The sequence below is a fragment of the Shewanella sp. 10N.7 genome (genome assembly GCF_020806285.1).
In the GTDB taxonomy this organism is placed as follows: domain Bacteria; phylum Pseudomonadota; class Gammaproteobacteria; order Enterobacterales; family Shewanellaceae; genus Shewanella; species Shewanella electrodiphila.
The window spans coordinates 288,358-460,754 of record NZ_JAJGZS010000001.1; the positions used below are offsets into that span (position 1 = coordinate 288,358).

Annotated in this window: 155 protein-coding genes and 1 tRNA gene (1 of these 156 running past the window's edge); 80 read left to right on the forward strand and 76 right to left on the reverse strand. The window is 40.4% G+C overall.

Annotated elements, in window-relative coordinates; all coding sequences use genetic code 11:
* Together LMH66_RS01225 and LMH66_RS01230 are read left to right on the forward strand one after the other, a co-directional pair.
* On the forward strand, positions 1–897 hold the 3' portion of the coding sequence (locus tag LMH66_RS01225; RefSeq protein ID WP_229367812.1) for a multifunctional CCA addition/repair protein. It extends 336 nt beyond the left edge of the window; only the last 897 of its 1,233 coding nucleotides appear in the window; its start codon lies off the left edge, out of view; the stop codon is at positions 895–897.
* A gap of 285 nt (positions 898–1,182) precedes the next feature.
* Positions 1,183–1,449, forward strand: coding sequence for an Lpp/OprI family alanine-zipper lipoprotein (locus LMH66_RS01230; RefSeq protein WP_102529730.1), 267 nt, complete (start codon positions 1,183–1,185; stop codon positions 1,447–1,449).
* 524 nt (positions 1,450–1,973) lie between these two features.
* On the opposite strand, the gene LMH66_RS01235 is transcribed toward LMH66_RS01230, so the two are convergent.
* The 4 genes from LMH66_RS01235 to folB form a co-directional block, all read right to left on the reverse strand.
* On the reverse strand, positions 1,974–2,795 hold the full coding sequence (locus tag LMH66_RS01235) for an SAM-dependent methyltransferase (protein ID WP_229367814.1): 822 nt from the start codon (positions 2,793–2,795) through the stop codon (positions 1,974–1,976).
* Positions 2,796–2,902: 107 nt separating this feature from the next.
* Positions 2,903–3,703: an undecaprenyl-diphosphate phosphatase gene (locus LMH66_RS01240; RefSeq protein ID WP_229367817.1), complete on the reverse strand. Its 801-nt coding sequence runs from the start codon at positions 3,701–3,703 to the stop codon at positions 2,903–2,905.
* Positions 3,704–3,790: 87 nt separating this feature from the next.
* Positions 3,791–4,294, reverse strand: a complete 504-nt coding sequence (folK, locus tag LMH66_RS01245; protein ID WP_102529733.1) for a 2-amino-4-hydroxy-6-hydroxymethyldihydropteridine diphosphokinase — start codon at positions 4,292–4,294, stop codon at positions 3,791–3,793.
* A gap of 77 nt (positions 4,295–4,371) precedes the next feature.
* Positions 4,372–4,725 carry a dihydroneopterin aldolase gene (gene folB, locus LMH66_RS01250; protein WP_102529734.1) on the reverse strand — a complete coding sequence of 118 codons (354 nt, stop codon included), beginning with the start codon at positions 4,723–4,725 and terminating at the stop codon, positions 4,372–4,374.
* 240 nt (positions 4,726–4,965) lie between these two features.
* Between folB and plsY the strand changes: the two genes are divergently transcribed.
* Positions 4,966–5,583, forward strand: a complete 618-nt coding sequence (gene plsY / locus LMH66_RS01255) for a glycerol-3-phosphate 1-O-acyltransferase PlsY (RefSeq protein ID WP_102529735.1) — start codon at positions 4,966–4,968, stop codon at positions 5,581–5,583.
* A 69-nt stretch (positions 5,584–5,652) separates the two neighbouring features.
* On the opposite strand, the gene tsaD is transcribed toward plsY, so the two are convergent.
* Positions 5,653–6,666, reverse strand: coding sequence for a tRNA (adenosine(37)-N6)-threonylcarbamoyltransferase complex transferase subunit TsaD (gene tsaD, locus LMH66_RS01260; protein WP_102529736.1), 1,014 nt, complete (start codon positions 6,664–6,666; stop codon positions 5,653–5,655).
* Positions 6,667–6,905: 239 nt separating this feature from the next.
* Between tsaD and rpsU the strand changes: the two genes are divergently transcribed.
* The 5 genes from rpsU to LMH66_RS01285 all read left to right on the forward strand — a co-directional run bounded on the left by rpsU (position 6,906) and on the right by LMH66_RS01285 (position 11,641).
* Entirely contained in the window at positions 6,906–7,121 is a 216-nt protein-coding gene (rpsU, locus tag LMH66_RS01265) for a 30S ribosomal protein S21 (RefSeq protein WP_055024252.1), read from the forward strand.
* A gap of 7 nt (positions 7,122–7,128) precedes the next feature.
* Complete coding sequence (locus tag LMH66_RS01270) at positions 7,129–7,572, forward strand: GatB/YqeY domain-containing protein (RefSeq protein ID WP_229367820.1); 444 nt, start codon at positions 7,129–7,131, stop codon at positions 7,570–7,572.
* 83 nt (positions 7,573–7,655) lie between these two features.
* Positions 7,656–9,380 (forward strand): DNA primase, encoded by a 1,725-nt coding sequence (gene dnaG / locus LMH66_RS01275; RefSeq protein WP_229367822.1) that lies wholly within the window; start codon positions 7,656–7,658, stop codon positions 9,378–9,380.
* 150 nt (positions 9,381–9,530) lie between these two features.
* Positions 9,531–11,360, forward strand: a complete 1,830-nt coding sequence (gene rpoD / locus LMH66_RS01280; RefSeq protein WP_229367825.1) for an RNA polymerase sigma factor RpoD — start codon at positions 9,531–9,533, stop codon at positions 11,358–11,360.
* Between the two features lie 204 nt (positions 11,361–11,564).
* Positions 11,565–11,641, forward strand: a tRNA-Ile gene (locus LMH66_RS01285).
* A gap of 476 nt (positions 11,642–12,117) precedes the next feature.
* On the opposite strand, the gene LMH66_RS01290 is transcribed toward LMH66_RS01285, so the two are convergent.
* Together LMH66_RS01290 and LMH66_RS01295 are read right to left on the reverse strand one after the other, a co-directional pair.
* On the reverse strand, positions 12,118–12,852 hold the full coding sequence (locus LMH66_RS01290) for a DUF599 domain-containing protein (protein WP_229367828.1): 735 nt from the start codon (positions 12,850–12,852) through the stop codon (positions 12,118–12,120).
* Between the two features lie 82 nt (positions 12,853–12,934).
* Positions 12,935–14,383 (reverse strand): NAD-dependent succinate-semialdehyde dehydrogenase, encoded by a 1,449-nt coding sequence (locus LMH66_RS01295; RefSeq protein WP_229368162.1) that lies wholly within the window; start codon positions 14,381–14,383, stop codon positions 12,935–12,937.
* A gap of 278 nt (positions 14,384–14,661) precedes the next feature.
* Here LMH66_RS01295 and LMH66_RS01300 point away from each other — a divergent pair, with 278 nt between their 5' ends.
* Entirely contained in the window at positions 14,662–15,006 is a 345-nt protein-coding gene (locus LMH66_RS01300) for a DUF3634 family protein (protein ID WP_102529750.1), read from the forward strand.
* Positions 15,007–15,180: 174 nt separating this feature from the next.
* Here the strand turns inward: LMH66_RS01300 and LMH66_RS01305 are convergent, their stop codons facing one another.
* The 13 genes from LMH66_RS01305 to LMH66_RS01365 all read right to left on the reverse strand — a co-directional run bounded on the left by LMH66_RS01305 (position 15,181) and on the right by LMH66_RS01365 (position 28,748).
* On the reverse strand, positions 15,181–15,726 hold the full coding sequence (locus tag LMH66_RS01305; RefSeq protein WP_229367830.1) for a DUF3833 domain-containing protein: 546 nt from the start codon (positions 15,724–15,726) through the stop codon (positions 15,181–15,183).
* Entirely contained in the window at positions 15,726–16,292 is a 567-nt protein-coding gene (locus tag LMH66_RS01310) for a chalcone isomerase family protein (RefSeq protein WP_229367832.1), read from the reverse strand. Before LMH66_RS01310 ends, LMH66_RS01305 begins: the two co-directional genes overlap by 1 nt.
* A gap of 61 nt (positions 16,293–16,353) precedes the next feature.
* A complete protein-coding gene (locus LMH66_RS01315; RefSeq protein WP_229367834.1) occupies positions 16,354–16,878 on the reverse strand; it encodes a DUF2878 domain-containing protein in 525 nt (174 codons plus the stop codon).
* 3 nt (positions 16,879–16,881) lie between these two features.
* Positions 16,882–18,153, reverse strand: coding sequence for an SAM-dependent methyltransferase (locus tag LMH66_RS01320; protein WP_102529754.1), 1,272 nt, complete (start codon positions 18,151–18,153; stop codon positions 16,882–16,884).
* Between the two features lie 89 nt (positions 18,154–18,242).
* Positions 18,243–19,064 carry a DUF1365 domain-containing protein gene (locus tag LMH66_RS01325; protein WP_102529755.1) on the reverse strand — a complete coding sequence of 274 codons (822 nt, stop codon included), beginning with the start codon at positions 19,062–19,064 and terminating at the stop codon, positions 18,243–18,245.
* A complete protein-coding gene (locus LMH66_RS01330) occupies positions 19,061–20,326 on the reverse strand; it encodes an NAD(P)/FAD-dependent oxidoreductase (RefSeq protein ID WP_229367836.1) in 1,266 nt (421 codons plus the stop codon). Before LMH66_RS01330 ends, LMH66_RS01325 begins: the two co-directional genes overlap by 4 nt.
* A gap of 95 nt (positions 20,327–20,421) precedes the next feature.
* Positions 20,422–21,192, reverse strand: a complete 771-nt coding sequence (locus LMH66_RS01335) for an SDR family NAD(P)-dependent oxidoreductase (protein WP_229367846.1) — start codon at positions 21,190–21,192, stop codon at positions 20,422–20,424.
* The gene (locus tag LMH66_RS01340; protein WP_229367849.1) at positions 21,189–21,728 is read right to left on the reverse strand and encodes a nuclear transport factor 2 family protein; all 540 of its coding nucleotides are present in this window, start codon (positions 21,726–21,728) and stop codon (positions 21,189–21,191) included. The genes LMH66_RS01335 and LMH66_RS01340 overlap by 4 nt, the downstream gene beginning before the upstream one ends.
* Positions 21,729–22,143: 415 nt before the next feature.
* Positions 22,144–23,457: an ammonia-forming cytochrome c nitrite reductase subunit c552 gene (locus LMH66_RS01345; protein ID WP_229368163.1), complete on the reverse strand. Its 1,314-nt coding sequence runs from the start codon at positions 23,455–23,457 to the stop codon at positions 22,144–22,146.
* Between the two features lie 146 nt (positions 23,458–23,603).
* Positions 23,604–24,815, reverse strand: a complete 1,212-nt coding sequence (locus tag LMH66_RS01350) for an NnrS family protein (RefSeq protein ID WP_229367852.1) — start codon at positions 24,813–24,815, stop codon at positions 23,604–23,606.
* 219 nt (positions 24,816–25,034) lie between these two features.
* A complete protein-coding gene (locus LMH66_RS01355) occupies positions 25,035–26,531 on the reverse strand; it encodes a cryptochrome/photolyase family protein (protein WP_229367855.1) in 1,497 nt (498 codons plus the stop codon).
* Positions 26,532–26,625: 94 nt separating this feature from the next.
* On the reverse strand, positions 26,626–27,585 hold the full coding sequence (locus LMH66_RS01360) for a YbgA family protein (RefSeq protein WP_420709390.1): 960 nt from the start codon (positions 27,583–27,585) through the stop codon (positions 26,626–26,628).
* 230 nt (positions 27,586–27,815) lie between these two features.
* The gene (locus LMH66_RS01365) at positions 27,816–28,748 is read right to left on the reverse strand and encodes a DUF368 domain-containing protein (RefSeq protein WP_229367858.1); all 933 of its coding nucleotides are present in this window, start codon (positions 28,746–28,748) and stop codon (positions 27,816–27,818) included.
* Positions 28,749–29,044: 296 nt separating this feature from the next.
* Between LMH66_RS01365 and LMH66_RS01370 the strand changes: the two genes are divergently transcribed.
* From LMH66_RS01370 to LMH66_RS01390, 5 genes are all read left to right on the forward strand, one after another.
* A complete protein-coding gene (locus LMH66_RS01370) occupies positions 29,045–29,521 on the forward strand; it encodes a hotdog fold domain-containing protein (protein ID WP_102529761.1) in 477 nt (158 codons plus the stop codon).
* A gap of 102 nt (positions 29,522–29,623) precedes the next feature.
* Positions 29,624–30,895 (forward strand): DUF418 domain-containing protein, encoded by a 1,272-nt coding sequence (locus LMH66_RS01375; RefSeq protein WP_229367860.1) that lies wholly within the window; start codon positions 29,624–29,626, stop codon positions 30,893–30,895.
* Positions 30,896–30,915: 20 nt separating this feature from the next.
* Positions 30,916–31,530, forward strand: a complete 615-nt coding sequence (locus LMH66_RS01380; protein ID WP_102529762.1) for a YceI family protein — start codon at positions 30,916–30,918, stop codon at positions 31,528–31,530.
* Between the two features lie 12 nt (positions 31,531–31,542).
* Positions 31,543–31,881, forward strand: coding sequence for a DUF1294 domain-containing protein (locus LMH66_RS01385; protein ID WP_102529763.1), 339 nt, complete (start codon positions 31,543–31,545; stop codon positions 31,879–31,881).
* 256 nt (positions 31,882–32,137) lie between these two features.
* The gene (locus LMH66_RS01390; protein WP_102529764.1) at positions 32,138–32,608 is read left to right on the forward strand and encodes an FKBP-type peptidyl-prolyl cis-trans isomerase; all 471 of its coding nucleotides are present in this window, start codon (positions 32,138–32,140) and stop codon (positions 32,606–32,608) included.
* Positions 32,609–32,778: 170 nt separating this feature from the next.
* Here the strand turns inward: LMH66_RS01390 and LMH66_RS01395 are convergent, their stop codons facing one another.
* Complete coding sequence (locus LMH66_RS01395) at positions 32,779–33,996, reverse strand: M24 family metallopeptidase (RefSeq protein ID WP_229367862.1); 1,218 nt, start codon at positions 33,994–33,996, stop codon at positions 32,779–32,781.
* 223 nt (positions 33,997–34,219) lie between these two features.
* Between LMH66_RS01395 and LMH66_RS01400 the strand changes: the two genes are divergently transcribed.
* The 6 genes from LMH66_RS01400 (at position 34,220) to LMH66_RS01425 (ending at position 41,216) form a co-directional block, all read left to right on the forward strand.
* Positions 34,220–36,004 (forward strand): aminopeptidase P family protein, encoded by a 1,785-nt coding sequence (locus LMH66_RS01400; protein WP_229367864.1) that lies wholly within the window; start codon positions 34,220–34,222, stop codon positions 36,002–36,004.
* 438 nt (positions 36,005–36,442) lie between these two features.
* Entirely contained in the window at positions 36,443–37,744 is a 1,302-nt protein-coding gene (locus LMH66_RS01405) for a DEAD/DEAH box helicase (RefSeq protein WP_102529767.1), read from the forward strand.
* A gap of 391 nt (positions 37,745–38,135) precedes the next feature.
* Complete coding sequence (locus tag LMH66_RS01410) at positions 38,136–38,771, forward strand: peroxiredoxin-like family protein (RefSeq protein WP_229367873.1); 636 nt, start codon at positions 38,136–38,138, stop codon at positions 38,769–38,771.
* A gap of 317 nt (positions 38,772–39,088) precedes the next feature.
* A complete protein-coding gene (locus LMH66_RS01415) occupies positions 39,089–39,508 on the forward strand; it encodes a VOC family protein (protein WP_229367884.1) in 420 nt (139 codons plus the stop codon).
* Between the two features lie 244 nt (positions 39,509–39,752).
* On the forward strand, positions 39,753–40,400 hold the full coding sequence (locus LMH66_RS01420; protein WP_229367887.1) for a DUF2913 family protein: 648 nt from the start codon (positions 39,753–39,755) through the stop codon (positions 40,398–40,400).
* A 6-nt stretch (positions 40,401–40,406) separates the two neighbouring features.
* Positions 40,407–41,216 (forward strand): regulatory protein RecX, encoded by an 810-nt coding sequence (locus tag LMH66_RS01425; protein ID WP_229367890.1) that lies wholly within the window; start codon positions 40,407–40,409, stop codon positions 41,214–41,216.
* A gap of 119 nt (positions 41,217–41,335) precedes the next feature.
* Here LMH66_RS01425 and LMH66_RS01430 read toward each other — a convergent pair whose 3' ends face one another.
* Positions 41,336–41,905 (reverse strand): DsrE family protein, encoded by a 570-nt coding sequence (locus LMH66_RS01430; RefSeq protein ID WP_229367892.1) that lies wholly within the window; start codon positions 41,903–41,905, stop codon positions 41,336–41,338.
* Positions 41,906–42,086: 181 nt separating this feature from the next.
* Here LMH66_RS01430 and LMH66_RS01435 point away from each other — a divergent pair, with 181 nt between their 5' ends.
* The 3 genes from LMH66_RS01435 (at position 42,087) to LMH66_RS01445 (ending at position 44,335) form a co-directional block, all read left to right on the forward strand.
* Complete coding sequence (locus tag LMH66_RS01435; RefSeq protein WP_102529772.1) at positions 42,087–42,353, forward strand: DUF2960 domain-containing protein; 267 nt, start codon at positions 42,087–42,089, stop codon at positions 42,351–42,353.
* Positions 42,354–42,367: 14 nt separating this feature from the next.
* The gene (locus LMH66_RS01440; protein WP_102529773.1) at positions 42,368–42,877 is read left to right on the forward strand and encodes an RDD family protein; all 510 of its coding nucleotides are present in this window, start codon (positions 42,368–42,370) and stop codon (positions 42,875–42,877) included.
* A 348-nt stretch (positions 42,878–43,225) separates the two neighbouring features.
* Positions 43,226–44,335, forward strand: a complete 1,110-nt coding sequence (locus LMH66_RS01445) for a GGDEF domain-containing protein (protein WP_229367894.1) — start codon at positions 43,226–43,228, stop codon at positions 44,333–44,335.
* Between the two features lie 267 nt (positions 44,336–44,602).
* Here LMH66_RS01445 and lptG read toward each other — a convergent pair whose 3' ends face one another.
* Together lptG and lptF are read right to left on the reverse strand one after the other, a co-directional pair.
* Positions 44,603–45,661, reverse strand: a complete 1,059-nt coding sequence (gene lptG, locus LMH66_RS01450; RefSeq protein WP_102529775.1) for an LPS export ABC transporter permease LptG — start codon at positions 45,659–45,661, stop codon at positions 44,603–44,605.
* A complete protein-coding gene (gene lptF, locus LMH66_RS01455) occupies positions 45,658–46,776 on the reverse strand; it encodes an LPS export ABC transporter permease LptF (RefSeq protein ID WP_229367896.1) in 1,119 nt (372 codons plus the stop codon). Before lptF ends, lptG begins: the two co-directional genes overlap by 4 nt.
* 254 nt (positions 46,777–47,030) lie before the next feature.
* On the opposite strand from lptF, the gene pepA reads away from it, so the two are divergent.
* From pepA to LMH66_RS01470, 3 genes are all read left to right on the forward strand, one after another.
* Positions 47,031–48,539: a leucyl aminopeptidase gene (gene pepA, locus LMH66_RS01460; RefSeq protein ID WP_102529777.1), complete on the forward strand. Its 1,509-nt coding sequence runs from the start codon at positions 47,031–47,033 to the stop codon at positions 48,537–48,539.
* Between the two features lie 188 nt (positions 48,540–48,727).
* Positions 48,728–49,180 (forward strand): DNA polymerase III subunit chi, encoded by a 453-nt coding sequence (locus tag LMH66_RS01465; RefSeq protein ID WP_102529778.1) that lies wholly within the window; start codon positions 48,728–48,730, stop codon positions 49,178–49,180.
* Positions 49,181–49,238: 58 nt separating this feature from the next.
* The gene (locus LMH66_RS01470) at positions 49,239–52,154 is read left to right on the forward strand and encodes a valine--tRNA ligase (RefSeq protein ID WP_229367905.1); all 2,916 of its coding nucleotides are present in this window, start codon (positions 49,239–49,241) and stop codon (positions 52,152–52,154) included.
* A 137-nt stretch (positions 52,155–52,291) separates the two neighbouring features.
* Here LMH66_RS01470 and LMH66_RS01475 read toward each other — a convergent pair whose 3' ends face one another.
* A complete protein-coding gene (locus LMH66_RS01475) occupies positions 52,292–52,786 on the reverse strand; it encodes a hypothetical protein (RefSeq protein ID WP_229367908.1) in 495 nt (164 codons plus the stop codon).
* A gap of 644 nt (positions 52,787–53,430) precedes the next feature.
* Between LMH66_RS01475 and LMH66_RS01480 the strand changes: the two genes are divergently transcribed.
* The 9 genes from LMH66_RS01480 (at position 53,431) to LMH66_RS01520 (ending at position 65,631) form a co-directional block, all read left to right on the forward strand.
* The gene (locus LMH66_RS01480) at positions 53,431–53,898 is read left to right on the forward strand and encodes a hypothetical protein (RefSeq protein WP_229367909.1); all 468 of its coding nucleotides are present in this window, start codon (positions 53,431–53,433) and stop codon (positions 53,896–53,898) included.
* A 234-nt stretch (positions 53,899–54,132) separates the two neighbouring features.
* Positions 54,133–54,927 (forward strand): hypothetical protein, encoded by a 795-nt coding sequence (locus LMH66_RS01485; RefSeq protein WP_229367912.1) that lies wholly within the window; start codon positions 54,133–54,135, stop codon positions 54,925–54,927.
* 42 nt (positions 54,928–54,969) lie between these two features.
* A complete protein-coding gene (locus LMH66_RS01490; RefSeq protein WP_229367924.1) occupies positions 54,970–58,119 on the forward strand; it encodes a carboxypeptidase-like regulatory domain-containing protein in 3,150 nt (1,049 codons plus the stop codon).
* An 85-nt stretch (positions 58,120–58,204) separates the two neighbouring features.
* A complete protein-coding gene (locus tag LMH66_RS01495) occupies positions 58,205–58,621 on the forward strand; it encodes a DUF4402 domain-containing protein (protein WP_229367926.1) in 417 nt (138 codons plus the stop codon).
* Positions 58,622–58,909: 288 nt separating this feature from the next.
* Positions 58,910–59,245, forward strand: a complete 336-nt coding sequence (locus LMH66_RS01500) for a PBPRA1643 family SWIM/SEC-C metal-binding motif protein (RefSeq protein ID WP_229367928.1) — start codon at positions 58,910–58,912, stop codon at positions 59,243–59,245.
* Between the two features lie 365 nt (positions 59,246–59,610).
* Positions 59,611–60,201, forward strand: coding sequence for a hypothetical protein (locus tag LMH66_RS01505; protein WP_229367929.1), 591 nt, complete (start codon positions 59,611–59,613; stop codon positions 60,199–60,201).
* A complete protein-coding gene (locus tag LMH66_RS01510) occupies positions 60,201–62,555 on the forward strand; it encodes an EAL domain-containing protein (RefSeq protein ID WP_229367931.1) in 2,355 nt (784 codons plus the stop codon). The genes LMH66_RS01505 and LMH66_RS01510 overlap by 1 nt, the downstream gene beginning before the upstream one ends.
* A gap of 40 nt (positions 62,556–62,595) precedes the next feature.
* The gene (locus LMH66_RS01515; RefSeq protein ID WP_229367933.1) at positions 62,596–63,822 is read left to right on the forward strand and encodes a hypothetical protein; all 1,227 of its coding nucleotides are present in this window, start codon (positions 62,596–62,598) and stop codon (positions 63,820–63,822) included.
* Positions 63,823–64,104: 282 nt separating this feature from the next.
* A complete protein-coding gene (locus tag LMH66_RS01520) occupies positions 64,105–65,631 on the forward strand; it encodes an MFS transporter (protein WP_229367936.1) in 1,527 nt (508 codons plus the stop codon).
* Between the two features lie 78 nt (positions 65,632–65,709).
* Here LMH66_RS01520 and LMH66_RS01525 read toward each other — a convergent pair whose 3' ends face one another.
* The 4 genes from LMH66_RS01525 to LMH66_RS01540 form a co-directional block, all read right to left on the reverse strand.
* Positions 65,710–66,342: an acetate uptake transporter gene (locus LMH66_RS01525; RefSeq protein ID WP_229367938.1), complete on the reverse strand. Its 633-nt coding sequence runs from the start codon at positions 66,340–66,342 to the stop codon at positions 65,710–65,712.
* 635 nt (positions 66,343–66,977) lie between these two features.
* Entirely contained in the window at positions 66,978–69,347 is a 2,370-nt protein-coding gene (locus LMH66_RS01530; protein ID WP_229367941.1) for an OmcA/MtrC family decaheme c-type cytochrome, read from the reverse strand.
* Positions 69,348–69,728: 381 nt separating this feature from the next.
* Complete coding sequence (locus tag LMH66_RS01535; RefSeq protein WP_229367943.1) at positions 69,729–70,688, reverse strand: LysR family transcriptional regulator; 960 nt, start codon at positions 70,686–70,688, stop codon at positions 69,729–69,731.
* 76 nt (positions 70,689–70,764) lie between these two features.
* Positions 70,765–71,487 (reverse strand): pseudouridine synthase, encoded by a 723-nt coding sequence (locus tag LMH66_RS01540; protein ID WP_229367945.1) that lies wholly within the window; start codon positions 71,485–71,487, stop codon positions 70,765–70,767.
* A gap of 123 nt (positions 71,488–71,610) precedes the next feature.
* Between LMH66_RS01540 and glnD the strand changes: the two genes are divergently transcribed.
* The 7 genes from glnD to LMH66_RS01575 all read left to right on the forward strand — a co-directional run bounded on the left by glnD (position 71,611) and on the right by LMH66_RS01575 (position 78,677).
* Complete coding sequence (gene glnD, locus LMH66_RS01545) at positions 71,611–74,259, forward strand: [protein-PII] uridylyltransferase (protein WP_229367947.1); 2,649 nt, start codon at positions 71,611–71,613, stop codon at positions 74,257–74,259.
* Positions 74,260–74,290: 31 nt separating this feature from the next.
* Positions 74,291–74,809, forward strand: coding sequence for a YcxB family protein (locus LMH66_RS01550; protein WP_229367950.1), 519 nt, complete (start codon positions 74,291–74,293; stop codon positions 74,807–74,809).
* A 150-nt stretch (positions 74,810–74,959) separates the two neighbouring features.
* Positions 74,960–75,220 (forward strand): hypothetical protein, encoded by a 261-nt coding sequence (locus tag LMH66_RS01555; RefSeq protein ID WP_229367952.1) that lies wholly within the window; start codon positions 74,960–74,962, stop codon positions 75,218–75,220.
* A 178-nt stretch (positions 75,221–75,398) separates the two neighbouring features.
* On the forward strand, positions 75,399–76,274 hold the full coding sequence (locus tag LMH66_RS01560) for a MipA/OmpV family protein (protein WP_229367954.1): 876 nt from the start codon (positions 75,399–75,401) through the stop codon (positions 76,272–76,274).
* A 2-nt stretch (positions 76,275–76,276) separates the two neighbouring features.
* The gene (locus LMH66_RS01565; protein WP_229367956.1) at positions 76,277–76,693 is read left to right on the forward strand and encodes a DUF3019 domain-containing protein; all 417 of its coding nucleotides are present in this window, start codon (positions 76,277–76,279) and stop codon (positions 76,691–76,693) included.
* Positions 76,693–77,406, forward strand: a complete 714-nt coding sequence (locus LMH66_RS01570; RefSeq protein ID WP_055024304.1) for a winged helix-turn-helix domain-containing protein — start codon at positions 76,693–76,695, stop codon at positions 77,404–77,406. The genes LMH66_RS01565 and LMH66_RS01570 overlap by 1 nt, the downstream gene beginning before the upstream one ends.
* Positions 77,407–77,423: 17 nt before the next feature.
* A complete protein-coding gene (locus LMH66_RS01575) occupies positions 77,424–78,677 on the forward strand; it encodes an ATP-binding protein (RefSeq protein ID WP_102529837.1) in 1,254 nt (417 codons plus the stop codon).
* A gap of 125 nt (positions 78,678–78,802) precedes the next feature.
* On the opposite strand, the gene LMH66_RS01580 is transcribed toward LMH66_RS01575, so the two are convergent.
* Complete coding sequence (locus LMH66_RS01580) at positions 78,803–79,108, reverse strand: DUF1289 domain-containing protein (protein WP_102529838.1); 306 nt, start codon at positions 79,106–79,108, stop codon at positions 78,803–78,805.
* A 235-nt stretch (positions 79,109–79,343) separates the two neighbouring features.
* On the opposite strand from LMH66_RS01580, the gene LMH66_RS01585 reads away from it, so the two are divergent.
* The gene (locus LMH66_RS01585; protein ID WP_229367960.1) at positions 79,344–79,886 is read left to right on the forward strand and encodes a DUF4136 domain-containing protein; all 543 of its coding nucleotides are present in this window, start codon (positions 79,344–79,346) and stop codon (positions 79,884–79,886) included.
* 65 nt (positions 79,887–79,951) lie between these two features.
* On the opposite strand, the gene LMH66_RS01590 is transcribed toward LMH66_RS01585, so the two are convergent.
* Positions 79,952–81,100: an HlyD family secretion protein gene (locus LMH66_RS01590; RefSeq protein WP_229367963.1), complete on the reverse strand. Its 1,149-nt coding sequence runs from the start codon at positions 81,098–81,100 to the stop codon at positions 79,952–79,954.
* Between the two features lie 2 nt (positions 81,101–81,102).
* Complete coding sequence (locus LMH66_RS01595; protein ID WP_229367966.1) at positions 81,103–81,486, reverse strand: DUF3302 domain-containing protein; 384 nt, start codon at positions 81,484–81,486, stop codon at positions 81,103–81,105.
* A 265-nt stretch (positions 81,487–81,751) separates the two neighbouring features.
* Between LMH66_RS01595 and purT the strand changes: the two genes are divergently transcribed.
* Positions 81,752–82,948: a formate-dependent phosphoribosylglycinamide formyltransferase gene (purT, locus tag LMH66_RS01600; protein ID WP_102529842.1), complete on the forward strand. Its 1,197-nt coding sequence runs from the start codon at positions 81,752–81,754 to the stop codon at positions 82,946–82,948.
* 92 nt (positions 82,949–83,040) lie between these two features.
* Here purT and LMH66_RS01605 read toward each other — a convergent pair whose 3' ends face one another.
* The 5 genes from LMH66_RS01605 to LMH66_RS01625 all read right to left on the reverse strand — a co-directional run bounded on the left by LMH66_RS01605 (position 83,041) and on the right by LMH66_RS01625 (position 87,287).
* Complete coding sequence (locus tag LMH66_RS01605) at positions 83,041–83,991, reverse strand: D-2-hydroxyacid dehydrogenase (protein WP_229367975.1); 951 nt, start codon at positions 83,989–83,991, stop codon at positions 83,041–83,043.
* A 14-nt stretch (positions 83,992–84,005) separates the two neighbouring features.
* Positions 84,006–84,629: an outer membrane beta-barrel protein gene (locus LMH66_RS01610; RefSeq protein ID WP_102529844.1), complete on the reverse strand. Its 624-nt coding sequence runs from the start codon at positions 84,627–84,629 to the stop codon at positions 84,006–84,008.
* Between the two features lie 135 nt (positions 84,630–84,764).
* Positions 84,765–85,541, reverse strand: a complete 777-nt coding sequence (djlA, locus tag LMH66_RS01615) for a co-chaperone DjlA (RefSeq protein WP_102529845.1) — start codon at positions 85,539–85,541, stop codon at positions 84,765–84,767.
* Positions 85,542–85,598: 57 nt separating this feature from the next.
* Positions 85,599–86,279: an N-acetylmuramate alpha-1-phosphate uridylyltransferase MurU gene (murU, locus tag LMH66_RS01620; RefSeq protein ID WP_229367977.1), complete on the reverse strand. Its 681-nt coding sequence runs from the start codon at positions 86,277–86,279 to the stop codon at positions 85,599–85,601.
* Between the two features lie 48 nt (positions 86,280–86,327).
* Entirely contained in the window at positions 86,328–87,287 is a 960-nt protein-coding gene (locus tag LMH66_RS01625; RefSeq protein ID WP_229367980.1) for an aminoglycoside phosphotransferase family protein, read from the reverse strand.
* Positions 87,288–87,463: 176 nt separating this feature from the next.
* Between LMH66_RS01625 and lptD the strand changes: the two genes are divergently transcribed.
* The 7 genes from lptD to LMH66_RS01660 all read left to right on the forward strand — a co-directional run bounded on the left by lptD (position 87,464) and on the right by LMH66_RS01660 (position 96,406).
* A complete protein-coding gene (lptD, locus tag LMH66_RS01630; RefSeq protein WP_229367982.1) occupies positions 87,464–89,764 on the forward strand; it encodes an LPS assembly protein LptD in 2,301 nt (766 codons plus the stop codon).
* Positions 89,765–89,898: 134 nt separating this feature from the next.
* Positions 89,899–91,203: a peptidylprolyl isomerase SurA gene (gene surA / locus LMH66_RS01635; protein ID WP_229367986.1), complete on the forward strand. Its 1,305-nt coding sequence runs from the start codon at positions 89,899–89,901 to the stop codon at positions 91,201–91,203.
* Between the two features lie 9 nt (positions 91,204–91,212).
* A complete protein-coding gene (gene pdxA, locus LMH66_RS01640; protein ID WP_102529849.1) occupies positions 91,213–92,199 on the forward strand; it encodes a 4-hydroxythreonine-4-phosphate dehydrogenase PdxA in 987 nt (328 codons plus the stop codon).
* A 7-nt stretch (positions 92,200–92,206) separates the two neighbouring features.
* Positions 92,207–93,013: a 16S rRNA (adenine(1518)-N(6)/adenine(1519)-N(6))-dimethyltransferase RsmA gene (gene rsmA, locus LMH66_RS01645; RefSeq protein ID WP_102529850.1), complete on the forward strand. Its 807-nt coding sequence runs from the start codon at positions 92,207–92,209 to the stop codon at positions 93,011–93,013.
* A 48-nt stretch (positions 93,014–93,061) separates the two neighbouring features.
* The gene (apaG, locus tag LMH66_RS01650; protein ID WP_229367989.1) at positions 93,062–93,442 is read left to right on the forward strand and encodes a Co2+/Mg2+ efflux protein ApaG; all 381 of its coding nucleotides are present in this window, start codon (positions 93,062–93,064) and stop codon (positions 93,440–93,442) included.
* A 4-nt stretch (positions 93,443–93,446) separates the two neighbouring features.
* The gene (locus LMH66_RS01655; protein ID WP_229367991.1) at positions 93,447–94,262 is read left to right on the forward strand and encodes a symmetrical bis(5'-nucleosyl)-tetraphosphatase; all 816 of its coding nucleotides are present in this window, start codon (positions 93,447–93,449) and stop codon (positions 94,260–94,262) included.
* Positions 94,263–94,384: 122 nt separating this feature from the next.
* A complete protein-coding gene (locus tag LMH66_RS01660; protein WP_229367994.1) occupies positions 94,385–96,406 on the forward strand; it encodes a HAMP domain-containing methyl-accepting chemotaxis protein in 2,022 nt (673 codons plus the stop codon).
* 442 nt (positions 96,407–96,848) lie between these two features.
* Here the strand turns inward: LMH66_RS01660 and LMH66_RS01665 are convergent, their stop codons facing one another.
* The 7 genes from LMH66_RS01665 to rplU all read right to left on the reverse strand — a co-directional run bounded on the left by LMH66_RS01665 (position 96,849) and on the right by rplU (position 101,104).
* A complete protein-coding gene (locus LMH66_RS01665; RefSeq protein WP_102529854.1) occupies positions 96,849–97,241 on the reverse strand; it encodes a DUF3718 domain-containing protein in 393 nt (130 codons plus the stop codon).
* An 87-nt stretch (positions 97,242–97,328) separates the two neighbouring features.
* Entirely contained in the window at positions 97,329–97,805 is a 477-nt protein-coding gene (gene folA, locus LMH66_RS01670) for a type 3 dihydrofolate reductase (RefSeq protein ID WP_102529855.1), read from the reverse strand.
* 27 nt (positions 97,806–97,832) lie between these two features.
* Complete coding sequence (locus LMH66_RS01675; RefSeq protein WP_229367998.1) at positions 97,833–98,300, reverse strand: threonine/serine exporter family protein; 468 nt, start codon at positions 98,298–98,300, stop codon at positions 97,833–97,835.
* Entirely contained in the window at positions 98,297–99,061 is a 765-nt protein-coding gene (locus tag LMH66_RS01680) for a threonine/serine ThrE exporter family protein (RefSeq protein ID WP_229368001.1), read from the reverse strand. Before LMH66_RS01680 ends, LMH66_RS01675 begins: the two co-directional genes overlap by 4 nt.
* 62 nt (positions 99,062–99,123) lie before the next feature.
* Positions 99,124–100,290, reverse strand: coding sequence for an Obg family GTPase CgtA (gene cgtA / locus LMH66_RS01685; protein WP_102529858.1), 1,167 nt, complete (start codon positions 100,288–100,290; stop codon positions 99,124–99,126).
* A gap of 231 nt (positions 100,291–100,521) precedes the next feature.
* Positions 100,522–100,776: a 50S ribosomal protein L27 gene (rpmA, locus tag LMH66_RS01690; protein WP_055024328.1), complete on the reverse strand. Its 255-nt coding sequence runs from the start codon at positions 100,774–100,776 to the stop codon at positions 100,522–100,524.
* 16 nt (positions 100,777–100,792) lie between these two features.
* On the reverse strand, positions 100,793–101,104 hold the full coding sequence (gene rplU, locus LMH66_RS01695) for a 50S ribosomal protein L21 (RefSeq protein ID WP_102529859.1): 312 nt from the start codon (positions 101,102–101,104) through the stop codon (positions 100,793–100,795).
* Between the two features lie 277 nt (positions 101,105–101,381).
* Between rplU and ispB the strand changes: the two genes are divergently transcribed.
* On the forward strand, positions 101,382–102,353 hold the full coding sequence (gene ispB / locus LMH66_RS01700; RefSeq protein WP_102529860.1) for an octaprenyl diphosphate synthase: 972 nt from the start codon (positions 101,382–101,384) through the stop codon (positions 102,351–102,353).
* 100 nt (positions 102,354–102,453) lie between these two features.
* On the opposite strand, the gene ung is transcribed toward ispB, so the two are convergent.
* Positions 102,454–103,113 (reverse strand): uracil-DNA glycosylase, encoded by a 660-nt coding sequence (gene ung, locus LMH66_RS01705; protein WP_229368003.1) that lies wholly within the window; start codon positions 103,111–103,113, stop codon positions 102,454–102,456.
* A 95-nt stretch (positions 103,114–103,208) separates the two neighbouring features.
* On the opposite strand from ung, the gene LMH66_RS01710 reads away from it, so the two are divergent.
* Positions 103,209–103,754 carry a prepilin-type N-terminal cleavage/methylation domain-containing protein gene (locus tag LMH66_RS01710; RefSeq protein ID WP_229368005.1) on the forward strand — a complete coding sequence of 182 codons (546 nt, stop codon included), beginning with the start codon at positions 103,209–103,211 and terminating at the stop codon, positions 103,752–103,754.
* Positions 103,755–103,825: 71 nt separating this feature from the next.
* Positions 103,826–104,149 carry a DUF3144 domain-containing protein gene (locus tag LMH66_RS01715; RefSeq protein ID WP_102529863.1) on the forward strand — a complete coding sequence of 108 codons (324 nt, stop codon included), beginning with the start codon at positions 103,826–103,828 and terminating at the stop codon, positions 104,147–104,149.
* Between the two features lie 74 nt (positions 104,150–104,223).
* On the opposite strand, the gene LMH66_RS01720 is transcribed toward LMH66_RS01715, so the two are convergent.
* A complete protein-coding gene (locus tag LMH66_RS01720; protein WP_102529864.1) occupies positions 104,224–104,841 on the reverse strand; it encodes a LysE family translocator in 618 nt (205 codons plus the stop codon).
* A 173-nt stretch (positions 104,842–105,014) separates the two neighbouring features.
* Between LMH66_RS01720 and LMH66_RS01725 the strand changes: the two genes are divergently transcribed.
* Positions 105,015–105,545: a thioredoxin family protein gene (locus LMH66_RS01725; protein ID WP_102529865.1), complete on the forward strand. Its 531-nt coding sequence runs from the start codon at positions 105,015–105,017 to the stop codon at positions 105,543–105,545.
* Between the two features lie 97 nt (positions 105,546–105,642).
* Here the strand turns inward: LMH66_RS01725 and LMH66_RS01730 are convergent, their stop codons facing one another.
* Entirely contained in the window at positions 105,643–108,210 is a 2,568-nt protein-coding gene (locus tag LMH66_RS01730) for a TonB-dependent receptor plug domain-containing protein (protein ID WP_102529866.1), read from the reverse strand.
* Between the two features lie 480 nt (positions 108,211–108,690).
* Between LMH66_RS01730 and LMH66_RS01735 the strand changes: the two genes are divergently transcribed.
* Positions 108,691–110,289 (forward strand): AMP-binding protein, encoded by a 1,599-nt coding sequence (locus LMH66_RS01735; protein WP_229368006.1) that lies wholly within the window; start codon positions 108,691–108,693, stop codon positions 110,287–110,289.
* A gap of 129 nt (positions 110,290–110,418) precedes the next feature.
* On the opposite strand, the gene LMH66_RS01740 is transcribed toward LMH66_RS01735, so the two are convergent.
* Complete coding sequence (locus LMH66_RS01740; RefSeq protein ID WP_229368168.1) at positions 110,419–112,158, reverse strand: ABC transporter transmembrane domain-containing protein; 1,740 nt, start codon at positions 112,156–112,158, stop codon at positions 110,419–110,421.
* 234 nt (positions 112,159–112,392) lie between these two features.
* On the opposite strand from LMH66_RS01740, the gene LMH66_RS01745 reads away from it, so the two are divergent.
* Complete coding sequence (locus tag LMH66_RS01745; protein WP_229368009.1) at positions 112,393–112,914, forward strand: prepilin-type N-terminal cleavage/methylation domain-containing protein; 522 nt, start codon at positions 112,393–112,395, stop codon at positions 112,912–112,914.
* Positions 112,915–112,938: 24 nt separating this feature from the next.
* Here the strand turns inward: LMH66_RS01745 and LMH66_RS01750 are convergent, their stop codons facing one another.
* From LMH66_RS01750 to LMH66_RS01760, 3 genes are read right to left on the reverse strand one after another with little or no spacing between them, the layout of a single operon-like run.
* The gene (locus LMH66_RS01750; RefSeq protein ID WP_229368010.1) at positions 112,939–113,349 is read right to left on the reverse strand and encodes a hypothetical protein; all 411 of its coding nucleotides are present in this window, start codon (positions 113,347–113,349) and stop codon (positions 112,939–112,941) included.
* Positions 113,350–113,395: 46 nt separating this feature from the next.
* On the reverse strand, positions 113,396–115,090 hold the full coding sequence (locus LMH66_RS01755) for an alkaline phosphatase family protein (RefSeq protein ID WP_229368012.1): 1,695 nt from the start codon (positions 115,088–115,090) through the stop codon (positions 113,396–113,398).
* Between the two features lie 46 nt (positions 115,091–115,136).
* Positions 115,137–115,985 (reverse strand): formylglycine-generating enzyme family protein, encoded by an 849-nt coding sequence (locus tag LMH66_RS01760; RefSeq protein ID WP_229368014.1) that lies wholly within the window; start codon positions 115,983–115,985, stop codon positions 115,137–115,139.
* A gap of 222 nt (positions 115,986–116,207) precedes the next feature.
* Between LMH66_RS01760 and LMH66_RS01765 the strand changes: the two genes are divergently transcribed.
* Positions 116,208–117,509, forward strand: coding sequence for an anaerobic sulfatase maturase (locus tag LMH66_RS01765; RefSeq protein WP_229368017.1), 1,302 nt, complete (start codon positions 116,208–116,210; stop codon positions 117,507–117,509).
* A 74-nt stretch (positions 117,510–117,583) separates the two neighbouring features.
* Positions 117,584–118,606 carry a hypothetical protein gene (locus LMH66_RS01770; RefSeq protein WP_229368019.1) on the forward strand — a complete coding sequence of 341 codons (1,023 nt, stop codon included), beginning with the start codon at positions 117,584–117,586 and terminating at the stop codon, positions 118,604–118,606.
* Between the two features lie 106 nt (positions 118,607–118,712).
* Here LMH66_RS01770 and LMH66_RS01775 read toward each other — a convergent pair whose 3' ends face one another.
* From LMH66_RS01775 to LMH66_RS01805, 7 genes are all read right to left on the reverse strand, one after another.
* Entirely contained in the window at positions 118,713–119,663 is a 951-nt protein-coding gene (locus LMH66_RS01775; RefSeq protein ID WP_229368028.1) for a LysR substrate-binding domain-containing protein, read from the reverse strand.
* Between the two features lie 71 nt (positions 119,664–119,734).
* Positions 119,735–121,117 carry a BatD family protein gene (locus tag LMH66_RS01780; protein WP_229368030.1) on the reverse strand — a complete coding sequence of 461 codons (1,383 nt, stop codon included), beginning with the start codon at positions 121,115–121,117 and terminating at the stop codon, positions 119,735–119,737.
* A 1-nt stretch (position 121,118) separates the two neighbouring features.
* A complete protein-coding gene (locus LMH66_RS01785) occupies positions 121,119–122,903 on the reverse strand; it encodes a vWA domain-containing protein (RefSeq protein WP_229368033.1) in 1,785 nt (594 codons plus the stop codon).
* On the reverse strand, positions 122,896–124,050 hold the full coding sequence (locus LMH66_RS01790; protein ID WP_229368036.1) for a vWA domain-containing protein: 1,155 nt from the start codon (positions 124,048–124,050) through the stop codon (positions 122,896–122,898). Before LMH66_RS01790 ends, LMH66_RS01785 begins: the two co-directional genes overlap by 8 nt.
* Before the next feature lies 1 nt (position 124,051).
* Entirely contained in the window at positions 124,052–124,642 is a 591-nt protein-coding gene (locus LMH66_RS01795; protein ID WP_229368039.1) for a DUF4381 domain-containing protein, read from the reverse strand.
* Position 124,643: 1 nt separating this feature from the next.
* Positions 124,644–125,594 (reverse strand): DUF58 domain-containing protein, encoded by a 951-nt coding sequence (locus LMH66_RS01800; RefSeq protein ID WP_229368041.1) that lies wholly within the window; start codon positions 125,592–125,594, stop codon positions 124,644–124,646.
* 3 nt (positions 125,595–125,597) lie between these two features.
* Positions 125,598–126,578: an AAA family ATPase gene (locus LMH66_RS01805; protein WP_229368044.1), complete on the reverse strand. Its 981-nt coding sequence runs from the start codon at positions 126,576–126,578 to the stop codon at positions 125,598–125,600.
* Between the two features lie 211 nt (positions 126,579–126,789).
* On the opposite strand from LMH66_RS01805, the gene LMH66_RS01810 reads away from it, so the two are divergent.
* Both LMH66_RS01810 and LMH66_RS01815 read left to right on the forward strand, forming a co-directional pair.
* Positions 126,790–128,361: an arylsulfatase gene (locus LMH66_RS01810; protein WP_102529882.1), complete on the forward strand. Its 1,572-nt coding sequence runs from the start codon at positions 126,790–126,792 to the stop codon at positions 128,359–128,361.
* 164 nt (positions 128,362–128,525) lie between these two features.
* Positions 128,526–129,662: a methyltransferase gene (locus LMH66_RS01815; protein ID WP_229368047.1), complete on the forward strand. Its 1,137-nt coding sequence runs from the start codon at positions 128,526–128,528 to the stop codon at positions 129,660–129,662.
* A 1,159-nt stretch (positions 129,663–130,821) separates the two neighbouring features.
* On the opposite strand, the gene LMH66_RS01820 is transcribed toward LMH66_RS01815, so the two are convergent.
* Positions 130,822–131,562 (reverse strand): FadR/GntR family transcriptional regulator, encoded by a 741-nt coding sequence (locus LMH66_RS01820; protein ID WP_102529884.1) that lies wholly within the window; start codon positions 131,560–131,562, stop codon positions 130,822–130,824.
* Positions 131,563–131,875: 313 nt separating this feature from the next.
* Here LMH66_RS01820 and LMH66_RS01825 point away from each other — a divergent pair, with 313 nt between their 5' ends.
* The 6 genes from LMH66_RS01825 to LMH66_RS01850 all read left to right on the forward strand — a co-directional run bounded on the left by LMH66_RS01825 (position 131,876) and on the right by LMH66_RS01850 (position 139,360).
* Positions 131,876–132,079, forward strand: a complete 204-nt coding sequence (locus tag LMH66_RS01825) for a hypothetical protein (RefSeq protein ID WP_229368049.1) — start codon at positions 131,876–131,878, stop codon at positions 132,077–132,079.
* Complete coding sequence (locus tag LMH66_RS01830) at positions 132,070–132,792, forward strand: TonB-dependent receptor (RefSeq protein ID WP_229368051.1); 723 nt, start codon at positions 132,070–132,072, stop codon at positions 132,790–132,792. Before LMH66_RS01825 ends, LMH66_RS01830 begins: the two co-directional genes overlap by 10 nt.
* Positions 132,793–133,074: 282 nt before the next feature.
* Positions 133,075–135,309 (forward strand): polysaccharide lyase 6 family protein, encoded by a 2,235-nt coding sequence (locus tag LMH66_RS01835; protein WP_420709394.1) that lies wholly within the window; start codon positions 133,075–133,077, stop codon positions 135,307–135,309.
* 2 nt (positions 135,310–135,311) lie between these two features.
* Positions 135,312–137,705 carry an alginate lyase family protein gene (locus LMH66_RS01840; protein WP_229368062.1) on the forward strand — a complete coding sequence of 798 codons (2,394 nt, stop codon included), beginning with the start codon at positions 135,312–135,314 and terminating at the stop codon, positions 137,703–137,705.
* Between the two features lie 9 nt (positions 137,706–137,714).
* Positions 137,715–138,062, forward strand: a complete 348-nt coding sequence (locus tag LMH66_RS01845; RefSeq protein WP_102529887.1) for a cupin domain-containing protein — start codon at positions 137,715–137,717, stop codon at positions 138,060–138,062.
* Positions 138,059–139,360, forward strand: a complete 1,302-nt coding sequence (locus LMH66_RS01850; protein WP_229368064.1) for an MFS transporter — start codon at positions 138,059–138,061, stop codon at positions 139,358–139,360. Before LMH66_RS01845 ends, LMH66_RS01850 begins: the two co-directional genes overlap by 4 nt.
* A gap of 271 nt (positions 139,361–139,631) precedes the next feature.
* Here LMH66_RS01850 and LMH66_RS01855 read toward each other — a convergent pair whose 3' ends face one another.
* Both LMH66_RS01855 and LMH66_RS01860 read right to left on the reverse strand, forming a co-directional pair.
* Positions 139,632–140,540, reverse strand: coding sequence for a sterol desaturase family protein (locus LMH66_RS01855; RefSeq protein WP_229368066.1), 909 nt, complete (start codon positions 140,538–140,540; stop codon positions 139,632–139,634).
* Positions 140,541–140,595: 55 nt separating this feature from the next.
* Positions 140,596–141,621 (reverse strand): DUF2804 domain-containing protein, encoded by a 1,026-nt coding sequence (locus tag LMH66_RS01860; protein ID WP_102529890.1) that lies wholly within the window; start codon positions 141,619–141,621, stop codon positions 140,596–140,598.
* Between the two features lie 324 nt (positions 141,622–141,945).
* Between LMH66_RS01860 and LMH66_RS01865 the strand changes: the two genes are divergently transcribed.
* The 4 genes from LMH66_RS01865 to LMH66_RS01880 all read left to right on the forward strand — a co-directional run bounded on the left by LMH66_RS01865 (position 141,946) and on the right by LMH66_RS01880 (position 145,418).
* Entirely contained in the window at positions 141,946–142,512 is a 567-nt protein-coding gene (locus tag LMH66_RS01865; protein WP_229368076.1) for a YajG family lipoprotein, read from the forward strand.
* Positions 142,513–142,551: 39 nt separating this feature from the next.
* The gene (locus tag LMH66_RS01870) at positions 142,552–143,136 is read left to right on the forward strand and encodes a peptidylprolyl isomerase (RefSeq protein WP_229368078.1); all 585 of its coding nucleotides are present in this window, start codon (positions 142,552–142,554) and stop codon (positions 143,134–143,136) included.
* A 413-nt stretch (positions 143,137–143,549) separates the two neighbouring features.
* On the forward strand, positions 143,550–143,888 hold the full coding sequence (locus LMH66_RS01875) for a hypothetical protein (RefSeq protein ID WP_102529893.1): 339 nt from the start codon (positions 143,550–143,552) through the stop codon (positions 143,886–143,888).
* Between the two features lie 120 nt (positions 143,889–144,008).
* Positions 144,009–145,418: an AmpG family muropeptide MFS transporter gene (locus tag LMH66_RS01880; protein ID WP_229368080.1), complete on the forward strand. Its 1,410-nt coding sequence runs from the start codon at positions 144,009–144,011 to the stop codon at positions 145,416–145,418.
* A 95-nt stretch (positions 145,419–145,513) separates the two neighbouring features.
* Here LMH66_RS01880 and LMH66_RS01885 read toward each other — a convergent pair whose 3' ends face one another.
* The 3 genes from LMH66_RS01885 to LMH66_RS01895 all read right to left on the reverse strand — a co-directional run bounded on the left by LMH66_RS01885 (position 145,514) and on the right by LMH66_RS01895 (position 149,614).
* Complete coding sequence (locus tag LMH66_RS01885; RefSeq protein ID WP_102529895.1) at positions 145,514–146,683, reverse strand: BamA/TamA family outer membrane protein; 1,170 nt, start codon at positions 146,681–146,683, stop codon at positions 145,514–145,516.
* An 89-nt stretch (positions 146,684–146,772) separates the two neighbouring features.
* Complete coding sequence (locus LMH66_RS01890) at positions 146,773–148,485, reverse strand: hypothetical protein (protein ID WP_229368089.1); 1,713 nt, start codon at positions 148,483–148,485, stop codon at positions 146,773–146,775.
* 643 nt (positions 148,486–149,128) lie between these two features.
* Complete coding sequence (locus LMH66_RS01895; RefSeq protein ID WP_102529897.1) at positions 149,129–149,614, reverse strand: YajQ family cyclic di-GMP-binding protein; 486 nt, start codon at positions 149,612–149,614, stop codon at positions 149,129–149,131.
* Positions 149,615–149,783: 169 nt separating this feature from the next.
* Between LMH66_RS01895 and LMH66_RS01900 the strand changes: the two genes are divergently transcribed.
* The 3 genes from LMH66_RS01900 to LMH66_RS01910 are packed head-to-tail and all read left to right on the forward strand — an operon-like array spanning position 149,784 to position 151,863.
* A complete protein-coding gene (locus LMH66_RS01900) occupies positions 149,784–150,158 on the forward strand; it encodes a VanZ family protein (protein WP_229368091.1) in 375 nt (124 codons plus the stop codon).
* A gap of 11 nt (positions 150,159–150,169) precedes the next feature.
* Positions 150,170–151,168, forward strand: a complete 999-nt coding sequence (locus LMH66_RS01905) for a ketopantoate reductase family protein (RefSeq protein WP_229368094.1) — start codon at positions 150,170–150,172, stop codon at positions 151,166–151,168.
* The gene (locus tag LMH66_RS01910; RefSeq protein ID WP_229368104.1) at positions 151,168–151,863 is read left to right on the forward strand and encodes a phosphatase PAP2 family protein; all 696 of its coding nucleotides are present in this window, start codon (positions 151,168–151,170) and stop codon (positions 151,861–151,863) included. The genes LMH66_RS01905 and LMH66_RS01910 overlap by 1 nt, the downstream gene beginning before the upstream one ends.
* 57 nt (positions 151,864–151,920) lie before the next feature.
* Here the strand turns inward: LMH66_RS01910 and LMH66_RS01915 are convergent, their stop codons facing one another.
* The 3 genes from LMH66_RS01915 to LMH66_RS01925 form a co-directional block, all read right to left on the reverse strand.
* Positions 151,921–153,087 carry a DUF481 domain-containing protein gene (locus LMH66_RS01915; RefSeq protein WP_229368106.1) on the reverse strand — a complete coding sequence of 389 codons (1,167 nt, stop codon included), beginning with the start codon at positions 153,085–153,087 and terminating at the stop codon, positions 151,921–151,923.
* 127 nt (positions 153,088–153,214) lie between these two features.
* Complete coding sequence (locus tag LMH66_RS01920; RefSeq protein WP_229368112.1) at positions 153,215–154,111, reverse strand: DMT family transporter; 897 nt, start codon at positions 154,109–154,111, stop codon at positions 153,215–153,217.
* 344 nt (positions 154,112–154,455) lie between these two features.
* Positions 154,456–154,743 (reverse strand): hypothetical protein, encoded by a 288-nt coding sequence (locus LMH66_RS01925; RefSeq protein ID WP_229368114.1) that lies wholly within the window; start codon positions 154,741–154,743, stop codon positions 154,456–154,458.
* A gap of 1,192 nt (positions 154,744–155,935) precedes the next feature.
* On the opposite strand from LMH66_RS01925, the gene LMH66_RS01930 reads away from it, so the two are divergent.
* Together LMH66_RS01930 and LMH66_RS01935 are read left to right on the forward strand one after the other, a co-directional pair.
* Entirely contained in the window at positions 155,936–156,775 is an 840-nt protein-coding gene (locus tag LMH66_RS01930; protein WP_229368117.1) for a LysR family transcriptional regulator, read from the forward strand.
* A 242-nt stretch (positions 156,776–157,017) separates the two neighbouring features.
* Positions 157,018–159,045 carry an alkyl sulfatase dimerization domain-containing protein gene (locus LMH66_RS01935; protein ID WP_229368120.1) on the forward strand — a complete coding sequence of 676 codons (2,028 nt, stop codon included), beginning with the start codon at positions 157,018–157,020 and terminating at the stop codon, positions 159,043–159,045.
* Positions 159,046–159,364: 319 nt separating this feature from the next.
* Here the strand turns inward: LMH66_RS01935 and kdsA are convergent, their stop codons facing one another.
* The 7 genes from kdsA to hemA all read right to left on the reverse strand — a co-directional run bounded on the left by kdsA (position 159,365) and on the right by hemA (position 166,460).
* Positions 159,365–160,213 (reverse strand): 3-deoxy-8-phosphooctulonate synthase, encoded by an 849-nt coding sequence (gene kdsA, locus LMH66_RS01940; RefSeq protein ID WP_102528051.1) that lies wholly within the window; start codon positions 160,211–160,213, stop codon positions 159,365–159,367.
* 60 nt (positions 160,214–160,273) lie between these two features.
* A complete protein-coding gene (locus LMH66_RS01945; RefSeq protein WP_102528052.1) occupies positions 160,274–161,527 on the reverse strand; it encodes a DUF819 domain-containing protein in 1,254 nt (417 codons plus the stop codon).
* Positions 161,528–161,828: 301 nt separating this feature from the next.
* Complete coding sequence (locus LMH66_RS01950; RefSeq protein WP_229368122.1) at positions 161,829–162,617, reverse strand: SirB1 family protein; 789 nt, start codon at positions 162,615–162,617, stop codon at positions 161,829–161,831.
* A gap of 9 nt (positions 162,618–162,626) precedes the next feature.
* The gene (locus tag LMH66_RS01955; protein ID WP_102528054.1) at positions 162,627–163,022 is read right to left on the reverse strand and encodes a SirB2 family protein; all 396 of its coding nucleotides are present in this window, start codon (positions 163,020–163,022) and stop codon (positions 162,627–162,629) included.
* Positions 163,023–163,168: 146 nt separating this feature from the next.
* A complete protein-coding gene (prmC, locus tag LMH66_RS01960) occupies positions 163,169–164,023 on the reverse strand; it encodes a peptide chain release factor N(5)-glutamine methyltransferase (RefSeq protein WP_229368124.1) in 855 nt (284 codons plus the stop codon).
* Positions 164,024–164,109: 86 nt separating this feature from the next.
* Positions 164,110–165,195 (reverse strand): peptide chain release factor 1, encoded by a 1,086-nt coding sequence (gene prfA / locus LMH66_RS01965; protein ID WP_102528056.1) that lies wholly within the window; start codon positions 165,193–165,195, stop codon positions 164,110–164,112.
* A gap of 14 nt (positions 165,196–165,209) precedes the next feature.
* Positions 165,210–166,460: a glutamyl-tRNA reductase gene (gene hemA / locus LMH66_RS01970; RefSeq protein ID WP_229368126.1), complete on the reverse strand. Its 1,251-nt coding sequence runs from the start codon at positions 166,458–166,460 to the stop codon at positions 165,210–165,212.
* A 317-nt stretch (positions 166,461–166,777) separates the two neighbouring features.
* Between hemA and lolB the strand changes: the two genes are divergently transcribed.
* The 4 genes from lolB to LMH66_RS01990 all read left to right on the forward strand — a co-directional run bounded on the left by lolB (position 166,778) and on the right by LMH66_RS01990 (position 170,651).
* Entirely contained in the window at positions 166,778–167,407 is a 630-nt protein-coding gene (gene lolB, locus LMH66_RS01975) for a lipoprotein insertase outer membrane protein LolB (protein WP_229368128.1), read from the forward strand.
* A 97-nt stretch (positions 167,408–167,504) separates the two neighbouring features.
* Positions 167,505–168,389, forward strand: coding sequence for a 4-(cytidine 5'-diphospho)-2-C-methyl-D-erythritol kinase (gene ispE, locus LMH66_RS01980; RefSeq protein ID WP_229368130.1), 885 nt, complete (start codon positions 167,505–167,507; stop codon positions 168,387–168,389).
* Between the two features lie 104 nt (positions 168,390–168,493).
* Positions 168,494–169,441: a ribose-phosphate pyrophosphokinase gene (locus LMH66_RS01985; RefSeq protein ID WP_102528060.1), complete on the forward strand. Its 948-nt coding sequence runs from the start codon at positions 168,494–168,496 to the stop codon at positions 169,439–169,441.
* A gap of 205 nt (positions 169,442–169,646) precedes the next feature.
* Positions 169,647–170,651, forward strand: a complete 1,005-nt coding sequence (locus tag LMH66_RS01990; RefSeq protein WP_229368132.1) for an FAD:protein FMN transferase — start codon at positions 169,647–169,649, stop codon at positions 170,649–170,651.
* 122 nt (positions 170,652–170,773) lie between these two features.
* Here the strand turns inward: LMH66_RS01990 and LMH66_RS01995 are convergent, their stop codons facing one another.
* Both LMH66_RS01995 and LMH66_RS02000 read right to left on the reverse strand, forming a co-directional pair.
* A complete protein-coding gene (locus LMH66_RS01995; protein WP_229368135.1) occupies positions 170,774–171,616 on the reverse strand; it encodes a hypothetical protein in 843 nt (280 codons plus the stop codon).
* A 599-nt stretch (positions 171,617–172,215) separates the two neighbouring features.
* A partial coding sequence (locus LMH66_RS02000) for an integrase core domain-containing protein (protein ID WP_420709391.1) occupies positions 172,216–172,397 on the reverse strand: 182 nt, incomplete at its 5' end.

Sequence of the window (172,397 nt, forward strand, 5' to 3'; positions counted from 1 at the left end):
CAACAAGACCTTGAGAATCGTATCCTGCGTCATGTGTCTGATGCCTTTATTGAAGATCCTTTAAGAGTATTGCGAGTCGCTCGTTTTGCGGCTAGATTTGCCCATCTCGGATTTGAAATCGCAGATGAAACCATTGAACTGATGAGACACATAAGTGAGTCAGGTGAGCTAGATTACCTGACGCCAGAAAGAGTCTGGCAAGAGCTAGATAAAGCCCTAAGTACAGAGCACCCAGAGGTGTTTTTCCTACAGTTACGTAAATGTGGCGCTTTAAAAGTGCTGTTTCCTGAAATTGATGCGCTATTTGGTGTGCCACAACCTGAAAAGTGGCACCCTGAAATCGATACCGGCGTCCACACTATGATGGTACTGCAGTCTGCGGCACAGTTAACAGGTAAAAAAACCATCCGCTTTGCTGCTTTGGTGCACGACTTAGGTAAAGCTATCACGCCAAAAGAGCAGTGGCCTAAACATCATGGTCATGGTCAAAAAGGCTTACCCGTGATTAAAAAGCTATGTCAGCGGATAAAAGTACCAAACGAGTACAAAGACTTGTCTTTATTGTGTAGCGACCAACATCAAAACATTCATAATGCCCAAGAATTAAGAGCTGAAACGATTATAAAGATTTTCGATAAAGCAGATGTATGGCGAAAACCTCAACGTTTAGATGACTTGCTTATTTGCTGTCACGCAGACATCCGTGGCAGAACAGGATTTGAAGCAGCTGAATATCCACAAAGTGAATATTTAACCCACTGCTATCAACTTGCCAAAGATATAGATGTGCAACAAATAATATCTGAAGGGTTTAGAGGTGCAGAAATAAAACTGCAGTTATCAAACCGTAGAGTTGAAGCAATAAACCAATATAAGCAATCATTGAAACAATTATAATCCATTAATACTTGAGTACTAAAAATCAACCTTGTCATTATTTGTACAAACTAATACCTTATGATTAGGAAACTGAAAAAATACCAGGCTAATAAATAAACACCTCTTTGATGAAATATTGGTGAAATAATCGAAGAATATGCTCCAATCTATTAGATTTACGTTGATTTTTGTCATATTTATTAGTTTTTGGTATAGCAAATTCTAAAAGCTGTGACATAATTAAAGGGCTGCTGGGCAATATGCTTCAGCAATTTATTACAACCTATAATGAAGGGATTTTCCATGAACAAGAAAGTACTAATGATTGCTGGTGTTGCTATGACTGCTCTTTTAGGTGGCTGTGCAAACACTACTGCTCTAGAAGAAAGTGTTGCTAACCTAGGTAACAAAGTAGATCAACTATCTGCTGAAGTTAGTTCACTAAAATCAGATCAAAGCAAACTTGCTGCTGATGTTAAAGATACTAAAGCTGCAGCTATGGACGCTCAAGCTGAAGCATCTCGTGCTAACGACCGTATCGACAACATGGCTTCTTCTTACAAAAAGTAAGAATACATGAAAATTAGCTTATTTATATAGGTTGATTATTAGGGCTTGATAATAGTAATAAGACGTTTCGTCAATTACCATTTCAAGCCTTAATTGTTTCTGGCGTTTAATAAATTAATCCCTACCCTTTCACACTCACCATAAAGTCTTTTCGATCTATCGCTTATGCTCACTTAATTTCATTGCCTGAGAACAAAAGTTTATCTAATGCTTTGCTAATAGTCTGACTATGTAAAAATCATCACACTTTTACCTTCACTCTAGAATGCATCATTCTAAACAAGTGAAATAGCGTTATCCCTATGTTCCACATTAAATGTCATGACTTTAAAAGCCGTCAGGTTAATCGCTACCAAATGAATAACCTTGAAATACCCCTGATTATAATACCCCTGATAAAATACCCCTGAAAAATACCCTGATAAAAACAGCCTAGGAATAAATAACCTCGGACTAATATTCATAGGCACGTAATACAAAGTGCGGGTATTAAACGGTGAAATAGTTCAGCGCTAACCAGACAGCTATTTTACTTTTGCAGTCAGCAATAAATAATCAAATTCCAACGCTTCGATGGTTTTCTGCTTTATATCATGCTTTAGCTCATCATTAATTCGCCAGCTAAGGTTATTCATGTCTAATAATGTTATCGCTTGTTCACCAGTTACATCAGCAGCAAACGTGATTGGCATCGATGAAACTAACTCGACATCTTTAGGTAGGTTTAGCTGTTGCGGCTTTTCAGATAAATTGTCATACACTTTTTGCTTTAGCTGCCATAAATGCCTTGGAGCTGGTACTAATAACAATAACACCCCATCTTTTTTAAGTGTTCTTAAGCACTCTTTGCCTTTTAGTTGTGCATCAAACAGGGTGATCACATCCAGTGACTCATTTGCAAATGGCAACTTTTTGAAAGGGCTAAGCAATAAGTTAGCAGGTGTACTGTCTTTACTGGCAGCAAACAGTGCATTTTCAGCTTCAGATACGCCCCAATGGGTTACAGATGAGTTATCCGTACCTTGAACAAGGGCGCGTAAGAAAAAGCCATCAGCACATTGGTAATTGAGATGGTTAACATGGGTTTTGTCTTTTACAGCTAAGTTAAATGCCGCTGACAATTGCTCGACTAAAGGCGAAAAAATACCTGATGTCATTAAAAAGCGTTTTGAGCGTAACTGCTGGCGTGTATCGCTTGAGCCTTTAAATTTAGTTGAAGTCACAAACGACCAATAACCTTGCGAGTTCTTATCAATATGATGTTTGTTATCACAATAATAACCCGATGATGACTCGTGGAAATTCAACTTAGCAGCGCATGTTGGACATATCAAAATTGAGTTCATAACGGGCAAGCTTCCTTTGAGATAAAAAATGGGTCAATTTGCTGAAATTAAGAGAATAAAAAACGGGTAACAATACCCGTTTTCTTATTTAGACGAACTGGATTATTTTACAGGAAAATAAACCCACATAATACAGCGCCTAACATTAAGCGATACAATACAAATGGTGTCATACCGATTTTACTAATGATTTTCAAAAAGAAGAAAATACAGGTATAAGCCGCAACAAATGACACAGCGACACCTAATAACAACTCAGTGTAGTCCATGACTAAGTCACCTGTGATAGCATCTTTGCTCATTAATATTGCTGCGCCTAGGATCACAGGAATCGACATTAAAAATGAAAAACGTGCTGCGGCTTCTCGATTTAGCCCAAGCATTAATGCGGCTGTTATAGTAATACCAGAACGAGATGTCCCCGGAATGATTGCCATTGCCTGTGCAAAACCAATCAACAATGCTTTACGCCAGCCAGTTTGATACTCAGTTAATTCATTGCGAGCCATTTTATCACCTACCCACAACATTAAGCCGAAGATAACGGTTGTAATAGCAATAACACCAGGACCACGTAAATAGGTTTCAATTAAGTCTTTCGCCATAAAGCCAAAGAATACCGCAGGTAAGGTTGCTAAAATAATCCACCAAGCTAATTTACTATCTTGGGTATGAACGCCTTTAAAAATACTCGCAATCCAAGCCGTTAACATCGCCCATATTTCGGTTCTAAAGTAGATCACCACAGCAAGCAATGAACCAATGTGTACGGCAACATCAAAAAATAAACCTTGATCTTCCCAACCTAAAATTTGCGAAGGTAAAATTAAATGCGCAGAGCTTGAAATGGGTAAAAACTCTGTTAGCCCTTGAATAAGCGCTAAAAAGATAATCTGAAGCGTTTCCATGATGTTCCTTTAAAATAAAATTTTGATAAAACTGACTAATTGATGAATTGCGAATGCATCACTCACTAACACTAAAAACACCCAAGTTTAACGAGAAACAAGCACGGGAAATTCAAACTCAATAGGCCAAATATGTTGGCTCGATTTATCATAGTGTTCCCAAAGGTATTGATACGACTGCTGAGTGATAGGATGCGTCAGCATAGGAGCTATCTCAGCTAAGGGCCATAATACAAACGCATTATAAAGGATCTCACCACGAGGCAACTCAATCGGCTGATGACAGACTTCATCATCGTAAAGCAGTAAATCTATATCCAAACTTCGAGGGCTAAACTTTTTTTCGCCTCTAATACGTCCATTTTGTTTCTCAATTCCCTTAAATGTGGCAACAACATCAGCAATACTCATATCAGTATCTGCTGCTGCAACCATATTTAAGAAATTTGTACCTTGAAAACCAACCGCTTCACTTTCAAACATTCTCGATAAGGTTAAATCACCAAAATGTTCATGTAAATCCACTAACCCCGACTGCATATGCTCTACAGGATCAATGTTAGTTCCCAAACTGATATAAATACGTGCCATTAACTCATCCGGTAATATACAGAGCAATTATGAAAAATTAATTAATTTCAGCATGAAAGCTGTCAATAAAATGTGATTTAGATATGACCGCGTTCAATAACAACGCCAACTGATTTAGCCGTTGGTACTGCACCGGGTTTCATAACTGCGACTTTAACCCATAAAACATTAAATTCAGACATCAAACATTGGGCTGTCATTTCAGCTACGGTCTCAATGAGTTCTATTGGCTTTTCTGTAATCAATGCAGTCAATCGATTCGAAACGGTTTCATAACAAAGCGCATATTGGTAATCATCAGACGCTGCTGCAAGCTTATTATCCCATGCCATATCTAAGTCGATGAGCAAGGTTTGATGAATTTGCTTTTCCCATTCATAAATACCAATTACCGTTTCGACTTTTAGCTCGCGAATTAAAACTTTGTCCATGTGAACTCCATGCTTTACACGTCTTACCCAAAATATTTCAACTTAAAAGGCTGAAAATGACATCAAATAGCGGTTATTATAGTTTTAGCCTTTTTCCTGAGCAATTTAAGCAGTAGGATAGCGGCTGCACTTAGGAACATCTCACGATTCAAAAGTGCTTATTAACCCTGTAATTACGATTAATCTCAAGTGAAATTAATTAATGGGCGATAATACCCTAAGACGAGTAAGGAAACCAATTTGAGCGCTGTTACAATCACTATTTTGATGATTATAACCGCCTACTTAGCCGGTTCAATTTCAAGCGCTATTCTTGTATGCAAATTACGAGGGTTGCCAGATCCGCGTACAGAAGGCTCAGGAAATCCAGGTGCAACCAATGTGCTGAGAATTGGAGGCGCCAGTTCAGCTGCATTAGTGTTATTTTTTGACATGCTAAAAGGCGCTGCGCCGAGTTATTTCAGTTATTTATTAGGGCAAGATGCTGTATCGCTGGGCTTAATTGCTATCGCAGCTTGTCTTGGGCATATCTTCCCTATCTTCTTTAATTTCCAGGGTGGTAAAGGCGTTGCAACGGCATTTGGTGCAATGGCCCCTATTGGTGGTGATTTAGCATTATCACTCATCGCAACTTGGATTGTGTTTGTATTACTTACACGTTATTCATCCCTTGCTGCGATTCTCACCGCAATGCTCGCACCTGTGTATACATGGTGGCTAGATGATCGATTTATCATCCCTGTTGCGATGCTGTCACTGTTAATTGTCATCAGACACAAAGACAACATTAAGCGCTTAAGAATTGGCGAAGAAAGCAAGTTGTCGCGAAAAAAGAAAGCGAACAACGAGCAAAGCTAATCAAGCTTTCACTTAAAACAAGTACTAACTTGAAAATGTTAAGTTTTTATTATTAGAATGCTTATTCTTTTACACGGCTTCTAACGTATCGAGTGGCCAGCGCGGCTGCCCTTTAACTTCTAAGTCTTCTGTCTGACCAGCTTTTAAACGCTGTAGACCAGCATAAGCAATCATCGCACCATTGTCTGTACAGAACTCACCACGTGGATAGAACACCTCACCATTGAGTTGTTGCATCATTTCAGCAAGGTTTTCTCTTAAGCGGCTATTAGCGCTCACTCCACCTGCAACCACAAGACGGTTATAACCCGTCAGCTTTAATGCACGCTTACACTTAATCGCGAGCGTATCAACCACAGCTTCTTCAAAAGCGCGAGCAATGTTAGCCCGAGTTTGTTCATCATCAGGTTCAGCTGCAATAGTATTGGCAGTAAATGTTTTTAAACCAGAAAAGCTAAAGTTCAGCCCAGGTTTATCTGTCATGGGTCTTGGGAATTTGTAACCTGCCTCCACACCTTTCGAAGCAAGCTTGGCAAGTCTTGGACCACCAGGGTAATCTAGGCCCATCAATTTGGCTGTTTTATCAAACGCTTCTCCGGCTGCATCATCAACCGATTCACCTAAGACTTCGTATTGTCCGATACCATCAACTTTAACTAACATTGAGTGACCGCCAGAAACCAATAAAGCCAAAAATGGAAATTCTGGTGCATCATCTTCAAGCATAGGCGCGAGTAGATGGCCTTCCATATGATGAACCCCAATTGCAGGTTTATCCCATGAATAAGCTAAAGAACGACCAACACATGCACCAACCAATAAAGCACCGATTAAGCCTGGGCCTTTTGTGAAAGCAATGCCATCAATGTCATCCACTGAAGAATTAGCTTCTTTTAACGCTTGTTTAATCAGTGGCACAATTTTGCGAACATGATCACGTGAGGCTAGTTCTGGTACCACGCCGCCATAATCAGCATGTAACTTTACTTGACTATATAAAGCATGTGACAACAATCCTTGCTCATCATCAAAGACAGCAATACCTGTTTCATCACAAGACGTTTCAATACCTAAAACCCGCATAGCAGCTCATATTCCTAAAATTGTAAGGGCGGCAATTCTACCTGTTGATGCAGCGTTATTCCAGTAAAGCTCAACTATCTGCAAAAATATGACAAGCGAATTACGCAAACTCAGTAACAAAGGGGGTTTACAAAAGCACATATCTCGGTGTAGAATTCCGCACCATTTTATTAAATAGCCTTGGTTAATCTACCTTTACTGGTAGTGCCAAATTAACTACACCTAAGGGGTGATGGCGTATGCCAATAATTAAAGTACGTGAAAACGAACCATTCGACGTAGCTCTTCGTCGTTTCAAGCGCTCTTGTGAAAAAGCAGGTATCTTAGCTGATGTTCGCGCTCGTGAATTCTACGAGAAGCCAACTTCTGCACGTAAGCGCGCAAAAGCTGCCGCTGTTAAGCGTCTAGCTAAGAAGCTTTCTCGCGAAAACGCACGTCGCGTACGTTTATACTAATCTCATTATGAGCCTAGTTGAACAGCTAAAAGACCAGATGAAAGAAGCCATGCGTGCCAAAGATAAGGCACGTTTGGGGACTATTCGTATGGCATTGTCTGCCGTTAAACAGATTGAAGTGGATACCCGCGAAACTCTGACTGATGAACAGACAATAGCCGTTTTAACCAAAATGGTGAAACAACGTCGCGATTCTATTACTCAATATGAGTCAGCAGGTCGCCCGGAGTTAGCAGCAACTGAAGCAGCAGAGATTCAAGTTATTGAAACTTTCTTGCCTTCTCCTTTAACAGAAGAAGAAGTTGCCGCAATCATTGATGAAGCTATCTCACAGGTAGACGCATCAACCATGGCGGATATGGGCAAAGTAATGGGAGCATTAAAATCTAAGGTTCAAGGACGTGCAGATATGGGTGCCATTGGCGGCCAAATTCGTGCTAAATTAAACTAATAACATTTTAGTGTTGAATAAGCCGTGCATCTTGCGCGGCTTGTTTGTTTTATCTACTTGGTAATGCGAGACCTATAGCATAAATGGCGATACCTCGTGACTTTATCAATGAGCTTATAGCTCGCACCGACATTGTTGATCTAATTGATCATCGTGTACCTTTGAAAAAAGCAGGGAAAAATCACTCTGCATGTTGTCCTTTTCATAGCGAAAAATCACCTTCTTTTACTGTCAGTCGAGATAAACAGTTTTATCACTGCTTTGGTTGTGGTGCTCATGGCAACGCCATCGATTTCATTATGGAATACGATAGGCTGGAATTTGTTGATGCCATCGAAGAACTCGCAGGTAAATTAGGATTAGATGTACCCAGAGAACAAGGTACTGGTCCTAAAAAAGATCAAGGTTTGAGCCGCGACTTATACCAATTGATGGAAGAAGCGAATCTCTTTTATCAAAGTCAGTTACGTCAGCACTCAGACAAAAAAAAAGTATTAGATTATTTAGATTTCAGAGGGCTTTCATCCACTGTGGTTGAGCACTTTGGGATTGGTTTTGCGCCTGACGGTTGGGATGGACTATTAAGTCGCTATCGCCAAAATCAGTCAGCACAAGACAAATTACTGACTGCCGGCATGTTGATTGCCAACGATAACGGAAAACGTTACGACCGCTTTCGCGATCGATTAATGTTTCCCATTCGTGACCGTCGAGGTCGTGTAGTTGGCTTTGGTGGTCGAGTTTTAGGCGATGGCACACCGAAGTACTTGAATTCGCCAGAAACGCCCATATTTCATAAGGGTAATGAGCTTTACGGCTTATATGAACTCAAGCAAAGACATAGAGACCCGCAGCAAGTATTGATTGTTGAAGGTTATATGGATGTCGTTGCATTAGCCCAATTTGACGTTGATTATGCCGTTGCATCACTTGGCACAGCAACAACAGCTGAACAATTTCAGTTGTTAGTGCGTAGTGCAAAAGAAGTGATTTGTTGTTATGACGGCGATAAAGCGGGTAAGAAAGCCGCTTGGCGCGCTTTAGAAACCGCTCTGCCATTACTTAAGCCTGGTGATGTCGTTAGATTTATGTTTTTACCACAAGGTGAAGATCCAGATACGATGGTTCGCCAAGTCGGTAAAGAAGGCTTTGAAAAGTTGATGCTCGATGCGCTTGATTTACCCGCATTCTTATTTGAGACATTAACCAGCCAATACGGCACAGATAAAAGTGCACTGGCTAAAGAAGCTATGGCACTGATTGAACGAGTACAAGATACCGTTTTACAGAATTTATTATTAGAGAATCTTGCGCATAAAATTGGTATGAACAGCGCAGACGATCTAAAGAAAAAATTAGGTTTTGCCGTAAAACAGCAACAGCCTATGAATAAAAAGGGCTTACAAGGGCGCGGTACACCATTGCGATTAGCCATTGCTTTGTTAGTGCAACGACCTGATTTAGGTTACGGCTTAGCTGCCCAACCTGCTTTAGCCCACTTACAAATTGCTGGCATTGACTTGCTAATTGATTTGTTAAATTTAACTCGCGAACAACAGTTTAACAGCGCACAACTACTTGAGATATATCGAGAGCACGAGCAAAAGAGTGCCTTGATTAAATTGGCCCAATGGGACCACCAAGTGGCGGATGAGAACTTAGTTCAAGAGTTTAAACAAACCCTGATTTGGTTGAACAATCAATATATTGAACAGCGTTATCAGGAATTGAGTCTTAAACAAACTCTAACGAAAGCTGAAAAAATTCAGCTAACGAAGCTTATTTCGATAATGAAAGGCATCGCATAATTGCATTTTTTATTTTAAAAATGTTCAGTTAAGCAATGTCATGGACTAGCGTACTTTAGTTCATACAGCTATAATTGACGATTTGCTTGACACTTATGCTTCGGCAGGTGTCCAGTCGTTATTTCAGTTTCCCCAACTTGGATGATATCTATGGAGCATACTCCGCAGTCGCAACTTAAATTGTTGCTTGCTAAAGGTAAAGAGCAAGGTTACTTAACCTACGCTGAAGTCAATGACCACTTGCCAGCTGACATGGTCGATTCAGATCAGATTGAAGATATTGTCCAGATGATAAATGACATGGGCATCCGCGTTTACGAACAAGCGCCAGATGCCGATGACATTATGATGTCTGAGGACAACACCGATGAAGATGCAGCAGAAGAAGCAGCAGCTGCACTTGCTACGGTAGAGAGTGAATTAGGTCGTACTACAGACCCAGTACGTATGTACATGCGTGAAATGGGTACTGTTGAGCTATTGACCCGCGAAGGCGAAATCGTCATCGCAAAACGTATTGAAGAAGGCATTAATACGGTTCAAAGTTCTGTTTCAGAATACCCGCAAGCCATTGCGATGATTCTTGAACAGTTTGATAAGTATGAAGCGGATGAACTTCGCTTAACTGACATCATTGCAGGTTTCGTTAACCCAGATGACGATGACGTAGCGCCTACTGCTACTCACGTAGGTTCTGAGTTATCAGAAGAAGAACTTGAAGACGAAGATGATGACGGTGACGACGAAGAAGAAGAGGAAGGCCCCAAAGGTCCATGTCCTGAAGAAGCTAAAGAAAAGTTCACTCAATTACGTGAGTCTTATGAAAAAGGCTTAGCGGTAATTGAAAAGAAAGGTCGTGACCACCCTGAAGCCATTGGTGCTTTATTTGTCATCGGCGAACTCTTTAAAGAATTCCGTTTAATTCCTAAACAGTTTGATCGCTTAGTAAAAAGCATGCGCACCATGATGGATCGCGTGCGTGTTCAAGAGCGTTTAATTCTAAAGTTATGTGTTGATCAAGCTAAAATGCCGAAGAAAAACTTTGTTAAGTTCTTCACTGGCAACGAAACTGATTTAGCTTGGTTCCATGCAGAGAAAGACAGTAACAAGCCTTACGCTGAAGGTTTGAGAATGGTTGAAGAAGACGTGATTCGTTGTAGCACTAAATTGGCTGCAATCGAAAAAGAAACAGGTCTAATCATTCGTGCAATTAAAGACATCAACCGTCGTATGTCAATCGGTGAAGCAAGAGCTCGTCGTGCGAAGAAAGAAATGGTTGAAGCAAACTTACGTCTAGTAATTTCGATTGCTAAAAAGTACACCAACCGTGGTCTACAATTCTTGGATTTGATTCAAGAAGGTAACATCGGTTTGATGAAAGCTGTAGATAAGTTTGAATACCGTCGTGGTTATAAGTTCTCGACTTATGCAACATGGTGGATCCGTCAGGCAATTACACGTTCTATTGCTGACCAAGCGCGTACAATTCGTATTCCAGTACATATGATTGAAACGATTAACAAACTAAATCGTATTTCACGTCAAATGTTACAAGAAATGGGTCGCGAACCAACACCTGAAGAATTATCAGAACGCATGTTAATGCCTGAAGATAAGATTCTTAAAGTGCTGAAAATCGCTAAAGAGCCTATCTCAATGGAAACGCCAATTGGTGACGATGAAGATTCACACTTAGGTGACTTCATTGAAGATAATACCTTAGAGCTTCCTTTAGACTCAGCAACAAGCGAAAGTTTAAAGAATGCCACTCACGAAGTATTAGCAGGTCTAACTGCTCGTGAAGCTAAAGTATTGCGTATGCGTTTCGGTATCGATATGAACACTGACCATACACTTGAAGAAGTCGGTAAGCAGTTTGACGTAACACGTGAACGTATTCGTCAGATTGAAGCAAAAGCGTTACGTAAATTACGTCACCCTTCTCGCTCTGAAATCTTAAAGTCTTTCTTAGACGAATAAGTCTAAAGATTGATAAAAAGCCCGCAACTAGCGGGCTTTTTTATTGTTATAAATCAGGTGTATTCACCTGAACCTGCCTGCAAATTGCTTAACAGATAACCAAACGATACGTAGAAGTGAATTTCTAGCGAATTGAGTGGTGACAAGTACCGATAAACTTCGTATACTTCCCTCCGCTTTTGATAGTGACGACTGTCTTAAGTCGGCCCCTTAGCTCAGTTGGTTAGAGCATACGACTCATAATCGTCAGGTCCCCAGTTCGAGTCTGGGAGGGGCCACCAATTTTGATAAGCCGCTTAAAGAAATTTAAGCGGCTTTTTCATGTCAAAAATTTAAATTACTCTCCCCTTACGCCCATTGATAACATAATCGTCATCAATTCATGCAGTTCGAGGCTGGGGAAATCCAACAAATACTTGATAAGTCGTATGAAGATATTTAAGCCGCTTTACATGTCAAAAATTTAAATGACTCTCCCCTTACGCCCATTGATAACATAATCATCAACAATTCATGCAGTTCGAGGCTGGGAAAGTCCACCAAATACTTGATAAGTCGTATGAAGAAATTTAAACGGCTTTTTCATGTCAAAAATTTAAATGACTCTCCCCTTAGGCCCATAAATAACATAATCATCAACAATTCATGCAGTTCGAGGCTGGGAAAGTCCACCAAAAACTTGATAAGTCGTATGAAGAAATTTAAGCGGCTTTTTCATGTCTCGAATTCACTCAGGCTCTATATGCAAGCCAATAATCTAAGGCTGTTGAGCGTCGTTATCTCTCGCCGATTTAGCAATTTCCAAATGTGTTTGTGCTGCAGTAAAGGCTCTTACGGCACGAGACTTGAATTCTCGACGATATAAAGTGTATACCACCAGCAAACTTGCCAATATCAATAAGATAGGGTTCCAGAACCAACATAAAGCGGCCATAGAGAAGTAATATGACCTCAGGCCATAATTATATGAGTGAGCAGCTTGATCGCCTACTGTGGCCATTTGACGGGAATACGCCAATAAGTTTTTATTTTTTCCAGTGAGATCAATTGGCGCAGCGCCAATCATGACATTCAAAAAGCCATATTGACGCATAGACCAAGTAAATTGGAAAAAGGCTAATACAAAAATAGATGCCAACATGGCTAGCTTCACTTGTACTAAAGCATGGTTAGGTTCAGCTGAAAATGGAATGGAACTAATGACTTCTTCAAGACGTTCAACTTGAGCGAATAAAGTTAATACACCCGCTAGCACCAGTAAGGTGGTTGACGCGAAAAACGCAATATTTCGCTCTAAATTGGCAAGTAAAGAAGCTTCACCAACTCGGATTTCCTTCTTCATCACTTCAGCCATCCAATGGATACGATGTTGATGTAAACAGCGCGCGATACAGTTAGTCGTTTTAGCTTTTTTACGCGCAAAAAAAGTGTAGCCCACCCAGCAGGAAAAAAAACAAGCTAATGCAACAAGGTCTAACAAGGAAAAAAGCATAAGGCTCAATGTATTATTGGATTAATGCTCAATTATGCAACACATTAACCTTGGCATAAATAGCTTTTCATCATTTATCAATTTAAACCGCTAAACACACGTATTTCATTTCTAGATACTCATCTAGTCCATGCCTTGAACCCTCTCGGCCAAGTCCTGATGACTTAACCCCTCCAAAAGGCGCAACTTCAGTTGAAATCAAACCCGTATTGACCCCAACCATACCAAACTCTAAGGCTTCAGAGACTTGATACACTAAACTGATATCACGAGCATAGAAATATGCAGCGAGACCAAAGTCAGTGTCATTAGCCATGTTGATCACTTGCTCGACTGATTCGAATTCAAATATAGGCGCTAACGGGCCAAAGGTTTCTTCAGTGGCGACTTTCATTGCCTTTGTTGCGCCTTTAATTACGGTAGGTTCAAAATAATAACCGCCTAAGGGATGATTACTCCCTCCCAATAAAAGTTCTCCACCGAGTGCTAGGGCATCTTGAATATGCGATTCAACTTTACTTATGGCATTACTGTTAATTAACGGACCAATATCTGAAGATTTATCGATACCGTTACCAACTTTTAATTGCGCTACAGCTGCGACAAATTTTTCAGTAAAGAGGTCTATCACGCCTGATTGCACATAAATTCTATTTGCACATACACAAGTTTGGCCTGCATTTCTAAACTTTGCTTGCAGTGCTCCTTCGACTGCAGCATCAATATCTGCATCATTAAAGACAATAAACGGCGCATTGCCACCGAGTTCTAAAGACAGCTTTTTAATGGTTAGTGCACATTGAGCCATTAACTTAACCCCAACGGCTGTAGATCCAGTAAACGAAAGTTTTCTCACGGTTTTACTGCTGCATAGCACTTTACCAATTGCTTTCGCATCACCAGTGACCACATTAAAAATACCTGCGGGAATGCCAGCTCTATCAGCTAACTCTGCCAGTGCTAACGCGCTATAAGGGGTGTCAGGGGCAGGTTTTACAATCATAGAGCAACCAGCTGCAAGTGCTGGCGCAGCTTTACGGGTGATCATCGCTAATGGAAAATTCCATGGCGTTATAGCGGCCGTTACCCCAATAGGCTGTTTCGTCACAACAATGCGTTTATCACCTTGATGGCCAGGAATCGTTTCTCCGTAAACTCGTTTAGCCTCTTCAGCAAACCACTGAATAAATGACGCTGCGTAGCCAACCTCTGCTGCAGACTCTGTTAAGGGTTTCCCCTGCTCTAATGTCATGATTAAGGCTAAGTCATTAGTGTTTTCAATAATCAATTGATACCAAACTAATAACACCTGCTGTCTTTCTTTCGCTGTTTTAGCTTGCCATTGAGACAAAGCAACTTGGGCTGATTCAATCGCTAACTGCGTTTCTTCAGCAGCCATTTCAGGTACAGTCCCAATTGATTCATTGGTTGCTGGATTAGTAATCACAGTAGACTCGCCAGATACTGCATCACACCACTGACCGTTAATGTAGGCTTGTTGACGAAATAGATTTGAATCGCGAAGTTGCAGCATGATGGCCTCATAACAATTAGCAAAAAATGACAAAGAGATTGGCGTAAATTAGGTGGTGCTTTGGCATAAAGACGCACACATTGATATTGATGTTAGCGAATTTGCTCTCAGATAACGAGAATAACTTACTATAAGTTAATCATTTAAAATAATTGACTTTTTTATTGGTTAATCACAAATGTGAGCTTGGTTATAAAGCTGCAAAAAAAATTGCAATCCTCGGGTAGCAGAGTATCTTAAATAGTAAAGAAGTTGTCATACATAAGGAATTAACCATGCTCGAAACGGGATTAAAAGTATTGTTTGTGCTGGTATTTTTCGTCATTGCCTACAAGCTTATCTTTTCTGGAGCTCGAGGTTTAAAAGTTTTCGAAATGCACTTTAAAGACGGAAAACTCAATAAGCATTCAGGAAAAATTCCTGAGCGTTTCTCACGTGAATGTAAATCTATCGCTAAACATGAAAAGCTCACTTGTACTGTCAGAGCCGAAAAACTTAATGGTGTCAGACTGCACATTTCGGCCAATATCGATGACAAGATTTCACAACGAATTAGGAATGTGTTTCCATTTGAATACTACGATAAGAAGCAACCTGATAATTCAAAGCTCAAAGGTTAATTAAGCTGAACAATCAAACAATAAAATGGCGCTGATATCTCAATATCAGCGCCATTTTTGCATTGTGAAGTTGCACACGATGAACGTTAAACAATCAGAGTTAATTTATTGTAGTTAACTCATAATAGTTAACTCATAATAGTCACAGGAGATGAAACCCGCACACACTGGTAATTAGTTAACCTTTTGAATGACTAAAGTGACTTCAGCCACTGTGATACCGAATTTAATAATGTCGCTTTTGTTAATAATGGTATTTTCATCCACTAAAAACATCCAATCATCAAAATGAACTTCATATTCTGAATCATCAACCACTAAGTTCATATCATAAGCCCAGCGAAGCGCACTGCCCCTCGCTTCACCTTCAGCTATGCCCAAGATATCGTTAGCAGTGCCTTGATACTTACCATTACCTAAATCGGTTATTTTCCAAATGCGGGTTTGTTTTTCGCCATCATCGTAAATAAACCATTCATTAATCACCCCTTCATCACCTTGCCAACTGGCTTCCATGGTGACGGTAAATTTTCGCGTCACTGTGCCAGAATAATCTTGAACAATGCCTGATGCGGTCAACTGGCCATCGAAGAATGTTTTAAGGTTTAATACGGGGGTCGTTTTATCATAATCCTCAATCGATGCTGAAGAGCAAGACATCAACACCAATCCTGCGATTACCACTAAAAAGTATGATTTTATTTTGCTTAGAAGACCCATTATTTGTTTGCTCCAATCAATTGCTCACGTAATTCAGGTCTGCTGGTTTGCTCTGATAGCCAAATACCTAAAAACGCTTTTGAAAATCCAGGTTCTTCGATTATCGGTAAGGGTTTGTCATTATAATAAAATTGGCCTAAGTCATCGCTATGCATCATAAAGCTTAGCTTATCGCCCTCTTTAACGTCTGGCCACGCTTGCTCTATTTGCTGCTGTAATCTTGGGATATCTTGATTGGCAATGCCAATGTGTTGCCACTGATCCACTGTTGCTTCGATAAGATCTTCAGCTTCAATATCACGATGGTATTGAATCTCAAGCTTGAGCGGTAGCTGACTATGCTGATAGTCACCATCTACCGACATTAACCTCGCGCTATAGATTGAGAACCAGAGTAAGTCCATGTCTGCTTCACCGACCATCTGCAGCTCTGTATGCTTATTATCATATGCCTGCAATAAGTTAACATTGACTTGTTCTTTCTCAATTGAATCACTCTCAAACTGAGCTGATGACACAGATAATGGCGTCAATACAATACAAAGTAATAAGGTGTAGACTTTCATTGTGTTAACTCCTCTCGGGTAATATTTTTCATTGAACGATTAAAGAAAAAGATGAAACATTTCATACCAATTTTTCAAAATCGGTACGAGCATGTTTTAAGCCAATCACCTTTGACAGCCACAGAAATAAAGGGAACATCAATGACCAAATCAACATAAGTGCTAAACCAGAAGTCACTGTGCCATAGGGTAGATCTACGGCATTTAAATTGGCTCCACCGATGTAACTTAAGCTGCCAAAAATGCCCCCTAGAAGGGCTTGTATCGAAATAGGAAAATGATTAAACAAGGCTAAACTGTAATTAAGTGACAGAGCAAAATAACCCCATAGTAAACCCAACCACAATGGAAATACCTGAAACTCAAACAACCCTATACTTACAAGCACGGTATCCAACAAGATCCCCACCGAGGCACACACCATTAATACTTTAAAATCAAAACTCTTTTGCTGACTGGCGACAAAGTGCCAAATAATCAAAATAATTGGGATAATAATAAGTTGGTTAGCTGCAAGTACACCTGCCCACCAAATCACTTGAAATGCCAGTGCATTGATAATATTGGTATGGGCAGAATGTGGCATTATTTATACGCCGCCAGCTAAAGTGGTGCGGTATTGTGGTCGCACTGCAACCAAATGTACCGTACTCGTTGTACGTTCTAAAAAGCCACCTTCGCAATAGCTTAAATAAAACTTCCACATACGGATAAAGTCATCACCGTAACCAAGTTGCTTTATGGTGTCTTGCGCCTTATCAAAACGTTCATGCCAGTGATACAGGGTTTGCGCATAATCTTTGCCCATATCATCAACAGACCACACCACCATGTCAGTTTGCTTCGCTACGTGTTTATTCATTTCGCTAACAGATGGTAAACAGCCCCCAGGGAAAATATAGCGCTGAATAAAATCAACGCCTTTGCGATAACTGTCATAACGCTGATCGGCAATGGTAATCGCCTGAATTAACATTCTTCCTGATGGCTTTAGCAAGGTTTCTAATTTTTTAAAGAATCCAGGTAAATACTCATGCCCTACAGCCTCAATCATTTCGATAGACACTACGCGGTCATATTCACCTTCAAGCAATCGATAATCACTTTTGAGTAAAGTGACTTTATCTTGCAGACCTTCTTTATTCACTCTGTCGACAGCATAATCATACTGCGCATCTGAAATCGTGGTCGTGGTAACGTTTACATCAAAGTGCTTTGCGGCATAGATTGCCAATGCGCCCCAACCGGTGCCGACTTCAAGCAACGTTTGCCCAGCTTTTAAATCTAAACGTTCGCAAATTGTGTGCAGTTTATGCAGTTGAGCTTCTTCTAAACTCGCGTCTTTGTGAGGATATAATGCACTCGAATAAAGCATTTCTTTATCAAGAAATTGCTCGTACATTGAGTTACCTAGATCATAATGAGCGAGAATGTTTCGTTTAGAACCTGCGGTAGAGTTACGATTAAAGACGTGAGTTAATCGGTTCATCCCGACACTAAACCATGAAAAGTAGCGTTCAATATTATCGAGTAATGCTAAGTTGCGCGCGAATAACTGAACGACTTTGGTTAAGTCAGGACTAGACCAATGACCTTGGATGTAAGCTTCACCTGCACCGATAGAGCCGCCCCAAATAATTTGCTTATAAAAACTTGGGTGAGTCACTTGAATGGTCGCGTGTAAGTCAGACTCAAAATCCCCGAATGTTAAACTTTGCTCAGCCGTATCGTCCTTGCCTGAATTAACAATGGTCAAATAGCCACCAGAGAGGTGCTTTAACGCACGTAATAAAATTTTCTTTGCAAAGCTGTCTGAAATACTTGCTTGCTCTACGTTCGCATTAATCGCTGTATTGTCCATATATCTCTCCGATTCTTACATTTAGCATTTCAATTTTTATAATGATGTCTTTCAGTACGTAACAAACTGTCTTTTGGTTTAATTTAAGTTTAATCAGTGTGGGGGTGAGCAATAAATGGGATTCTTTTTACAAATAGCTTCATTGCTTGCCAATAAATGCCCCACATGATTTTCAGTGTCATCACAGGAAACCCTATCAACATGTTGCGAATATTACTGGCATTAAATGACTTCCTTCTCAGCTGAAGGCTGGCATCAAATAACTTATTATTGGCATCATCTCGATTTTGAATGGTCACATTAAGTCGCTTGCTTGGTGCAACGACCTGCCATTGATAATGCATGTCCAAATCCATAAATGGCGACACATGAAAAACTTTATCTGTGGTTTCTGTTTGCTCAAGATTCACCAGATAACAATGGCGTTGATCCCACGGTGTGTTACTGACTTCAGCCAACATGTAAATCGGCTGCTTATCTTGATAGCAAAAATAGAAATTAACTGGACTGAAGTAAAAACCAAAATGACGCACTTGACCGGCAAAAATCACTGACTCACACGATTTAGTTGCCCCCAATTGTTCGATGGTCCACAACACTCGTTGCTTTAGTGCTTTATCTGGTGTGGTATTACTGCTTTGCTTTAAAGAGACACTGTCAGGTATCTCTGTATCACTAAATTGCGATGCAAGGGAGTTTAAGTAGTCATTGGGATTAAACTTAAGCAAAGACCACTTCGTTGTACCAAACAGTCGACTCACTTTGGCTAAATTATCAACCTCATCTAAATCGATGGCTAATAATGCCATTTCATAGGCAAAACTATGGTTTTTAGGAGTAAAACGCCTGTGACTTACTTCACCTTGATACACGCCACTATTAAAACGGTCTTCAGCTATGCTTGAACTCATAGGCTGATGCCGAAATTATTACAAACATCTAGTCCACTGCGTACACCATCTTCATGAAAACCGTTATACCAGTAAGCTCCGGCAAAATGCGTATGGCGCACACCGCAAATTTTTGTTCGCTCTTTTTGTGCATTCATACTGGCTTCGTTAAACACAGGGTGAGCATAGTTAAATTTACGCAAAATTTTACTGCTATCAATTAAATCAGTCTGATTTAAAGTGACACAAAATGTCGGTGCATCTTTAGGTAAGCGTTGCAGAATATTCATATTGTAAGTCACGCTAGCAGGCTTATTAGCAATATCTTCAGCGTCTTTACCTTCTAAACGGTAATTCCAACTTGCCCAAGCAGCTTTTCTTTTCGGCAATAGATTAATATCTGTATGCAATACCACCTCATTATTTTGATAAGCCATTGCTCCGAGAACTTCTTTCTCATCTTCAGTGGCATCGGTTAACATCGCTAAAGCTTGGTCGCTATGACAGGCCAATATGACTTCATCAAAATAATGCACTTCATTATTGATTTTGATATTCACGCCATCTTCTTTACGCTCAATAGATGTAACTGGTGAGTTCAAAAATAATCGTTCTTTAAAGGGTGCTATCATTGCTGGGATATAACTGCGTGAACCACCTTCAAGCACATACCATTGCGGACGGTCGCTGATATTGAGTAAACCGTGGTGTTGGAAAAAGCGAATAAAGAAGCGTAATGAAAAAGCACGCATATCATTGATGCTGGCTGACCAAATCGCGGCCCCCATCGGCAGGATATAATGCTCACTGAAAAAGTCAGAAAAGCCATGAGTGTCTAAAAACTCACCTAAGCTGTTTATTTGATAGTCTTCTGCTTCATAAATGGCTTTACATTGATTATTAAATTTAACGATTTCAGCAAGGAAACGATAAAAATCAGGCTTTAATAAATTACGTCGCTGGGCAAACATACTCCACAAAGTGTGGCCATTGTATTCAAGCCCTGTTTGAGTGTTTTGCACGCTAAAGCTCATCTCCGTTGGCAGAGACTTAACCTGTAATCGCGCCATCAATTTTTGAAATCGTGGATAGGTTCTGTCGTTGAACACAATAAAACCACTATCGATAGCGTAAGGCTTTCCAGCCACTTCCACATCAATTGTAGCTGTGTGACCACCAATATAATCATTCGCTTCAAAAACGGTAACCTCATGCAACTCACTTAGTAAATGTGCACAGGTTAACCCTGAAATACCCGATCCAACTACGGCAATTTTTTTCATATTAATCCTTCAGGCTTATTCTTTTTATTTTATTAACTCGCCTAATAATGGTTACCAATAATCACCATTATGAGGCCTTCTCAAGTTGTCATCTTTTATGCTTTGTCTGCTTTTGGCGTCAGCATATTGTTAATAACTACTGATGGCAGACAACTCATTAACTTAAGTAAATAGGTAAAACGCTTAGGAAAATGAATTTCGCTGTTACCCGTTTGCATGCCATGCATAATTGCAGTGGCGGCTTTCTCGGCCGATATTTGCATTGGCATCGCAAAGTCGTTTTTATCCGTTAGTGGCGTTTTTACAAAGCCAGGACAAATTACACTTACGCCAATACCATGTGCTTTTAAATCCAAACGTAAGCTGCTTGCAAGGTAGTTCACAGCCGCTTTTGATGCGCCGTAAGCCTCAGCTTTAGGAAAAGGTAAATAGGTCGCACTGGAACTCATCAAGCCGACTCGGCCATTGACTGCGATTAAAGGTAAAAAATGCTCTAAACAATAACCCATTGAAATAACATTGGTTTGAATGACACGCTCGAATAAAGCGCCATCAAACTGAACAGGGTTATTAATGTATTCACAACTCCCCGCATTTAAAATGACCATCTTGAGGGTCAGGTTATCTTGCTGTAAATGATGCGTAAGCTGTTCTGCCGCTTGCTCAATTTGGTGTTTATCATTGATATCAAATACCAGCGGCGTGGCGCCTTTGATGGTATTTAGTCTTTGGGCGTTACGACCACAAGCAAACACTTGGTAGCCTTCAGCGACATACTGCATCGCAAGCGCTAAACCAATGCCTGAGCTTGCACCAGTTATCAGCACTGCGTGTTGACTATTTGCTTGCTTCATTGAGGCGCTCATGATGATGCCTTAGCTTTAACCATGCTTATCACTTTGCCCAATACAGGAATTTGCTCATACAACATTTGACCAAGATCGAAATAATCTCGATGAGATGTGATTTTGTCTGAAAAGATAAGGTGACTCATGCCATCAACTTGGATTGGATTTCCGCGATTAAGTTTGCTGTGGCTGTAGGTCATCTTCCAAAACACTGAAGCTTGTTCGCTCGTGACACTGATCTGTTGAATATCGAAATTAATTGAGTCGACATTGGCATATAGATTGGCAAAATAATCGGTTAGCGCACTCATTCCCTTAACGGTATGCAATGGATCTTGAAATACAATATCGTCACTGTATACCTGCTTTAAGAGGTGCAATGTGTCTTTATTGAGACTTTGGTACATGTTAACAAAGTCATCAATAATCTGCGGCTGTTCAGGTTCAGTTGTCTCAGTCACCTTACTCACCTGCTTAGCGCTAGCAAGTTCGGCAGCTGAAGTCGCCATCGTCGGCTGAAGTAATTCACTAACGTTATTAGTGCTACTGTGCATTTAACTCTCCTTGAACCATCTCATTAAACATCATGTGCTGCTAATCATGCTGTTGCTAAGCATGATGCGCCAATTATCCTTCAGGCTATTTTTAACAACAAAAACGAGTAGTTATCTATTGATATTAATCTTAGTCGAAAGATTTGTCTTACAGAATTTAAACAATAAAAAAAATAATTTTGTTAATTATTTATACGTCGGTTTTGTTTAAGCAGATCAAAAAAGGCGCTTAGAATTCTCTAAGCGCCTTTTTATTTACTTTTGCTTTTACTTTAGCTCTTACTTAACTATTCGCTGAATGGCTTACTTTACTGCATACTTTACTGCATACTTCGCTAGCTATTATGAACTTCGCTACTAGCTACACTGGCAAAATGATATGAGCGAGTAAGTTATTGTGTATTTATAAGTAAAGTTACTCGTAACCTCTCACCGCAATTGGGTTCCAGTTTTTCTCAACTTCTTCTTTAATGAACTTCTGTTTCGCTTCACTCAACTTAGCTTCATTAATTCCCACTGCAGCGTGGGCTGACTCTTTAGAGCTAATATCAGGGTATTCCACCTTAGTGACTTTCAAGCTTTCAAGCAATTGTGCTAATACTGCTCTTGCCATTTTAGCTTGCGATGTTGCACGGCTCAGTAACATACGACCTTCATCAGGGTTATGAGCATATAAACCGTGTGATGCCATAGCGAAATCCCAATGCCATTGACCATGACGAATAGCCATAATTGCACTGTTCATTTGTTCCCAATTAGCACCAGCATCCCAAGCCGCTTTGGCTTCATAATGTGCTTTCACTAATAACCCTTCTACTTCACGGGCCATGGTTTCAATTTCATGCTTATCAGCATCTAATTTTGCCGTAATAGCTTCTTTGCTTTCATGACAACCAATACAGGTTTTATCAAAATGCGGTAGGGCTTTATCTACTTTATGGTTAGTAAACTCTTCGCCTTTGGCATTTTCTTCTACCGGCATATGACAAGTAATACAGGTGACATTGGCTTCAGCATGCTTACTGCGACTCCAATGCTCAAATTCTGGATGACGTGCTTTCAGTATTGGGGTTTTAGAAATCGGGTGGATCCACTCGTAAAAACGACGTGTATCGTAGTATTTCAAAATATTGTCGGTATCACTGCCGAAAATCCACGGCATGTTAACCACATTGCTTTTTTCAGGTTGGAAGTAATACGTCACATGACACTGACCACATACTTGCGCCCCTTGCATTGAGACATCTTGCTTCTCAAACGGAATACCTGTCTTCTGCATTGCGTTTTGCGCATGCGGACGTGGTAAAGCCAGTTCTGCACTACCGTCCACATGACAATCAGTACAGTAAACAACACTGTTTATCTCAGTGCCTAAATCAGTAAAGTTTGAAGCAGAATAACCTTCAAAACCCATTTCTTTAATCAAACGAGGTGCATCAGGGGTTTTACAAGTCCAGCAGCTAGCTGATGTGCCCATTTCGCCTTCTTTTGGCGGTACACCAGTACGCAATGTTTGCGTGACATCGGCTACTGCAAATTGGTGACCACGAGGGCTATGGTACTCTTTAGCAAAAGAAGATCCTGCCCATAAAATAATATTGGCAGGATAACTAGCGAGCATATCTTCGCGCTCAGTTTGCTCTTCAGTTTCAGCCCAAGTCTTAAACTGATCAGGAAATTTAGCTTCATTGACATCAGCTTTAGCGATCGCTGCAGCACACGTTGTCATCCCTACAAGCGACATTAAGACTTGACACAAACTCTTGCTTAACGCTTTACCCGCTAGATGTTTTTTAGCAAACAATGCTAATTGCATATTCACAATTCTTCCTTTAAAAATAATCAATAAATGGCGTAATAACATGAAGCCGTTACTTAGCCTGGACGCCCATCAATACGTGGGCGAGATAAAATTGGACTGTAATGCCAAACAAACAATCCAAAAGCGAGAAACCAAAATCCACCTGCTAACCACAACCAAGTTTGGGTTTGCGCAGGAAATATCAGGGGCATCACTGCACGCAATAACGCAGCAATAGGTAAACATACAAAAGCTAATATCATGTTAGGACCTTGATATATATTTCTGCTTGTATGACCCAGTGACACTCTTGAAATCATTGATAAACACAATGATGCTAAACAGCCGATGGCAAACAAATGTAATAAGCTGCGATAAGCAAATTCATTGTTAATAAACCAACCTAAACCCAACAAGGCAATAGGTAAAGATAAGTAAGATAAATGCAATGACCACAGCATTGGCTCTTTCAATGTTTTGTGGGGTAGCCAGCGACTGATTCTAACCAAGTGTAATACACCAGCACTGAGCAATAGCACTTGTTCAACGGCCATCGGTAAAACCTTAAAAATGGCCTGAACAACAAGGGCAATCATTAACACTAGTAAGCTTTTTTCCAATGCAAAAATGGGCTCTGCTTTGGGTTGCTTTACTCTCATTGCAGTAAAAAATGGAATCACTCTTCCACCGACAATAGTGATCAGTAGTGCTAGCCAAAATAACATTCCTTGCCAGATTTGATTAGCTAAAATGAAATTACGCTCTTGTAATGCGTAATAACTCACAAGATTCACTATCAAAGCAACAGTAAGCATGATCGAGAAACCAATATTTGGCCACTGCTTCACTCGATAAACGCAGCGCCACATAGTGAAAGCTGCAATACCTAAAAACAGACTATCGAATATGGCAGGTAAGAATAATGGGATATCAAATGGCAGTAATAATAATAACCTTGCCAATAACCAACTGCTAAAAGTAATCGCTAAAGTGGGACCTTTAAGGCTAGGTTGGTTAGTCCATGTTTGTACCGCTGTCAGTAAAAAGCCACACACAATCGCCATGGCAAAACCAAATAACAACTCATGTGGATGCCACCAAAGTGGCAAGACATTCGACCAAAAGTTGCTATTAAATAAACTGTACTGCGGTGTGTACCAGCCCATTAGCCATAGGGGAATATATAACATTGCCAATGCAGCGCCGCCCAAGAAAAAAGGTCTGAATGCTAATCGCCATATTGCAGCGGTTTTTTCAGTTTCTGCCGGATCGTCAATATTTAGCATAATAATCAAACCTTTTTAATAACGCACTAAAGATGCATTTGAAATATATGTTTATTGTATGTCGTTATTTCTTTTACAGCAATGATAAAAATGTATCACCTTACAAACCTAGTAGAATCTGTGATCTGTCGCAAAGAAAGTGAGTTAAATTGCTCAATAAAAAAGCCACGATTAAGTGGCTTATTCAAATAACAAATGGCTTACATGGGATATTCAGTATTAGCGCTTTAGCGCACTTAACACCTCTATAGCCCGTTTTCGCGCTGCGCTATGCTCAACAATTGGTGATGGGTAAGCCTGATTGGTAACCTTATCTTGTGGCGCAACATTTCCAAACAAATCGTCCTCATTAAAACGAATCTCAGACTGTTCAATAAACAAAGGCTGATGGATCAGTTTAAGTGACTGCTGCGCTAATTCAGGGACATAATGTTTTATAAAACTGGCATCGGGGTCAAATTTACTGCTTTGGTTCATTGGATTAAACACACGAAAATAAGGCTGAGCATCACATCCCGTTCCAGCGGACCATTGCCAGCCACCATTATTTGCAGCGAGATCACCATCAATGAGTTTTTGCCTAAAATATCGCTCACCCCAGCGCCAATCAATAAGCAAATGTTTAGTGAGGAAACTGGCCACGACCATTCTTAAACGATTATGCATCCAACCCGTTTGATTAAGCTGTCTCATCGCTGCATCAATGATTGGGAAACCTGTACGCCCCTCACACCATGCTGCGAACTGCGCATCATCATTTACCCATCGAACATCATCGCCTTTTTCATTAAAGCTTTTGCCTTTTGAAAGCCTCGGGAAAGCGACTAAAAGATGACGATAAAATTCACGCCAAGCCAGTTCATTTATCCATGTTTTAGCAGGGCTTGTATCATCCACTAGCGCTTCAGGGTAATAGCTCAAAGCTGTCGCTAAACATTGCTTTGCACTGATAACACCAATTGCTAAATAGGGTGATAATTTACTGGTGTTATCTAATGCCGGAAAATCTCTTTCGAGTTGATAATCCTGAATGTGCTGCTGACAAAAATAATCCAATATTCGTTTGGCTTCTCCCTCTCCTGCTCGCCATAAATTGCTTGAGACTTTTTTAGCAACATGGTCAGTCTCAAACACTATCGGATCTGGCTCAGCTAATGCAGGTCCTATTGGCGCAGGGACAGGTAAAGGAGCAATCATTTTACTCGACGCGATTTGACGCCATTTTTTGGAAAATGGCGTAAAGACCTTATACATCTGTCCCGAAAGGTTTTTCACCTCGCCCGCATTGATAATGCAGTCTTGAGCAACAAAAGTGATTGGCAGACCAATATCGAGTAATTGTTGATCGCGCTTTCGCTCATTAAACTCAGGGTCTTGAGTCGCAAACACTTGATCTATCTGATTATCAGTTAAAAAGTTGGGCAGCCAATCCATCACATCATCAAACCAAGGCAAGGTCATCACCGTGAGTTTTACACCTAACGCCGCCAGGCCTTGTGCAAGGATATTTAGATGACGCTCAATAAAATCGATTTGAATCGGGGCAACATCATGGCTTTGCCATTGTTTAGGGCTAACAATATATAAGGCTTCAACCTGCGGACAAGTCGACTTATCAAAATTGGCCAATTCTGTTTTCGCCAAAGCAAATGCTTCACAAACAGCAAGGTTGTCGGCAAGACGTAAATCTTGTCTAAACCAAATAAGTGATTTCATGTCAGGGCCTTAACTCAGATTAAAACAAGGATGAAGTGAAGAATTAATTGAACAAATACAGGCCAAATTATTGGCCTGTATTTTAATGTTAAGTTTAATAAGCGTATCGTAGTCTTAATGCTTCAGGGTGAGGGTTTAGATAAACCTGACCTTCAATATATGGTGTTGGATACTCACGCAGATAGTGATTAATCAATGTAATAGGTACTAGTAAAGGTAACAGTCCTTCACGGTATTTCATGATTGATTCAGTTAATTCTTGTTTTTGCTCTTTAGAAAGATGCTTCTTAAAGTAGCCCTGAATATGCTGCAAGGTACTGGTGTGGTTTTTACGAGTTGCTTTAATCTTTAACGCCGTCATAAAACCTACAAAATAGGTTTGCGCAGCAGCATCAAGATCATCAATGTTCGCTAAAACCGGCCCTAAATCACGATACCATTGAGGGCTATGAGCCATTAGAAGGTATTTATAACGCGCGTGAAACTGCATTAGTTTATGCTTGGTCCAGCCTTCAGCTTGCAAGGTATGCCACTCATGATACGCATATACTCGAGTGATAAAGTTTTCTTTAATCACTGGATCATGCAAGCGCCCCTCTTCTTCCACAGGTAACTCTGGGTAGGTATCCATCAATTTTTTTGCAAATACACCCACGCCGCTTTTGGTACCGTTATTGGTGCCGTACTTATACTCAATGACTCTTTCCATGCCACAGGTTGGCGATTTAGCGCAAAGAATGTAACCACCAATAAAGTCGAGTTCACCAACACGTTTTTTACTGTACTCTTCAAGTTTATCTGTTACATCAATACTGCCATCAGCACTTTTTAAATAAATTTTATCGCCGTCGAGCTCTTGACGGATAGTTTTGCGAGGCGCGCCCATACCTATTGCCATCTCTGGGCAAACACTGATGTAGTCGAAAAATGGAGCGAGGTCGATATTGCAGTAATTTGAGTTTTTATGGCCGCCATCAAACCGCACTTTTTGACCTAATAAACAGCTGCTGATACCAATTTGTATTTTTTCAGGATTAAAGATTTCTCTATTCACGATACGACTCCTTGTGGCTTAAAGACCATTACGTTGTGTAATGGCGTTTAGATCACTTGCCTGTATTGATATTAGCCTTTAACTCATTAAATTATAATAAAAAGTAAATTTTTATCTTGATAGAGATGAAATCGGAGGTTTACTGTTCCAACCTATAACTCATGTGATGTTTAAAAAACAAGCATCACATGAGTAAGAGTATAAACGACGCTAGAAAGCCTATGAATAGATTAGCTATCGGCCTTTTCTGCGTGGCGTTGTCCAAATATCTCTAAGCCCCAGACGAGTCCAATACCCACCAGCAGACAAATAACGGCTGCGGCAAGCTGTGATGACTCACCTGTTAGTTGCTCAAACTGCATCGGTGATAAGTTTTGCTCGGTAAGCGGTACTTGTTCGCCTTTTGAATTTTCGCGCCAGGTTAATACTTCTTTCCAGGGCCAAATTTTTCCTAAGGTGCCGAGCATTAACCCTGTTAGAAATAATAATGTCTCATCATGGAATTTACGTAACATGGCAGATAACACATGACTAAAGCTTAATAGCCCAACGACGCATCCCATTGCAAAACATGCCAATAATAGAACATCAAACCCCTTTGCTGCGGCCAATACTGCAGGATATAGCCCTAATAACAACAAAATGAAGCTACCTGAAATACCCGGTAAAATCATCGCGCAAATCGCAATACATCCGGCAAAGAAAAAGTTCAAATATCCGGCATCTAATTCAATTGGATTTAATACAGTAATAAACCAAGCAAAGGCTACACCGAATACAAACAACACGCAGCGCAACAGATTGATGCTGCTCACTTGCTTTAGCATGTGCACCACTGAAAACAGAATTAAACCAAAGAAAAATGACCAAACTGGTACAGGATGGTTGGTCAATAACCATGAAATCAGCTTAGCGAGGCTGAATATACTGGTGAGAATACCGCCAAAAACAGCCACTAAAAAAGGGCCATTAATGTGCATGAATGCAGCTTTAATGCCTTGCTGTTTTATCACGCCTAATAATGAAGGGTTAATCTTTTTAATCCCGTCTAATAATGGCTCTAAAATCCCAGTAATAAATGCAATCGTGCCACCCGAGACACCAGGAACCACATCTGCGGCGCCCATCGCCATCCCTTTGAAATAATTTAATAGTTGCTGCAAAGCTAATCCTTAGTAAAACACCTGAAATCTAAATTTATCTAACCCTATTTGCGATAAAGGTCGTGATAAAGCCCCAAATTAAGACTGAGATAAAGACTGAGATTTAGCACTTTGCCATTTAGCCAATAACAAAGTGAAAATACCAAACCGAATTATACCTGCAACGGCGCAAGAGACTAATTAATCTTTTTCAATTTACATAGGTTATGTGCAAGTGGTTACAAGGATGTTAAACTCACTTCAAACTAACTCATCAGACCAGATGTAAAAATAATTCTAATAAGACAAGGATTGATATGAGCAGCTCAAAACCCAACCATGTATTAGCTTTATATAACAAGGTAACTAAGTACCCTTTTGGACATAAGATTTTCTCTATTATGGTATCAAGAATGGCGCCATATTTTGCCACGGTAAAACCACTGGTTACCGATCTTACTGTTAACCGATGCTCAGTATTAATTAAAAAACGTAATGCGGTTCATAATCATATTAAAACCGTTCATGTCATCGCCATTTGTAACGGTTTAGAAATGGCAATGGGAGTGATGGCAGAAGCATCAGTGCCTAAACACCTTCGTTGGATCCCAAAAGGCATGTCTGTCGATTATACCGCCAAAGCGGGTAGTGACATTGTGTGCGTTGCTGAAGTCACCCCAGAACAATGGCAAGTCGGAGATTTACTCGTCCCCGTTAACGCCTACGATACTGATGGAAATGTTGTGGTTAAAGGCACGATTAAATTATGGATTTCTGAAAAGCCGCAAAAGTAATTGATATCATAAGGTTGAAAGCTTAACCCTGTATCTTTTTCGATCACAGGCTGTTACGCTTTCAGCACTTTTATCATTAGAAAACACAACAAAAATAAAGATATGAATAGCAAAAAGGATTCTGCAGCTCATATTGGTACCTCACCCAATTCAGCAAGTACCGCAGCAAATACTGTAATAAGTCGTTCGAACTCATCAAGTGCCAACGCCAGCTCAAACAAACGCCCAAATACCATTAACGAAAGCCACGGCAACCGTAATAGCAATATGGATGCACTTAGAGGCATAGCCATATTGGGCATTTTATTCATGAATATCTTTTTTATGAATGACAGTTTTTATGGTTACGCAGCGCATTTACCACAAATAGCATCAGATAGAATTTTAGAAGTGTTCAGTAACTTCTTTCTAGAAGGACGCTTTTTAAGCCTGTTGTCTATTTTATTTGGCGCAGGATTACTGATTCAGTATCAACGCTTCGAAGCCAATAACTTACCCGCTTATCCGTTCATTAAAAAACGCCTTAAATGGCTCATTGTTTTCGGTCTGATTCACGGCATTTTCATTTGGGGTGGTGATATTCTACTGACTTATGGCATTAGTGCTTTTCTAGCACTTAATTACGTTAACGCAGATATTGAAACCATTAAAAAGCGTGCCAATCAATTTATTTTTGCTGCACTAGTACTTGTGGCTTTATTCTCTCTTGCCATTGAAGAAGAACATTATTTTAGAGGCTCAGAACTGCATCAGCAGCAGCTTTTAGATTGGTCTGCAGCTTATATTAATGTCGTTTTGCTACAATTAATGCAAGTGGGCTTTATGCTAATGCTCATCCCGCTCACTATCATGTGGTATGCAGGCGGGTTAATGATGTGGGGCATGGTCCTGTATAAGCAAGGCGTATTCGAACATGGCTTGGATAGAAAAACACTGCTTCAATGTATTATTGTGACGATATTATTTTCAACCATTGACTCAATTTTAAGCTTTTCATCCAACCCCGTTTTAGTTGAATTATCGACAAGCATGATGATGGTGAGCGCAATAGCAATGGCGTTAGTTTATGTGCATCTTATAGTCAAAATTTGCCAAAACAGTCAACGGGTTTTAGCGCCATTTCAAGCTGTCGGTAAACTTGCATTTAGCTGCTATATTTTTCAATCTCTTATTGGTGTCAGCATTTTTCGTTACGCTATAAGCCATTATGCAAGTGACTTATACATGAGCTTGAATCGAGTAGACTATTTCCTTATCGCAATCATCATAACCCTGTTACAGTTAGTGTTAGCGCCAGTCTATCTACGATTTTTTAATCAAGGCCCGTTAGAAGCCCTGTGGCGCAAACTTGTTATGGCAAAGTCCAACACGTGAACGGCAAACCAGGAAGGCCTATGAGTCAATATCTCAAAGCATTATTTGCGGGTATAGCGCTGTTATTATTAAGTAGCTGTGTTAGCTGGGTAGCGCCCAATGTTGAGTCAGATCTGCTTGAGCTGCAACCAGGTGAATATCAACTGGATGAAAACCATGCCGCGCTAATTTTTAAAATTCAGCATTTGGGCTTATCAACTTATGTTGGCCGCTTTAATCAGTTTGACGCTGAACTTAATTTTGATCCTAACGATATGGCAGCTGCGACGCTCAGCGCCGTAGTTGATATAAGCTCGATTGACATCAATAACCCTGACTTAAGCGACACCTTGCAAGAAGATACTTGGTTTCACAGTGCCCAATTCCCTCAAGCTGCATTTGTAAGTCATACAGTTACCCCCATTAATGACACCAGCTTTAATTTCAGTGGTGATTTAACCTTACGCGGTGTGACGAAACCCGTGACCTTCACGGCGACTTTTCATGGCGGCGCAGATAACTGGATGACAGGCAAGTACACTGTTGGTTTTAGTGCTGTAGGCCAAATTAAACGCTCTGATTTTGGCATGAGTAGTTATATACCGATTGTTGGCGATGAGATTGAATTAGAAATTTATGCTGAATTTTTAAAATAAAAAAGCGAGTCTATGATGAAAATTTTCGGCCTGATAAGTTTAGCAACCATGTTAGTCATCGGCTTTATGATATCGATGAACCTTGGCTATTACTTGTTGGCAGTCAATCTGATCAGTGGCTTTATCACATGGCGAGATAAACGCGCGGCAAGTAAACAGAAGTGGCGCATTCAAGAGCAAACACTGCATGGTTTTGCACTTATAGGTGGCTGGCCCGCCGGTATTATTGCGCAAGAGGTGTTCAGACATAAAACCCAGAAAACGCCGTTTAAGTGGATTTATCGCTTAATGATATTAGTTAACTTTTCTTTTGCTTCTTTAATGGCTTATATCACTTTTTTTGCTCAATAATGTCACATCTTGCTGCTAAACCAGCGAGCCGATAAAGCCTAGGTACAACAAATGACGCTTTCGCTTTACCCCGCTTATTTCTATCAGTACCATGCATATCAGGTTCTCAATCAGAATTTTTATCGACTGACTTGCGCATAACTTCCTTGTTACTTACCTATTAAATAACAGGCTTATTAACGTAAAAGTTACTCGAGGTTGAAACGATACCGTTTCAGCTAAAAAACTTACTAAAAAATACATCGGGATTAATACTATGAAAGTCGTTTTGGCTGTATGCGTCATCGCAGGACTCATCTTTTACTTTTTCACTCAATCAAATAATAAAAAAGCTGCCCAAGAAAATATAACGAAAGGCAATGCTTTCTTACTTGAGAACCAAGCAAAAGAAGGCGTAGTAACAACACTTTCTGGGCTACAGTATTTAGTTATGCACAAAGGCGATGGCACAGAACACCCAAAAGCGACTGATACGGTTACAGTGCATTATCACGGCACATTAATTGATGGGACGATTTTCGATAGCTCGGTTGACCGTGGTGAAAGTATTGATTTTCCACTTAACCGTGTAATTCCAGGCTGGACAGAAGGTGTTCAGTTGATGAATGTTGGTGATAAATTTAAGTTCTTTGTTCCGAGCACATTAGCTTACGGCAACCGCGCTGCAGGTAAAATTGAAGGTGGTTCGGTACTGATTTTTGAAGTTGAGTTATTAGCGATTAACTAAGACGAAGCTAAGAATAAGACAGTTAACTCATCTGAATCATAAAAATGCCCTATTGGTTTAATCACCAATAGGGCATTTTTTATTCTGCATTAGCGTTGGTTGTACTTATTAACAACGAGTTCTTACTCTGGTTCTCACTCTGGCTCTCAGTCTGGTTTTAGCGCTTAAACTTACTTAGCTAAATCAAACGGGTCGTCAATAGACTTAGCCGGTGTAGTAAACCAAACAGGGCCAGCATCCGTCATATAAAAATGGTCTTCATGACGTACACCAAACTCTCCTGGTACACACAGCATTGGTTCATTACTAAAACACATACCCGCTTCTAGTGGCGTTTGATCATTTAACACTAAATATGGCCATTCATGAATATCTAAACCAACCCCATGACCTGTACGGTGTGGCAATCCTGGCACATCATACCCTGGACCAAAACCAGCATCGACAATCACCGCTCTGGCAGCTCTATCAACATTGGCACAAGTTTCACCAATTTGGGCTGCTGCGAATGCCGCAAGCTGGGCTTGCTGTTCAAGATCCCACAAACTACGTTGTCGCTCATTGGCTTCACCGAACACATAAGTACGGGTAATGTCAGAGTTATAACCACCAAGCTGACAACCCGTATCAATCAATACCGTATCATTTTGCTCAAGAGTTTTAGGTGATTTAACCCCATGTGGATACGCTGTATCTTCACCAAATAACACGATGCAAAAATAAGAACCCGCTGGAGCGCCAACACGTTTATGCGCTTCATGGATAAAAGCTTCAACCTCAGCTGTGGTTATCCCTTCATGTAAAATACTTGCAGTGGCCACATGCACAGCAAGTGTCATATCTTTTGCGCGTTGCAGTAAGCCAAGTTCAGCTGCTGACTTAATCATTCTGCAGCCAGCTGTAATGCTTTTTGCATTGATATAGTTCAGCTTGTCGTTAGCAAGGCGCATTCCATCGAAAATGAAGAATGCTGTTGATTCATCAATACCCACTTTACCGCTATGAATCCCCATATTGTCGAGCGTTTGTGCAAATAAGGCATAAGGGCTTTCATCCTCTTGCCAAGTATTCACTTTGCCTTTAATCGCCATATAGCCTTCAAGGGTATCTAGCTCAAAGGCAGGCGCAATATATTCAACATTACCTACAGCTGGAATAATCGCACCCACCACTCGCTCACTGGCGTACCATTTGGTACCAGTAAAGTAGTATAGGTTTGTGCCGGCATTGATATAAATGGCTTCAATGCCTTGTTGCTGCATTAAGCTTTGCGCTTTAGCAATACGTTGTTCGAATTCAGCTAATTCTATATGGGCTACATCAGTAGTCATATCAGATAAGCTAGCGAATGCTTGTTCTTGTGTTTGGGTGCCGACACCAATAGTCATAAATGACTCCATAAAAAGTTAACTGATGATGAGATATTTGCCATAGTGTAAACTGCTAATTTAAAATGTATACAATATAAAGTTACAAATTATGTTTAATCGCTTATCAATGATGCAACTATTACGCTGGTAACTTCTTTACTTGCAAATAACCTAACGCAATTGCGATAATCGCCATTCCTCAATAAGACTGAGTCAATCAGCAACCTCCAATGGAGCTATCATGTCAGAGAAAATCAATCAGCGGCTTGACGCTATTCGTCAGGAACTTACCAAACACAATCTAGATGCATTCATTATTCCTAGAGCTGATGAATACCTTGGGGAATATGTCCCTGAGCGCAATGAGCGCCTATTATGGGCGACTGATTTTACAGGCTCTGCTGGTATGGCCATTGTATTAAAAGACAGCGCCGCTATTTTCATTGATGGTCGTTACACCGTTCAAGTGAAGCAGCAAGTAAGTGCTGAGTTATTTAGTTATGAAAGCTTGTACGACACGCCTCAAGTAGAATGGTTGATTGAACAACTAGGCGCAGGAGCGCGCGTAGGCATTGATAGCCGTTTACACACATTAGCTTGGTACCAACAAGCTGAGCAAAAACTGGTTAAAGCAAATTTAAGTCTAGTAAGCGTTGATGAAAACCCGATTGATGTTCATTGGCAAGATCGCCCAGCACTGTCAAGCGAGCTCATTAGCTTGTTCAGCCACGAAGGCGCAGGCCGAAACAGCATTGAAAAACGTCAGCAAATTGGTGAACTGGTCGCAAAACAAGGCGCTGACATGGCACTAATTTCAGCATTAGATTCATTTTGCTGGTTATTGAATATTCGTGGCAGCGATGTTCCAAGACTGCCTGTGACTTTAGGTTGTGCATTACTTTCTACCAATGGCGATATGACCTTATTTGCAGATAGCAATAAACTGCCAGCAGGTTTTAGCGAGCATGTAGGTAGTGGCGTTGAGTTTAAAGATGAATCTTTACTGGCTGATGCATTATCACAATTGAATGGTGTGAAGTTACTGGCTGACCCTAATACGGCAAACGCTTGGAGCCAACTCACCGCTAAAAATGCTGGTGCAATACTCATCGCAGGTTCTGATCCTGTGGCACTCCCAAAAGCGCAAAAAAATGCTGCCGAGCTTAATGGCATGCGTGAAAGTCACCTGAGAGACGGCGTTGCAGTCAGTCGCTTCCTTGCTTGGCTTGACCGAGAAGTCGCAGCTAATATCATGCATGATGAAGCTGAGCTTGCAGACAAGCTTGAATCATTCCGCTTAACTGATCCGCTATATCGTGAACCGAGTTTTGATACTATTTCTGCTACTGGCGGTAACGGCGCAATGTGCCACTACAACCACCTTGACGGCACACCAAGTCAGATGACCATGAACAGCATTTATTTAGTTGATTCAGGCGCGCAATATATCGATGGCACAACGGATGTTACTCGTACTGTCGCTATTGGCGATGTCACCGCTGAACAGCAAAAAATGTTCACTTTAGTATTAAAAGGACATATCGCCCTCGATCAAGCTAAATTCCCGAAAGGCACATCAGGTCAACAGCTCGATGGCTTCGCACGTCAGTACTTATGGCAGCATGGCTGTGATTACGACCACGGTACAGGTCATGGTGTTGGTCACTTCCTAAGTGTTCACGAAGGCCCGCAACGTATTGGTAAAAATGTGAATAATGTGGCATTGGCTCCAGGTATGGTGCTGTCAAATGAGCCAGGTTATTACCGCGCAGATGAATTTGGTATCCGTATTGAAAATCTAGTGGCTATCGTGCCATCGACACTTGCAAATCCTGAAAGAGAAATGATGGAGTTTGATGCATTAACCCTTATTCCAATGGATAAAAGACTGGTTGATAAATCATTACTGAGCGAAGCGGAAATAAACTGGTTTAATCAATACCATGAATTAGTCTTCGCTAAAATTTCACCAATGATACAAGGTGATGACTTAGCGTGGTTAACTGAAGTAACTCAAGCAATTTAATTTACTGCTTACAATTAGCGTTTAAGAAAGCGTTTATAAAGCACTTATAAAGCACTTATAAAGCACTTATAAAGCACTTATAAAGCACTTATAAAAAGCGCTTTAAAATAATCAAGCTAAAAACTAACTGTAGTAATTTTGCTTAAACTGATAATGCCAAGCTCAATCTGAGCTTGGCATTTTTGTTGATATTAGTATTAGCCTTAACGCCTACAGCTAGCACATTGCTGATATTTACTAAGCAGTCAGAATTCTATGCGATGCAAGTAATAGATTTACCGAAAATGCCAACTTCAGCTTAATAGATAATTTAGGTAAGAAATAATCAATTTTTTTTGTTATACTCCGCCGCCGCTTGTTATAGCCGTTATACTTCTATCTACAATCGGCAAACATTTAAACTGTTGAATAACGTGATTACCATAGGAATATACACCGATGAAATTTGAATCTTTTAGCTTCGCCCCAGAAATATTAAGTGCGATCGCTGATTGTGGTTATAAAACTATGACACCTGTTCAACAGCAAGCTATTCCAGCTATTCGCCGTGGTGAAGATGTCCTAGCGAGTGCTCAGACTGGTACAGGTAAAACGGCAGCATTTGCATTACCAATGCTTCAAAAAATGTTTGAAAATCCACGTGAATTACAGCATTCAAATACACGTGCATTGATTTTAACGCCGACCCGCGAACTTGCAGCTCAAGTCGCTGAAAACATTAATGACTACAGTAAAAATATTAACATCGAAGTGTTGACCATTTATGGTGGCGTTAAAGTCGCAACCCAAGCGCAAAAGCTTAAACGTGGTGCTGACATTATTGTTGCCACACCAGGTCGTTTATTAGAGCACCTTCTTGCTTGTAACTTAAGCTTATCAAACGTTGAATTTTTAGTACTCGATGAAGCTGACCGTATGTTAGACATGGGTTTTAGCACTGATATTCAAAAAATTCTTCAAGCAGTTAATAAGCAACGTCAAAACTTATTATTCTCAGCAACCTTTTCTACGTCAGTTAAAAAATTGGCTAATGAAATGCTAGAGAAACCAAAGGTGATTACCGCTGACAAGCAAAACACCACAGCAGCAACCGTCAGCCAAGTGGTATACCCCGTTGAGCAGCGTCGCAAACGTGAACTTTTATCAGAGTTAATTGGCACTAAAAATTGGCAACAAGTATTGGTGTTTACCGCAACTCGTGATGCAGCAGATGTGCTAGTAAAAGAATTAAACCTTGATGGTATTCCATCAGCGGTTGTACATGGTGAAAAAGCTCAAGGTAGCCGCCGCCGCGCTTTACGTGAGTTTGTTGAAGGCAAAGTGCGCGTACTGGTTGCAACTGAAGTTGCTGCACGTGGTTTAGATATTCAAAATCTAGGTTACGTCGTAAACTATGACTTACCATTTCTTGCAGAAGATTATGTTCACCGTATTGGTCGTACAGGCCGTGCAGGTAAATCAGGTACTGCAATTTCATTTGTAAGTCGTGAAGAAGAACGTACCTTAGCGGATATCGAAAAGTTAATCGGTCAACCAATTCGCCGTATTACAGTTGCAGGCTATGAAGTCGGCAGCCGTGAAATGCTGCTTAAGCAAATTCAAAAGCGTCGTAGTTTCGCTAAGAAACAACAACGTTCTGACAATGCTGGCGAGCAAGTTGTGGCAGAGCGCAACATGCAAGGTCGCCGCGTGACTGTAGGTAAATCAAGCAGTACAGTTAAATACAAAAAACTGAAGTAATTGCTAAAGTAATAACCTAAGTTGAATATGATTAAAGGCGCTGATAGCGCCTTTTTTATTGCCTCGAATAAACTATGTAGTAAAGACGTTAAACAGAATAAGTAAATCTAAATTCACTTTTATTCAATCTAGTGAAATAAAAAATGATATGCTCAGGTCTAGTATTAGTCGTTACTGTGAAAATTCATCGATTGCCTTACTTATTTGATAAGCTGGCTTGATAAACTGGCTTGATAAAGCAGTTTGATAAAGCAGTTTGATAAAGCAGTTTGATAAAGCAGTTTGATAAAGCTGATTGATAAGGATCAGTAACAACATTGAGCACTAGAGCGCAATAAATGCCTCGAAGAGTACGCAACATAGACCCTTTTAATTGAATATGGATTTCAGCATGTTAAAAAATTTGATGTTAGTCGCCGCAGTGGCCTTATTTAGTTTACCTTCAATGGCTAAACCCATTGCCAGTGATGAATACCACGTAATGCCATTGATGAATGGTCAGCAAATTCCTAGTGTTGACTTGCATGATGTTGATGGCAATAAGGTTAACTTAGAAGAGCTAACCGCTAAAAAGCCCACCATATTCTTCTTTTACCGTGGTGGTTGGTGTCCTTTTTGTAATATTCAAATGGGTCAATTAAAAGCCATTGAGCCTAAACTGATTGAAATGGGATTCCAATTAGTCGGCATCTCACCTGATTCACCCGCTAAATTAAAAGCATCAATTAACGAAAATGAATTAGATTACTTGTTGTTGTCAGATGAAAAAATGGCTGCTTCACAAGCATTTGGCATCGCATTTTACACCAGTGAAAAAGTCACTTCGATGTATCAAGCAAAGTTAAGTGTTGATAACACGCTTTGGACAACACCAGAAGGTGATAAACGTTTAGTATTGCCAGTTCCTGCTGTTTACGTAGCGGATAAAGCAGGCTTAGTGCATTTTCAATACATTAATCCAAACTACAAAGTGCGTCCTGCACCAGAGTTAATTTTAGCTGCGGCTGAATTGTTACAGAACCAGTAATTTTTTTACTTAAAGGCGATAGTTATCACTATCGCCTTTTTGTTTTTCCAGACTACTGTAAAACAAGTTAAGTTATTCTTTCTAATAAAATATCGAATCAGGTACACATCAACGTCGTAGCGTTTCGCCCAAACTGGATCGCAAAGCGTTATACCGCTCCCTCTCTTGGATTACCCTAGCAGCTCAGGCGATAGTTTATCTGCTGTAGATTTAATCGATGTAATTAAATTTTTTGCTACAATTGGTTCCCGATTCAAGTCGCTTGAATATCAAGTAGCATAATAATGATTATCTGAATGAAAAATGGTGAAAGGCATATGACGCAAACAGTACAGCAGCAAATCGCTAATATTGCGCTCGTGGTTGAAAATTACGATGATGCAATTGCTTTTTATACTCAAAAACTGCAATTCACTTTAGTGGAAGATACTGATCTCGGTGGTGACAAACGCTGGGTATTGATTAGTCCGCCTAACTCAAATGGTACTAATCTACTGTTAGCTCAAGCCAGTAATGATCAGCAGCTGCAAGCTGTTGGCAATCAAAGCGGCGGTCGAGTCTTTTTATTTTTACAAACGAATGATTTTTGGCGTGACTATGAGCTTATGAAGTCAAAAGGCGTCACCTTCAATGAAACTCCGCGCGTCGAAGAATATGGCACTGTTGTGGTGTTCCAAGACCTATATGGCAACAAATGGGATTTATTACATCTGAACAAAAGTGATGAACAAAAGTGACGAACAGAACTAATGTATAAAACGGATAAACAAAACTAATAAATAGAATGAGAATAAACGACGACTCAGTAAATCGGCCCACCTTTTATACAATGTTAGCCTTGAGTAAGACTTCCAAGCCAAGTTTGTAGCAGCAATTTAAGTACCTCTGCTACAATACAGCTTATGCAAGTTGTCTAGTCGCAACGCCACATTACAGATGAAGCTTCTGTGATGAAATTATTAATTAAACGGTGTAAAAATAGTGCAAACCCAAACATACAATCAAGCCATTTTAGATGTCGCTGAAGCTGGTATCCAAGCTTTACAAGAGTCTGCTGAAAAACAAAAAGCAAAGCGAACTCCCGCTCAAGAAAGCCACTTTTTATGTGCATGGTTAGTTGAATCTTTTCGCGTAAAACGCTTTTCTAAATTGGTTGCCGATGATCTATCTGCTTGGATAAGAATGGCACGTAGCCAAGGTGCTGGCGCCATGTTACCGCAATTATTTGAGCGTATTGCCAAACAATACCGCGCAGTTGAAAAACCTGAGTTAACTCAACAGCAAGCTATTGAGCAGCTACTTACTGAACTTGAAAGTGATGATTGGTTTGTTATCTCTGACAGTGCTTTCTCTGATGATAGTGGCACCAAACTCAAATTAGCAGGCAATGGCCAATCCAGCTTAGTGGTATGTGAGCTACAACTGGAAAGCCACTTTGAAGACGACAAGCTGGTTAAGTCATTACCGATTTATGTCCGTGGTGATGAAAATCATTTTGCTGAAAAAGCTTTAGCGAAAGGCTTATTAGTCAGCCAAGGTAATAAGAAAACTAGCTTAATCAAACATCATAAGACTTATTTGATTGCACCAAACAATCAACTTAAGCAACTGTGCTTGTTAATTAAGTAAAGCGCTATGCAACGCCAACCGCTTCGGCAAGCTAAAACAATTGATAATGTTTTCAATAGTGCTTATTGGCATCTTAGTCAGCAGGATTTCACGATTAGTGAAATCCGCACTAAGCTTGAGCGGAAAACTGACAATCAACAATGGATTGAGACGGTACTGACCACATTAATTGAAAATGGTTACTTGAAAGACAATCATCATTTTGCTGTGCGTTATTGCGAGTTGGCTTTTAGCGATGATATTGGCAAAGGCGCGATTAAACGTAAGCTGCAACTACGTGGTATTTTAGCTGCTGAAATTGAATTAGCTCTTGAGCAAGTCATGGATGCTCTGCAGGTCGATAGCTTTGCTATGGCAACATCAAGAATGCTGAATAAATTTGAACATTTTCATGGCACGACCAAAGAGAAAGTTTACTCACAGATGACCACTAAAGGCTTCTCTAGAGCGGAAATAGATCACGCCCTATCAGAGCATCCTCAGCAAGCCACCCTGCGTAGCAAATTAGCGGTAAAAGCTGACAAAGTCGATTTAACCACTGAAATTATCAAGTTATATAATAAAGGCAAAGGCGAAACTCTTATCCTACAAGAGCTCAAACAAAGACTGATTGATGTCAGCGAGTTTGAGAATATTATTTACCAACTAAGCCTTAGCGAAGATATAGACTTTTATAAGAGCTGCCGCGAGCAGTTGGCTAGAAAACGCTATGATTTATCAGACTATAAAGGTAAATCAAAAGCCTATGCTTACTTAATGCGCAAAGGCTTTGGCAGTGATGAGATAAAAGAAGCGCTCAATCCTAGCGATGATTAAATTAAAAAAGGCTAACTCAAGCAAGCAGTATTTCTAACTCAGTCAGCAGAGCCCAAATGAAAGTAAGCAGAGCCCTAACAAAGCAAGCAGCTCCTTATCGACAGTCAGCATTTTCAGACTTAAAACGGATTTAAGCTATATCCTTGTTGCGCTAATATTGCATGAGCTGTCATTGCCGATAAAGCCATATCCACACCTGGCAGTAATGCATCCTTGTCTAAACCATAATACGCAGCGCTTTGCCCACAAATATAAATTTTTACACCATATTTTACCAATTGACTCACTAATGCTTTGTTGGCGTTAGTCAGTTCTTTATTACTTGAATGCTGACTTTGATAAAAACTATCATTTGCTAAATCGGCAACTGAAGCACCGTGTACGACCATAGCTAACTGTATATTCTCAGCTTTAACCCCCACAGCTTCATGCATATTGATAAATCTGGCTAAGGTGTTTAAATTGCGATTAACCTCATTAGGTTTAGCGGCTTTACTCATATCAAACGCGACTTTGAATTGCATACCCTTTGGGATAACAAGCTGTGAATCGATTGCAGCAATTTGACCGTAACCTTTTATCGCGGTGCCATCTTTAAATGCTTCCATACCTGCATAGGCAGAAGTTGAAAAGCTAATTACCCCTAAACAACAAAGTAACAAGGCGGCTAACGTTATCAATCTAGACATTCATTTTCCTTTTTAATGATGATTATTATTGTCACGCAAGTTCTGAGCTATCTTGCACCTAAAGCTTTCGTTATAATAGCCAACAAAATGCCCATATGTCAGCATCTGAAATGTTGTAGGCATTTTTAGCCGTATGAGTTTATTTCCACTCATACTACTGTTTGCGATTTTAGGAGTTTCCATGGCCCGCCAAGTCATTTATACCTTTAAAGGTAAAACCAAAGTTATCCCATTTAGCTATGACGTTCATCACGATTTATATGAAGCAGCAGCCGAAGCTGAAGGCATCGATTTAACTGGCTTTTTAGCAATGGAACAGCAAGTGGCAATGACGTCAAAAAAAGGCGCGAAAGCTGAAAAGGAATTCCGTAAAACTGAGTTTGCTCGATTCGGGTTTACCAGTATCAAATTTGTCCGAGAAGAAGACGAAGACACACCTGCCAGCTAATTCAAAGGGTTTACATGATTAATTCAGAACACGCTAACTTTCCCAGAGCTAGTTTTATAAAGCGTTGCGGCGCAATAATTTATGATGCTTTACTTGCCGTAGCCGTATATATGGTTGCTGGTGTGATTGGATTTGGACTCTTTTTTGGATTAACCAGCACAGGTGTGATTGGCATGAATGGCCATGAACATGTTTCTGACTTGCTTAATCAAACCCCACTTTATCAAGGTTTCTATCAGCTTTGGTTAGTCATATGTGTTGCTGGATTTTATGCCATATTTTGGAGTCGCGGTGGTCAAACTCTGGGAATGAGAGCATGGCGCTTAAAAGTGCAGCATCCTAATGGGCAAAACTTAAGTTTCATTACTGCTATTGCTCGTGTTGTTTGGTCTTTTGCAGGTATTGGTAACTTATTTATTCTTATCAACCCTGACAAATTAGCCCTGCAGGATAAAATGACTCGCTCGGAAGTCGTAGTATTATCCCTTGAAGCGAATCAAATGCGTAACTGGCGCGGTGCTTAATCAAGGTTAAAGTCAGTATTGTTCGCTTCATTAAAAATGAAGCAATTAATCATATCCATAAAGCCAATTGCTCATTCAGTTGGCTTTTTTATTACCTAAAACTCTACCTTTACTGTTATATCTGTCCCAGTTTGAGCCTTATCGATAACCAATAACATGTTTCATTACTTAGTCCATTAAACAGACTATTGATTAGCATACGAATGTTACTTGGCGTAATCGATTTACTGGAGTATCTTAAGAAGATAATGAGATTAATAGATACAGCGTATCAATGAGTAGTATTGCGCGATTTCATTTAAGCTTATAAAAGGAACATTTTGGGCGTAAAGGGATGAACATAAGACTTTGAATAGCCTCATTGCGATGAAACAATTACTTTTAAGTTATCTGAACCGTGGTACAGAGCTTTATGATGATCCTGAAAAACGTCATAAAATTCTAATTATCAATTGGTTCGGCACCGTTGGCTTTTCTATTACCTTCATATTGGGCATCAATGCTTACCTAGAAAACAATATCTCTCTGGCAATCACGCTATTACTGTCGAGTGTTTTATTTTTCCTCTCGTTACAAAATCATTGGCTGTTCCTAAAACAATATCGTTTTGAAACGTCTAGCACCCTAATTCAGTTAAGCTTAATCACCTTAATGTTATATCTAGTGTATAGCGGTGGTTCGAATAACACTGGGCCGTTATGGGTATTCCTAGTCCCGCCTGTAATGATGTTTTTTGGGGGATTAAAAGGCGGATTAAGAAATACCTTAGGCTTTATACTCTGTTACTGCGTGATAATGTTTTACCCTGACGATAAATTGCTGCAAGCCAGTTATTCCTATGAATTCAAAACGCGTGTGCTGTACTCCCTGATGACACTGACGTTTTTGGCAGGATATTATGAGTACTCCCGTCACCAATCTTTTTTACATGTAAAGCAGCTCAGCGAAAAGTTTGAACAACAGGCACGCCGAGATCATTTAACCAATATTCCCAATCGTCGTGCGATGATGGAACAGCTCAGTTATGAATACGCTCGAGTAGTTAGAAACAACAACACGATGAGCATATTATTGATTGATGTAGACTATTTTAAACATGTGAATGACCAATACGGCCACAAATATGGTGATGAAGTATTGGTTAAATTAGCAAAGCTATTTGAAGGCACGTTACGAAAACAAGACATGATTTCACGCTGGGGCGGAGAAGAGTTTTTAATCTTGTTACCTCTCACTCCTCTTAATGATGCTTATGAAGTTGCTGAAAAAGTTCGCCTAACCATTAAAAACCATCCAATCGAGTACGAAAATACCACCATTCCTATCACTGTCAGTATTGGCATTGGCAGCGCTGATAAAGACCACACTGTAGATTCAGCAATTACCCGCGCTGATGAGCATCTATATCAAGCTAAAGAAGGCGGTAGAAACTGTGTTTACCCCCAAATGGCCAGTTAAAATTACACATTCACTTTAGCTATAACCTTAGCACAGGCTTCTAGCTATATATAACTAGAAGTCTGAGCCAACAGCCTCAATTCCCTTTATGCAGTCTCTCACATGCATTAAATAAGTCATTAGCATTCAATGGCTAATAGCTATCAATAATATGCCTGAGTATTAAGTGTGAACAATAAGAGAAATAAATAGTAGACACAAAAAAACCAGCCATTGACTCATAAATATGCTCAGGCTGGTTTTAATATTTAAAGTAAAATCAGATAATTACTTCCTAATGAAGTATAACGCCCCCGCGCTAAACAATACTGCAGGCATACTAGCACTAATATAAGCAGGTAGTCCGTACACAATACTCAACGGGCCGAATATTTCGCTACAGATATAAAAGCTAAATCCAGCAACCACACCCAATAATACTCGGGCGCCCATTGTTACCGTTCTTAATGGGCCAAATACGAATGACAATGCAACCAATATCATCACAGCTACGGTAATCGGCTGCATAACCTTACGCCAAAGTGCGAGTTCGTAACGACTGGGATCTTGCTGGTTCACTTTTAAATATTCTAAATAACCAATCAAACCTTGAATACTTAATGCTTCAGGTTTCACCGACACCACACTTAACTTATCAGGCGTTAACGTTGAATTCCAAACCCGCTCTTCCTGGTACTCTAAGGTGATTTGGTCTTCAGTAATATGAGTGTTTTTTACATCCATTAAACGCCAAACACCATTAGCAAAATGCGCCCGCATTGCTTGGGTCATGGTTTTCAGCTTTAAATCGTCACCAAACTCGTAAAAGGTGATGTTATTGAGGGTATTGATGGTTTCTACTTCACCAATATTAACGAATAAGTCACCGTCCCGAGCCCACACCCCTCGGTGAGATTTAATTAAACTACCGCCAGAGACTTTAGTGGCTTGCAACTCTTTAGCGCTCCGCTCTGCAACGGGTGCGCCCCACTCACCTAACGCCATCACGATAATCATCAGCGGAATAGCGGTTTTCATCGCTGAAATAGTAATTTGTAAACGCGACATACCTGATGCTTGCATCACCACAAGTTCTGAATTGGACGCTAACATGCCCATGCCGATTAACGCACCTAACAGCACCGCAATAGGAAAGAACATTTCAATATCACGTGGGATAAGAAAGATGACATAAATGACCGCATCCAGCATGGTATATGCGCCGCGGCCAACAACACGCAATTGGTCAACCCATTTAATAATGCCCGACAAACCTGTCAAGATAAGTAGACACAAAGCTGATGTACTGATGATAACGCGTGCAATATAGAGATCTAATATTTTCATACTGCCTCCTGCTTATGCTTACGTTTAAATACCTGCAATATTTTCGCACCGTTTGGACGCTCTTTACCGAGCAAGAACAAGCCCATCACCAGCGCGGAGCCATGGATCCACCACATACCCAAGGCTAATGGAATCACTTCGTCCTCTAGCGCTTTACGTCCAGCAACCATTAAGCCGAAATAACCCAGATACAATAAAATCGCAGGGAACATCTTGGCAAATTTACCTTGTCTCACATTAACTCGAGCAAGTGGTACTGCAATCAATGTCATTAAAGGGATCGCTAGTGGCAGTGCTAATCGCCACTGGAATTCAGCCACAGCTTCAGGCCCTGGGGTTGTTAAAAGCTCATTGACTGGTAATGCGGACAGTTTGCGTCGCCTTTCATCCACTTCTTGCTCTTTAATTTCCATCCGGTAACCACCAAATTCAATCATTTGGTAATCAAGATGATGAGCACTACCTTGATATCGGACGCCATTATCCAGTTGCAATTGTTGGCTACCAAAGCGGTCTTCAACAACACGCCCTTGCTCAGAGACCACCACATTGGTTAGGCCTTCTTCATCTTCAGGATCGGGGAGTTGCGCTACAAATACATTTTGTAACTCATTGGATTTAGAAATTTTTTCGACAAATAATACGGCGCGGCCATTAGGGCTTGCTTGAAAGCGCCCTTGGACAATCGCAGCTAAGCCTGCTTCAGACTGGGCTTGCTCCAGTACTTGGTTTTGTTTCTCTTCGGCCCACGGGCCAACATAGAGTGACAAAATACCGGTAAACACTAGGTTTGCCACAGCAATAAGCAAAGTCACCCGAGTCACATACCATTCACTGATCCCAACGCCATGGAGAACCACCATTTCGTTTTCGGCATACATTCGCCCGTGGGCCAGCAATATCGCTAAGAAAAAACTCAGCGGCAGTACTAACACCGTCAGTTGCGGTAAATTCAGGCCTAACAATGTCAGTACTAACGATGCAGGAAATTCACCATTTGAGGCATCCCCTAATACACGCACAAATTGCTGGCTAATAAAAATAGTTAACAGCACCAAAAGTATCGCAAATTGGGCTTTTAAAACTTCAACGATCAAGTATCTAAATACAATCACAGGTAGGATCCACTGTCTAAACTTGTCTTTTTGCTGGTATCAGAGTAAGTTCACTATAAAATGTCTGCTTTTAGCAGTTATTGATAGTTTTCTGACCAGCTCGTGAGCTTCCTTAAGTGTAATTCATTTAGCTGCATAGCAGGAAATTACCAAGGATTTATTTCCTTAAAGGTTTGTAAATATGGCCAAACAGGCCTAATTAAAACATTATCTAATAAATATAAAAATTTGTCTTTAATAATCTAGGAGTGCTCATGGAGTTTAGCGTAAAGAGCGGCAGCCCCGAGAAACAACGTTCAGCTTGTATCGTTGTCGGTGTATACGAACCTCGTCGTTTGTCTGGTATCGCGGAGCAATTGGATAAAATCAGTGAAGGTTACATCAGTAACCTACTTCGACGTGGTGATTTAGAAGGCAAACCAGGACAGATGCTATTGTTGCATCATGTACCTAACGTACTCAGTGAGCGCGTTTTGTTAGTCGGTTGTGGCAAAGAGCGTGAACTTGATGAACGCCAATACAAACAAATTATCACCAAAACGATTAACACTTTAAACGAAACAGGTTCAATGGAAGCAGTGTGCTTTTTAACTGAACTACACGTTAAAGGTCGCGACACTTATTGGAAAGTACGCCAAGCTGTTGAAACAACTTATAACAGTTTATATAGCTTCGATACTTTAAAAACCCGTAAAGGCGAGACGCGTCGTCCGTTACGTAAAATGGTATTCAATGTACCAACTCGTCGTGAATTAACCATTGGCGAACGTGCAATTGAACACGGTATGGCTGTTGCTGCTGGTATGGACTTATGTCGTGATGTTGCAAACATGCCACCAAATATCTGTAACCCAGCATATTTAGCATCTCAAGCTCGTCAAATCGGCGAAGTGCATGACAACTTAACCGTGACTACCATTGGCGAAGAGCAAATGGCAAAACTAGGTATGAACTCATACTTAGCTGTTGGCCGCGCGAGTGCCAATGAATCGATCATGACAGTGATGGAATACAAAGGCGCTGTTGATGAAACTGAAAAGCCTATTGTGTTAGTCGGTAAAGGCTTAACCTTCGATTCAGGCGGAATTTCATTAAAACCTGGCGATGGCATGGATGAGATGAAATACGACATGGGCGGCGCTGCAGGTGTTATCGGCGTAATGAAAGCCTTATGTGAAATGAACTTGCCTATCAACGTTATCGGTATTCTTGCGGGTTGTGAAAACATGCCTGCAGGTGATGCTTACCGTCCAGGCGATATTCTTACTACTATGTCTGGTCAAACCGTTGAAGTATTAAATACCGATGCTGAAGGCCGTTTAGTATTATGTGATGTGCTGACCTATGTTGAACGCTTCGACCCTGAATTAGTGATTGATACTGCGACCTTAACTGGCGCTTGTGTTATCGCATTAGGTAAACATGCATCTGGTTTATTCTCGTCTCATAACCCATTAGCTCACGAGCTATTAAATGCGGGTGAACAATCAGGTGACCGCGCGTGGCGTATGCCGATTTGGGATGAGTATCAAGAAATGCTTGAAAGCCCATTTGCTGATATGACTAACTTAGGTGGTCGTCCAGCGGGTTCAATTACAGCAGCATGTTTCTTATCTCGTTTTACTAAGAAATATAACTGGGCACATCTTGATGTTGCAGGTACAGCTTGGAACAGCGGTGCAAATAAAGGCTCAACTGGTCGCCCAGTACCAATCTTAAGCCAATTCCTTATTAATCGTGCAGGTGTTGACCAAGGCGAATAAGCCTTATTGACACAAGCCGATAGATTGAGCTTGATAAGAAAAGGTGAAGAAGCAATTCTTCACCTTTTTTGTTTTTCTAAATGAATTAAAAATCACATCTAAATGTTAATTTATCCTCTGTCCGCCCTAGCCCCATGAGTTGCTTTTAGTGTAAAATCCGTCTTTACTTCGTCAAATATAGTAAAAGCATGCCAAAGACTCTGTTTTACTTAATGCCCGCTATCAATACACAGCCCAGCGCTATTGAAAGTGTATTTTTAGCCGCTTGCCAATTGGCAGAAAAGCATTACCGTCAGCAGCAATTAATTTATATTCATTGCCAAGACAAACAGCAGGCGTACGCTATTGACGAATTGCTTTGGCAATTTGAGCCAACGGCATTTGTTCCCCACAATTTAAAAGGGGAAGGACCAGTAACAGGTTCCCCTGTCGAGATTGGATTTGATAAATTAGGCGCCAATAAAAGTCGTCATTTACTGATCAATCTTGCAGACCAAGTGCCATCATTTGCGGTTAATTTCCCGCATATTATCGATTTTGTTGCTAATGATGATGCGCTTAAACAAATTGCCCGTGCTCGCTACCGTGATTACAAGCAATTAGGCATTGAACTCACAACAACTGAGTTCACTGGCGTTTAAGTCAGTTGATTCGTTAACAATACCAACTATTAATTTAGATTGAGAAAACAAAAATCCCATGGAAAAAACATATAACCCGCAGTCAATAGAGCAATCTCTTTACCAAAACTGGGAAGAGCAAGGCTACTTCAAACCACATGGCGATGAGTCAAAAGGTAATTATTGCATTATGATCCCGCCACCAAATGTGACGGGTAGTTTGCACATGGGTCATGCATTTCAAGACACCATCATGGATACGTTGACGCGTTACCAACGCATGAAGGGCAAAAACACCCTTTGGCAAGTGGGAACCGACCACGCAGGTATCGCCACCCAAATGCTGGTTGAGCGTAAGGTCTTTGCTGAAGAAGGTTTAGGTCGTCATGACTTAGGACGTGATAACTTCATCGAGCGCATCTGGGATTGGAAAAACGAATCTGGTGGCACCATCACCAAGCAGCTACGTCGTTTAGGCGCATCTGTTGATTGGGAGCGTGAGCGTTTCACAATGGATGAAGGCATGTCAGAAGCGGTACAAGAAGTGTTTGTACGCTTATATGATGACGAATTGATTTACCGTGGTAAGCGCCTAGTTAACTGGGATCCAAAGCTACACACCGCAATTTCTGATCTCGAAGTTGAGAACAAAGAAAAGCAAGGCAGCATGTGGCATTTCCGCTACCCGCTTGCTGATGGCGCATTAACTAGCGATGGTAAAGACTACTTAGAAGTGGCTACAACACGTCCAGAAACCATGTTAGGTGATAGTGCTGTTGCGGTTCATCCTGATGACGAACGTTACCAGTCATTGATTGGTAAATTCATCTTACTGCCTATCGTAAACCGCCTTATCCCAATCGTCGCTGATGATTATGTTGATATAGAGTTTGGTACCGGTTGTGTGAAGATTACCCCTGCTCATGACTTTAACGATTACGAAGTTGGTAAGCGTCACGCATTGCCAATGTTCAACATCTTAACGATTAATGCTGACATTCGTAGCTCAGCTGAAGTGGTTAATACTGATGGCACAGCAAACAACGAATTAGATAACAGCTTACCTGAGCGTTACGCAGGTTTAGAGCGTTTTGCTGCACGTAAAGCGATTGTTGAAGAGTTTGATACCCTAGGCCTGTTGGGCAAAATCGACCCACATGGACTAAAAGTGCCATACGGCGATCGCTCAGGTGTGGTCATTGAGCCATTACTGACTGACCAATGGTATGTATCAGTTGCACCAATGGCTAAAACGGCTATGGAAGCTGTTGATAATGGCGACATTAAGTTCGTTCCTCAGCAATACGAGAACATGTACAACTCTTGGATGCGTGATATTCAAGACTGGTGTATTTCACGCCAACTTTGGTGGGGTCACCGTATCCCGGCATGGTACGACGAGTCAGGTAAAGTCTATGTAGGACGTGACGAAGCAGAAGTTCGCGCTAAACATAATCTTGATGAATCAGTAGTACTGCGCCAAGATAACGATGTATTAGATACATGGTTTAGCTCAGCGTTATGGACGTTCTCAACCTTAGGCTGGCCGAAAAACACTGAAGAGTTAAAAGCATTCCACCCAACAGATGTGTTGGTCACTGGTTTTGATATTATCTTCTTCTGGGTTGCCCGCATGATCATGATGACCATGCATTTCATTAAAGATGAAAACGGCAAACCACAAGTGCCTTTCAAAACGGTTTACGTCACAGGTCTTATCCGTGATGAAGCCGGTAATAAGATGTCTAAGTCTAAAGGTAACGTCCTTGATCCTTTAGATATGATTGATGGCATTGACTTAGAATCATTAGTTGAAAAGCGTACTGGCAACATGATGCAGCCTAAAATGGCCGCCAAAATTGAGAAAAGTACTCGTAAAGAATTCAGCGAAGGTATCGAAGCACATGGTACTGATGCACTGCGTTTTACGCTTGCGTCTATGGCATCGACTGGCCGTGACATCAACTGGGACATGAAACGTCTTGATGGTTACCGTAGCTTCTGTAACAAGATCTGGAATGCATCACGTTACGTGTTAATGAACACTGAAGTGCAAACTGAAGGTGCTGATGAAGACGCTATTGGCGAAGCATTAGATTGTGGTCAATTGCTTGTTGATGGCAAGCCTGGTGAAATGGAACTGTCGCTTGCTGACCGTTGGATTATTGGTTTGTTTAATCAAACCGTTAAAGCCTACGACGATCATATGGCTAACTACCGCTTTGACTTAGCAGCTAACACTATTTATGAGTTCACTTGGAACCAATTCTGTGACTGGTACTTAGAGCTAACTAAACCTGTGATGCAAAGTGGCAACGAAGCGCAGCTTCGTGGTACTCGCCATACATTAGTCACAGTATTAGAGAAAATGCAGCGCTTAATGCACCCAATGATGCCATACCTTACAGAAACCATCTGGCAACGTGTTAAACCACTTGCTGGGGTTGAAGGTGACACGTTAATGCTAGCCGAGTTCCCTGAGTTTGATGCAGCTAAAGTTGATGCACAAGCGATGGAAGATTTAGAGTGGGTTAAGCAGGTCATTACTGCAGTACGTAATATTCGTGCAGAGCTTAACATTGCCCCTTCTAAACCACTCAATGCTCTACTGCGTGGTGTAAGTGAACAGGATAAAGCTCGCCTTGAAGCCAACCAAACGTTCTTCAAGACTTTAGCTAAACTTGACACTATGACCATCTTAGCTGACGGTGAAACTGCGCCAATGTCGACGACACAGCTAGTAGGCGACATGGAGTTATTAATCCCAATGGCTGGTTTGATTGATGTGGCTAAAGAAATCGCCCGTATCGACAAACTACTTGAAAAAGCCGCTGGTGAGTTTAAACGTATCGAAGGCAAGTTATCTAACCAGGGTTTTGTGGCGAAAGCACCTGCTGCGGTGATTGAGAAAGAACGTGCTAAGCAAGCTGAATATCAACGCGATATTGAAAAGCTAACTGAACAGAAAGCTGAATTAGCGAAATTAGAAAGCTAACTAACGGCATAAAAAACTGAAATAAAAGGCTGTCAACCTATGTTATTACTAGTGGTTGATAGCCTTTTTTTGTTCTAAACCTGGGTTTAACTAAAACCTAAAACCTAAAACCTAAACATCTATTTCACGATGAGGGCTTATTGCTCTTCAACACTTAAAGAATACTGTAAAAATTTAGCCCCTTGACTAGATTTCTTATTGGCAACAACCTTGGCTCCAATATCAATATATTCTCCAGCAGCCCCTGGGTTTTCTAGCCCAAGAATGGGGAAGGTTTTGTAGGTTACATTTTTATAGCGTACTCTGAAGTTTTTAAGTTGAATAAGAGGTTCGTTCGCTAGGCTAATAAAGTTGATATCAATAGGGGCTGTCGAGTCTGAAGTAATGTAATATCGGCCTTGTGAGTAGTCATTATCAAGCAAGATAGAATTGGTAGAGTTGCCAATTGCTCCCTTCCAGTTAACCACAACAGTTGTACTACTACCGTTATTTTGTAATACCGTCGGAAAAGTAATTGGCTGAATTTCAGTAATAGAGATTTGAGCTGATACCATTTTCGTTATACAAACCAAACCAATAATGCAAATAGACTTCAATAATTTCGAAGTTATCATTAGATTTTGTTTAATCATATAAAACCACATTGTATATAAAATTACTCTTATTATTAGTCACTTAATTAATTAACATGCAAAAATACCAATTAACAACCAACAAATAGCTTAAAGCTTTAAAATTAGCAGTTATTAATGACCAATACGCCTCGTATTTGAACGACATCATTGCATCGGTGTTACAAAAGGTCAACAACACAGAAACGATCCGCAAGCGATCCAATCGAGCCTTTTCGATTGACTGAATGACTCAAATTTAAAACGAGCTGTACACTTAATGAGCAATTAAACACTTATTTATCACTGCTGTCACCCCGCCACAAACCCAGTACAGATCTTGATTACTACTAAAGCAACAAAGTTGAAAATAAGAGTCTTTAAATCTTATAGAGAGCGATCATACGTATTTTCAGTAACTTATTAATTTTTCCAGTATCTAATACTAATGAATTAGAAAACCTTAATCTCAATCCGTTATACCTTAGAAGATTTAGCGATAACAGAACTCTTGGTTACAAGTGTAACAATAGTGTTGCAAAATATTTCAATACTGTTACTTTTATTTTGCCCAAGTAAATAAGTCCTTGTTTACAAGAGACAATAACCCATACAAAAAATGCGGGCATACTAAAACTATAATATTATTACCTTGGAACACTAAAATGACTCATAAATTACTATTATCTACACTTATCGCATCAACCCTTCTACTTTCAACTCAAGCTGGTGCAGAAGATGCTACTGGTACTGCAAACTTCCAACTTGTGTACCCTATTACTGTTGCTGAAACTGAAGAAATGGAATTTGGTGATGTATCTATCGCTGCTGATGGCCAGTGTGCTTTAGATTATTCAGATGCAGTAACTGGTGCAGCTTGTGTTGCTGGCGGCGCAACAGCTAATACAGGGCTTTTCACTGTAACCGCTGCTGACGGAACCGTTAACCTCTCTCTTTCAGCCGCAGATACTTCAGTTCCAGGTGTTACATTCACTCCAACACTTGCTAGTGCAACTGGTACTGTTGCAAGTAATACTTTAGCTGTTGATGTTGGTGGAACGTTAGATATCCTTGCGGCTACAGCAACTCCTGGAACCCACGGATTAAGTTACACACTTTCAGTTACTTACTAATCTCATCATTACCTCTTTATTGAGTAACACGGATTAGTCGTGAGTAAAATTTCGCGGTGTAGATTCAAAATGGATCGCCGCGAGATTTTGATCTAATCTCAATCTTTAACAATAATGCGCAACATTAATTTTTAAATAATACGTTAATCTAGATTCAAGTAAGCTCGAAGTAAGCTAACGACAAAAATTATAATAATTGCAGACTATTGCATGTAAATTTAGCTGGGCAACATCATGAAATTAAAAATAATATTACTGATCACGATTGTGATTAATCTCACCTCTTTCGCACATGCCAATCTTCTTGTGACACCTACCCGTGTTGAACTCGATAACAAACGAGATAAAAGCGCGGTATTTTCTTTAGTAAACAAGAGCAACCAAACATCACGATATGAAATTTATCTTGAAGACAAACAGTTATTACCTTCTGGTGAATTTGAAATCATAGACTCTGAAACGAGCACCACATCACTTGCAAGCTTTACCCGTTATTCCCCAAGAAGAGTGAGCTTAACACCTGAACAAGGCACGCGGGTGAGACTGGCAGTGAGACCGCCAAAAGACATTAAACAGGGTGAATATCGCAGTTATATTGTCTTCCATCAAATTCCCCTCGCGCCTACCAGTAGCGAGCAAACTACCGATAAAACCGATAGTTTAAGCTTATCTGTGACAGCTTACTTACGCATCGCTATACCTGTCATTATGCGAGTAGGCGAATTAACCGCTCAGCTTAATATCGCTAATCATCAAATATCCGATATTGAAGGACAGCAACAGCTTATTGTGTCTATTACCCGCCAAGGTGAGCGCAGTAGTTATGGTGATATTGAAGTATTTGATGCCAAGAGTGATGAATTAATCGGTAGCTCAAAAAATGCGGCGATATATACTGAAATGACCCATCGGGCGTTTGCGGTTACCCTTAATAACAAGATTAAACCTGGCACTGATTTAGTCATTAAATACGTTGAAAATGACGGATTATTTAAGCCACAAACTATCGAACAGAAAATAACCCTCTAGTACTTTAAAGGCATCATATAGATAGAGAATTAACTGGAACAAATGCTATTACAGCATGTAAATCGATTACTAAAGTACACCTTTGCCATAGTCATACTGCTACTTTATATCGAACTGGTGAACCCAGGGCTTGAGTCATCAATGCCCTGGAAAACTGATTCTGGCACTTTTTTAGCCACATTAAAAAGTATCCCTGCACAGCAAAATACTTTTTATATTCGCGATACAGCCTCTATTCAAGATACCGCCAGTGAGCACCCTCCAACACCTGATTTATCCAATGCAGTCTTGCCAAATCAAACTGCGCATATAAATGAAACAGTTAAAGAAGTTGTACCAAAGAGCTCTTCAGAGCAGATTGTCCGTAAGTCAGAAATTCCCAAAACAATCATTAAAACTCAGACTGAATCAAATTTAACGCAACAAAAAATCAGTTCCGTTAACTCTAGCTCTAAGCATAAGTCTGTAACTACACCTGTGGCTGCACCTTTCATAGAAAAGGCTCAAGCCAAACCACAGATATCATCTCAATCAACTCCTGAAGTGGTGACTAAATCAATTTCCAATAAAATACACCATGCTGCTCAAGAGCCTAATATTCTCACCCTATCAGCACCGACGAATCCCATAGTAGATAAAGTGGCTTCCAAAGACATAACCACTAAAGTGAAATCTAGCGCCAACATCGCTGAAACTAACTCGTTTGAAACCTGCTCAAATATTATTAACCGCACTTACACTGAATCAACAACCAATGAAGAGCAGTTTCTTGTTACCCAATTTAACTATGGTTCTGAACGGCTAAGTGATGAGATGTTTATTTATCACGATAACGGCGTAATCTATTTACCCATGCAGTTTCTTGCAGACAACTTAATGCTGCCATTACAAGTTGAAATAGCGCCTCTCACGCTGGCAGGCTGGTACTTATCATCCGATAACAGTATTGATGTAAGCCAAGGTTTAATGCGTTATATCGCGCAAAATAGTCAGTGTAATCATAGCCCAAGTTCAGTATTCAAAGATGACTGGGATATGTACTTGGAACTTTCAGTCGTAAAACAAATGTTGGGGCTTGAAATTACATTTGATAATGCAAGGCAACTGATCAATATCACTGAAAATAGCTTGATTCCGTTGAGCCAGTTAATCGCCCGTCAAAAACGGTTTCAGCAATTCAATGATCAGAAAAAAGCCAACGTTCCAATTAACCAACGCCACATTGATACGGGTTATGCCAATATAGGCGATTTAGCCGTACATGCAGATTTAGGCGTTTCTCAACGCAAACAAACTGACACTGATAGAGTCCGTTTTGATGGCTTTATACAAGCTAGAACCGATATCCTCGGTCATAGTGCATATGCAGGGTATTCGTGGTCAGAATATGGTGAATCCCTCAACGCCTATATCGAGAAAGAAATGGCCGATACTTGGGTTAATTACTATCGTTTAGGCAGTATTGATTCCCATAATTTAGCGCTAGTTTCCAGTGCGAGCTCCGGTGATGGAGTTATTATCAATACGGGAGATAGCTTTATCGATGATATTCGTTACCTTGTTGTCGATGGCGAACTTGAACCTGGCTGGGATGTTGAATTGTATCGAAATGGTGGATTAATCTCTGTTCAAAGAGTGACAGATAATGGCCAATACCGATTTGAACAAGTGCCTTACTACATTGGTTTAAATCAATATCAACTGCGCTTCTTTGGTCCCAATGGTGAAACCCGTACAGAATCTTTCAGTAAGTTATTAGACCCTTCTCAAATGCAAGCTAATAGTTTCGGGATGAATTTCGGTGTCATGCAGCGAGAACAAGATGATCTGCAACAAGTCTATGCCAGCGCAAATTGGGCTGTGACTGATAACTTCAGTGCTGGCGTGGCAATAATTGAACAACAAATATCACAAGATAAGTGGCTATTTAGTCCTACAGTCTCAGTAAATTTCCTGACTGATAACAGTGTCTGGCAAATTAATCTAACTGGAAACGATACAGGATCGGCTGCCAATATTATCGCCCAAGGCAGTAATAGTTTGGTGGATTGGCAGGCGGAATGGGCACAGTATGATAATTTTGAGTCTTGGGACAATGAAAATAATCGCCTAAAACAACGCGCGAATATAAACCTCAGTGGCAACATCAGCGACACCAATATGAGCTGGGGAGTCAATGGCCGTTGGCAGGACCAAAATGTTGCTAATGATAGTCTTTATCTTGCAACGACGATTGCAGGGCAGTTGCAGCACCTATCCTTAAGCAATGAACTCAGCTGGCAAAATAGTGCCGAAAATGAAAAGTGGGCCAATAGATTGGCTCTTTCGGGGCGGGTTGATGACTGGTTCTTGCGAAGTTACGCAGATATCGCCTTATTGCCCACTACTGAGCTAACTCAGTTAGTCTCTAATGCGAGCACTTCCTTTTCAGATAGAAGTAACTACCAGTTTGAAGTACGTTATCAACCTTTAGCAGAGGCCGAAGTCACGTTCAGAAACTCACTATCCTATTTTCTCGATTCTAGCACCTTAAGACTGACCGTAGAAAATGACTCTGAAGGTGATTGGTTTGCGCAATTTAAATGGAGCAGTTCAGCGTTATTTATTTCGGCAGATAATACTTGGTTGCTAGATCGAGTCAGTCACTTAAACACTGGCAGTGTTAAAATTGTCGCTTTTCAAGACGACAACAATAATGGCCAATTTGATGACAATGAATTACCGATGGCAGGATTAAGGTTTTCTGGTCACACCAACTCAGATAATGAAACTGACGATAACGGTCAATTATTAATTACCCATATTCAAACCTCAAGACCCCATAAATTAGTTCTCAATGAGCGCTCACTGCCTGACCCTTTTCTATTACCACTCAATAGTATTTTGATGATTGAAGCGCACCCAGGTAATGTGGCCGAAGTGCTATTTCCTGTTCTATTTACCGCAGAACTTGATGGGGAGGTTTATTATGAAAACGACGTTGCCGCTAAAGGTGTCTCTGTCACCCTAATTCATGCCGATAAAACAAAGTATCATGCGCGGGTGGAATATGATGGGGTATTTATTTTTGAACAACTTGTGCCAGGTGATTACCAAATAGAAATTAATAACCAATTGCAATCAGAAACCGTAACCTTAGCGCCTGGTGAATATGTGACCTTTCCCACACAAACGATCGCCAGAAAGCAATAATCAATCAATAACACTGTTTATAAATCCACCAGCTATTACACTCTATATGATGAATTAAATTAAAATCACTAATAGGGAGTTGCTGATGTCACTTTTTATGCTCGCAACAGCCATTGCCCAAGCAAATTTCACCCTCGTTGCGCCTGTCGCCATAGAACAAACTCAAGAACTAAATTTAGGTAATATTACCAATCAAATGAGCGTGTATTGTCAGTTAGACCAGCATCAGAGACAAGGTAATGGTTGTATTGCTTCTGATAATCAACTGGGTCAGTTCATGCTCACTGGTAATGAACAATCCAATGTTGAAGTGATTGTTTATGCTAACAGCGGCGATGATATTTTATTTACGCCTATTTTACCTAACGGTAGTCAGCAACAAACATTTCAATTAACCCAGCAAAGCACCATGTTCGAAGTCGGTGGAAAGGTCGATGTATTACACGAGCAAGCCAGTGGCCATCAAACCTTGTCGTATACCGTCGAAGTAAACTATCAATAGAAACTCACTATCAATTGATTTTAATTATAAAATGAGCAACTTCGAAATAATCAATCGTCCACACCAATCACCATCATCTGAAATCAATCGTCGCAATTTCAGCACAGATACCTAATATTCAGCATTTATTCGCCATTTAATTAGTCAAATGCACCTAATTCCTGTATAAGCTTCGCCTCTACTTAGATTTTTCACTAATGGTATGACTGGTGTTGCTATAAACAAGCATGACTGCCGTTATTAAAACCGTTTTAATCTCTTAATATTAAATGATGGGCAGGTACAATTATGTCAGATAAATTTTTCTTTAAAGGCCGTCAAACGCCAAAACCTGCTTACGGTCAAAGTGGCTACAATACCAAGCGCCAAGCCAAAATAGGCACTGAAGCAAACCCGTTAGTATTAAGCGTGCAAACAGAAGCCCGCATGCAAGAAGTTCAGCAAATGGTTGAGCAACGTAAATTGCTTGCAAACATAACCGTTAACTCTGATGTCGCTGAAGATATCTTGCAATTGGAAGGTATATTAAATAAACCCACAGCGGTAACAGCGGAAGCTAAGATTAACCGTAATGACCCATGCACCTGTGGCAGCGGTAAAAAATATAAGAAATGTTGTGGTTAGAAGCTGATCTTGACCAAAGAGTCAAAAACCACTTGTGTACATAATAAATATTTATTAAAGCAAAACTTCGGTTTTGCTTTTTTTTTTACTATATTTAAAAGAGTTAGGGAATTTAGCGCCTTTTTGAAATATTTTTTGCTTAGCCACGTTCTTATTATTTTAACCACCTTCTATCTTACTAAAGACAACAACTTAAGCACAGCATGATTGTTTTAAACTATAGAGTCGGGACTTAGCACGACTTAGGGCATCCAGCTAATAAAATACTAGAGGTAAATGTGATCAAACATTCAAAGGTAAAATACAGACTCATAGCTGGAATAATCTTTCCCCTCTTAAGCTCACCAGTCCTCAGTAATAACTTTATGGTCATTGATTCAATTAATACCCCCATGGCTAATATGGTTGTATATCTCACACCCATAAATGAAGATTATAAGCAGCAACAGCTGAAAATGCCGGTTAAAAAACCTGTTGAAGTTCATCAAGAAAATAAACAGTTCAGCCCCTATATCACCGTGATGCAAAAAGGTTATCAGCTAAAGTTTGTTAATGACGATGACATTACCCACCATATCTATTCAGCATCTGGACCAAAACGCTTTTCTTTTAAATTACGTAAAGATAGCTCTCAGAAAGATCTTGTTTTCGATCAGGCAGGACATATTTCTATGGGCTGCAATATTCATGACTGGATGAGTGGGCATGTTCTTGTGGTTGATACACCATTTTTTGGCGTGACAAATAACCTAGGTATGGTTGAATTTAATAGCATACCTGAAGTTCAATATCGCCTAGACATTTGGCACCCACAGCTACAAACTAACAATAATACTTATAGCCAAACTGTCACTACGCCTTTACTTGAAACATTGACGATTCAAGTTAATGCGTCAATGGATGAAATCCCTACACAACAAAGTTTAGATGACTTCGAATTCTTGGAAGGTTATTAATGCTTAAATTCTTTAGCAGTATCCAAACCAGAATATTCGCCTTTTTCATGTTGCTACTCATTGCTGTACAGGCAATTTCCTTTGCTTTGACTTATTTCGCCAATAAACGTCTTGAACAGCAACAACTCGAAAGCCAGCTTTCAATTGCCGAGTTAGTATTTAAATCAGAATACGATAATCGTAATTATTACTTAACGGCATTTGCCGAAACAGCAGCAAAAGATTTTGGTTTAAAAGAAGTCTTTATTGATGATGATAGGCGAAGCTTTTTAGTTGCCTTAAACAATCATCGTAAACGGATTAATGCAGACTTAGCCATTGCAGTCGATAAACAGGGCAATATTATAGGCCAGTTATTAACAACCCCAGATGGTGCAAACAAGGGCAAAGTCAAAGTAGGCCCCGAACAAGGTAAGCAGTTTCGTACGCCTCTAGCGACAGAGTTTGAAGTGATAAGTCCACTGTATTCTTTAGATAACTATATCTACCAGTTACGTTTTTCACCTTTAACCAGTGGTGCATCAAATATCATTGGTTGGGTCGGTTTTGGCTTTATTATTGGGGATGAATTAGCTCAGTCAATATCTAATCAAACAGGCTTAAACACCGGATTTATACTGGCTAAAGAGCAGCAAAAAAATCAACTAATCAGCTTATCAAGCAACACTTATTCTATAGATGCTAACCAAGCAATTGATAGTTTCATTCAACATAATCACCTTCATGACGACTACATTTTATGGCAATCTGCATTAGGTAAAGTAGAACTCAACGGCGCCAACCAAGCTCAACTTCATGCTTTCATGTTCCTGAGCCGTAATGACGCCCTTCAATCGTCCCAAGAATACTGGTTTCAGCAATTATTGCTGCTGTTAATAATATTACCCATTTCACTATTCGTAGCATTTATCATCGCCCGAGGTGTCACTAAACCACTCACATTACTGATCAAACAAGCGAAGTATATTGCCAAAGGAAATTACAACTCCAAAGTTGAAGTGGGAAATAGTGCAGAAATGCGAGAACTCGCAGAAGAGTTTACTGTGATGCAACAAGCCATATTAAGCAGAGAAAACAAAATAGCTTTTCAGGCATATCACGACCCGTTAACTAACCTTGGCAACAAAAATGAGCTAACACGGATCACTTCTGCTTGGTTTGAGGCGAAGTCCCCTATCGCTATCTGCCAGATAAATATCCGCCGTATGACAGAGATAAACGGCACACTCGGCCATGTTGTTGGTGACTTGGTCATTAAAGAAGTGGGACTTAGGCTGGCTAGCTTTAACGAAATAGATTCTATTTGTCGCCTTAATGGCGATGAATTTGTTGTCGCGATTGAACACTCCGATCAGAAAAAGCTCATTCAATCAATAAACCATATTCAAAAATCTATTGAAGCTGAATATTGCTATCAAGACATATCTCTGCATTTACAAACAACTATTGGGGTTAGCTTTGTTCATTACCCTAGCGATCTCGAAACGCTACTTCGGCAAGCTGATACAGCACTTCAGCATGCAAAGAAAAACCGTTTACATCTGCAAATTTACCATCAACAAATTGATGTTAATACACTAGACAGGCTGCAATTAGTCAATGACTTAAAACCTGCCATTGAACATGATGAGCTAGTGTTATTCTACCAGCCTAAACTTAATCTAAAACTCAACAAAGTCACTCATGTGGAAGCTTTGGTTAGATGGCAACATCCAGTAAGAGGCATGATCCCACCTGATAGCTTTATCCCAATTGCTGAAAAAATGGGACAAATGAATGCCTTAACTCGATGGGTCATTGATCAGGCACTCAGCCAATACCTTCAATGGAAAGAACAAGGGATTGAACTGTCAATTGCTGTAAATATCTCAGCGGAAAACTTAAAAGATGACCAATTCTGTCATTACGTGTTACAAGCCATTAAAGATAAACAAGTCCCAATAGATGCCTTAACATTAGAGATCACCGAAGATGCTGTGGTCGCCGATCCTGAGTATGCAATAAAACAACTTACAGAGCTCAGACAACAAGGGCTGACACTCTCTATCGATGACTATGGTACGGGATATTCATCATTGGCTCAGTTAAAGCAATTACCTGTTCAAGAACTTAAAATTGATAAATCTTTCGTACAAAACCTTATGGTTAATGAAGATGACCAAATTATTGTTAGCTCCACGCTGCAGCTCGCACATAATCTAGGATTAAAAGTGGTAGCGGAAGGGATTGAAGATGAAGGTTCACTAAAGTGGCTAACGCAAAGAGGCTGCGAAATGGGGCAAGGCTTTTATCTCTCAAGGCCAATTGAAGCAAAGGCGCTAACAACTTGGTTATCACAATCAGCTTATAGCTAGGTGAGCGATTAATCCGTAAAAATAACAACAAGGTTCACGGATGAAAAAATGGATTTGGATTTTACTTATATGTAGCAACACCACTTTAGCTGCTGAGCATAGCGTTTCAGCCATTATCGATACAAGGCTCAGTCATACACAAGGGATAGACTCTTATGCTAACGGCGGTTTAGGAAAGTTTCGTTTCGATGAGGGCAACCAATTATCATTAGCTCAAGCAGGACTAACCTATAAAGTCGATTGGGAAAACCCACTTTCAGCTCAAGTTACCGCTAATGGATATATTGATGGAACTCGCGATGGTATAGGACTGACAGAAGCCTTTATCAAATACCGAGGCCTGCCCTTGGATAATGGGCTTAGATTACATGCGAAATTAGGCTTAATGTACCCGAGTATTTCACTGGAAAATATTGCCACTGCTTGGTCTTCTCCTTACACGCTCAGTTACTCCGCTATTAACAGCTGGCTAGGAGAAGAATTTCGCCATCTTGGGGCTGAATTAACTCTAGAGCGTCTTGGAAAGTTCCACTCTTCTAAGCATGACTTTTCAGTTTCGGCAGCGATATTCCAAAATAATGATACTGTCGGAGCCATGCTAGCTTGGCATGGCTGGACAATAAGTTCTAGGCAAACCCTTAGTCACGAAACTTTACCTTTAAGTAATATGCCAAGCCTTGATGGGGGCAGCCTTGATGAACAAGCTAGAGATTCAGCCCCTTTTATTGAGTTAGATAATCGCTTTGGCTATCACGTACATGCTAAATGGAAGATTAAAGGAAAAGGTGATTTTTTTTTTGGTTACTACGATAACAACGCCGATACCACCATTGTCAAAAATGGCCAATATACCTGGTTAACTCAGTTTTACCATGCTGGGATGAGATTTCGACTTCCATACAAAATTGAGCTTATCAGTCAATTTATAAATGGGGATACATTAATGCAATCACCACAGGCCATTGATGTGGTGAATAATGAGTATCAATCAGCCTTTTTACTGTTAAGTCGCCGTTGGGATAAGCACCGTATCACAATGAGAGTAGAACATTTTGATGTCACTGATAATGATCTTACGCCTGATGATGACAATAATGAAAAAGGCCAAGCTCTGACCGCATCTTATCAATATCGATTATTAAAAAATTGGTTTATCCAAGCCGAGTATAATTATCTTGATTCAACACGCCCTGCTCGCATTGAGCAGAATTTACCTTCAACGTTAACTGAACAGCAATATCAACTGGCTACACGTTGGTATTTTTAATATTTCGGACATATTCTATTGCAGCTATCAATTTCATTAGTATCAATCACATTACTTTGACGCCAAAAGGCATCTGAACTGCTGATTAACGGGTATATTGAAGAACGGACGCTCTAAATTAAAATTTGACCAATTCGATGTTTTTCTATTCATTTTGTTTGCCAAACATCCCAATATCACAACTAGTCTAACTTTCTGTAACCGTTCCTTTGGTAAATCCTCACAAATTAGGTAAAGTGTCAGCCGACCTATGTTAATAATAATCATAATAAAGGGTGACATATGAGTGAAAGTTCACACTCGGGTAACGACCTAAGTGAAGTAAAACAGCTAGGCATGTGGGCGTCCATTGCCAGCTTGAGCTATATATTTTGGATAGTGGGCGGCATGGAGCTGGTTGAGCGTATCGCTTACTATGGCGTTAAAGCCAGTGCGGGTTTATACGCTAAAACACCAGTTTCTGAAGGTGGTTTAGGGATTAGCCTAAGCGACTATGGTGTCATTATTGCGATATGGGCAATGATGCAAACCTTCATTCCCGTGTTTACCGGCGGTATTTCTGACCGCGTCGGCTATAAAGAAACCATCTTTGCTTCCACCATAATCAAAATTATGGGCTATCTAGTGATGGCTATGTTTCCAAGTTTTTATGGTTTTTTGATAGGGGCAATTTTGCTCGCTGCGGGTACCGGGGTATTTAAGCCAGGTATTCAAGGTACCTTAGTCTTATCTACAGGACGACAGAATACATCAATGGCTTGGGGGATATTTTACCAAGTGGTCAATATTGGTGGTTTCCTTGGTCCGTTAGTCGCTGTACATATGCGCCAGCTATCCTGGGATAACGTGTTTTATGCCTGCGCAGCGATAATTTCATTCAATTTCTTGTTTTTATTGGCTTATAAAGAGCCAGGTAAAGAAGAAAGACTTGAACGCAACCGCAAAATTAAAAGCGGCGAAATTAAACAAGAAGCACTGTGGCGTGATGCTTTACACGAACTTAAAAAACCTGTGGTCATTTACTACATGTTAGTGTTTGCTGGCTTCTGGTTCTTATTTAATGCCCTATTTGATGTATTGCCGATTCATATTGCTGAGTGGGTTGATACCAGCGTGATTGTGACCTCTTTATTTGGCCCTGAAGGTACTTCTAATGGCTTCTTCCAGTTTTGGTTAGGACTTGATAATACAGGCACAAAAGTCATGCCTGAGGGAATGCTTAACCTCAATGCCGGCATGATCATGACCACCTGTTTCTTAGTGGCTGCGCTTACTGCGAAATATCGGATTACCACCGCTATGTTAGGTGGTTGCTTATTGAGTATTTTGGCATTTGTATTGATAGGAGCTACCAATGCTGCTTGGATGATTGTTTTGGCCATTGCGCTATTCTCTTTTGGCGAAATGATGATTAGCCCTAAGAAAAATGAGTTTATGGGTAACATCGCCCCTGAGGGCAAAAAAGCCATGTATTTAGGCTTTGTAATGCTTCCGCAAGGGATAGGCTGGACACTGGAAGGTTATTTCGGCCCTAAGCTATATGAAATCTATGCATCGAAAGAAATTTTCTCTTTGCAGCTGTTAGGCGAACGAGGTATGGATGCAGCAAGTGTTGCAGCAATTCCTCAAGGTGAAGCCTTTAGTACACTAGTCGCGTACACTGGTGAACCTGCACAAGAGCTAACAACATTATTGTATAACACACATAATATCGGTATGGCGTGGTACATCATTGCTGCTATTGGCACTATCTCAGCTGTGGGTATTTTCTTGTACGGTAAGTGGTTGTATCGTCTGCAGCAAAGCTAATAAACTGAGTTAAACCCAAACAAAAAAGCTGACCCAAAGGTCAGCTTTTTTATTATGAACCGAGCAATTAAAACGTAATTAAGCTGCTTTTAATGTCTCGTTAGTGTCTGCTACAGAGACAACTTGAGCTTGCTTTAGCTCACCAACAGGTAAAATCACCCGGCCATATTCAGCGTTTAATACTTGTGCCATGGCAAAATAAATTGCACTTGCGCCACAAAAAATGCCTTCAAAACCTGCAATCGTACCTATTAGTGCTGAACCGGTGAAATCACGGGCTGCAAGTAGGAAAAATAATATTGTTAATGAACCAAATACCACCTGCTTAGCACGAGGGTAACGCAATGAACCGACGAACATAAACGCAGTAAATACGCCCCACAAACCTAAATACCACCCCATAAAGCTTGCTGAACTTGCTTGTGAAATGCCCATTTCAGGCATAACTAACAAGCCCACTAACGTTAACCAGAATAAACCATAAGAAGTAAATGCAGTGGTGCCAAATGTGTCACCACGCTTGAAACACATCATGCCAACAATCACTTGACCAATACCGCCATAAAATATCCCCATAGCAAGGATCATTGCATCAATCGGGAAAAAGCCCGCATTGTGAATGTTCAATAATATGGTGGTCATACCAAATCCCATTAAACCTAAGGGTGCTGGGTTAGCTAATGGTTGAGATACTGGTAACGGTGTCGACATGGCTTGCTCCTAAATGATACTCACTGAGTATGGGCAGGTTTTAATGTAGAGCTAGTGGGTAGATAAATCGGCATAAAAACCCGCTATAAACACAAACATTAAGATAAGTTAATTAAACTGCGGCGCATTGTAAGGAAGCAAACGAAAACAGACAAATTGGCAGTAAAAGACCATGATTAGCAATTTTTACAGGACAATCGTAACTCAGCTTTAATTGCCAATATGAAATTGATACATATAAAACTCTTTAAATACAAATAATTGAATGATTTCGAGTGAATAATAATTGGTATCAGACCTAAAACATTCAACTGACAAAATACAATACGCGTGCTCTTCACAATCTGAAAATAATCACTTCTCGTCAGTTGGGCTTAAGTCACATTTATAAACAATGGTTGTCTTGACTCACAATTAAAGGGGTTTTGTATGAATAAACGCCTTTGTAAAGTCAGCTTGTAATGATGAATAATTGCTCAAGTTCACATTATCAAACATTAGTTAAACGATGATGCAATGAACTGACTAATGATCGTTTTAGCAAAAGAAAAAGGAGCCCAGAAGGCTCCTTTTACATTTATCTGCATCTTGCAGGACTACAGAAAAATGTTCACTTTACAACTTAACATTTAAGACTAGTGAGCTGCACCAGAATGCATTACATCAACACCGTAAGTTTTACCTTCAGCGTGACAAGTAGAACAAGACTCAACTGGTACATCAGCGGCAGATTCAACGCCATCTTCATAAACTGTCGCGCCATTACTCTTAAAGTGAGCTAACGCTGCTGCACCTGAGTGAGCATGACAAGTACGACAAGCTTCTGTTACTGGAGAAATGTAATTAACAGTAGCTCCGTAATCATTACTTTCAGCGATTGCAGTGCGTCCAGACGTTAATTCACCGTCACCAGCAAAGAAGGTCATGTCATCACCGTTTGAATCGACATCTTTATGACAAGCTTGACAGTCAGTTTTAGATGCAGGGTAATTAACCCAAGTTTCACCATCTTCACCTAAGTAGATACCGCCGCCTGTGCTACCCGCAAACATACCACTATGGAAACGGTGAGCTACAGTTGCTAAATCACGGTTGTAGTACTCTAAACCTTCAATTAGTTCAAATGTAGGTTCGCCATCTTCGTCAGTACCAGCTTGCTTATAAACATCGGCATGATACGAACCTGGATAGTTATTGTTGTGACAATCTGCACACTGAGTAAAGTCAGTCACACCATGGCGAGGGGCTTTAATGTGAGACATGTTGTCATGACAAGCATTACACTTAGCTTCATCAGCACTAGTGCGATCATTCATCGCTTGTGTTGGCATGGTGAAGTTTTCAAGTGAAGAAGGCACAAAGCGTAAATTTTCTTCTGTTTCAACACCGACAGCTGCAACATCGTCAAACATGAAGAACTTAGTCACGATATTAGCTGGAATAGCGATTTCACACTCTTCATCTGTGCCTAGAGTCGTTCTATCAATGACCATACCTGACTCAATGTCACCACACATGTTGAACTCAGAACTTACTGATAAGGTTTTTCCGTCAAGAGAGTTGGCATCAATAGCTTGAGATAAAGTGAGTTTACCGCCAGTAGTAACAAATAAACCTGAACTAGTATCAAGGCTTAAACCACGAACATAATCACCATTTTCATCTAAAGTACCCATCATAATTGCATGAGCATAGCCTTCAGCAGCTAAATAATCGGCTAAAACGGTACCATCTGCAGGTGTTTCGCCATTGATCGTTACGTCGACAACAACAGTTAATTGATCAGCTGCAACTTCAGCAGACATAACATCAAATACAACACCGTCTTTTAACGTTCCACGAGCACCCACTTCGTGAGCTTCAACTGGGCTCAAACTACCAGCGCCATGACAACCTGAACACGATGCATCACTTTCTGGCACGATACCGCGGTGATTATCGCCAGTTTCGAAGTCAACATCCGAATGACAAGACACACAAGCTTCAGCGTATACATTGTCATTCCATTGTGTGCCGCTATCGTGACAAACTGTACATTCGTTCAATTCTGATGGGAAGCCGATCTCACCAAACATCTCTTTTGCTTCGCCGACTAAATCTAAATGATGACCTGCATGAAGAGTATGGATCATGGCATTCCAGTTCGGGTTATAACCTTTTTCTGGATCGTTTTGATCAGCTGCATATGCCGGGTTATGACAGGCAACACAATTTTCAACTTTTTGGTAATTGTGGTGAGCTTCGATGTTGCCAATTCGCATATCATCTTCAGCAAAACCATCTAATGCACTATGACACTGAATACACGCTGCATTTGAAACCGAATCTTTGTTTGATACAGCAAGCTCGCCAGTTGCAGGAATATAATCCAATGGCTTAGTCAGTAGCTTATCTGAAATACCATTACCGGCATCGTCAGTAATATCGTATGTACGAACCATTACTCGATGTAAACGGTTTGCATCGCCATTTGCAAGTACAATTGGCGCATTGCCATCATGTTCCCAAGTACCAGTATAAGTACCTGGGGTTTCAGTATCTTCGACTAATGTACAGGCATCGACTTCATTGCCCCAAGATGTTGTAGTTCCGGTTAAGCTACAATACATGCTATAGCTAAAGTCATTTTCAAGTCCGTGACTTTGCCAAAAATATGGGCTGCCGGTATCGGTAGTATTTGGCGCTTCATTCATCACGTAAAGCGCAATTTTTTCTAAGCCAGAAAATGGTAATTCTTTACCTGCACTGTTTTTTCCAGTGACAGTGAATTTAACCGAGAAATCTTCTGTTCCTACTACCACGATATCTTCAGGCGCTAATGTCAGCATAAAATCTGCAGCAGAATTAACGGTTTCAACAACATTCCCCGCTGGAGCACCCGGTTCGCCAGGGGCACCTGGTTCTCCAGGTGCGCCATCTTGCCCATCATCACCATCACTACACCCGGTTAACCCGATAGCTGCCATTAAGGCAACCGCGAGTATCGACTTTTTATATGTTCTCATTATCGTATCCCTTTATTTTTAGGTATTTGATTCTGCTTTAGCAGTAACCTAAATATAAAAGATACCTCTTTAGATGTATTATTCCTGTATTGCATTTGTGACTAGAATTGAAAGATGCTTACTACAAAATTTTACAATTCGATTTTGGTAATTTCTATATCTAAAATCCAGATTACTATCAATGTGATACATTCAAAAAACATTGATTTAGATCATATCCAAAACAGAATAAAACCGTCTTAAGAACATTACTAATTGAAAGCGGTGGCTGACTTTTACAGTTTTTCAGCGCTAAAAAGAACATCAAAAAAGATGAAAACCAAAAAAAACGAAGAACTAAGTTCTTCGTTTTAAATGTCTAACTAAAGATGAATGTCTTGATTATTGGACAACTAACTCAAGAACTGAATCGAGGATTATTTTGCGACTTGTTTCACAATAACGTCTGTACGGCAAACCTCTTTCAATCAAATTGTACTCAGGTATAAGGCTGTTACCTACCAGCTTTTGCCTTTCATACGCAGGTAATTTCTCCACGCGAAGGTCGGTAAAGTTTACCAACGCATTAGACTCAGCTGTACTCATAAAGCTGATACTTCTCATTGTCAGTAAGTGACAAAACCACTCTTCGATAGACTTTACTCTACTAACGTTTGGTAGCTCTACTCCGAGCTGACGGCAAAATATCTGAAATGGATCCAATTTATCATTAAACCCCTTACCTTCGAGAATTAAAAAATGATGGTTAGCGACATTATCTAGACTAATATGACTGCTATCCCAAATTGAGTGATTTCGTCTCGCTATGATTGAAGTCGATAGTGATGTTCCAATGACTTCTGACTCTAGTTCTGAAATGGCAGCAGGACCAAAGTTGATGCCTAAATCAATATCACCTTGATGAATTTGCTCTTCCGTATTTTCATCCCACATATGGATTCTAACTTTACCCAATTGCTCCATGATCTCTTCACGGCCTAAGCTCATTGACAAAGAAGTCATAATGATCGGCGTTACGGCGATATTGAGCACTTTTGACGAGTTGGTATTGTTGCCTTCGCAGGCAATTCGTTCAATATTCATTGCCGACTCACAAAAGTCGCAAATTGGTAGGTATAAATGTTCAGCTAATGCGGTGGGTTTTAGCCCCTGCTGACGCCGGTAAAATAATTCATCATCAAAAGTTAACCTTAATGTTGTTAAGCAACGACTAATTTTAGGAGCTGAGACGCTTAGCTGTCTGGCAGCAAGGTTAGCAAATCCAGTTTCGTAAATAAGTTTAAACACCATTAAACTGAATATGTCTAATTCACTGATTTCTTTTAGCGCTTTTATGTCCATTAGATAACCTAAAAAGATACATTCATCAAAACATATCATGAACAATGTAAAGATTTATTGATCCGCCCCCAAACAATTAAGTTTCAATTAAGCTTTCTGTGACGTGCACCTCAACCTCGTCTAAAGGCCGATACTCGCCCTGTTTCAAGGCGTTATCTAACAAAATGTTACCAATGGATTCTCGATGAAGTGCAACCACAGGGTTTCTAAATCGACCAAACATTCGTTTTATTTGATGATATTTACCTTCTTGCAGAGTCACCCTTGCTTGAAATTCTGACACAACCTCAAGCTTTGCAGGTTTAGTGGTGATGTCTTCATAACCAAAATACATTCCGTCACTAAAGGCACTGATATAGGAATCGTCAATTGGATTAGCAAGCGTGACAAGGTATTGTTTATCAACCTTAGTTTCAGGCGCCATTAGCGCTTGCGACCATTGACTGTCATTGGTGATTAATAATAACCCTGTCGAATTTAAATCTAAACGTCCAGCGATATGCATTAGCTCAAAATCGATGCCATCGAGTAAAGATAATACCGTCGGATGAATATCATCTTTAGTTGCACTGACAACCCCAGTCGGTTTGTTAAGCATGTAGTACTGGCGAGAATGTTGTTGTAAGCCATTTCCATCTAATAGGATTTGGCTAAATTCATTAATCTGCTTATCAACCTCTTTACAGATTTGTCCATCGACTTGCACCCTATTTTCAAGCAATAGCAACCTAACTGCTTTTTTAGAAACCTGTAATTTCTGAGCGATGAATTGGTCCAGTCGACTTCTTTTACTACGCATAAATAATTTGTTCTCATTTAACTATTTAAAAGAATTAACTTATTCTTATTCATTTTATCGGTTCGTTTGAGTTAATAAACCAGATCGAATACCCTGTTTGTGGGCAAAACAATAAGGAGTAATATGTCTTTGCAACCAGCTTATCCGATTTTACAGCCAGAAATGAGTATTGTAGAGCTTAAACAAGCCATTACTGAGTTTGATACCTGGTTAGAACAACAAATCAGCAGTTGTTCTATCGCAGAAATTCTGCAGCACCGAGCGCAGTTTTTCGACATATTACTAAACCACCTTTGGCAAGCCTTTCAATTCGAAACCGACACTATCTCCCTCAATGCTGTCGGTGGCTACGGTCGCAAAACGCTTCACCCTTTTTCAGACATAGATATTTGTATTATTCACGATGACGATTTATCTGCGACTGATGCCAGCACGCTAAGTGATTTTTTAACCCAATTATGGGATTTAGGCTTAGATTTGGGCCATGCTGTCAGGCGTTTAGATGACACGTATCTAGCCTGCCGTGAAGATGTCACCATTGCTACTACCTTACTTGAAATCAGACATATTTGCGGCCACGAAAACCATCAACACCAAGTCATTAGTAAGCTATATGGTGAAACAGTCTGGTCAAGCGAAGCATTTTTTGTGGCTAAATATGATGAACAAAAAGGCCGCCACAATAAAGCTCAAGGCACTGCATTCAATATTGAGCCAAATTTAAAAAACAGCCCTGGTGGTATGCGTGATATTCAAACAATCACCTGGATAGCAAGAAAACATTTCTCCATTGATGACCTTAAAGATTTGCGCCGGCTCAAATTTTTAACCGATGATGAATATGCTGAATTAATGGAGTGTCAAAACTTCATTTGGCGAGTGCGCTTTGCACTACACCAAGCCTCTAATCGACCAGAAAACCGGTTGTTACTTCAACATCAAGCAGAAGTCGCTCGTCTGCAAGGTTTTGGCGATAGTGGCAATATCGCTATTGAAAAAATGATGCGTCAGCTATTCAGAGCCATGAAGCGTATTCGCGAACTTAACCTGATGTTAATGGCCTATTTCGAACGTGAAATCGTGCCGCAGAAAAAGCCTAACATAATTCAAATAAATGAAAACTTTCAAATTTACAACGGTCAGATACATGCTGAAAATCAAGATGTATTTATTGACCGTTCACAAATCATGTCTATGTTTAACTACATTGCTATCCATCATGAGAAAGTCACTGGGATAACGCCTGAAACACTAAGATTGCTTAGACAAGTGCGTCGACGTTTGATGGGCGATTTACAAGATTACCAGGTGTGTCGCGAACTTTTTGTAAGCTTATTTAAGAACCCTCATGGCATGGGTTTAGCGATAACCTTAATGCATCAGCACGGTATTTTAGCGTCATATTTACCCCAATGGCGTGAAGTCGTTGGTCAAATGCAGTTTGATTTATTTCATGCCTATACAGTCGATGAGCATACTCATAAACTGCTTAAAAACTTGTATAAATTAACTCAAGATACCGTCCCAAGCGATCAAAAATTAGCAGCGGATATTTTTGAACGTTTTCAAGCTAAAGAGTCCATCTTATTTGCTGCATTATTCCATGATCTTGCTAAAGGCCGCGGTGGAGATCACAGCGAATTAGGCGCAGTAGATGCTAAGTTATTTGCCAAATTCCACGGACTTAAGACATCCCAGCAACAGTTAATCAGTTGGCTAGTTGAGCAGCATTTATTAATGTCTATCACCTCTCAACGTATGGATATTCACGATCCTGAAGTGGTTAAAACTTTTGCTAAATCTGTAGGGAGTATTACCAAACTTGATGCACTGTATTGTCTAACGGTTGCAGATATTCAAGCGACAAATGATGACTTATGGAATGACTGGAAAGCCAGCTTACTCACTGACTTATACTTTGCAACACGTAAAGCTTTACGTAATGGCCTTGAAAATGTATTGCAATTAAGAACGGTAGTCAGAGAGCATAAACAAGAAGCTTTAGGATTAATTAACGCTGATGAAACGCAACTCGTTGCTGTTAACCGACTATGGAAACGCCTACCGCTGTCATTTTTCAGTAATGCTATTCCAACAGAAATAGCTAAATATACCTTGGGCATTTTAGAACATGAGTCAGCCTTTGAACATCAGTTATCCTCTACAGAAGAAAATGTCACTGAGCCGCCATCATTAATTATACTTGATGACAGTAGCGTAAAAGGTTGTAGCGACGTCTTCGTTTATACCAAAGATAGACCTGGGCTGTTTATTTCGCTGTTTAACACCCTGTCGACACTAAAAATATCGGTTAACCAAGCGCAGATATCTAAAACCAAAGATGGTTATGTTGTTGAGGCATTTAAAGTGCTCGATTTTGACGGCAAGCCTATTTTTAGTGACCAAAGACGCAAACAAGTGACTAAAAAGCTACGCCAAATATTAGATGACAATATGTCACCACCTAAAAAACGCCCATCAAGACACACTAAAAACTTTGACAATAAACCGACAATTGAATTTATCCATTCTAAAAAAGCAGATAGAACTCTAGTACATATTTTGGCATTAGAAACCCATGAATTTATGGGACAAATTGCGAGTGCATTCAGAACGCTGGATCTCAACATTCACTCTGCAGCAATCAGTACGGTGGGTGAGCGTGCGGATAATGTTTTTGCCTTATCAAACCAGCATGGGGCTCAGTTAACTGAGTTAGAGCAAATAGAGTTACAGGAAAAATTAGTCAAATCGATCACTTCAACCTTATAATTGCGCCATTAAAGTCGATTATGAGTGCAATATGTCAACTAGCAATACACCATCTACTTCTGAAACCGATAACTTAACTGATATCGGTTTCAGTTTTTCTCAAGAATACATTTTAGATAAATCTCATTTCGCAGAGACATTTGATCAGTCAGTCGTCATCAATAACAGTCCAAAGCGATATTTAAAAGCTATCGCCTTTATTGTGGCTGGCTTTTTAATGACTCAAACTGACGTGTCGCCTTACCTTGCATACTTCTTTATTGGTCTTGGCGCTGTAGAGGGACTACAAGTTCGTTTCAATCGTGCATGGTGGTTAATGAGACAACTCATCAGTAAATCTGCCAATAACCCGGTAACATTAACCATCAGTGAACAAGGCATCCATTCTAAGTCGGCTTATATTGACCATTTACTAAAATGGACTGATATCGTTCGCGGTAAAGAAACTGATCAGGGTTTCTTATTAACCACTGAAAAGCTTAAACATTATGTTTCTAAACGCTGCTTAAATGATGCAGCTATAGCGTTTGTGCAACAAAAATTGAACTAATTTCGTTTTCTTTTGACTAAATAATTGCTCAATTAACAAGCGAAAAGATTAAACAGAACAAGTTTGAAAAATTAATCATTAATAATAAGTTCCCATAAAGGACAACCTGCAAAGGTCAATCGATAAAGGTCAATCCATGAAGGTCAATCCATGAAAAAACTATCTATAATAATCACTATTTTGACTGGCACACTTTTGAGTCCGATAGCTTTTGCCAATAACGCTGAAGCACCAAAAGAAACCTTAATATCGCTCACTGATGCGTGTACTAAAATGGCCAGCGAAGAACAAATTGACTCGATTGAAAAGCAACAATTTGTATCTGATTGCGTTAATGCACAATTGATTGAAATGGGTTACCAACGCCAAGAGGCGATAGCAAAAACAAACTTATTAAAAGACAATTTATAACCATTAAAAACATAGCGATACCATAAAATAACACCTCAGGTAACACCATTTACACTCAACACCCATAAGTATCAGTTTGTATCAATTTATTTAAAGCAATATTTCCGACCTTAATTTAATGATAAAGTCGCACTCATTAGCTGTTTTATTTTTGATATAAATAGGTCGTTTGTTTTTAATGTATCGAATTTTTGTTGTTTTAATTATCTTTTTCCTAGCAGTTGCACCAGCAATGGCAGATGAACCTTGTCAAAGTGAAGGTGATTGTATTGCTGTGGGCGAATGGGATATCAGTGTAGCTTTTGGCTATGGTAACAAAACAAACCCGTTAACGAGCTACGACGACATACCTCTTTATGTAATACCATCAATAGCTTACTATGGTGAAAATTGGTTTTTCGATAATTTTAATTTCGGTTATACACTAACCGAACAAGAAAATTTCACCATAAACCTAGCCACAAGTTATAGTGATGAACGAGCCTATTTCTATCGTTGGGATCCTGCAAATATTTTCCTACCCCAATCAGTAAATTTCGATACCACAGAAGACTTACCACCCATAAGTAATTTTGGAACTCAGGATGTTAGCCAACCTCCTGTTTTAAATGAACTTGAAAGTAGAAACTTCACCGTATATGGTGGGGTAGAACTTTTCTGGTATGGCAAATTAGGTATATTAAAAATTGCTGCTGCTCATGACTTATTAAATGTACATAATGGTCAGGAAGTGGATGTAAGTTGGACTTACTCACTTGCGGTTACTGATTGGCGCTTTGATTTAGCCTTGAAAACAACATGGAAAAGTTCAGAAGTTATTAACTATTACTTTGGTCTTAGAGCCAGTGAGAGTGCATACTGGAGCGAAGAATACCAACCAAGTTCAGGTTGGAGTAACTCAATAGAACTGACAACGCGTTATAATATTTCAACTAGCTGGGATTTACTTCTAGCTGCGCGTTATGCCCAATTAGCCGATGAAATAATCGACAGCCCAATTATTGATGAAGATTACTCGAGCTCCTATTTCGTTGGAGCTGCATATAGGTTTTAAGCTTGTTTGTTAAAGAGCAAAAGGTCTATCACTTTTTCGGTATATTAATACTGATTTTTAGTGCTTTCTATGCCAAAGCTGATACGCTTACCGGGCAAGCACAGTTTTCGGCTACCCCACGTTTATGTCTTATTGATGCTGGTGACAGCATTTGTGAAATTGACATTGTGCTAAAATGGCAGCTCGACACTGAACAATTGGTGTGTATCACTTCAAATTACCCATCCATGGCTCAGTGGTGTAGTGACTCAGTTAATGAACACTCATTGCAAATTTCTGTAAAAACAGACAAAAATATTCATTTTGTCTTAATAAATAAAAATAATAATAATGAATTGGCGGACGTACGATTAAAAGTCACCACAACGTCAGAAACGAAAGTTCGTCGACGTTACCGTAACCCTTGGAGTTTATTTTAATGGCAACCCCCCCATCAACTCATAGAGTTTTGTTGGTAGAAGATGATATCCGTCTCGCCAACTTAATTGTGGACTACCTAAAGTCACACGATATGCACGTTGAAGTTGAACGACGTGGCGATACCGTTTTAACACGATTGATTAGTTACAAGCCTGATATTATTTTACTTGATATCATGTTACCTGGACTTGATGGATTAAGCCTGTGTGAAAAACTACCTGATTATTTTGCGGGTCCAATATTATTAATGAGCGCATTAGGCTCTCCGGAAGACCAAATCAAAGGCCTAGAATTAGGTGCTGATGATTACGTGGTTAAGCCTGTAGATCCTAGCTTATTAGTTGCCCGTATCAATAATTTACTGCGCCGTCAGGCACAACCATCAAAACCAGAGTCTCACTGCTTAAGTTTCGGTAAATTAAGTATTGACCCTCATACACAAGCGATTCGTTTAGGTAACACTGAAGTTGATCTTACCAGTCATGAGTTTGAATTATTATGGCTACTTGCATCGCAAGCAGGACAAGTATTAAGTCGTCAGTACATATACCAATACCTGCTTAATATCGACTTTGACGGTAAAGATAGAAAAATTGATGTGCGTATTTCTCGCTTGCGTAAGAAATTAGGCGATAGCATCGAAACACCATTCAGGATCAAAACTGTATGGGGACAAGGTTACTTATTCGCGCCAGAAGCGTGGAATAACTAATCGAGTTATAGAAGACTTTGAAAAGACTCTTCATCAGCCTATACCTATTATTAAGCTTAAGCTTTTTGGGTATAGGCTGGACATTAGATAGCCTCTGGCAGCAACAAGTTGAAGAAAACGACAATATTGACTCACCTTTAATCGCCTTTGCCTTACTCCTAGCTCAGCAGCCCAAAGCTGATCGCCAGCACCAGTTAAATCTCATTAATAATCAGTTTCCTTATCCGTTACAGTTGTTCGAAAAAAATGAAATTGCATTAAGTGGGGATGTGGTCTTTTCTACCAATCAAATTATCACGACCACAGCAGATAATAGTCACGAACTACAATTCATCGCTGTAGGTGATCAAGTCCTAATGGCTGGACCTGTGGATATTGACCCCCGTGGACAGTTACGTAACATATTCACCATAGGCTTTTATTTATCCTTAGCTTTTGTTGCTTTAATTTGGGTTTGGCCGCTATCAAAAGATTTAAAAACCTTAAAAAAGGCCACTCAAAATTTTGGCGAAGCCAAATGGAATACCCGCATTGAACTAAATGCCAGCTCTCAAGTTGCGCCGCTTGCAAATACCTTTAACGATATGGCACAACATATCAGTGACTTAATCGATAACCAAAAGCATCTATCAAATGCCGTTTCGCATGAAATTAGAACGCCATTAGCAAGATTGAAATTTGCCCTCGCACTTCTGCCACAGTATTGTCAGCCGAAAAGTGATGAGCAGCGAAGACAAGATTTCCTTGATGAAATGCAGTTAGATATCAAAGAAATGGAAACGCTATTACAGGAATTACTTACCTACGCCAGCCTTGAAGTTCAACAAGAACCAAGCCTAGAAAAATGCGAATTAATCAGCATGATTGAAGACCTTTCAGCGCGCTTGACGCCACTCAGTGATAAACCAATTAATTTCCATTATGCGAGGAATGAAATGTGCATCATGGCAGAGCCTCCACTGGTAGAACGTGCAATCCAAAACCTTATCACTAATGCACAAAGATATACTCAAACCAGCATTGAGCTGTATTTAAGTTATGATGAAAGGTTAGTGTTTTTATCTGTGGTTAATGACGGTGAAGCGATTCCAGAAGAAGACCAAGAAAAATTATTTGAACCTTTCTACCGCAGTAAGTCACAACATAAAGGCAATAAAGGTCACGGCTTAGGTTTGGCCATTATTAAGCGAATTATGCATCGTCATAAAGGCAGAGTGAACCTAGTGAGTGATGAAGATAACACGTCATTTACTTTGATTTGGCCTAGATAACATTGAAATGTAAAACTTAAGCCTGCGACTGATATCTAAACGCAAGCATAATCAATAACTAACTCAGAAAATGAGCAAGGTTTAAGGGCTACAGTTGAGGTTTTTTTCAAAAAGTCCAAATGTGTTCAGTCCAAAGAAAAATCGCCAAAATCTAATTTATCTTCTTTTTCTTCTTCAAAATCCAACTGAGGATTCACTTTAGCTTGTTGTTCTTTAACAGCAATTTGATGAGCTTTATATTTTGCGTATTGTCGACGACGTTTGCGTTGCAAGCATAAACGAATAATATTGTGCTTTTGCGCATCATTGAAATGGAGCCAGTTAAAACGCTCATCTCTGTTTCTAAGGCAGCCCACACAATAACCGCGCGCATCAGTTTGACACACACCTACACACGGACTTGGTACCGAAAGAAAACTGAGCTGCTCCATATCCTCGCTTTATCATTGAACAATTATTGTTTTAATCTAGCACTAATTTAGTAAAAGGCATATTCGAAAGACCTTAATCATCATATAAATCATAGTTTAATATAGGTATAACATTGGTTAACTAGGTTAAATTGAATTAAGCTATTAACAATAAGACTACGGCTATACCGTCAAAATGATGAAACTTTCCCCAACCTTTTATCGGTTATTAGCAGCAAACACCTTTGGAGTTCCTATGATTTTTCGCCATCTTTTATTACTCTGTTTTATACTCACTATCAGTGCTTGCCAAAGTACCAAAAGTAACTCCGACTACGACACAAAGTACGATTTTAGTCAGTTAAAGAGTTTCCACTTCATTGAAACTCCCGACCAAGGTGACCAACTGAGCGCCGAACGAATTCGAGCCAATATACGAACAACATTAATTGCAAAAGGCTTCACAGAACAAGCAGAGCAAAGTGACTTTCTTGTCAGCTATGCCTTCCTCACTAAAGACAAACCTAAGAGTTCAGGCCTTTCTATTGGCCTAGGTACTGGCACTAGTGGTAGTCATGGTGGAGTGGGTGTTGGCACTAGTATGGGCATTCCTATTGGCAGCGACAGTGCTAAAATTCAAGTGATTCAAGTTGATATGATTGATACAAAAGAAAATCGACTGATTTGGCGCGGCACTGATGAATTCGATTTTGAAGCCGGTGGCGATGAAAAAGTGGCAGAAACCAGTAAAACTATCAACCAAATACTCGCTCTATTCCCGCCACAGCCGAAAAGCTAAACTAACTACCAACTAATAATAATAAAAAAGTCCGCAATCGCGGACTTTTTTATATTAGCTTAGTTTTAATGCCCTTCAGCAAACAAGTAGTTCAGCCAACCTTGCATTCGTAGCAATACTTTTCGAATGATCGATACATGAGTGAAATGCTCTGTATATATCGCAGATTGCCCTGCTACGCCCGCAGGTAAATTAGCTAACAATTCATTTTCGTCATCAAGTTCAATAAGCACGAGCGCGCGGCCTCGCTTGAACAACTCATTTGAAGATCGTAATGTGCCACCAAATTGCAACTCGCCTTCAGCCATTGCAGGTAAGACTTTAACGACTCTACCTTTATGAACCACACCAGGCATTGCATCTAAGATAAGCTCGGCTTCGTCACCTTCTTTTAAACGCAGCAATGAGTTTTGCCAGAACGCGCCAGCAAAATATCTATCTTCATCAGGTATAAATGTCATCGCGGGACGCAGTGGAATAGGCACTGCCATAACACCAGGGCGAAGTGCCATCTGAGTGACAACACCATCTACAGGCGCTTTAACCTCAGTACGCTCAAGATTAAATTGCGCTTCGTCTAATTGAGCTTGAATAACTGCAACATCGGTATTTACGCCATCAATATTCGATTGAAAAGCTAAGCGGAAACGAATTTCATCAGCTTGAGCAGCTTTAAACTGAGCCTCTGAAGCTAAATAAGTTTGGCGCTTATTATCCAGTTCAATTTCAGAAAATGGCGAGTTTTTGCCACCTTTTCGTTTACCTTCGTCATAACGTTCATAAGCTTGCTTAGCTCTATCACGGTTAGCTTCAGCTTGGGTCACTTTGGCAATCGCACTGTCCCACGACGCTTTCAGTTGCGGTACAGCTTGTTTAGCATCTTCCAGTGCGGCCTGCTTTTCTTTAACTTCCGCGATAAAAGGAGTGGGGTCAATTCTAAATAATATGTCGCCTTTTTTTACAGGAACATTAGGCTTTACATTTACCTCAACCACTAAGCCACGAACCGCAGGGTTAATTGGAATAGACACAAAGTATTCACGTGTATACTTAGTGTAGGGGTGGTTATAGTTCATCAATACCAATAAGGTACCGATTAATGCTATGCCACCTAAAACAGCTGTGGGTACCGTCCATTTAGTCAACGGGATCTTGAATATCTTAAAAACAGCAACACATAGCGCGGTGTAAGTTAAAATCAGTAACAGATCCATAATTACGCCTCTTGTTGTGGTGTGGTGGTCTCTGTTTGAGACTGCTTGGTTTCTGGAGATTCAAGATTGCCTAAACGTTGATTTAACTGTTCAACTTTTTCCATCAACTCCCACACCTCACCTTCGAGGATTAATTCACGCTTTTTGCCATTACTAAACCCCCAGCCTCTGTCTTCACGATATAAGGTTGCCCAAATCCATAAAAATGGCCAAATAGCATGCATGGTAAATAAGCTGACCCAGCCAGCAATATGAAGTGCATCTTGTTGTGGGTGATTACGCTTCTTGGCAATCTCATAGGGAATATCATGAATGGCAATTACACCATAGAAAATAACTAATGCTACAAAGAACAAAAGTCCCAAAGCAAAATAATCCAAAAACATATAACTCTCCTACTAGAAGGTAAAGCAAGTTAATCGAACCAAAATAAATCCAAAGTGTCACCCGACAACCAAGCAACACAATTGCAACTCAAAGATAGCATACACTCAACAATAAAATAACTGTAATACCCTGTTTATTCGCTAAAAAAATAACTCTTTTCTCGTGATCTTTTACACATTTATAGCCTTTGCTAATCAATCGATTACGAATAAAAGATAAAATGAATCAGTGATATCCCTACAAGCTTCCTAACAAGGTAAAACAATGAACGCTCATACTCCTTTCAACTTTGGTACTGCCGGTACTGAAGGCTCTATAAAAGCCATGCTGCTAGGTTGCGGCGAACTCGGAAAAGAAGTAGCCATTGAGCTGCAGCGCTTCGGTGTTGAAGTCATTGGAGTCGACCGTTACCCTAATGCTCCAGCAATGCAAATTGCACACCGCTCTCATATCGTCAATATGCTCGATGAAGTTGCATTAAAAGCGGTAATTGAACTTGAGCAGCCTCATCTGGTTATCCCTGAAATTGAAGCCATTGCGACACAAGCACTAGTGGAAATCGAAGCCACTGGGGTCAATGTGATTCCAACAGCAAAAGCCACACAATTAACCATGGACCGTGAAGGCATTAGAAGACTTGCAGCTGAAACGTTAGGCATCCCAACCTCACCTTATTTCTTTTGCGATACCTTAAGCGAATTTAAAGCAGCAATAATTAAAATTGGATTACCTTGTGTCGTGAAGCCTGTTATGAGCTCTTCTGGAAAAGGGCAAAGCGTCATTAAAAACGAGCAGCAAATAGAGCAAGCTTGGCAATATGCACAAGAAGGCGGACGTGCTGGCGGCGGCCGCGTGATTGTCGAAGGTTTTATTGATTTTGATTATGAAATTACGCTATTAACCATTAGTGCTATCAATGGCATTCATTATTGCGACCCGATTGGTCATCGACAAGAAGATGGTGACTACCGTGAGTCATGGCAGCCACAAGCAATGTCAGCTGTCGCGATTGAAAAAGCACAACAAATTGGTGAACAAGTAGTGAAAGCCTTAGGTGGATTTGGCCTCTTTGGAGTAGAGCTCTTTATCAAAGGTGATAAAGTTTACTTTTCTGAAGTATCGCCAAGACCACACGACACTGGTTTAGTTACACTCATTAGCCAGGATATCTCTGAATTTGCATTACATGTTCGCGCTATTTTAGGCCTGCCAATCACGGAAATCAGGCAGCATGGTGCCAGTGCATCTGCGGTTATTCTTGCTGAAGGCCAATCAAGTAACATTCGATATCAAGGTGTAGAAAATGCTCTATTGGAAGCAGACACCCAAGTAAAATTGTTTGGTAAACCTGACATAGATGGCCGCAGAAGACTAGGTGTCGCGCTTGCAAGAGATAAAGACATCGACTCATCAATCGCTAAAGCCAAACGCTCTGCAGCTGAAGTAAAGGTCGTTTTTTAGCTCGCATTTGAATGCTGAGTACCTTATTGGTAAAACGAAAAAGCCTAACATGTGAGTGTTAGGCTTTTTACTTGAGCATTGCTTAAGACATGCTAATTCACTGTATTAATCGGTGAGCCATTCAAAAACTGCTTCACGTTATTTACTGCAATGTTCAATAGATTCTGCCTAGCTTCAATTGTTGCCCAAGCAATATGTGGAGTGATAATAATATTATCGGCTGATAACAAAGGATTATTTTTGTCTGGCGGTTCAGTAGAAAGTACATCAACAGCGGCGAAGAGTTGCTGCTGATTCAACGCTTGTGTTAATGCCGCTTCATCAATCAGACCACCACGTGCTGTATTCACTAGCAACGCCCCCACTTTCAATAAAGATAAACTGCCTTGATTAATCATCTTATCAGTCGCTTCATTTAACGGGCAGTGTAATGAAATGATATCTGATTGTGCCAGCAAACTTGCAAGTGGCTGCCAAGTGACATTATCTGATAACCCTGTCTTTTCTGTGCCGCTAGTAATAATCACCTTCATATTGAATGCGATTGCTAACTTAGCCACTTGTTGGCCAATATCACCATAGCCCACAATACCAATGGTTTTTCCTTTGAGTGACATTAAAGGAGATAAAGTGAAGCAAAAGTCCCGAGAGCTTGTCCACTGACCCTGCTTAACCGCGCGGTCATGCAAAGAGACTTGTTGGCAGTGCTGTAAAATAAGGGCAAATACCATCTGAGCTACGGCATCAGGTCCATAAGCAGGCACGTTGGTTACCACGATATTACGTTCACTAGCAGCATTCATATCAACAACGTTCGTCCCTGTTGCTGTGACACCAATATATTTAAGTTGTGGACACTGCAGTATCACATTTTCAGAGATTACAGCTTTATTAGTAAGCACAATATCAGCTCGATGACTGCGAGGTATTATTTGATCATTTGAACTATGTTCAAATACTTCCACTTCACCTAGTGAAGACAAAGATGCCCATTTAAGATCGCCAGGGTTGAGTGTATAGCCATCAAGTACGACTATTTTCATGCTCGGTCACCTATTTAAAATTTAATCTCTAAACCGACATTGGCCTGCCCTTGCCACATGACATCAGCAGATATATGCCAAACGCACTCATTAGGGCCACAAAAGAATGTGTTATCTGAATTAACGAATGTCGCATAGCCTCTTACATCAGCAAATAATGCCACTTGCGGCGTGATTTCATATGCTGCACCACCACCAAAGCCCATCGAAAAGCGTGTCTCTGATGAGTAATCACCGCTTGGGCGCATATGCGTTGCCCCAGCTGTAACTGTTACGTAAGGTTTAAACTTGCCATTTGGAAAATATAAACTGCCACCTAAATGGAAATAATCAACATCAAGCTCGTTAAACACTTCATTGCTAAAAGCACCATTTCTCACATCAGTTGCTTGCGTACTGTATAGAAAATAGATATTGCCAGGATCTTTGGTTGTCGTACCAATCATGACGCCATAATGTTCTGACTCTGAAATTTTTAACTTACCGCTCTCACTGGTATTAGGATCTGAAATATCAAATTCACTACTACCAAAACTATAACCACCAAAAGGGGAAACATAAATTTCAGCTTGAGATGAAAAAGATATTGCAGCAGTGCTGACAATAGTAACGAAACTCGCAATAGCGGTTAATTTCATGTGTAACTCCGTATACAACAAGCAATTATCATTGAAATAGCTCGGGAAATTGTTTGAATATTAGCTCGAATATTAGCTCGAACAATAACTAGAATAATAATCCCGAGCTAACTCATACTTTTTCCGTGAATATTTTTAGCGCATTCCTCGGGATGTTTTGACGGTTTCATATGCCGACTGGATATCTTGTGCTTTGGCTTTAGCAAGCTCCATCATTTCTTCTGGCAGACCTTTAGCGACTAATTTATCGGGATGATGTTCATTCATCAATTTGCGATAAGCCCGTTTAATTTCTTGGTCACTTGAAGATTCTTCTTTACCCAGCATCGAATAAGCATCATCAAGTTGCATTGCACTGCCAGCTCCTGACTGGTGATGATGAAACTCGGCTTGCCATCGATTAAGTAGCGCGTCTAAGTGAGCTTGGCCTAAACCTAACTCTTTGGCAACTGTAGATAAAATTTGTTTTTCTTTGCTGTGTAATTCACCATCGGACAACGCAGTTTGAATTTGAATTTCCAAAAACATTTGCAGAATTTCTGTTCGACCTTGGCTCATAGCACGAAATTCACGTAAGGTTTCTACTAAATCGAAATCGGCATCACGACCTTTTCTGAATGCCGTCTGGGCATCCTTTCTGGCATCACCAGTGAGCTTCATTTGATCCATCAACATTGACGCGATACGAATATCAACATCAGTGACGTGACCAGAGGCTTTAGCGACATGGCCCATTACTGTGAAGGTCGTATTAAAAAACTGAGCTTGGCGGGCTTGACCTTTGCGCATCATATCCGCAAACCCTGCTCGTTTATCAAATAAATGACCTAACCACAGCCCTAAAACAGCACCAAAACCTCTGCCGAACATATAGCCAATGATAAACCCAAAAACTTTGCCCCAAATACGCATCAAACTTCCCGCTAAATTACACCAAGCTGCTACGAACGCCTTGGTTAAGTGAATACATTAATGATTTTCAATATAGTGTGTGAGCTGTGCCAATCTCTCTACTGTTCCTACGTCACACCAATATGAGCCAGAATAGCTACCCGCTATTTTATCAAGCGATATTTTTTGTCTCAATAAAGGACCTAAAGCGCTTTTTCCAGGAGCTAATTCAGTAAACATTTTGGGGTGATATATTCCCATTCCTGAATAGGTAAACTTATTGCTTTCAGATTCAGACACTTGTTGATCAATAATAGCAAAATCCCCTTGTGGATTATGCTTAGGATTATCAACTAACCATAAAAAAGCATCTAATTCTGAATTGGCACGCATTACAGACTTTGCCTGCTCTAGATCAGGTAATTCATCGATATATATATCGCCATTGATAAGTAAGAAAGGCTTGTCTCCCAATAACGCCAATGCTTGCTTAATCCCGCCAGCTGTTTCTAAGGCTTTTTCTTCTGCGCTATACTGAATTGATAATCCCCAGCGACTGCCGTCACCTAATGCTTCCGGCAACTTGTGGCCTAACCAAGCATGATTAATCACTACCTCTTTGATGCCGGCTTTAGCCAGCTTTTCGAGATGATAAACTATCAAGGATTTACCTGCGGCCTTAACTAATGGCTTAGGCACTTTATCCGTTAAAGGTCTTAAGCGCTCTCCCCGCCCAGCAGCCAAAATCATCGCCTTCATCTATAACCTCTTTAATAAAAATGGCTTACACATCTAGAATTCATGCTATTACGCACAGTTAACTTTTGGTAATACATGTTGTTTAACCCAGTCACCAAACTGATGTAGCTGAGGATATAAAGCGGCAACTTCTACGATATAGGTTAAAGTTAACGGAATATCTTTTAGGTAACCCGCTTTTCCATCCCTATGATTCAGTCGAGCAAAAATGCCTGCGGCTTTAACATGTCGTTGTAAGCCCATTAAATCAAACCATGTTTGATATTGTGTAAAAGTAACATTATTAGACATTAACCCTTGCTGTAGACACAACTGCCAATGCTCTTGTTTTAATGAATCAATGATCTCATTTGGCCATTTGATATAACAGTCTCTTAGTAAAGAAACAGCATCATAAGTAACCGGCCCTAACACGGCATCCTGAAAATCAATCAGCGCTAGCTCATTATCAACAACGAGGATATTGCGACTATGAAAATCTCGATGCATGCCGACACTTGGCTGTTCAAGCGCACTTGTTGTTAATACACTGAATGCATGCTCTATAATCTTTTTATCACTGTGGCTTAAAGTCAAACCCAAATGTTTAATTAACAGCCATTCAGTAAATATGTCTAATTCTCGCGCCACAAATGCTTGGTCATAAACAGGTAATACGCCTTGTTCAGTTTCAGTGACGGTGGCGACTTTAGGTAATAACGCCAAGGCTTTGCGGTACAAATCGGTCGCTGAGTGCTCGTTTAATTGATTTAAAAGCTGCTCATCACCTAAGTCAGACTGTAAAACAAACCCGTTTAGCTCATCTTGTGCAATTATCTTCGGGGCTATCAAACCAGCCTTTTCATAAGCTTTCGCCATATAAATGAAAGGCATAATCGGCACCAATTCAATCGGTGAATCTGAGACTATATAAGAGTTTGCTAAATGTTTAACTCGAAAATAGCGACGAAAACTGGCATCCCCACAAATGAGTTCAATAGACACCTCTGTCTTAAAATATTGACTCAACCAACTCCTTAATAAAATAAATCTTCTATCTGATAAACTCATCTCAATGGCTCTTATGGGAAAATTGCTTTATTATAGCCAACATAACATTTGGAAACAGCTAAAGATAAATTGTTAGCTGCGGCTTTTTTTCGATTCATTTTGTCTAGACTAAGAATTCATAATCATTAATTAAAATGCAGATCCGCTACTTTCTGGCATTGAGCCTGTTACCTAACCTAGTCTCGGCACAAGAACCCACTGACACAGAAGCGGTTGAGCTTCATTGTGTGATTAACCCACCGGTTTCTAGTTCGATTGACGAACGCCAACAAGTCCCTAATTTATCAGCTGAAGATATTGTGATCATTTCTGATCGTTCAGAAGCTGCTATGGGCGATAAAGCACATTTCTCAGGTAACGTCAGTTTTAGCCAAGGTACTCGTCATATCAGCGCTGACGAAGCTATTTTGGACCAAAAAAATGAACAATTAGATGCCAATGGTAACTTAATTTTCTCAGATGAGATGTTCACTGTTACAGCGGACTCCCTCAATGCGCAAATGGTTTCCAGTAGCGCGACACTAAATGGTGCGCAATATTGGTTGCATGGTCAGCAAATTCATGGCGATGCTGAACAACTAAAAGTCACTGAACAAAATAACCTTGAGTTACGCAATACCAATTTTACCACTTGTCCTGTAGGCGATAATTCGTGGCTGTTAGAAGCGGAAGAAATCCGCATTGATAGCACTGAAGAGTGGGGCGAAATTTGGGATGCTAAAATCCGTATTGCGGGTGTACCCGTGATGTATGTGCCTTATATGACGATTCCAATTTCTGATAAGCGTAAGTCGGGTTTCTTATTCCCTGACTTTAGCACCAGCACCACCAATGGTGTTGAAGTTAGCACGCCTTATTACTGGAATATTTCGCCTGAGTATGATCTAACCTTCACGCCGACTTATATGTCTGCACGTGGTTTTTACTCTAAAACAGAATTTCGATATTTAGCAGGTGAAGACCAAGACGGTCAATTTAACCTAGAATATCTCGCCAATGATGACAAATTAGACAATAGTCCTGATCGTTACCTTTACCACTGGCGTCACCAAGGTTCAATTAATGAAAATTGGCGTGTACAAGCGAACTTTACAGACGTATCAGATAATAACTATTTCAATGATTTAAGTTCAGATGTCAATCGTTCTACCGATAATCAGTTATCGAGAGTGGGTGAAATCAATTACTTTGAAAAAGATTGGGATTTTGGTATGAAGGTCCAAGACATTAAAGTGTTGGGCGAAGACGAAGTGCCGTATCAAGTCATGCCACAGCTTAACTTTAATTATCAAACTAATGATTTCTGGGAAGGGTTAGATTTCAAATTTAATTCTGAATTAACAAACTTTCAGCACAAAGAAAATGAATACTCAACGGCAACGCGTTTCCACATGGAGCCGAGTATTACCCTACCTATTCAGGGCCCAGCGGGTTCATTGACCAGTGAAATAAAGTTACTTCAAACTCAATATTGGCAAAACAATATTGCCAGTGATAGTGAACTTGAAGATACGGTGAGTCGTACCATCCCTCAAGCCCGACTGCACGGTCAAATTAACTTTGAGCGTCAAACCCATATGTTTGACGCCGATTTTAGGCAAACACTAGAGCCACAATTTCAATACCTTTATGTCGGCTATGAAGACCAAGATGGTATTGGCATTTACGATTCAGCTAAATTACAAGAAGATTACTTTGGTTTATTCCGCGACCGACGTTACTCAGGTCTTGATAGAATCGCTGATGCAAACCAAATGACATTAGGTCTCACAACGCGTTTATTTGATGACGCGAATATCGAGAAATTAAAAGTCAGTATTGGTCAAATTATTTATTTCCAAGACAGTAAAATTAACTTTGCTGATGAGAATGTTGAAGTATCACCGTCAACCTCAGTATTAGCCGCTGAAGTGGATGCTAACCTTTACCAAGATTGGTTCATTAGTGGTGCAGTGCAATTTGATAGTGAACAAGGTGAAACCAAGAAAAGTGAAGTGACATTAGATTTTCGTCCAAGTAATGATAAGTTGCTTCAGTTTAGTTATCGCTATGTGCCAGACCTATTAAATACCAATACCAACGACCGAGTAGATATTTCTCAGGTGGGTATGCGTACCTCATGGCCTATTAGCGATGATTTGTATTTTGTGGGTAATTTTTATTACGACCTCAACGAATCTCGTAGTATTGAAACCTACACTGGGGTGCAATATGAGGCTTGTTGCTGGGCAATGCGTTTAAGTTATCATTACCGCATCAAGACCAATTACGACGATGATTTAAACCCTAGTATTGATACTAGAGAACAATTTGAGAGTGGCGTCTACCTCAACTTTATTATTAAAGGTTTAGGTGGTTCTGGTCCTCTCGGTGTTGAAGATATGCTAAACGAAGGATTATTTAACTATCGCAAACCACTTTACTTAAGCAATTAGCCATCATTTATGCACCATTTGTGATAGATTGCTGAACCTAGTGGAAAACAAATAGTCCTATTAAACGTTAACAACACTATTTTGGCGACAGTGCCAATAATAATTAGAAAATTTAAGTGCCAAGGATTCTGTGGATGAAACACTGTAAGAAAATGATTTTTGCTTTATTTACTCTGGCTGCAAGCCAAGTATCGATAGCTGCTCCTGTGCCGCTAGACAGCGTTGCCGTGCAAATCAATGAAGGTATCATACTCGAAAGCGAAATCAGCCATATGATCACTTCGGTTAAATCAAATGCTGAAAAAGCGGGTCAAGGTCTGCCTTCAGATAATGCCTTACGCACTCAAGTTATTGAACGCTTAATTTTAACTCATTTACAGTTACAAATGGCTGAACGAATCGGTCTTTCAATTGGTGATTTACAATTAGATCAAACCATCGAAAATATTGCTAAAGAGCAACAGTTAACTGTTAGCCAAATGCAACAACAGATCGAAAGCGAAGGCATGAGCTTCGGTCAATACCGTGAACAACTTCGTGAAGAAATTACCATTGGTGAAATTCAACGTATTCAAGTTCAGCGTCGTATTCAAGTTTCTCCTCAAGAGATCAATAACTTAGTTAAGATGATTCAAGAGCAAGGCCTTAAAGATGTTGAGTTCCAAGTAGGTCATATCTTAATTGAAGTGCCTAGCAACCCAACCAGTGAGCAACTTGAAGCATCAAGCAAGCGTGCTAACATCGTACTTGATCGCTTAAATGAGGGTGAAGATTTCAGACGTACAGCTATTGCCTCTTCTTCAGGACCTAAAGCGCTAGAAGGCGGTATTTGGGATTATATGAGCATCAATGAAATGCCTACACTTTTTGCTGAGGTGGTTACTGATGCGAAAAATGGCGATGTTATCGGTCCAATTAAAAGTGGTTCTGGATTCCATATTATTAAAATCATGGATGCCCGAGGTCTACAAACCCAAGAAATCAGTGAAGTACGTTCACGCCATATTCTGCTGAAACCGTCACCGATCCTTTCTGAAGATCGCGCTAAGGCAATGCTAGAAAGCTTCTTATCACAAATTCGTTCAGGTGAAGCTGACTTTGCAGATCTAGCCCGTCAATATTCAGAAGATCCTGGTTCAGGGGCTAAAGGCGGCGAATTAGGTTGGGCTGAACCAACTGTTTACGTACCTGAGTTTGCTCAAACACTAAACAGTCTTGAAATATATGAGATAAGTGAGCCTTTCCGCACCACACACGGCTGGCACATAGCTCAATTAGAAGAAAAACGTACAACTGATGCAACGGATCAGTTTAATAGTAACCGTGCTCATCAGTTAATCTATCGTCGTAAATTTAACGAAGAACTGCAGAACTGGTTAGATGAAATGCGTACAGAAGCTTACATTGAAGTTTTTGAACCAGAGAGTACTCGAGGTTAACCAAATTTAATGACACAAAGAATTGCGATTACGCCGGGTGAACCGGCGAGTATCGGCCCAGATATTGTAATTAAACTTGCTCAGCAGGCTTGGCCTGCTGAGTTAGTTGTTTGTGCAGATCCGGAATTATTAACCAGCCGAGCTAAAATGTTAGGTTTGCCGCTGAGTCTACGTCCTTACCAGCCTACACTTGATGCTAAACCACAAGAAGCTGGCACATTGACCATCGCTCCGTTTACATTAGCCGCAGAAGTTGAATGTGGAAAACTAAACGAAATAAACAGCGCTTATGTTGTAGATACCCTGCGTTATGCCGGTGAAAAGAACATGAGCAATGAATTTGCTGCAGTGGTCACTGGCCCAGTTCATAAAGGCATTATTAACCAAGCAGGCATTCCTTTTAGTGGCCACACTGAATTCTTTGCATTACAAGCAAATTGCCAAGATGTAGTTATGATGCTTGCCGCGCCAGGTTTACAAGTGGCGCTAATGACCACACATATTCCATTAGCGTATGTTGCCAAGGCAATAACTCGCGAACGTCTACACCATATTATCCAAATTTTGCACAGCGAATTAGTGCAAAAGTTTGGCATCACTTCACCTAAAATATATGTGTGTGGATTAAATCCTCATGCAGGTGAAGATGGACACTTAGGAAGGGAAGAAATTGATATCATGATCCCAGCACTTAATGAGCTGCGTGAACAGGGCATTGATATTGTCGGGCCTTTGCCTGCTGATACACTATTCCAACCTAAATACTTACAAGAAGCAGATGTGGTTCTTGCTATGTATCACGACCAAGGACTTCCAGTACTTAAATCATTAGGTTTTGGAAAATCGGTTAATATCACCTTAGGTCTTCCGTATATCAGAACCTCTGTCGATCATGGCACTGCATTAGAACTTGCGGGCACTGGCGAAGCAGATTGCGGTAGTTTTACCTGTGCATTAAACAAAGCCATTGAATTGGCCTCAAAAGTAAGTAAATAAATTTCCAATGAGCAATAAAGTACATTTAGGCCACACGGCTAGAAAACGTTTCGGGCAAAACTTTTTAACTGATGAAAGTGTCATCAGTAGAATTGTGGGCGCAATCTCACCAGACAACGATCATGTAATGGTTGAAATTGGTCCTGGTTTAGGTGCATTAACTGAACCCGTTGCAGATGCAGTTGATAATTTAACTGTTGTTGAACTGGATAAGGATCTTGTAGAGCGTTTACAAAATCACCCAGTATTAAAAGATAAATTAACCATTAACCAAGGTGATGCGCTTAATTTTGATTTTAGCCAGCTTCAACAAGACGGTAAAAAGATGAAAGTATTTGGCAACTTGCCATACAACATCTCAACACCGTTGATGTTTCATCTTTTCGAATTTGCCGAAATCATCGAAACCATGCACTTTATGCTGCAAAAAGAAGTGGTACTACGCTTGTCTGCAAGTCCAGGCACAAAAGCTTATGGCCGCTTAACTGTCATGGCTCAGTATTTCTGTAAAGTGGTTCCTGTTCTAGAAGTACCGCCAGAGAGCTTTAAGCCTGCACCAAAAGTCGATTCTGCAGTGGTGCGTTTATTACCTTACGATGTGAAGCCTTTCCCCTGTAAAGATGTGAATGTTTTACGCCATTTATGTACCACAGCCTTTAACATGCGTCGTAAAACATTAAGAAATAACTTAAAGCAAATGATCACTGACGAAGAGTTTAGTCAATTAAACATTGATTCAACACTCAGACCAGAGCAAATAAGCGTTGAACAATATGTTGCGCTAGCCAATTTGGTTTGTGATAAAGGTGAGTAAATTCAAGGGCATTTTAATTAAATGCCCTTTCTTTTTTTAGGAAGTTTGATGACCTCTGTAGCTGCTAACGTAAAAATAAAAGTTGAAACAAATTACCTTGAAGAACAATCATCAGCAGAAGATGAAAAGTATTTGTTCAGTTATACCATCACCATTATTAATCTCAGCGAAATCCCAATCACGCTAAAAGACCGTCACTGGATCATCACTAACGCCAATGGTGATACTAGCGAAGTCAAAGGGCCTGGTGTTGTCGGTGAAACCCCAACTATTGCTCCTGATACCGCTTATCAATATTCAAGTGGCACCGTAATGGAAACCCCTGTTGGCTTTATGGAAGGCAGCTACGGCATGGTGACCGAACATGGTGAGCCTTTTAAAGCTAATATTCCTACTTTTAGACTCGCGATTCCAGGTATTTTACAGTAGCACTATGGCACATTATTTTGTTGGCGATATACAGGGCTGTTTTGACGAACTTAAATTGCTGCTAGCAAAGGTAGACTTCAACCCAGCAAAGGATGAACTTTGGCCAGTCGGTGACTTAGTCGCTCGTGGCCATGGTTCTCTGCAAACGCTGCGTTATTTAAAATCCTTAGAAGGCAGCGCTAAAGTCACCCTTGGTAATCATGACCTCCATTTACTGGCTTTACACGGTAAGCTTAAAAGAGCTAATCCCAAAGATAACCTAGCTGAACTACTCGCGGCTGATGACATTTCTAACTTGATTGATTGGCTAAGACAACAGCCCTTGGTACAAACCTTACCTTCGCATAATATCATCATGACCCATGCAGGTGTGCCGCCGCAGTGGGATTTAACCACACTGCAAACTGAAGCGCTTGCTGTGAGCAATGCGCTAAAAGAGAATGATTATCTAAACTCTCTTATCGCAAAAATGTACACTGAAGCGCCTGATTTATGGGATAGTAAGTCTAAAGGGTTACCTAGATTAAGGTACTGCATTAATGCGCTGACGCGAATGCGTTACTTACATCCAGATGGTAGTTTGGATTTTGGATGTAAAAAGCCAATAAAAGATAAAAACTCAGGGTTAACACCTTGGTTTGAATTCGATTCAGAGCTTAAAGACAACCACACTTTAGTATTTGGCCATTGGGCCGCTCTTATGGGAGTGACTCAACAAGATAACGTTTTGGCATTGGATACGGGCTGTTGTTGGGGAGAATATATGACACTTTGGCATGCTGAAACCAATGAAAAAATAATTCAGCAAAAACTAAAATAATTAATAAATTGTTAAACTAATAATAACCTTAGCCGATAAAGCTAATAGATCTCACATGATCACATTACCCTGAGCGATCAAGAGATAAATTCGGGATAAAATAATAACAGCCGGAGTATGCTATGAAAATTAATGTTGCCACCAGAGTCATTGGCGGTTTTACTGTTGTAACACTTCTTTTAATCATATTGGGAGGTGTATCACTGCTTACCAATAGTACCATTAAAGATAGCACTACAACGTTGCAAAGAGTTAGCTTACCAGCCCTCACTGCAACGGGTGAATTAACCCAAAACTTAAGTGCTCAGCAAATTCAAATTTTATTTGGCTATTACACAGATCAGTCTGCACAAATCCCAGCTGTTGAGAAAAAGATCCAGACAGAATCAGCAGAATTCACTAAAACCTTGAATAAGCTGTCTAACCTCATCTCCGATAGACAAGAGTTTTCAAGTAATCTTTCGAAATTAAAATCTAGCTATTCAAGTTTTGATAAAAACAGCAAGCTCATGCTAGAAGAACATGAAAGCGCACTTATTAAGCATGAAACGCTTTTATCACTACGAAGTGACTTAGAAGATAGTGCAGATGAAGCATCGTCAATTCTGTTAGATCTGATTGATCTAGAAATGAGTGAAGATGCAACCGAGCAAAGTATTGCTGCAACAGCCGGCGTTGTAGACAGTACCTTTATCAATATTATCACTACGATTTATGACTTAGTTGCAGCAAAAGACAACAGCAAGTACAACGTAATAGTTAATGAGCTTGACTATATGGTCAGTGATACACGAGTTAAGATTGAACATATCAATCGTCAGGGGCGCGGTATCGTCAGTGACAATACCTTAAATGACTTGAATGCTGAAAGTGAAGCTGTCTTTAAATTAATTAACGACAATAATGGCATTATTGCTATAAAAGGGCAGCAACTGAGTCACGATCAACAAGCTGAAAAAATGCTCGCTGCTACCGATAAAGCCCGTTTAGATGTTAACGCTAAGATGATTAACTTAGCTAATAATATCGAAGGTTTTACAGGTGAAATCAGTGACAGCGCTATTCAAAACATCGACTCTGCAAGTTTGAAAACAATGTTTGTTGTCATTCTTGCCATTCTCGTTTCGATTGTTGTAAGTATTGCAGTGGTTAAACCACTGACTCGTTCATTAGCGAAAGTGAATCAGGCATTAAATATTCTCGCCTCGGGTGATCTAACTCATAAGCTTGATGACACGGGACATGATGAATTTGCAGAGCTTGCTAAAAACTGTAACAGTTTAGTCGATAGCCTACGAAATCTGATTGTTGGTATTCTAGACCGCTCAAACCAACTTGCAGCAGCAGCTGAAGAAACGTCTGCAATCACCACTCAAACAACCAGTGGTATCCAAGAGCAAAAGAGCCAAGTTGACCAAGTTGCTACAGCCACAACACAATTAAGTTCAAGTGCTCAGCAAGTGTCAATGAGCGCTGATCAAGCACTAGAGCAAATTAAACAGGCTGATGAAGAAACACAGCATATGCGCACAATTGCTGAAGAAAACAAACTAACGATTCTTGCCCTCGCTGATGAAGTTGCTAAAGCAGGTCAAGTGATTAATAAAGTTCATTCTGATAGTGCTTCTATTGGTTCAATTCTTGATGTTATTCGTGGTATTGCAGAACAAACAAACTTACTTGCACTTAATGCTGCAATTGAAGCTGCACGTGCAGGTGAACAAGGGCGTGGATTCGCTGTCGTAGCAGATGAAGTGCGAAGCCTAGCATCTCGAACTCAAGAATCGACAAGTGAGATTCAGCAAATGATTGAGATACTGCAGCAAGGTGCTCAACAAGCTGTGTCAGTGATGGAATTAGGTCGCTCACAAGCAAGTAGCTGTGTTGATAAAACAGAGCAAGCGAACTTAGCACTAGAAACCATTAGTCAATCGGTTCACAAAGCCTACGATTCTGGTAATCATATTGCTCAAGCTGCACAAGAGCAAAACCTTGTCAGCCAGCAAGTATCAGAAATGCTAGAACATATTGCCGCTATATCAGAAGAAACGGCAACGGGTGCAGATCAAACTGCGCAGTCAAGCCATCAAGTAGCAATGCTATCTGAAGAGCTACAAAGCTCTGTGGGTGAATTTAGAGTATAAACACCCAACTATCATCATTTAATCAAAAAGGCTCTTAGGAGTCTTTTTTAATACCTTAAATTCACTTTAAAGCTGACGTTTCGCCTGCAGCCACAACTTAACACTTCAGAGGATAAAAAAGGTTTTCAAAGAAGCATAAAGCAGATAAGAATAAAGCCGTTTACCACCACTTCTTTCAATTAATCTAATATCTGATTAGCTAGGCTAGTGAGTTTGTAACGCTAGATTGTTCAGTGAACAAACATCTATATCCAACATCTTTAAGACGGTTATTAATCATCAAATTAAAGCCATAAAAAAACCGCCATGATGGCGGTTTTTAGATTAATTGTTATTTGTACTAACGAAAGACGCAAATCAACAATTAATCTAGCTCGTTATGACGCAATACACTTTCTATTGCACCAAACCGTAACAAATGACTCAATACGTAAACTAACGTTTATTCACCACCGCTGATACGATCTTGAACTGCAGCAGTAATAGCACTTCCGCTATGACCATTTGCATTTGCCCAATCAAGAATGCTTTTACCGTCAGCTTCTGGTGTGCTTAAGTCACCGGCAGGAAGACGCTTTGCAATATACTCACCTACTTCTAATGAATTAGAGTTGTAAGCTGTTCTTAATAAGCTGTTACCGTCACAAGAAACACCAGTGTAAATATTGCGTAATTTTACGCGGCTTTCTTTCAACTTTTTACGTAAACGGTTTTTGTCATTAGATTTTACATAATCACAAATGTTTGCGACAAGTTGATCGGTATTCGCTTCGGCAGGGGTTGACACAAAAGATGCTGCAATTAGGGCTGCTAAGGCCACTGGCAATAAACGCATCTGACACTCCTTTTTAGGTATTTTTATTTTTGTACCTACCATCAAGGGTAAGTATCAATTCAGGGTAACACAGGACACAATTTAACATTATTTCACCAAAGTGTTAAAGCTATATTGCAATTGTGATTCATTTATCTCAACAACCTTCTCAGTTAATGTCCAGCTACCATCATCCCACTCAGGAAAAAAGGTGTCACCATCAACAGTTAACTCTATGAAGGTTAGATAAAGGGTATCGGCTAGCGGTAGAATTTCTTTATAGAGTTGTCCACCACCAATCACAACTATTTCCTCACAATCGCTAACAAGTTCTTTTGCTGCCTCAAAAGAATTTACGCAACTGACCCCTTCAGGCTGATAATCATTCTGACGAGTTATCACAATATTATGACGCCCAGGGAGTGGCCTTCCAATAGATTCAAAAGTCTTGCGCCCCATCACCACAGGTTTTCCTAATGTCATGGCTTTAAAGTGTTTTAAGTCTTCAGGTAAATGCCAAGGCATTTTATTGTCTTTACCGATAACACGATTATTTGCCATGGCGGCAATCATTGCGATGCGCATGTATAGTCCTTATAAATGCTTAAGAATTTAAATAATGGGTCGAGTGCGATAATAAACCAGTGATGGCATAGCCAGCCCCACCGCGATAGCACCCAGAATAAATACCGTTTTTAAGCCGTTAAAAATCACTAGCGAAGTTAAATCACTGCTTATTTGTTCTTGAACACTGAGTTGTACAATTGATATCAAAGTATTGTATGCGTATGTGCCAGGCACCATAGGAATAATGGCAGCAACAGAATACATAAGCGGAGGCGCTAAATGTTTCTTAGCAAAATGGATAGTCATCACGCCAACAAGTGCTGCTGCAGCAAAGGTTGCCCACTCAATAGGCATATCAAAGTGCATTAATAAAGATCGAAAGCTATGGCCAATGGCGCCAGCTAAACCACAGTAAGGTAAAAATCGCTTTGGAACATTAAACACCATTGCAAAGCCGATCGCTGGTATAGCAGAAAAGAAAGCATCATGGAGTAACTCTAGGAAGAGATTCATAGAAAAAACTCCCCTCCCAGTGCCATTGACAACGTAATCCCTATCACTGTAGACAGAGTTAACAACGTGGCATGTCCCCACCGGGATATTCCAACATTCATATGGCCTTTAACCATATCTGAAATAGCGTTAATCAAAGGAAAACCCGGCACCAACATTAGTACACTGGCTGCCATGGCTGTTTTAGGCGTATCAGTTATATCAATGACATAGCCAATCTGAGCGATTAATGTGGTGATGAAAGCGGTTATTGAAAAAATAATCAGTAAATTAAAATGCTTTTTAACTAATGACAGTCGTACTGACATCCCGACAGCTGAGGCGATAAAGGTAATGATACATGACGCGACATCACCACCAAATAAGTGACAAAAACTCGCACAAGATAGGCCTATCATGCCAATAACATACTTGGCTGGGTAGCTCCTCGGTTCAATTTTTTCTAAACGTCTTTTGACCTGCTTCGCGCCATAAATGCCCTTTTCTGCAAGTAGGCAAATTCGTTGCACCTCACACACAATCATCATATTGATGCCATGCTCTCTAATACGTCTTGTGGTAGTGATACAACGCCCATGAACTAGGCTGGTTAAAACGAGGGAGTTGGAGGAGATGGAAAGTTCGATACTGGCTAAGCCGAGGGCTTTGCCTAAGCGCTGGCTGATCTCTTCAACAAGATCAGATTCAGCGCCGTAAGCTAAGAGTAATTGCGCACTGCGTACCACAAGACGAGTGATATCATTTTGAGTTTCTGCGTACACTGGTCTCTCTTATTACCCTATTAATAACACCATAATAATCTAGGCGATTTTATCTCTCAATATTAACGTTGATAAATAATCTCTACATCATAATCATCTTCGTCAAAGTCATCATCAAAATCGTCATCATAATCTTCATTGACTGATTCAACGTTTGCTTGATGATAATTATCCCACTTGAATTCAACTTCATCTTCAGGATTTGCGAGTTCATCTTCTGCAGGAAGAGCAGAAATAAAGTCTAACAATTTCAGACTGAGGTCTTCTGTATTGGTACGGTTGAATGCCGACATAGTATAAATGTCGCCTTTCCAATCGATTTCCTTAACGATGTGCTCCATTTTCTCAGCAAGCTCATCTTCTTGAAGCAAATCTATTTTGTTAAACACTAACCAACGAGGTTTGGCTGCTAACTTTGGAGAGTACTTCTCAAGTTCAGCCACAATTGAGCGAGCAGATTCAACAGGATCGCTGCCATCAATAGGATCGATATCGATGATGTGTAATAACACACGACAACGCTCTAAATGCTTTAAGAATCGAATACCTAAACCTGCACCGTCAGAAGCACCTTCAATCAAACCTGGGATATCTGCGATGACAAAGCTTTGGCCTGGACGTGGGTTTACTACACCAAGGTTAGGTACTAATGTCGTGAACGGGTAATCAGCAACCTTTGGCGTTGCACGAGAAACTGAACGTATAAAGGTTGATTTACCTGCATTAGGTAATCCCAATAAACCAACGTCAGCCAATAGCAATAACTCAAGTTTAAGCATGCGTACTTCGCCTGCTGTTCCTAAGGTTTTTTGTCTTGGAGCGCGGTTAGTACTGCTTTTAAAGCGAGTATTACCTAAACCGTGGAAACCACCTTTAGCCACTAATAATTTCTGACCATGAGTGGTTAAATCACCTAGCAACTCTTCAGTTTCAAAATCCATTGCACGCGTACCTACTGGTACTTTTAATAACGTATCTTCGCCGCCATGACCGGTACAGTCACGACCACGACCATTCTTACCGCGTTCAGCTATATAAGAACGTACAAATCGAAAATCAATAAGCGTGTTCATGTTTTCGTCTGCGACTAAAAATACGTTACCGCCATCACCGCCGTCACCACCGTCTGGGCCGCCGTCTGGCACATATTTCTCACGTCTGAAGCTAACGCAGCCACTGCCACCGTTACCCGCTTCAACTTTGATTTTAGCCTCATCTATAAACTTCATACATACTCCTGACACCACTTAATGTGCCAATTATAACCTCAAAAGACTGAGATGTGCAGGGAAGCGTAGAAGATACAATCACCATAAATCGCTTACTGCAAAAAAATAACTATCGATGTGATACATCGAAATACTTCATTGAAGTTTAGTTAACTAAATTCAACAATGAGGTAAAAAACACAAAAGCCCCGCCAGAAGGCGGGGCTTTCAAAGACTGATTAGAGTCTAGAATTAAGCTTCGATGCTAATAAACTTACGGTTATTAGGACCTTTTACTTGAAACTTAACTTTACCGTCTGTTAATGCAAACAAAGTATGGTCACGACCGATACCTACGTTTACACCAGCGTGGAACTTAGTACCACGTTGACGTACGATGATGTTACCAGCAACAACTGATTCGCCACCGAAACGCTTAACACCAAGACGTTTGCTTTCTGAATCGCGGCCGTTACGAGTAGAACCGCCAGCTTTTTTATGTGCCATGAGTTAGACTCCTAAATTATGCGCTGATCGCAGTGATTTTAACTTCAGTGAACCATTGACGATGGCCCATTTTCTTTTCGTGATGCTTACGACGATTGAACTTTTGAATAGTTACTTTCTCACCGCGACCGTGGCTAACCACTTCAGCAACAACTTTACCACTAGCAACTAGAGGAGTACCAACGTGAACGTTCTCACCATCAGCAACCAATAATACTTGATCAAACTCTACAGTTTCACCAGTAGCAACTTCAATTTTCTCTAAACGAACTGTATGACCTTCAGCAACACGATGTTGCTTTCCGCCACTTTGAAAAACAGCGTACATAGCTATTTCACTCCAAATGGACTAACACTCCGATTCGTAATAGTAGATATCGGGTGCTAAAAACTTTTAATGACAATGGGCGCGGATTCTACGGCAAGATTAGCAGTCTGGCAAGCGTTAAATTTGAATCATTAAAAAAAGCTCGGTTTAACTCTCACTATCTAAGAACAAAAGCTGTCTAAGGCATGAAAATTAGTTAAAATTTGTTAATATACAATTTGAACCTTATATAGTGGGCAATATAATTTGCCCAATAGCCTAATAACTAGAGACCATTATGGATTTGAACGCCATTCGTCAACTAGCTGATAATGACATGCAAGCCGTCAATCAGTTAATTTACAAACAACTTGAGTCTGATGTTGCATTAATAAACCAACTGGGTTTTTACATTATCAATGGTGGTGGTAAGAGACTTCGTCCACTGCTTTCTGTATTAGCCGCTCGCGCTATTGACTATAAAGGTGAAGAACATCTTAAGTTAGCTGCCATTATTGAATTTATCCACACAGCTTCTTTATTGCATGATGATGTAGTAGATGAATCGACCCTAAGGCGCGGCCGCAAAACTGCTAATGCGCTTTTTGGAAATAGTGCTAGCGTACTTGTTGGTGACTTCTTATATACCCGTTCATTCCAGATGATGACTGAACTCGATAGCATGAAAGTGCTAAGAGTTTTAGCAGATACCACCAATATTCTTGCTGAAGGTGAAGTCTTACAATTAATGAATTGTAATGACCCTGAAACCACGGAAGAAAATTATATGCGAGTGATTTACTGCAAAACAGCTAAATTATTCGAAGCCGCGACCTTACTCACAGGTGTGATTGCAGATGTGAGTCAAGAACAGCAAACCGCATTAGGTGAATACGGTAAATTCCTCGGAACTGCATTCCAGTTAACCGACGACTTATTAGATTACACTGCTGATGCTGATGAGCTTGGTAAAAATATCGGTGATGACTTAGCTGAAGGCAAACCGACATTGCCATTGATTTACGCCATGGCACACGGTAACGACACTGCAAAAGCACTGATTAAAGAAGCCATTGAAAAAGGTGACGGCACTAAGGCTATCGATGAGATTGTTGCAGCACTCAAAGAATCTGGCGCGCTTGAATACACTAAACAGAAAGCAGACCAAGAAGCTGATAAAGCGATCGCAGCACTCGCTCCGATCCCAGATAGTGAATATAAAACAGCGTTAATTTCATTAGCTAAAATATCAGTTCAACGTAACAACTAATTTATAGCTGTTAAGTTTGCGATAAAAAATGCACTTCGCTTTCATTAGCCAAGTGCATTTTTATTATGTTCAAAAAATGTTTGTTAGGTTTACAGAGTATCTAGACCTGCCAATCAATCGGCATATTACCCTTCTGTGCCAGCAGTTGATTAACTTTTGAAAAATGCTGACAGCCAAAGAAGCCACGATAGGCTGATAAAGGTGATGGATGTGGCCCAGTTAGAACCTGATGCTGCGGAGCATTAATTAACTTGCCCTTCTTAATAGCATGAGCGCCCCACAACACAAATATAATAGACTCCTCACGTTCATTAAGGCATTGCATGGCATTATCGGTAAAAGTCTCCCAGCCAGCCTTTGAGTGTGAGTGAGCCTTACTTTCTTCAACCGTTAATACTGTATTGAGCAACAACACACCTTGTTCAGTCCAATGGGTTAAGTTACCGTGTTTCGGGATCTCAAAACCTGCAATATCTTGTTTCAGCTCTTTATAAATATTTACCAATGAAGGTGGCGTTTTCACTCCAGCTTGGACCGAGAAGCATAAGCCATGAGCTTGTCCTGCACCGTGATAAGGGTCTTGCCCGAGTATCACCACTTTAACCTTATCTAGTGGGGTTAAATCAAACGCATTATAGATATCTTCCGATGGCGGAAAGATGACTTTATCAAGTCGTCTTTGATTATCTAGAAACTGCTCCAGCGCGACAAAATACGCTTTCTTTTTTTCTAGTGCTATGAACTCTATCCAACTGTCCATCAGATTATTTACTCCATTGAATTGCCAACAATTCGCATAAAAATATTTTTTAACTTAAAATTAATTTCATAACAAAATAAAAAGGATGTTCGTTGATGCCCAAGAAACTGAACACCAGAAAGACATTTGGTTTTACCCTAATAGAATTAGTCGTTGTTATTATTATATTAGGCGTTATTGCCGTTATCGCATTACCCAAGTTTATCAATATTAAACAAGATGCTGAAGTTTCTAAAGTCCAAGGGACTGGCGGCGCTTTTTCCAGCGGTATTTCATTGGCTAACATGAAGTGGGCTGCGTTAGGAAATTCTGGCCCTGCTGATAATCTTCAGATTTTTGAAAACGCAGGTACTGATGGTCAGCTAGACATTAATCAATGGGGCTATCCGGCGCAAAATTGGCCTCCTTTTGAATCATCCCCGAGACTCAATAACACCAATGACTGTATTTCCGTTTGGGAGACTATCTTGCAAGATGCTCCTTCCATTACAACCAGCACTAGCCCTGACGACTCAGTTTACAGAGCCACTTATATCAATCCAGATCAATGTCGATATTTCTATAATCCATTAGCCACACTCTCAATCTATTACGACTCACGCAATGGTCAAGTGATCACAGATTCTGACCCGAATACGTAATTGCTACTTTATTCTGTCGGTAAAGTAGGTAGACTCTTGGCTAATTTTTAAATCATTGTGAGAAGATTTTCATGTCTGAAGAAAAAACAGAAACAACCATGTACCAATTAGCGGATCAATTTATTGCCCTGGCAAATCAACTTGGTCAAACTGAAAATGATATCGGTAAAGTCGGTACTGCGCTTCGCTTTGCTGCTGCGCGCTACAATGCCTTCGAAGCTGCAATCAAGTCTTCAGATTTAGAAGCAGAAAAAGAAAATGCCTTAAATTGGTTCTCTGATGAATACAAAGGCATGCTGAACGAAAACTTGAATGACCATATCAAGAACCCTCCAGGCGGACAAAAAGCCACAGAAGAAAAAGCTGATGATTCAGTGCAAGTCTTCAAAGGCTAATTGATAGACTTAATATACGAAAAAGCCATCTAACCGATGGCTTTGTATTTTTCGGCTAAACCAACCTTGTAACACTAGAACAAATTAATAATCACCCTAACTGCTAGTAAAATAAGCACTACCCCTGACAACTTATCAATTATCGCCGCCTTGTCGCGAAGCCGTGACAAAACAGGCCCGTGAGACAACACCACTGCAATAATCGTATACCACAAACCATCGACCACAAGCGGGGTTAGTACAATCAAAGTTTGCCCTGTAAGCGTTTCAGCCGCTATAACGAATTGACTAAATAGGGCGAGAAAAAACAGTAAGATTTTCGGGTTAAATAATGAAATTGCTAAGCCATCTCTCGCCGCTTGAAGCAATGAACTTGGCTCACCAGATTGCAGTTTTTGCTCCATGCCTCCTTTAGATTGAAGTGCTTGAAAACCCATCCATGCAAGATAAAGTGCCCCAACAACCGCAATGGCGTTAAAAATAATGGGTGATTTTTCTAAAACAACAGCCAGTCCTAATAACGTCACCAATGCATAAACGCCAATACCGATTGAGTGCGCCCAAGCACAAACAACGCCATGTAATCGCCCGCCTGACAAAGTATGCCTCAATACCATAGCTAAACTTGGCCCTGGTGACATCGCCCCTAAACAACAAATGGCTAGTAAACCTAACCAAGTACTAAACGCCATTACACTCGATTCCCATATTTTGCATTGTTAACTCTTTGAGTCTGTATGAATCAACTCATTAAAAGCCGTACGTTACCATGAATTTCTATTAACAACATTCATTTAACCTCAAATTAAGTAATCCTTGATATAGTGAATATCAATATACTGTACACATCTCAGAGAACATCATCATGACCTTAATGTTTCCTATATTACTTGGTTTATTGCTTGCTGGTATTGCGTTACTTATTTTCTTTAAAATCAAAGGGAAAAATATTCCGACCGCCATTATTATATTGTTAGGTTTTATGACGATATGCTTTACTGGGATATATGCATTTTTACAAAAAACTGAAGATTATAATGCATATAAACGACTACAATGGCAGCCTCTCAACCCTGCACAGATAGCCCCATTGGTCGATCAAGGTTATACCGTTTTTGTCGATATATACGCTGACTGGTGTTTACCGTGTCGAAGCAATAAAGCGAATGTCACTCGTCGTGAAACGATAGTAAATGCATTAGAAGCAGATAATATTGTACTAATGAAAGGAAACTGGACAGAGCCCAACCCCATGATTGAAAGCTATGTAGGCAAAAATGGTGGAATGGGTACACCATTTAACAAAGTCTATGGTCCCAGTCATCCTCAAGGAATACTACTTCCTGTAGAGTTAACCATGAACGCTGTATTTCAATCTTTAGAAGCAGCTAAGTAATCAGTCTGATTAAGATAAGTTAAATGTAAACCTACCTATCAGCCAATAAAAAACCTTGCCAACTGGCAAGGTTTTTTATTAAATCATATCCATAAACTTAGAATACATAACTAACTTTACCGTAGTAAAAACCGCCATTGTAATCAAATGGACCACTTTCATAGTAAACTGCACCTAGCACACCTTGAGTACCATCTTTTAACTCTTGTGCTTCTTGATCAAACAAGTTGTTTGCTCCGACAGAAAGGGTTAACTGATCGAACATTGTGTAGCTAACCTCTAAATCTACTGTCACTGCAGAATCAGCCGTTTCAGAACCCCAGTCAGAAGTATCATCTGCATGAGTAGCGTAGTATTCACCGAAGTAATTACCACGTAATGAAACGTTTAAATCATCCCAAGTTTGATTCCATGTCAGGGTTGCACGATGAGCTGGAATACCATCTTCTAGACGGCGTACCTTACCCTCATCAGTTGTATCCGGATCGAACTTATCAACGTTTGTATCTGTCCAGCCATAAGCAAGACTGAACATTGTGTCACCAGACATCAACTCTGTCTCGTAAGAGCCGACAATATCCACACCCTGAGTCGTTGTATCAAAATCATTGGTGTAATAGGTCACCGCTGAAATCAACTCAGGAAATTCAACACCTGCATCACGTAAGTCATCATAATCTTCAGCTTTCACTTCGATTTGACTTGATTGCGCAATACGACCTGTCACTTCAATATTGTAGTAATCAACTGTTAAGAAGAAATCTTCATACTCAAATACTGTACCAATTGCATAGTTTACAGATTCTTCAGGTTCTAACACTTCACCGCCATAAAATGCCGCCAATGGATCCGTTGGAGGTGCAATAAATGTCTGAATCAAATCGCCATTTACAATCGATGTTTGCGTATTCACAACATTTTCCTGACCTACAGTCGGCGCTCTAAATCCAGTACTGTGAGATGCTCGCATAGACCAATAATCAGTAAATGAATATTGGGTTGAGATTTTATAATTTAACGTATCACCAAATGTCGAGAAATCTTCATATCGAAGTGCAACACCTAATAACCAGTCATCTGTTAAATAGGCTTCAACATCAGCATAAATACCAATGTTACTACGATCATTTTTACCTGCTGCTTCTGGACCAAAGCCCTTAAAACCATGTGAGCCGATATTAAAGCCTTGATCAGCATAAGGACCAGCAATCCAAGAGGCTTCTTCACCTTGAGTAATTTCAAATGATTCTTCTCTCCATTCAAAACCTGTAGCAAAGCTAATATCTTCAACTGAACCTAGGGTAAAGAAACGAGAGAAATCCAAATTGACCGTTGTTTCAACCTGCTCATAAGCACCAGTATCAAAATCTGTTTGCGTATCTTCAGGGTTAGCAGCAAGGCCAAGTGAAGGGTTTAAAGAATTATAAAGACTAAAGCTAGATTTGTTTGAACCTGTGCCAGCACTAGCATCATAATTCCATTCACCCATCTCACCTTCAAAGCCGAAGAAGAAAGACATATCTTCAATCGTACCGGCAAATTGTGGCGTGTAACCACCTGGACGAACTTGGTTCATAGAGAAACAGTTAGGATCCGCAACCATAGCGGCATACTCTGGCGTATCAAGTACATTAGGAACATTTGCAGGAACAACATCACAAGTTGATTGGTCTCCATTGACCGCACCGACTAATAAAGTTTCTCCGCCGTCAACTGAATAGACATTGCCACGATTGTGAGGGTTACGGTAGTAGAAGCCACCAATTGCTTCTCTTGATGAAACGTTACCAAATGCATAAACCCTGTGTTTGTCATTAAAATCAAAACCAAGATTAGCAAAAATGGTGTAATCATCGTTTATTTCTGGATTACCCCATACTTGTGCAGGGTCATTGACAAAAGTGTTGCCTCCCGCAATTAAACCCGCAGCATCCGGACGCTGTACGCTTCGACTTGTAGCATCAGCGGTTTTATATTGTGCACTAATATTCACGAAACCAGCATCTGTTAGTGGTAACCCGATGTTACCATCAACTGTCGTTGTTGCGCCGTCGCCTTCATAATACTCACCATGGCTGACACTAATTGAGCCACCTTCAGCGCTATCTTTTAATTGGAAGTTCATCACCCCTGCAATTGCATCTGAGCCGTATTGTGCAGCAGCTCCATCACGAAGTACTTCAACTTGCTTTAAAGCAATACTTGGAATGACTGAAATATCAGGCCCTTGAGCACCATCGTTAATACCACCACCTTGGAAAGCAATTACCGAAGCGCGATGGCGACGTTTGCCATTCACTAAAATCAAAGTACTATCTGATGGAAGACCACGTAAATTTACTGGACGAACTAAGGTTGCAGCATCACTAATTGGTTGTGCACGAGAGTTAAAAGAAGGCACAGAAGTAACTAACATATCAATCATGTCAGTTGAGCCATTTTTCCTTAAATCATCAGCGCTAATAATATCCACAGGTACTGGGGACTCACCCACTGAACGAGGTGCAGCGCGACTACCCACAACAGCAATTTTTTCTACATTTTCTGCGACTTCTTCATCTTCGGCCATTGCTTGTGTTGACATAACAGAGCCGGCTAAAGCCACTGTTACAGCAAGGCTTAATGAATTTAAGCCAAACTTCCTTTTCTTTAAATTAGTCATCATTGGTGTCTCTTTATTTATTATAATTTCATGCTTGTGACAGGTGTTTAAATCAATTCAATGACGTAAACATCGTCTCTCCCAAAATGAAGTAACTCCATTTGCAGTTACATTTTTATAACAAATAAAACACAATTGCTAATAATTTCTATTATTTATCAAAATAATCAACGCCTTTCAGCCAATAAAAAAGATAAATTAACTAAATATATATAGAAAAATACAACTAAGCAGCATATTAACCTGCAGATTAGGCGTTACTTAATTAGTAACACCATCCAGATAACTTTATTTAGTTTAAAAAACCAGCATTAATACCTTCGTTGTACAAGTATAAAATTACATATGTAGAGTAAAAACTCTATATATATTAATGTGATAATAAAAATATATCGCGAATTCTGTTGACCTTTTGAGCACAATAGCTCTAATCTAAACGCTCGTTTGATTATCAGAAGAACAAACACAATAAAGGTGATAACCATGGCATACGACGCAGATACAATACTTAACCTAGAAAAGTATCAATCGCTGGTAGATTTAATTGAACAAACTTGTCAGCAGTATGGAGACAATGTCGCTTACGCCTGTTTGGGCAAGAAAACCACTTTTAATGAGATTGAAGCTGCATCACGTCATTTTGCCACTTACTTACAGCAACACAGTGGACTTGAAGTGGGAGATAGAATTGCAATTCAACTTCCCAATATTACCCAATTTGTCATTGCAGCTTACGGCGCGATTCGAGCAGGGCTGATTATTGTTAATACCAACCCGTTATATACCGAGCGTGAATTAATTCATCAATTTAATGATTCTGGTGCCAAAGCCTTGGTGGTGTTATCGGATTTACTGCCAACACTAAATAACGTCATTGAACAAACTTCAGTATCGTTAGTTATTAGTACGCATGCATTGGACTTGATTAATCCACAACCTCAAGCTGATACCCCGTTTGAAAAGATTGAATTTAATCAGATGCTCGCACTTGGCGCGCAATCAAATTACACCCCAGTAAAACCATTACAAACTGATCTTGCCGCACTGCAATACACTGGTGGTACCACAGGGTTATCAAAAGGCGCAATGTTAAGTCATCGCAATATGTTAGCTAACTCAGCGCAAGTTAAATCTCGTATCGCTAGCACCATGACGCCAGGAGAAGATATTTTTGTTGCGCCTTTACCGATATATCACATCTATGCATTCATGGTGAATCTAGTCCTGTATTTTGAATCAGGCAGCTGCTCGGTACTCATTCCAAACCCACGTGATATTAGTGGCCTTATAAAGACCATGGCCAGCTACCCATTTACAGGTTTTGCCGGCCTAAATACCTTATTTGTTGGCTTATGCCACCAGCCAGAATTTCAAGCTCTCGACTTCAGTAAGTTAACCATTACTATCTCTGGTGGTACCGCTCTCACTAGCGCGGCAGCCAATATTTGGCAACAAACCACCAATTGCATGATCTCAGAAGGTTACGGTTTATCAGAGACATCACCAGTTGTAAGCCTTAATGCTCCGGGTTTTCAGCAGCTAGGTACCATAGGTAAACCCGTACTTGAGACTCAAGTAAAGATCCTTGATATCAATGATGAAGAAGTACCACTCGCAGATGCGGGTGAATTAGCAGTAAAAGGGCCACAAGTTATGCAAGGCTATTGGCAACAGCCAGCTGAAACAGCCAAAGTGATGACCCAAGATGGTTTCTTTAAAACCGGTGATATTGCTGTCGCGACAGCTGATGGCTTTCATAAAATAGTTGACCGTAAAAAAGACATGATCATCGTATCTGGCTTTAATGTGTACCCTAACGAAGTTGAAGACGTATTATCGCAAAATGAATTAGTACTTGAATGTGCAGTTGTCGGTGTAGCAGATGACAAGTCAGGTGAAGCGGTCAAAGCTGTTATTGTATTAAAAGAAGCGACAACTGATGAAGCGCAAACTAAGCAACAAATATCTGACTATTGCCGCAGTCAATTAACCGCTTATAAAGTACCGCGCATCATTGAATTTACACCCCAGTTACCTAAAAGTACTGTGGGCAAAATTCTAAGGCGTGAACTCAGAAAGTAATCTCATTAAGTCGCTAATATTTCATTGGCAAGTCTTAATAAAAAACGCCACTATCAGCTTAGATAGTGGCGTTTGCTTATGTTAACACTCTTGTTGTTATTGCTTAACTCATGTCAATTACGATTACGGTTAACTACTCTGCTCTGTCAGTAACTGCAAGCTGGCAAACTCTTGGTAAACATCACTAGACTGCATTAGCTCTTGATGTGTCCCTATGGCAACTATTTGGCCTTTTTCAAGCACGACAATTCTGTCGGCATTAATCACTGTCGCGAGTCGATGAGCGATAATGAGCGTTGTTCTCCCCTGCATTAGGTTGTCTAACCCTTGCTTAACCTTGACTTCGCTCACAGCATCTAACGCACTCGTCGCTTCATCTAATAACAATATTGGTCTATCGGCTAATATTGCCCTAGCAATGGCTATACGCTGCTTTTGTCCACCAGATAACTTAACCCCACGCTCACCAAGATAAGTATCATAACCGTCCGATAACTCCTGGATAAACTCATCCGCTTTTGCGGTAATGCAAGCTTGCTGCACTTGCTCTTTTGTTGCATCAATACGACCGTAGCGCACGTTTTCAAATACACTGGTGGCAAATATGACTGACTCTTGAGGTACCAATGCATATTGCGCCCTAAGCTGCTCTAGACTTAACCTCGATACATCAATATCGTCTAACTTAACCATACCTGCTTTAGGCTGATAAAAGCGCAGTAATAGCTCAAACAGCGTGCTTTTACCTGCACCACTCTCGCCCACTAAGGCCACCCTTTCGCCTGCTGATATTGTAAGGTCAATGCCTTTAATGACGTCTTCTTTACTACTTGGATAGGCAAAACGAAGCGCTTCAAGACTCAAACACCCATTGATGTTGGCAGGTAAAACTACAGGGGTTGTCACTTCGGGGATATCAACCGGAGTACGTACTAACTCAATCAGTCTTTCTGCAGCACCTGAAGCACGCTGTATTTCACTAAAGACTTCGCTGATTGTGGCAACTGAACCTGCTGCCATCACCGCGTAAAACATAAAGGCAGACAATTCACCCGCACTGATATTATTTTGCATTACATCTTGTGCGCCTACCCACAAAACCAAGGCTATTGCTGCAATACTTAAGAACATCACTGACGAGATTAAAATTGAGCGATATAAAATTCGCCCTTTCGCTGCGGTCATAACCGATTCAACTTGGCTAGTAAACTCGGTTCTATCTTTACGCTCATGCCCATAAGCCTGCACGGTATGGATCTCATGCAGAGTTTCATCAATATATGCGCCTAAATCGCCGACTTTATCTTGGCTCTTACGTGAATACTGACGCACTTTTTTGCCTAAAAAGATCACCGGAATAAACACCATTGGCACAGCGAGTAACACTAGTCCTGTGAGTTTAAGACTGGTTATCGCCATCATCACAATAGCACCGAGCACTGTCACAGTTGAGCGAAATGCCATTGATAAACTACTGCCAACAACACTTTGTAATAGTGTGCTGTCAGCGGTAAACCTTGATATGACTTCACCAGTACGCTGCTCGGCAAAAAATGCAGGGGATAAATTCAATAAATGGTTGTAAACAGTCAAACGAATATCAGCGATAACTCGTTCGCCAAGCCAGGTCATTAAGTAAAAACGACAAAATACGGCACCGCCGCTAATGGCCGTGATGACTAATATGAACAGTACAATTTCATTAAGGCGCTCAGCGTTATCAGCCAAGAAGCCTTCATCCACCATCATCCGCACGCCTTGACCTAAAGAAAGCCAAGCAAAGGAGCCAATAAACAAAAAGATTATTGCTGCAAACACTTTTAGTTTATAAGGTTTGAGAAAATCAAATATCCAAGGTAATACAGCAATAGAAGAGGAAGTATTAGATAAGAGAGCCTCTGTTGACGCTCTCTCTTTTGAATTCGGCACAGTTTACATCCACCAGAAACTAAGTTAATTAGGATAATAACAACAAAAACAAGTAATGTAGATGTATTATCAATCGGCGTTATGTATCAACACAACCTAAAATGCTGCTACTATTGTTAACAACATAAGTAAGCCAAAAATAATAACATTACATAGAAATACATTTTAAAATATATGAATAAAACATTATTTTGCTCACCTAAAAATCACTCAGCCCAATTCAGTTATTCGAAAAAATCATTTGGTTTCACATTAATTGAACTGGTTGTGATTATCATTATATTGGCTATTTTAGCCATAGTAGCTAGCAGCAAATTTATTGATTTTAGAAAAGATTCTATTGTCGCAACAATGGATGGAATGGAAAGTGCCATGCAGTCGGCTGCAACACTTACCTATTCAAAAGCATCTATCGCTGGCGTTGAAAAACTAGCCACATCAACTCTAAGTATTAACGATATTGATGTTGAACTAGCCTACGGTTATCCAGATGGCACCGCTGCAGGTATTGATTTACTAATGGACTTCCCAGAAGGGGACTGGAACAAACGTCCAAGCATATTTGATGGCGCTTGGATTTATTGGCATGGCGTTATCACAGAAGATGCAGGTCAAGCAGCTTGCTATTTACGTTATCGACAAGCTACTTCAGCAAGTGCAAGACCTATTATTAATGTCGTCACCAATGGCTGTTAACGACACACCATCTTATTTACAGCATTAAGCATCAGGGTATCTTTTTTCTATACTTTTTAACGAGCGTAGAAATATCCCTAACCCACCGACACTTAACACCAATATAACGATTAAATCGAACGCGCTCATATGGCTAAAGCGGAAATTGATTGAACTTATCACACCAAATATCAAGCCGACTAATGAACCAAAAGTGAGGATCCAACCAAAGATATTCTTAGCATTATAAAACATCAGTCCAATACCAAACATGAATGGGATCATGATCATGCCACTGGTTAACCCAACCCCGCCCACATTATAAAGGCTATGACTAAAGCCGAATGAACTGGTCACTTTTATCGCTTTTAATAGCATATAAAAGCCACCACACATCATAATTAATCCAATAAAAAATGAGCCAATCCCACCTGATGTTCCACCTGCACCGTTCATATCATTCCTTTGTTTTGAGTAAAATTACTATTTCTGTATTGAGTGTTTATCGGCTTACTTCTTCAAGCACTTGACCTGTTGCACCGCTAGGTTGAGTGATCCGTAATTTATTCGATAAGGTTGGCGCAATGTCATATGGCGTCACCTCACGATCAATACGTTGACTTTTAATATTATACCCAGCAAAAATAATTGGTACATGGGTATCGTATCGCCAAGGTGAACCGTGTTTAGATGCGATAACCAAACCTTCTAAATCATTAATATACTTACGTGGAGCAAACACGATATAAACGTCGCCAGAACGCTGTCGATGATGGTTGTTCATTACCAGCTGCCCGACTCGGGTTGGCGGAACATTATTCAACTCAATATCAGTCGACGTAATGGCCATTTCGACCCCTTTTACTTTCATCACTTCTTGGGCTATCGCGGTTTGCACTTGTGCAAGAGACAGATTCTTTTTGGCAATTAATTCACGGTCTAAATAAATATAAGGCTCTGAAAACAAAGTTATTACATCATCATTTAAACCAAACTCTTGTTTTAAGCGTTTTTTAACCCCTTGGTTTAATAAGCTATCAACTTCAAAGTATCCCGCATCGTGATACCCGATATCATGCACATGTGGCGCAGTTTCTGGTACACCGTGATCTGCCGATAACACTATCAAAGTATTTTCTAGACCGACTTGCTTATCAACATGACTGAATAGATCGGCAAGGGTTTTATCCAAACGCAGTAAGTTATCTTCGGTTTCCAGACTATTGGAGCCAAACATATGCACGACATAATCATTAGACGAGAAACTCACCGCTAAAAAGTCAGTATGCTTATTTTGTCCTAATGCTTCTTTAGATAATAAGGTTTTAGCAAAATCTGCAGCCAGCTCATCCCCTGCAGGGCTTAAGGTTAATTTTGTCGTGAAATACTTACTATCACCTGCACCGTAAGGGTGAGGAAATTGGTTATTAAATCCTGCTAAGTCAATTTTATGAGTCGCGGATGAATCGACTAAGGTATATTCTTTTTTCGCTAAACTTAACTGCCAACTTTTGTCTGAGTAACGCTTGTAAAGCTTACTGTCATTCCAATCATTAACCCACTGAGGATATTGCGGGTAATAATAGTTACTTGTGGCAAACTCACCTTGACTCTTAGAAAACCAAAAAGCTTTTCCCATATGCCCTGCAAGTGAAATCGCGCCACGATCTTTTACGGATACGGAGTACACTTTTGATTGACCATTGGTCGCCACCATCAGCTCGTCAGAAAACGTAGTACTCAGCATTGGAATTGGAGAACGTCCATCCATTAAAGCCGTCTTCTGAGTTGGATCTATTTCAGTTGATTTATCAACGCCAGCATTCGCTGACAACATATGATAATTTTCATCTTCAACATTATAAACGAGGCGTTCTTGGCTTCGGTCATACCAAACATTACCCACCATGCCATGCACACTGGGTGTCGCGCCTGTCGCAAGCGATACGTGGCCTACAATCGTTTCAGTGTTACTGTGTTGATAATGGGCATTAGTATAATGAGTGCCTTCATCAAGCAGATACTTAAACCCATTATCACCAAAGTTATGCTTGTAGCGATCCAGTAAATCACCTCGTAGACCATCTACGGTAATTTGTAGAATTAATTTAGGTGGTGTTTCTGCTGAAATTGCCGCCAGTGGGCTTAAACTCGTCATGCACGCCAAAGCATATAAAGACAAACTAAGTTTATTCATTAGGACTCCGCGATTTAAAAATAGAACGTTCCATATTCATTTAAAACTAGTTAGCATCTTTTGCTAACCTTAGCCCTAAATCAGACATTAAGATGGACTGACTTGCAAAGTCTCGTCGAAAGTTTTCAGACTCGTTGGCATCATAAGCAAAGCTGCCACCACGGGTAGTTTTATGGGCTAAATTGATATCTGAATGCTGAGCATTATTAGGATTATGCTTAGGCGATACTCGATAAAAACCTTCATCAAATTTATCAATAACAAACTCGCCAACATTACCTGTCATGTCGTAAAGGCCAAGTTCATTTGGCTTTTTGAGCCCTACAGGTTGTGCACGATTATTAGCATTTTGGGCATACCAGCCAACATCATCGATATTGTTCGAGCCACTGTAAGTAAAGCCTTTAGATTTATTGCCACCAATGGCAGCAAATTCCCACTCTGCTTCAGTAGGTAAACGATAATTATCGCCAGTTAATTCGTTTAAACGTTCAATGAAATATACCGCTTGCTGCCAACTTAAATTATTAACTGGTACTTTAGGGTTAACAAAAAAGCTATTTGAACCACCCATTACTGACTCAAACAGTTCCTGAGTCACTTCAAATTTTGAAATATAAAAACTATCTACACTGACTTCATGAGCCGGCTGTTCTGACTTTTTAGCTGTTTCCAAATTGGAACCCATGACGAAGGAGCCGCCATCAACTAACACCATGTCAGCCATAATCGACACAGAAATTGGGTGAGATGAAATGTTAGTGGTGCTGCAAGCGCTTAAAAAAACAAGACATGTTGCGCCAATCACTCCCGACACTATCGTGCGAGTGCTCTGCAGTAATGACGGTTTAACACTATGGTTAATGTGACCAAGATTATCACCAGCTTGTTTCATATATTTCCCATTATTAATCCGCTGTTTTAAGTAGCAATTATAAAACGCTATATCGATTTGTTAACCAAACTAATGGTTATATTGGATATAGCCGAATTGAGCTTATATCATCAAAGTGAATAGCTTACAATTTACCTCAATTGATACAAACCTGTCAGCTTACATACGATACAAAGCAATTCTGTACAAAACAGACACGCTCAGCCATTAAGAGGTAGTGATATGAAGATAACTCAAGGTCCACAATTTAATGGTAAAGCCTCAAAACGTATGCACGTCATGGCAAAACCCATTGGCGCTGTGTGCAACATTGATTGTGACTATTGTTACTACCTCAGTAAACAAGACTTGCTAGAATATAAAAAAGGCTGCTCCCCTGAAATGGATGAGGCCTTACTAGAAGAATATATTCAGCAATATATTCTTCAGCAGAACACACCAGAAATCATCTTCTCTTGGCAAGGCGGTGAGCCGACGATGCTGGGGCTCGATTATTTTAAAAAAGTCGTTGAGTACCAACAAAAGCATTGTCCGAAAGGGGTTGTCATCTCTAACGATTTGCAAACCAACGGCACATTGCTTAACGACGAATGGTGTCAGTTTTTTAAAGCAAATAACTTCCTGATTGGACTGAGCATTGATGGTCCAGAGCTGATGCATAACACTTACCGCACCAACCGTGCTGGTCGTGGCACATTTAGACAAGTCATGCTTGCGGTAGAACTGCTGCATAAATATGAAGTCAGGTTCGCAACATTAACCTGTGTCAACAAAGTGACCAGCCAAAGCCCTGTTGAGGTGTACCGCTTTTTACGCGATGTGGTGAAGTCTCCGCAAATGCAATTTATCCCAATTGTTGAGCAGAAAACCTTCAGAACCGATGCACCTCAAACCGACACTAAAGCTCCGCAATATCGTCAAGGTGATAAACGTCTTATTCCGGGAAACAAAAGTTCTGTAATGGAGCCGTGGTGTGTTTCAGATGAAGCATGGGGTAACTTCCTCATTGCTGTATTTAATGAATGGGTGATGCATGATTTTGGTAAAATCATGGTGCAATATTTCGAAGCCAGTGTTGAAGCCTGGATGGGCAATAAAAATCCGTTATGCACTTTAGGTCAAGTCTGTGGCAAAGGCTTAGCGCTCGAGCCTAATGGTGATGTTTTTGCCTGTGATCACTATGTCTACCCTGAATATAAAATTGGCAATATAAAAGACACGCCTTTAGCTGATATGGCATTTTCAGAAAAACAGCAAAGTTTTGGTTTAGCAAAATCACGCGGGATAAACTCCCAGTGCAGCCAGTGTGAGTATCAGTTTGCATGTTATGGCGAATGCCCTAAAAACCGCTTTATCAGCAGCCGTGATGGTGAGCCGGGCCTGAATTACTTATGTGCAGGCTGGAAAAAGTTTTTCGCCTATATCGATAAACCTTTAGCGTACATTTTACGCAATACAGGCCACCCTGTCGCACACGGTAAATATAGCGATAAGTTAATGCAACAAGCCACAAAAAACCGATAACGTTTACCTTTACATATTATTTTTAATAGAGGGTATTTGTATGCCTTCACTACATTAATTGATAGGTTTTAACTATGACATTTCGTCCATTGACATTGTTCACCTTAGTAGCGCTTTCAATGTCGCTACCTGCACTCAGTATCAGCTTGCCAGCCAATGCTGCACAAACTGAAACGACAACCAGTGACTCAAGTGAAACAGTGACTCCTCAAGCAATGGCTTATATTGCCCAAAATATTAATGAGCCTGCAGAAAAACGCGCTCAAGCACTGCGATTTATTGCCCAATACCCAAATGAAAACAGTCTGGTTGCAGTCGCTAGAGCTTTAAAGGACAGCCAACCTATAGTCCGTGAAGCGGCAATTGCAGGTGCAATGCCCTACCCATTAGAACACCGTTACCGAATGGTCGCGCCGTTACTGCAAGATGACGTTGAGTCTGTACGTTTTAGCGCAACAGTTAGCTTGATAAAAGATTTTGAACAATTACAAATGGGACAACAAGCAGAGCTTAGAAGCCAAGCTGATAAGCTGATTGCACAACTTAAACTTGATGAGTCTTATACCCAGCAACTGTTATTAGCTGATGTTTATCGTTGGACATTACGTCCTAATTTGGCGCAAAACATATATCTCGGTTTATTAGCATCAGCAGATAAGACAACAGAGTTATATTTAAATTTATCCACTAATTACTATGCACAGGGTCAAGATGAGCTCGCACTGAGTACATTGGATAAAGGCATTGAGTTTGATAGCAGTAATGCTAACCTGCATTACTCTAAAGCGCTGACGCTAGTTCGTTTAGATCAGAAAGACATTGCCGCAATCTCGATGAGTAAAGCCACTGAATTAGCGCCTGAAAATGCCTATTACTGGTATTTAAATGGTGTGCTTCAAGAGCCACTGGATATCGAATTATCTATTGAATCATTTGAGCAAGCATATTTAATTTCAGGCTCACCTGAAAACCTGTATGCAATGTGCGATATTTATATTCGTAATAACCACAAGAACACAGAAGAATGCATCAGTGCGTTAGCTGACATCGCCCCACCACAAGTTATTAATGACCTACGCGCTAAACAGGCGCAGTAAACACATACAGTAAAGACGAACAATAAAGAACGCATAAGAAAAAGCCTGCAAATAGCAGGCTTTAGCTTTTATATTATGTCATTCACAGCCACATAACATCTGACATTTAATCAGCGTTTTTCTCTAGACCAAACTGTGATTTACCAAACTGTGATTTGCCAAACTGGGATGCTTCATTTACTAAATAGTTTCTTAGCCACACATGTCCAGCGTCAGTATCTCTAGAAGGATGCCAGTACAATTTGATACTCAGTGTATTTTTGTCGAGGGGTAAAGCGAATGATTTAACCTTATATAACAGGCCTTGCTGTTTGACGATACTCTTAGCGCAAATAGCCAATAAATCGGTTTGTGAAACCAAAGGTAAACATTCAGTCACTGTGCTAGTTCGATACACCACATTACGAGAATCCAGTTCAGAGATATGAGCAGATCGCATAATACTACTCCGCGCTTGCCAACCTGAGACTGTAATATGCTCTTCTGCTAAAAACTGCTCTAACGTCATCTCATCATGGATCCGTGGATGCTCAGCATTCATCACAGCCACTAATTCTTCATCAAATAAGTGATGAGACTTAATAAAAGATGGCGAAAAATGATCTGCATCGATGACAAAATCATAGCGCTGCAAGCGCAAATCTAATTCAGTATCTTTTGAAAATATGGGGTGAACTTCAAAATGAAGATGTGGCGCTTCTTTGCGAAGATGGCTAAATACCAATGGCAAGAACGTATGGCCGAGGCCCGATATAACGGCAAATGAATACACACGCTCTGCAGAGGCCGAATCGAAACCGCCATCAATTGCGATAGTACTCGTGTAATTTGTCAGTGCTGCAGCCAACGCAGGGTAAATATCTATCGCACGAGGTGTCGGTACCATGGCACTATTATCACGTAAAAATAACGGATCATTATAAATATCCCGTAACCGTTTTAATGCTTTACTTACCGCAGGCTGAGTAATATTTAATCGATTGGCAGATTTAGATAAACTGCACTCCTCATAAATAGCCACAAAAATGGGAATAAGGTTTAGATCGGTATTTTTCATTTTTACGCATTTTTCACCTAGCCATAAACCCAATAATCATAAACTATTTACCCGTTTAAGCATAACAAGGATTACTTTGATTCAGGATCTTGATTTGAATATTTTGTTAGCTGCGGCAATGCTTTAGGAAAAACCTTAGTTAGAAATCGTCGAATTAAACGACTTTGCGGTTTTTCCTCATCCGTTTTAACTGCAAACCATAAGGCATAAGCTGAACGCTTAGTTAATGGTTTTGAGTTTGCTTTTGATGGATCAAGTTGCTGAATATTAACAGCAAGATTTTGATTTTGTTGCTTAACCCCATCAAACAACGTGAGCTGTTGGTTTGATTGACGCACCTTGTAGTAAAGTAGTCTGCGCACCTTGGGCCAGGTTTTGGCTTTCACCGCCTGCAGATATAACCAGCCTATTGGCTTCTGGTGACTTTGATAATATCTAGCCATAGCCAAAAATAAACTTATCAAACCAATCACTAAACAAGTCATTACAATGAGTGTATTGCGATAATATTTAAGCCAAGAAGTTAAAGTATGCTTAACAATAACAACTTTTCCTTCGAGTACTTGTTGTTTCATCTCTTTGTTAACGGTATCCCACCAACGAATAACCACATCATCAAATATCAGCTCTCCGCCTTGTTGAACAATGTAAACTTGCTGCTCAATTCGAGTCGATAAATAATCCCCGCGTTGTTCAGAATCAAATAATTGAACAGGATCGCTATAGGTTTGAAAATGTTCATTAGCCGTTTGGGGGATAATATCGCCGATTAAAACAGATAAAGTATCAGCGGCCTTAATTGTTACTGTTCGCGTTAAGCTATCACCAACATATACAGGTGAGTTTGATTGCTGCCATTGTTGCTCAATATTAACGTCTGGCGAACTGAACCAATTATCATCGGGTAAACTCGCATCAGGTATAATCGATTCAAACAGTTGTGCTTGGCTAACAAGCTTGCCACTGACTTTGCCATCGCTCAGGGTCATCACCTCTACTGATAGTCCTAATTCTGGAACTTGATAACGTCCAGGAGCTTGTGGGTACAAAGAAATTTGCCACAATTGAAATGACCAGGTTTCGCCATTAATTCTTTGGGTAGAATTCACTGAAAACTGTTCACGCTGCTTACTCATCACATTAGGCAGTTCGATATTGTCTATTTGCGTACCACGAGTAAACCACCTATTGGTGCCAAGTTTGATATTTAAGGTTATCTGTTCGCCCACAACCGTTGTTAGCAAAGCCTCCCCTTTAGCACTATCAGACTGCTGACTGGCTTGATTTCGGTCGGCTCGATTCGAATCAGCCTCACTAGATAACCAGGTCTCGATGGTTAACATTTTTTGATGCTGTAAATCACTCACAGTCACTGCTGAAGCAGAGAACGAAACTAATGAAATCAAGCATATCAAACACAGCAGCGGATTAAGTTTATTCAATGACATGTTCATATTATTGCGCCTCATCTTGCTTTTGCTGCAATTGTAACTGTCGCTGTAAATAAAATTTGGCTTGTAAAAAACGTTTAGGATCGGCTTCAACTCGTGATAACCATTTGTTCGCTAACTCTTCACTGCCTAATATCTCACGAGCATTTAGCGTATCTTTACCTAGCACTTCTTCGGGGGCTATCTCTTCAAAACCGTCAGAGGTCAGTGGCTCATCTTTACCAAGTTCAGTAGACTCTTCCAGTCCATCGGTCGTACCTTGCTGACTCTCACTGAAACGGTTAATTTCATCAATGATATCTTGAACAGCGGCAAGGTTATGCGCCACATCGGCACGCAATTGAACTTCAGACTCAAGTGGAGACTTATCCATTTCATTGATGAGATCGCGCAATAAATTTCTAGCCGCTATGTATTCACGCTGTCTTGCCAATGCGCTGCCAGCATAAAATAAGCTTAGATGCGACGGTTGTTGCATAAAACTAATCTGCGCCGCTTTGTACTGAGCCGCATAGTAGTAGGCAATACCTTTGCGTAAAGGATCTTGATAATACTGAGCAGCCTGAAAGTATTCTTGTTGATGAAATGCCCGATCGCCTTGTTGATCAGGCGTAAACCAAAAGTCCAGCCAAGCTTGATGTATATTCTGCCAAACATCAGTCTTCAGCTCTTGACTAGCCAGTTCGGAACTTTCACTAGCTTGGAGATCACTATCAGTGTCTGGATTTGATGCCTGCGCCTTAACACTCGCAGACTCATCTTGAGGTAATGACGATGTTGCAGCGTACGCTGGCGAAGGAGCAACAACGCTGCTACCGCAAACGATTAATACTAGCCCCCAATGCACTAACCAGCCCTTTCTGAACCAAAGCAATAACAGTAATGCCATCGGAAAGAGCAAGTAATAACCCATATCTTTCCAGGGCATAATGCTGTCAGTTGATATCTGCATATGCCGATCTATTTTTCTGATTAACCACTGCACATCTTGATTATCGACTGTCACTAACTGCAAACTAGCATTAGCTTTACTGGCTAAGGTTTCTAAAGAGCGAACATCTAGGGGAATAGTGGCTTCGCGATTAGAATTTCCCACACCTAATATTAATAACTGGTGAGCGGAACGTTCAAAATAAGCCTCGTAAGCATCAATGGCGTTGGGCACCATACCGTCAGTAAATAAAATAACACTAGCACCCACTTCATCTGCCAATAATGTATCAACTAAGGTTAAGGCTTCTTGGGCTTGCTTACCTTCTACAGGCATAATTTCAGGTGCTAATGCACTGACAAAAGGCGTAAAGACTTGCTTATCTTCGGTTAGTGGTGCGACAACATGCGCCGAGCCAGCATAAGCAATTAATCCTGTTTTACCGCCGCTTCTTAATTCAATTAAATCAAGAATTTTATGTTGCGCTCGTATAAGCCTATTTGGCGCGACATCTTTTTCTAACATGGACTGGCTTAAATCAACCAAGACCACCAAAGCGGCTTTATCTTCATTAAATGGCGACTCATAGCGGTTCCAGGTAGGTCCTGCACTGACAATTATGCCCATCATCATCAACACTGTGAGTAACTTTAGTGGCAATAGTTTTCGCCAGCCTTGTTCACCAACAGTTAACGCTTTTCGCAAATATTCAGGTAAAACTTGTTGAGATTGCGCAGCTTCATTTCGATGCCAGCGGATATACACAATCAGTGCAAGCGGCAACAATAAGCACAACGCCCATGGACGGATAAAATGAAAGTTGGCCCATAATAAACTCAAAAAGGAGCTATCAAACATCTTGCTCTCCTTTGATTTTTTCTACACTAGTTTGTTGAGTAGCTTTAGTTTCCTGAGTAGCTTTAGTTTCTTGAGTCGCTTTAGTATTAACGACCTTTGTGCCAGCTAATTTAGATTGATGCCCGCCACTTTGAAGCAATAAACTGGCACTAAAGGCGAGCAAGTAAAGTATGACGACAAAAATGACTAGATAATGATGCAATGTATAGGTTATTTGGTAACTAGTACTATTAAATAGTTGAGGTTCGAGTAACGAAACTGCCTGATATGCCTCATCAAGTTGTTGTTTATCTAACGCAGTAAAAGTGCTACCGCCCGTTTCGCTGGTTATCCTATCAATAGTTTCCATATCTAACGCTTGTTCACCTACAGTCAAAGGATCGCCCATCGCAATAACATGTACCCTAATGCCTTTAACTGCAGCCACTTTAGCGGCATCTATAGGAGCAACAAAGCTTCCGGTATCATTACCATCAGTTAGCAAAATAACGACTTTCTCAACTGAAGTTTCATTTATGTCTTGGTCTGTTCCTTGAGCAGAAACGGTATCTTGCTCAGCTTGTTCGAACACTTTTATTGATAAACCAATCGCATCACCAAGATGAGTACTTTGCCCTGCCATCCCAGTATCTGATTGTGCTAATAAACTCTGCCACACAGCAATATCAGCAGTAAACGGGGTTTGTAAAAAGGCCGCATCGGCAAATAAAATCAGCCCTAAACGATCGCCTTGCCTCGTTGCTGAAAAGTCCTGCAAAACTTGTTTTGCAGCATCAATACGACTAATACGCTTACCTGAATCATCCACAAAATCGGTTTCGTTCATCGAACCAGATAAATCTAATGCGATCATCACATCTCGACCTAATTGTTCGCGTAATTGTGGCTCACTTAATTGAGTCGGTTTAGTCATTGCTAGCACTAAACAGCACCAACTCAACACTAGAATAACTCGTTGCCACAAACGCGGTGAGAGCATACTCGCTCCCTCACTGGGCTTTTCATTTAAGGTATCAATCAGCACTTGAAAAAATGGCACTTTAATCGCAGTTTGCTTAGTTTTATAGGCTTTCGAGAAGCGCATAACGAGAAAAGGCAACGGCAATAATAGTAATAACCATGGATAAGTTAGGTCTATGGAGGACATGTTACTGACCCCTCACAAATGAACGTACAACCGATAAAGGCCATGACTTAATCGAAAATTGATTTCTGTGGCCGTTAATCCACAGTATTAACTGTTGGACTAATGTCGTCATTTCACTTTCACTCAAACAGATATTGGGGTTGTATAAGCTGTTAATCCAGCGCTGGCCTATGTCGCCTTGCCAACTAAATGCATCATTTTTAGATTGATGACTGATTAATTTATCCATTGCGTTTAATACTGAGTTATCAGCAAGTTTTGCAGTCTGCGGCTCTACATAGATGAGAACTTGTTTTAACACAAAAAATAATTGCTGATTCAGCATAGCCTGAGTTTTAGGCTCAGGTTGAATAACCTGATGACCTAACATGATTTGTTTAATCGCCAATATCGCTTCAGCGCGATAGCGATTTTGCCAGCGATAATTCAAACCAATAATCACTGCTGTGACAATCAATACACTTGTTATGACAAGCAGACACCACCAACCTGTAGGAAGTTGCTCAAACCCTGGCCACCATGACACAGCATCAACTGGGTAGACATCAACAAGCTCCCGTAAAATATAAGTCGACGGCGGGTTATGCTGCATTTTAAGCTCCAATAGCGCGTTTAAGCTGACTTAAATGATTACCGTCCGTACTCAACTCAACTAACGGTAAATTGTGACGTGCCATCAAGTAATTAAGCGCCTTAGCATTTTCTGTCGCGGTCGTGGTAAAGCTTTCATTAACCTTTGATATTTGCTGAGTTTGATGCAAACTAAGTTGATAATTACCATCACCCATCACCCACTGAGCATCATCAGGAATCGCTTGTTCCATCGGATCTGAAATCCTTACTGCCAGTAAGTCATTGCTACGTTGAATTTGTTTAAGCTTATTGATATCGCTAAGATTTAATGACAAAAAGTCACTTAAAATAATCACTGTGGATTGGCGAAGGTCTCGCTGGGCTAGCTTGGTTAGTGACTCAGAAAAACTCACCGAATCAGTCGAGTTCACATTAAGAGATTGGTTACTTTGGCTGAGTGTTTTTAATAGCTGCAATACATGGTTTTGGCCACGCATCGGCTCTGACCATAGGCATGCCTTCGGTGTTTTAAGTAGCATACCAATGCGGTCGCCTTCTCTTAATACCCGCCATGAAATTAATGCTGCCACTTCAGCTGCCACCACTGACTTCATGGTATGGGTTGAAGCAAAAAACATATTGGCACCTTGATCGACCAAAATCACCACATTACGATCTTTTTCTTCGGTATATAAACGCACATGAGGTTGGCTAGTTCTTAGGGTCACTTTCCAATCTAAACAACGAATATCATCGCCTATCTGGTAATGCTTTAGTTCTTCAAAGTTTAATCCACGGCCTCGAAACTGGGAGCTATGACGACCTGCCATTAAACTCTTTGCCTGCCAATGAGGTAATAATCTAAATGAATGGCTCAATGCCTGCAGCATGACCAAGTGTCGATATTCGACATGCAATCGTGGATCTAATGTCGATTGCTTTGCATGACGCGATATATTGCCATTCATCATTAATTACCCAACAGCCACAATATCCAATAACTCATTAACCACTGCTTGCCCATCAATATTATCTGCTAATGCATCATAACTAAGGGTTATACGGTGAGATAACACTGAATGAGCAACACTTCTGACATCATCAGGAAGAACATGATCTCGGCCAGATAACCATGCCTCAGCGCGTGCGCATTTATCAAGTGCAATTGAAGCTCTAGGGCTAGAACCCGTTTTAATCCAAGCGGATAAAGGCGAGTCAGGATAACGTTCTGGGTGTCGAGTGGCCATCACTAAGGCTACAATATATCGTTCTACAATGTCAGAAACGCTGAGAGTGGATAACTGCTGGCGAGCCGAAAGAAAAACCAATGGGTCTATTTTCGACACTGCGGATTCATCATTCATTACAGGCGCATTTTCTTCTGCACGCACCAAGCGAATAATATTTAACTCAGCTTCATCATCTGGATAATCCACATTAATTTTCATCATAAAGCGATCCATTTGCGCTTCAGGTAATGGGTAGGTTCCTTCTTGCTCAACTGGGTTTTGCGTTGCTAACACCATGAAAAGTTCATCAAGTTGATGCGTGGTATCACCCACAGTTACCGTGCCTTCAGCCATCGCTTCTAATAATGCAGCTTGCACTTTTGCTGGAGCACGATTGATTTCATCAGCTAATACTAAATTATGAAATAGTGGTCCTTGCTGAAAGGTTAGCAATGGGCTACCGTTGTTGTCTTGATATTGCACCGTGCCAGTTATGTCGGAAGGTAATAAATCAGGGGTAAATTGTACTCGACCAAATGAAGCATTCATTGCATCAGCAAGAGATTTTACCGAGCGTGTTTTCGCTGTACCAGGAAGACCCTCTAATAGGACATGGCCTTTAGTTAATAAACCTATGACTAAAGCTCTAATGACATGGGATTGTCCAATGACAGACTTTTCAACTTGGCTTATTAATGCCGTAATACTCTGTAAACTATGGCTCATTCGTCACTCCTCACTATCATTTAGTCCATACTTTTTAATGAATAATCATAAACGTTTTTAAGTAAATAGACGTATAACAAAAGGTTATATTCTGTATTCAGTGCTAAATTTTATCCACTTAATATAATTAAACAGATAAAAAATCAAACTAATTGATTTAAATTATTTACGATTAAAAACGTTAAGCTAAACAAAGCATCACGGAGTCTATATGGCAAGTTTCTTTAATACGAGTAAGATCGCTCTTTGCACAGGGTTGCTAGCTGCATCTTCAGTTGCAAACGCTGCTGATAAACCCAATATTCTCGCTATTTGGGGCGATGATATTGGTATATTCAATATCAGTGCTTATAACAATGGCATGATGGGATATCAAACCCCAAACATTGATCGAATTGCGAATGAAGGTGCATTATTTACTGATCACTATGCTCAACAGTCTTGTACCGCTGGACGTTCTGCGTTTTTAACAGGACAAGAGCCATTTCGAACAGGCCTATTAACTATTGGTATGCCTGGTTCTGATGCTGGTATTCCTGATTGGACTCCTACGATTGCTGATGTGTTAAAAGAGCAAGGTTATATGACCGCGCAATTTGGTAAAAACCACATGGGCGATCAAGATAAACATCTGCCAACTGCCCATGGTTTTGATGAGTTTTTCGGTAACCTTTATCACTTAAATGCTGAAGAAGAGCCAGAGACTTATTACTATCCAAAGGATCCTGAGTTCCGTAAAAAGTATGGTCCTCGTGGTGTTATCCGCTCAAGTGCTGACGGAAAAATAGAAGATACCGGCCCGATGACGCGTAAGCGTATGGAGCATGCTGATGAAGAGTTTTTAGAAGAATCGCTAGCCTTCATGGAAAAAGCAGTAAAAGCTGAAAAACCATTCTTTATTTGGCATAACACAACCCGTATGCATGTATGGACTCGTTTACAAGAAAAGTATCAAGGTATTTCAGGTATCTCTATCTACGCTGACGGCATGATAGAACATGATGATCATGTTGGTATCTTACTTGATAAGCTAGATTCATTAGGGGTTGCTGATAACACTATCGTACTTTACACAACCGATAATGGTGCTGAAACGGTTTCATGGCCTGACGGTGGTGCGACATACTTCCACGGTGAAAAAGGGACAACCTTTGAAGGTGGTATGCGAGTACCTCAGTTAGTTCGCTGGCCTGGTGTTATTAAACCTGGCACTAAAATTAACGACATCATGTCGCATAAAGATTGGCTACCAACATTCGCAGCTGTTGCGGGTGATGACAAAGTTATTGAAAAGCTTAAGTCAGATAAAGGTGCTCGTTACAATGGTACAAACTGGCGTGTACATTTAGATGGTTACAACTTTAAACCTTACTTCGAAGGTAAAGTTGATAAAGGCCCTCGTGACGGTATGTTATATTTTTCAGCTAACGCTGAGCTAAATGCTGTTCGTACAGGTGACTTCAAAGTATCGTTTGCCACACTAGAAGGTAATATTGTTGATGCGGTCCGCTTCCAGTCAAACTGGCCTCAAGTGGTTCATTTAAGAGCTGACCCTTTTGAAAAAGCGCCTCACGAATCTGGTATGTACTTACGCTGGATGGCTGACAACATGTGGTTATTCGTACCTGTTGGTAACCAAGTACAAGAGTTCATGGCAACATTAAAAGACTATCCTCGTCAGGAAAGTCAGGTATTGAACCCAGGTAACATTAACCAAAATACTTATATGCTTCAGGGTAAACTGCAACAAATTGAGCAAATCCGCCAGAAAGTATTAAAGTAACTTTTTAATTAACTGCTTTATTTAAAAGTGTGTAAAAAGTACCTTTCCAAGCCAGTATCTCTCAGATACTGGCTTTTTCTTTATTTGAACCGTGTCTAAGATTTCAATCACTGCATTTAACTGCGATAATTGCTGACTTCGAGTTTTTAATTAAGGTAATCATCATGACGGCAAACCAATTCTCTTGTTCAGGGATTGAGTTATCACTTTTTCGCTATCCTAAACAGCAAGAGTCAAACCTTCAAGCTTGGGATGCTGCCGATGAACACCTAATTAAACACTTAGTCGATAACGAGATTGTCGCTCAAAATACCGCCATTCTTAATGACAACTTTGGCGCAATTCAATGTGCCCTAACCCAATTAGAAGCTTCATGGCCTTTATTTGTTGAAACCGATGCTAAAACCAGTTTATTGGGTGCAAAACAAAACCTAACAGACAATCAGTTAGCAGATAGCAATATTACTCGTTTTAATAGCCGCGACTTATTACCTGCAGACACGCAACTTGTATTAATTAAGTTGCCTAAAAACCTGACTTACTTTGCCCACCAGCTTCAGCGATTATCGCAAGTTCTCCCTAAAGGAACACAAGTACTGATTGGCGCGAAAGCCAAAAGCATCAACAAATCATTATTGGCGTTAATTGAGCAACATCTGGGCTCTGCCTCAGCCAGTTTAACCTGGAAGAAAACTCGAGTAATTAGTTGTATAGCAGATGGCAAAAAACGTCCAAGCGTGGCTGAAGTCACTTGGACGGTCGATGAATTGAATCTCACCATCAGTAACCTCAGTAATGTGTTTGCGGCCAATAAGCTCGATATTGGTGCCCGCATCATGCTCGACAACATGCCAAAAGATGAATTTAAAACAGTGATTGATTTAGGTTGCGGGAATGGCGTTTTAGGGTTGCGCGCAGCGCAATTATATCAAGATGCGAATATTCACTTTGTCGACGATTCTGAAATGGCCGTTGCATCAAGTAAACATAATTGGCAGCTAAACAATTTACCGAGTGAATTAGGCCACTTTCATTGGGATGACTGTTTAACCCATTTAGACAGTGAAATCAGTGCTGACTTAGTCTTATGTAACCCGCCATTTCACCAAGGCGAAGCCATTACCGATCATATCGCTTGGCAAATGTTCCTCGATGCTAGAAGAAGACTGGCGCCTGGCGGGTTATTACAAGTTGTTGGTAATCGCCATTTGTCTTATCACATCAAGCTACAGCGCATATTCAAAAACTGTAAGACGGTCGCATCAAACGGTAAGTTTGTTATTTTGCAGGCACGAAAATAGCAAAATCTATTTATCTGGTTTTAAACGCGTTTTCTTAATAAAAACTGTGAGTTAGATAAAGTAGCTCATGGTTTATCTCCTTTAAACACCTTATTCTATTTTTTAGCATGTAAACGCTTTTTACAAACCAAGCGCGACTCACTAGCAAACCACGTGTTAACTCCAAGCCCTACAACTCAACTTAACACTATGATCTATCCCTAAGTGCAAGGCGTTAAGTGCTGTTTTGTATTAAGTGCTGATCTATATTCGAATGCAGCTTTGTACTTGAGTACTGCTTTGTATTAAGTACAGACGGTATGTAAATAGTGATACCTAAGTGTTGAGCTCAAAATCATAAGCTTAACTCAACCCGCACTTACTCAATATTGAAGTCGATGCTATTACTAATAGCCTAAAGTAATAGCCTAAAACTAGTAGCCAAAAACTAATAGCCTAAAACTAATAGCCTAAAACGGATGATTAATGAGGAGGTTGAGATAGATTGCTCCTTGGCATACACAACTAAAATCTCACTGCCACATCGAGATATTGGTAATAACATAAGAAACCATTGGTCGACAAAGAGTTTCGACCCGCTCCTTTATATAGCCATAACATGATGTTTAACAGTAAGAATTGCACAAACATAACTTAACATCCTAGCAACAAACAATATAATCCCAATCGATTTATAATATAAAAACGTGAATTTAGGCTAACCAAATTTTGCCAAAATTCAAAAATAGAAGTGTAATTGTATGAATTTTGTTTCAGTTCAAGCATAAAATTAATTGCCTAAAACTGTTTTAAACAATTTGAAAATCATGATGGCCATAAAAGGAATGAACAGAATTGAACGCTAGTACGGTGAAAATAATCAACAGCTTATACGAGGTGACATTCAATTTTTAATCAGTAGCGCTACTCGCTTTGTCATCTTGAATGTTTAAATCGTCAAAGTTCGCTCTAAACCTTCCCCCCTCGATTAGTTCGAAGTAAAACAACTCTCATTTCTAACGTTTTCCTCCTTCAAAGTAAATCCTTTAATTTTAATAATTTATGCAGGTTTTTAGTCAATTCGTAGATATAAAAAAGCCTTTCATATAGAAAGGCTTTGATGAAATATAATCAGTTACTTGTTAACGAATCGATTATTACCTTAAATAACAGAACTACGTTAACTTAATCGGTTAACCAAATTATCAATAGAGTATAAGTCGCGTTTTTCACTGTTTTTACGACGGACTTCTTCAAGAGATCGCGCTTCGACAGTATCAAATAAAACATTAATGAGTCGGTTAAAGTGTCTATGCATTGCCAGTCTTGCTTCAGAAGCATCATTGGCTAACAAAGCTTCATATATAGAAGTATGCTCATCAAGGGTTTTCTTATTATCCTTGCTACATACACTGTCGTAATCAGTAATAATCTTTTGGCTTGAAGCTCGTAATGCCCACAAGTTTTGAAATGATTTAATCAAAGCACCATTGCGAGTCGAGTTAGCGATGATCTGATGAAACATCTCATCCGCTTCTTCAACATATGACTTATTTTCCATCATTATCAATGTTTTGTTTAACTCAACAAGTTCTTCTTTAGTTATCGTATTTGCAGCAAGGGCGGCAATCTCACCCTCTATAAGAGCACGAGCTTGCGTCAGCTCAAATGCATTAATCTTATTGGTTTGATCAGCTTGATTAGCAGAGTGTAATACATATACACCAGAGCCCGTTTTAACTTCAATTTTCTCACGCACTTCCAGTGCAATAATTGCTTCACGAACTGTTGGTCGACTGACATCAAATTTTTCAGCCAACTCCCTTTCTGGAGGTAAACGACTTCCAGGAGTATATTCGCCGCTAGCAATAGACGCTTCGATCTCTTCTACGATGCGCCAAAACATACGCCTACTTTTCATCTTTGGTCCTTCAATGGTTAAAACCAATTTTATTGTATTACTAACATAATATCTGTTTACCTAGTCAACGCAAATCCTATTTTGAAAATTTGTTGTACTAGAGCAAATTTCATATTAGCCCTGATTTGGTTAAAAAAATGTTATTGGTAATAACAGTAGCATATATTTAAGATCTTGTTGGTAACATAAATTGGTTGACAACTAACATGACCATTAGTAAGTTTCTATCTAACGCAAAGTTGTATTTAAAGATCATGTTTAAAGGATTATGTTCACTTTTATTTAAACAAACAATTAATCTGGGGAGATTAACGTGAAACTTAATAAAATAAGTCGCGCATTAAACACGATCAGAATACAGCCTAAAATTGCCATTTATAGTTCAGCATTATTATCTTTATTAGCATCACCGGTATTCGCACAAGATGAAAATGAAGCCATTGAAGTTACAGCGCCAACTGCCCTAGTAGCAGAACAAACAGTTGACGTTAAAAAGATGATTCAGAAATGGAAGTGATCAAAGTCAGTGGTAACCACATGGATCCTTATCTGTCTAACAACTATGACTTATCGTTAGAGTGGTACCCAAGTGAAGATGCTGCGATCTCATTAGCTTATTACTATAAAGACTTTACTGGTGGCTATGAAAATGTCGAAGAAAACCGTGATATTACGGTGTCGCTCGATGGTGTTGAGAGTACTTATCCAGGAGTCACCCATACTACACGTCAAACCTCTGATGACTCATCTGTCATTCAGAGTATTGAAGTCACTGCGCAAAAACATTTCTCTGAGCTACCTTACCCATTTGATGGCTTAGGTGCCAAAGTGGCTTACAACTATGCTGATTCAAGTTTTGTCACAGCTGAGCCAGGTAGCCTTTATGTTGTCGCTGATGCGAACCTATTTGGCTTCTCTCCACAAGTGGCTTCAGCATCAGTTTACTGGGAAGGTGATTGGGCGACATTCCGCGTACTTTATAAGTATCGCGAACAGTATTTCCAACCTAATAACTTGCCGTTTCTAACACGTTCACATCGATACGTGCAGGACTCAAGCTACTTAGATTTCTCAGCTAACTTCAAAGTGACAGATTACTTATCACTATCACTTAAAGCGCTGAACTTGTTAGATGAACCGCAAATTATGACTCGTGGTAACGATACTACTGTATCGCACTACTCTCGTTCTGGTTCAACATATTTCCTTGGTGCAAAAGTTAAGTTTTAGCCTTAAGTAAAACTTAGTCGTGCAACTCCTACCTTAATATTGAGGTAGGAGTTATTTTGTTTAGAAGCGAGCAATATAAGCAGAAAGTGAAGTAAGAGAAATAATGCACTGAATCAATGTACGAACTAATGAGTATGAAATCGCAGGTTTAGCCTGACATCAATAACAATTACAGCCACTAAAAATAATAAGAGAGTCTTTATGTGTTTTCAAAACAGAATCAAGCTTCACTCAGTTGCTCACAGCACACTGTTATCGGTTCCTGTTAAATCAACTCTCTTAATGGGTTTATGTCTGCTGTCTGTTCAAGTCAACGCCGAAACCTTTACCGTAAGTACGCAAGATGAGTTTAATCAAGCAGTAAAAAAACTGGTCGCGGGCGATGACATCATTCTTTCAAATGGCACTTGGCAAGACTTTGAGATCAACTTTATCGGCCAAGGCAGCAAAGAAGCCCCAATTCGCCTTTCAGCTCAAACCAAAGGCAAAGTGATTTTATCGGGTCAATCCAATCTACAAATGTCCGGCAGCTATTTAGAAGTGTCTGGCTTAGTCTTTAAAGACGGCTACACCCCAAACAATTCGGTTATCTCATATCGAACCAGTGAGGATGAATTAGCCAACCACTCCCGTGTAACAGAAGTGGTTATCGACAATTTTAATAATCCTGACCGTCATGAGTCTGATTATTGGGTTGCACTATATGGCCAACATAACCGTTTTGATCACAACCACCTCGTCGGTAAACGCAACAAAGGCGTTACGCTGACAGTTAGGCTTCGCGGTGAAGACAGTCAACAAAATCACCACAGAATAGATCATAACTATTTTGGCCCTCGCCCAACTTTAGGCTCAAATGGCGGAGAAACCATTCGCATCGGTACCAGTCATTTCTCAATGACGAATTCATATACAGTAATCGAAGACAACTATTTTGATCGCTGTGATGGCGAGGTTGAAATTATCTCAATCAAAGCCGGCAAGAATATAATTCGCAATAACACCTTTTTTGAGTCTCGCGGCACTCTGACTATGCGCCACGGTAACGGTAACCAAGTCGACAGTAATGTGTTTTTAGGTAATGGCGTTGACCATACGGGCGGTATTCGGATTATTAACCGAGATCAAACAATTACTAATAACTATTTAGAAGGGCTAAAAGGCTATCGTTTCGGCAGTGGCTTTACCATTATGAATGGTGTACCAAATTCGCCAATCAATCGCTATCATCAAGTGGTTAATGCCAAGGTAAGCCGCAACAGCTTTATCAATGTCGACCATATTCATTTAGCTGCAGGCAGTGATAAAGAGCGCTCTGCAGTGCCAAAAGACTCAGCATTAACACACAATTTATTTGTTAATAATAACCAACAAGCACCCTTCTCCATTTTCGATGACATCTCAGGGATTCAATTTTCTGACAACTTATCCAATGAGCTTAATAATAATCAAATAAACCAAGGTATTAAACCAACAGCAATATCACTGCAGCGTGCAAATAATGGCTTGTTTTACCCATCAAACAGCCATAATGCTGAATTTGGTGCGACTCAAACACTCACCCCAACCTTAAAAGCTAACACTGGTGTGAGTTGGTACACCAAAGCTGAGCCTAACACCGCCTTCGATTCGGGAATAACTCATAGTGTATCTACAGCCGAACAACTGTTGACTGCGGTAAGTAATGCTAAAGATGGCGATATTATTGCGCTAAAAGCAGGCAAATATCAGATAGAGAAAATCATCGAAATCAACAAAACCCTTTCGATTATTGCCCAAGATACTCAAAAACCCACATTGACCTTTAGTCGAGGCAATCTATTTGAAATTCAAAATGGCGGCAGCTTAAAGCTTGATAGTCTGATAATTACAGGCACAAGCAGCCCAGACTCATCTGGTAATACTGTGGTAAGAACCAGTAAATGGGGCATGCTAACCAACTATCGCTTTAGCATGTACAACAGCAAAATTAGCCAGTTAAACATCAACCATTCCTTCCACTTTTTTGACTCTGGCGCTCGTGCTTTTGCCAACAAAATTGAGGTTATTAATAACCAATTTAGCACTATCACAGGCGACCTTTTTAGACTTAACAAAGAAACCGATGATCGCGGTATTTATAACGTGGAATATCTCACAATCAATAACAATCAATTTAATGATATTGGCGGTGCACTGGTTAAACTTTATCGTGGAGGCACTGACGAAAGCACTTTCGGCCCGCACATTAGCTTTAATAACAACGACATTACTAATGTAGGAAATGCTAAGCGAAATAAGAGCCAAGCCAGTTTATACCTTCATGGTGTCCAAGTTGCTGATATCAATAAAAACCACTTTAACAATAGTGCCTACATTAATATCGAACACACTACGGGTGAACCAATGACTCAGATGACGCATAACCAATTTATAGATTCTGGGGCAGTAAAAGTGACAGAGCTTTATTCAATCAGTGAATCCACTGCCAAGCTAAGCGACAATCTTGTACAACAATCAGATAAAAAAGCGCTCTAATAATGAATAACATCATGAAAGCGCTTATCAATAACATCATGTCTAAGATGAACCTGATGAGAACAGCACACTTGTTAATTGGCTTTTTATTGCTCCAAGGCAGTTTATTCGCTGCACAGGCAAGTACATTAAGCCATCCTAGTTTAGTGATTAATCAGCATGATGTGACTCAGATGCGCGCAGCACTTAAACAAGCAGGCGCTTTTCAGCAAACTTTTACTGCTAAAAAAACAGCTGTAGATAAAGTGATAAACCAACCGTTAGTTGTGCCGTTTCCTGTAGATGGCGGCGGTGGTTATTCACACGAACGTCACAAGAAAAACTACCTGCAGATGTACGATGCGGGCGTGATGTATCAGCTCACTCAAGATATTCAATACGCGCATTTTGTTCGCGACATGTTGCTACAATATGCCGAACTTTATCCAAGATTACCGCGTCATCCAAAGCGGAGAAACAGCAATGAAGGTAAGTTGTTCTGGCAAGGGCTAAACGAAGCCATGTGGCTGGTGTACACCATTCAAGCCTACGATTTTATTGTTGATGCTTTAGATGAACAAGACCAGCAAACGATAGAAACTGGCATCATTTTGCCTGTGGCTAATTTCTTGTCGATAGAGTCACCTAAGACCTTCGATAAAATCCATAATCATGGCACTTGGGCAACGGCCGCTGTTGGGATGACAGGATTTGTACTCAATAAACCTGAGTTAGTAGAAATAGCTCTACTTGGATTAGACAAGTCCGGTACAGGTGGTTTCTTGCGTCAACTCGATGAGCTGTTCTCACCAGATGGTTATTATAACGAAGGCCCTTACTACCAACGTTTTGCTCTGCTACCTTTTGTCACTTTTGCTAAAGCCATTGAGCAAAACCAACCGCAGCAAAAAATCTTCAGCTATCGCGATGGTATTTTATTAAAAGCAATTTATAGCACCATCGAGCTAAGCTATAACGGCTTATTCTTTCCGTTAAATGATGCGATTAAAAGTAAAGGCATCGATACCATGGAACTGGTTATTGCCGTCAGTATTGCTTATGGGCTCAACGGCGATAACAATTTGCTTGATATTGCCAAACAGCAGAATCGTATTTTACTCACAGGTGATGGACTTAAACTCGCCCAAGCGATTGATGCAGAAGCTAAAACAAATAGCATCAGCCAATACCCGTTTTCATCTATGGTATTTCGTGACGGTAAAGCGGGAAATGAAGGCGCATTGATTGTTATGCGCCAGCAAGCACCAATCGAACAAAAGCTTACCGACCAAGCATTAGTGTTTAAAGCCACAGCCCAAGGTTTAGGTCATGGCCATTTCGATAAGCTTAATTGGCAATTTTATGATGATGGTGAAGAAATTGTCTCTGACTATGGCGCGGCGCGTTTTCTGAATATCGAAGCTAAATCTGGTGGCGGTTATTTAACTGAAAACAAAACCTGGGCGAAACAAACCATTGCCCACAACACCCTCACCGTTGACCAAACAAGTCACTTTGGTGGCAATACAAAAGTGGGCAACAAACATCACCCTGACATCCTGTTTTATCATCATGATGCAAAAGCCACATTAGCATCTGCAAGCATTAACAGCGCCTATGAAGATGTCAGTTTCACCCGCACCATGGCGATGGTTACAGTTGAAACTGCAAATACCTCATACCCTCTTGTAATCGATATCATGGATGTCAGCAGTGAAAATGCTCATCAATATGACTTACCCGTGCATTATCAAGGTCAGTTTATTGATTCAAACTTTACGCGCCACGCTTATACTCGTCAGCTCAATCCATTAGGTGAACACTCGGGTTACCAGCATTTATGGTTAACCGCTACGTCTCAACTGCCAAATGCAAAATCAAAACTTGAGGCAGCATCAAACCTTGCTCAAATAACTTGGTTAAATGACAACGGCCATTTTTACACTCATAGCAGCATCAATGCTGGCAATACTGAAGTACTATTTACTCAGCTTGGTGCCAATGACCCAAATCAAAACCTTCGCCTTGAGCATAGCTTTATTCAACGAGTGCAAGACAGTAAGCAACATCAATTTGTCAGTGTATTAGAGCCCCATGGCGAATATAACCCATCAGCAGAATACACATTAAATGCCACCAGCAAGTTGCAATCATTAACCTATGATAGTCAGGACGACATCAGTGTCATTGGGTTTAGTCTACAAACGACACCGAGTACAACTCAGCAGTTCGTACTGGCTATTTCTCACCGTCAGGATTTGAACCTTGCTACCCGTTTTCAACACAGCCTTGAAAACGAGAATGTAAAAAACAACCAAAAACAACAATCAAACCAACCAATAACTAATCGTTTTTCTTACGCAAACAAGCCATACAGCTTTAGCGGAAAATACCAGTTATTAACCATTACGCAGTAGGAGTTAACCATGAAACAGAGTGCACATTTTTCTTTCGGAAATGAAACAGAAATTGAAGATATCGGCGGCGGTCTTAAGCGTCAAATGCTTGGGTTTAATGAAGAATTAATGGCTGTAAAAATTTGGTTTGAGAAAGGCGCTATTGGCTACAACCATGCCCACAGACATTCTCAAGTGACTTATGTTGTTGAAGGTGAGTTCCACTTTAACATTGATGGCGTCACTAAAATCCTTCGACCGGGTGACAGCTGCATGATCCCACCTCATGCTGACCATGGTGCAACTTGCCCAACCGGCGGTATTTTGATTGATACCTTTAGCCCAGCACGAGAAGACTTCATCGAGGGCTTAAAATGAAGATAAACAATCTTCGATGGTGGATCATCCTGCTTATTGCGCTAGCGACGGTGATTAATTATATCGATCGCTCAGCCCTTAGTGTGCTTTGGCCTGATATTGTTGAAGATATATTTCCTAACGAAACCGCGCTTGAGCGTAAACAGATTTACGCCAATATCTCTATTGTGTTCATCTTATCTTATGCGTTTGGTCAGGCGATATTCGGCAAGATATTTGACTGGATTGGCACTCGTCTTGGTTTCGTTTTATCTATTGGTGTTTGGTCTATTGCAACCGCGGCCCATGCCTTTGCACAAGGTATGCTGAGTTTCAGTATCTTTAGAGCAATCTTAGGTGTCGCTGAGGCCGGTAACTGGCCAGGTGCAGCTAAAAGTAACGCTGATTGGTTTCCAACTAAAGAGCGTGCTTTAGCCCAAGGCATTTTTAATTCAGGGGCAGCAATCGGTGGCATTATTTCTATTCCACTCATTGCCTATATGACCGTCTACTTTAGCTGGCAAATGGTCTTTGTGATCATCGGCCTGGTCGGTTTACTCTGGTTAATCCCTTGGATTATCTTAGTTAAAGCGCCGCCTAAATCACACCCTTGGATTACTGAAGAAGAACGTCAATACATCCTAACTGGGCAAAAATCCACTGACACTGACGATGGAAGTGATGCTGAAGAGTACAACCCATCAACCGTCCAACTGCTTTCTCATAAGCAAAGTTGGGGAGTGATTATTGCTTCGGCAGCTATCGATCCTATTTGGTGGCTATTTGTATTCTGGATCCCTATTTACCTGAATGAAGTGTATGCAATGGATGTTAAATCCATTGGGATATACGGTTGGGTTCCTTATGTTGGTGCAATGCTTGGCGCTTGGTTTGGTGGTTTATTGGCACAAAACCGACTCAAAGCGGGTTGGAATATCAATAAAACGCGCAAACTGACTATCACTTTAGGTTGTTTGATTATGTTGCCTGCTTTGCTTTCAATGGCAAGTCCAGGTGGCCCCACAACTGCAGTGATGATCATGGCAGTGATCCTATTTGGTTTTCAAACAGCCATTGGTAATGTGCAAACACTGCCAAGTGACTTGTTCGGTAAAAAAGCCGTGGGAACCCTAGCAGGATTTTCAGGTATGGCAGCAAAATTAGGCGCATTAGGCTTAACCGCTTTAGTGCCTTATCTAACTGCTGATGGCAACTACACCCCTGCATTTGTGATTGGTGCATCTTTAGCGGTTATTGCCATTGCATCTGTGTGGATTTTGATCCCTAAAATCGAACCTGTTAAGTCACCTCAAAAGTAGTGGTGAAATAACAAGTCAGCGATTTATAACGATTTAGCAAGACATTATCTTTAACGTATAAATTGATAACCATGTCGATAGATTGACTGAAAAACTACTCATTGCTCAGTTGATTTTTAGAATGAGGTTATGAATTTGATATTGATAATTTAAGCTGGGGCTGTACCCAAAGAGCCCTTTTTTATTTGGTGAGACCTACTTATCACGTACTCAACCCCTTCCGAGTATGTGGTAAGTAGGTTAAACCTTCTTTCCTTTACACAACAACGGGTCAATCGACCACACTATCATCATTTCTTTCAACAGCGACCTTCTCACGAGTATTAACATCAGCTTGAGACGGGGGTGAAAATAAAACACCTAGTCGCTGCTTAATGCTCAATCCTGACTTACTCACCTCTTTAAACATCTCGCGCCATTCAGCAAAACTGACAATCAAAGGATTAAAGCTATTAACAGGCTTAGTGATCCCGTAAATCACGGTTTCTTTTTCCGGCTCAAATGTGCCGAAAAGCTTATCCCAGATGATCAACACACCGGCGTAGTTTTTGTCTATGTATTGCGGGTTTTGACCATGATGAACACGGTGATGTGAAGGGGTATTAAATAGCCACTCAATTGGACCCAATGATTTGACAGCCTGGGTATGAACAAAAAATTGCAGCCCAAGATTTAAAAGCACCACAAATACTACCCAGTTAGGGTCAAAGCCAATCACAATCAGCGGTAACCAAAACAGCCACATTCCAGCAAGCGGGTACATTAAGCTTTGCCTAAATGCGGTGCTAAAGTTCATATTCTCAGAGCTATGATGAACGACATGAGCCGCCCACATCCAACGCACTCTATGACTTGAACGATGGAACCAGTAATAGAAGAAATCCTGTAGCACCATTAATACGATAAAACTGACCGCGCCCATTTGGATATCAAATAATTTCCAGCCAAATACTGCTAAATAGATTTTGGCAATGAGCAGCCCTGCGAGAATATCAGTTAACTGATGCATGCCCGCTAAGCTGATATTGCAAAACACTTCCGCTTTTTTATATCGCGCGGAAAGAGGGAGTTTTTGGCGTTTATCACCTAAATACCACTCGAGGAAAATACAAACAAAAAATACTGGCGCTAATGCAAGCAGCAGCATTTCCGGGTGATTGATGATTGAGTTCAAATCCATTGAAAACCTTTATATTATTATTTTATTTAAATTGTTTTGGGCGGATAATTAAACGCTACCACTTAGCAAAATGATCTTCAGTTAAACCAAGCTGATTACGCAATACATGTTTGTGGCCATTATTATCAATGATATGGCCACTGAAATAGCCGATGTACTGCCTAAAGTTACTTTTTAGAAAACCAAAGTTGAGTTTTTCGCTGCGGCAATTAAGCGCCCTAAAAGTCAGATCGACTTGACCTGTGGCAGTGCTGATTTGCCAAAAGTCGTCACTCACATGCCGATTAAAATCGAACTTTACTCCTGGGAGTAAATGGCGCTCACCATTAATCCATAAGACATTTTCAGTCGCGCCTGTTTCGTTCACCCCAGCGGCAAGGTTTAAGCCTAAAACCCCTTGCTCCACTTGCGCATTGATTGACGCCCAGCGCCAACTGGTTTCGCGGCGCATATAACCTGCAGAAAAGTCATAACCACCTAAAGCGAAGTTAAGCGGCTGCGGTTCATCTTTTATGGTTAAGCGACCAGAGACTTTTAAACCATTGTGCTTTTGAGTATAGGTCCAGCCGTTATAGCCAGTTGGAGTACACAAGCTCATGGGTAAACTTAATGGCGGAGGATTGAGCTGTAATTCTGCTTTTATATCATCGGTGTTAATGGTTAATTGCCACAGGGAGTCTTTAATTGAAAATTCAATCTTACCTTGGCGGTGCTTAATCCTTGCCTTACCTTGCTGAGGCGAGCGTGATACAGACATCCCCCAGGATAACGGTTTTAAGGCTTGAGTTTCTGTCAGCTTATTCTTTTCAATATCATATAAGTAACAAAAACTGCTGCCCACATAGCGAATATCGGCAATCGCGACACCAATGATGTATCTCGCAGTGGTAATATTAATAAATTGAAACTGTTTATAATCAAAATACTTAGCAAACCAAGAGCAAGGCTTATCCATTTCATTAAAATAGTTAAACTGTTTTACCCCTAAGTCCCCTACCACACCATCAAAGTGTCCGAAAATAGGCTGACCTTCAGTGTTCATTAGCTTGTCTGGCGCAAGTTGTAAATGATTCAAAGACATACTTCATCCGTTATATTAAAACTGGTTATAGTGTCGATATTTGTCGAGCATTATCCGAGGTAATAATGGCTTGATTGCTTTCTAGCGTTTTTATCAAGAATCTTTATTTAGAGTAAATCATCAAATACACCACACTAACGTGAATAAATTATCAGCATAAGTCAATGGCTAGTGATTGAATTAAGATGGCACTGCTTTTATTTAACGAGCTAAAATTTGTTGCGACTCACTATATTGGCACAATCTAATTAACTGCCATTTTTTGACTGGAAAGGCGCTAAAAATCTGTTATTCTGACCGCACCATTTTTTACCGTTTTTAGTCATGAAATCATTGTCATTATTGTTGTGCTCCGCATTATTTTTATCAGCTTGTGCTAGTCATACTCCTACTCATATTGCACTTAATCCCAATGTGCCTAATGTCATCAATAAAATAGATCGTTACGACACTGTCGCAGTGAGCACCATTGATGTCCGTAAAGCCAACTTTATTGTTCGCTTTAATCAAGGCGATGAGGCAGCAAAACTTGTTAGTCCGAGTGAACCAATCAGACAGCAACTTGATAGCGTGTTTAAAAAATCAATGAGTAATGCCGGATACCAAGTGGATCCCGCCGCCAGCAATATTGTTGAGTTCCAGTTAGATTACTTACTGACAGATGTTACTGAGTCTACTTTTGGCTTTGAAGCCAACACTAACTTAACCATCAATGTTGTCGCTAAAAACCAAACCCAAGAATTCACTAAAATTTATAATGGTAAAGGCATGTTAAAAGGACCTTTTAGCCCAGATTTTGCCACCTTAGAGTTGGATATGAACAAGCTTATCGATGAGCTTACAACTAAGATTATTAACGACCCTGAATTACATCAGTTTTTACAACAGTAATCTCAATATTAACGTCAGACCACAAATTAGGAATACCTTATGCTTAAACGGATTGTAGCCAGTGTAATGTTGTTTTCGTCAATGATGGTAAATGCTGCCGTCGATATTCAGCCTAATACCCTTTACCCAAAAGTGGAATTTGATACCACAATGGGCAAAGTCGTGGTGGAGCTAGACCGCACTCGAGCGCCTATCACCGTCGATAACTTCCTCACTTATGTGGTTCAAGGGGACTATGACAACACCCTTTTTCATCGTGTGATTGCTGATTTCGTTGTTCAAGGTGGTGGGTTAAATCCGCAGTTAGAAGAAGGCCCATCAATGGACCCTATTGTTAATGAGTCAGGTAATGGTTTATCAAATTCTGTTGGCACTATTGCAATGGCACGCGATAACGATCCTCACTCTGCAACGCGTCAGTTCTACTTTAACGTTGGCGATAACAAAAATCTCAACCCATCTAAACGCCGCTGGGGCTACGCTGTATTTGGTGAAGTCATTGAAGGTATGGCGGTGCTTGAAGCAATGTCTTACACACCAACCATGACCAATCCAGAGTTAAATTGGCCTGACTTTCCAGTAAAAGAAATTAAACTTAATAAAGCGACGCTTTTGCCGCAATAAGCGACTTTATTTATATGTCTTCTTTTGCGTTAAAGACTCGAGAGATAAGACTGCAGCAAGCACTTTTTGAAGTAAATAAAGCTTAATTTGATTACTACTGCGTGATACACAAAACAGAATAAGTGGAGTGAAATATTGATTTCATTCCACTTTTTTTTAGCATGTTCTTCTTCGCTGATTTCTAATGACAGCTAAAACCACTTTTTTAGCACTTACATTGTAAATTTGAGTAATTATTCAACAATCCTGACTATACTTATTTTTACCTGTAAGCAGCTTTTTCCCGTGTTTAGATAATTACTCATTAAGTTGTCAATAAATCGCTGCTTGTTCACTCTGTATTATTTGATGAGTAAATTCGTTTAGTTTTGAGTGCTATTTGATTAATAGCTGCAATAAAAAGGATGTCATCAATGACCCCAAATGACTTCATAGAAACCAAGGCGCCACAACTGGCCTATTATGGAAAGGCTTTTTTAGATAACCAACTAGAGCATAAAGAAATCAAGCTTTACATGTGGGATGTACTAGAAGAGTGGCAAAGTATCAGCCTCGATACCAACACAGACGCAGCAACCCCCACAGATACCGAAAAAGTGTTTTGGCATTTATTACACTGCTTCGATCAATGGCCAGATATGGTTATTAGAGGTAATCAGTATCTAAGGCAACAAATTCATGATTGCTGTGATTACATTAATATTGGAGGGGATATGCCCCATGGTTGTATCGGGATCAGGCCGACAAATTGACCAACAACTTCAATTACTTTAAGTTAATTTTACACTCTTCAAAATTTCCAACCAGAATGGCTTGAACCAATACGCTACGCGACATAAGCTAGAGCCATTCTCCTTCAATCCGTTGCCTTAATGTCTGAACTGCTAACTCGTACCCGTGAAGCCTTGTCTGTTTATTATCACAAGCGTGTTCTAATCATGTTATTGCTGGGGTTTTCTGCTGGCCTACCGCTTATGCTGGTGTTTTCAACATTAAGCTTTTGGCTTCGCGAAGCAGGTGTTGACCGTGCCGCTATTGGCTACTTTAGTTGGATCGCATTAACGTATGCATTCAAATGGGCTTGGTCACCATTAGTGGACCGTATGGCGCTTCCCCTATTCACCCGATTTTTCGGACGGCGAAGAGGCTGGATGATCTTCGCCCAGCTCGGCCTAGTGGCCGCGATATTGGGCATGGCACAAAGTGATCCCTTAGTTGATTTAGAGCAACTGGCCATTTTTGCCCTGATACTGGCATTTGCCTCAGCGACTCAAGATATCGTCATTGATGCCTTCCGTATCGAATCAGCCCCCCAAGACATGCAGGCAGCATTAGCTGCTGCATATCAAGTGGGCTATCGTAGCGCAATGATTGTAGCAACCGCAGGGGCGCTAACCATTGCCGCTTGGGTAGACCCAGGTAATACCGAATATAATTTAGAAGCATGGCAAACCGCATATTTTGTCATGGCAATGCTGATGTCTGTAGGCTTAATCACCACTTTGTTTAGTAAAGAGCCACAAGTCGATACAAAAGCTGCAGATGAAAAAGAACGCCAACTTAAAGCGCAGTTTGCCCAAAAGTATCCGACTAAAATAGCCAGTGCTATGGCCTGGTTATACAGTGCCAGCGTCCTGCCTTTTGTCGATTTCTTTAAACGTTACGGCAAAAGTGCCATCTTGATTTTATTGCTGATTTCTTGCTACCGGATCTCCGATATTGTCATGGGCATTATGGCCAATGTGTTTTATGTGGATATGGGTTTCAGTAAAGAAGAAATTGCCTTTTTAAGTAAAGTATATGGTTTAATCATGACGTTACTTGGCGCGGGCGCAGGCGGAATTTTAATCATGCGCTATGGCACGATGAAGATATTATTTGTCGGTGCTTTATTGGTTGCTGTCACCAACTTACTCTTTGCATGGCAAGCTTACATTGGCTATAACGTACCATTCTTAACCTTTGCGATATCGGTTGATAATTTCAGTGCAGGCATAGCCACCGCAGCCTTTATCGCCTATTTATCCAGCTTAACCAGTAGTGGCTACAGCGCTAGTCAGTATGCTTTACTGTCTTCAATTATGTTGTTGTTCCCTAAGTTTATTGCTGGATTCTCAGGGGTATACGTCAATGCTTATGGCTACGTAAACTTCTTTATTGCCGCCAGTTTGATTGGATTTCCGGTGTTAATATTAATCAGTCTGTTATCGCGTATGCAGCCCGAGCAGCAGTCAGATAAAAGCAATATAAACTCTGAAACAGAGCCACAAAACACACCGTAATAGTAAGGAGCTCAATAATACCACCCAAGCTCAATTGGCATAGATTAGATAATTGCTGTAATCATGCCATCAGAGCTTGTGGTAAACCCTCACTTTTAAAACCCTGAACCCAAGGTAAAGTAAACCGCATTTTCATCACCACTGGTGGCGAAATCCATCCCCATATGAATGCCATAACGACGGGCAATTTGGTAACGAAAGCCAACCCCATAACTATCAACAGAATCGCTATTTTCTTCAATAGCATCACTGTCTGTCACGCCATAACCGTAAAATGCAGATAACGTCCAACGATGATTGAGGTGATACATCAACTGAGATTGAACTGTAGCCACTTGGTCACCTTGATACTTAAACGCCGACACACCGCGTAACTCTACATAAGGTTTAGTCGTAGGTGACAGCTGAATATCGCCAGCATATAACTGGTCATAGCCACCTGCGAACGCTAATGTCCAATGATTAGAAAGAGGAAGATAGACTTCGCCGCTTGCTTCTAATGTTTGATAATTATGATCAGAGCCAATAGATTCATCAAACACCATATATTCTGCCGAGAATATATAACCCTTCTTAGGAAAGAAAATATTGTCGCGAGTGTCATATTCCGCAATAAGCCCTAAACCAGAGGTTGTTGTTTTATCACCCAATTGTTGCTGCAAAATCCAGTCAACCACAGCGTTAGAAGATGAAACTGATGATTCAGCCCAGAATTGTTTAAGCCCTAGCATTAATGGGGTTTCAGCCACTCTAAATTGAATTTTTTGTAAGGCGAATAGCGCTTCTGTTGTGGTATCAAATTGAATAGCTTTATCAGGAGGAAGTAGCCCACCCAAACGAGTATAAATATCAAGATTGGCATTAGCTGCGCCGCCTACTACGGTATAGCGAATGCTATCATCTAACCAAGAATGACGATGACCAGCAATACCAAACCAAGTACCATTGGCCGTCCCACCCGCGCCAACCAATGTCATCGCAGCTGGCATTAATTGGGCTCCGCCATCAATTGACTCAAGGGCTTTTTGTCTTCTCGCTTCTTTCTCAGCTTCTGTTTCATGTAAAAACAACCCAACGATACCCCCACCAGCACCAACGGCTGGTTCAGTAATTAATACCGGAACAGGAAGGAATCCATAAGCGTTTTCAGCAAGGTGATACCCCAAATCAAACTGACCATCTTTTTCATCAAAAAAGTACGAACTCTCGGCGATCGCCACTGAAGAAACTAAGCTCAGAAAGCACAAAGAAACAAATTTAAACATGGTTTTTTCAACCTATTAATGTGGTTTTAAATATAGAGGAAATAAGATTTGAGTCACTGCGATAGGCAGTGACTTGTGGTGTTTCAGCGCTACATAAAGTTCAACACCATGGAAATAACCAACAACATCAAAAAGCTTGAAGTAATATATGAAATGGCTATCGCATACATTGCACTCTGCTCGTGCAAACGATAACGGCTTGATATGCCAACACCATCAGCTTTGCTTTCAATGTTCTTGCCAATTGCTACTGAAGGTTTGTTAAATTTCAGCATTTTACTGGCAATCATTAATGAAAATAGTTGGGATACGAGTACGACACCTAAACCAATTAAGGGGATTTTCATACCACTAGAATTCATTTCGTTAATCATTTGCGGGCCAAAATACAAGCCTGTGATGGCGATGAATGCCAGCAAGGATAACTCTCTAACAAACGTGATAGTGTGACGAGGTAACTGAGAAAGTGGATTGATTTTATTGCTCAGCCAGCCTACGAAAGTACCAGCAATCAAGCTACTCAGCCCAATGCTTAAATAAAAATACAAAACACCAATGTTGAGATTCCATAAGCTCATTAAATAAGCTGCCACTAACCCTATTCCAAACAAGGCGAAACTCTCGGTATTACGGCCAACATTGTTACTAAAGTTATGTTTAACGAATTGAATATCACTAGCACTGCCCATGATTTGTAAAATATCATCTTGTTTCACAATTAAATCTGGCGTGATTTCTATAGATTGTTGATCTCTGACAAGTCGAATGATGCAAAGATTTTTGTAGGTATTTTGGTTAATTTCTGTCTTGATATCATTTAATGATTTGCCAACAAAGCCATGGGTATTGATGAGCATATTAAAATGCACTTCATTGTTATCTACTTGAGTGTCACTAGGTAATTCACTACCTATTACATCATCTTCAAAATAATATAACGTGTCGTGCCTGCCCGTTATGGTAACGATATCGCCCGGGACAAGTGGCTCATTGTGATTAACTACGTCATCAATCTCATTCGAGCTACTTTTTGCCTTATCAACTAGATTGACTCGTTCGAACATGATGTCAAAATACGGTGCATTCAGTTGTTCAATGCTTTTACCAAGAACCGTACTGGTTGGATTAACTTCAAAAACACGTTTTACGACCGTTTCAAGAGTGTCGATTGGGTAATATCTATCACAATGACTTTCATCCAATTCATTTTGAGTCGCTTTATCAAAAGGTGAATCACTTTGCTTCATTGCAGCAGATTGGAGCCATTTCATCATGATCACAGGCCCTACCATGCCAAAAATGACCGTCAGTACATATCCCATGTAAGCATTATTAAGCGCCACTAATTTCACTGTTTCAGAAAGTTCAGGCAACTTTTCAATCGAATCAGTGACCATATACATTACCTCTGGGTGGACAAAGCTTCCTGAGATCATGCCTATGCTGGTATACAAATCGAGATTAAAAAACCAGGTGGCCAAGCACATGGTGGATATAGTGATAAGGCTTATAATCAAACTGGTCATTAAGATTGTTTTTTTACGTAATTGCCACACCCTTAAAATGCTATAACCACCTTGATAACCGATAACATACAGAAATAAACCGAAGAAAATCCATCGCGACGAAGGTTCAATATAACCACCCAATTGGCCAATTAAAATACCAACTAACAAGGTGCCCGCCACACAACCTAAAGAGAAACCTTTGATTGATAACTTGCCTAGCAAACACCCTAAAACTAAGGTGACCAAAACGGAAAAATATGGTGATTCTCCCAATAAAAGCTGTATTTCTTCCATCGTTATGTCACTTTTTATCACTGGCACTGAATATCGGCCATAATTGAAATCAGGTTGTTACAACGCAAAAATCTCTGTTAAAGAGCGCAATTAAGGCCTATGGAGATTTCAGGTATTTAATTAACGCTGATTCTATGGCTGATAAGATGACAGTCATAATCGCGCATGAAGGATAAAACCCTACATAATTTTAAAAGAGGCACACTTGAGGGAAGATCGTTGAGGCTTTTAAGCTAAGGGGTAACGAAATAGCGTATAAAAACCAACAGATTCAGATTAATCAGCATCAATGACTTTAAACAACTGATGCCCAGTTAGCACAAGCCTTTGGCTTTACTTTACTTCATTTAATGTCAATTCATTTCTCTGGCTCTGGCTCTGGCTCTGGCAAATGATACAAATCGGCTGGTTTGCATTAGCGCATGATGTACCGGCAATAAGGTTAAATCATCATATTGGAACGCGAGGTGAGTGATCGAAAATGTTCAGTCAGATGTGGCATCAAAGGTGTATTGGGTTGAGCGGATTTGATAATTAAATATCTTCTTTCATTGAGAAATGCTGCAACAGCAACCTGTTACAGCATCTTTTTTTGATATCATTTTTATTTAAAACAACATAAATGGCTTAAAGCCAATCAAAACTAGTCGCGGAAATTATTGAACTGAAAAGGTTGGCCTAATTCAGACTCTTTCGCTAAACGCATGACCGCTTGTAAATCATCACGTTTTTTACCCGTCACTCGTACCGAGTCACCTTGAATAGACGATTGTACTTTCAGCTTGCTGTCTTTAATTTGCTTAACCAGCTTTTTAGCCACTAAGGTATCAATGCCTTGCTTAAAGTTAACTTTTAAGCTGAAGGTTTTACCGCTATGAACTGACTTTTCATCAACATCCATAGCTGAAGGCTCAACACTACGCTTACTCAATTGAATACGCAGAATGTCCACTAACTGACGACATTGGAAATCATCTTCGGCTTTTAAAGTCACGGTATGATCTTTATGTTCAATATCGGCTTCTTTGCCGCGAAAATCAAAACGACCAGCGAGTTCACGGCGTGAGTTCTCAACAGCATTTCGTAATTCAACTTCATCTACTTCTGAAACGATGTCCATTGATGGCATTGTTATTCTCCCAATTAATCTTTGTGCTAATACTAACATTTTCAGCGAAAGCGCAAACCCTCCATAAAATAGAAAACAATAATTAACTGGAAATTAATGACTTTAGTCGCTGCATTTTTTATTATTGCTGCAATCAAAACATATCGCATCAGGCTAAGTACTCGACAGCATGAAATTAAAACTATTTTTTACAGCATCATTTGCGTTTGCTGTACTTGTTGTCAGTTACCTTGTTTTCTCAAAGCCCAATTACCCCGTTACGTTTAACAACATGGATAAAGTCGGTCATGTATTAAGCTTTTTCGGCTTGGCATTTTTAGCTTATTTTGCCTTTAAACCTAAATGGTACTGGATGTGTTCGATACTGGCTTTTTACGCTATTTTAATTGAAGTCATCCAATCTCAAATTCCTTATCGCAGTGCTTCTATTGCCGATGTAGTTGCCGATTTGGCTGGTATCACGTTGTTTTATATCTTTCTGTTTATTTTTAGAAAGTATCAGGCAGCCAAGCTGTTCCCTAAACGTTCTTCAAAAGCATCATAAGAGAGCCTGTTATGCGCTCACACTCCCCGGCTCCTAACACTGTGACTTCAAACATTGCAATTGTCGGCGCTGGCGCCATTGGCATGTTGATCTATCATCAGCTTAATGCATTTACTCAGCCATTATTACTGGGACGAAATTTCACTCTAGCTGATGCAGAAAACCAAACTCAGCCGCTGACTTTTGATGCTTTATCCAATGACGTTAAGCCTAGCAATGTTGTTAACGTGCATACCGAAACATGTTTAGTCAACAATCTTAAAACGGTGACACCTAAGCAGTTGGCCAGCATTGAACTGGTTATTGTGTGCGTTAAGTCCTATCAAGTTGAAGCGGCGTTAACAGCGTTAATTGACAAACTGCCCCACAATGCCACTTTACTCCTTTTGCACAACGGTATGGGGCCGCATTTACAGGTCATGGCGTTGTTAGCATCTCAGCAAAGAACTGATATCAATCTGTATCTCGGCACAACCTCTCAAGCGGCAATAAGAGTAACTGAGCGTCATGTCCGTCAAACAGGTACCGGCAAAACAGTATTCGGACATTTTCATGGCCATAAATTAACTCCGCAGTTAATTGAATTACTCGTTACAGCCATTCCTAACTGTCAAATCAGTGATAATATCTTGCTCGGTTTATGGCAAAAACTCATTGTGAATTGCGCCATTAACCCCATCACTGCCATCGAGCAATGTCAAAATGGTCAATTAGCTCAACCACAGTATCAGCAGCAAATAAATGCCATCACCACTGAATGTGTCGCTGTCGCAAATGCTGAAGGCATCACTATATCTTTATCGGAATCACTTGAGACTATTGCGCAGGTCATTACCCTCACAGCCAATAACTTCTCATCCATGCATCAAGATGTGAAACATCAACGCATGACAGAAATAGCTCAGATTAATGGCTTTGTTGCAGCTCGTGCCGGTGTTCATCAAATCAAAACCCCAGCCAACAACGCGATGACGGACAAGATCAACCAATTAACTCAACCCGACTTATAATGTCTGTTAATAAATACGACGATAGCAAACGAATTAAAACGCCTTCTGTGGTTCAGACAATTCCTTTTACTCGAAAAGTGGTTGCTGCTTACATCTGTTGTGGGCTAGCAACCCTGATCAGTATCGCGTTTTTTGATCGAACTATTGCTGAGTACATGCACGTTAATCTTCAATCTAACCTGCTATTACAAAGCTTTTCTAAAACCCCTTTATTACTTGAAATCATTGCACTCATTGTTGTGCTAGTAAGCTTTCACAGACACTACAAACACCTTTTTCATCTCAGGCGCATCATCATTTTAGTCGCCATCATCGCCACCATAGTGCGCGTAAGCGCTAAAATGGTCTTTGGCCGTACTTGGCCAGAAACCTGGACTAACGATAATCTTTCGTGGATTACCCATGGCGTTGAAGAGTTTCACCCTTTTTCACTTTCTAATAGCTTTCATTCATTTCCATCAGGTCATGCATTGCTCACCTTTGCTTTTGCCAGTCTATTTTGGCACTTTGCGCCGCGATATCGGTTGCTTTGGTGTAGCTCAATGGTGGCTGTTTTGATGGGACAATTGGGTCAGAACTATCATTACTTAGGGGATTTACTTGCGGGTGCATTAATTGGCACCTTGGTCAGCCACTTAGTGATTAATGGCTATAGTCATTACAATCGAAAACACATGCCAGAACGAGACAGCTGAAATAAAAAAGGCTCATTACTGAGCCTTTAACGTTAACTTGTAAGCTTAAAAACTCACTTAAATATCGATACCAAAACCCACAATAAATTGATAATCATTTTTTTTCGGCGTCAAACCGTCTGAATCAGGTTGCGGACTGGCGGTATGATCCCATACGAACGATAAATCTAAATCAAAAATGTCGGTTAGCTCAATCTCTAATGTCGCCAAAGCATGGTGAGTATAGCCACCAGAGTCGTCATCACCGTATTGCACACGATAAGAAGTAATAAAATCCATATCACTGGTTAATTCAGTATCGTACACCGTTTCAACTACCACTGTAGCCGAACTGCTATCAGTGCTTTCACCATCTTCAACATTATTAAACTTGGTATATGTATATGCAGGACCGCCCGAAATACTCCACTCCGTTTTCGAGTTATCGATAATGTTATAACCCAAACCAGAACCTACAGTAACCTTGTATTCAATGTTTAAAAACTTGTCGGTATAAATTTCGGCAAACACAGGACGTAAATAGAACTGCTTTGATAAAAACCAATCAAAGTTGGTATTAATACGATTATTGTTAATCTTCTCTTCGCTGTCCGATTTTGAATAATTACCAATATAATCAATATTGAAACGAGATTCAGTAGTACGGCGTTTGGTTTTAGCAATGGCGCTATAGTCTATTTGTTCCGTATTACCTGAGCGAAAGTTTGCCCCTAAGCTAATTTTGCTCGACCAATAATTAGACTCAGATTGTTCACCAGCAATGATCGTTAAAATTTGATCTCGCTGAAATTCTTGCCCGTCTATATACATCTTGCCATCTCGGACTAATAGCTTGCCGCTTTGGGTGCTTAAATCCATAAAGCCAATACTCACCACATCAGCACTTTGCAGCACCTTTACATCTTCCCAATCGATAAATAAGGTGTCTAACTCATCACTTTCGAACTCTAATTGATCATCATAAAGGTTCTTAATTTCACCTTTTAGCAGTTCAAGTGAAGATAATTGCAACCAATCAAATTCGCTGTCTTGAGGCGTAGTGACTTGCTCAGGAGTAAAAGCTGCAGGTGGCATATCATTGCTAGCATTAGTTACTGCGGAGGTAGATGTGCCAGTAGGTATGCTATTAGCATCTATAGTGGCACTGAATAAATGATTACTGAATACTAAAGATAAACTGGCGCACGCCAACGCGATGCGAGTTAGCCGAAAAGAATAACGCATAAAACACTCCCTGAATCGAACTTCTTGGTTTTATTTACGCCAGTATAGTATGAAAAAACAACAAATTAAAATCACCTTTTGGCATTATTTCATCATTAGTTTAAAACACTTAATGATTAAGTACGCACTAGGTCCACATCACTAAAATTGCGGCGACTGCGATTAGCACTAACCCTAATACTTCATTTACCTTAATCTTTTGTTTGAGCCAAAAAACGCTGATGAGCATAGTAAAAAACACTTCAATTTGGCCTAAGGTTTTTACATAAGGCACCGCTTGCAATGACATCGCGCTAAACCAACCAATGGATGCGATACAACTGCAAACACTGATCAAAATTGTCAGCCTTGGTCGTTGCCATAATGCCAATAACGTCAATCGGTCTTTCATCGCTAGATAAGTCACTAGAATAATTGTTTGCAAGCCAATCACTGACAGCAGCACCCAAGCAGCGCGGTGAGTAAAAGGAATAGGAGCAGAAACTGCAGAGTCGACAATTAACAGCAAACTCGCCTCTCGTACCCATAGCGAAGTAAACGCAAACGCAATACCGCTACTAATACCCAGTACTATGGTATTAAGCGATAAGCGTTTAACCCCTTTTTGCGTACTCAGTAGCATGACAGCAACAGCACCAATAATAACCCCGAGCCAACCTAACAAGCTCAAGCTAGTACCAAAAAACAGTACACCTAATATGGCGGCCACTAAGGCTTCACTTTTAGCAAGCCCTGCCCCAACCGCAAAGTTTTTCAGTTGGAATAATTTAACCATCAAACCCGTGGCTAAGATTTGCATCAAGGATGCACCAATCACAAAGCCATAAAACTGATAATTAAAGCTCGGCAAGCTACTGGGTTGCAGTTGATAGAGACTAATGAGATATATCGCAGCTATTGGCCCAGCCCAAATAAACCGCGCGAGTGTGACCCCACTGACCTTAACTTGCTGACTGAGTTCACTTTGAAATGCATTACGCCAAGACTGCATAAAAGCGGCAAGGATTGTCAGCGCTATCCACATAGATTTATCCCAATAATACAGAGGTTTGAGACAGATAAAGTATCACATTATCTGAATAGCATTGTTGGTAATTTGTTCTAGCTTAGAATTACGAGATAGGTGGTGGAAAACATTAGAATATGTTCGCTTGCAAACTCATTAATAGAAGGTAAATGGTTTACGTCCCGACATGTTTATGAATAGAAATTGGATAGAGTCAAAGCTCTTATAGTGATGAGTCTCAGTAGTAGAAATATGGTAGGCGGATATTCGGTAACGCCTCATTAAGAGGCTAAAAATAGTTGGTTAAAATAAGCGACGAAGGAGCAAAAACCAACTGTTTTTTGTCCTGCTTTAATGACTTGTTATGTTTTGATCGAAACCTTAAATGATTGCCAAGTTGTACCAACAACAATTACGCAATGAGCTATGAATATACACCAAAAGCCAAAAGGCTCTTCTTCTCTATAATAGTAATCACCATCACCGTATATCTCTCCATTTAAAAAAGCGGAGTAACAAGAATAAGCAAAATATAAAGCGATACCAATTAGTATAATTCTTGTTGGCCAAAGCCAAGCTTCACTAACTTTAATTGCTTTTGGGGTATGAAACAAAGGTTCATTGGTTACTTTTGATGGCTTAGACTCCATTCGATACTCCTACCTAGAAAAACATAACATTTGTATAGTGCGCATACGCGTTTATTTGGCAAACACGCATGCACATTTAATAAACCTATTATTTAAGCCTTACTAAAGTAAAGCTATTGATTTATATACACTCTACCAGAGTGGTATTGGATAAACGAGCACAAATATTTCCAAAGTGAGCATTGAAATTGATGCCTTATCTGAAGTAATCAGCAGCAGTCACTTATCGATTAGCAAAAGTAGGTCAACGGGCATGTTACTCATCTGTACTGCTTATCGGATGTAAGTCGCAAAGGGGCAAAAACGTTTACCAGCACCAACTTTATACTTCATTTACATTGACTCAATTTCAGTAGTCCATGACTGCAATTTAACCCATTGCCTGCCGCAGGCTATCGTGCAAGCACGACTGTGACACGCAGCAAGTACGTCCATGTAAGCTCGGCCATGACGTCCATGTCATGGACGGTCACTGCCGCGCTTACACCGGAATTTTCACCTCTTCGATTTAGCTTTATGTGTTAAGACAAGTAAAAGCAAAAGAGATGTAAATCAGTTTGTTTCCGACTCAATTTGAATTGAGGACATTGAAGAAAATGGCGTGAGCCTGACAGGACGTCAGGCTAGCTTTCGTCGGGCCATGGATGGCCCATCGGAAGCGTTAGCATTTTCGAATAAGGCCGAAGCAGTCTACAAGCGAGGTTGAAAGCTGGATCAATCCCCGTTGAAAACATGCGCTTTTCAGCATTTTTCGTTGGGGCTGCGGGGCCTAATTCTTAAATAAGGAGTATAGAGGGAGTCGCAGTTCACTCCCTTTTAGTCTGGTGTGGGCGAAGCGCCACGACCTTGATCTAGATCTAGATCTAGATTTTGATTCGATTCAAATCTAGAAATCATTAGCTGACTAAGCTGCTAACAAGTTTTGGAGCAAAAACGAGTTAGCGACACAGGGATTATTATCTCTTCGATTCAGCTTTTGGGTGACGAAGTTTGAAGGCTGACAGGTTCGATTAGAATTGAGGTCATCGAGAAAAGGCCGTGAGCTTGGTATGGATACCCTGCTATAAATCTTTCGCTTCCCAGAAATGTCACTACAACACAGCCTTCTTGAAAGACCTCACATATATCAATATTTTATCGACAGGGTTATTATTCTATTACTCTCGTAGCAAACATTTTGGTTATCGCCTTCATGAACTTAAATCTTATAAAACACTTTCTTGCTGTTTATGACTTTAACAGCATTTCCAAAGCGGCAGATTTCATGAACATTAGCCAGCCATCAATGAGCGCTGCGATAAAAAACTTTGAAGAGCAATCAGGTAAAAAGCTATTTCACCGTACCAGTCGTTCAATTCAACCCACCGATGAAGCGCACTACCTTGCTGAGCAATGTAAGGATATTTTACATCGACTTGATATTGCATTTAATGAAGAACGTAAACTGAATGTTTGCTGCACCGAAGTGGTATTACAGTCATTGCCCAGTATTGAAGATGCTTATTTTATTGAAACGCCCGCTGTTGAATACAGTACGTTAGACCAATTAAGAACAGGGCAAATTGATATCGTTATCGATGATATTTCGGTATCAGATCATTCATTTACGGTTGAAAATATTGGCATACAAAAACTTGCTTTTGCTTGCAGGAAAGAGCACCCAATCATTGGAGATGAACTCACTCTTGAGCAATTTAAAAATGCTGAGCATATTGTACTAAGACTAAATAACCGCAATGTTAGCGCACTAGAAACTCGAACCGATGAACAGTTTGATAGAAAAGTCGTCAGAGAAGTATCGGGGCAATCAAACCTGTTACTCAATGTACGCAATTCAGACGCTATTTGTATTGTCAGCGAGTCAATGTTTGAACTGGCAAATGAGCTGGGGCTAAAAGTGTTAAACGCTCCTTTTACGCTTCGCGACTATGAAATGAAGATGGTTTACCACAAACGAAATATAAATAACCAACGCCATATTACTGTGCGTGAACAAATCAAAACACATTTAATCAGTTCCGCCATTGCATAACATATAACTATTCAAAGAATTGTAATTGTGGCTAACAACTACCCATCAAGCCTTTTGCATAGTTTTAAACTATAGTAGTTATAGGCTTTGCCCAATAGTTATCACTGAGAATCAATCTTAAAATACCTGCCATACAACGAACTTATTATTCTTTAAATGCTTATGAGTTTTCTCAACTAGAAAGCACAACACAGGTTATGACCTTTGTAATAAGCATTTTCTACTCGGTAGCAGGTATCTATATGAAAAAAACGATTTTAGCGTTAACTGTTTTGGCGTCATTTAACGTGTTAGCACATTCACCAAGTGCTTCAGAGCGCTTAATTCATGGCGACCATGATCATTCATTCGATGCCAGTGAATACTCGGTAGTGTTGTCACAAAACTATAACCCGACAAAGAATGGCATCAAATTTATCGATGCAAATAAGTCAGCTGAACAACAAAGCTACTTCCCGCTTGCACCAAATGCCACAACAAAACTTGCTGGCTCATTCCCAGAAGTTGTCTGGCGTGGAGAGCCACTATTTACCCCTGAGTTCAACCAAGAGAATATGAAGCAAGCGCTTGCTGAGGGTAAAATTCATCCAGAATTAGCTTCGATGGAAGAAGCGATGACAAATCCGGTTATCTTCAAATTATCTGACCGTATGTATAATGCATTTGGTTTTGAAGGTGCTTCAATTACCTTCATTCAAGGTGACGAAGGCCTCATCATCTCTGATGCAGGTTCAACCAAAGAAACGGCAGAAGCGATGCTTGCTGCCTATCGTGAAGCAACAGGTGATAAGCGCGAAGTTCACACTATTTTTTACACCCATCACCACCCTGACCAATGGGCGGGAACGGAAGGCTTAGCAACAAGAGAAGACTTTGAAGCGGGTAAAATTAACGTTATTGCCCATGCCGACTTCCAACGAAAAATGAACGAAGAGTCTGGTATTTACTTGAACCAGCAATCAATTCGAACGGCTTATGCATTCGGTGCATTCATTCCGAACAATAATAATTATGACTCAGGTGTTAACCAAGGTGTTGGATACCCTGCCGATATTGTTATGCAGTCGAAAAACAAAAGCTTTTTTGCGCCGAATATCTTAGTTGACGATTTGTTGATTCTAGAAATTGACGGTTTAACCCTTGAGTTTTTCCATACTCCAGGAGAAGCGCCTGATGGTGTTGCTATGTATGTCCACGAAACGGGCGATATGGTCGGCGGCGACACGATTCAGGGTGAAACGATTCCTAACCTATATACCATTCGCGGAACGGAATATCGTGATGGCCTAGAATGGGCTGACTCTATTGACCGTATGCGCAGATATCAACCAGTAACACTATCACTGCATCATGGCCGCTCAGCTGTAAACGCTGACCGAGTGGAAGATGTGATGAAAGCTTATGCTGATTCTTTACGCTACATGCAAGACCAGACGGTTCGTTACATCAACAAAGGTTACACAATGCATGAGCTATCTGACACCATTAAGCTGCCAGAAGAGCTAAAAGACCATGATTACCTGCGCCCACTTCGTGGTTCAGAATATCAAAATGTAGCCAATATTTATGCGGGTAATGTGGGTTGGTTTAACGGTGATGCTTCAGAATTCGCTAAACCTGATCATAAGAATATGGCTCAACTTTACGTTGATATGATGGGCGGTGCAGAAGCTATCAAACAAGCTGCGGCCAAAATGATTGCTGAGCAACAATACGGTGAAGCCATGCAAATTCTGACGCATGTTATTCGCGTAGATCAAGATGACATGGCCGCCCGTGAACAAAAAGCGGTAGCACTTGAACGTTGGGGTTGGCAACAATCTACACCAGGCTGGCGTCATTGGGCACTTACAGGTGCAGCAGAGTTACGTGGTCAGCTTGATGGTTTATTAGGTACGATGAATTTCTTTGGTGATGCCAGTAAATTTGTTGACGCGCCAACGGATGATGTTATGTCACTTATTCCTACGCGCTTAATCGCAGAACAACTGAACGATAATGAATCTATCAAGATCAATATGACGGTAGATGGTGCTAAGTATTTAGTGAACATCTCTAACCGCACGATGGCTATCGACAATGGTTTCCAATCTGAGCGAGCTAACTTATCGGTTGAGATGTCGAAAAAAGACCTAGTACACCTATTCTTGGTCAAAGACATTAACGTAAAAGAGTCTTCTGCCAAAGCTGTTAAGGGTGACATTGCCGACCTTCAACGCTTAGTCGATGTGATTGATACTTTCTCTCCTTTCTACCTACATTTACGCTAACCAAAAAAATGTTGGACGCCTGCATAAGGCGTTCAACATGATTTGTTGCTCTACTATCAGTTAGCTTGGCATTATCCATTTCATCACCTGTATTCATCATGTTGCGTCCCTTTTGTCACTCTTTGTAAAAGTACTGCCAGCGAAGCGCCACAACTTTGATTTTCTACAACAGCTTCCGATGTTTGTCATCGTGAATTAACGGCCAAATAAATACAGCCGCAATGACAATGACAATGACAATCAAAACAACTGATATCCAAACCACAAAAAAGCCCTGAACTTGGTCATAAAGTTCAGGGCTTTTTATAGAATCGATTTTCTACTTACTGGTATCAATCGGCTCAAATGACTTAACCAAATCATCTACCGCTTTCATCTGCGTTAAGTAGTTTTCTAACTGATTAAGTGGCAATGCACATGGGCCGTCACATTTCGCGTTATCAGGATCTGGATGCGCTTCAATGAACAAACCCGCAAGACCTAATGCCATACCGCTACGTGCAAGCTCAGTTGCTTGAGCGCGGCGACCACCGGCACTGTCTGTACGTCCACCAGGACGTTGCAGCGCATGAGTCGCATCAAAAATGACTGGGTAACCAGACTGCTTCATTTCATCCATACCTAGCATATCAACAACTAAGTTGTTGTAACCAAAGCTTGAACCACGTTCACAAAGAATAATGTTGTCGTTACCCGCTTCATTAAACTTTTTAATGATATGGCGCATTTCATGTGGCGCTAAAAACTGCGGTTTTTTCACGTTAATGATTGAACCCGTTGCCGCCATAGCAACCACTAAGTCGGTTTGGCGGGCCAAAAATGCTGGCAGCTGGATGATATCAACCACATCAGCCACTGGTTGGCACTGATGAATTTCATGTACGTCGGTAATGATAGGCACATTAAAGGTTGATTTGATTTCTTCAAAAATCTTCAAGCCTTCTTCCATACCTGGACCACGGTATGAGTTAACTGATGAACGGTTAGCTTTATCAAAAGAGGCTTTAAATACATACGGAATGCCTAGCTTTTGTGTCACTTCAACATAATGCTCTGCAATCGACATGGCCAAATCACGAGACTCAAGCACGTTCATGCCGCCAAATAAAACAAACGGTTTGTCATTTGCAATTTCAAGTTCGTTCAAACCAATGATTTTTTGTTCCATAGTCAGTTCTCTTTTATCAATACTCGTCGCGTTAAGTGTTTAACGCGACATAAAATGGGGCTAAACAGCAATAATCTGTAGTAACTGTCCACATAGCCATGCCATATAAGTTCCTACAGCATAGCCCAATACCGCTAATAACACGCCAACAGGTGCCAATGCAGGGTGGAATGCTGCAGCAACCACTGGCGCAGACGCTGCGCCGCCAACGTTAGCTTGGCTGCCAACCGCCATATAAAACAGCGGCGCTTTTATCAGTTTAGCGACAATCAGCATAAAGCTTGCGTGGACAACCATCCAAATCATACCAATGGCAAAATACCAAAGGTTTTGCTCGTCAGCGAGCTTTGAGACATCCATGTGCAAACCAATGGTCGCCACAAGGATGTATAAAAATGCCGAAGCGACTTTTGATGCGCCGGCCGCTTCTAACTGTTTAACAGGGCTAAATGATAACGCAAGACCAATTGAAGTCACTAGTACCACTAACCAGAAGAACTTAGAGGTTAAGCTGTAATCTCGTGTCCACGGGTAGTTAGTTTCAAAAAATGGCCCTAAAAAGTCAGCTGCAAAATGCGCTAACCCTGTGACACCAAAGCCAATAGCGACAATTAACATTAAATCACGCAGTGACGGAATACGTGCATGTTCAGCGTGGTACTTTTCAACTTTTTCCTTTAGCGCTTCAAGTGCAGTCGTATCCGCCCCTGTTTTAGCATCAATCTGTTTTGCCCGTGATGCCATGAGTAATAACACTGCCATCCAGATATTAGCCACAATCACATCAACCGTGACCATCACAGAGAAGATATTGCCGCCTGCTTCATAAATCTCTTTCATTGATGCTTGGTTAGCGCCGCCGCCAATCCAACTGCCAGCAAGGGTTGTCATGCCGCGCCATACTGCATCTGGGCCATTACCACCCAATACATCTGGGTTAATCGCTGAAATAATCAGTAAGGCAATGGGGCCGCCAATCACAATGCCCACGGTGCCAGTTAAAAACATCACAATCGCTTTGGGGCCAAGACTTAAAATCGCTTTTAAATCGACACTTAAAATCAGTAGCACTAAACAAGCGGGTAATAAGTAGCGTGAGGCAACGTAATACAGTTTTGAAGTATCGCCGTCGACAATACCAAAAGTATTTAATAACGATGGTAAGAAGTAACACAACAATAAGGCTGGAATGAACTTATAAAACTTTTGCCAAAATGGATGTGAAGAAGAACTGGTGTAGAAAACGAAGCCTAGAATAACGGCTAATAAGCCCAATGCCGTAGCATCATTAGTGACCATCGGAGTGGCAGTCATGAACAATCTCCCTTGCAAATGCATTTCATTGTGAATTATTTTTATTGTTGTGCTTTTTAGCACTTATTTTTGTTTATTATTTTTTAGCTTATCAACTCATAACGGTTAATTTTAACAGCTATTTTTTATGGTTTAACGTTACTAACTTAACGTTACTAACTCAGTTCTACTGCTTAAGTTTTACTGCTTAGGTCTTTCTACTTAGGTTTTATTGATGAATCGTTATTGATTTTCTGGGTGGTTATTATAAAAAATTCAGGCTCAATAAATGAGCCTGAATTCACACTTTACCAAACAAAATCTAATGGTAAGTTTGCGGTTGGTCGCTGAGTTCTTTTAATTGCATTTTAACGATTTCAGTCACGGGATCGTGTGGACTGCTATCAATAAAGTGCTGTAAATCAGAAATCGCCACTTTAATACACCCCAATTGCTGAGCAATAAAAGCACGTTCGCGATTTAAATTAACGTCATCAGGATGCCATTGTAGGAGTAAGTTACAGCACTCCATTGCCTGCTCAAATTGATGAGTGACAATACAGCCTGCTTTTAGCTCATGCAGCATGCGGGTGATTAATCGCTTAAGCGACGCCGTTTTAAGGTACTTTGGCTTTAGCATTGCAGAATTACCAAGTTCACCGCGCACTAACAGATGCAATTGGTGACGACTTAGCTCAAGACCCGTTAACGGATCGATATACACGATATTGTCATTAATTCTTGAACGGACCACTGTTTGACCAGGAAGCAGCACTGCATCTAAGGTGATATCAAGCTGCTTAGCCAATAAGATCATGACCGTTGCCAGTGTTGTACTATTGCCTTGACGGCTCATAATACAACTGCCTAAATCGGCAGCTTCAACACTGAAGTAATCTTCACGCGCACAAAAGCCTAAGTCGGTATAAAACCAACGCAGTAAACCTTCAAAACGTTGTTGCGGATCTTCAACATGTAAGCTCATTACTGAACCGGCAATTTCATACCAAGCCCATAATGCTTTTTTCTCTTGAGAAAAACCTAAATGCTGCGTAATTTCGAATGCAGTGTCGGGGATCTTCACTGCATCATTCATTTGATGTTTAGCCATGAAACTCTATTAACCCATTAATACAACTTGTTTAAAATGAGCCAGCCTGGCAGCTAATACGAGCCATCCAATAGCGCCTAAAAAGGCAAAGATTTTAAAGAATTTATTGCGGTCACCTTTTAATGCCATTACACCTAGACCGATGTAAGCAAGTACTGCAAGAAACTTCTCTGTCATCCACGCATCCACAAAAGGATACTGCTTGATCATGAAGCACAATGTCAGTCCTGACAATAATAAGAAGGTATCAATTACATGCGGTGCAACTTTGATGAACTTCTTGTCCATCACTGGAGATTGGCGCATATGCAGGACAAAGCGAGTAATAAAGAATACCACACTTAATAAAATGAAGGTTAAGTGTGTGTGCTTAACAGCAGGGTATAGACTGTAAAAGGTTTCCATTATTGTTTTTCTCTTTGAGCTACAGATAAAATGGACGCTAGTTTACTTCATCAAGCAACCGGATAGCAACGTTAGGCAAAACCGCCTTTTTACAGCCTAGTCAGCCATCGACTTTATTGAAGATAACCTTAGGTTCAAAAGCTTAATTAACCTTGCCATTGCCCTAATGTGCAGCGGTCATTACTACCAAAATCTCGCACTGTCGCCACATTGTCATAGCCAAGATCAATTAACTTTTTTCTGACCACTAACGCTTGCTCAAAACCATGCTCTAGCAATAAATAGCCGCCTTCAGATAGATAGGCTGTTGCATGCTCGGCAATATGGAATAAATCGGCATAGCCTTGTTCAGCTGCAGTTAACGCACTTGATGGCTCAAAACGTACGTCACCTAAATCAAGGTGAACATCGGTTTCGTCAATATAAGGCGGATTAGAAACAATCAAATTAAAATCTTGATGGGCAACTGCGCTAAACCAATCTGATTGCAAGATGTTTACCTGGGGCAAATTGAGGTTTTCACGATTGGCTTTAGCCAGTTCAACCGCATCGTCGACCTTATCGATTGCAGTCATATTCCATTGTGGTCGCTCTGACGCCAGCGAAAGTGCAATTGCCCCTGTTCCTGTGCCTAAATCCAATACTTTAGCATCTTTCTCCAAAGGCAAATTTAGAGCAGTTTCCACTAAAATTTCCGTATCAGGACGCGGAATAAGCGTAGTAGCGTTAACAATAAATGGCAGCGACCAAAACTCACGTTCACCAATAATATGAGCAACAGGTGTTCCCTGGTTACGCTTTTCAATCATGGCTTTATAAGCATGAAACTGATCGGCTGTAAGCACTTTTTCAGGCCAAGTATAAAGGTAACTACGGGGTTTATTAAGACAATGCAGAAGCAAGGCTTCTGCATCGATGTTAGCCGACTCGGATGAGTCGACTAATTGGCTATACGCCCACTGCAAAGATTCCGCAATGGTAGAAAAAGAAGATTGTGGCAACGTCGTTCCTTAGTCATTTTAATAACTATTGAAGCTAGCTATTGAAACTAGCTATTAAAACTTGCTATTAAAATAAGTCTTTGAAATTAATCGTCAGCTAATGCTGCAAGCAAATCGGCTTGTTCTTCTTGCATCAATGGCTCAATGATAACGTTTAAGTCGCCTTCCATGATTTCATTTAAGCGATATAAGGTTAAGTTGATACGATGCTCACTCATACGACCCTGTGGGAAGTTATAAGTACGAATACGCTCAGAGCGATCGCCACTGGCAACCAAGTTACGACGAGTTGATTCTTCTTCACTACGACGCTTTTCATCTTCAACCGCTTGCAAGCGTGCCGAAAGCACACTCATTGCTTGTGCACGGTTTTTATGTTGCGAACGTTGATCCTGACATTCCACCACAATACCTGATGGTACGTGAGTAATACGGATTGCTGAATCGGTTTTGTTGACGTGCTGACCACCCGCACCTGATGCGCGGAAAGTATCGACTTTTAAGTCAGCTGGGTTAATCGAAATTTGTTCCGCTTCTGGTACTTCTGGCAATACAACCACTGTAACAGCAGAAGTATGTACACGGCCTTGTGATTCTGTTTCTGGTACACGTTGAACACGATGTCCGCCAGATTCAAACTTAAGCTTACCGTAAACACCTTCACCAGAAACTTGAACGATCAATTCTTTAAAGCCACCATGTTCGCCTTCGTTAGCGTTCATGATTTCAAGCTGCCACTTGTTTGATTCACAGTAACGTGAATACATACGGAATAAGTCACCAGCAAAAATTGCCGCTTCATCACCACCCGCACCTGCGCGGATTTCAATAAAGGCGTTACGATCGTCATTAGGATCTTTAGGTAGGAGCAAAATTTGCAATTCGTCTTCAAGACGGGCAATTTCAGACTTTGCTTCTTTGATTTCTTCTTGCGCCATTTCGCGCATTTCAGCGTCATCTTCAGCTAACATTTCGTTTGCAGACTCAAGGTTACCTTGAGCCTCTTGAAATGAAGTGAAGCTTTTAACGATGTCTTCTAATTGAGAAAATTCTTTTGATAAGGCACGAAAGCGGTCTTGATCCGCAATTACACTCGCATCACTTAGTAATGCTAACACTTCTTCATTACGTTCAAGCAAGCCTTCCAGCTTGCGAATAACCGACTCTTTCATTTAACTCTGTTACCTTAATTTTTATCTAAACCAAGCGTGACGCGTAATTGGCCTAAGGTATTCAAGTCCCCTTGACGACTAGCAGATGTTAACGCTTGTGTCGGTGCATGGATTAAGCGATTTGTGAGGCGATTAGCTAACTCTAAAATCACTTGCTCATTGTCACCACCTTGAGTCAATTTGTTCAAGGCGCGTTCTACTAATTCGTCTTTAATTGCCAAACTTTGGCTACGGTATTCTCGAATACTATCTACAGACTCTAACGATCTCACCCACTCCATAAATACATGGGCTTGTTCATCGGCAATTATCTCTGCCTGCTCGGCGGCTTCTTTACGTGAAGCCATGTTCTGTTCAATGATGCTGTGCAAATCGTCCACAGTATAAAGGAAAGCATCGTCTAATTCGCCAACTTCTGCTTCAATATCTCGTGGAACGGCAATATCAACTAATAACATAGGTTGATGACGACGTTGTTTCAGCGCCTTTTCAACCATACCTTTACCTAATATCGGTAATGGACTGGCGGTAGAGGATATCACGATATCGGCTTTAGGTAGATAGTCTGGTATTTCTTGTAAGGTAATTGCTGTGGCATTGAACTCTTCACACATGGCCTGTGCACGCTCAACCGTGCGGTTAGCAACCACAATACCGGCGACGTCATTGTCTTTTAAATGCTTGGCAACCAGTTCAATGGTTTCACCCGCACCAATTAGCAACACATTGGTGGTACTCAGTGAGGAGAAAATATGTTTCGCCATGCTCACAGCTGCAAATGCGACTGAAACAGCAGCGGCGCCGATTTCAGTTTCGGTGCGCACTTTTTTGGCGACAGAGAAAGTATTTTGAAATAGGCGATCAATCGTTACTGCCGTTGTACCCGCTTCTTTGGCTTTAACGAAGGCTTGCTTCACTTGCCCTAAAATTTGCGGTTCACCTAGCACTAATGAATCAAGACCCGAAGATACGCGCATCAAATGCTTAACGCACTCTTGATTTTCATAGCTATAGATACATGGCAACAACTCTTCGTGAGTTAAGTCATGATAATCCTCAAGCCACTCAATAATGTCTGCTTTAGAGCCATTATTACAATAGAGTTCGGTGCGATTACAGGTCGACACGATAACGGCTTCGCCAGAACTAGTGCGGCTCGCCAGACTCTTCATGGCGTCATGAATTTTATCTGGTGAAAAAGCGACTTTCTCGCGAAGGTCGACTGTGGCGGTTTTATGATTTATTCCGATTGCTACTAGGCTCATTTGACTCGTTTTAAGTTCTTCGCGGGATCATTAATTAGGCTATTCTACTTAATTGATAAAACTAAAAACACAATTGGCTTAACAAAACCGAATAATTGTCTATATTTTTTCTAATTATTCTATCTTGTTAACAAAAATATAGGAAAGTTGACCAATTCTATTAAACATTATGATGCCTATAAACGCCTAACAAGCAAAGCTTTCTTACTATATTTACTTCTATAGGTTAATAAAAACCCAAATATCTAAATGGATTTTTACAATCGTGCTTTAGGTCAGTAGAATAAAGCATCACTATATATAGGTAGCGAATTCTTTTGCGATATTTAACATTTTTCCTGCAACGCATGATGTTAGTTTGTTGTCTTTTTCTTACCGCTTGTTCGGTTAAGCCTCCCCATAAACTCACCAATATTGATGTTAACCAAGCTAGTGAAACTAAAGCTTGGGAGTTACAAGGTAAGCTTGCTTTTCGTTCTGACGCCGACAAATTTAGTACTAATCTATTCTGGTTTCATGACCATAGCTTTAATCAGCCTCATGATGAATTAACACTCACTACTGTGATTGGCACAACGGTACTGTCGCTAAGCTCAAAACAAGGCCTCGCCAGTATCGATGTACAAGGCAAAACCTATACAGACAGAGATCCACAGCAGCTAATCTCACGTGTTAGCGGCATGCAGATCCCATTGAATAAATTGCCACTTTGGATTACAGGTCAAGTCACCAGTGACGACCAAATTGAAGCATATCACCCTGATGGCAGCATTAAAGCCTTTACCAGTAAAGACATCAGTGGAGATTGGCAAGTCAAGTTTATGAGTTATCAGCAGCAAAGCGGCGCCAATGTGCCAAGATTGTTACAGATTAATCGAGCTGATGTACAAATCAAGATCCAAATTAATCAATGGCAAGCTTTAGCCCCGATGCTTGAAAACCGTTAATTTACCGTCACTGAGTTAAGTGAAGTTAAATCAGTTCAGTTAAATCCGTTAAGCTAATAAAGTTAACCTAATAAGCCCTTTAATAAAGAAGCGTTATATGATCACCGCGACATTGAATACTCATGAAACTTCAACCTCTATTTCAGCAAACTGGCCAGCACCAGCAAAGTTAAACTTGTTTTTGCACATTACAGCCCAGCGCAGTGATGGATATCATGAGCTACAGACGTTATTTCAGTTTATTGACCAATGTGATTACCTGGACTTTTTGCCCACAGAAAATAAAACATTAACCTTACATTCAGAATTATCTAAAGTTGTCGCAGAAAAAGATAACTTAATTCTAAAGGCCGCAAAATCATTACAAGAATATTGCAATTATCAAGGCGGCGCAGAAATTTGGTTACGTAAAAATTTACCTATGGGGGGGGGATTAGGTGGCGGTTCTTCTGACGCAGCAACCACATTAATCGCCTTAAATCGGCTGTGGAAATTGAATTTACCGCAACAAACCTTGGCTGAAATCGGTCTCAAGCTTGGTGCGGATGTCCCTGTTTTTATTAATGGTTTTTCTGCTTTTGCCGAAGGTGTCGGTGAACGACTCATCAACGTTGAACCACAAGAGCTATACTATTTAGTGATCGTGCCAGATGTACATGTATCGACTCAGGCAATTTTCCAAGATCCATTGCTTCCTCGCAACACGCCTAAATTAGCAATAGATACATTAATGCATAAGAATTGGACAAATGATTGTCAGAAGTTGGTCGCAGAAAAGCACCCTCAAGTTGCCAATGCATTAAGCTGGCTGGTAGAATATGCGCCGTCAAGAATGACCGGAACTGGCGCATGCGTCTTCGGTGAGTTCGAACAGCAGCAAACCGCATTAGATGCACTGGCAAAACTGCCAACAACTATGCATGGTTTTGTTGCTAAAGGCTTGAATCAGTCACCTTTATTGACTCGATTAAGCCAAAGCTAAAATATTTCTAAAGGTGTAATACGGTAAAACCAACTGTTCAGTTCACAGTATTTTATCTACATTTTTAGCCACTAACATTAAAGCCAACACCTGAGGTTCATAAAGTGCCCGATATCAAGCTCTTTGCTGGTAACGCTACCCCTAAACTAGCCAAAAAAATAGCCGACCGTTTATTTTGCAAACTTGGCGATGCAGTAGTAGGCCGTTTCAGCGACGGTGAAATCAGTGTTCAAATCAATGAAAACGTACGTGGTGCTGATGTATTCATCATCCAGTCTACTTGTGCGCCGACTAACGACAACCTGATGGAACTTATCGTCATGGTTGACGCTTTACGTCGTGCATCTGCAGGCCGTATCACTGCCGTTATTCCTTACTTCGGTTATGCTCGTCAAGACCGTCGTGTACGTAGTGCTCGTGTACCAATTACTGCGAAAGTTGTTGCTGACTTCCTTTCAAGTGTTGGTGTTGACCGCGTACTAACTTGTGATTTACACGCTGAGCAAATTCAAGGTTTCTTTGATGTGCCAGTTGATAACGTGTTCGGTAGCCCAGTACTGCTAGAAGACATGTTAGGTAAAGAACTTGATAACCCAGTTGTGGTTTCTCCAGACATTGGTGGTGTAGTACGTGCTCGCGCTGTAGCTAAACTACTTGATGATTCTGACTTAGCAATTATCGATAAGCGTCGCCCACAAGCGAACGTTGCTCAGGTAATGCATATCATTGGTGACGTACAAGGTCGCGACTGTATCATCGTAGATGACATGATCGATACTGGCGGCACACTTTGTAAAGCTGCTGAAGCATTAAAAGAACATGGCGCAAACCGTGTTTTTGCTTACGCAACTCACCCAGTGTTCTCAGGCAATGCAGCGGCTAACATCGCAGAATCAGTGATTGATGAAGTCATCGTTACTGACACTGTGCCATTAAGCCCTGAAATGTTAAAAGTAGAGAAAGTGACTCAACTGACAATGTCAGCAGTACTTGCCGAAGCGATTCGTCGTGTAAGCAACGAAGAGTCTATCTCAGCGATGTTCCGTCACTAATCAATTATTTGAATTAGTCGCTGGCTTAAGGTATCTGGCTTAGATCTTTGAGTTAGGTCTTCGACTTAGCGCCGACATCGAAAAAACGCACTCAATCGAGTGCGTTTTTTATTGGCTGTTATTTGGCATAAATCAATCTAGATTAATAACCCATAACTCAGTACCCTATTGGCTATAAAAATAATTCAACAATAAGTCATTACCCATGTTTAAGCCTTTCTCATTAATCTCACTGTGTTTTGTTGGCCTAATCTTATCCACTCAAGTCACTGCGCAGTGGCATCAAAAGAGCTTTGAAGTCATGGGGACCCAAGCTCATGTTGAATTTTGGCTTTCAGAAGCAGATAAGAATACAGATTTAACTCAACAACAAACTGCAGATAACCTCATCATCGCCGTCGAACAAGAAATGCATCGCATCGACCGATTAATGAGTCCTTATAAAGCAGACAGCGAATTAAGCAAAATCAACCAACTGGCAGGGAAAGAGGCCGTTGTGATTAATCAAGAACTGTTTGATTTGCTGCTTGATTCACACAAGATTGCTGAGCTGACAAACGGCACATTTGATATCACTTACGCCTCAATTGGTTATCAATACGATTACCGCCAAGGACAAAAGCCAGCGAAACCCGAGATAAACCAAGCCCTCGAAGCTATAGATTACCGCGCAGTAACCTTAGACAAATCACAATCTAGTGTTCGTTTTAAAAACCAAGATGTACGGATTGATTTAGGCGGAATAGCTAAAGGACATGCCGTTAAGCAATGCTTAGCCATTTTACAAGCTGCAGGTATTAAGCATGCCTTAGTCAGCGCAGGTGGTGATACTGGACTGCTCGGTGACAGACGCGGCCGCCCATGGTTTGTCGGTATTAAGCACCCTAGAGCCGCTGAAAAAACAGCGGTGCAATTACCACTGGCTAACGAGTCAATTTCAACATCAGGTGATTACGAGCGCTACTTCATCGAAGATGGCGTGCGTTATCATCACATCATTAATCCTAAAACCGGCGACTCGGCCAGAAAAGTGGTCAGCGTGTCCGTCATTGGTAAAGACTCAACTTACGTTGATGCCCTATCAACAGCCGTATTTGTAAAAGGCTTACAACAAGGCATGACGCTGATTAACCAATTGCCAGAATACGAAGCGATTATTATTGATAATCAACAGACGTTACATGTATCAGAGGGACTACAACAGGATTAGATAAGTGGTGGATTAATGGCAGGTGCTGGGGGAGCGTTATAAGGCTCCACTTATTTTCTCTCACCCAACATATTTTCAGCACCTACTTAATTAATTTTCTTCTTCAAAAAATATCAGTCAGGTTATTTTCGACTTAATAGATCTTTTGTTACAACGAGAACCGTCGACTGCACCAATACACCATTATTTTCATGAGAGACAACCACATAATCATCAAGCTCATTTAGCAAAACAACTTTCAAAGGTTTTTCAGAATAAGGGAATTTTAGATATAGATATTTACGTAATTTCTTATCAGAATAATCTTTATGATTACCAAATAAATCAAAAGAAGCTGAATTAATTAATTTTTCAAGAGCAAATTGTGAGTAGTTAATCAGATTGGACGCATTATCCGATGACCAGCTGTTATCACCTGATATAGGGAGTGATTTGCCATTAAAAAAATAATAATTTTTAGTAGATTGAATATCCGATATTGGATCAATAATTCTAACTGTAAGTCTAAATTCAATTTGAGCTAAATTATCAGAATCTAAGATAAGCTTAGCTGATGGTAACAGAATTAAATTTGGTGACTCTGTATCATTTACAATCTTAAGTTCTCTATCAAAAACCTGTTTTTGGATAATATCCGTTAATACTTCATCAAACTTTACACTCAATGTTTCATTTTCATTGTCAAATGAAACTGAATTATTTAATTGATCGACTAAGATTCCCAATATACCAAAATGGTTTGATAAATTACTTCTACCAGAAAGAAATACTTGGCTATCAGCTACTAAATAATCACCAGCGGGTATTTCCGTGGTTGTAGATATAGTAGCCGAAGAAGATTGGATTTTTACAGAGCCAGAATATTCAGGGACAATAATAGGCTCATAATGTGTCGCACAGCCAGAAATCCAAAGAAAACAAATAAAGGCAAAAAACCTTTTTATAAACTTATAAATAATATTCATAACAACCTAATATTTGTATTGTGCGCATGCACATTTAATAAACCAAATACTTAAACCTTACTAAAGCAAAGCCATTGATTAATAAGCACTCTATCAGAGTCCTGTTGGATAAACGAGTATCTATATTGGAAAGTAAACATATAAGCTGATGCCATATTTGATTGCTTAATTTCCAAACTTCGTTTGGATTAAGTTCAACGTCGTGGCGCTTCGCCCACACCAAACGAAAGGGAAACAACAGCATTTCCCTTCTCGACATCCCTTGCCGCCCCTACGAAATTGCTCTAAAAAACGAGCAGGCCTCATGCTTATTCGAAAATATCTAACGCTTTAGATAGGCCATCCCTGGCCAACTAAAGCTAGCCTGACGTCCTGTCAGGCTTACGCCATTTTCTTCAACACATTTCAGCAATTTCAAGGGGAACATTGAGCCTGCAAGTTCTCTTGTTGTTTCTAATTTTGAAAGTTGTTTGTACTTATTATGCTTTTGAGCTTCTTTGAATGTTCAATTTGAATTGAGGTAAGCAAGAAAATCGCGTGAGTCCAGACATGGATGTGATGTGGTCAAGTAAATCTGTACACGCTTAGGGGAGTTATTATCATGCCGCCATTTCAGCTGCCGTAGGGGTCATATAATTATTGTAACTATGCCCGCGTTTTGTATTGTAATGTTTCAATATGTAGTTCAGCACATCATGTTTTGCTTCATTAAAATGTTGATATCCTTTCTTTGGCATCCATTCCGTTTTATAGCTTCTAAAAAAACGCTCCATTACGGCAT

Excerpts from the sequence above, each read along its gene's own strand:
- LMH66_RS01230 (WP_102529730.1), top strand. The coding sequence starts at position 1,183 with ATGAACAAGAAAGTACTAATGATTGCTGGTGTTGCTATGACTGCTCTT.
- LMH66_RS01235 (WP_229367814.1), bottom strand. The coding sequence starts at position 2,795 with ATGAACTCAATTTTGATATGTCCAACATGCGCTGCTAAGTTGAATTTC.
- LMH66_RS01240 (WP_229367817.1), bottom strand. The coding sequence starts at position 3,703 with ATGGAAACGCTTCAGATTATCTTTTTAGCGCTTATTCAAGGGCTAACA.
- folK (WP_102529733.1), bottom strand. The coding sequence starts at position 4,294 with ATGGCACGTATTTATATCAGTTTGGGAACTAACATTGATCCTGTAGAG.
- folB (WP_102529734.1), bottom strand. The coding sequence starts at position 4,725 with ATGGACAAAGTTTTAATTCGCGAGCTAAAAGTCGAAACGGTAATTGGT.
- tsaD (WP_102529736.1), bottom strand. The coding sequence starts at position 6,666 with ATGCGGGTTTTAGGTATTGAAACGTCTTGTGATGAAACAGGTATTGCT.
- rpsU (WP_055024252.1), top strand. The coding sequence starts at position 6,906 with ATGCCAATAATTAAAGTACGTGAAAACGAACCATTCGACGTAGCTCTT.
- LMH66_RS01270 (WP_229367820.1), top strand. The coding sequence starts at position 7,129 with ATGAGCCTAGTTGAACAGCTAAAAGACCAGATGAAAGAAGCCATGCGT.
- dnaG (WP_229367822.1), top strand. The coding sequence starts at position 7,656 with ATGGCGATACCTCGTGACTTTATCAATGAGCTTATAGCTCGCACCGAC.
- rpoD (WP_229367825.1), top strand. The coding sequence starts at position 9,531 with ATGGAGCATACTCCGCAGTCGCAACTTAAATTGTTGCTTGCTAAAGGT.
- LMH66_RS01290 (WP_229367828.1), bottom strand. The coding sequence starts at position 12,852 with ATGCTTTTTTCCTTGTTAGACCTTGTTGCATTAGCTTGTTTTTTTTCC.
- LMH66_RS01300 (WP_102529750.1), top strand. The coding sequence starts at position 14,662 with ATGCTCGAAACGGGATTAAAAGTATTGTTTGTGCTGGTATTTTTCGTC.
- LMH66_RS01305 (WP_229367830.1), bottom strand. The coding sequence starts at position 15,726 with ATGGGTCTTCTAAGCAAAATAAAATCATACTTTTTAGTGGTAATCGCA.
- LMH66_RS01310 (WP_229367832.1), bottom strand. The coding sequence starts at position 16,292 with ATGAAAGTCTACACCTTATTACTTTGTATTGTATTGACGCCATTATCT.
- LMH66_RS01315 (WP_229367834.1), bottom strand. The coding sequence starts at position 16,878 with ATGCCACATTCTGCCCATACCAATATTATCAATGCACTGGCATTTCAA.
- LMH66_RS01320 (WP_102529754.1), bottom strand. The coding sequence starts at position 18,153 with ATGGACAATACAGCGATTAATGCGAACGTAGAGCAAGCAAGTATTTCA.
- LMH66_RS01325 (WP_102529755.1), bottom strand. The coding sequence starts at position 19,064 with ATGAGTTCAAGCATAGCTGAAGACCGTTTTAATAGTGGCGTGTATCAA.
- LMH66_RS01330 (WP_229367836.1), bottom strand. The coding sequence starts at position 20,326 with ATGAAAAAAATTGCCGTAGTTGGATCGGGTATTTCAGGGTTAACCTGT.
- LMH66_RS01335 (WP_229367846.1), bottom strand. The coding sequence starts at position 21,192 with ATGAGCGCCTCAATGAAGCAAGCAAATAGTCAACACGCAGTGCTGATA.
- LMH66_RS01340 (WP_229367849.1), bottom strand. The coding sequence starts at position 21,728 with ATGCACAGTAGCACTAATAACGTTAGTGAATTACTTCAGCCGACGATG.
- LMH66_RS01345 (WP_229368163.1), bottom strand. The coding sequence starts at position 23,457 with ATGACAACGTGTGCTGCAGCGATCGCTAAAGCTGATGTCAATGAAGCT.
- LMH66_RS01350 (WP_229367852.1), bottom strand. The coding sequence starts at position 24,815 with ATGCTAAATATTGACGATCCGGCAGAAACTGAAAAAACCGCTGCAATA.
- LMH66_RS01355 (WP_229367855.1), bottom strand. The coding sequence starts at position 26,531 with ATGAAATCACTTATTTGGTTTAGACAAGATTTACGTCTTGCCGACAAC.
- LMH66_RS01370 (WP_102529761.1), top strand. The coding sequence starts at position 29,045 with ATGAGCAGCTCAAAACCCAACCATGTATTAGCTTTATATAACAAGGTA.
- LMH66_RS01375 (WP_229367860.1), top strand. The coding sequence starts at position 29,624 with ATGAATAGCAAAAAGGATTCTGCAGCTCATATTGGTACCTCACCCAAT.
- LMH66_RS01380 (WP_102529762.1), top strand. The coding sequence starts at position 30,916 with ATGAGTCAATATCTCAAAGCATTATTTGCGGGTATAGCGCTGTTATTA.
- LMH66_RS01385 (WP_102529763.1), top strand. The coding sequence starts at position 31,543 with ATGATGAAAATTTTCGGCCTGATAAGTTTAGCAACCATGTTAGTCATC.
- LMH66_RS01390 (WP_102529764.1), top strand. The coding sequence starts at position 32,138 with ATGAAAGTCGTTTTGGCTGTATGCGTCATCGCAGGACTCATCTTTTAC.
- LMH66_RS01395 (WP_229367862.1), bottom strand. The coding sequence starts at position 33,996 with ATGACTATTGGTGTCGGCACCCAAACACAAGAACAAGCATTCGCTAGC.
- LMH66_RS01400 (WP_229367864.1), top strand. The coding sequence starts at position 34,220 with ATGTCAGAGAAAATCAATCAGCGGCTTGACGCTATTCGTCAGGAACTT.
- LMH66_RS01405 (WP_102529767.1), top strand. The coding sequence starts at position 36,443 with ATGAAATTTGAATCTTTTAGCTTCGCCCCAGAAATATTAAGTGCGATC.
- LMH66_RS01410 (WP_229367873.1), top strand. The coding sequence starts at position 38,136 with ATGTTAAAAAATTTGATGTTAGTCGCCGCAGTGGCCTTATTTAGTTTA.
- LMH66_RS01415 (WP_229367884.1), top strand. The coding sequence starts at position 39,089 with ATGACGCAAACAGTACAGCAGCAAATCGCTAATATTGCGCTCGTGGTT.
- LMH66_RS01425 (WP_229367890.1), top strand. The coding sequence starts at position 40,407 with ATGCAACGCCAACCGCTTCGGCAAGCTAAAACAATTGATAATGTTTTC.
- LMH66_RS01430 (WP_229367892.1), bottom strand. The coding sequence starts at position 41,905 with ATGTCTAGATTGATAACGTTAGCCGCCTTGTTACTTTGTTGTTTAGGG.
- LMH66_RS01435 (WP_102529772.1), top strand. The coding sequence starts at position 42,087 with ATGGCCCGCCAAGTCATTTATACCTTTAAAGGTAAAACCAAAGTTATC.
- LMH66_RS01440 (WP_102529773.1), top strand. The coding sequence starts at position 42,368 with ATGATTAATTCAGAACACGCTAACTTTCCCAGAGCTAGTTTTATAAAG.
- lptG (WP_102529775.1), bottom strand. The coding sequence starts at position 45,661 with ATGAAAATATTAGATCTCTATATTGCACGCGTTATCATCAGTACATCA.
- pepA (WP_102529777.1), top strand. The coding sequence starts at position 47,031 with ATGGAGTTTAGCGTAAAGAGCGGCAGCCCCGAGAAACAACGTTCAGCT.
- LMH66_RS01465 (WP_102529778.1), top strand. The coding sequence starts at position 48,728 with ATGCCAAAGACTCTGTTTTACTTAATGCCCGCTATCAATACACAGCCC.
- LMH66_RS01470 (WP_229367905.1), top strand. The coding sequence starts at position 49,239 with ATGGAAAAAACATATAACCCGCAGTCAATAGAGCAATCTCTTTACCAA.
- LMH66_RS01475 (WP_229367908.1), bottom strand. The coding sequence starts at position 52,786 with ATGATTAAACAAAATCTAATGATAACTTCGAAATTATTGAAGTCTATT.
- LMH66_RS01480 (WP_229367909.1), top strand. The coding sequence starts at position 53,431 with ATGACTCATAAATTACTATTATCTACACTTATCGCATCAACCCTTCTA.
- LMH66_RS01485 (WP_229367912.1), top strand. The coding sequence starts at position 54,133 with ATGAAATTAAAAATAATATTACTGATCACGATTGTGATTAATCTCACC.
- LMH66_RS01490 (WP_229367924.1), top strand. The coding sequence starts at position 54,970 with ATGCTATTACAGCATGTAAATCGATTACTAAAGTACACCTTTGCCATA.
- LMH66_RS01495 (WP_229367926.1), top strand. The coding sequence starts at position 58,205 with ATGTCACTTTTTATGCTCGCAACAGCCATTGCCCAAGCAAATTTCACC.
- LMH66_RS01500 (WP_229367928.1), top strand. The coding sequence starts at position 58,910 with ATGTCAGATAAATTTTTCTTTAAAGGCCGTCAAACGCCAAAACCTGCT.
- LMH66_RS01505 (WP_229367929.1), top strand. The coding sequence starts at position 59,611 with ATGGTCATTGATTCAATTAATACCCCCATGGCTAATATGGTTGTATAT.
- LMH66_RS01510 (WP_229367931.1), top strand. The coding sequence starts at position 60,201 with ATGCTTAAATTCTTTAGCAGTATCCAAACCAGAATATTCGCCTTTTTC.
- LMH66_RS01515 (WP_229367933.1), top strand. The coding sequence starts at position 62,596 with ATGAAAAAATGGATTTGGATTTTACTTATATGTAGCAACACCACTTTA.
- LMH66_RS01520 (WP_229367936.1), top strand. The coding sequence starts at position 64,105 with ATGAGTGAAAGTTCACACTCGGGTAACGACCTAAGTGAAGTAAAACAG.
- LMH66_RS01525 (WP_229367938.1), bottom strand. The coding sequence starts at position 66,342 with ATGTCGACACCGTTACCAGTATCTCAACCATTAGCTAACCCAGCACCC.
- LMH66_RS01530 (WP_229367941.1), bottom strand. The coding sequence starts at position 69,347 with ATGAGAACATATAAAAAGTCGATACTCGCGGTTGCCTTAATGGCAGCT.
- LMH66_RS01535 (WP_229367943.1), bottom strand. The coding sequence starts at position 70,688 with ATGGACATAAAAGCGCTAAAAGAAATCAGTGAATTAGACATATTCAGT.
- LMH66_RS01540 (WP_229367945.1), bottom strand. The coding sequence starts at position 71,487 with ATGCGTAGTAAAAGAAGTCGACTGGACCAATTCATCGCTCAGAAATTA.
- glnD (WP_229367947.1), top strand. The coding sequence starts at position 71,611 with ATGTCTTTGCAACCAGCTTATCCGATTTTACAGCCAGAAATGAGTATT.
- LMH66_RS01550 (WP_229367950.1), top strand. The coding sequence starts at position 74,291 with ATGTCAACTAGCAATACACCATCTACTTCTGAAACCGATAACTTAACT.
- LMH66_RS01555 (WP_229367952.1), top strand. The coding sequence starts at position 74,960 with ATGAAAAAACTATCTATAATAATCACTATTTTGACTGGCACACTTTTG.
- LMH66_RS01560 (WP_229367954.1), top strand. The coding sequence starts at position 75,399 with ATGTATCGAATTTTTGTTGTTTTAATTATCTTTTTCCTAGCAGTTGCA.
- LMH66_RS01570 (WP_055024304.1), top strand. The coding sequence starts at position 76,693 with ATGGCAACCCCCCCATCAACTCATAGAGTTTTGTTGGTAGAAGATGAT.
- LMH66_RS01580 (WP_102529838.1), bottom strand. The coding sequence starts at position 79,108 with ATGGAGCAGCTCAGTTTTCTTTCGGTACCAAGTCCGTGTGTAGGTGTG.
- LMH66_RS01585 (WP_229367960.1), top strand. The coding sequence starts at position 79,344 with ATGATTTTTCGCCATCTTTTATTACTCTGTTTTATACTCACTATCAGT.
- LMH66_RS01590 (WP_229367963.1), bottom strand. The coding sequence starts at position 81,100 with ATGGATCTGTTACTGATTTTAACTTACACCGCGCTATGTGTTGCTGTT.
- LMH66_RS01595 (WP_229367966.1), bottom strand. The coding sequence starts at position 81,486 with ATGTTTTTGGATTATTTTGCTTTGGGACTTTTGTTCTTTGTAGCATTA.
- purT (WP_102529842.1), top strand. The coding sequence starts at position 81,752 with ATGAACGCTCATACTCCTTTCAACTTTGGTACTGCCGGTACTGAAGGC.
- LMH66_RS01605 (WP_229367975.1), bottom strand. The coding sequence starts at position 83,991 with ATGAAAATAGTCGTACTTGATGGCTATACACTCAACCCTGGCGATCTT.
- LMH66_RS01610 (WP_102529844.1), bottom strand. The coding sequence starts at position 84,629 with ATGAAATTAACCGCTATTGCGAGTTTCGTTACTATTGTCAGCACTGCT.
- djlA (WP_102529845.1), bottom strand. The coding sequence starts at position 85,541 with ATGCGTATTTGGGGCAAAGTTTTTGGGTTTATCATTGGCTATATGTTC.
- murU (WP_229367977.1), bottom strand. The coding sequence starts at position 86,279 with ATGAAGGCGATGATTTTGGCTGCTGGGCGGGGAGAGCGCTTAAGACCT.
- lptD (WP_229367982.1), top strand. The coding sequence starts at position 87,464 with ATGCAGATCCGCTACTTTCTGGCATTGAGCCTGTTACCTAACCTAGTC.
- surA (WP_229367986.1), top strand. The coding sequence starts at position 89,899 with ATGAAACACTGTAAGAAAATGATTTTTGCTTTATTTACTCTGGCTGCA.
- pdxA (WP_102529849.1), top strand. The coding sequence starts at position 91,213 with ATGACACAAAGAATTGCGATTACGCCGGGTGAACCGGCGAGTATCGGC.
- rsmA (WP_102529850.1), top strand. The coding sequence starts at position 92,207 with ATGAGCAATAAAGTACATTTAGGCCACACGGCTAGAAAACGTTTCGGG.
- apaG (WP_229367989.1), top strand. The coding sequence starts at position 93,062 with ATGACCTCTGTAGCTGCTAACGTAAAAATAAAAGTTGAAACAAATTAC.
- LMH66_RS01655 (WP_229367991.1), top strand. The coding sequence starts at position 93,447 with ATGGCACATTATTTTGTTGGCGATATACAGGGCTGTTTTGACGAACTT.
- LMH66_RS01660 (WP_229367994.1), top strand. The coding sequence starts at position 94,385 with ATGAAAATTAATGTTGCCACCAGAGTCATTGGCGGTTTTACTGTTGTA.
- LMH66_RS01665 (WP_102529854.1), bottom strand. The coding sequence starts at position 97,241 with ATGCGTTTATTGCCAGTGGCCTTAGCAGCCCTAATTGCAGCATCTTTT.
- folA (WP_102529855.1), bottom strand. The coding sequence starts at position 97,805 with ATGCGCATCGCAATGATTGCCGCCATGGCAAATAATCGTGTTATCGGT.
- LMH66_RS01675 (WP_229367998.1), bottom strand. The coding sequence starts at position 98,300 with ATGAATCTCTTCCTAGAGTTACTCCATGATGCTTTCTTTTCTGCTATA.
- cgtA (WP_102529858.1), bottom strand. The coding sequence starts at position 100,290 with ATGAAGTTTATAGATGAGGCTAAAATCAAAGTTGAAGCGGGTAACGGT.
- rpmA (WP_055024328.1), bottom strand. The coding sequence starts at position 100,776 with ATGGCACATAAAAAAGCTGGCGGTTCTACTCGTAACGGCCGCGATTCA.
- rplU (WP_102529859.1), bottom strand. The coding sequence starts at position 101,104 with ATGTACGCTGTTTTTCAAAGTGGCGGAAAGCAACATCGTGTTGCTGAA.
- ispB (WP_102529860.1), top strand. The coding sequence starts at position 101,382 with ATGGATTTGAACGCCATTCGTCAACTAGCTGATAATGACATGCAAGCC.
- ung (WP_229368003.1), bottom strand. The coding sequence starts at position 103,113 with ATGGACAGTTGGATAGAGTTCATAGCACTAGAAAAAAAGAAAGCGTAT.
- LMH66_RS01710 (WP_229368005.1), top strand. The coding sequence starts at position 103,209 with ATGCCCAAGAAACTGAACACCAGAAAGACATTTGGTTTTACCCTAATA.
- LMH66_RS01715 (WP_102529863.1), top strand. The coding sequence starts at position 103,826 with ATGTCTGAAGAAAAAACAGAAACAACCATGTACCAATTAGCGGATCAA.
- LMH66_RS01720 (WP_102529864.1), bottom strand. The coding sequence starts at position 104,841 with ATGGCGTTTAGTACTTGGTTAGGTTTACTAGCCATTTGTTGTTTAGGG.
- LMH66_RS01725 (WP_102529865.1), top strand. The coding sequence starts at position 105,015 with ATGACCTTAATGTTTCCTATATTACTTGGTTTATTGCTTGCTGGTATT.
- LMH66_RS01730 (WP_102529866.1), bottom strand. The coding sequence starts at position 108,210 with ATGATGACTAATTTAAAGAAAAGGAAGTTTGGCTTAAATTCATTAAGC.
- LMH66_RS01735 (WP_229368006.1), top strand. The coding sequence starts at position 108,691 with ATGGCATACGACGCAGATACAATACTTAACCTAGAAAAGTATCAATCG.
- LMH66_RS01745 (WP_229368009.1), top strand. The coding sequence starts at position 112,393 with ATGAATAAAACATTATTTTGCTCACCTAAAAATCACTCAGCCCAATTC.
- LMH66_RS01750 (WP_229368010.1), bottom strand. The coding sequence starts at position 113,349 with ATGAACGGTGCAGGTGGAACATCAGGTGGGATTGGCTCATTTTTTATT.
- LMH66_RS01755 (WP_229368012.1), bottom strand. The coding sequence starts at position 115,090 with ATGAATAAACTTAGTTTGTCTTTATATGCTTTGGCGTGCATGACGAGT.
- LMH66_RS01760 (WP_229368014.1), bottom strand. The coding sequence starts at position 115,985 with ATGAAACAAGCTGGTGATAATCTTGGTCACATTAACCATAGTGTTAAA.
- LMH66_RS01765 (WP_229368017.1), top strand. The coding sequence starts at position 116,208 with ATGAAGATAACTCAAGGTCCACAATTTAATGGTAAAGCCTCAAAACGT.
- LMH66_RS01770 (WP_229368019.1), top strand. The coding sequence starts at position 117,584 with ATGACATTTCGTCCATTGACATTGTTCACCTTAGTAGCGCTTTCAATG.
- LMH66_RS01775 (WP_229368028.1), bottom strand. The coding sequence starts at position 119,663 with ATGAAAAATACCGATCTAAACCTTATTCCCATTTTTGTGGCTATTTAT.
- LMH66_RS01780 (WP_229368030.1), bottom strand. The coding sequence starts at position 121,117 with ATGAACATGTCATTGAATAAACTTAATCCGCTGCTGTGTTTGATATGC.
- LMH66_RS01785 (WP_229368033.1), bottom strand. The coding sequence starts at position 122,903 with ATGTTTGATAGCTCCTTTTTGAGTTTATTATGGGCCAACTTTCATTTT.
- LMH66_RS01790 (WP_229368036.1), bottom strand. The coding sequence starts at position 124,050 with ATGTCCTCCATAGACCTAACTTATCCATGGTTATTACTATTATTGCCG.
- LMH66_RS01795 (WP_229368039.1), bottom strand. The coding sequence starts at position 124,642 with ATGCAGCATAACCCGCCGTCGACTTATATTTTACGGGAGCTTGTTGAT.
- LMH66_RS01800 (WP_229368041.1), bottom strand. The coding sequence starts at position 125,594 with ATGATGAATGGCAATATATCGCGTCATGCAAAGCAATCGACATTAGAT.
- LMH66_RS01805 (WP_229368044.1), bottom strand. The coding sequence starts at position 126,578 with ATGAGCCATAGTTTACAGAGTATTACGGCATTAATAAGCCAAGTTGAA.
- LMH66_RS01810 (WP_102529882.1), top strand. The coding sequence starts at position 126,790 with ATGGCAAGTTTCTTTAATACGAGTAAGATCGCTCTTTGCACAGGGTTG.
- LMH66_RS01815 (WP_229368047.1), top strand. The coding sequence starts at position 128,526 with ATGACGGCAAACCAATTCTCTTGTTCAGGGATTGAGTTATCACTTTTT.
- LMH66_RS01820 (WP_102529884.1), bottom strand. The coding sequence starts at position 131,562 with ATGAAAAGTAGGCGTATGTTTTGGCGCATCGTAGAAGAGATCGAAGCG.
- LMH66_RS01830 (WP_229368051.1), top strand. The coding sequence starts at position 132,070 with ATGGAAGTGATCAAAGTCAGTGGTAACCACATGGATCCTTATCTGTCT.
- LMH66_RS01835 (WP_420709394.1), top strand. The coding sequence starts at position 133,075 with ATGGGTTTATGTCTGCTGTCTGTTCAAGTCAACGCCGAAACCTTTACC.
- LMH66_RS01840 (WP_229368062.1), top strand. The coding sequence starts at position 135,312 with ATGAATAACATCATGAAAGCGCTTATCAATAACATCATGTCTAAGATG.
- LMH66_RS01845 (WP_102529887.1), top strand. The coding sequence starts at position 137,715 with ATGAAACAGAGTGCACATTTTTCTTTCGGAAATGAAACAGAAATTGAA.
- LMH66_RS01850 (WP_229368064.1), top strand. The coding sequence starts at position 138,059 with ATGAAGATAAACAATCTTCGATGGTGGATCATCCTGCTTATTGCGCTA.
- LMH66_RS01855 (WP_229368066.1), bottom strand. The coding sequence starts at position 140,540 with ATGGATTTGAACTCAATCATCAATCACCCGGAAATGCTGCTGCTTGCA.
- LMH66_RS01860 (WP_102529890.1), bottom strand. The coding sequence starts at position 141,621 with ATGTCTTTGAATCATTTACAACTTGCGCCAGACAAGCTAATGAACACT.
- LMH66_RS01865 (WP_229368076.1), top strand. The coding sequence starts at position 141,946 with ATGAAATCATTGTCATTATTGTTGTGCTCCGCATTATTTTTATCAGCT.
- LMH66_RS01870 (WP_229368078.1), top strand. The coding sequence starts at position 142,552 with ATGCTTAAACGGATTGTAGCCAGTGTAATGTTGTTTTCGTCAATGATG.
- LMH66_RS01875 (WP_102529893.1), top strand. The coding sequence starts at position 143,550 with ATGACCCCAAATGACTTCATAGAAACCAAGGCGCCACAACTGGCCTAT.
- LMH66_RS01880 (WP_229368080.1), top strand. The coding sequence starts at position 144,009 with ATGTCTGAACTGCTAACTCGTACCCGTGAAGCCTTGTCTGTTTATTAT.
- LMH66_RS01885 (WP_102529895.1), bottom strand. The coding sequence starts at position 146,683 with ATGTTTAAATTTGTTTCTTTGTGCTTTCTGAGCTTAGTTTCTTCAGTG.
- LMH66_RS01890 (WP_229368089.1), bottom strand. The coding sequence starts at position 148,485 with ATGGAAGAAATACAGCTTTTATTGGGAGAATCACCATATTTTTCCGTT.
- LMH66_RS01895 (WP_102529897.1), bottom strand. The coding sequence starts at position 149,614 with ATGCCATCAATGGACATCGTTTCAGAAGTAGATGAAGTTGAATTACGA.
- LMH66_RS01900 (WP_229368091.1), top strand. The coding sequence starts at position 149,784 with ATGAAATTAAAACTATTTTTTACAGCATCATTTGCGTTTGCTGTACTT.
- LMH66_RS01905 (WP_229368094.1), top strand. The coding sequence starts at position 150,170 with ATGCGCTCACACTCCCCGGCTCCTAACACTGTGACTTCAAACATTGCA.
- LMH66_RS01910 (WP_229368104.1), top strand. The coding sequence starts at position 151,168 with ATGTCTGTTAATAAATACGACGATAGCAAACGAATTAAAACGCCTTCT.
- LMH66_RS01915 (WP_229368106.1), bottom strand. The coding sequence starts at position 153,087 with ATGCGTTATTCTTTTCGGCTAACTCGCATCGCGTTGGCGTGCGCCAGT.
- LMH66_RS01920 (WP_229368112.1), bottom strand. The coding sequence starts at position 154,111 with ATGTGGATAGCGCTGACAATCCTTGCCGCTTTTATGCAGTCTTGGCGT.
- LMH66_RS01925 (WP_229368114.1), bottom strand. The coding sequence starts at position 154,743 with ATGGAGTCTAAGCCATCAAAAGTAACCAATGAACCTTTGTTTCATACC.
- LMH66_RS01930 (WP_229368117.1), top strand. The coding sequence starts at position 155,936 with ATGAACTTAAATCTTATAAAACACTTTCTTGCTGTTTATGACTTTAAC.
- LMH66_RS01935 (WP_229368120.1), top strand. The coding sequence starts at position 157,018 with ATGAAAAAAACGATTTTAGCGTTAACTGTTTTGGCGTCATTTAACGTG.
- kdsA (WP_102528051.1), bottom strand. The coding sequence starts at position 160,213 with ATGGAACAAAAAATCATTGGTTTGAACGAACTTGAAATTGCAAATGAC.
- LMH66_RS01945 (WP_102528052.1), bottom strand. The coding sequence starts at position 161,527 with ATGACTGCCACTCCGATGGTCACTAATGATGCTACGGCATTGGGCTTA.
- LMH66_RS01950 (WP_229368122.1), bottom strand. The coding sequence starts at position 162,617 with ATGGCTAAACATCAAATGAATGATGCAGTGAAGATCCCCGACACTGCA.
- LMH66_RS01955 (WP_102528054.1), bottom strand. The coding sequence starts at position 163,022 with ATGGAAACCTTTTACAGTCTATACCCTGCTGTTAAGCACACACACTTA.
- prfA (WP_102528056.1), bottom strand. The coding sequence starts at position 165,195 with ATGAAAGAGTCGGTTATTCGCAAGCTGGAAGGCTTGCTTGAACGTAAT.
- hemA (WP_229368126.1), bottom strand. The coding sequence starts at position 166,460 with ATGAGCCTAGTAGCAATCGGAATAAATCATAAAACCGCCACAGTCGAC.
- ispE (WP_229368130.1), top strand. The coding sequence starts at position 167,505 with ATGATCACCGCGACATTGAATACTCATGAAACTTCAACCTCTATTTCA.
- LMH66_RS01990 (WP_229368132.1), top strand. The coding sequence starts at position 169,647 with ATGTTTAAGCCTTTCTCATTAATCTCACTGTGTTTTGTTGGCCTAATC.
- LMH66_RS01995 (WP_229368135.1), bottom strand. The coding sequence starts at position 171,616 with ATGAATATTATTTATAAGTTTATAAAAAGGTTTTTTGCCTTTATTTGT.